The sequence below is a fragment of the Serratia fonticola genome (assembly GCF_001006005.1).
In the GTDB taxonomy this organism is placed as follows: domain Bacteria; phylum Pseudomonadota; class Gammaproteobacteria; order Enterobacterales; family Enterobacteriaceae; genus Chania; species Chania fonticola.
This window is the reverse complement of the sequence record NZ_CP011254.1, coordinates 1,324,272-1,554,957: the sequence shown is the minus strand read 5'-3', so window position 1 is coordinate 1,554,957 and position 230,686 is coordinate 1,324,272. Positions and strand designations below refer to the sequence as shown.

The 230,686-nt window shown below is 54.6% G+C and carries 198 protein-coding genes, 2 tRNA genes, 2 rRNA genes, 1 pseudogene and 1 riboswitch (2 of these 204 only partly in view); of the genes and pseudogenes, 116 read left to right on the top strand and 87 right to left on the bottom strand.

Translation table 11 applies throughout. The features are described 5' to 3' along the window. The 8 genes from WN53_RS06860 to yjfF all read left to right on the top strand — a co-directional run. Positions 1-2,485 (top strand): 23S ribosomal RNA (locus WN53_RS06860); it begins 423 nt to the left of the window's first position. A 108-nt stretch (positions 2,486-2,593) separates the two neighbouring features. After that, positions 2,594-2,709 (top strand): 5S ribosomal RNA (gene rrf / locus WN53_RS06855). A gap of 94 nt (positions 2,710-2,803) precedes the next feature. Continuing rightward, positions 2,804-2,880 (top strand) — tRNA-Asp (locus tag WN53_RS06850). Between the two features lie 53 nt (positions 2,881-2,933). After that, a tRNA-Trp gene (locus WN53_RS06845) sits at positions 2,934-3,009 on the top strand. Positions 3,010-3,306: 297 nt separating this feature from the next. Then, positions 3,307-4,263: a galactofuranose ABC transporter, galactofuranose-binding protein YtfQ gene (gene ytfQ / locus WN53_RS06840; protein WP_024482849.1), complete on the top strand. Its 957-nt coding sequence runs from the start codon at positions 3,307-3,309 to the stop codon at positions 4,261-4,263. A 22-nt stretch (positions 4,264-4,285) separates the two neighbouring features. Beyond that, entirely contained in the window at positions 4,286-5,800 is a 1,515-nt protein-coding gene (gene ytfR, locus WN53_RS06835) for a galactofuranose ABC transporter, ATP-binding protein YtfR (protein WP_024482848.1), read from the top strand. Positions 5,801-5,817: 17 nt separating this feature from the next. Further along, positions 5,818-6,819 carry a galactofuranose ABC transporter, ATP-binding protein YtfT gene (gene ytfT / locus WN53_RS06830; RefSeq protein ID WP_037411225.1) on the top strand — a complete coding sequence of 334 codons (1,002 nt, stop codon included), beginning with the start codon at positions 5,818-5,820 and terminating at the stop codon, positions 6,817-6,819. Next, the gene (gene yjfF / locus WN53_RS06825) at positions 6,816-7,808 is read left to right on the top strand and encodes a galactofuranose ABC transporter, permease protein YjfF (protein ID WP_024482846.1); all 993 of its coding nucleotides are present in this window, start codon (positions 6,816-6,818) and stop codon (positions 7,806-7,808) included. The genes ytfT and yjfF overlap by 4 nt, the downstream gene beginning before the upstream one ends. A 4-nt stretch (positions 7,809-7,812) precedes the next feature. Here the strand turns inward: yjfF and hdfR are convergent, their stop codons facing one another. Further along, positions 7,813-8,640, bottom strand: coding sequence for an HTH-type transcriptional regulator HdfR (gene hdfR / locus WN53_RS06820; protein WP_024482845.1), 828 nt, complete (start codon positions 8,638-8,640; stop codon positions 7,813-7,815). A 119-nt stretch (positions 8,641-8,759) separates the two neighbouring features. Here hdfR and WN53_RS06815 point away from each other — a divergent pair, with 119 nt between their 5' ends. Further along, positions 8,760-9,098, top strand: a complete 339-nt coding sequence (locus WN53_RS06815) for a MaoP family protein (RefSeq protein WP_021181829.1) — start codon at positions 8,760-8,762, stop codon at positions 9,096-9,098. 28 nt (positions 9,099-9,126) lie between these two features. On the opposite strand, the gene WN53_RS06810 is transcribed toward WN53_RS06815, so the two are convergent. Further along, positions 9,127-10,650, bottom strand: a complete 1,524-nt coding sequence (locus tag WN53_RS06810) for a YifB family Mg chelatase-like AAA ATPase (protein WP_046808033.1) — start codon at positions 10,648-10,650, stop codon at positions 9,127-9,129. A gap of 342 nt (positions 10,651-10,992) precedes the next feature. Here WN53_RS06810 and WN53_RS06805 point away from each other — a divergent pair, with 342 nt between their 5' ends. The 8 genes from WN53_RS06805 (at position 10,993) to WN53_RS06775 (ending at position 19,645) form a co-directional block, all read left to right on the top strand. Next, positions 10,993-12,225, top strand: coding sequence for an MFS transporter (locus tag WN53_RS06805; RefSeq protein WP_024482844.1), 1,233 nt, complete (start codon positions 10,993-10,995; stop codon positions 12,223-12,225). A 133-nt stretch (positions 12,226-12,358) separates the two neighbouring features. Continuing rightward, positions 12,359-12,457, top strand: coding sequence for an ilv operon leader peptide (ilvL, locus tag WN53_RS27110; protein WP_071681478.1), 99 nt, complete (start codon positions 12,359-12,361; stop codon positions 12,455-12,457). Positions 12,458-12,598: 141 nt separating this feature from the next. Beyond that, entirely contained in the window at positions 12,599-14,245 is a 1,647-nt protein-coding gene (ilvG, locus tag WN53_RS06800; RefSeq protein WP_024482843.1) for an acetolactate synthase 2 catalytic subunit, read from the top strand. After that, the gene (gene ilvM, locus WN53_RS06795; RefSeq protein ID WP_024482842.1) at positions 14,242-14,499 is read left to right on the top strand and encodes an acetolactate synthase 2 small subunit; all 258 of its coding nucleotides are present in this window, start codon (positions 14,242-14,244) and stop codon (positions 14,497-14,499) included. The genes ilvG and ilvM overlap by 4 nt, the downstream gene beginning before the upstream one ends. Before the next feature lie 21 nt (positions 14,500-14,520). Beyond that, on the top strand, positions 14,521-15,447 hold the full coding sequence (gene ilvE, locus WN53_RS06790; RefSeq protein WP_024482841.1) for a branched-chain-amino-acid transaminase: 927 nt from the start codon (positions 14,521-14,523) through the stop codon (positions 15,445-15,447). Between the two features lie 74 nt (positions 15,448-15,521). After that, complete coding sequence (gene ilvD / locus WN53_RS06785; protein WP_024482840.1) at positions 15,522-17,372, top strand: dihydroxy-acid dehydratase; 1,851 nt, start codon at positions 15,522-15,524, stop codon at positions 17,370-17,372. Positions 17,373-17,377: 5 nt separating this feature from the next. Next, a complete protein-coding gene (gene ilvA / locus WN53_RS06780; RefSeq protein WP_024482839.1) occupies positions 17,378-18,922 on the top strand; it encodes a threonine ammonia-lyase, biosynthetic in 1,545 nt (514 codons plus the stop codon). A 21-nt stretch (positions 18,923-18,943) separates the two neighbouring features. Next, on the top strand, positions 18,944-19,645 hold the full coding sequence (locus WN53_RS06775) for a DUF2461 domain-containing protein (RefSeq protein WP_024482838.1): 702 nt from the start codon (positions 18,944-18,946) through the stop codon (positions 19,643-19,645). Positions 19,646-19,903: 258 nt separating this feature from the next. Here WN53_RS06775 and ilvY read toward each other — a convergent pair whose 3' ends face one another. Further along, complete coding sequence (gene ilvY, locus WN53_RS06770; protein ID WP_024482837.1) at positions 19,904-20,785, bottom strand: HTH-type transcriptional activator IlvY; 882 nt, start codon at positions 20,783-20,785, stop codon at positions 19,904-19,906. A gap of 167 nt (positions 20,786-20,952) precedes the next feature. On the opposite strand from ilvY, the gene ilvC reads away from it, so the two are divergent. Continuing rightward, positions 20,953-22,428 carry a ketol-acid reductoisomerase gene (ilvC, locus tag WN53_RS06765; RefSeq protein ID WP_021181818.1) on the top strand — a complete coding sequence of 492 codons (1,476 nt, stop codon included), beginning with the start codon at positions 20,953-20,955 and terminating at the stop codon, positions 22,426-22,428. Between the two features lie 290 nt (positions 22,429-22,718). Here the strand turns inward: ilvC and kdgK are convergent, their stop codons facing one another. Then, on the bottom strand, positions 22,719-23,651 hold the full coding sequence (gene kdgK / locus WN53_RS06760) for a 2-dehydro-3-deoxygluconokinase (protein ID WP_024482836.1): 933 nt from the start codon (positions 23,649-23,651) through the stop codon (positions 22,719-22,721). A 153-nt stretch (positions 23,652-23,804) separates the two neighbouring features. Continuing rightward, positions 23,805-24,008 carry a 2-hydroxymuconate tautomerase family protein gene (locus tag WN53_RS06755; RefSeq protein ID WP_024482835.1) on the bottom strand — a complete coding sequence of 68 codons (204 nt, stop codon included), beginning with the start codon at positions 24,006-24,008 and terminating at the stop codon, positions 23,805-23,807. 321 nt (positions 24,009-24,329) lie between these two features. On the opposite strand from WN53_RS06755, the gene pdeH reads away from it, so the two are divergent. Both pdeH and WN53_RS06745 read left to right on the top strand, forming a co-directional pair. Next, positions 24,330-25,130 (top strand): cyclic-guanylate-specific phosphodiesterase, encoded by an 801-nt coding sequence (gene pdeH / locus WN53_RS06750; RefSeq protein ID WP_071784928.1) that lies wholly within the window; start codon positions 24,330-24,332, stop codon positions 25,128-25,130. A 103-nt stretch (positions 25,131-25,233) separates the two neighbouring features. Beyond that, the gene (locus WN53_RS06745) at positions 25,234-27,279 is read left to right on the top strand and encodes an AsmA family protein (RefSeq protein ID WP_024482833.1); all 2,046 of its coding nucleotides are present in this window, start codon (positions 25,234-25,236) and stop codon (positions 27,277-27,279) included. 7 nt (positions 27,280-27,286) lie between these two features. Here the strand turns inward: WN53_RS06745 and WN53_RS06740 are convergent, their stop codons facing one another. The 3 genes from WN53_RS06740 to yhjD form a co-directional block, all read right to left on the bottom strand. Then, complete coding sequence (locus WN53_RS06740; RefSeq protein ID WP_024482832.1) at positions 27,287-28,039, bottom strand: CDP-diacylglycerol diphosphatase; 753 nt, start codon at positions 28,037-28,039, stop codon at positions 27,287-27,289. Positions 28,040-28,133: 94 nt separating this feature from the next. Further along, positions 28,134-29,456 (bottom strand): MFS transporter, encoded by a 1,323-nt coding sequence (locus WN53_RS06735; protein WP_021807376.1) that lies wholly within the window; start codon positions 29,454-29,456, stop codon positions 28,134-28,136. A gap of 341 nt (positions 29,457-29,797) precedes the next feature. Further along, positions 29,798-30,793, bottom strand: a complete 996-nt coding sequence (gene yhjD / locus WN53_RS06730) for an inner membrane protein YhjD (RefSeq protein WP_021181810.1) — start codon at positions 30,791-30,793, stop codon at positions 29,798-29,800. A gap of 639 nt (positions 30,794-31,432) precedes the next feature. Here yhjD and spy point away from each other — a divergent pair. Next, positions 31,433-31,936, top strand: a complete 504-nt coding sequence (gene spy, locus WN53_RS06725) for an ATP-independent periplasmic protein-refolding chaperone Spy (protein WP_046808032.1) — start codon at positions 31,433-31,435, stop codon at positions 31,934-31,936. A gap of 306 nt (positions 31,937-32,242) precedes the next feature. Here the strand turns inward: spy and WN53_RS28580 are convergent, their stop codons facing one another. Together WN53_RS28580 and WN53_RS06720 are read right to left on the bottom strand one after the other, a co-directional pair. Next, the gene (locus WN53_RS28580; protein ID WP_158645266.1) at positions 32,243-32,380 is read right to left on the bottom strand and encodes a hypothetical protein; all 138 of its coding nucleotides are present in this window, start codon (positions 32,378-32,380) and stop codon (positions 32,243-32,245) included. A gap of 221 nt (positions 32,381-32,601) precedes the next feature. After that, positions 32,602-33,822, bottom strand: coding sequence for a Tm-1-like ATP-binding domain-containing protein (locus WN53_RS06720; RefSeq protein ID WP_024482830.1), 1,221 nt, complete (start codon positions 33,820-33,822; stop codon positions 32,602-32,604). A 385-nt stretch (positions 33,823-34,207) separates the two neighbouring features. Between WN53_RS06720 and WN53_RS06715 the strand changes: the two genes are divergently transcribed. Together WN53_RS06715 and WN53_RS06710 are read left to right on the top strand one after the other, a co-directional pair. Then, entirely contained in the window at positions 34,208-34,744 is a 537-nt protein-coding gene (locus WN53_RS06715) for a TetR/AcrR family transcriptional regulator (RefSeq protein ID WP_235166923.1), read from the top strand. Positions 34,745-35,153: 409 nt separating this feature from the next. Beyond that, a complete protein-coding gene (locus tag WN53_RS06710) occupies positions 35,154-36,005 on the top strand; it encodes a helix-turn-helix domain-containing protein (protein WP_024482828.1) in 852 nt (283 codons plus the stop codon). Here WN53_RS06710 and WN53_RS06705 read toward each other — a convergent pair. From WN53_RS06705 to WN53_RS06695, 3 genes are read right to left on the bottom strand one after another with little or no spacing between them, the layout of a single operon-like run. Next, positions 35,995-37,782 carry an ATP-binding response regulator gene (locus tag WN53_RS06705; protein WP_024482827.1) on the bottom strand — a complete coding sequence of 596 codons (1,788 nt, stop codon included), beginning with the start codon at positions 37,780-37,782 and terminating at the stop codon, positions 35,995-35,997. The genes WN53_RS06710 and WN53_RS06705 overlap by 11 nt on opposite strands. Further along, a complete protein-coding gene (locus WN53_RS06700; protein WP_024482826.1) occupies positions 37,779-38,273 on the bottom strand; it encodes a putative pterin-binding protein in 495 nt (164 codons plus the stop codon). The genes WN53_RS06705 and WN53_RS06700 overlap by 4 nt, the downstream gene beginning before the upstream one ends. Positions 38,274-38,295: 22 nt before the next feature. Continuing rightward, positions 38,296-39,330, bottom strand: a complete 1,035-nt coding sequence (locus tag WN53_RS06695; protein WP_024482825.1) for a glycosyltransferase family 9 protein — start codon at positions 39,328-39,330, stop codon at positions 38,296-38,298. A gap of 237 nt (positions 39,331-39,567) precedes the next feature. On the opposite strand from WN53_RS06695, the gene WN53_RS06690 reads away from it, so the two are divergent. From WN53_RS06690 to WN53_RS06670, 5 genes are all read left to right on the top strand, one after another. After that, complete coding sequence (locus WN53_RS06690) at positions 39,568-40,110, top strand: hypothetical protein (RefSeq protein WP_152525748.1); 543 nt, start codon at positions 39,568-39,570, stop codon at positions 40,108-40,110. Positions 40,111-40,342: 232 nt separating this feature from the next. Further along, positions 40,343-41,908, top strand: a complete 1,566-nt coding sequence (locus WN53_RS06685; protein WP_024482824.1) for a PTS transporter subunit EIIC — start codon at positions 40,343-40,345, stop codon at positions 41,906-41,908. 12 nt (positions 41,909-41,920) lie between these two features. After that, entirely contained in the window at positions 41,921-43,273 is a 1,353-nt protein-coding gene (locus WN53_RS06680; protein WP_024482823.1) for a class-II fumarase/aspartase family protein, read from the top strand. Further along, a complete protein-coding gene (locus WN53_RS06675; protein WP_024482822.1) occupies positions 43,266-44,474 on the top strand; it encodes an N-acetylglucosamine-6-phosphate deacetylase in 1,209 nt (402 codons plus the stop codon). The genes WN53_RS06680 and WN53_RS06675 overlap by 8 nt, the downstream gene beginning before the upstream one ends. A gap of 298 nt (positions 44,475-44,772) precedes the next feature. Further along, entirely contained in the window at positions 44,773-48,021 is a 3,249-nt protein-coding gene (locus tag WN53_RS06670; RefSeq protein ID WP_024482821.1) for a S8 family serine peptidase, read from the top strand. A gap of 50 nt (positions 48,022-48,071) precedes the next feature. Here the strand turns inward: WN53_RS06670 and WN53_RS06665 are convergent, their stop codons facing one another. Beyond that, a complete protein-coding gene (locus tag WN53_RS06665; RefSeq protein WP_024482820.1) occupies positions 48,072-49,619 on the bottom strand; it encodes a BglG family transcription antiterminator in 1,548 nt (515 codons plus the stop codon). Positions 49,620-49,921: 302 nt separating this feature from the next. On the opposite strand from WN53_RS06665, the gene WN53_RS06660 reads away from it, so the two are divergent. Next, complete coding sequence (locus WN53_RS06660; protein ID WP_167669091.1) at positions 49,922-51,310, top strand: metal-dependent hydrolase family protein; 1,389 nt, start codon at positions 49,922-49,924, stop codon at positions 51,308-51,310. 104 nt (positions 51,311-51,414) lie between these two features. Here the strand turns inward: WN53_RS06660 and WN53_RS26775 are convergent, their stop codons facing one another. From WN53_RS26775 to WN53_RS06645, 3 genes are all read right to left on the bottom strand, one after another. Continuing rightward, positions 51,415-51,987: a helix-turn-helix transcriptional regulator gene (locus WN53_RS26775; protein ID WP_024482818.1), complete on the bottom strand. Its 573-nt coding sequence runs from the start codon at positions 51,985-51,987 to the stop codon at positions 51,415-51,417. A gap of 387 nt (positions 51,988-52,374) precedes the next feature. Next, positions 52,375-52,866: a hypothetical protein gene (locus WN53_RS06650; RefSeq protein WP_024482817.1), complete on the bottom strand. Its 492-nt coding sequence runs from the start codon at positions 52,864-52,866 to the stop codon at positions 52,375-52,377. Positions 52,867-52,872: 6 nt separating this feature from the next. Beyond that, positions 52,873-53,622 (bottom strand): winged helix-turn-helix domain-containing protein, encoded by a 750-nt coding sequence (locus WN53_RS06645; RefSeq protein ID WP_158645265.1) that lies wholly within the window; start codon positions 53,620-53,622, stop codon positions 52,873-52,875. A gap of 512 nt (positions 53,623-54,134) precedes the next feature. On the opposite strand from WN53_RS06645, the gene WN53_RS06640 reads away from it, so the two are divergent. The 9 genes from WN53_RS06640 to WN53_RS06600 all read left to right on the top strand — a co-directional run bounded on the left by WN53_RS06640 (position 54,135) and on the right by WN53_RS06600 (position 63,250). Next, entirely contained in the window at positions 54,135-54,659 is a 525-nt protein-coding gene (locus tag WN53_RS06640; protein WP_024482815.1) for a fimbrial protein, read from the top strand. A gap of 92 nt (positions 54,660-54,751) precedes the next feature. Next, complete coding sequence (locus tag WN53_RS06635; RefSeq protein ID WP_024482814.1) at positions 54,752-55,297, top strand: fimbrial protein; 546 nt, start codon at positions 54,752-54,754, stop codon at positions 55,295-55,297. Between the two features lie 54 nt (positions 55,298-55,351). Then, on the top strand, positions 55,352-57,868 hold the full coding sequence (locus tag WN53_RS06630) for an outer membrane usher protein (protein WP_037411221.1): 2,517 nt from the start codon (positions 55,352-55,354) through the stop codon (positions 57,866-57,868). Positions 57,869-57,892: 24 nt separating this feature from the next. Continuing rightward, positions 57,893-58,633: a fimbria/pilus periplasmic chaperone gene (locus tag WN53_RS06625; RefSeq protein WP_024482813.1), complete on the top strand. Its 741-nt coding sequence runs from the start codon at positions 57,893-57,895 to the stop codon at positions 58,631-58,633. A gap of 29 nt (positions 58,634-58,662) precedes the next feature. Next, positions 58,663-59,196, top strand: a complete 534-nt coding sequence (locus tag WN53_RS06620; RefSeq protein ID WP_080660644.1) for a fimbrial protein — start codon at positions 58,663-58,665, stop codon at positions 59,194-59,196. After that, entirely contained in the window at positions 59,193-59,684 is a 492-nt protein-coding gene (locus WN53_RS06615; protein WP_235166920.1) for a fimbrial protein, read from the top strand. The genes WN53_RS06620 and WN53_RS06615 overlap by 4 nt, the downstream gene beginning before the upstream one ends. A gap of 14 nt (positions 59,685-59,698) precedes the next feature. Beyond that, positions 59,699-60,229 carry a fimbrial protein gene (locus tag WN53_RS06610; RefSeq protein WP_024482810.1) on the top strand — a complete coding sequence of 177 codons (531 nt, stop codon included), beginning with the start codon at positions 59,699-59,701 and terminating at the stop codon, positions 60,227-60,229. A gap of 395 nt (positions 60,230-60,624) precedes the next feature. Beyond that, positions 60,625-61,350 carry a hypothetical protein gene (locus tag WN53_RS06605; protein WP_024482809.1) on the top strand — a complete coding sequence of 242 codons (726 nt, stop codon included), beginning with the start codon at positions 60,625-60,627 and terminating at the stop codon, positions 61,348-61,350. A gap of 199 nt (positions 61,351-61,549) precedes the next feature. Next, positions 61,550-63,250, top strand: coding sequence for an O-antigen ligase family protein (locus tag WN53_RS06600; protein ID WP_024482808.1), 1,701 nt, complete (start codon positions 61,550-61,552; stop codon positions 63,248-63,250). Between the two features lie 72 nt (positions 63,251-63,322). Here WN53_RS06600 and WN53_RS06595 read toward each other — a convergent pair whose 3' ends face one another. The 13 genes from WN53_RS06595 to WN53_RS06540 form a co-directional block, all read right to left on the bottom strand. Beyond that, positions 63,323-64,687, bottom strand: a complete 1,365-nt coding sequence (locus WN53_RS06595; RefSeq protein WP_046808030.1) for a cation-efflux pump — start codon at positions 64,685-64,687, stop codon at positions 63,323-63,325. Between the two features lie 317 nt (positions 64,688-65,004). Further along, a complete protein-coding gene (gene mgtS / locus WN53_RS28575) occupies positions 65,005-65,076 on the bottom strand; it encodes a protein MgtS (protein WP_235166922.1) in 72 nt (23 codons plus the stop codon). Between the two features lie 285 nt (positions 65,077-65,361). Beyond that, a riboswitch (M-box (ykoK) riboswitch) is annotated at positions 65,362-65,548 on the bottom strand. A gap of 238 nt (positions 65,549-65,786) precedes the next feature. Further along, positions 65,787-67,139 carry a glutathione-disulfide reductase gene (gene gorA, locus WN53_RS06590; RefSeq protein WP_024482807.1) on the bottom strand — a complete coding sequence of 451 codons (1,353 nt, stop codon included), beginning with the start codon at positions 67,137-67,139 and terminating at the stop codon, positions 65,787-65,789. Between the two features lie 123 nt (positions 67,140-67,262). Beyond that, complete coding sequence (locus WN53_RS06585; protein ID WP_024482806.1) at positions 67,263-68,051, bottom strand: DeoR/GlpR family DNA-binding transcription regulator; 789 nt, start codon at positions 68,049-68,051, stop codon at positions 67,263-67,265. A 223-nt stretch (positions 68,052-68,274) separates the two neighbouring features. Beyond that, positions 68,275-69,324 carry a galactitol-1-phosphate 5-dehydrogenase gene (gene gatD, locus WN53_RS06580; protein ID WP_024482805.1) on the bottom strand — a complete coding sequence of 350 codons (1,050 nt, stop codon included), beginning with the start codon at positions 69,322-69,324 and terminating at the stop codon, positions 68,275-68,277. Positions 69,325-69,492: 168 nt separating this feature from the next. Then, a complete protein-coding gene (locus tag WN53_RS06575; protein WP_024482804.1) occupies positions 69,493-70,875 on the bottom strand; it encodes a galactitol-specific PTS transporter subunit IIC in 1,383 nt (460 codons plus the stop codon). A gap of 3 nt (positions 70,876-70,878) precedes the next feature. Then, positions 70,879-71,163, bottom strand: coding sequence for a PTS galactitol transporter subunit IIB (gene gatB, locus WN53_RS06570; protein ID WP_021181786.1), 285 nt, complete (start codon positions 71,161-71,163; stop codon positions 70,879-70,881). Next, positions 71,160-71,657, bottom strand: a complete 498-nt coding sequence (gatA, locus tag WN53_RS06565; RefSeq protein ID WP_024482803.1) for a PTS galactitol transporter subunit IIA — start codon at positions 71,655-71,657, stop codon at positions 71,160-71,162. The genes gatB and gatA overlap by 4 nt, the downstream gene beginning before the upstream one ends. After that, positions 71,650-72,951, bottom strand: a complete 1,302-nt coding sequence (gatZ, locus tag WN53_RS06560; RefSeq protein WP_024482802.1) for a tagatose-bisphosphate aldolase subunit GatZ — start codon at positions 72,949-72,951, stop codon at positions 71,650-71,652. The genes gatA and gatZ overlap by 8 nt, the downstream gene beginning before the upstream one ends. A gap of 451 nt (positions 72,952-73,402) precedes the next feature. After that, the gene (locus WN53_RS06555) at positions 73,403-74,257 is read right to left on the bottom strand and encodes a tagatose bisphosphate family class II aldolase (RefSeq protein ID WP_024482801.1); all 855 of its coding nucleotides are present in this window, start codon (positions 74,255-74,257) and stop codon (positions 73,403-73,405) included. A 192-nt stretch (positions 74,258-74,449) separates the two neighbouring features. Beyond that, positions 74,450-75,292, bottom strand: coding sequence for a 23S rRNA (adenine(2030)-N(6))-methyltransferase RlmJ (locus WN53_RS06550; protein WP_021181782.1), 843 nt, complete (start codon positions 75,290-75,292; stop codon positions 74,450-74,452). A gap of 104 nt (positions 75,293-75,396) precedes the next feature. After that, positions 75,397-75,780, bottom strand: coding sequence for an HVO_A0114 family putative DNA-binding protein (locus WN53_RS06545; RefSeq protein ID WP_024482800.1), 384 nt, complete (start codon positions 75,778-75,780; stop codon positions 75,397-75,399). A gap of 5 nt (positions 75,781-75,785) precedes the next feature. Beyond that, on the bottom strand, positions 75,786-76,151 hold the full coding sequence (locus WN53_RS06540; RefSeq protein ID WP_024482799.1) for a toxin-antitoxin system TumE family protein: 366 nt from the start codon (positions 76,149-76,151) through the stop codon (positions 75,786-75,788). Between the two features lie 389 nt (positions 76,152-76,540). On the opposite strand from WN53_RS06540, the gene prlC reads away from it, so the two are divergent. From prlC to WN53_RS06525, 3 genes are all read left to right on the top strand, one after another. Then, positions 76,541-78,583, top strand: a complete 2,043-nt coding sequence (gene prlC / locus WN53_RS06535; RefSeq protein WP_024482798.1) for an oligopeptidase A — start codon at positions 76,541-76,543, stop codon at positions 78,581-78,583. Positions 78,584-78,591: 8 nt separating this feature from the next. Then, positions 78,592-79,338: a 16S rRNA (guanine(1516)-N(2))-methyltransferase RsmJ gene (gene rsmJ, locus WN53_RS06530; protein WP_024482797.1), complete on the top strand. Its 747-nt coding sequence runs from the start codon at positions 78,592-78,594 to the stop codon at positions 79,336-79,338. A gap of 670 nt (positions 79,339-80,008) precedes the next feature. Continuing rightward, positions 80,009-81,901: a bifunctional metallophosphatase/5'-nucleotidase gene (locus tag WN53_RS06525; RefSeq protein WP_024482796.1), complete on the top strand. Its 1,893-nt coding sequence runs from the start codon at positions 80,009-80,011 to the stop codon at positions 81,899-81,901. 69 nt (positions 81,902-81,970) lie between these two features. On the opposite strand, the gene gdhA is transcribed toward WN53_RS06525, so the two are convergent. Both gdhA and uspA read right to left on the bottom strand, forming a co-directional pair. Further along, a complete protein-coding gene (gene gdhA, locus WN53_RS06520; protein ID WP_024482795.1) occupies positions 81,971-83,314 on the bottom strand; it encodes an NADP-specific glutamate dehydrogenase in 1,344 nt (447 codons plus the stop codon). 182 nt (positions 83,315-83,496) lie between these two features. Beyond that, positions 83,497-83,931 carry a universal stress protein UspA gene (gene uspA / locus WN53_RS06515; RefSeq protein ID WP_021181773.1) on the bottom strand — a complete coding sequence of 145 codons (435 nt, stop codon included), beginning with the start codon at positions 83,929-83,931 and terminating at the stop codon, positions 83,497-83,499. Between the two features lie 553 nt (positions 83,932-84,484). Here uspA and uspB point away from each other — a divergent pair. Beyond that, positions 84,485-84,820: a universal stress protein UspB gene (gene uspB / locus WN53_RS06510; protein ID WP_021181771.1), complete on the top strand. Its 336-nt coding sequence runs from the start codon at positions 84,485-84,487 to the stop codon at positions 84,818-84,820. Between the two features lie 65 nt (positions 84,821-84,885). On the opposite strand, the gene pitA is transcribed toward uspB, so the two are convergent. Continuing rightward, a complete protein-coding gene (gene pitA, locus WN53_RS06505; RefSeq protein ID WP_024482794.1) occupies positions 84,886-86,391 on the bottom strand; it encodes an inorganic phosphate transporter PitA in 1,506 nt (501 codons plus the stop codon). Positions 86,392-86,695: 304 nt separating this feature from the next. Between pitA and WN53_RS06500 the strand changes: the two genes are divergently transcribed. The 3 genes from WN53_RS06500 to WN53_RS06490 all read left to right on the top strand — a co-directional run bounded on the left by WN53_RS06500 (position 86,696) and on the right by WN53_RS06490 (position 89,750). Continuing rightward, positions 86,696-87,895 carry a BaiN/RdsA family NAD(P)/FAD-dependent oxidoreductase gene (locus tag WN53_RS06500; protein ID WP_024482793.1) on the top strand — a complete coding sequence of 400 codons (1,200 nt, stop codon included), beginning with the start codon at positions 86,696-86,698 and terminating at the stop codon, positions 87,893-87,895. 191 nt (positions 87,896-88,086) lie between these two features. Further along, a complete protein-coding gene (locus tag WN53_RS06495) occupies positions 88,087-88,827 on the top strand; it encodes a pseudouridine synthase family protein (protein WP_024482792.1) in 741 nt (246 codons plus the stop codon). A gap of 620 nt (positions 88,828-89,447) precedes the next feature. After that, on the top strand, positions 89,448-89,750 hold the full coding sequence (locus WN53_RS06490) for a hypothetical protein (RefSeq protein ID WP_024482791.1): 303 nt from the start codon (positions 89,448-89,450) through the stop codon (positions 89,748-89,750). Positions 89,751-90,113: 363 nt separating this feature from the next. Here the strand turns inward: WN53_RS06490 and WN53_RS06485 are convergent, their stop codons facing one another. The 5 genes from WN53_RS06485 to WN53_RS06470 form a co-directional block, all read right to left on the bottom strand. Further along, complete coding sequence (locus WN53_RS06485) at positions 90,114-91,415, bottom strand: mechanosensitive ion channel family protein (RefSeq protein WP_158645264.1); 1,302 nt, start codon at positions 91,413-91,415, stop codon at positions 90,114-90,116. Positions 91,416-91,537: 122 nt separating this feature from the next. After that, positions 91,538-91,741 (bottom strand): hypothetical protein, encoded by a 204-nt coding sequence (locus tag WN53_RS28350; RefSeq protein ID WP_052754307.1) that lies wholly within the window; start codon positions 91,739-91,741, stop codon positions 91,538-91,540. Positions 91,742-91,865: 124 nt separating this feature from the next. Beyond that, a complete protein-coding gene (locus WN53_RS06480) occupies positions 91,866-92,702 on the bottom strand; it encodes a TIM barrel protein (RefSeq protein ID WP_024482789.1) in 837 nt (278 codons plus the stop codon). 27 nt (positions 92,703-92,729) lie between these two features. Beyond that, the gene (locus WN53_RS06475; RefSeq protein WP_024482788.1) at positions 92,730-94,166 is read right to left on the bottom strand and encodes a sugar porter family MFS transporter; all 1,437 of its coding nucleotides are present in this window, start codon (positions 94,164-94,166) and stop codon (positions 92,730-92,732) included. 31 nt (positions 94,167-94,197) lie between these two features. Continuing rightward, entirely contained in the window at positions 94,198-94,503 is a 306-nt protein-coding gene (locus WN53_RS06470; protein ID WP_024482787.1) for a hypothetical protein, read from the bottom strand. A gap of 223 nt (positions 94,504-94,726) precedes the next feature. On the opposite strand from WN53_RS06470, the gene WN53_RS06465 reads away from it, so the two are divergent. Together WN53_RS06465 and iolB are read left to right on the top strand one after the other, a co-directional pair. Further along, complete coding sequence (locus tag WN53_RS06465) at positions 94,727-96,232, top strand: CoA-acylating methylmalonate-semialdehyde dehydrogenase (protein ID WP_024482786.1); 1,506 nt, start codon at positions 94,727-94,729, stop codon at positions 96,230-96,232. 110 nt (positions 96,233-96,342) lie between these two features. Further along, entirely contained in the window at positions 96,343-97,152 is an 810-nt protein-coding gene (iolB, locus tag WN53_RS06460; RefSeq protein WP_024482785.1) for a 5-deoxy-glucuronate isomerase, read from the top strand. 46 nt (positions 97,153-97,198) lie between these two features. On the opposite strand, the gene WN53_RS06455 is transcribed toward iolB, so the two are convergent. Further along, positions 97,199-98,035, bottom strand: coding sequence for a MurR/RpiR family transcriptional regulator (locus WN53_RS06455; RefSeq protein ID WP_021181760.1), 837 nt, complete (start codon positions 98,033-98,035; stop codon positions 97,199-97,201). 208 nt (positions 98,036-98,243) lie between these two features. Beyond that, positions 98,244-100,184, bottom strand: a complete 1,941-nt coding sequence (locus tag WN53_RS06450) for a bifunctional 5-dehydro-2-deoxygluconokinase/5-dehydro-2-deoxyphosphogluconate aldolase (RefSeq protein WP_024482784.1) — start codon at positions 100,182-100,184, stop codon at positions 98,244-98,246. Between the two features lie 594 nt (positions 100,185-100,778). Here WN53_RS06450 and iolD point away from each other — a divergent pair. From iolD to iolE, 4 genes are all read left to right on the top strand, one after another. Next, positions 100,779-102,719 (top strand): 3D-(3,5/4)-trihydroxycyclohexane-1,2-dione acylhydrolase (decyclizing), encoded by a 1,941-nt coding sequence (iolD, locus tag WN53_RS06445; RefSeq protein ID WP_024482783.1) that lies wholly within the window; start codon positions 100,779-100,781, stop codon positions 102,717-102,719. A 113-nt stretch (positions 102,720-102,832) separates the two neighbouring features. Further along, positions 102,833-103,846, top strand: a complete 1,014-nt coding sequence (iolG, locus tag WN53_RS06440) for a bifunctional inositol 2-dehydrogenase/D-chiro-inositol 1-dehydrogenase (protein WP_024482782.1) — start codon at positions 102,833-102,835, stop codon at positions 103,844-103,846. Positions 103,847-103,885: 39 nt separating this feature from the next. Beyond that, on the top strand, positions 103,886-104,770 hold the full coding sequence (locus tag WN53_RS06435) for a sugar phosphate isomerase/epimerase family protein (protein WP_024482781.1): 885 nt from the start codon (positions 103,886-103,888) through the stop codon (positions 104,768-104,770). A 61-nt stretch (positions 104,771-104,831) separates the two neighbouring features. Beyond that, on the top strand, positions 104,832-105,728 hold the full coding sequence (iolE, locus tag WN53_RS06430; protein ID WP_024482780.1) for a myo-inosose-2 dehydratase: 897 nt from the start codon (positions 104,832-104,834) through the stop codon (positions 105,726-105,728). 73 nt (positions 105,729-105,801) lie between these two features. On the opposite strand, the gene WN53_RS06425 is transcribed toward iolE, so the two are convergent. Next, entirely contained in the window at positions 105,802-106,299 is a 498-nt protein-coding gene (locus WN53_RS06425) for a GNAT family N-acetyltransferase (protein WP_024482779.1), read from the bottom strand. 387 nt (positions 106,300-106,686) lie between these two features. Here WN53_RS06425 and WN53_RS06420 point away from each other — a divergent pair, with 387 nt between their 5' ends. Further along, on the top strand, positions 106,687-107,382 hold the full coding sequence (locus WN53_RS06420) for a pirin family protein (RefSeq protein ID WP_024482778.1): 696 nt from the start codon (positions 106,687-106,689) through the stop codon (positions 107,380-107,382). A 135-nt stretch (positions 107,383-107,517) separates the two neighbouring features. Then, positions 107,518-108,513: a gluconate operon transcriptional repressor GntR gene (gntR, locus tag WN53_RS06415; protein ID WP_024482777.1), complete on the top strand. Its 996-nt coding sequence runs from the start codon at positions 107,518-107,520 to the stop codon at positions 108,511-108,513. Between the two features lie 36 nt (positions 108,514-108,549). Here gntR and WN53_RS06410 read toward each other — a convergent pair whose 3' ends face one another. Then, a complete protein-coding gene (locus WN53_RS06410) occupies positions 108,550-109,056 on the bottom strand; it encodes a gluconokinase (RefSeq protein ID WP_024482776.1) in 507 nt (168 codons plus the stop codon). Positions 109,057-109,362: 306 nt separating this feature from the next. Here WN53_RS06410 and gntT point away from each other — a divergent pair, with 306 nt between their 5' ends. After that, on the top strand, positions 109,363-110,679 hold the full coding sequence (gene gntT / locus WN53_RS06405) for a gluconate transporter (RefSeq protein WP_024482775.1): 1,317 nt from the start codon (positions 109,363-109,365) through the stop codon (positions 110,677-110,679). A gap of 43 nt (positions 110,680-110,722) precedes the next feature. Here gntT and WN53_RS06400 read toward each other — a convergent pair whose 3' ends face one another. Continuing rightward, positions 110,723-111,316, bottom strand: coding sequence for a YhgN family NAAT transporter (locus tag WN53_RS06400; protein ID WP_021181749.1), 594 nt, complete (start codon positions 111,314-111,316; stop codon positions 110,723-110,725). Positions 111,317-111,518: 202 nt separating this feature from the next. On the opposite strand from WN53_RS06400, the gene asd reads away from it, so the two are divergent. Further along, positions 111,519-112,625: an aspartate-semialdehyde dehydrogenase gene (asd, locus tag WN53_RS06395; protein WP_024482774.1), complete on the top strand. Its 1,107-nt coding sequence runs from the start codon at positions 111,519-111,521 to the stop codon at positions 112,623-112,625. Positions 112,626-112,848: 223 nt separating this feature from the next. On the opposite strand, the gene WN53_RS06390 is transcribed toward asd, so the two are convergent. After that, on the bottom strand, positions 112,849-113,334 hold the full coding sequence (locus tag WN53_RS06390) for a GlcG/HbpS family heme-binding protein (protein WP_024482773.1): 486 nt from the start codon (positions 113,332-113,334) through the stop codon (positions 112,849-112,851). A 626-nt stretch (positions 113,335-113,960) separates the two neighbouring features. Here WN53_RS06390 and glgB point away from each other — a divergent pair. From glgB to glgP, 5 genes are all read left to right on the top strand, one after another. Beyond that, complete coding sequence (gene glgB / locus WN53_RS06385; protein WP_024482772.1) at positions 113,961-116,144, top strand: 1,4-alpha-glucan branching protein GlgB; 2,184 nt, start codon at positions 113,961-113,963, stop codon at positions 116,142-116,144. After that, a complete protein-coding gene (glgX, locus tag WN53_RS06380; RefSeq protein WP_024482771.1) occupies positions 116,144-118,129 on the top strand; it encodes a glycogen debranching protein GlgX in 1,986 nt (661 codons plus the stop codon). Before glgB ends, glgX begins: the two co-directional genes overlap by 1 nt. A gap of 12 nt (positions 118,130-118,141) precedes the next feature. Further along, positions 118,142-119,419 (top strand): glucose-1-phosphate adenylyltransferase, encoded by a 1,278-nt coding sequence (glgC, locus tag WN53_RS06375; protein ID WP_024482770.1) that lies wholly within the window; start codon positions 118,142-118,144, stop codon positions 119,417-119,419. Positions 119,420-119,501: 82 nt separating this feature from the next. Then, positions 119,502-120,935 (top strand): glycogen synthase GlgA, encoded by a 1,434-nt coding sequence (gene glgA, locus WN53_RS06370; protein ID WP_024482769.1) that lies wholly within the window; start codon positions 119,502-119,504, stop codon positions 120,933-120,935. Between the two features lie 24 nt (positions 120,936-120,959). After that, the gene (gene glgP, locus WN53_RS06365; RefSeq protein WP_024482768.1) at positions 120,960-123,407 is read left to right on the top strand and encodes a glycogen phosphorylase; all 2,448 of its coding nucleotides are present in this window, start codon (positions 120,960-120,962) and stop codon (positions 123,405-123,407) included. A gap of 96 nt (positions 123,408-123,503) precedes the next feature. Here the strand turns inward: glgP and glpD are convergent, their stop codons facing one another. The 6 genes from glpD to malT form a co-directional block, all read right to left on the bottom strand. Continuing rightward, a complete protein-coding gene (gene glpD, locus WN53_RS06360; RefSeq protein ID WP_024482767.1) occupies positions 123,504-125,012 on the bottom strand; it encodes a glycerol-3-phosphate dehydrogenase in 1,509 nt (502 codons plus the stop codon). Positions 125,013-125,413: 401 nt separating this feature from the next. Then, a complete protein-coding gene (locus WN53_RS06355) occupies positions 125,414-126,172 on the bottom strand; it encodes a DeoR/GlpR family transcriptional regulator (protein ID WP_021181740.1) in 759 nt (252 codons plus the stop codon). Between the two features lie 33 nt (positions 126,173-126,205). Then, on the bottom strand, positions 126,206-127,042 hold the full coding sequence (gene glpG / locus WN53_RS06350; RefSeq protein WP_024482766.1) for a rhomboid family intramembrane serine protease GlpG: 837 nt from the start codon (positions 127,040-127,042) through the stop codon (positions 126,206-126,208). A 158-nt stretch (positions 127,043-127,200) separates the two neighbouring features. Beyond that, positions 127,201-127,527, bottom strand: coding sequence for a thiosulfate sulfurtransferase GlpE (gene glpE / locus WN53_RS06345; RefSeq protein ID WP_021807441.1), 327 nt, complete (start codon positions 127,525-127,527; stop codon positions 127,201-127,203). 114 nt (positions 127,528-127,641) lie between these two features. Further along, on the bottom strand, positions 127,642-128,604 hold the full coding sequence (locus WN53_RS06340; RefSeq protein ID WP_024482765.1) for an autotransporter family protein: 963 nt from the start codon (positions 128,602-128,604) through the stop codon (positions 127,642-127,644). A gap of 413 nt (positions 128,605-129,017) precedes the next feature. Further along, on the bottom strand, positions 129,018-131,732 hold the full coding sequence (gene malT / locus WN53_RS06335) for an HTH-type transcriptional regulator MalT (protein WP_024482764.1): 2,715 nt from the start codon (positions 131,730-131,732) through the stop codon (positions 129,018-129,020). 592 nt (positions 131,733-132,324) lie between these two features. Between malT and malP the strand changes: the two genes are divergently transcribed. Continuing rightward, the gene (malP, locus tag WN53_RS06330; RefSeq protein WP_024482763.1) at positions 132,325-134,730 is read left to right on the top strand and encodes a maltodextrin phosphorylase; all 2,406 of its coding nucleotides are present in this window, start codon (positions 132,325-132,327) and stop codon (positions 134,728-134,730) included. A 9-nt stretch (positions 134,731-134,739) separates the two neighbouring features. Continuing rightward, a complete protein-coding gene (malQ, locus tag WN53_RS06325) occupies positions 134,740-136,821 on the top strand; it encodes a 4-alpha-glucanotransferase (RefSeq protein ID WP_046808029.1) in 2,082 nt (693 codons plus the stop codon). Between the two features lie 73 nt (positions 136,822-136,894). Here the strand turns inward: malQ and nfuA are convergent, their stop codons facing one another. Together nfuA and gntX are read right to left on the bottom strand one after the other, a co-directional pair. Further along, positions 136,895-137,470 carry a Fe-S biogenesis protein NfuA gene (gene nfuA / locus WN53_RS06320; RefSeq protein ID WP_021181724.1) on the bottom strand — a complete coding sequence of 192 codons (576 nt, stop codon included), beginning with the start codon at positions 137,468-137,470 and terminating at the stop codon, positions 136,895-136,897. Between the two features lie 58 nt (positions 137,471-137,528). Next, positions 137,529-138,212, bottom strand: a complete 684-nt coding sequence (gntX, locus tag WN53_RS06315) for a DNA utilization protein GntX (RefSeq protein WP_037411211.1) — start codon at positions 138,210-138,212, stop codon at positions 137,529-137,531. A gap of 87 nt (positions 138,213-138,299) precedes the next feature. On the opposite strand from gntX, the gene bioH reads away from it, so the two are divergent. Both bioH and WN53_RS06305 read left to right on the top strand, forming a co-directional pair. Further along, positions 138,300-139,070 (top strand): pimeloyl-ACP methyl ester esterase BioH, encoded by a 771-nt coding sequence (gene bioH, locus WN53_RS06310; RefSeq protein ID WP_024482760.1) that lies wholly within the window; start codon positions 138,300-138,302, stop codon positions 139,068-139,070. A 300-nt stretch (positions 139,071-139,370) separates the two neighbouring features. Then, positions 139,371-139,655, top strand: coding sequence for a YdgH/BhsA/McbA-like domain containing protein (locus WN53_RS06305; RefSeq protein WP_021181721.1), 285 nt, complete (start codon positions 139,371-139,373; stop codon positions 139,653-139,655). Between the two features lie 43 nt (positions 139,656-139,698). On the opposite strand, the gene WN53_RS06300 is transcribed toward WN53_RS06305, so the two are convergent. From WN53_RS06300 to feoA, 3 genes are all read right to left on the bottom strand, one after another. Next, on the bottom strand, positions 139,699-139,938 hold the full coding sequence (locus WN53_RS06300) for a FeoC-like transcriptional regulator (protein ID WP_024482759.1): 240 nt from the start codon (positions 139,936-139,938) through the stop codon (positions 139,699-139,701). Then, on the bottom strand, positions 139,938-142,250 hold the full coding sequence (feoB, locus tag WN53_RS06295) for a Fe(2+) transporter permease subunit FeoB (RefSeq protein ID WP_024482758.1): 2,313 nt from the start codon (positions 142,248-142,250) through the stop codon (positions 139,938-139,940). Before feoB ends, WN53_RS06300 begins: the two co-directional genes overlap by 1 nt. Before the next feature lie 75 nt (positions 142,251-142,325). Then, entirely contained in the window at positions 142,326-142,550 is a 225-nt protein-coding gene (gene feoA / locus WN53_RS06290) for a ferrous iron transporter A (protein WP_024482757.1), read from the bottom strand. A gap of 468 nt (positions 142,551-143,018) precedes the next feature. Between feoA and WN53_RS06285 the strand changes: the two genes are divergently transcribed. Next, the gene (locus WN53_RS06285; protein WP_024482756.1) at positions 143,019-143,294 is read left to right on the top strand and encodes a hypothetical protein; all 276 of its coding nucleotides are present in this window, start codon (positions 143,019-143,021) and stop codon (positions 143,292-143,294) included. Between the two features lie 44 nt (positions 143,295-143,338). After that, positions 143,339-145,030 carry a molecular chaperone HscC gene (locus WN53_RS06280; RefSeq protein WP_024482755.1) on the top strand — a complete coding sequence of 564 codons (1,692 nt, stop codon included), beginning with the start codon at positions 143,339-143,341 and terminating at the stop codon, positions 145,028-145,030. A gap of 51 nt (positions 145,031-145,081) precedes the next feature. Here WN53_RS06280 and WN53_RS06275 read toward each other — a convergent pair whose 3' ends face one another. From WN53_RS06275 to greB, 4 genes are all read right to left on the bottom strand, one after another. Then, on the bottom strand, positions 145,082-147,805 hold the full coding sequence (locus WN53_RS06275; RefSeq protein ID WP_024482754.1) for a DUF805 domain-containing protein: 2,724 nt from the start codon (positions 147,803-147,805) through the stop codon (positions 145,082-145,084). Continuing rightward, positions 147,802-148,509: a DUF1266 domain-containing protein gene (locus tag WN53_RS06270; protein WP_024482753.1), complete on the bottom strand. Its 708-nt coding sequence runs from the start codon at positions 148,507-148,509 to the stop codon at positions 147,802-147,804. Before WN53_RS06270 ends, WN53_RS06275 begins: the two co-directional genes overlap by 4 nt. Before the next feature lie 170 nt (positions 148,510-148,679). Next, positions 148,680-151,010 (bottom strand): Tex family protein, encoded by a 2,331-nt coding sequence (locus tag WN53_RS06265; RefSeq protein ID WP_024482752.1) that lies wholly within the window; start codon positions 151,008-151,010, stop codon positions 148,680-148,682. A gap of 125 nt (positions 151,011-151,135) precedes the next feature. Then, positions 151,136-151,618 (bottom strand): transcription elongation factor GreB, encoded by a 483-nt coding sequence (gene greB / locus WN53_RS06260; RefSeq protein ID WP_021181715.1) that lies wholly within the window; start codon positions 151,616-151,618, stop codon positions 151,136-151,138. A 378-nt stretch (positions 151,619-151,996) separates the two neighbouring features. Here greB and ompR point away from each other — a divergent pair, with 378 nt between their 5' ends. Together ompR and envZ are read left to right on the top strand one after the other, a co-directional pair. Beyond that, positions 151,997-152,716 carry an osmolarity response regulator transcription factor OmpR gene (ompR, locus tag WN53_RS06255; RefSeq protein ID WP_004709363.1) on the top strand — a complete coding sequence of 240 codons (720 nt, stop codon included), beginning with the start codon at positions 151,997-151,999 and terminating at the stop codon, positions 152,714-152,716. After that, positions 152,713-154,083, top strand: coding sequence for a two-component system sensor histidine kinase EnvZ (gene envZ / locus WN53_RS06250; RefSeq protein WP_024482751.1), 1,371 nt, complete (start codon positions 152,713-152,715; stop codon positions 154,081-154,083). The genes ompR and envZ overlap by 4 nt, the downstream gene beginning before the upstream one ends. 34 nt (positions 154,084-154,117) lie before the next feature. On the opposite strand, the pseudogene WN53_RS06245 reads toward envZ, so the two are convergent. The 6 genes and pseudogenes from WN53_RS06245 to WN53_RS06220 all read right to left on the bottom strand — a co-directional run. Continuing rightward, a pseudogene (locus WN53_RS06245) lies at positions 154,118-154,303 on the bottom strand (FitA-like ribbon-helix-helix domain-containing protein); the annotation flags it as partial. A 150-nt stretch (positions 154,304-154,453) separates the two neighbouring features. Beyond that, on the bottom strand, positions 154,454-156,073 hold the full coding sequence (gene pckA, locus WN53_RS06240) for a phosphoenolpyruvate carboxykinase (ATP) (RefSeq protein WP_024482749.1): 1,620 nt from the start codon (positions 156,071-156,073) through the stop codon (positions 154,454-154,456). Between the two features lie 200 nt (positions 156,074-156,273). Beyond that, a complete protein-coding gene (gene hslO, locus WN53_RS06235; protein WP_024482748.1) occupies positions 156,274-157,152 on the bottom strand; it encodes an Hsp33 family molecular chaperone HslO in 879 nt (292 codons plus the stop codon). Between the two features lie 25 nt (positions 157,153-157,177). Continuing rightward, positions 157,178-157,585, bottom strand: a complete 408-nt coding sequence (hslR, locus tag WN53_RS06230; RefSeq protein WP_024482747.1) for a ribosome-associated heat shock protein Hsp15 — start codon at positions 157,583-157,585, stop codon at positions 157,178-157,180. Next, positions 157,582-158,262, bottom strand: a complete 681-nt coding sequence (gene yrfG / locus WN53_RS06225; protein WP_024482746.1) for a GMP/IMP nucleotidase — start codon at positions 158,260-158,262, stop codon at positions 157,582-157,584. The genes hslR and yrfG overlap by 4 nt, the downstream gene beginning before the upstream one ends. Before the next feature lie 84 nt (positions 158,263-158,346). Next, a complete protein-coding gene (locus tag WN53_RS06220) occupies positions 158,347-160,479 on the bottom strand; it encodes an intracellular growth attenuator family protein (RefSeq protein ID WP_024482745.1) in 2,133 nt (710 codons plus the stop codon). A 449-nt stretch (positions 160,480-160,928) separates the two neighbouring features. On the opposite strand from WN53_RS06220, the gene nudE reads away from it, so the two are divergent. Next, the gene (nudE, locus tag WN53_RS06215) at positions 160,929-161,483 is read left to right on the top strand and encodes an ADP compounds hydrolase NudE (RefSeq protein ID WP_024482744.1); all 555 of its coding nucleotides are present in this window, start codon (positions 160,929-160,931) and stop codon (positions 161,481-161,483) included. A gap of 115 nt (positions 161,484-161,598) precedes the next feature. Here the strand turns inward: nudE and mrcA are convergent, their stop codons facing one another. After that, positions 161,599-164,157 carry a peptidoglycan glycosyltransferase/peptidoglycan DD-transpeptidase MrcA gene (gene mrcA / locus WN53_RS06210; RefSeq protein ID WP_024482743.1) on the bottom strand — a complete coding sequence of 853 codons (2,559 nt, stop codon included), beginning with the start codon at positions 164,155-164,157 and terminating at the stop codon, positions 161,599-161,601. A 121-nt stretch (positions 164,158-164,278) separates the two neighbouring features. Here mrcA and pilM point away from each other — a divergent pair, with 121 nt between their 5' ends. The 12 genes from pilM to trpS all read left to right on the top strand — a co-directional run bounded on the left by pilM (position 164,279) and on the right by trpS (position 174,604). Next, positions 164,279-165,121 carry a type IV pilus biogenesis protein PilM gene (gene pilM, locus WN53_RS06205; protein WP_024482742.1) on the top strand — a complete coding sequence of 281 codons (843 nt, stop codon included), beginning with the start codon at positions 164,279-164,281 and terminating at the stop codon, positions 165,119-165,121. Continuing rightward, positions 165,121-165,657 carry a PilN domain-containing protein gene (locus WN53_RS06200; protein ID WP_024482741.1) on the top strand — a complete coding sequence of 179 codons (537 nt, stop codon included), beginning with the start codon at positions 165,121-165,123 and terminating at the stop codon, positions 165,655-165,657. The genes pilM and WN53_RS06200 overlap by 1 nt, the downstream gene beginning before the upstream one ends. Further along, positions 165,650-166,159: a hypothetical protein gene (locus tag WN53_RS06195; RefSeq protein ID WP_024482740.1), complete on the top strand. Its 510-nt coding sequence runs from the start codon at positions 165,650-165,652 to the stop codon at positions 166,157-166,159. Before WN53_RS06200 ends, WN53_RS06195 begins: the two co-directional genes overlap by 8 nt. Beyond that, entirely contained in the window at positions 166,152-166,499 is a 348-nt protein-coding gene (locus WN53_RS06190) for a DNA utilization family protein (RefSeq protein WP_024482739.1), read from the top strand. The genes WN53_RS06195 and WN53_RS06190 overlap by 8 nt, the downstream gene beginning before the upstream one ends. 9 nt (positions 166,500-166,508) lie before the next feature. Then, entirely contained in the window at positions 166,509-167,756 is a 1,248-nt protein-coding gene (gene hofQ / locus WN53_RS06185; protein ID WP_080660642.1) for a DNA uptake porin HofQ, read from the top strand. A 552-nt stretch (positions 167,757-168,308) separates the two neighbouring features. Beyond that, positions 168,309-168,830 (top strand): shikimate kinase AroK, encoded by a 522-nt coding sequence (gene aroK / locus WN53_RS06180; RefSeq protein WP_005271698.1) that lies wholly within the window; start codon positions 168,309-168,311, stop codon positions 168,828-168,830. A gap of 94 nt (positions 168,831-168,924) precedes the next feature. Further along, positions 168,925-170,022, top strand: coding sequence for a 3-dehydroquinate synthase (gene aroB / locus WN53_RS06175; protein WP_024482737.1), 1,098 nt, complete (start codon positions 168,925-168,927; stop codon positions 170,020-170,022). Positions 170,023-170,303: 281 nt separating this feature from the next. Continuing rightward, complete coding sequence (locus tag WN53_RS06170; RefSeq protein ID WP_024482736.1) at positions 170,304-171,296, top strand: SPOR domain-containing protein; 993 nt, start codon at positions 170,304-170,306, stop codon at positions 171,294-171,296. Positions 171,297-171,380: 84 nt separating this feature from the next. Beyond that, complete coding sequence (gene dam, locus WN53_RS06165; protein WP_024482735.1) at positions 171,381-172,202, top strand: adenine-specific DNA-methyltransferase; 822 nt, start codon at positions 171,381-171,383, stop codon at positions 172,200-172,202. A gap of 26 nt (positions 172,203-172,228) precedes the next feature. After that, positions 172,229-172,906, top strand: a complete 678-nt coding sequence (gene rpe / locus WN53_RS06160) for a ribulose-phosphate 3-epimerase (RefSeq protein ID WP_024482734.1) — start codon at positions 172,229-172,231, stop codon at positions 172,904-172,906. Continuing rightward, complete coding sequence (locus WN53_RS06155; RefSeq protein ID WP_024482733.1) at positions 172,899-173,597, top strand: phosphoglycolate phosphatase; 699 nt, start codon at positions 172,899-172,901, stop codon at positions 173,595-173,597. Before rpe ends, WN53_RS06155 begins: the two co-directional genes overlap by 8 nt. 2 nt (positions 173,598-173,599) lie before the next feature. Continuing rightward, positions 173,600-174,604: a tryptophan--tRNA ligase gene (gene trpS / locus WN53_RS06150; protein ID WP_021181695.1), complete on the top strand. Its 1,005-nt coding sequence runs from the start codon at positions 173,600-173,602 to the stop codon at positions 174,602-174,604. Between the two features lie 122 nt (positions 174,605-174,726). Here trpS and cysG read toward each other — a convergent pair whose 3' ends face one another. The 4 genes from cysG to nirB all read right to left on the bottom strand — a co-directional run bounded on the left by cysG (position 174,727) and on the right by nirB (position 180,113). After that, complete coding sequence (cysG, locus tag WN53_RS06145; protein WP_024482732.1) at positions 174,727-176,130, bottom strand: siroheme synthase CysG; 1,404 nt, start codon at positions 176,128-176,130, stop codon at positions 174,727-174,729. 54 nt (positions 176,131-176,184) lie between these two features. Then, on the bottom strand, positions 176,185-176,985 hold the full coding sequence (gene nirC / locus WN53_RS06140) for a nitrite transporter NirC (protein WP_024482731.1): 801 nt from the start codon (positions 176,983-176,985) through the stop codon (positions 176,185-176,187). Between the two features lie 252 nt (positions 176,986-177,237). Then, positions 177,238-177,567, bottom strand: coding sequence for a nitrite reductase small subunit NirD (gene nirD / locus WN53_RS06135; RefSeq protein ID WP_024482730.1), 330 nt, complete (start codon positions 177,565-177,567; stop codon positions 177,238-177,240). Next, positions 177,564-180,113, bottom strand: coding sequence for a nitrite reductase large subunit NirB (gene nirB / locus WN53_RS06130; RefSeq protein ID WP_024482729.1), 2,550 nt, complete (start codon positions 180,111-180,113; stop codon positions 177,564-177,566). Before nirB ends, nirD begins: the two co-directional genes overlap by 4 nt. Before the next feature lie 287 nt (positions 180,114-180,400). Here nirB and WN53_RS06125 point away from each other — a divergent pair, with 287 nt between their 5' ends. Further along, on the top strand, positions 180,401-181,684 hold the full coding sequence (locus WN53_RS06125; protein ID WP_021181689.1) for a cytosine deaminase: 1,284 nt from the start codon (positions 180,401-180,403) through the stop codon (positions 181,682-181,684). 119 nt (positions 181,685-181,803) lie between these two features. Here the strand turns inward: WN53_RS06125 and tsgA are convergent, their stop codons facing one another. The 6 genes from tsgA to WN53_RS06095 form a co-directional block, all read right to left on the bottom strand. Continuing rightward, positions 181,804-182,988, bottom strand: coding sequence for an MFS transporter TsgA (tsgA, locus tag WN53_RS06120; RefSeq protein WP_024482728.1), 1,185 nt, complete (start codon positions 182,986-182,988; stop codon positions 181,804-181,806). Positions 182,989-183,221: 233 nt separating this feature from the next. Beyond that, positions 183,222-184,202 carry a LacI family DNA-binding transcriptional regulator gene (locus tag WN53_RS06115; protein ID WP_024482727.1) on the bottom strand — a complete coding sequence of 327 codons (981 nt, stop codon included), beginning with the start codon at positions 184,200-184,202 and terminating at the stop codon, positions 183,222-183,224. Between the two features lie 88 nt (positions 184,203-184,290). Continuing rightward, the gene (locus tag WN53_RS06110) at positions 184,291-185,601 is read right to left on the bottom strand and encodes a 6-phospho-beta-glucosidase (RefSeq protein ID WP_024482726.1); all 1,311 of its coding nucleotides are present in this window, start codon (positions 185,599-185,601) and stop codon (positions 184,291-184,293) included. Beyond that, on the bottom strand, positions 185,598-185,936 hold the full coding sequence (locus tag WN53_RS06105) for a PTS lactose/cellobiose transporter subunit IIA (RefSeq protein ID WP_037411230.1): 339 nt from the start codon (positions 185,934-185,936) through the stop codon (positions 185,598-185,600). Before WN53_RS06105 ends, WN53_RS06110 begins: the two co-directional genes overlap by 4 nt. Positions 185,937-185,961: 25 nt before the next feature. After that, a complete protein-coding gene (locus WN53_RS06100; RefSeq protein ID WP_024482724.1) occupies positions 185,962-187,287 on the bottom strand; it encodes a PTS sugar transporter subunit IIC in 1,326 nt (441 codons plus the stop codon). Positions 187,288-187,303: 16 nt separating this feature from the next. Next, positions 187,304-187,609, bottom strand: a complete 306-nt coding sequence (locus WN53_RS06095) for a PTS sugar transporter subunit IIB (RefSeq protein ID WP_024482723.1) — start codon at positions 187,607-187,609, stop codon at positions 187,304-187,306. Positions 187,610-187,920: 311 nt separating this feature from the next. Here WN53_RS06095 and ppiA point away from each other — a divergent pair, with 311 nt between their 5' ends. From ppiA to WN53_RS06075, 4 genes are all read left to right on the top strand, one after another. Beyond that, entirely contained in the window at positions 187,921-188,490 is a 570-nt protein-coding gene (ppiA, locus tag WN53_RS06090) for a peptidylprolyl isomerase A (RefSeq protein WP_021181682.1), read from the top strand. A 296-nt stretch (positions 188,491-188,786) separates the two neighbouring features. Continuing rightward, positions 188,787-190,472, top strand: coding sequence for a sensor histidine kinase (locus WN53_RS06085; RefSeq protein ID WP_024482722.1), 1,686 nt, complete (start codon positions 188,787-188,789; stop codon positions 190,470-190,472). After that, positions 190,472-191,197, top strand: coding sequence for a two-component system response regulator BtsR (btsR, locus tag WN53_RS06080; protein ID WP_024482721.1), 726 nt, complete (start codon positions 190,472-190,474; stop codon positions 191,195-191,197). Before WN53_RS06085 ends, btsR begins: the two co-directional genes overlap by 1 nt. 192 nt (positions 191,198-191,389) lie before the next feature. Next, positions 191,390-192,916: a helicase HerA-like C-terminal domain-containing protein gene (locus WN53_RS06075; RefSeq protein ID WP_024482720.1), complete on the top strand. Its 1,527-nt coding sequence runs from the start codon at positions 191,390-191,392 to the stop codon at positions 192,914-192,916. 42 nt (positions 192,917-192,958) lie between these two features. Here the strand turns inward: WN53_RS06075 and WN53_RS06070 are convergent, their stop codons facing one another. Beyond that, a complete protein-coding gene (locus WN53_RS06070; RefSeq protein WP_024482719.1) occupies positions 192,959-193,429 on the bottom strand; it encodes an NUDIX hydrolase in 471 nt (156 codons plus the stop codon). A gap of 291 nt (positions 193,430-193,720) precedes the next feature. Between WN53_RS06070 and WN53_RS06065 the strand changes: the two genes are divergently transcribed. Together WN53_RS06065 and argD are read left to right on the top strand one after the other, a co-directional pair. Beyond that, a complete protein-coding gene (locus WN53_RS06065) occupies positions 193,721-194,296 on the top strand; it encodes an aminodeoxychorismate synthase component II (protein ID WP_024482718.1) in 576 nt (191 codons plus the stop codon). A gap of 94 nt (positions 194,297-194,390) precedes the next feature. Beyond that, positions 194,391-195,608: a bifunctional acetylornithine/succinyldiaminopimelate transaminase gene (argD, locus tag WN53_RS06060; protein ID WP_024482717.1), complete on the top strand. Its 1,218-nt coding sequence runs from the start codon at positions 194,391-194,393 to the stop codon at positions 195,606-195,608. Positions 195,609-195,639: 31 nt separating this feature from the next. On the opposite strand, the gene WN53_RS06055 is transcribed toward argD, so the two are convergent. Then, positions 195,640-197,715 carry a YccS/YhfK family putative transporter gene (locus WN53_RS06055; RefSeq protein ID WP_024482716.1) on the bottom strand — a complete coding sequence of 692 codons (2,076 nt, stop codon included), beginning with the start codon at positions 197,713-197,715 and terminating at the stop codon, positions 195,640-195,642. Positions 197,716-197,771: 56 nt separating this feature from the next. Further along, entirely contained in the window at positions 197,772-198,404 is a 633-nt protein-coding gene (crp, locus tag WN53_RS06050; protein WP_005969523.1) for a cAMP-activated global transcriptional regulator CRP, read from the bottom strand. A 381-nt stretch (positions 198,405-198,785) separates the two neighbouring features. On the opposite strand from crp, the gene WN53_RS06045 reads away from it, so the two are divergent. Next, on the top strand, positions 198,786-199,193 hold the full coding sequence (locus WN53_RS06045; protein ID WP_021181673.1) for an OsmC family protein: 408 nt from the start codon (positions 198,786-198,788) through the stop codon (positions 199,191-199,193). Positions 199,194-199,195: 2 nt separating this feature from the next. On the opposite strand, the gene WN53_RS06040 is transcribed toward WN53_RS06045, so the two are convergent. After that, complete coding sequence (locus WN53_RS06040; protein WP_024482715.1) at positions 199,196-200,104, bottom strand: LysR substrate-binding domain-containing protein; 909 nt, start codon at positions 200,102-200,104, stop codon at positions 199,196-199,198. A 192-nt stretch (positions 200,105-200,296) separates the two neighbouring features. On the opposite strand from WN53_RS06040, the gene WN53_RS06035 reads away from it, so the two are divergent. Together WN53_RS06035 and WN53_RS06030 are read left to right on the top strand one after the other, a co-directional pair. After that, positions 200,297-201,496 (top strand): MFS transporter, encoded by a 1,200-nt coding sequence (locus WN53_RS06035; protein ID WP_024482714.1) that lies wholly within the window; start codon positions 200,297-200,299, stop codon positions 201,494-201,496. Beyond that, a complete protein-coding gene (locus tag WN53_RS06030) occupies positions 201,493-202,671 on the top strand; it encodes an amidohydrolase (RefSeq protein WP_024482713.1) in 1,179 nt (392 codons plus the stop codon). Before WN53_RS06035 ends, WN53_RS06030 begins: the two co-directional genes overlap by 4 nt. 36 nt (positions 202,672-202,707) lie before the next feature. On the opposite strand, the gene WN53_RS06025 is transcribed toward WN53_RS06030, so the two are convergent. The 3 genes from WN53_RS06025 to WN53_RS06015 form a co-directional block, all read right to left on the bottom strand. After that, the gene (locus tag WN53_RS06025) at positions 202,708-203,577 is read right to left on the bottom strand and encodes a phosphoribulokinase (RefSeq protein ID WP_021808045.1); all 870 of its coding nucleotides are present in this window, start codon (positions 203,575-203,577) and stop codon (positions 202,708-202,710) included. 151 nt (positions 203,578-203,728) lie between these two features. Further along, entirely contained in the window at positions 203,729-203,962 is a 234-nt protein-coding gene (locus tag WN53_RS06020; protein ID WP_021808044.1) for a YheU family protein, read from the bottom strand. Next, positions 203,959-204,939, bottom strand: coding sequence for a hydrolase (locus WN53_RS06015; RefSeq protein WP_024482712.1), 981 nt, complete (start codon positions 204,937-204,939; stop codon positions 203,959-203,961). Before WN53_RS06015 ends, WN53_RS06020 begins: the two co-directional genes overlap by 4 nt. 118 nt (positions 204,940-205,057) lie before the next feature. Here WN53_RS06015 and WN53_RS06010 point away from each other — a divergent pair, with 118 nt between their 5' ends. Continuing rightward, the gene (locus tag WN53_RS06010; RefSeq protein WP_021808042.1) at positions 205,058-205,660 is read left to right on the top strand and encodes a LysE family translocator; all 603 of its coding nucleotides are present in this window, start codon (positions 205,058-205,060) and stop codon (positions 205,658-205,660) included. A 10-nt stretch (positions 205,661-205,670) separates the two neighbouring features. Next, on the top strand, positions 205,671-206,453 hold the full coding sequence (locus WN53_RS06005) for a PhzF family phenazine biosynthesis protein (protein ID WP_024482711.1): 783 nt from the start codon (positions 205,671-205,673) through the stop codon (positions 206,451-206,453). On the opposite strand, the gene WN53_RS06000 is transcribed toward WN53_RS06005, so the two are convergent. Then, a complete protein-coding gene (locus WN53_RS06000; protein WP_024482710.1) occupies positions 206,445-207,425 on the bottom strand; it encodes a LacI family DNA-binding transcriptional regulator in 981 nt (326 codons plus the stop codon). The genes WN53_RS06005 and WN53_RS06000 overlap by 9 nt on opposite strands. Before the next feature lie 328 nt (positions 207,426-207,753). On the opposite strand from WN53_RS06000, the gene WN53_RS05995 reads away from it, so the two are divergent. From WN53_RS05995 to tauD, 9 genes are all read left to right on the top strand, one after another. Continuing rightward, positions 207,754-208,671: a GNAT family N-acetyltransferase gene (locus tag WN53_RS05995; protein WP_024482709.1), complete on the top strand. Its 918-nt coding sequence runs from the start codon at positions 207,754-207,756 to the stop codon at positions 208,669-208,671. 47 nt (positions 208,672-208,718) lie between these two features. After that, the gene (locus WN53_RS05990) at positions 208,719-209,981 is read left to right on the top strand and encodes an MFS transporter (RefSeq protein ID WP_024482708.1); all 1,263 of its coding nucleotides are present in this window, start codon (positions 208,719-208,721) and stop codon (positions 209,979-209,981) included. Next, entirely contained in the window at positions 209,974-211,050 is a 1,077-nt protein-coding gene (locus tag WN53_RS05985; protein WP_024482707.1) for a Gfo/Idh/MocA family protein, read from the top strand. The genes WN53_RS05990 and WN53_RS05985 overlap by 8 nt, the downstream gene beginning before the upstream one ends. After that, a complete protein-coding gene (locus WN53_RS05980; RefSeq protein WP_024482706.1) occupies positions 211,047-212,111 on the top strand; it encodes a sugar phosphate isomerase/epimerase family protein in 1,065 nt (354 codons plus the stop codon). Before WN53_RS05985 ends, WN53_RS05980 begins: the two co-directional genes overlap by 4 nt. Beyond that, positions 212,108-213,235 carry a Gfo/Idh/MocA family protein gene (locus WN53_RS05975; RefSeq protein WP_024482705.1) on the top strand — a complete coding sequence of 376 codons (1,128 nt, stop codon included), beginning with the start codon at positions 212,108-212,110 and terminating at the stop codon, positions 213,233-213,235. Before WN53_RS05980 ends, WN53_RS05975 begins: the two co-directional genes overlap by 4 nt. Before the next feature lie 93 nt (positions 213,236-213,328). Beyond that, positions 213,329-214,324, top strand: coding sequence for a taurine ABC transporter substrate-binding protein (gene tauA / locus WN53_RS05970; protein WP_024482704.1), 996 nt, complete (start codon positions 213,329-213,331; stop codon positions 214,322-214,324). A 10-nt stretch (positions 214,325-214,334) separates the two neighbouring features. Then, positions 214,335-215,102, top strand: coding sequence for a taurine ABC transporter ATP-binding subunit (gene tauB, locus WN53_RS05965; protein WP_024482703.1), 768 nt, complete (start codon positions 214,335-214,337; stop codon positions 215,100-215,102). Next, a complete protein-coding gene (tauC, locus tag WN53_RS05960) occupies positions 215,099-215,932 on the top strand; it encodes a taurine ABC transporter permease TauC (protein WP_024482702.1) in 834 nt (277 codons plus the stop codon). Before tauB ends, tauC begins: the two co-directional genes overlap by 4 nt. Further along, positions 215,929-216,777: a taurine dioxygenase gene (gene tauD / locus WN53_RS05955; RefSeq protein ID WP_024482701.1), complete on the top strand. Its 849-nt coding sequence runs from the start codon at positions 215,929-215,931 to the stop codon at positions 216,775-216,777. Before tauC ends, tauD begins: the two co-directional genes overlap by 4 nt. A gap of 3 nt (positions 216,778-216,780) precedes the next feature. Here the strand turns inward: tauD and WN53_RS05950 are convergent, their stop codons facing one another. After that, the gene (locus WN53_RS05950; protein WP_024482700.1) at positions 216,781-217,500 is read right to left on the bottom strand and encodes an NUDIX hydrolase; all 720 of its coding nucleotides are present in this window, start codon (positions 217,498-217,500) and stop codon (positions 216,781-216,783) included. Positions 217,501-217,693: 193 nt separating this feature from the next. Between WN53_RS05950 and prs the strand changes: the two genes are divergently transcribed. Both prs and WN53_RS05940 read left to right on the top strand, forming a co-directional pair. Next, positions 217,694-218,554 carry a ribose-phosphate diphosphokinase gene (gene prs / locus WN53_RS05945; RefSeq protein WP_024482699.1) on the top strand — a complete coding sequence of 287 codons (861 nt, stop codon included), beginning with the start codon at positions 217,694-217,696 and terminating at the stop codon, positions 218,552-218,554. A gap of 135 nt (positions 218,555-218,689) precedes the next feature. Continuing rightward, positions 218,690-220,210, top strand: coding sequence for a nicotinate phosphoribosyltransferase (locus WN53_RS05940; RefSeq protein WP_024482698.1), 1,521 nt, complete (start codon positions 218,690-218,692; stop codon positions 220,208-220,210). Between the two features lie 129 nt (positions 220,211-220,339). Here the strand turns inward: WN53_RS05940 and WN53_RS05935 are convergent, their stop codons facing one another. Continuing rightward, entirely contained in the window at positions 220,340-222,259 is a 1,920-nt protein-coding gene (locus WN53_RS05935; protein WP_024482697.1) for an ABC transporter ATP-binding protein, read from the bottom strand. Positions 222,260-222,393: 134 nt separating this feature from the next. Here WN53_RS05935 and kefG point away from each other — a divergent pair, with 134 nt between their 5' ends. The 4 genes from kefG to slyD all read left to right on the top strand — a co-directional run bounded on the left by kefG (position 222,394) and on the right by slyD (position 225,656). Continuing rightward, positions 222,394-222,948, top strand: a complete 555-nt coding sequence (gene kefG / locus WN53_RS05930; protein ID WP_024482696.1) for a glutathione-regulated potassium-efflux system ancillary protein KefG — start codon at positions 222,394-222,396, stop codon at positions 222,946-222,948. Next, a complete protein-coding gene (kefB, locus tag WN53_RS05925) occupies positions 222,948-224,756 on the top strand; it encodes a glutathione-regulated potassium-efflux system protein KefB (RefSeq protein WP_024482695.1) in 1,809 nt (602 codons plus the stop codon). Before kefG ends, kefB begins: the two co-directional genes overlap by 1 nt. Before the next feature lie 14 nt (positions 224,757-224,770). Beyond that, entirely contained in the window at positions 224,771-224,974 is a 204-nt protein-coding gene (locus tag WN53_RS05920) for a YheV family putative zinc ribbon protein (protein WP_037411205.1), read from the top strand. A 94-nt stretch (positions 224,975-225,068) separates the two neighbouring features. Next, a complete protein-coding gene (slyD, locus tag WN53_RS05915; RefSeq protein ID WP_021181645.1) occupies positions 225,069-225,656 on the top strand; it encodes a peptidylprolyl isomerase in 588 nt (195 codons plus the stop codon). A gap of 45 nt (positions 225,657-225,701) precedes the next feature. Here the strand turns inward: slyD and WN53_RS05910 are convergent, their stop codons facing one another. Beyond that, positions 225,702-225,929, bottom strand: coding sequence for a SlyX family protein (locus WN53_RS05910; protein ID WP_024482693.1), 228 nt, complete (start codon positions 225,927-225,929; stop codon positions 225,702-225,704). A gap of 317 nt (positions 225,930-226,246) precedes the next feature. Between WN53_RS05910 and fkpA the strand changes: the two genes are divergently transcribed. From fkpA to fusA, 8 genes are all read left to right on the top strand, one after another. After that, positions 226,247-227,125, top strand: coding sequence for an FKBP-type peptidyl-prolyl cis-trans isomerase (gene fkpA, locus WN53_RS05905; RefSeq protein WP_024482692.1), 879 nt, complete (start codon positions 226,247-226,249; stop codon positions 227,123-227,125). A 326-nt stretch (positions 227,126-227,451) separates the two neighbouring features. Then, positions 227,452-228,174, top strand: coding sequence for a helix-turn-helix transcriptional regulator (locus WN53_RS05900; RefSeq protein ID WP_024482691.1), 723 nt, complete (start codon positions 227,452-227,454; stop codon positions 228,172-228,174). Then, the gene (tusD, locus tag WN53_RS05895; protein WP_037411203.1) at positions 228,174-228,563 is read left to right on the top strand and encodes a sulfurtransferase complex subunit TusD; all 390 of its coding nucleotides are present in this window, start codon (positions 228,174-228,176) and stop codon (positions 228,561-228,563) included. Before WN53_RS05900 ends, tusD begins: the two co-directional genes overlap by 1 nt. 9 nt (positions 228,564-228,572) lie before the next feature. Then, positions 228,573-228,932 carry a sulfurtransferase complex subunit TusC gene (tusC, locus tag WN53_RS05890; RefSeq protein ID WP_024482689.1) on the top strand — a complete coding sequence of 120 codons (360 nt, stop codon included), beginning with the start codon at positions 228,573-228,575 and terminating at the stop codon, positions 228,930-228,932. Between the two features lie 9 nt (positions 228,933-228,941). Continuing rightward, a complete protein-coding gene (tusB, locus tag WN53_RS05885) occupies positions 228,942-229,229 on the top strand; it encodes a sulfurtransferase complex subunit TusB (protein WP_024482688.1) in 288 nt (95 codons plus the stop codon). Positions 229,230-229,373: 144 nt separating this feature from the next. After that, positions 229,374-229,748, top strand: a complete 375-nt coding sequence (gene rpsL / locus WN53_RS05880) for a 30S ribosomal protein S12 (RefSeq protein ID WP_021181638.1) — start codon at positions 229,374-229,376, stop codon at positions 229,746-229,748. A 91-nt stretch (positions 229,749-229,839) separates the two neighbouring features. Beyond that, complete coding sequence (gene rpsG, locus WN53_RS05875; RefSeq protein ID WP_021181637.1) at positions 229,840-230,310, top strand: 30S ribosomal protein S7; 471 nt, start codon at positions 229,840-229,842, stop codon at positions 230,308-230,310. Positions 230,311-230,400: 90 nt separating this feature from the next. Further along, a protein-coding gene (fusA, locus tag WN53_RS05870) for an elongation factor G (RefSeq protein WP_021181636.1) crosses the window boundary here: on the top strand, positions 230,401-230,686 show its start. Its footprint extends 1,829 nt past the window's final position; 286 of the gene's 2,115 nt are visible here — the first part of the coding sequence; it begins with the start codon at positions 230,401-230,403; the stop codon falls past the right edge of the window.

Genomic DNA, 230,686 nt, shown 5'->3' with positions numbered 1-230,686 from the left:
GGCTAAATACTCCTGACTGACCGATAGTGAACCAGTACCGTGAGGGAAAGGCGAAAAGAACCCCGGCGAGGGGAGTGAAATAGAACCTGAAACCGTGTACGTACAAGCAGTGGGAGCACCTTCGTGGTGTGACTGCGTACCTTTTGTATAATGGGTCAGCGACTTATATTTTGTAGCAAGGTTAACCGTATAGGGGAGCCGTAGGGAAACCGAGTCTTAACTGGGCGAATAGTTGCAAGGTATAGACCCGAAACCCGGTGATCTAGCCATGGGCAGGTTGAAGGTTGGGTAACACTAACTGGAGGACCGAACCGACTAATGTTGAAAAATTAGCGGATGACTTGTGGCTGGGGGTGAAAGGCCAATCAAACCGGGAGATAGCTGGTTCTCCCCGAAAGCTATTTAGGTAGCGCCTCGTGAACTCATCTTCGGGGGTAGAGCACTGTTTCGGCTAGGGGGCCATCCCGGCTTACCAAACCGATGCAAACTCCGAATACCGAAGAATGTTATCACGGGAGACACACGGCGGGTGCTAACGTCCGTCGTGAAGAGGGAAACAACCCAGACCGCCAGCTAAGGTCCCAAAGTCATGGTTAAGTGGGAAACGATGTGGGAAGGCATAGACAGCCAGGATGTTGGCTTAGAAGCAGCCATCATTTAAAGAAAGCGTAATAGCTCACTGGTCGAGTCGGCCTGCGCGGAAGATGTAACGGGGCTAAACCATGCACCGAAGCTGCGGCAGCGACGCTTAGGCGTTGTTGGGTAGGGGAGCGTTCTGTAAGCCGTTGAAGGTGAACTGTGAGGTTTGCTGGAGGTATCAGAAGTGCGAATGCTGACATAAGTAACGATAAAGCGGGTGAAAAACCCGCTCGCCGGAAGACCAAGGGTTCCTGTCCAACGTTAATCGGGGCAGGGTGAGTCGACCCCTAAGGCGAGGCCGAAAGGCGTAGTCGATGGGAAACAGGTTAATATTCCTGTACTCGGTGTTACTGCGAAGGGGGGACGGAGAAGGCTAGGCTAGCCGGGCGACGGTTGTCCCGGTTTAAGCGTGTAGGGGGGTGTTCCTGGTAAATCCGGAACGCTATCAACCCTGAGGCGTGATGACGATGCACTACGGTGCAGAAGTAGTTGATGCCCTGCTTCCAGGAAAAGCCTCTAAGCATCAGGTAACATCAAATCGTACCCCAAACCGACACAGGTGGTCAGGTAGAGAATACCAAGGCGCTTGAGAGAACTCGGGTGAAGGAACTAGGCAAAATGGTGCCGTAACTTCGGGAGAAGGCACGCTGGCGCGTAGGTGAAGAGACTTGCTCTCGGAGCTGAAGCCAGTCGCAGATACCAGCTGGCTGCAACTGTTTAATAAAAACACAGCACTGTGCAAACACGAAAGTGGACGTATACGGTGTGACGCCTGCCCGGTGCTGGAAGGTTAATTGATGGGGTCAGCCGCAAGGCGAAGCTCTTGATCGAAGCCCCAGTAAACGGCGGCCGTAACTATAACGGTCCTAAGGTAGCGAAATTCCTTGTCGGGTAAGTTCCGACCTGCACGAATGGCGTAATGATGGCCAGGCTGTCTCCACCCGAGACTCAGTGAAATTGAACTCGCTGTGAAGATGCAGTGTACCCGCGGCAAGACGGAAAGACCCCGTGAACCTTTACTATAGCTTGACACTGAACATTGAGCCTTGATGTGTAGGATAGGTGGGAGGCTTTGAAGTGTGGACGCCAGTCTGCATGGAGCCAACCTTGAAATACCACCCTTTAATGTTTGATGTTCTAACTCGGCCCCGTAATCCGGGGTGAGGACAGTGTCTGGTGGGTAGTTTGACTGGGGCGGTCTCCTCCCAAAGAGTAACGGAGGAGCACGAAGGTTAGCTAATCACGGTCGGACATCGTGAGGTTAGTGCAAAGGCATAAGCTAGCTTGACTGCGAGAGTGACGGCTCGAGCAGGTACGAAAGTAGGTCTTAGTGATCCGGTGGTTCTGAATGGAAGGGCCATCGCTCAACGGATAAAAGGTACTCCGGGGATAACAGGCTGATACCGCCCAAGAGTTCATATCGACGGCGGTGTTTGGCACCTCGATGTCGGCTCATCACATCCTGGGGCTGAAGTAGGTCCCAAGGGTATGGCTGTTCGCCATTTAAAGTGGTACGCGAGCTGGGTTTAGAACGTCGTGAGACAGTTCGGTCCCTATCTGCCGTGGGCGTTGGAAGATTGAGAGGGGTTGCTCCTAGTACGAGAGGACCGGAGTGAACGCACCACTGGTGTTCGGGTTGTCATGCCAATGGCACTGCCCGGTAGCTAAGTGCGGAAAAGATAAGCGCTGAAAGCATCTAAGCGCGAAACTTGCCTCGAGATGAGTCTTCCCTGGGCCTTTAAGGTCCCTGAAGGAACGTTTAAGACTAAGACGTTGATAGGCTGGGTGTGTAAGTGCAGCGATGCATTGAGCTAACCAGTACTAATGATCCGTGAGGCTTAACCTTACAACACCAAAGGTGTTTTGAAGAGATTGAAGTAGATTTTCAGCGAAGTTCCGAGATTGGTTTCGATGGCGACACGAAAGTGAAGCGGTTGGAATGAAACAGAATTTGCCTGGCGGCAATAGCGCGGTGGTCCCACCTGACCCCATGCCGAACTCAGAAGTGAAACGCCGTAGCGCCGATGGTAGTGTGGGGTCTCCCCATGCGAGAGTAGGACACTGCCAGGCATCAAATAAACGTTATCAGTATGACACCTGGTAATGCGCGAAATCACTCAGGTGGTTTTGCCAGCATCGAAAGATGCGACGTAAAAGAATCGGTGGAGCGGTAGTTCAGTTGGTTAGAATACCTGCCTGTCACGCAGGGGGTCGCGGGTTCGAGCCCCGTCCGTTCCGCCACTTATTTAAATTATGCCTGCTACTGTTAGCAGGCATAATGTTAAGCGTAATTTAGGGGCGTAGCTCAGTTGGTAGAGCACCGGTCTCCAAAACCGGGTGTCGCGAGTTCGAGTCTCTCCGCCCCTGCCATATTAGAAACCCTTTGCGAAAGCGAAGGGTTTTTTTTGCTTTCTACTCGCCCAGAATTGCCAGTCCTCCCGCTAACACGTACAAAATTCCCGCCGAAATCGTTCCCAATTTAGACATTTCTAGCTGTATCTATGCACAAAATGGTTGTAATCCCGCGCTGTGATATCGCTCATCATTCCTCCCTGTATTTCAACTACACCTTATAAGCCCCACGAGTTTTTTGGGCACACTCGATGAAAGCGAATACACCCACAGCCATCTCTGTCTGACCGATTCAGGCAGAGCGAGGAGAAAAACATGGTTAAGCGTTTACTGTTAGCGGCCGCCGTAAGCGGTGTGTTGATGGGAGCGGCGCAGGCTGCCCCCTTGGTTGTCGGCTTTTCTCAGATTGGTTCTGAATCAGGATGGCGTTCGGCAGAAACCAAAGTGGCGAAACAGGAGGCGGAAAAACGGGGTATTACGCTGAAAATCGCCGATGCACAGCAAAAGCAGGAAAACCAGATCAAGGCGGTGAGATCCTTTATTGCTCAGGGTGTTGACGCCATCTTTATTGCGCCGGTGGTGGCCACCGGTTGGACTCCGGTATTGCAGGAAGCGAAAGAAGCAAAAATTCCGGTCTTCCTGCTGGATCGCATGATCGAAGTGAACGATCCCTCGCTGTATACCGCTGCAGTCGCCTCTGACAGCGTCCATGAAGGGAAAGTTGCAGGCGAATGGCTAGTGAAAGCCGTTGCGGGCAAGCCCTGTAACGTGGTGGAACTGCAAGGCACCGTCGGGTCCAGCGTAGCCATTAACCGTAAGAAAGGCTTTGCGGACGGTATTGCCTCTGCCGACAACGTCAAAATCATCCGCTCGCAGTCTGGCGACTTTACTCGCAGCAAGGGTAAAGAGGTGATGGAAAGCTTTATCAAGGCTGAGCAGAACGGCAAGAACATCTGCGCCGTCTATGCACATAACGACGATATGGCCATTGGTGCCATCCAGGCGATCAAAGAAGCCGGTCTCAAACCGGGCTCACAGATCAAGGTTGTTTCCATCGACGGCGTGCCGGATATCTTTAAAGCGATGATGGAAGGGGAAGCCAACGCCACGGTTGAACTGACGCCAAATATGGCAGGTCCTGCGTTTGATGCCTTGATTGCATTGAAGAAAAACGGCACGCAGCCACAAAAATTTATCCAGACCGAGTCGAAACTGCTGCAGCCTGAAACTGCCAGACAGGAATACGATATGAAGAAAAGCATGGGATATTGATCGTTAACAGGCGGAGCAGATAATGGCCACACCTCAGGCAGCATTATTGGTGATAAACGGGTTATCCGTGGAGTTTCCAGGTGTAAAAGCGCTGGAGCAGGTTGATTTCACACTACAACGCGGTGAGGTGGTGGCGCTTCTTGGGGAAAACGGCGCGGGCAAGTCCACGCTGATTAAGGCATTGACCGGTGTTTACCAACGCTCCGCCGGTGAGATCTGGCTAGAAGGCACCGCGATTGCGCCACAGAATACGGCCCAGGCGCAATCGTTGGGGATTGGCACCGTCTATCAGGAAGTTAACCTGCTGCCTAATATCTCGGTGGCCGCCAATCTGTTTATCGGCCGCGAACCAACCCGCTTTGGCCTGATCGATCAAAAAACCATGTTGCGTAATGCCCGTAAGCTGCTGGAAGGCTATGGCTTACCGCTGGATGTCAGCCAGCCGCTGGGCAACTACTCTATCGCCATTCAGCAAATTGTCGCGATTGCTCGCGCCGTCGATCTCTCCGCCAAGGTGCTGATCCTGGATGAGCCCACCGCGAGCCTGGATGCCAAGGAAGTCACCATGCTGCTGGATATTCTCAGCCAACTGCGATCACAGGGAATGGGGATGATCTTCGTCACCCATTTTCTCGAGCAGGTTTACCGCATCAGCGATCGTATTACGGTGTTGCGTAACGGCAAGTTGGTCGGGACCCGTGTCACCGCCGAGCTACCACGGCTCGAATTGGTGCAGATGATGCTTGGCCACAGTTTTGATGAGACGCTGCTCAAACGCAGCGAACATCAGGCCGTGCAGGCCCCGCCGTTAGTAGAGTTTAGCGGCTATGGCCGACGCGGCATGGTTGAGCCCTTCGATCTGGCGATCCGGCCTGGGGAAATAGTCGGCCTGGCTGGTTTATTGGGATCGGGACGTACCGAGACGGCACAACTGATCTTCGGCATTAAGGCTCGGGATAAAGGTACAGCGAAGGTTGAAGGCAAAACGGTGGCGATCCCTACGCCCCGTAAAGCGGCTAGCCTGGGATTTGGTTATTGCCCAGAAGATCGTAAGACCGACGGTATTGTCGGCGCTGCCACGGTAAGGGAAAACATCATTCTGGCATTGCAGGCGCAACGTGGCTGGTTACGGCCTCTCCCGCTACGCGAGCAAACCCGAATTGCGGAGGATTTCATCAAACTGCTGGGGATCCGCACACCGGGGCCGGAGCAGCAAATCCAGTACCTTTCCGGCGGTAACCAGCAGAAGGTGCTGCTTTCCCGCTGGCTGGCGACTAAACCCCGTTTCCTGATCCTGGATGAGCCAACGCGTGGCATTGACGTAGGGGCTCATGCGGAAATTATCCGCCTGATTGAACGGCTTTGTGATGAAGGGTTGGCGCTGCTGGTGATCTCCTCCGAACTGGAGGAGCTGGCAGGTTATGCCGATCGCATCGTGGTATTACGCGATAGAAAACATGTGGCGCAGCTTGAGCATGATGCCATTACGGTTCCCGCCATTATGCAGGCCATTGCCGTGCAACAGGGGGCAGCATGAACCACAGGAGTTTTCCCATGACCGGTGGACCGCGCAAAGTAAGGTGGGTAATGCCCGTCGGAGCGACGCAGCTGGGGGCGCTGGCGGTGATTTTGCTTATCGATAGCCTGGTCGCCCCCCATTTCTTTTCAATCCATATTCAGGATGGCCGCCTGTTCGGCAGCGTGATTGATATTTTTAACCGTGGTGCCCCTGTTGCACTGCTTGCCTTGGGTATGACGTTAGTGATCGCTACCGGTGGGATCGATCTCTCCGTCGGTGCGGTGATGGCGATTGCCGGGGCGACCGCTGCCACCATGACCAGCGCTGGCTACCCATTAGCTTACATCCTGGGGGCTGCATTAGCGGTTGGGGCACTGTGTGGCCTGTGGAACGGTTTCTTGGTTGCGGTGCTGCAAATCCAGCCGATCGTCGCCACCTTGATGCTGATGGTGGCTGGGCGCGGTATCGCGCAGTTGATTACCGAAGGGCAAATCGTCACCTTTGAGAGTGAAGGATTAGCCAAGCTCGGCAGTGGTTCGCTGATGTATCTGCCGATGCCGGTGATCATTGCGGCCATCATGCTGCTACTGATTTGGTTACTGACACGCAAAACCGCTTTGGGGCTGTTTATTGAGGCGGTCGGTATCAATTTACGCTCGGCACGTAATGCTGGCGTCAGTACTCGCTGGGTGATCATTGCGGTGTATATCATTTGCGGCCTGTGCGCGGCGGTGGCAGGGGTTATCGTCACGGCGGATATCCGCGGTGCGGATGCCAACAATGCGGGCCTGTGGCTCGAACTGGATGCGATCCTGGCCGTGGTGATTGGCGGTGGGTCACTGCTGGGCGGGCGTTTTAATCTGCTGCTCTCGGTGGTGGGGGCGCTAATCATTCAGGGTATGAATACGGGAATTCTGCTTTCAGGCTATAAACCGGAGTTTAACCTGGTGTTGAAAGCGGTGGTGGTATTAGCCGTGTTGCTGGTGCAATCCCCCAGTGTGTCATTACAACGGCTGTGGCGGAGACGGAAATCATGATGAAACGTAACCTTCCCCTATTGATCACTATTGCAGTTTTCCTACTGGGCTACGCCTTTTGCCTTAGCCAATTTCCCAGTTTTGCTTCCACCCGCGTTTGGTGCGATCTGCTGACCGACAACGCCTTTCTCGGCATTGTGGCCGTGGGTATGACATTTGTGATCCTTTCAGGGGGTATCGATCTTTCGGTGGGTTCGGTGATTGCCTTTACCGGCGTACTGCTGGCCAAGCTGATTGGCACTTATGGTATTGCTCCAGGTTATGCATTTGTCATTGCCTTGCTGATGGGGGCCTCGTTTGGTGCGCTGATGGGGTGGATCATTGACGTGCTGAAATTACCTGCATTTATCATCACGCTCGCGGGGATGTTCTTCGTGCGCGGCATGAGTTTTATCGTGTCAGAAGAGTCTTTGCCGATTGATCACCCGTTGTATGCCACGCTGGCAAACTATGCCTGGAAAGTCCCCGGTGGTGGCCGATTTACCTTATTGGCGCTGGTGATGCTGCTGGTCGTGGTGATTGGCATGATCCTGGCACATCGTACCCGTTTTGGCCATAACGTCTATGCCATCGGGGGAAATCCGGTCTCCGCTGGGCTGATGGGGGTGCCGGTACGGCGTACCACCATCCAGATTTACATGCTTTCCAGCACGCTGGCGGCCCTCTCCGGCATAATTTTCTCGCTATACACTTCCGCTGGTTACGCTCTGGCTGCCAGCGGTGTCGAACTGGATGCCATTGCGGCGGTCGTCATTGGGGGAACGTTGCTGACCGGTGGTGTCGGCACCATCTTGGGTACCTTGTTTGGCGTGCTTATCCAGGGTCTAATCCAGAGTTACATCACTTTTGATGGCTCGCTCAGCTCCTGGTGGACCAAAATCGTCATCGGCATCCTGCTGTTCTGCTTTATCGGCCTCCAGAAGGCGATGAGCGCCTTTTGGCAGACCAGACGGGCAAAACCCCGCCATCCACGCCTGAAGCCGTCATAGCGGCTCAGGTTGCGGTATTTAAAGGTATTTTCAGCAGTTGGCGGATTAACGGCTGCTGGTCGCTGTTTTGCAGCCAGACGGCATAAAGCGGGCGGATGATCGGCTGGGCGTCAGCAACGGCGATCAACTGAGGGTAGTCTTTTTCCCACTGGCTGGGGAGAAATGCACAACCGCCGGTCGTTTCCAGCAATTGACGCGTCAGATGTGCTGAAGTGGTGGTCAGCACCGGCATGCTGTCGCCCTCAAGCATGCGGGCTTCCTGTTGGTGAAAATCGGCACCCCATTCCAGTTTGATGTAAGGCATGGGGCCAGGTTTATCGTGTAGCGACGAGGAAAACAGGCGTAGCGAGAAGTTACCCAACAGCTGGCTGGCCAGCTCATCCATTTTTGGCGGTTCGGTAGTGATTAGCAAATCGAGCTGTCTTTCATGTAGCTGCTTCACCAAAGAATGGCGCAGAGCCACCCTGGCTTCTAGCTGCAAGGCCTCCCGCTGCTGGTAGAGCGATTGCAGCCAGGGCGTGAGGTAAGCTTCCCATAGCGACGCGGTGGCACCGATTGAAAGTTCGCTGTGCTGTAGCGATCGCACCACCTCTTTCTTTGCTAACTGCCAAGTGTTCATCAGGCTCTCGGCATAGGGCAACAGCCGCTCTCCTGCCGGTGTCAGGCGGATGTTGTTGCGGTGGCGGGTGAATAAATTTGCCCCTAATTGAGTTTCAAGCTGACGGATACGGAAACTCACCGCAGACTGCGTTAAGTACAGGGATTCCGCTGCGCGGCCAAAGTGTCGCGTTCTACTGACCTCCAAAAAGGTTTTCAGTAATTCGGTGTCCACACCAATCTCCAAAGTTTTTTATCGTTAAGATTTAAATGTTTTGTTTTACACGATGTCAAGCCTATCTAATACTCCGCGCCATAAACAGCACGGCCATGAGAGAATTAGGAGCGTGTCAGATGGCGGATAGCTTCACCACCAACAGTCGTTTTTTTGATAATAAAAACTATCCTCGCGGGTTCTCCCGTCACGGCGATTTCACCATTAAAGAAGCGCAATTGCTAGAGCGTTTCGGGTATGCGTTCAACGAGTTGGATGCCGGCAAACGCCAGCCAGCCACTGAAGAAGAGCAGTTGTTCGTTGCAGTGTGTCGCGGTGAGCGTGAACCGGTAACCGAGCAAGAAAAAGTATGGTCTAAATATCTGGCGCGCACCCGCCGCCCGAAAAAATTCCATACGCTGTCAGGTGGCAAGCCGCAGGCTGATGCGGTAGAAGACTACACTGAAAGCGACGATTGATCATCATGGGGCCATTCGGCCCCATTTTTTATTCCAGGCTGCGGTGTAGCTGCAGCAGCAGGCGATCCATACTGCGATAGCTGAGCGCTTCGCTGAGATGGCGTTTATCAATCTGTTGTTCCCCCGTCAAATCGGCCAGCGTGCGTGCCACTTTCAGGATGCGATGCCAGGCTCGAACCGATAATCCCAGTTGGCTCAGCGTTTTCTCCAAAAACTCCGCTTCCGCTGCAGGCAAATGGCAATCCCGATCCACCTCGCGGTTACTCAACAGCGCATTCACCTTACCAGCCCGTGCCAGCTGCCGTTCGCGCGCCACCAGCACCCGCTGACGAACCTGTTGGCTGCTTTCCCCCGCATGGTGCTGCTTGGCCAGTACGCCTGGTGGCAGCAGTGGCACCTCAATCGACAAATCAAATCGATCGAGGAAGGGGCCGGAAAGCCTGCCGAGGTAGCGCAAGATTTGCTGCGGTGGCGTACGGTTGTGTATGCCCTGATAGTGCCCGGTTGGGCTGGGGTTCATCGCCGCAATCAGCTGCACCCTGGCAGGGAAGCGTACCTTGGCGCTGGCGCGTGAGATGACGATTTCACCGGATTCCAGTGGCTCACGCAACGCATCTAACACTCTCCGTTCAAATTCGGGTAACTCATCCAGAAACAGCACGCCGTTGTGCGCCATGGAGATTTCCCCTGGCCGCGGCAAGGAGCCGCCCCCAACCAGGGCAGCCATTGAAGCGCTGTGGTGCGGGGCGCGAAACGGCCGCTGGCGCCATGGCAGGGTTTCATCAGGGTGATGCAATAAGCTGGCAACGGCCACGCTTTCCAGCGCCTCCCGATCGCTTAACGGTGGCAGCAAACCGTTGAGGCGGCTGGCCAGCATGGTTTTTCCGGTGCCCGGGGGGCCAAGCAGCAATAGGTTATGGCCCCCGGCTGCGGCAATTTCCAACGCTCGCTTTGCCTGCTCTTGGCCAATGACTTCCTGCAGGTCGGCAGTTTCCGTTGACGTGGCAGCCGCAGGAGGCGCTACGGCGATCGGCAGATCCCCCTTACCTTGCAAAAAAGCGCAAACCTCCAGCAAATGTTCCGCAACTCGGGTCGTGCTGTTGGGAAGCAACCCTGCCTCTTTGCCGTTGGCCGCTGCGAGGATCAGCTCACGCTTGGCCTCGGCTGCCGCTATTGCCGCCGGAATTGCACCGTGTACAGCCCTCAATGCGCCAGAAAGCGCCAATTCACCCAGGAACTCATAGTGCGCCAACTTATCTGCTGGCAGTTGCTCTGAGGCTGCCAGAATGGCCAGCGCAATGGGTAAATCATAGCGCCCCCCTTCCTTAGGCAAATCGGCCGGTGCCAGATTGACGGTGATGCGTTTGGCCGGAAAGGTGAAGCCGTTGTTGATCAGTGCGCTGCGCACCCGGTCACGGGCTTCTTTCACCGTGGTTTCCGGCAGGCCGACCAGTGTAAGGCCGGGTAATCCGTTGCTGATATGGACTTCAACCATGACCGAAGGCGCCTGCACGCCGATCGTGGCACGGGTATAGATTACCGCCAGTGACATATTGCTCTCCTCGTTGAAGGCAACATGATGCGTGAACAGCCCGATAGCCGCGCGCTGCTCATCGTCAACTTGCGTAGTGCTACAAAATTAAAAGTAATTCATTTCATCATGTTAGTGCTATTTCTCGAGTCGGTACGCATTTCGTTGTAATACCCCTTAACAATTACCACAAGGTTGCAACAAATTAGCAGGCTAACCAAGTTGCAACAGCAGGGCTAATGGGTGTATTTAACAATTGGTTAAAATAAAAATCACTTCTTTAACAAAGCCCCGACCGCTACCGCACCCGCTGCGGCCGCCGCTAAACCTGATGACCTCGTACTCTACGGTAGGGATAACACTATGTTTGGTTGGACTCCGCTGCAGCGCAATGCGGCAATTGCCAGCTTTTCAAGCTGGACGCTCGACGCTTTCGATTTCTTTGTGCTGGTCTTTTTGCTCAGCGATATTGCTCAGGCTTTTCAGGTGGGGATGGAAGAAGTCACCCTGGCGATCCTGCTGACGTTGGCGGTACGCCCGATTGGTGCGCTTATTTTTGGCCGTGCGGCGGAAAAGTATGGCCGTAAACCGATCCTGATGTTGAATATCGTGTTTTTCTCGGTATTTGAGTTGCTGTCGGCGGCCGCGCCTTCTTTGACCGTCTTCCTGTTGCTGCGTGTGCTTTATGGCGTGGCGATGGGCGGCATCTGGGGTGTGGCCTCTTCGCTGGCGATGGAAAGCATCCCAGACCGTTCGCGCGGCCTGATGTCCGGTATTTTCCAGGCGGGGTATCCGTTTGGCTATCTGTTGGCAGCGGTGGCCTACGGCCTGCTGTTTGAAGTGGTCGGTTGGCGTGGCATGTTCGTGATCGGGGCCGCGCCAATCCTGTTGCTGCCGTTTATCTACTTCTGCGTTGAAGAGTCGCCGGTGTGGCTGGCGGCACGGGCACGTAAAGAAAGCACCGCTCTGCTGCCCGTTCTGAAGAGCCATTGGAAGCTGTGTGTCTATCTGGTGCTGCTGATGGCGGCGTTCAATTTCTTCTCTCACGGCACGCAGGATATGTATCCGGCCTTCCTGAAAATTCAGCACGGTTTCGATCCTAAAACCGTCAGTATCATCGCCATTAGCTACAATATCGCGTCCATTATCGGCGGTATTTTCTTTGGTGCCCTGTCGGAAAGAATTGGCCGTAAGAAAGCCATTATTATTGCTGCCCTATTGGCGTTACCGGTGATCCCGCTGTGGGCCTTCGCCAGCGGTTCGTTCATGCTGGGGCTGGGGGCGTTCATGATGCAATTCATGGTGCAGGGCGCGTGGGGGGTGATCCCAACCTACCTCAACGAACTGGTACCAGCGAATACCCGCGCGGTGTTGCCGGGGTTTGTTTACCAGTTGGGTAACCTGATTGCTTCGGTGAATGCGACCTTGCAGGCCACGATTGCGGAACATCATGGGCAAAACTACGGCCTGGCAATGGCGATGATCGCCGGGACGGTGGCGATCGTGATCGCGGTGTTGGTGTATTTTGGCAAGGATACGCGCGGCAAAGCGATTGCGGTAGAAAGTAAAGCGCCCGGTGCTGGTGTTAGCGTTTGAATTTCATGCGCTTTGTTGCCGCTTTGACCCGACAGCGCCGAATAATAACGCAAAAAAAGTGTTGTCAGGTTACCGGCTGCTATGGTAACTCTGTAGGCATTAGTTCGAAACGAGCACAGTGAACAAACCGATTATGAAAGCCCTAGCCCAAGTGATTAGCCTAGTCGTGATTAGCGTGGTGGTGATTATTATCCCACCGTGCGGGGCTGCACTTGGACGAAGAAAGGCTTAGAAAACAAGCCGGAATCGCAAGATAACCCCCGCACCCAAAAGGTCCGGGGGTTTTTTTATGCCAAGAAAATGTGAACAAGGAGCAGAGAATGACCAACAGAATAAAATCCTGCGCTTCCCGCAACAAGGCGGGGAAATAACCATGAATGGTGCTCAGTGGGTAGTTCAAGCGTTGCGTGCACAGGGGGTAGACAAGGTATTCGGCTATCCCGGTGGTGCGATCATGCCGGTCTACGATGCGTTGTATGACGGCGGGGTTGAACATCTGCTGTGTCGTCATGAGCAGGGTGCGGCGATTGCGGCTATTGGCTATGCCCGTTCCAGCGGCAAAGTTGGCGTCTGTATCGCCACCTCTGGCCCTGGCGCGACCAACCTGATCACCGGGTTGGCGGATGCGCTGCTGGACTCGGTGCCAGTGGTTGCGATCACCGGTCAGGTAGGCTCTGCGCTTATCGGTACCGATGCTTTTCAGGAGATCGATGTTCTGGGCCTGTCTCTGGCCTGTACCAAACACAGTTTCCTGGTGGAGTCGCTGGAAGCGCTGCCAGGGATCATGGCAGAGGCTTTTGCCATCGCCACCAGCGGCCGCCCAGGCCCGGTACTGATCGACATCCCGAAAGACATCCAACTGGCGCAGGGCGATTTGCCTCCTCATCTGATGCCGGTAGAAGACCAGTTTGAACATCCTACGGCGGAGCTGGCTATGGCCACGCAGCTGCTGGCACAGGCGCAGAAGCCGATGCTGTATGTGGGCGGTGGCGTGGGGATGGCGCAGGCAGTCCCGGCATTACGGGAATTTGTCGAGCTGACGCAAATCCCAACCGTGGCGACCTTGAAAGGCCTGGGCGCGCCGGATGCCAACCATCCGTATTATCTCGGCATGTTGGGAATGCATGGCACCAAAGCTGCCAACTTCGCCGTGCAGGAGTGTGATTTATTGATAGCCGTGGGCGCGCGTTTTGACGACCGGGTGACCGGCAAGCTGAACGCCTTTGCGCCGCACGCCAAGGTGATCCACATGGATATCGATCCGGCGGAAATGAGCAAGCTGCGTCAGGCGCATGTGGCCCTGCAAGGGGATCTGAAGACGTTGCTGCCAGCTCTGCAACAGCCAATGCAGATCGCCCCCTGGCTGCAACGAGTGGCGGAGCTGAAAGAAACCCACCCTTGGCGTTACGACCATCCGGGCCAACCGATCTATGCTCCGTTACTGCTCAAGCAACTGTCTGAACGCAAACCGGCCAATACCGTGGTGACCACCGACGTGGGCCAGCACCAGATGTGGACCGCGCAGCACATGAGCTTTGAACGCCCAGAGAACTTCATCACCTCTAGCGGGTTGGGGACGATGGGCTTCGGTATCCCCGCAGCGGTAGGTGCGCAGATGGCACGTCCGGAGGACATGGTGATCTGCGTGTCCGGGGATGGTTCCTTCATGATGAACGTGCAGGAGCTGGGCACCATCAAACGCAAACAGTTACCGCTGAAGATCGTGTTACTGGATAACCAGCGTTTAGGGATGGTTCGCCAGTGGCAGCAACTGTTCTTTGATGGCCGTTACAGCGAAACCAACCTCTCCGATAACCCCGATTTCCTGATATTGGCCAGCGCCTTCGGCATCCCCGGCCAACGTATTACCCGCAAAGACCAGGTCGCAGACGCGCTCGATACCTTGCTGAACAGCGAAGGGCCTTATCTGCTGCAGGTTTCCATTGATGAACTCGAGAACGTCTGGCCGCTGGTGCCGCCGGGCGCAGGCAACGAAACCATGTTGGAGAAAGTATCATGATGCAGCATCAACTCTCGATCCAGGCCCGCTTCCGCCCTGAAATGTTAGAGCGCGTATTGCGCGTTGTCCGCCACCGTGGCTTCCAGGTCTGTGCTATGAATATGGCTTCGGGCAGCAATAGCGACGATATAAATATTGAATTGACCGTTGCCAGCCAGCGCCCTGTGGATTTACTGTCATCTCAGTTAAGCAAACTGATGGATGTCTCCAGCGTTGAGATCCAGCAACAATCATCACAACAAATCAGCGCCTGATGGCGCAGAAGGAATAACACAATGACGAAGAAAGCCGATTATATCTGGTTCAATGGTGAGATGGTTCCCTGGGCCGATGCCAAGGTTCACGTAATGTCGCATGCGCTGCACTACGGAACGTCGGTATTTGAAGGAGTTCGTTGCTATGACTCCCATAAAGGCCCGGTGGTATTCCGCCACCGTGAACATATGCAGCGTCTGCATGACTCGGCCAAAATTTACCGCATGCCGGTAACGCAAAGCGTCGATGAGCTGATGGAAGCCTGCCGTGCTACGCTGCGTAAAAACAATCTGGTCAGCGCGTATATTCGTCCTTTGGTGTTTGTTGGTGATGTTGGCATGGGCGTTAACCCACCGGCAGGCTATAAAACTGACGTGATTATCGCGGCGTTTCCTTGGGGCGCGTATCTGGGTGAAGAAGCGCTGGACCAAGGTATCGATGCGATGGTCTCTTCCTGGCACCGTGTGGCACCAAACACCATTCCTACCGCGGCTAAAGCCGGGGGCAACTACCTTTCCTCACTGCTGGTGGGCAGCGAAGCACGCCGCCACGGCTATCAGGAAGGTATCGCGCTGGACGTTCACGGCTATATCTCTGAAGGCGCAGGCGAGAACCTGTTTGAAGTGAAAGACGGCGTGCTGTTTACTCCACCGTTCACCTCTTCTGCCCTGCCTGGTATCACGCGTGACGCGATCATCAAGCTGGCAAAAGACATGGGCTTCGAAGTGCGCGAGCAAGTGCTTTCCCGTGAGTCTCTGTATCTGGCGGACGAAGTGTTTATGTCCGGCACTGCGGCGGAAATCACGCCGGTGCGCAGCGTGGATGGTATTCAGGTTGGGATCGGCAAGTGCGGTCCAATTACCAAGCAGATCCAGCAGGCGTTCTTTGGCCTGTTCAGCGGCAAAACCGAAGACAAGTATGGCTGGCTCGATCCGGTTAATCCGTAAATAACAACGACAGACAAGACTAAACGGGCGGTTCGTTCGCCGTCCGTAATATGACAATTTTTGGAGTGAAGAGCATGCCTAAGTACCGTTCCGCCACCACCACCCACGGCCGCAACATGGCGGGTGCCCGCGCATTATGGCGCGCGACCGGGATGACCGACGACGATTTCGGCAAACCGATTATTGCGGTGGTCAACTCCTTCACCCAGTTTGTGCCGGGCCATGTGCACCTGCGCGACTTGGGCAAGCTGGTTGCAGAACAGATCGAAGCCTCTGGCGGCGTTGCCAAAGAGTTCAACACCATTGCGGTGGATGATGGGATCGCCATGGGCCACGGCGGCATGCTCTATTCTCTGCCGTCGCGCGAGCTGATCGCCGACTCGGTGGAGTATATGGTGAATGCCCACTGCGCCGATGCGATGGTGTGTATCTCCAACTGCGACAAGATCACCCCAGGGATGCTGATGGCGTCATTGCGCCTGAATATTCCGGTGATCTTCGTTTCCGGCGGCCCGATGGAAGCCGGCAAAACCAAGCTTTCCGACAAAATCATCAAGCTGGACCTGATCGATGCGATGATCCAGGGTGCCAACCCGAACGTCAGCGACGCCGACAGCGCGCAGATCGAGCGTTCCGCTTGCCCAACCTGCGGCTCGTGCTCCGGGATGTTTACCGCCAACTCCATGAACTGCCTCACCGAAGCGTTGGGCCTGTCTCAGCCGGGCAACGGCTCGCTGCTGGCGACCCACGCCGATCGTAAGGACCTGTTCCTGAACGCCGGTAAGCGCATCGTTGAACTGACCAAGCGTTACTACGAGCAGGACGATGAGAGCGCACTGCCACGCAGCATCGCCAACAAGGCCGCGTTCGAAAACGCCATGACGCTGGACATTGCGATGGGCGGCTCCACCAATACCGTGCTGCACCTGTTGGCTGCGGCACAGGAAGGCGAGATCGACTTCGCCATGGCGGATATCGATCGCCTGTCCCGCAAAGTGCCACACCTGTGCAAGGTGGCGCCAAGCACTCAGAAATACCACATGGAAGACGTGCACCGTGCCGGTGGTGTGCTGGCCATTCTTGGCGAGCTGGATCGCGCCGGGCTGATGAACCGCGATGTGGATAACATCCTGGGGATGAAGCTGCCAGAGACCCTGGAAAAGTACGACATCATGCTCACCCAGGATGAGGCCGTGAAGAAAATGTTCCGCGCAGGCCCGGCAGGTATCCGTACCACCCAGGCATTCTCACAGGACTGCCGTTGGGACACTCTGGACAACGATCGTGCCGATGGCTGTATCCGCTCCTTGGAAAACGCCTTCAGTCTGGAAGGGGGCCTGGCAGTGCTGTATGGCAACATGGCTGAAGACGGCAGCATCGTTAAAACCGCTGGCGTGGATAAAGACAACCTGACCTTCCGTGGGCCAGCCAAAGTTTATGAGAGCCAGGACTCAGCCGTTGAGGCGATCCTGGGCGGTAAAGTGGTGGCAGGCGACGTAGTGGTGATCCGCTACGAAGGGCCAAAAGGCGGGCCAGGCATGCAGGAAATGCTCTACCCAACCACCTATCTGAAATCGATGGGGCTGGGCAAAGCCTGTGCGCTGATCACCGATGGTCGCTTCTCTGGCGGCACTTCCGGTTTATCCATTGGTCACGTTTCGCCGGAAGCGGCCAGCGGCGGCCTGATTGCGCTGGTGGAAGAAGGTGACATGATCGATATCGATATCCCGAAACGCAGCATGGTGCTGGATGTGCCGGAGAGCGTACTGGCAGCACGCCGTGAGGCGGAACTGGCACGCGGTGATGCGGCCTGGACACCGAAAGCGCGTGAGCGTGTGGTGTCTTATGCGTTACGTGCTTACGCTACGCTGGCCACCAGTGCCGATAAAGGCGCAGTGCGGGACAAGAGCAAGCTGGGAGGCTAACCACCATGGCGGTATCACAACCCCTACCCGACGCCCCCTGCGGCGCGGAATATTTGCGAGCGGTGCTCCGCTCGCCGGTTTACGAGGTGGCTCAGGTCACCCCGTTACAGACCATGGGCAAGATCTCTGCGCGCCTAGGCAATACCATTCTGGTGAAGCGCGAAGATCGCCAGCCGGTGCACAGCTTTAAGCTGCGCGGGGCTTACGCGATGATTGCCAGCCTGGATGAAGAGCAGAGGGTGCGTGGCGTGGTCACGGCCTCTGCGGGCAACCATGCACAGGGCGTCGCCTTTTCCGGCAACCGTTTGGGGATCAAAACCCTGATCGTGATGCCGGTGTCGACGGCGGATATCAAGGTTGATGCGGTGCGCGGTTTTGGCGGCGAAGTGTTACTGCACGGTGCCAACTTCGACGAAGCCAAGGTCAAGGCGATTGAGCTCTCGCAGCAGCAGGGCATGACTTTCGTGCCCCCGTTCGATCACCCGGCAGTCATTGCCGGGCAGGGCACTTTGGCGATGGAGCTGTTGCAGCAGGACGCGCATCTGGACCGGGTGTTTGTCCCGGTTGGCGGTGGCGGCCTGGCGGCCGGTGTGGCGGTGCTGATCAAGCAACTGATGCCGCAAATCAAAGTGATTGGCGTGGAAGCCCAGGATTCGGCCTGTCTACGTGCAGCGCTGGATGCCGGGCAGCCGGTCGATCTGGCGCGCGTTGGGCTGTTTGCCGAAGGCGTGGCGGTAAAGCGCATCGGTGATGAAACCTTCCGTCTGTGCCGTGAATACCTTGATGATGTGATCACCGTAGACAGCGATGCGATCTGCGCAGCGGTGAAAGATCTGTTTGAAGACGTGCGGGCCATCGCCGAACCTTCTGGCGCACTGGCGTTGGCGGGGCTGAAAAAATACGTGCAGCAGCACAATATTCAGGGTGAGCGGCTGGCCCACGTGCTTTCCGGTGCCAACGTGAATTTTCACGGCCTGCGCTACGTTTCCGAACGCTGCGAGCTGGGCGAACAACGCGAAGCGCTATTGGCAGTAACCATTCCAGAGCAGAAGGGCAGCTTCCTGAAGTTCTGCCAACTGTTGGGCGGCCGTGCGGTCACCGAGTTTAACTACCGCTATGCCGATGCTGACAATGCCTGCATCTTCGTCGGTGTCCGCCTGACCAGAGGCCATACCGAGCGGCTGGAAATCATCGATGAGCTGAACCGTGATGGCTATCAGGTGGTAGATCTGTCCGACGATGAGATGGCAAAACTGCACGTGCGTTACATGGTTGGCGGGCGGCCTTCGAAGCCGCTGCGTGAGCGTCTGTACAGCTTTGAGTTCCCAGAGTCACCGGGCGCTCTGCTCAAGTTCCTGCAAACGTTGGGCACGCATTGGAATATTTCGCTGTTCCACTACCGCAGCCACGGCACCGATTTTGGTCGCGTGCTGGCAGGGTTTGAGCTTTCTCAGACTGAGCCAGAGTTTGAGCAACACCTGCAGGCGTTAGGTTACGACTGCCATGATGAAACCGACAACCCGGCCTTCCGGTTCTTCCTGCAGGGCTAACATCGGCGACAAGGATAGCGTATGAGTAATGAGTTCACCGGGTTCAGCCAGCAAGGGCTGGACTTCCTGCAACAGGTGCGGATCGAGAACGACAAGGAGTGGTTTGATGCCAATCGGGGCGTGTATGACCGTGAGCTGTTAACGCCGTTCCGTTCGCTGGTGGATGCGCTGAGTCCTGCGATGCTGATGATTGACCCGCAGTTTGAAACCCGTCCGGCCATTGGCAAAACGCTGTCGCGCATTCATCGCGACACGCGTTTTTCCCATGATAAATCCCGCTACCGTAGCCGCATGTGGCTAACCTTCAAGCGGCCAAGCAAAGACTGGAAGCTGGCACCGGTGTACTTCTTTGAACTGGGGCCGGACATGTTGCGTTATGGCCTGGGTTATTACAGCGCCGACAAAGCCACCATGGATCTGTTTCGCCATACCTTGCTGCGCAGGCCACAGCCGTTTTTGGAGGTGGCCGCGTGCTGCCGTGCGCCGTTCGAGCTGGTGGGGGAAAGCTACAAGCGCCCATTAGTGAAGGAGCAGGCACCGGAGATTGCCACCTGGTACAACCGCAAATCCTTTGCGGTGATGGCCACGGATAATCAGGTGGAAAAGCTGTTCAGCGCCGATCTGGTCGCTACCCTTACGCAGAGTTTCCAGCAGTTGGAGCCGCTGTACCAGTGGCTGATGCAGGTAGAGACGATGAAGCAGATCGACCCCGCAGACCTATGAATACCCGTCGTCTTTCAAGCCACAGCGTTGTTGGCTGCACATAGCTATTCGGCCCATCCGTGGGCCTCACCCCTTCGGGGCCGCTGTGTACAGCGTTCAAATCTGTTCCCGACAGATTTGTCACCCCAGTCACTTACCCAAAAGTAAGCTCCTGGGGATGAGCGAGCTGGCCGCCTAGCTGTGACTTGAAATCCATAGGGTATTATTAAGTTGTGATAAACAACCTCATTGAGTTTTGAGTGGGAATCGCACTTCTATTCACAAAAGTTGCCAGAACGCCTCAATCAGTGGTTCGTTGAGGCGTTTTTTCGGCACGCAGACCCCCAGTTCGAACGGTTCGACCATCGAGATATTCTCCAACTGAGAGATGCGGTTGCGAACCGGCTCCGGGCTATTGTCCACCACCACGCTGGGGATCAGCGCGATACCGCAGCCTAATGCCACCATCGAAACAATCGCCTCATGCCCGCCGACGGTGGCGTAAATCAGCGGATTGGTGATGTGCTGGCGGCGGAACCACAGCTCGATGCGTTTTCGGGACGGGCCATGCTCCGGCAGGATAAACGGCATATTGGCCCAGTCTGGCTGCTCGGCAAAAGCCTGCGTTCGTACCGCACACGGCAGAGCGGGAGCAATCAGCACCAGCGGGATCTCACCGATTTGGGTGAAGGCGACGCTGGTGGGGAGTGTTTCAGGCCGCCCGGCGATACCAAGGTCGGCTTCGTTGGATTGCACCTTGTCCACCGCATCGGCGGCATCACCCGTGGTCAGCTTGATCTCCACCAAAGGATGCTGAGCACGGAAGCGGTCGAGGATTGGCGGCAGATGGCTGTAAGCGGCAGTGACCGAGCAGAACAAACGCAGTTCACCACTCAGTGAAGGGCCGTGCTGGCCAAGCGAATGTTTCAACTGCTGATACTGCAGCAGCGTTTGTTGAGCAAACACTTTCAGCTGTTCACCGGCATCGGTCAGCTCTACGGTGCGGTTATCACGCAGAAACAGTGACTGCCCAAGCGTTTCTTCCAGCCGCTGGATCTGGCGGGAAAGCGTGGAGGGGCTGACGTGCATCGCCTTGGCCGTACGGCCAAAGTGATGGCTTTCAGCCAGGTGCAGGAACAGCTTGAGATCACGTAAGTCCATAATCAGTACGCTCGCAGCGGGGTGTTGCAGAAATTGCAACGTCACGTTCGTAATATATCAATTTAAGCAACGCAATTCCTGTTATACATTGGTTTCAACGGATCCCGTACCGACAGGGTTGGGATGAAAATAATATTGCACGACACAACATTAACTGGAGCATCACCATGGCTAACTATTTCAACACATTGAACCTGCGTCAGCAGTTGGCGCAATTGGGTAAGTGCCGTTTCATGGCGCGTGACGAATTTGCGGATGAAGCCGGTTACCTGAAAGGGAAAAAAGTGGTGATTGTCGGCTGTGGTGCTCAGGGTCTGAACCAGGGTCTGAACATGCGTGACTCCGGCCTGGACGTTGCTTATGCGCTGCGTAAAGAAGCAATTGCCGAGAAGCGTGCCTCATGGCGCAAAGCCACCGAGAACGGCTTCAAGGTTGGCACCTACGAAGATCTGATCCCGCAGGCCGATCTGGTAGTTAACCTGACTCCAGACAAGCAGCACACCTCAGTAGTTCGTGCTGTTCAGCCGCTGATGAAAGACGGTGCTGCGCTGGGCTACTCTCACGGTTTCAACATCGTTGAAGTGGGTGAGCAGGTTCGTAAAGACATCACCGTAGTGATGGTTGCACCTAAGTGCCCAGGTACCGAAGTGCGTGAAGAATACAAACGTGGTTTCGGTGTACCAACGCTGATCGCGGTTCACCCGGAAAACGATCCAAAAGGCGAAGGCATGGCGATTGCCAAGGCATGGGCGGCAGCTACTGGCGGCCACCGTGCAGGCGTACTGGAATCTTCCTTCGTGGCAGAAGTGAAATCTGACCTGATGGGCGAGCAGACCATCCTGTGCGGTATGCTGCAGGCGGGTTCTCTGCTGTGCTTCGACAAGCTGGTGTCTGAAGGTACTGACCCGGCATACGCAGAAAAACTGATCCAGTTCGGCTGGGAAACCATCACTGAAGCGCTGAAGCAGGGCGGTATCACCCTGATGATGGATCGCCTGTCCAACCCGGCGAAACTGCGTGCCTATGCGCTGTCTGAGCAGCTGAAAGGCATCATGGCTCCGCTGTTCCAGAAGCACATGGACGACATCATCTCTGGTGAGTTCTCCAGCGGTATGATGGCAGACTGGGCCGCAGACGATGTGAAACTGCTGACCTGGCGTGAAGAGACCGGTAAAACCGCTTTCGAAACCGCGCCGCAGTTTGAAGGCAAAATCAGCGAGCAGGAATACTTCGACAATGGCGTACTGATGGTAGCAATGGTTAAAGCGGGCGTTGAGCTGGCCTTCGAAACCATGGTGGATTCAGGCATCATCGAAGAATCTGCTTACTACGAATCACTGCACGAGCTGCCGCTGATCGCCAACACCATCGCGCGTAAGCGTCTGTATGAAATGAACGTGGTGATCTCCGATACCGCAGAATACGGTAACTACCTGTTCTCTTATGCGGCGGTACCGTTGCTGAAAGAGTTCATGACCACTCTGCAGGCGGGCGATCTGGGCAAATCTGTTGCTGGTACCACCGTTGACAACGCGCAGCTGCGTGACGTGAACGAAGCGGTGCGCAACCACCCAATCGAATCCGTTGGCCGCAAACTGCGTGGTTATATGACCGATATGAAACGTATCGCAGTAGCCGGCTAAATACCCGTCGTCTTTCAAGCTGCAGCGTTGTTACCTGCACAGCTACTCGGCCCATCCCTGGGCCTCACCCCTTCGGGGCCGCTGTGTACAGCGTTCAAATCTATTCCCGACAGATTTGTCTCACCCCAGTCACTTACAAAAGTAAGCTCCTGGGGATGAGATAGCTTGGCGCCTAGCTGCAACTTGAAATCCATAGGGTATTAAGGTTGTAATTGTAGAGGCCCGATTTATCGGACCAACTAAAAAGGCCAGCATCGTTGCTGGCCTTTCGCCTATCTAGACGACGGGTATTATTGTGGCATTGCTTCGCGTGGGATAATGGCCCCGCGATACTGGATCACCGTGCTGGCGGTCAGGTGGCCACGTTTGGCCGCGCTAACCGCATCACCGCCGGTCAAGCGCACTGCCAGATAGCCCGCGCTGAAGGAGTCCCCGGCGGCGGTGGTATCAATCACTTTCTCTTTTGGCAGTTTGACCGCCGGTACGTCGTGGGTTTCCCCATCGGCGCTGAACACCAGGCAGGAATCTGCACCACGCTTAATCACAATCTCACTTACGCCAAAGTCGCGGGTACGGCTTACCACCTGCTCAACCGGCTGTTTACCCCACAGTAAATCTTCATCATCCAGCGTCAGGAAGGCGATATCGGTACAGGCCAGGATCTCGCGATAGGCCTGCTGAGTCTCTTGCTGGCTTTGCCACAGCCGCGGCCGATAGTTGTTATCGAAGATCACTTTGCCGCCGTTGGCCCGGCATTGGCGCAGTAAGGTCAGCAGTTTTTCCCGGCTGGCAGGGTTGAGGATCGCCACGCTGATACCGCTCAGATACAGGTAATCAAATTGTGCCAGCTGCGCGCACAGGCTCTCTGCCTGCGGGCCATCCAGCCAGTAACGGGCGGCCGCATCGTTGCGCCAATAATAGAAGGTGCGCTCGCCGGTATCGTCGGTTTCGATCACGTACAGCCCCGGCAGCTTGTTGTCCAACTGCTGGATCAGATCGGTTTTCACCTGCTCCTGCTGCCAGGTTTGCAGCATTTCCCGGCTGAAGCTGTCGGTGCCCAGTGCGGTGACGTAATGCACGTTCAGCGCCTGTTGCGGCACTTGGCGGGCAATATAAACGGCAGTGTTGAGAGTGTCGCCACCGAATCCACGGCTGAGATCGGCGCCTTTCTGCGACAGTTCGATCATGCATTCGCCGATCACGGCGAGGTTTTTGCTGTTCATGATAATCCCTGGCTTGATAATGAGTCTGGTTGCTGCGAATACGTCCAGTCTCAACGCAAGGGCGAAGCGAGTCAATAGGAATAAAACAGCGTTTTAATTAGTTTATGATCGCGATCGGGAAACGCGTGGTTTCCCGCCGCTGAGGAAGGAAAACTACTTGGCCGCCGTGCGCAGATCGGTGACGCATTGACCACCAATCCCCCAGTTATCGGTTTCCACTTCATCGATTACCACCACGGTAGTGGCCGGATTTTTGCCGAGCGTATCGACCAACAGTTGGGTCACGCCAGCGATTAGCTGTTTTTTCTGCTCCGCGGTTGCACCCTCGCGGGTAATTTTGATATTTACGTAGGGCATTCTACTTTCCTCTTGTTATAAAAACGCTTACCCGTCGTCTTTCAAGCTGCAGCGTTGTTACCTGCGCTCGCCCACCCCAGTCACTTACGAAAAGTAAGCTCCTGGGGATGAACGAGCTTGTCGCCTAGCTGTGGTGTACAGGGATGTACAAATGCCGCGAGCGCATGGACGCGCAAGAGCGGCCAACTTGAAATCCATAGGGTAATTTTAGGATGGGTAATGGCTTAATGTAGAGGGCTTTGAACGGAGCTTAAAGTTTTATTGCGCGTTGCCGATAACAAGATCGACAATTTCCGGCAACGTTATCGTTCCCATTCCCTAATGGCGATAGTACCGATGATAACCAACATGATCTCTGGTCTACTGACGCCATTGTTTGCCGCCTGGCAGCGTGCCAAAGTCTTCCGTTACTGGCGACAGTGTCGGCGTTTGTATACTTTTCAACCCATTTACCGCACCTGCGGCAAACTGCTGGCGGTGGAGTTGCTCACGGCGGTACATCATCCGGCGTCACCGGGCAAGCCGGTATCCCCAGAACATTACTTTGCCGCGCTGGGGCTACGTCAGCGCCTGGCGGTCATTCAGGAACAGCTCGATTTACTGCAGCAATGGCAGACGTTGTTTACCCGTCATGCGCTAATGGTCTCCATCAATATCGACGGCAAGGCCTTACAGGCCCTACAGCGGCACCCGGCGATGCAGCGGCAAATCAGCATCATGCCTTATCTGCGTTTTGAGCTGGTTGAACACGCGGACAGGGCGTTGAATGGGCCGCTGCAGCATATTCCCGGGGCGGAGCGCCTGTGGCTGGATGATTTCGGTAGCGGGCTGGCGAATTTCTCCGCGGTCAGCAGTTGGCGTTATCAGTATATCAAGGTGGCGCGCGAGCTGTTTATGTTGCTCAAGCAGAGCGATGAGGGCATCCAGCTGTTTTTCACCCTGGTGCGCCTGATGAGCCAGCACAGCGACGGGGTGATTGTCGAAGGGGTAGAAACAGAGCAGGAATGGCGACTGGTACAGCGCTCTGGCGCGTTTGCCGCCCAAGGGTATTACCTTAGCCGCCCTGCACATTTTGACCAGCTTAAAACCCTGCCTACGCGGTTTATTGCCCCCACTTCCTGACCCATTAGTTCCCAAAGCGTGAACTCTAGCCTATCCTCTACTAGGCTTTCAGTAAGGTTGCTTATCAATTTGAGCAGTCTGCTATCGCCTCGAGGGAACCGTTATGACAAGAACAGGCAAAACATTTAGCTGGATTGGCAGCATCGTGCTGCTGATCATCGTGGTTTTGGTGGTGTTTATTACCACCTTCGATTGGAACCGTCTCAAACCCACCATTAATAGCAAAGTCTCTGCCGAGCTGCAGCGCCCGTTTGCTATTCGTGGCGATCTGGGCGTTAACTGGGAACGTCACCAGGATGAGGGTGGATGGCGTGCTTGGGTACCGTGGCCTCATATCCACGCCGAAGATATTATGCTGGGCAACCCGGCCAAGATACCGGGCGACGAGATGGTCACACTGCAACGTGTCGATGCCTCGATCGCGCCATTGGCGCTGCTGGGCAAAGAGGTGCTGATCCCGCGTATCTGGTTGAAGCAGCCAAATGCCTCGCTACAACGCTTGGCGAACGGTGACAATAACTGGACCTTCAACCTGGCCAACAGCGCCGATAAAGATCCCAACCAACCACAGTCAGACTGGTCGGTCAGCATTCACGATATCGTGTTCGATCGCGGCCAGATTGATTTTAAAGACGCCACGCTCAAGGCCGATTTCCAGGCGTTGATCGACCCACTTGGCAAGCCTCTGCCGTTTAGTGAAGTTGCGGGTAAACAGCCGGGGGATAAAGCGACGACGCCGGATTATGTTTTCGGCTGGAAGGTTAAAGGAAAATACCACGGTGAAGCGCTGTCAGGCAGCGGCAAGATGGGTGGCATGCTGTCACTGCAAAGCGCTGATATACCGTTCCCACTGCAGGCCGATGTCCGTTCCGGCAATACCAGAGTGCAGGTCGCGGGGACGTTGTCCGATCCGCTGAACTTTGGCGGTCTGGATCTACGGCTGAAATTCTCCGGTGACAGCCTGGGAAACCTGTATGCGCTGACCGGCGTGTTGTTACCGAATACCCCTCCTTATTCTACCGATGGTCATCTGATCGCCCAGTTGCATCAACCGGGCGGCGCGGTATTCCAGTATCAGGGCTTTGACGGCAAGATCGGTGACAGTGATATCCACGGTGATTTGAAGTACGTTGCGAGCCACCCTCGGCCCAAGTTGAGTGGTGAAGTGCTCTCCAAACAGCTGCGTTTCGCCGATCTTGCGCCATTGATCGGCGCAGATTCCAATCAGCAGAAAGCCAATCGTGGCGAGAAAACCCGCCAGCCGAGCGATAAAGTGCTGCCGGTTGAGAAGTTCGAAACCAAAAGCTGGGGGGTAATGGATGCCGACGTCAAATTTACCGCCAAACGTATTGAGCATGGCAGTTCGCTGCCGCTGAGCGATCTGAATACCCACCTTAAGCTGGATAACGCGGTGATCCTGATGGACCCGCTGCGCTTCGGCGTAGCCGGGGGCAACCTGAATGCCACCGTCCGTCTTGATGGTAGCAAGAGCCCGATGCAGGGGCGGGTAGATATGCATGCGCGTAAGTTCCAGCTGAAACAGCTGCTGCCTAACGTGGAGTCGATGAAGCGCAGCCTGGGAGAATTGAACGGCGATGCCAAGCTAACGGGTAGCGGCAACTCGGTGGCCGACTTGCTGGCGACCAGCAGCGGCGACCTGCGCCTGCTGATCAATGACGGCGTGATCAGCCGCAGCCTGATGGAAATCCTGGGCCTGAACGTAGGTAACTACCTGGTAGCTCAATTGTTTGGCGATGACGAGGTGGGGATCAACTGTGCGGCGGCGGATGTCGGCATTCGCAGCGGGTTGGCGACGCCACGGCTGTTCGTGTTTGATACGGAAAACGCCATTATCAACATCACCGGCAACATCAATTTCGCCACCGAGCGGCTGGATCTGTCCATCGACCCGGAAAGCAAAGGGATGCGGGTGCTGACCCTGCGTTCGCCGCTGTATGTTAAAGGGACATTCAAAAAACCGGACGCGGGCGTGAAGGCCGGGCCGTTGATTGCTCGCGGGGTGGCTGCGGTGGCGTTGGGCGTTGTCGTTGCTCCGGCAGCGGCATTGCTGGCTCTGGTTTCACCGAGTGACGGTGGCGAAGAAAACCAGTGTGGCAAGATCCTGCAGCAGATGAAGAACAAGAAGTGACCCAATATTACTGTAGTACCTGGCAGCTGTGATCCTGGATCTCTTCGGCGGAGGCCAGATTCAGCTGCCATAGGTTACGTTTCACAGCCAACAGCAGGAAATCCCCTCCCGGCAAGGCCGTCATCGCCATGCCGTAGCTCCCCATGCTTTCACGTGCGCCCTCATCGCCCTGAGCCAGCAAACGGAATGCCCCAAGCTGCTTGAGTTCAGCAGCGCTGGCGCGGCGAGCCAAATAATCATGCCCCAGCAATCCACCAGGTAGCGGCTGCCAGCTTTCGCTGAAATCTCCTTGCAGCTGTGCCAGCCGGGTTTTTACCGCCGGTTGCAGGCAGGAAATATGAATATGCAGCTGATTTTGAGTACGGCCGTATTCGGAGTTTATTGCCAGTGAGATGGCGGCATCGTCGATCGGTTTACCGAGTTTATCCGCCATAAAATGCCGGGCCTGCCAGGCTAAGGCGAAGAAGTTGGCGGTGTCGGGTTGTAATACTTGCGGACTTTCAATGCCGGTGATTTTGGCCGTTGGCATCAACAGGTATTGCAAAGGCCCATTGCGGTCTTTCAGCACCACGAACCCTGCCTGCTCATCTACCTGTGCGCAGGGGGCCGGATTATGGTTTTGTTGCTGATTAGGCAGGCATTGCTGGCTGACGATATGCCACAGCGCATCCGGGTGGGCCGGTTTCAGCCAGAAATAGGCGGCAATGGCGATAATAATCAGCAACGTAACAGACAAACAGAGCCAACGGCGCAACGTCATGGGCGGGTTTCCTCAGCAAATGGGGGGATATAGCATAGCCGGGATTTGTGACAACAGACAAACAGGCCCCCATAGGCAGGGGGCCGGGAGCGGATTACAGAGACGTGTGGCGGGTTTCTTTCATCAGCAGCAGCGCGATCAGCGTCAGGCTAGCCATGGCCGCCAAGTACATACCAACGTAGAACAGTCCGTAGTTGTTAGCCAACCAGGTCGCAATATAAGGCGCTACCGAAGCCCCCAGGATCGAGGCCACGTTATATGAGAACGAGGCTCCGGTGTAGCGCACTTCAGTTGGGAACAGTTCAGGCAGCAGTGCGCCCATCGGGCCAAAGGTCAGGCCCATAATGCTCAGCCCAAGCAGCAGGAAAGCCATCACCAACAGCTGATTGCCGGAACCGAGCATGCTTGGGAACAGGAAGGCAAAGCCGATCATCAACAGGGTGATGACAATCATGGTCTTGCGGCGGCCAAAGGCATCGGCCAGCAAACCGGCGATCGGCACCATCACGCCAAAACCGATCACCGCCACCATCAGCATCCACAGGAAGCTGTTACGTGAATAGCCCAGCCCCAGCGGCTCTGCGGCCGTGCCGTAGGTCATGGAATAAACGGTCATCAGGTAAAACAGCGTATAGGTAGCCAGCATGATGAAGGTACCCAGGATGGTGGCCTTTTTGTGCTTGCTCAGCAACGTCCCGAGCGGGACCTTCACCTGTTTGCCCGCTTTGGCCACCTTGGCAAAAACCGGAGTCTCGTGCAGCGAAATACGCACATACAGACCCACCAGCACCAGCGCGGCAGAGAGGATAAACGGTACGCGCCAGCCCCAGGTCATGAACTGTTCGTCAGTCAGCAACCAGGAGAGCAGCAGGAAGGTACCGTTGGCGAAGAAGAAGCCGATCGGCGCACCCAACTGCGGGAAAGAGCCGTACAGCGCACGTTTGTTGGCAGGCGCATTCTCGGTGGCCAGCAAAGCGGCACCGCCCCATTCGCCACCCAGACCCAGGCCTTGGCCAAAGCGTGCCAGCGCCAGCAGGATCGGTGCAAAGATACCAATGGTTGCATAGCTTGGCAGCAGGCCGATCAGCACGGTGGAAATCCCCATGGTCAGCAGTGAAGCCACCAAAGTCACTTTCCGCCCGACGCGATCGCCGAAGTGGCCGAATAGAGCAGAGCCGATTGGCCGTGCCACAAAGGCGATGGCGAAGGTGGCCAGCGATTGTAGCGTGGCGGCGGCAGGATCGCCCTGTGGGAAGAAGATATGTGGGAATACGATCACCGCAGCGGTGGCATAAATATAGAAATCAAAGAACTCGATGGCGGTACCGACCAGAGAGGCGACGATGACTTTTCCCCGGGAGTTAACCGGTGTGGACGCGGCATCGGCGTCCAAGGGGGTTGCGATGGTGGCTTGCATAGTTATTTCTTATATTTTGACTAGGGAAAAATTCATCTTAGTCATAGCAAAATGGCTTTTCAACGGGGAGATTTTGTACTATCTGGCAAATAAACTGTTAAAAAGACTAATGTTTTAACGAGTTGATGTTCTATGGTCGTTAACGTGGTGAAGTGAGCTATAAGCAGAGAGAATGACTGGAAAAGGTGCAAAGAAAAGTTATAGGGTAGTTTGTTATGCTGGTTTTGGCCGGTTGGTTAGTCTGGTTTTAGAGCTATTGACTGCTTTTTGGTTTGATTATCGAAATAAAAAACCAGTCGCAACCTTGCGACTGGCATGAATGCAATGCTGATGGTGGATATTCACTTGCCCTGCGGCAGGGTTTTGTCCTCTTTATACTGTGCTGTGGCAATCCAGGCGGCGCAAAACAGCGTCAGGCGGGCAAAAAAGTAGAAGAACGCCATCAGCCCGATCACCGAGCCAAAGGCGGCGCCGGAAGGCGATTTGGCGACCTGCGGTAGCGTCATGGTCATCACAAACTTGATAGCTTCAAAGCCAATTGCGGCGATCAGCGTGCCGCGCAGTAGCGCTTTTTTCTTCGGCTTATGGCGCGGCAGCATCCAGAAGATCCACAGAAACAGCAGATAGTTGGCAAAAATGGAGATCGACAGCGCGATCAGCGTCATCGCCGGCCGCAGCCATTCAATGCCATCCAGCCCCAACGCATGCACGATGGCCGCCTGGGCAGAACCCGCGATCGAGGTTAACGACAGCGTGACGATCAGTGCCACCACCAGACCGGTTAATGAAATAAAATCGCGGGTGTAGCGAAAATAGATTTTCTCCTGATCCTGCGGATTACGTTCCCAAACGTCACGGGATTGGGCGCGGATCGCCTCACGCAGATTGCCCATCCAACTGATGCCGGAGTACAGCGCCAGCGCCAGGCCGGTCAGGCCGACGGTGGTACGTTGCTGAATGGCGGTATTCACCGTGTTCTTCAAGGTACTGGCCAACGTGGGATCGCTGATGCTATTGACGATCTTGTTGATCAATTCGGCCAGCAAATCCGGGTTAGATGCCAGCACAAAGCCCACGGCGGCAAACGACACCATCAGGATCGGAATCAAAGAGAGAAACGAGAAGTAGGTAATGGCGGCGCCAAACTGGCTGCCAAGACGGTCGTTGAAGCGTTCGGTGGCTCGCAGCAGGTGAGCGATGGTGGGCCAGGCTTTAACGCGCTCTATCAGGCGAGCGAACCCCGAAAGGCCTTTATCCAGTTTTTGGTTGCCGGTTTTGATGGCGATCGTCGGTTTCTCAATGGCCTCAGGCTGCTCTGGAGCGGCTTTATTCTGCATTACGTCACGGTATCCTTCAGATAAATCAATGGGCATGTGCTTGATTATAGCCAAATATGCCCTCGATTTGGTCGCTAATGGACGAGATTGGGTTAATTCTGATGATGGCCTCTACCAACAGCTGCGAGCAAGAACGCTCGATTTTGTCCTATTCACCACACGTCTGTTTTTCTGCCGGATCCCTGCAATTTTATCTATCTCAGTGCCAGAAAGGCTTTTACTCATCTTATGGCGCGCGCTTTTTCACCCGGTATGCGCCTACTGCAGCCTGAAAGACGATGGGGATCGCGTGAGCGACGTCTGTATAAAGTGTATAAAGAGAACCGCGCAGTGCGCGAAAATCAGTTTTTGGCTTCGTTGAGCCAGGGTTGTAGCTAGGGAGGATTAAATTAATCCCAAGCTGGAGGTGGACAAAAGCCACACTAATAATTACGCTTGGGCAATGTAATCTTCCAAATAACAGACGCCTTCTCCATAATTTATTCATAATTGACGAATATTGCCATTTTTGATTTTAAAAAATTTACACTCCCTCGCATTACTATATATTCATGCGCATATTATTATTTCCGACGACGAGATAGTGAGCCTGTTAACGTACAGCGCTCCTGATGAAGAATAACTTTTAAGGAAATGATAATGCGTAAACTGACTGCTTTATTTGTCGCTTCAACGTTAGCCCTGGGTTCTGCTTCTGCCGCCTTTGCAGCCGACGCAACTACCGCCCCTGCAACCGCATCGGCCACAGCCGCCGCTCCGGCAAAAATGATGCACCATAAAGGCCCAGGTAGAGAAGGCCCGTTTGCCGGCCTGGACCTGACCAAAGAGCAGCGCCAGCAGATGCGCGATATCATGAAAGAGTCGCATCAAAAACGCGGCCCGGGTGCTAAAGACGAGCGCCAGGCACTGCACAGCATGATCGCTTCGGAAAGCTTCGACGAAGCCAAGGCAAAAGCCCAGATCGATGCGATCGGTAAAGCGCAATCTGAGCACATGCTGGAACGCGCCAAAGCGGAAAACAAAATGTATAACCTGCTAACGCCAGAGCAGAAAAAACAATACAATGAGAATTATCAGAAACGCGAGCAGAAGATGATGGAGCATATGAAAAAAATGCGTGATCATGTCCCTGCTGCTGAATAATTAACATTGCTAGCATAATAAAAATGCCGGGTTATTTGCCCGGCTTTTTTTTATTAATGACAAAGTCCTGACCGTGAAGCTAAAATTTTAACCTAATAAGGTTAGTGTAAAAAATAGACTGGCCGCCATGTTCAAAGATCTCTCTCCCCAGTAATACCAGTTTGAAATCATCACTCTTAATGAATTTTCCCCCGAAGACCATCTGGAATACAAAATTGAGGATGGTGTATGTGCTGCCACGCCTACAGCCTATTTCCCGCGGATCTCGCACGGGTTGAACTGGACGACCAGGCCGGTTTCCCGTCTTTAATCCACTGTTCCGTCATACGCATCGAAAGGCGATACCGGGCGCAGTTGTGCGTGTTCAGTACCCGGAATTTTCGCGGCAGCGATGGCGGTCAGGATGCCCTGCTGCAGGTTGGATAGGGTATCTGAGGATGTCATCGATGTTTGTTTCCTGCGGGCCAGTAAAAACACGGACCGTAAAATATCATATTTACGGCCCGTTTTGCCTTTTATGGCCCAATTTAAGTTTTACCGGCCCAACAAGGGGTTTACGGCCCGTAAAAATATTATGGACCACAAATAACCCTTTCTGACCCATCACGGGGGGGGGGGGCGGCCCACAGTAGGGCTATCGACACGAATTTAATTTTCTGACAGGATTATTTAACCGTAGCAGCAATGGCATTAAATTGTTCGATAATAATCGCGGCGAACAGGGGATCGTTGATATGGTACGGCACTTTGAGCAACCGGCGTTTTGCGGTCTGTACCAGCGTCCGTTCCAGCGAGTGAACAAAAGCGCTCAGCGCCTGTGGATCCCAGAAGGGCTGCCCTGGCGCATCCAAAGTTGAAAAGCCACCCAGCGGTACGACAAAGCATACCTCCCCGGCACAGGCGTTCAGCTTGTCACCAATCCAGCGCCCTAACTGGGTATTCTCCTGCGCCGTGGTGCGCATCAGCGTTACCTGGCTGTTGTGGCAATAAAATTGACGATTGGCGTAGCGGGCCGGAATGGTTTTCGGGTGACCGAAGTTGATCATATCCAGCCCCCCGCATGACATCACACCAGGGATCTCAGTGCGGGCAATGGCCCCAAAGCGATCTTCGTTGCAGGCCAACACGCCATCAAACAGATAGTCGCATACCTCGGTGGTGGTCAGATCCAATACGGCGTTGAGCAAGCGGCTGTCGATCAGCTTTTCCATTGCCTGGCCACCACTGCCGGTAGCGTGAAACACCAGGCAATCCCAGTCGTGCTCAATGGCGTTGGTCACGGCCTTGATACAAGGCGTAGTGACGCCAAACATGGTCAGGCCGGTGGCGGGTTTGCTGTCGGCATCATCATCGATATGAAAGCGGATGGCCCCGGCTATCTGGTTGGCGGCATTGCTCAATACCTTGCGTGAAATGCGATTTAGCCCGGCGATATCGGTGACAGAATACAGCATGGCAATGTCGCTGGAGCCGACATAGCCAGCGACATCACCCGCAGCCATACTCGATACCATCAGCTTTGGCAGGCCGATGGGCAACTGTTGCATGGCGGGTGTGATGATCGCGGTGCCACCAGACCCGCCCAAACCGAGCAGCGCAGCAACATCACGACGTGAGAGCATGAAGCGCTCAAAAGCGATAGCCATGGCCGCAATCGCCTGCCCGCGATTAGCACAAAAAACGGCTTGTTCACCTTCCGGATGGTAACCCGCGATCTCATGTGCAGAAACGTCCGCATGATACAGAGAAGGCTTACCGGAAGTGGAGAGATCGAGGGTGATGACGGGTAAATCGAGATTGGCGATCAGATGACGGACATATTCCAGTTCTTGTCCTTTAGTATCTGCTGTGGTAGCAATATAGACAAAACCTGGGGTGCTGCTCATCATCTGTTCCTGAAAAAGGTTCAGACAAAGGTCTGAACAAATTGATTTTAATGCTATTTTTTATAGTAGGTGGTGAACCCTGGTGTCGGACAATAAGGTACTATCGTTTATTTGTTGGTCATAATGAGACTGCCGTATCATTTTTGCAAGCATTAATTTGCTTAAAGTGAGACTTGTGTCCCGTTTTTGGCTATCTTAGCGGTAATTTTTTACGTTGCCGATGGGCCAGGATCTGTCGGTGAGGCTGTCTATCGTATTGACTCCAAGGCTGGAAGATACGAGGAAGTTCGAGGAAAACGTGCCAATATCCGCATTTCCCGCTCCACGGGATGAATCTTTGACACATACTCGTGCCAAAACCCGCAGCTTGCTGCTGGCCTGTGCGATGGAGCTCTACGATGGTGGGGTCTTCCCTTCGATTACAGAGCTGGCGGCGCATGCGCAGGTCTCCCGTGCCACCGCTTATCGCTATTTTCCCACCCAAAGTGCCCTGATCTCCGCCGTTGTGGCGAAAAGCCTGGGGCCGATCCTTGAATGGCAACCGCAGGATAACGATGCGCTCAAGCGCATTCATCAACTGTTGGCGTTTGCCTATCCGCAGATGGAGCAGCATGAAGGCGCGCTACGTGCGGCGTTACAGCTATCGCTCCAGCAATGGGCTAACGCGACGCCGGGCGAAAAGTTTGTGCGTGGCAATCGCAAACGGCTGTTGAAGCTGGCGGTGGAGCCCTTGCAGAACAAACTCCCTGCTGAAGCCCTGCAACGCGTAATCCACGCCTTTTCGCTGATTTATGGTTCCGAGGTGTTCCTGGTGCTGAAGGACATTTGGGGTTTAGAGCTCGATGATATTCAAGATGTGACCCAGTGGATGGCCAAAGCCATCATTCGCCAGGCTGAAGAAGATGCCAACGCTGGAAGGTAATCTGCCGATCGAGGTTGGCCATGCTGACGGGCCGGGGAGTGTTCTCCGGCCTTTTCATTGGGTTTTTGGCTAATAAAAAACCGGAACCCTTGCGGGCCCCGGCTTAACGAGGGGTGAAGCAATTAACTCTGCGGTTAAACTTGCTCAGCTTGCAACTCCCTGTCGATACTTTAATCAGGTGTTGTGGCCGGCTTATAATTTCCCTGGTGCTGGTATGGTTATTACTAACTTATCGTTCTACTATCGTTTTTATAATATATCACTTCTGGTACCATGTTTGACCATAAAAGATGGTATGTCAAGCAAGCTATTAGGCTAAGATTGTATAGTATGCGAGATTTCGATAACGTTTTTGTACGGATGGGTGTCAAAGCGACTGAAAAATCAGCGAGATATATCGAAGGATAAAATGTTTAACAATCATCAAAAATTCGATTCGCAGTCGATTGCAGGCAAGGTTAGGGAACTCTTTTTGCAGCATGGGATCGGCAAGCGACAACATGCCAAGGAACTCAGCCGCATTTTGGATCTGAGTTTTTCCCATGCTCACCGCAAGCTGAAAGGCCAGAGCCCATGGACGCTGGAACAAATCAACAGCGTGGCACTGGCTTTGGGAGAAACGCCGGCGTCCATCGTCGACATTCTGCCCGAAAGCGAGCCTGTTGGGTCCACTGTGGCACAGGATGCCATCTTTTCTGTGGCCGGGGTGGCGTTACCTTGTGTGGCGCACATTAGCAGCGAACTAGTGGGCAGCAAGCAGGCCGAGTTTGTTGGCTTGCAGCAGGATGGGCAGTGGATGGTTTATCGAGCCAGCGAGGCCCCACAGGGCAAGCGTTTTGCTGTCGAACTGATCGAGATCCGCCCCAGCCATAGCGAAGACGATCGCCTGAGCATTGCGGTATTGGATGATGCACATCAGGCCGCTGATGAGCTAACCAAGTATCTCAATAGCCAAGGATTCAATGCCGTGGCTTTCTATGACGTCAGCAGTTTCTGCCAGGCGCTGGCCAAAAACCCGTTTGATGGCTACGTGGTGGATTGGTTGATAGGCCACGAAACGGCGCAGAAATGCATCGAAACCATTCGCACTTCCGATCATGCAGATGCGCCGATCCTGGTGCTGACCGGCCAGTTGGGCACCGATTTGCGTGAGTCAGAGATTGCCAGAGCGATGCGCGATTATGACGTGTTAGGCCCGTATGAAAAACCGGTGCGGCTCCATGTAATCGAAGCCGCACTGCAACGGTGCTTTAATCTGTAGTGACAAACAGCGACGTGAGTGAGGTGGATAGCGCCTCCATGCGTACTGGTTTCATCAGATAATCGTCAAACATGGCGCGTTGCTCGCTAGGCAGCAGTTCTGGCGTATAGGCGCTGATACCGATAATCGGGATATTACGGTTCGGGCCGCGCTGGTCACGTAGCTGTTGCGCCACTGCCACACCATCGATGCCGGGCATTTGCAGATCGAGCAGCAAGGCATCGTAAGGCCGCCGCAGCAGCTTTTGCAGTGCACGTTCTGACGAGTCACACAGCTCATATTGATAGCCCAACTTGTCGAGCAGGGCGATAAAGGCCATGCCTGCGGCAGGATTGTCGTCTACCACCAGGATTTGCTGCTCTTTTTTCAACAGCGTCGCTGCCGGACGTGGGCTTTGCTCTGGCAACTGTTCTTCACTGATCTCAACGGGAATGCTGACGATAAAGGTGCTGCCTTCTCCCACTTCGCTGTACACCGTGATCGTGCCGCCGAGCAATTCAACCAGGCCGTGGACGATCGCCAATCCCATGCCAACCCCGCTGTATTGGCGAGTATTTGACTGATCGAGCTGGGTAAAGGGCTCAAAAATCTGCGGTAGCAGGGCATTGTCGATACCGATGCCAGTATCCGTGACTTCGATGATTAACGAACTCCCCGCCGGTTGGCTACGCAGGCAGCTGTGCAGCGTGATGGTGCCGCTTTCGGTATATTTAAAGGCGTTGGTCAGCAGGTTAACCACGATTTGCCGTAGCCGCTGAGGGTCGGAATAGACCTGCGCATGGGTGAATTCCACTTCACGTACCAGTTTGACCCCAGGTTTATGGGTCAGCATGGCGATTTCATCCGTCGTTTCGTCGATCACCTGCTGGGCATTAAAGGGAACAATGCGCAGCTCCATCATGCCGCTGTCCAGGCGCGCATAATCGGTGAGATCCTTCATCTGGCTTTCTATCTGCTCGGCGGCGGTTTCCAGCCGGTGGAAGGTATCCTTGTGCTCATGGGATACGCGGGTATTGGTCAGCACATCAATGGCGGACATAATGCTTTGCAGCGAGGTGCGCAGTTCATGCCCGATGGCCCCGAGGAAGGCGTTTTTGGTGCGGATAGCCTTTTGCTCAGCGCGAATGGCCTTCGACTGTTGGCTGATGGTTTGGCGCTGCTGGCGGATGACGATCAGCGTGATGGCAATCAGCGCGATCACCGAGAACATGATGATCACCAGGCCATAAAAGATGATGTGCCTTTTCTCGATAAAATCTTCGTAAGCCCCGGTACGCTGCTTCACTTCAGCGTGGTCCGCCAGGTTGGCCATCATAATCGCGGAAGGTTTGATCTGCTGCATGGCCTGCGAAATCAGCCCCAGATCTACCTGAGGGCTGTTGACCAACTGATCCAACTGGGTAATTTCATTGCGCATCCGCTCAACGAGCTCGGGATAGCCAGGTTCGTGGTACAGCGGCAGGGTCGACTCTGACGGGCGGGCGAGCACCGAATAGCGAGAATAGAGAATATCGAACCTTAGCCTCAGATTATCGATATCCACCTGGTTGGTGCTTTTTTGCTGTTCCACCAGGGTTTCAAATTCCGCCAGCTTGATGGCGAACTTGGCGATCGACCAAGAGTAGTTTTCCTGCGTACCGGCAACGGCATACAGCCCTTTTTTGGACAAGGTGGCGCTGTAGTAATACAGCGTCACCGTTGAGGCGAGTAGGAATAAGGCGGCAAAAATGGCCGGAATAGCCAATCTGCCACTGTCTTTGAACCTGACTAACTTCATTTAATGACGATCCTGTTGATCTGCCAGATAAAGCGCGAGTTATACAGCGGAGAATTGAGCTCCGCGCCCCCGGCATCGCGGGGATAGATCAGAAACAGCGGCCCGAAATCGCGCACCTTTAACATTTCCCCGCCCATTTTATAGGCCAGGATCATATTGTATTTAGCCACGTCCGAGATGGGCACATCAATATAATAATCGTTCAGCGCGTAGAGCGTCATCATGGTGCCTTCGGCACCCACTTTAGCCAAAATATCCGCCAGCAATACGCCATCGAATTTTACTCTGGGCGTCCACGAAGTGGTGGTCGTGATGCTGTGGACTGGCATGGCAAACAGCTCTTTATCGGTAAAGACATAGGTTTTGTTCTCGGCGTCGGTGGTGTTTTTAATCTTGCCGCTGACTTCCAGGGTAAAGCTGAGAGCACTGGTTTGGGTAATGACCAAAGCCAGCAGGGCAAACGCGGTATTTCTTATTGCGGTCAACAGCATCGGTAGTTCTCCAGACCGGGGATCAGGCCCACGGCAATTCGTTTAGCATCAGGGTAGTAAAAGCTAGTTCGACCTGCTCCAGGTCATGCTTTCTGGCGCTGGCCTGCACGTTGTTCAGCTTGGCGAGGGCAAAATAGACCGGCTGACATAAAGGATAGTCTCGCACCCGCAATTCGGGAGCGATTGAGGTAAAGAAGGCGGTAGTTGGGACATCGTAGCCTGCGGCAATATGTACCGCAGCGGTATCCGATGTCAGAACATAGCGGGCATGCTTCACCCAGGCCAGGAAATCCGCGGTAGCGGTGGAGAGCGGTTGAATATCCACATAATGCGGGTGATCCACTGCGCCGAACCCCAGCACCGGGCAGGCAAACTTCTCCCACAGGGCATTCACCAGTGGCACATGAGCACTGGCCGGGATGCTGCGTAACGGCGTACTGGCGGTGGGGCAAAACAGCACATAGGGCTTGTTCTGCCAGCACTCAGGTAATGGCGGCAGACACAGTTTTTGCATCCAGCGGTTGGCTTTCGCCGCAGCAGGAATAGCGGCAGGTTTAACGCCCAGCGCCTGCAGGAAAAAATCAATCATCGGCAACGTGGTGAAGGCTGGCCAGAACAGCTGATTACCGGCATCGATACACAGTTCTTGCTCTGGAAGATGCTCTGCCTTCCACGGCAGCCAACGGAGATCCGCCACCACGCCTGCCGCCAGATGATAAAGCTGATCGACATAGTGGGGCGCGCGCCCTGGCCGGTAGATAATAGTACGCAGGTTGGGATTAAACTCGCGCAGCGCTTCAAGCGCGGTCAGGCCAATAATGGAATCGCCCAGCGTTACGCCCATGCCATTAATGATGTGCACGACAGATTCATTACAATAATCCACGCTGAAAGGAGCCGCAGCGGCGTTGCGGATACCGCGGTAGCCAGCCAGGCTAAAATAATCACCGGAAAAACTCTCCTGCTGCTCAAGATCCCATGAGGCGACCATGACGCCGTCTGCTGTCAGCAAACTTCCCCGGTGATATAACACTTCATCCTTTGTTAACACTTCCATTATTTGTCCTGTCTACGAAGGCGCGGCTAAGGCTAGGAGGAATAGGCAAAAGAATGGCAGAAAACGCCGCGCTTTGCAGGTGAGAATAAGCGAAATAGCATTAAAAAGATTGGTGTTTACGCCTTACCTGAATAGCAGCAGGAAGGCAGCCCCAATAGATAAGATGTCATCCGTGTTATTTTCCGCTAGATTGAGGTGATTTTGTCGTCAATGGATAATGATAAGCAGGATAATGAGATGAAAAATAGCGTAATGGCCTTGGTTTTGGTGATGATGGCTGCCCCTGCCGTTCAGGCTGAAGAGACCGCCGTGGTGAAAGACAGCGTGAAAAGCGTGGTCTCTGGCGTCATTGCCTCAGGTAAAGATGCACTCAGCGGTCTGAAAGATGGCGTGGATGATGGCCGTCAGTCAGGTAGCAGCATTGATGGGGCCATCATTGTGACCGACAAAGACAATCTGGTTAAAAATGTCACCGCATCGGTTTCCGCCATTGAGAAAGTCGCGGCCCAAGAATATAAAGTGACCCTTTCCCTCCGTAATAAAACCGACAAAATCGTACGTCTTAGCAATCTGAATGAAAGTAAATCATTGATGCTGTTAGACAAGGAGGGTTTTGTTTCACCACTGAAAACCGCATTGGTGCCTGGGGATGCGAATATTACCATTCCGGAAAATGCGGCAGTCCGAGTGCGGTATGTTTTTGCTGACGTTGAAGACACGCCTGCCATGCTGCGCCTTTATGGATTGGATATTCCGGTCCCCGCAGTCGTAAATCAGTAAGCTAAACCATCTGGTGGCCGTGATCGATTGAGTCTGGATCGCGGCCTGGCCTGGTAACCGCCTACCAACCTTGACCTATTACCGCCCGTCTGAAAACGACCGGGTGGCAATTTGTCGTGCCTCCGTTTTTTGACGGGCAAAAAATGAGCCTTGAATCAGCCAGTATTTGGCCTTGATGGTGGGCGCGCTGGCATTGTTTGATAGAGCGGTAAAGTAAACCAGGGGCCACATAATGAAATCCAACTTTAAAAACGAAATACAGACGTTTGGGCGTTCCCTATTATTGCCTATTGCCGTGTTAGCCCCGGTGGGGATGCTAATGGGGATCTGTAGCGCGCTGGGCCAGGCGTATATGATCGATAAACTGCCGTTTCTGGGAAATGCCTACTGCAAGGCGATCCTCTCTTCGGTGGGATTAATCAGCAGCGTAGTGTTCCAGAATATCCCATTGCTGTTCGCCATGGGGGTCGCTTATGGCATGTCGAAGAAGGAAAAGGGCATTGCGGTCTTCGCTTCGGTCATCGCCTATCTAACCTTACTGATCTCCATGCACGTGCATCTGAAAGTGATGGACCAATTGGTGACGGAGAATATGGCGCTGGTCGGGCAGGGCATGGTGCTCGGCATCCATACGCTGAAAATAGAGGCGCTGGGAGGGATCATTGCCGGTTTGCTTGCCGCCAAGGTGACTGACCGGTTCTACCGGCTACAGCTGCCGTTGGCCTTTGCCTTCTTCAGCGGGAAGAAATCGGTCGCCATCCTGTCGATTGCCTTCACCATCCCGGTCGGCCTGCTGATCCCGTTCGTATGGGATGTGTTTACCTATGGGATGCGGAGCATCTCGACCGTGATGATGGCGCCGAATATCGGTGCCGGGATCTACATGACTCTGAACCGTTTGCTGATCCCGTTTGGCTTGCACCATGTCCTGAGTTCGACGGTGCGCTTCACCGAAGCGGGTGGCACCTATCTGATTGATGGGCAAACCTACGTTGGCATTCTGCCCGCCATGAACAAGATCCTGTTTGAACTGGGGCCTAACCATCCGGCATGGAATGAGTTCATGCCAACGCTGTCCAGCTACCTTGCCTCGTCGCAGATGCTGACCACGTTGTTCCGCGTTCCGGCTATCGGGCTGGCGATGTACCACATGGCCTATTTCAAAAACAAGAAATTCGCCAAAGGGATGATCCTGACCGTGGTGCTGACGGCGTTCCTCGGCAATATCACCGAACCGCTTGAGTTCTCCTTCCTGTTTATTGCGCCGCAGCTCTTTGTTATCTACGCGATCTTGTGCGGCCTGCTAACCATTCCTCTGCAAATATTGGACGTCTCGATTGGCTATATTCGCGGCACCATCTTTGACTTCGGCATCTTCGGGCTGATGTACGAAAACACCCACTGGCCGAACCTGCTGCTGCTGGGCGCGATTAACTTTGTGGTGTTCTATGGCGTGTTCCGCTACGCCATTGGCAAGTTTGATATCAAAACGCCAGGCCGCGAGAAAGAGATGGCGGACAGCGCGCTGCTCAATAACAAAGAGTACGACAAGGTGGCGGAGCTGGTCGTAGAAGGGCTGGGCGGTAGGCAGAACATCAAGCGGGTAGAAAACTGTGTGTCGCGGCTGCGTATCGACCTTGGCGACCAGAAGCTGATGAACATGGAGTTGCTCAAAGAGGCCGGTTCATTGGGGACCTTTATTCCCTCCAGCAACCATATTCACGTGGTCTTCGGGCCGCACGTCGAGTTTGTCCGTAACGCGGTAGACGACAATCTTGCTGGCATCCAGCAACGTTAAGAGGAACACAGCATGCGCGCACTTTATGATTCCAAAAGTAAAACCATCGACCATCAGGGTATGAAAGACCTTTTCACCCACGAGGCCAGGGTACAGTCATGGCTAGACGTGGAAGGCGCTCTGGCGATGGCGCAGGCTAAGGTCGGTATGATCCCTGCTGCTGCGGCAGAAAATATTGCCGCCAACTGCCAGTTGGAGCGGATCGATCTGGCGGAGATCGACCGATTGATGCGTCAGATTGGCCACGGGTTTGTGCCTGTCATTAAGGTACTGGTGAAGGCTTGTGATGCAGAAAGCGGCAAGTACGTGCACTACGGCGTGACGACCCAAAACATACAGCAAACGGCCCATCTGCTGATCGTGCAGAAATTCCACCGTCATCTGATGAAGTTTGTCGATGACACGCTGGTCAATCTGGCCCGCCTGGCGAAGGCACACAAAAATACCCTGATGGCGGGGCGCACCCACGGCAAACATGCCTTGCCTATCACCTATGGCTATAAGGTTTCCGTGTGGATTTATGAGTTGCTGGCGGCGGTGGAACGTATGCAAGAGGCAGAAAAGCGTGTCTTCACCGTGATGATGGGCGGCGCGGTGGGCGCTTTTCACGCCACGGGGGAAGCGGGCAGAACGGTGCAGGATCTGGTCGCCGAACAGCTCGGAATGCATTCGATGCTGGTGCCTTCACGCAATGCCAGAGTGTTCCGCGCCGAGTACATCAGCAACCTGTGTTTGCTGGCAACCACCCTGCATAAAATTGCCGAAGAGGTTTATCAGACGTCTAGCGAGGAGTTTGGCGAGGTCTCTGAGGCGTTCACCAAAGGCACCGTGGGCAGCAGCACCATGCCGCAGAAGGTCAATCCCAAGCTGGCAAAGGGCATCATTGCCAACGCCCAGAAGCTGTATTCGGTGATGACGGCGGCGCTCTACGTCTGCCCAAGGCCGTTTGAGGCGGACAGCTCGGCCTACTTTATCTTTGATGCCAGCCTGCAGGAAAGCATTGAGCTGATGGCCGAGATTATCCTGCGTGCAGAGGAGCTGACGCGCACGCTGGTGATTAACCCTGAGCGGATGCACGACAACGTGATGCTGACGCACGGGCTGATCAACAGCGAAAAAATCATGATGAAGCTGGTGGATAAGCTGGGCAAGGATCCGGCCCATGAACTGGTTTACAACATGGCGATGCGTAGCACCCATGAACACCTCGAATACGGTGAAATACTAAGCCAGGATCCGGTCATGGCCGAAAACTTCACGGCGCAGGAGATTGCGGAGCTGCTGGATCCCGGTGCTTATACCGGCCTGTGCGCCGTATTGGCCGATGAACTGGCGGACCGGGTCTTGGAGAGAAGCCATGAATGACCAGCGCTCCGGGGTCATTAAGTCCAACCGGATCGTGTTCCCCGACGGTATCAAGGCCGGTTATCTATTGGTGCAGCAAGGGCAAATCAGCGGGTTCGCCAGCCACTTTTCCGGTAGCTGCATCGACCACAGTCATCGGATCATCATGCCCGGGTTTGTCGATATTCATGTGCATGGCTGGGGACGGGGTTCGTTCGGCTACAAGGGCAATAAGGCGTCGCTGAAGTGGATGAGCCACGATCTGGTCAAGGTCGGCGTCACCTCATATCTGCCTACCTCCGGCACGATGCCAAATGATTTCCTGGAGACGTCGTTAGTGGAGGCCGCTGACTATATTGCCACGGCAACGCCAGCGGACGGGGCCGAAGCCATCGGCATCCATATGGAAGGCCCCTACATCAGCGAAAAACACCTCGGCATGCAGCGAGCTGACTGCTTGCAACGGCCAAGCATTGAAGGATTCGAACGCTTTAACCAGTTGGCAGGGCAGAACATCCGTCTGATGACACTAGCGCCAGAGCTGGAAGGTGCGTTGGATTTGATTCGCCATCTGCGGGCGAAAGGGATCACCGCGTCGGCTGGGCATACCGATGCCACCTTTGCTGAGGTTACGGCAGCGATAGAGGCGGGATTAAATCATTTCACCCACGCTTATAGCGGGATGCGTGGCTTCCATCACCGTGAGCTCGGGGTGGTCGGTGCGCTGATGTACTATCAGGATACCTATGCGGAAGTTGCGAAACAGAGCGGCATCACCATCAAACCGGAGGCATTTGATCTGCTTTATCGCCTGAAGCGCGATCGGCGCATGGTGCTGATGAGTGACTGTATGGGCTATGTGGATTTCCCGGAAGGCTATGAGTTTCACCATTACCTGCGCAAAGAGACCTTCCGTATCAAACAGGGGCAGTTAGAGATCACCTCAGACGGTGGCGATACGCGCCACGTTTGCCCCTGTGACTATGGTGCGGTGCAGCAACTGGAGATGAACTTTCTCGATTCGGTGAAGAACATCGTCGATCGTCTGGATAATGGCCTGGTGTCCGTCGCCAGCATCGCTTGCGAGAATCCGGCGTTTCTGGCGGGCGCGCAGGGCCGGAAAGGGTCACTGTGCCCGGGGAAAGATGCCGATATTCTGGTGCTGAATGAAGGGTTGGATCTGGTGGAAGTCTACTGCCGGGGCGTTCGTCAGACACTGTAACCTTACCTAATGCACGGCCAACGTTGGTTGGCCGTAGTGGCCTCCATTCCCTCCTAGCTAAAACTCTCAGTGGTACAACCTCAAAAAATTTCAGCGATTTTATTGATGAAGGCCGTCACATAATCTAATTATTTGATGGGCTGTAAAAAACTATGTTGATATTTATCAATATGTGTCAGTTCAAAAAGTGAGCAAACTGCGGGTGCTCGTTTGAAATGGTATACAAATCAATAAAAAAGGTGTGGCCAACTTGGCACAAAGAAATATTTCTGTGAGCATTATTGAAAGGAATATCAACATGAATTTGATTTCAAAGGTATTTTTTCACAAGGCTTTGCAACAACCCAACAAAATAAATCAAAACCAGGGGAAAAAAGTCACGCTTAACAAGTCACTCATTGCCTTGACCATTTCCGCCGCCATCTCGCCGATGGCCGGGGTGGCCACCGCAGCTTATGTGGAAACAGGGCAGATAGGCGATAAAGCCAGTTGGGAAACAGAGGAATACAGCAGGGATTGGGGCATCACTGCGATGAAAGCATCCAGCGCCTATGCGCTGGGGTACTCTGGGCAAGGGGTTAACGTTGGCGTAATGGATTCTGGTGCTCTGTTATTTATTCATCAAGATCTTAACGGCGATCGCTTCCATGCAGTCCAGGCTAATGGCATCTACGGTTCGTCCGGTTTGCGTTACCCACAGTCGGCACCGGGGTTACAGGGCGAATATATCGAGGGTGAAGCATTTGATATCAGCGGCCAATGGGTAGCCGGTGTTAACGATGGTCATGGAACCCACGTAACCGGCACCGTTGGGGCTAATCGTGATGGTGAAGGCATGCACGGTGTTGCCTGGGGCGCCAATATTTATGTCGCTAATACCGGTGGCACGGATGGCAATAACTATGGCCCATTCCAGGATTACCAGTACTTCTATACCGGTTGGAAAGCGCTGGTTGATTCCGGTGCAGAGGTGATTAATAACAGCTGGGGTACCAACATTCGTATTGTCGACAACGGGTCAACCGGCAGTGATGGTGGCAATACCGGTGTGCATATACCTGCCAATAACATGACCCAGTCAGAATATGAGTACTTTTATTTCAATAAAGTCTATGGAGACAATCCGTCCTTTGTTGATGCTGCCTATGATGCCGTGAAAGGCACCACGGTGGTGCAGATATTTACCACGGGCAACCGCGATTTTGCCAATCCATTCTATCGTGCACTTTACCCTTATTATCACCCTGAAGCTGAGCAGCACTGGATTGCTGTTGCCGGGTTGCAACGGGTAACCGGTACCGATAAATACTCCCTCTCTTATACCTGGAATGAGGCTGGCGAGGCCAAATGGTGGACCGTGGCTGCGCCGGGAAATAGCATCTACTCAACCACGGTGAATGCGACAACCGGGGCTCCGGGCTGGGGGAACTCATCAGGTACCTCCATGTCGGCTCCCCATGTGGCTGGTGCCATGGGCGTACTGCTTTCACGCTATCAAGATATGAGCGCTCTTCAGGTTCGTGATGTGATGTTCACCACTGCCAGCCACCAGAACCCAGACGGTAGTACGCTGGCCAACTGGACTGCGGCTGACGGCGTTCCCGATGTTCGCTACGGCTGGGGAGTGCCCGATCTTGATAAAGGGATGTATGGGCCCGGTCAGTTCCTTGGCAAGGTTGAGTACAACATGGCCACAACACCGCTTGATGTCTGGAGTAATAACATCAGCCAGCAAGCGCTGGATGCGCGTAAACAAGAGGATTTGGCCTGGCTACAGAACTATAAAAATCAGGGTATTGCGGCTGGTGGAGCCTATGAGCTGGGTAATAGCTTCGTAGTCAATGACGGTAACAGCGATCCGACGGATCATATCGTCAGCCAGGAGGATGCGGAGAAATGGCGGCAGGATTATTACGCTGCGCGTGCTGCAGCTATTGAGTCCAAAATTGACGCTGATCTCTATACCGGTTCCCTGGTTAAACTCGGTGCGGGTACGTTGGTCATGACCGGTGATAACAGCTATCAGGGGAATACTACCGTGGAGAACGGCGCCCTGTATGGCTTCACTGAATCCTTTGGTAGCGGCACCGTGGCGGTGAATGGCGGTAAGTTCGGGGTCATTGGCCACTATAACGATACGTTTACGCTGAAGGGGCCACTGACATCGACAGCAAGCCATAAGGCCAATATTGACGTCAATGCCGGGGGCACTTACGTCGTCAGCACGGATGAACATGTCAATGTGGGTCAGTTGACCTTTAACAACGGTTCGATGATTACGGTGGGTTCCAACGACAGGGATGTATATGCAGACGTGTTTAATAATGGCACCGTCGCTGTTGGCACGGTCACCGCTGATGCCTTAACCGGTGTTGATAAGGCCATTGCCACACCTCAGTACGCGTTCTTCAACACCGAGGTCGAGGTTTCTGGTAATGCCCTCACCGCCAGTTTTGGCCGCAATGATGATGTGACGTTTGCCTCTTACGCTTCAAACCACAATGGCCGCTCTATTGCCAATACGATTGAGGGCACGGGTAGGGGGACGCTTTTCGACTCGCTGCTGATGGCATCTGGTGAGCAGGTTAGTAATACCTACAACTCACTCGGCAATGATATGTACCTCAATACGCAAAATGCCAGCATCGTTAATTCAATGACGATGTCCCGTGTTATCAAGGATCAGGCGGTTGGCATAGGTGGAGGGCGTTATGTTGAAACGGCCGATGGTTCGGGCCGCTTCTGGATGGCACCTATAGGTAGCTGGTCTAATGTGGATTACGGCCAATCCAGCATGGACGTCGATTTCTTCGCGGCCTTAATCGGCAGTGAAATCGATGTAAGCAGCAGCACTAAACTCGGGCTGTACTTCGGGGCGGGTAGCACCGATTTCAAAGGGGGAAGCAGCGGTAAAATCGACAGTGACGACCTGCACTTCGGGGTTTACGGTGTCTCTAAAATCGCTGATGTGGCTTCGCTGAATTATGGTGCGATGTACACCAAGCAGGATCGTGATGCTAATCGTACTTTGAGTGTCCTCGATCAGGTTGGCACAAATTCTGTCTCCCCAAATGTGGATATTACCCAGCTGTTTGCAGAAGCGGCCTATTCAGGATTCAATACCGATAGCTATTCCGTTGAGCCTTATTTCGGTGTCAGCTGGATGCATATCAAATCCGATGGCTATGTAGAAACGGTTAACAACATGGTGTTTACCACCAACGTTGATAACCAGGATCTGCAGGTCACCACCCTTGGCGTGCGTACCGCGGTGCCATTTACCTTGGCTAACCTGGATATGGCAGTGAAGGGCGATCTGTATGGTACCCACTTCTTCGGTGACACCACTCCAGAAGCGACAATGTCTCTTGCCGATAGCGGAGTAGCCAGGATCCAGGGGGGCAAATTGTCTAACCTGGTTGGCGTGGGGTTAGGTATTGAAACCAAGCTCGGTAAAGCGACCACCTTCGGTCTGTCATACACCGGTGCTTATAATAGCGATATCACTTCAAACGGCTTTTACGCCAAGTTAAAAATCGATTTCTAGAGTGATTACGCGATAAAACAACCACCGGCCAAGGCTGGTGGTTGTCCCGATCAAATGAAAAAGTCAGGGTATCTCTGTTCTAGCAGGGCGCGCAGCTGCTGACGATCCAATCCCTCAATCTCCTGAATAAATCCCTCTGCCGGGATCTTCTTCTTCGCCCGGGAGAGCCCGTGCTGGCTGAGCAGCGAGATATCATCGCGGCTGAGATAGAAATTCACCTTGATGTAATCCAACTGATAATACTTCAGATAGCTCGAGATTTTATTGGTGAAGGTGATCAGCAAATCAAAGGGGATCTGCTTGAGCGTGTGTATCTCATTGATATTCACGTAGCCGACAATTTCAATATGGAAGTGCGACTTCAGCACCTCCTTGAAATAGCCCACCTTACTTTCAGAAGAGTTGGTCACGATAATGACGCGTTTTTTCTCCTCACTGTGGACTCGGTTTTGCAGCTCGTATTTCTTCAGGATCAACACCAGCGTGGACAGATGCACCGGTGAAAAGGTGGTTTGATAGTGCTGCGCAATGGGTGCGGTGGCCTGGGCGACGCCCTGATAGAGCAGCGCATGCCGGGTCTGCACCTGATGCAGTTTTTTATCGTCAAAGTAGAGATTGAACTTGTTTTGTACGATGGTCGAATAGACGAACTGGTAGATCTCGGCGAAGAAGGGCGAACGGTTGTGGATTTCTGCCCGTAGCAACGGGGTCAGGGTTTCACAAAGGCGGCCAACGAGCGTAATCAGCGTGGGATCGTAGATATCGAACGGCCGCCAAGTGTAGGTCAGCGATGAAATCAGCAGGTCGAGAAAGCGGTTTTCGTGCTCGCCATCCAGCAACCCAAAGTCAGAGGACTGAATAAAGCTCAGGTTATCGCTGTGGGTAATAAAATGCCCGCGCCGCATGCGATGTAGCGCAATGCTCATATACACCAGGAAGTATTTCTTGCTGTTATAGCCCAGCGTGATCCGCTGGCTCAGCCGCTGTTGGTATAGCTCGGCAGCGGCACTGATTTCCTGTTGGCACACCTTTAAGAACTGCGTGGCAATGGAGCGATTAATCGGCTCATTGGCTTTGTGGGGCACCAGCAGGTGATCTTCGCCGATCTCTATGGTTTTCAGGATCGTCAGGCAAATGGCGATGCGCAGCAGGATCTCGTCGCCATCCAGCCGCGACCCCTGTTTGGGAATGGCGGTAACGGCGAGATGGTTCGCCTGTAAAAATGCCGACAGCGCCTGGTTATCGTTTTTGAGCGTGGTTGGGCTGACGTTAAACTTGCGGTAATACTCGCTTTTGTTCACCACGTCCTGCAGGCATAGCGCCACGCTGAGATCTTTAATGCGTTCATCGGCGGTGGTGATGTAGCGGTTAAACGGGATCTGTTCCAGAAAGGCGATATATTCCCGGTAACCGATCGCCGTGACGATCCACTGCCCATCGATATGTAGGTGGCAATCTGGCTCCAGGAACTCGTTGATCTCCTTCATGGAGCGCTTCAGCGTCGACGTGGTTTTGCCAAACCTGGAGGTGACATCCTCGATTAACACCGGGCTGTGTTCCTGAATATATTTCAACAATGACAGGTCAAAACTGTTCACCAAGGCATCTCAACGTCTGGTCTGGAGTCGGATAGTTGAGAGTATAGAAAATGGTGAGTGTTGTCTGTGAGCTGGGTGGAGCGGTTGCAACAACCTCCCAAGCTCTGATTATCACTTCCAGTATTCTATCGCTGCCGGCTATTTTCCTCTCCCTAGAGAGCGATTAGTTTTGTCTGAAAAGACTTAATACTTTGCATTGTAATGGGGGGTTTTTCACTCACCAGATTAAAAAGTTCTAAACTCTATCGAGACTAAAGTCTTCCCGTGCTCTTTTTGGATCTCAGAGGAAGAATCTATCGGTTATGAATAATAAACACTATCTGGTACAGAGATCCGAGAGGGCATTACTGATGTTAGATTCAATCAAAAGAACATTCTTGGCCACATGTCTGACCGGCCTCCTGCTCCAACCCTCATTATCCGTTGCTCAATCGACAATGACCATCTTCGAGGATGTGCGGATCTTTGACGGCACAAGTTTAACTGCCAAGATGAATGTGGTCGTTGAAGGCAATAAAATTACTCAAATTTCTTCCCAACCGATTAGTTCACCCACTGATGCAGTGCATATCGCTGGCAATGGTCAAACACTGATGCCTGGCCTTATCGACGCTCACTGGCATACCTTTATGGTGCGCCCTACCATGGCCCAGGCATCAATGGCTCCGTTAACTTTTATTACTTTGCTGGCCGGTGCTGAAGCTGAGTCAACGCTGATGCGTGGATTTACCAGCGTTCGCGATTTGGGTGGACCTGCGTTTGGCTTAAAACTCGCTATTGATAATGGCGTCATCAAAGGGCCACGCATCTGGCCATCGGGGGCAATGATTTCACAAACGGGTGGTCATGGTGATTTTCGTATGCTTTCAGAGATACCGTCTACCCCTGACCAATTGAGCTATCCAGAGCGAGTAGGCATATCAGCGATAGCGGATTCATCCGATGAGGTTCGCAAGCGCACCAGAGAGCAATTATTGCAAGGAGCCAGCCAGATCAAACTGACCGGGGGCGGCGGCGTCTCTTCTCCCTATGGCCCGATAGATACGGTACAGCTTAGCGTCGATGAAATTCACGCTGCAGTCGAGGCCGCTGCAAATTGGGGGACCTATGTGACAGTCCATGCATATACCCCGGAAGCCATTCGTAATGCCATTCAGGCCGGTGCAAAAGTGATTGAGCATGGTCAACTAGCCGATGATGCAACGGCAAAGCTGATGGCAGATACGGGGACATGGTGGAGTTTGCAGCCTTTTTTGGCTGACGAAAATGCCAATCAACTGCCCGATGCTGCCGGACAAGCCAGGGCAGCACAAGTGTTTGCCGGAACGGATAATGCCTATCGCTTGGCAAAAAAATACGGTGTGAAAGTCGCATTTGGCACGGACGTGTTATTTGATGCGAATTTGGCAACCAGGCAAGGCTCTCAGCTTTCTACCATGATGCGGTGGTACACCCCAGCCGAAGTGCTCAAAATGGCGACGGCTGATAATGCACAATTGTTGGCACTATCAGATCGACGCAACCCCTATCCAGGAAAACTGGGTGTTGTCGAAGTCGGCGCTTTAGCCGATTTATTACTGGTCAACGGCGATCCGCTAGCTGATATCGGCCTGCTAGCCGATCCTGGCAAAAACCTGACTGTCATTATGAAAGACGGTCAGATAGTAAAAAACCAGCGGCTGGCGAAGTGAGTTTTCATATTGCGAGGTTTGATGTCCATTAGTGAAAAACATGCATTAAGAACATAACTTTCATCTTCTGTGAGCTGGGTGGGTCAGGAGACTGTGGTGAGCTCTTATCTCATTACCTTTCTATGGCCGATGAGTCCCCCTTGTATCATCCAATAGAGCAACTCGCTATTACGTCTGAAGTTGAGTCTTTTCATGGCTGAACGTTTATGCGCACTGACCGTTTTCACACTCAGATTCATATAATATGCTACCTCAGTCAGACTCCTACCCTGTTGGAGGTAACCTAATACCTCGTATTCACGATGGGTAATCGATTGAGATGCAGAGCATGAAGATTGATGATCGATAGACCGTGCTTGTTCAACCATATTCAAGACTAAGTTCATAGACTGATGTCGGTATAAGATACCGTCTTTTCTTACATGACACTTTTCGTTTTTATCACAGATGGCAAAAACAAGAGGTTTAGCCGTGCTGTGTAGATATCGGTAGTAGACACCCGGGATACCATGACGGTTAGCATGAAATAAGATATCTATCGAGGGCTTGGAAGCCTTTTCATCAATGAACTTTACGCGGGTATTTTTTGTGAGGTAAAAATCAGCAAGTAAATGGCGCAGGCCGGATGTAAAGTACTGATTGTCATCAACTATTGATATTTCTAACGTTTCTTTCATAACCTATATCCTTGCTAGCTTTAGGGCAAAATACATATTTGACTCCGGCGAGATTTTTATTACTTTGCCTGTGTTTTTAAATCAGGTTAGTCATGATTTTGAGAACCATGGAAATAAAAACTTCTGTTGTTCAGTGTAGGGTTTTAATTTTGCCAAGAGGTTACCTGAACTGTGGAACAGTTTGCAATTTAATAGAGTTTAATTCGAAAATTAAGTTGATTATTTTGCATGGGGAATTTTTAAGTTTATTAAATTAATTTTTTAAAGTTAAGCGTGCATTTTTATAACTTTTGTGATTGATGTATACATACCCGTATTTTTGTAAGTTAATAAAGTTAATCGCTTACCGAGAGTAAGCGATTTGACATGCCGGGGATGTAAATTGTGTTAATCGTGATATTCTGAGAGTACGCAAACAAAGAATGGATTAGACAGTCCCTGGAAAAATACTGCATTTTTATTCATTTCTTTCAATTCTGTATAGAATTCGACTCCAGGGAGATCAGGTAGAATATATTTCTGCCATGATTCTTCTGGAACATTGTCGCTTGGGGTGACAACTTCACGCGAGATTGTTGTTTTTTGCATGCCATTTAATTCTGAGTGTTTGTGAGTAAAAAACACTTTCCTATTAACCAGATATTGCTGGTTATCTTGTGTATACGTCCCCGTCATCTCTAATAAACCTTCGCCACGTATAGTAAAAATGATGCTGGAAAACAAGTTGATATCAATATTTTTGTTGTGCCGTTCGATATGTGAGATAAGTTGAGCATCACAGCGGAAAGGCTGCTTGCTAGGAACGGTAAAGTGATGGCGATAGAACAGATAACTGCAAATCAAAATAATGGCTAGTAACGCAAAGATTATTTTTTTCATTTTAGCCTACTTAACATATTTATAGTTTGTACAATTTCTATAATGAGTGCTGTCACGGTTTTTACAAACAGACATAAAACTTATCTTCATCATCGCATTGTTATTTCGAGTCTCTGCGTAATAGATATCGATACTCTCTTGTGTACAATCGATTTTTTCACTTTCCATCCTATTGGTAACCGATTTAATAAAGTCGGCAGGAGGCTTGGCGGTATTTAAACTATAGATATTACACTCGCCTATTGCGGTCACCAAAGGAACAGCATCACTTTTAGGTAAGAGTATGAAAGCCACTCCTGCCGCAGAGGCTAGAAGTAATGTAATTACAATAATGATAATGTTTAACTTAACTGTTTTTCTGATCTTCTCTGTTCGACTTTCTGGCTGAGATAAAGTTCGTTCATTTATCAGCGTGGTGGGTTCATCTACGATGACCGTGCTCCTTTCCTCTATCGTCACTTCTTTTAATATTTTTTCCGCTTTTACGACAGGATGAATTTCCGCCTCCATTCTAAAGCCAACTTTGGGCACGGTGATGATGACATCACTATCGAGCCCCAGATTGACAAATGCTTTTCTTAACTCACTAATGTGGTTGCTTAAATTAGCCTTTGAGGCGGCGAAGCCATAATTTACCCACACGTTTTGAATGATGACATCTTTAGAAAGGGTATTCTTGTTGTTCTCAATGAGCTCACATAACAGACGACTTGCTGGTTTGGTTAACTCAATGGACAGCAGGGTGTCATTTTTCAAGGCTAGGACCCTAGTACCAGGATCAAAAGTAAGGTTTAAATTTATTATGTATTTCATAGTGTTGGTAAGTAATCCTTAGTGTCAAAGTTACATCAAAGCTTAACGTCGTTTCAAAGAATAAGAATAGTCTCTGATTTTATGTTTTGGGGAATTTAGTTGAGATATATGGCTTGAGTCAACAGTTTGCTGGAATTATTTTTTTTAATAATAAGTTATCGTTTCTTAAGGGGCGTGGGATCCTGCTTGGGGAGGGTTTTTTCTTATTTGTCAAAGCAATATACTTATAATTTAGTAAGATTTGGTTATAAATTCTTTTTTATCGTTGTAAATTAGCTTAATTATCTTTTTAGGTTTGGCGGGGGTAACATATTTCCAGTCGCCGATACTTATTCATAATCGACAAGCGTAGTAGAGAATACCGGTCTTCTCAAGACTCCGACTCTGCGCCAGTTAATGAATGGCTATGGTGATAAACATATAGGATAAAACTGTTTTATTAAGGATATAGTAAAATGAAATTGAATAAGATCATGATGGCTGCGGTAATGACTTTGAGTACCCTCTCTATGGCTCACGCTGCTAATCAGGGGGCAGGCACCGTGACCTTTAACGGTTCAGTGATTGATGCGCCATGCTCTATTGATCCAGGTAGCAAAGATCAAACCGTAGAGTTGGGCGATATTGCTACCGTACAGCTGAAAAAAGGCGGAAAGTCTACTCCACAGGATTTTATGATCAAGCTGGTCGGCTGTGAGATTGAGACTGCTCAAGATGTGACGACTACCTTCAAGGGTGCCGAGTCTGAAGCACTTCCGGGTTTGTTGGCAATGAAAGGTTCAGCACGTGGTGCCAGCATCGCTATCAATGATACTGATGGTAAACTTTTGCCACTGACCACCGCCAGTAAAAAACAGAAAGTTGAAGACGGGTTGGTCACCTTGCGCTTCAGCGCTCACCTGCAGGGCGATGGGGCTTCCGCAGCAATCACCCCGGGTGAATTCAACACTACTGCTGACTTTACCCTAGCATATCAATAAGCCCACAGCGATTTATTCGCACAGTTAATAGCATGCGGGGAAACCTGCATGCTGCCTATTAACTTGTCTGACGATCGTTATACGGGGAAAGCATGTATTCACAGCGTGGCAAAAGGCTACTACGTGGCACGGTATTAATTAATCTGCTGTTATGTTCCCATTGGGTATTGTCCGCCAATCAGTGGCGTGGCGAGGTTACCTTAAATGGTAGAGTTATCGCCTCCGCTTGTGCCATTGATACCGATAGCGTTGACCAAACGATTACCATGGCAGCACTACCTATCAGTCAGATTATTCTTGATGGCCGGAGTGAATTGCATGCTTTCAGTATTAAGTTGGTTAATTGTGCTTTGGAGAGATTCAATCCAGCGTTGGCTGACCGACGATACTTTGTGGTGACCTTCGAGGGTAAATCAGATGCCGGTCATTTCGGCATTGATGGTAACGCCAAAGGCATTGCTCTACAAATTTCCGATAGTCGGGGTAATGTCGCTGTGCCAGGTGTTCCAATGCCAAAGAGTGATATTTACCCGGGTGCCATGGAGTTTAATTACGGCCTGCGATTGATCGGTAATAACCAAGTGATGAAGGGCGGTAGTTATCATTCCACCGTTCGGTTTAATATGGATTATTATTAAACCTGTTTGAACTCTGTATCTACGCATTAAATAATTATTGATAAGGGTCTATTGATGTCGACTGGCTGTATAGGGAAATTACAACCGCGAACCCTGGGGCTGTTGATTTCATTTATTCTAGCGGGGAATGCCGCTGGCAGCTTCGCTGCTGATATTGAATTCAATACCGACGTACTGGATGTGTCCGATCGCATCAATATTGACTTGGGACAGTTTTCTCGCGGCAATTTTATCATGCCCGGTGATTATCTTTTTACCGTGCATATTAATAAACAGACATTAACCGATCAGCTAGTGACATTTTATCCGCCGGATAATGACGACAAAAGCAGTGAAGCCTGTATTACTCCGCAGTTGGTTGAACAGTTGGGGTTAAAAGAATCCGCATTACTAAAATTGACCTGGTGGCACCAAAACCAGTGTCTGGTCATCAGCAGTCTGGAAGGGATGGAAGTACGCGGTGATTTAGGTGCTGCTGCTCTGTACCTCAATATTCCTCAAGCCTATCTGGAATATACCGCCGAAAACTGGGATCCGCCGTCGCGTTGGGATGAAGGTATTCCAGGTCTGCTACTTGACTATAACCTCAACGGGCAAGGCCAGCGCCAGCAAAAACAGAGTACGCAGAGCTATAACCTCAGTGGCAACGGTACCCTGGGCGGCAATATAGGTGCCTGGCGGTTGCGTGCCGACTGGCAATCTCACCTGGATCACCAGAGCGGATCAGGCGAACCGACCCAAACCAATTGGGAATGGAGCCGTTACTACGTTTACCGCGCACTACCAAAGCTGGGCGCCAAACTGACGATGGGCGAAGACTTTTTAAACTCTGATATCTTCGACAGTTTCCGTTTTGCTGGGGCCAGCCTGGTGAGCGACGACAATATGTTGCCGCCCAATCTGCGTGGTTATGCACCGGAAGTGGTTGGGATAGCGCGCAGCAACGCCAAGGTGATTATCAGTCAGCAAGGGCGGGTGCTGTATGAAACTCAAGTGGCATCGGGACCGTTCCGCATTCAGGACATTAACGACGCAGTTAGCGGCCTACTGGACGTGCGAGTGGAAGAGCAGGATGGCAGCGTGCAGGAGTTCAGGATGGACACAGCCAGCATCCCGTACCTGACGCGGCCCGGATCGGTACGTTACAAGGTGATGGCTGGCCGGCCTACGGACTGGCAGCGCCACAGTAACGGGCCGATATTTGGCTCTGGCGAGTTTTCCTGGGGGGTGAGTAACGGCTGGTCTCTGTACGGTGGCGGTGTGGCTGGGGGCGAATACAACGCGCTGGCGCTAGGTGTAGGCCGTGACTTGATGATGTTCGGTGCGCTGTCGTTTGACGCCACTCAGTCGCGTGCACGTCTGCAGCAGCAGGGCACGTTGAGCGGCGGTTCATACCGTCTGAGCTATTCCAAACGTTTTGACGACTACGACAGCCAGGTAACCTTTGCTGGCTACCGCTTCTCGGAGCGCAACTATATGTCGATGAGCGAATACCTGGATGCGCGCACTTACGGTACGCGCAACAGTAACAGTAAGGAAATGTATACCATTACCTTTAATCAGCAGCTCCGCGATCTGGGGATGAGCGCTTACCTGAACTATAACCACCAGACTTACTGGGACAGGCCAGCGAACGATCGCTATAACCTGACGCTGTCGCGCTATTTCGATCTAGGCCGTTTCCGGAATATCAGCCTGTCGCTAACGGCTTATCGCAATAAGTTCAACGGCAATAATGACGATGGTATGTACATGTCATTGTCGCTACCGTGGGGCAAAAATGGCTCACTGAGCTATAGCAGCAGCTACAACCGTAACGATAACACTCATCAGGTGGGGTATTACGACCGGCTCAATGAGCGCGACACCTATCAACTGAGCGCAGGCAGTGCACGCAACGGCGCGATCGCCAGCGGTTATTACAGCCACCGGGGTGATCTCAGTCAGTTGAGCGCCAATGTTAACTACCAGGCCGGGCAATACAGTTCGGTGGGGCTGTCAATGCAGGGCGGAGCGACTGCCACCCCGAAAGGTGCAGCATTGCACCGTAACAACGTGATCGGCGGCACTCGCATGTTACTGGATACTGATGGTGTTGCGGGTATCCCGATCAGCGGTTACGACGCGCCGACCGTAAGCAACGCCTTCGGTAAGGCGGTGGTGGTGGATGTCGGCAGTTACTACCGCAACCAGTTCAGCATAGATCTTAATGCGCTGCCGGAAAACGCCGAAGTTAACCAGTCCGTGGTACAGGCTACGCTGACCGAGGGCGCCATTGGCTACCGACGTTTTGAGGTGATCGCTGGTGAAAAGGCAATGGCGGTGGTGCGGTTGAGTAACGGTTCGGCGCCGCCGTTTGGTGCCACGGTGCATAACGGTAAGCGGCAGGAGGTAGGTATCGTCAATGACAACGGTGAAGTGTACCTCAGTGGGATCAACGTCGGTGAAGTGATGAGTGTGAACTGGGGCGGTGTGGATCAGTGCGGCTTTACCCTGCCGCTGGTATTGCCACCGAGCCAAACGACCAATTTGTTACTGCCATGTGGCCCGTTGGCCAGCGGCAAGACTTAAACATCATTTGAAGAGTAAAGAGAAATGAAAACTAACCATGTACTGATATTAATCGTCAGCGGCCTGCTGTGCGCTCAGCAGGCGACTGCCGCCATCGCGTTGGACCGTACTCGGGTGATTTTTAGCGGCGGCGACAAGTCGGTCAGCATGAGTATCAGCAACGAGAACAAGCAATTGCCCTATTTGGCGCAGGGCTGGATAGAAGACGCCAACGGCAAAAAAATCACCAGCCCGCTGACGGTATTACCTCCAGTGCAGCGCCTGGAGCCGGGCGCCAAGAGTCAGGTGAAAGTTCAGGGTCTACCAGCCACTAATATGCTTCCACAGGATCGCGAGACGCTGTTTTACTTCAACTTGCGTGAAATCCCACCGAAGAGTGACAAACCCAACACGCTGCAACTGGCACTGCAAACCCGCATCAAGTTGTTCTATCGGCCAAAGGCGATTGCGGCAACAAACCTGGAGGCCAGCGCGCCGTGGCAGGAAAAGCTGACGCTAACCAAACAGGGTGACAGTTATCAGGTGAATAACCCGACGCCATATTATGTGACCCTGGTTGAGGCCAGCAGCAAAAAAGGCGGTGCTAGCGCGCCGGGCTTCGAGCCGCTGATGGTGGGCCCCAAAGGCAGCGCGCCACTAAAAGTGGCCGCTTCTGCTCTGGGTAACGCACCGGTGCTGACCTATATCAACGACTATGGCGGCCGCCCACGGCTGAGTTTCAACTGTAACGGTAACAGTTGCCAAGCGGTTGCGGGCAGCAAGTAAAGTTCGCAGAGATAACAGGCGGAGAAACGATGCAAAGAAAAACCCAGGAGGGGAACGGGTGTAGGGATCATCACCATGAGTGGTTGTATGCCCTGGCGGCCACGGCGCTGGTACTGTTAGGCCAGCAGGCACAGGCGGCAAACACCACGGTAAAGGTAACTGTGACCATAGCAGCACCGCCGCCCTGTGAGATTAACGGCAATAACCTGATCGAAGTGAAATTCGGTAACGACGTCATGACCACGCGTATAGACGGCAGCTATAAAAAGCAGTTGGTACCCTACTCGATTGAATGCAAAAACGCGCAGCCCAATGAGCCGATGAAAATACAAATCGAGGGTAATCAGGCGGCAGGTTTTAACAGCCATGTGCTGCGAACTGAGAAGGATGGTTTGGGGGTCGCGCTATTGCGCAACGATAATCCACAACCGCTCAACACCTGGGTAACCTTTACCTACCCTAATAAACCCAAATTTGAGGTGGTACCGGTCAAACGGTCTGGGGTAACGCTGAAGGGGGGGATGTTTTCGGCCGGGGCGACCATGAAGGTGGAATATCAGTGAAAGGGAATAAGGTCATGGTGCGATATGGCAGCATTTTTCTATTAATAGTCTTCGCTGGCCCAGTGTTCGCGGTAGAGAACATGAGTTTTACCGGCATGTTGATTGAACCACCACCGTGCACCATTAAAGACGGCGATGAAATAGAGGTTAATTTTGGCGATCGTGTAGGGGTGAGCAAAGTGGATGGCGTTAACTATCTACGGCCGGTGACTTACACGATCTCCTGTGACCCCAGCGTCGAGGCATGGAATATGACGCTGGAGGTGGTCGGTAGCGCGGCGGATTACGACGCGGCGGCGATCCAAACCGATATGGACGACTTGGCGATCCGCCTGCTGCAAAACAATGAACGGTTTATTCTCAATAAGCCGCTCCCCATCCCGAATGTAGCACCAACGCTGACGGCGGTGCCGGTCAAGCGGCCAGGTGCCACCCTGAAAAGTGGAAAATTCGTGGCTACCGCCACTTTGCTGGCGGTGTATCAATGAAGCGGAGAATAGCCATGGTTAACAAATCAGGCTGGTGCGCTACGACGGCGCTGTTGTTGTTGTGCTGTCAACCGAGTTTGGCGGTGAAGAATATGCGCTTGTACGGGGCGTTGGTGGCAGAGCCTTGTGTGATCCTGCCGGGTGATGAAACGGTGGTGTTGGATTTTGATACGGTGATCGATAAATACCTGTATATGAACACCCGAACTAAAGGTAAGGCGTTTGAGCTACGTTTGGCGCAGTGCGATCTCAGCATGGGGGAAAAGGTCAAAGTCACTTTCAGCGGAGATGAAAGCATAGCGCTGCCGGGGTTACTGGCGCTGAACGGTACCAGCGTGGCTAGCGGCATCGCCATCGGTATGGAGACACCACAGGGAGAGCTACTGCCGATCAATGTGCCGGGCAAAGCGCAAAAGCTGGTCAGCGGGGCCAATATCCTGACGGTTCATGCTTTTGTTAAGGGTGAGCCTGAAGCGTTAGCGCAAAGAACCATCGGACGCGGGACCTTCAATGCACAGGCAACCATTAGTTTGGAATATGAATAACAGCGCAGCGTTAAGCGGCTGTATGAGTTTTGGACTGGAGTGTTTTTGCAATCCACTGTCCCCTCCTCCGTCAGGAAAGATTGAGGCGGACTTTGATTTTAATCCCTTGTGTCATAACTCCAGTGCGTTAGATAACCATCGTGCAACGCGTGCGGCTTTACGAACAGGCTCGCCGATAGAATCCGCAAACATAAGTGCGGGCGAGATAGGGGCAGAATCAAGGCTGGACCTTTTTAATACATAAAGGACGAGCTCTCTGCCAGATGATTAAATAATGATAACAACCGAGGCTACGTGTGAAACCCATTATACCCCACTTTTACCGCTACTGGGTTCTTCTCCCAGTCATGCTTTTGTCACTTTTCACCTCCATACCGTCGTTTGCCTGGACGCAAATGGATGTCCAGGCGCTTCCCCTAGCGTCCTATTACCCAATAAGCGATGGCATGACCTGGGATTACACCCTTGAAGACGAACGTTATCTGACAATCAAAAGCCTCCGCATACATAAGTTGTTTCGCTCCACCAACCGTAATTCTAGTTACACTAACGCTTTCGTACTTTTGAACATTGACTTGCAGGCACTTAGCACCACGATTCCAGAAACTTTCTGTCTTCCTCCATCCAGTGACAGCCTGCTGGTTGCGGTACAAAAACATATAGCGAGTAACTACTTACCTCTCATCCGCAATTTAACTCTGCGCAAAACATCCTTTACTAATGAAAAGTCCCAATTCGTGCTTGAGATAGGGACCTGTACGGGTGATGGAAATAACATCATTATGGGGGCTTATGTAGCAGACATAAATACCAAGTTTAACTGTGCTATTAAGGCTCCAGATACTGTGGCTTTCCGGTCGGATGACCCTGTTCGCCGAACGGAAAACTTCCTCGTTTCTTGCACTGGCGACGGTCAGGCAGACGTACGATTGCGAGTACTGGGCCCTACGACCATCACCCCAGGCCAAGGTATTTCCGTCTCTACCCTGCCACCGGCTCAATACACCAGGGTATATGCAGGTGAGTCGAAGGTAATCCCCGTTACCTTCGACCTGAAGACGAATGCGGCAAAACCCGGTCAGTACAGTGGGACATTTGTCTACGCACTAGAATACCTCTAGAAATCTGTTTGGCACCCGCCGGCTTCTTACTGACTACTACAGTATTGAGGAACTGCTGGACGCGAGCGTTTATATTCGGATGCATTGCCGTCATTGTTAGCTAGGGAGTACCGGTTTCAAAATAATCACCTATCTGGCGCCTAGTCCAGGCTTAGTGCGCTAAACGTACTCCTTTTTAATTCTTCCGCAGGATATTTTGATGCTGTTCGATCGCATTTTATTCTTATTGGTCTTTTTGCTTTATATGCCATTGGTAATATATGTGCCTAACCCCGGCGGGGTTGGCTTGGCGCTGCCGTTTAATCTGCTGATCTACGGCGGGGCTGCGCTGTTAATGATTGTATGCTGGCGGGTGCCACTGTTGCATTGCACTGTCATCACGCCGACCAGTCGAGCGATTCTGGCGGCTTGCCTGTTTCTGGCGCTGCCGATCCTTTTTACCCGGCCTGAATGGCAAAGTGGGGCCTTTTGGCGTCTAGCCGGTTTGTTCGCCGGTGCAGGGTTCTATTTCACCTGGTTGCAGGTGCGCATGAGCGTAGGTCAGCGACATGCGGTGCTGTACTTGATCCTATTGGCAGTCGTATTTCAGGCGCTAATTGTGTTATTGCAGCTATTTGCCCCGCAGATAGCACAATACTGGATCCCTTCTGACAGCTCCCGCGCCTTCGGTATCTTCCAGCAGCCCAACGTGTTGGCGAGTTTTATCGCTACCGGTTTAGCGCTGGCGCTGGCGGCATTTCTGCTGCCGGGATTTAGCTTGGTGCAACCTCGAGCAGAATATTGGCGTCGCTGTGCTTTGATCGTGGCGTTGGTGGTGCTGCCAATGGTATTGGTGTGGGTACAATCCCGTACTGGTTGGCTGGCGGGGATCTTAGTGCTGGGGCTGTTTGTCCTGTGCTTTGGCCGCCGTTATTCGCGGGCTGTAGCCATTTCGACTCTGCTAGTTACAGGCGGCGCCATAGCGGCTTTGGTATTGTGGTTGGGCAATGATCTGGGCGGTGCTTTGCGCTATGCCAGTCACTCTGGCTCCAACTATGCACGCTTTGTCATGCTGCACGACACACTGGCTATGATCGCCGAAAAACCACTGACCGGCTGGGGCTATGGCGGCTTTGAGTACAGTTTTCAGCATTTTCGGTTGGCGCAAGGGCTGTCCACGCAAGGTGTGGGAATTGCCCGCCACCCGCACAACGAGCTATTACTGTGGTGGGTCGAAGGGGGCCTTATTGCGCTGCTGGGCATGCTGATACTGGTATGGGCGGGCCTGAAGTTGGTGGCCCGCTCCCGTTTGCGCGATATGCAAGCTTTCTCATACGGTAAAGCGTCGGCGGGTGAGGCATTGGCATTGTGTGTGGCACTGTTGCCGATTGCGTTGCATAGCCAAACAGAATATCCATTTTACCTGTCGGCTCTGCACTGGCTAGTATTCCTGCTGTTGCTGGCCATGCTCGATCGACTGGTTGGCCCAGGACTTAGCACTGGCATGGAATTAAAACGTTTGAAATGGCCGATGTTAGCTCTGTCGTTGGCCGCGCTGTTCACTATGACGACAGGGTTTTACAGCGGGGTGGTATTGACCCAGGCGGAACGCAGGGGCTTACAGGATATGCGGCAGGTGGAAGCGTTGCCAGGTTGGTCAAGCTGGATGCATGACGATCGCCTGCAATTTGATCGACAATTGGGTGGGCTGTTAGCCTTTAACCAAACTCGTGACGAGCAGCAACTGGAAACCTACGCCCAATGGGCGCAGGACTATTTGAATCACCGTATTGATAAGAACGTTTACGCCAACCTGTTGGTGATCTTGCGTCAGCAGAAATCTGCGCGGGCTGACGCATTGCGGCAGGAAGCGGCATCGCTGTTTCCAGAGGATCCCCGTTTTGCCCAGGTTGTCTTTTAAGTCAATAGGCAAAGAATGGGCTAATTAAATCAGCCCATGCTGCGCTTTAACAAATCATTCCGCTGTGAGAGATCACAGCGGCTCAACATGCCCCACCACCCGTGATACCATCGGGAATTGTATTCTCAATTGCCGTTCAATATGGTCCACCGCATCGTGCACCGCAGAAATCGACAAGGCTGGAAGGGCTCGACAGTGAAAATTCACAATCACGCCCTGTGGCGTTTCTCGCGCCCGGATATCATGGATGTCTTGCACCAATCCGCTATTTTGCGCCGAAACCGTCAATGCTTGTTCAATCTTCGCCAGTTCGCCGTGTTCCACATCCTGGCTAGTCAGCCAATCCAGCATCTGGGGCTCCAGGTGGGTTTCGATCTCCGTATTTTCGCCCAACGTCTGGCGTAGGGCCTCCTCCACTTCGCTGGCAATATCATGCGCCTGCTCTACGCTGGCATTGGCCGGAACCAACAGATCCATCCCGATCGCCACACGGTCTGCCAATTGTTGTAGCGAAAGGCTCTGCACCACGGCCCCATGGTTGGCGGCCAGCATGCGAATACGGGTTGCCAGATCTTCATCACTTCTGGCTTGAGGGAGGGCAATCACCCGCACTTCCGAGTTGGCGTATTGCTGTTCAAGCTTGGCGGTAACGGCCTGCTTCAATTCCTTGATCCGCTCAAGCGGTAGCGTCCGGCATACCCCAACGCTCACCTCGATAAACAGCGTGGCTCCGCCACTGCGTAGGCGAATATTTTCTGTAGACAGCACCGCGGGGAAATCATTAAGCAGGGCCGCGATATCTTCCCGCGTGCCAGCAGGTGCAGTATCAATCAGGGAATCAAAGGAGCGTTTTCCTAGCTTCAAGGCGGCAGTCAGGATAAAGCAGGCGACGATCAGTGCCGCTAGTGCGTCCGCACGGGCAAAACCAAATAGCACAAAAACCATGCCCAACAGCACCACGCCGGAAGACAACATATCGGAGAAGAAATGCAGAGCATCGGCTTCCAGAGCCGCGCTGTTGGTGGCTTTGGCCACACGGTTCAAGGCCCGGACACGGAAGAAGTCAACCACAATGGACACCAGCAGTACCGCAATCACTACCGGTGCAGCCACAATCTGGTTTGCCTCACCTATCAGGCTGCTTACTGCTTCAAAGACGATCCAACCCCCAGCCGCCAGCAGGAGGAGTACCTCAAACAATGCGGCCAGATTCTCAACCTTGCCATGGCCGAAGTGATGGTCATCATCAGCAGGCTTATCGCTGACGCTCACCGCCCACCAGGTGATGCTGGTGGCAATAAAATCGGTAAATGAATGGATACCTTCGGATATCAGGCCAATACTGCCGGTAAATATACCCGCGATAAATTTACCTAACGCCAACAATCCGCTGATAATCATCGAGTTTCGGGCGACGGCCTGTTTTTGATTTTGCATAGCACAGCTCATAGTTGAATTAAAAAAATCAGCGTTTGGTTTTTACGGAACATTGCCAGACAAAAGCGACGAGCAGCAAGCTTGCGGTAGCTGTCAGCAATAAACAGGAGAGAAATGCAGTTTGACCGGTGGAATGTAAATAAATCTCATTAATTCCTACCGAGATCATAAAAATAGCGTACAGCAATCCAAGAATAAAAATCATCATCATTATCACGCGCGGTAAATACCGTCCGTTTATTGCGGTTATTCATCCTCCCCGCAATGATTTGATGAGGCTACGGGGAGGATGATGCTAGGCGGATCTTTTTCGTTCATTAGTCATCCCATTTGGTGCTCAGATAGGCTGCAATCAGCCCCAGTGAGCTGACGAAAAACAAAAATCCCATAAAAAACATCATATTTCCCATAATTTTATCCTCGGTTAACTGTAATCGATAACGACCTCTGTGGTTAAAAGTAAGTGTGCAACGTAGTCTCTGGCTTCATTCACCGTCAGGGTACCTGCGCGGAGAAAAAGTCAGCGTTCAAAGAGTTAGCAATGGCTGACCCGCCTGTGTTGCTGGCGCGGTAGCGGTCATCGCTGAGGAGTCTGGAAGTCATTGACCCTATTGCTGTTTAAACTTCAACAGTGCATCGCATAGGGGAGTAAACCAAAGAGGGGGAGTGCAGAAAGCCTATCTCCGCGTCCAGGTTTTAGCACTATACAACGTATCTGAACAATGTATCTGAAGAACAGTTCAGAAGTTACCTTGGGCTGAACCTTAATCCGATAAAGCCTGTCTTAACCTTGGGCATCTCTCGATGTCGTCAGATCAGTAACCTGTGTTTGTATAGGAGCCTCGCCAAACGAGATACTGCATATAACTACGCGGTGATTATAGGCGTGCTGGGCGCGATTGTGCTCGAAAATCGGCACCTCGTTGAGGTGATATTTAAGAAGTTATATTTAAACGAACGATTTATCTTAATGAACGATAATTTTGCAGTGATATAAACACCATGACGGGGATATTCAATTACCTTAATCAGCATTTATACGCTGAATAAAAGCAAAAACCGACCTTTTACAGTCGGTTTTACAGTTAGGAATGCACTATTACCGCATAGTCACGAATTCTTCCGCTGCGGTTGGGTGGATCGCCACGGTGTTGTCGAAGTCTTTCTTGGTCGCGCCCATCTTGATTGCCACGGCAAAGCCCTGCAGGATTTCATCCATGCCAAAGCCAATCCCGTGCAGGCCAACGATCTTCTCTTCTTCACCCACACATACCAGCTTCATGCGGCACGGCTGGCGATGCTGAGTTACGGCGCTGTACATGGCGGTGAAGGACGATTTATAGACCTTCACTTTGTCCTCGCCAAACTGCTCCTTCGCCTGCGGTTCGGTCAGGCCAATGGTGCCAATTGGCGGGTGGCTGAACACCACGGTGGCGATGTTGCTGTAGTCCAGATGTTCGTCCGGCTTGTTGTTGAACAGGCGCTCGGACAGGCGACGGCCAGCGGCGACGGCAACCGGGGTCAGCTCAACCGCACCGGTGTTGTCACCTACCGCGTAGATGCCTTTCACGTTGGTGTTCTGGAATTTGTCGACTTCGATGTAACCTTTGGCATTGGTTTTCACGCCGGTCACTGCCAGGTTCAGATTATCGGTCGCTGGTTCGCGGCCGATGGCCCAGACCAGGCTGTCCACGGTGAACTCTTTGCCGTTTTCCAACGCCAGCGTCAGGCTGCCGTCGGCGTTTTTGACGATGGATTTTGGAAGGGATTCGGTGTGCAGGGTTGGCCCTTCGGTGTTCATCACCTCAACCAGGGTTTCAACAATCATCGGATCGAAGGTACGCAGCGGGGCGTGTTTACGCACGAACAGGTGCGTTTCCGCTCCCAGCGCGTTCATCACACCGGCAATTTCTACCGCGATGTAGCCAGCACCTACCACTGCCACGCGTTTTGGCATGGCATCCAGCTCAAAGAAGCCGTCGGAGTCTATGCCGTATTCGGCACCTGGGATCGACGGATGGCTCGGGCGGCCACCGGTCGCGATCAGAATATGGTCGGCGGTGATTTTCTCGCCGTTAACTTCTACGGTATGCGCGTCAATAAAACGGGCAAAACCTTTGATCACGTCAACCTTGTTTTTACCCAGCACGTTATCGTAGGAAGTATGAATACGATCGATGTAGGCGGTGCGGTTGGCGATCAGACGTTTCCAGTCAAAGGCGTTGACGGTAGTATCGAAGCCGTAATCCGGGCCGTACTGGTGAATGGCTTCGGCGATCTGCGCCGCATGCCACATGACTTTTTTCGGGACACAACCCACGTTAACGCAGGTGCCGCCAAGTTCTTTGGCTTCAATCAGTGCGCATTTCTGGCCATACATGGCTGCCCGGTTGATCGATGCGATACCGCCGCTGCCGCCGCCAATTGCTAGATAATCGTAATGTTTCGTCATCTGGGTTTTCCATGAGTTGTGTGATTCGAGAAGGGTAAGAGTTTAACGCCTGACAGGGGGTTGTCGCAAAGATTGCGTCGATGGCTGTAATAGGCAGAGGCTTGATCCTCTGCCCGGTTGAGTTTACACGATAACCAGTTCGGGTTTTGCCCGATCGAGCGCTTGGCGATCGGCACTGCTGATGCCGGTATCGGTAATGATCATGTCGATCTGGCTCATCGACAGCACCAGGTTGAACCCCCGGCGGCCGAACTTGGTGGAATCGACCACCGCGACTACGCGCTTGGCTGCCTGAGCCATCACGCCGCTGATCGAGTAGCCTTCATTAAAGGTGGTGATACCGTTGGTGGCGTCCAACCCGTCGGCCCCGACGAACATCACGTCACCGGCAATGCCGTGTAAGGAGAGTTCCGCGATGGAACCGTGCATGGAGCGCGTCTTATGGCGCAGCGTGCCACCACACAGTACCAGCGTGATGTCTTTATTGTCGGAAAGCGCAAAGGCGGCGGGCAGGTTATTGGTGATCACCGTGATATTGCCCATCTTCACCAGCTCTTCGGCGATCAGCATGGTGGTGCTGCCGCTGTCGAGGATCACCGTATCGCCGGGATTGACCATGGCCGCCGCTTTTAACGCAATGCGCTTTTTCGGGTCTTTGGCCAGTTGGTAGCGTTCCTCCAGGATGACCTCACCGGTGGTTTTCGGCGCCTCAGCCTCCTGCTCCAACTGGCTGCCGGGCCTGGCAGCACCGCCGTGGAAGCGGATCAGCAGGCCTTTTTCTTCCAGCAGGCGCAGGTCAGCGCGGATGGTAACTTCAGAAATTCCGAAGGAATTCGAAAGATCGCTGACCAAGATGCTGCCGTTCTGCTGAACCAAGTCGACAATTTTGTTTCGTCTTTCAAAAGAGTTCATCATCCTGACCTATCGAAATGTTTTGCTTTTATTTTATGCGAAAGGGATATGAAAGGGGAGCATAAAGATCAAGGAGATGGGATTTGAGGCAAAATAATGGCTGAGTTAGGCAACTGACTTGCTTCGTAGGGGCGCTGCACGCTGCGCCCGTTCAGATAATCAATGGGTTAGGTAGGGGCGAATAGGTTCACCCCTACAAATTCAGCAACTCTGCCGCTTGATGTCACTCTTCGCAGAGTTTGAGCATGATTTTTCCCTGCATCGGCTTACCGGCCAGGGCTGCAACGCTGGCGGCGTATTGCTGCGGGCGATCGATGCTGGCAATCAACGGCTCCAGAGCCAGATCTGCCGATTGGAACAGCTTCATGGCCTGCTGCCACTCTTCCCCTGGCCACGGGGCTGAATAGTTCATCCAACTGCCCAGCAGCGTCAGCTCCTTACGCAGGATCTGGCTAAAGGTGCTGTAAGACAGATGCAGATCTTTATGCAGCGTCCCCACCAGCGCGATTTGTGCCCGTGGCCCGGCGATATCCAATGCCAGCCCGACCGTTTGTGGCGTGCCAGCGGTTTCCAGAATCAGCTGATCAAAGCGCCTTTCCTGCAAGCGTTCGGCTATCTCTGAGGGGCTAAGCTCCGCGCTGTTAAACGCGTTTTCTGCACCGATCTGCCGTGCCAGCTTGAGCCGGTCGTCATTGATATCGATCGCCGTGACGCTGCGTGCGCCCATCGCGCGGGCACATTGGATCGCCAGTTGGCCGATGGTGCCGGCACCAATGATGATCACCTCTTTGCCTTGGCAGCCCCCAGCCAACTGAATGGCATGCAGGCCGACGGTGATGGGCTCAATAAACGCCCCCTGCAACAAGCTGACGTTGGCAGGCAATTTCACCAGATTGGCGCGTTTGACCACGATAAACTCGGCGTTGCCGCCGTGGCTGCGTGAACCGACGAACTGGTAATGCTTGCACAGCGAATAGTAATGGCGCTGGCATTCCGGGCAGTTAAAGCACGGCAGCAAAGGGACGCAGGCCACGGCATCATGCTGTTGCAGGTCGGTAACCCGATCGCCGCAGGTCACGACCCGGCCACTGAACTCATGCCCCAGGGTAATCGGGTAGAAATGCGCGCCTTTGGCGAAGATGCGGGGGATATCTGAACCGCATAGCCCGGAATACGCCACCCGAACCAACACCTCATCGGCGGCCTCAATAGCAGGAGCGGGGCGTTCTTCAACGCGCACTTCTCCCTCCGTATGGATCACGACTGATTGCATAACTTGAACTCCGTAGAAGATAGATTGGAGGAGTTGACTCCCCAACAGACTCACATCGTAGGGGCGCTGCATGCTGCGCCCGTTTGGATAATCAATGGGTTAGATCGGGTCGAACCTGCTCGCTCCCTTGCAAATACTTTGAGGGGGGAGGTGGGCTCCCCCGAAGGATTAGGACATGGCGTTGAGGCTTTGGGCTGCCTGTTGCTTGGCGGAGGCTTCAGCCTGGGCAAATTGACGGGCACGGCGCCAGGTGAGGAACACCCCGATGGCGTAAATGACGCCGATAACCACCAGACCCACCACGTTTTGCCAGGTGAGCAGTTGGATCAGCAGGTAGGTGATCGGTGAGCCGCCTTGGTCCATCGAGGCCACCACTCCGCCCGCTTTCAGCGCACCGGCATTGGCAGCCAGTTGGGTATGCAGCCCGATGGTTTGGGTGGCGATCCACAGCGTGATGCTCATGATGATAAAACCCGAGATCAGCGTGCGGAACAGGTTGCCTTGGTGCACCGCCACGGCGAGGGCCACAAAGAAGCCGATGGTCGCCAGATCGCCAAACGGCAGCACCTGGTTACCTGGGACGATGACGGCGATCAGAATGGTCAGCGGGATAAAGATCAGGCTGGCGGAGACCACGGCGGTATGGCCCAGCAGCAGCGCCGGATCGAGGCCGATAAGGAACTCCTGGCCACCAAAGCGTGCTTGCAGGCGTTTACGGGCATGCTTGGCGATGGGCGTCAGGCCATCCATGATCGGTTTGATCACCCGCGGCATCAGCAGCATCACGGCAGCGGTTTTCACCGCCAGTTGCAGAATGCCCTTCAGGTCATAACCGGCCAGCGCACCGATAATCAGCCCCATCACAAAGCCGACGGTCACCGGCTCGCCGAACGGACCAAAGCGTTTCTGTACGTCGTCTGCGCTGAAGTGAATGCGGTTCAGGCCGGGGATCTTCTCGATAATGGTGTCCACCAGTACGGCGATCGGCCCCATATAGGCGGAGGTGCCGTGCGGGATGGCAATCCCTTCCAGCCCGAAGAAGTCGCGGGTATCTTTAGCGAACCAGTCCCCCAGCTTGTAGACGAAGGCGGCATGCACCACCACGCCCAGCATGCCCAGCCAGTATGAACCGGTGGCCAGATGCACCATGGCGCCGGTAAAGGTCATGTGCCAGATGTTCCAGATATCCACGTTAACCACGCGGGTCATACGCGTCAGCAGCATCACGATGTTGACCGCAATCGCTACCGGGATGGCGATCAGGGCAATCTGCGAGGCCCAGGTCATCGGCGACGAGCCTGGCCAGCCGATATCCACCACGTGCAGGTTGATCTGGAACTGCTCGGCCATCGACTTCGCCGCCGGGCCGATCGAGTCCAGCATCAGGCCGATAACCAGCCCGATACCGACAAAGCCAATGCCGATATGAATGCCTGATTTAAATGAATCCCCTAATTTCATCCCTAAAATCAGCGAGAAGATGATGATCACGATGGGCAGCATCACCGTAGGGCCGAGATCGAGGATGTAACGCATGATGTCGGTAAACATGGGCTACTCCGTCAGAATGGTCAGTATTTTTTGTTTCAGCGCATCAATGCCGACGCCGGAAATAAACGGCATGCCGTGCACCAACGGGATATCGCCAAACTGCCGGTCGACACGGGCGGTGGTGCAGATCAGGTCGGCATCGTCCATATAGGTTTCAATCTCGGTCACGCGGCACTGCACCAAATCCAGCTCGATGTTGTGCTCCGCGCACAGCTCTTTGATCTCTTCTGCGGCCATGGTCGAGGTGGCAACGGCACCGCCGCAGGCAACGATAATTTTACGTTTCACAGTGTGGCTCCTTCATATTCTGTTTTTTGTTGTGGTCGGGAGGGCGAAGTGAAAACCCGCTGGGCAAACATTTCGCCCAGTTGGTCCTCGGGGGCGGTCAGTAGCGCAGTGATAAACTCGGGGTGCTGCAACTGGCCAAACAGCGTGCGCAGTAAAACCAACTGCGCCGCCGGGTCGGTGACGATCAGCGCGATAATCAGCGCAACGTCGATCGTGCCGTCATCATCCGCCTGAGCGAAGGGCACAGCCTGGTCAGGGCGGATTAGATAAATAGCCGGGGCACGTGCATGCTCCGCTTCACAATGGGGGATGGCGACCGCGTGCTGCTCAAGGGCGATGCCGGTGGGATAAGCGCTCTCACGCACCAGCAACGCCTGCGGGTAGCTGTTGTGAACAACCCCGGCGTTGAGCATGGTGACGCCAATGTGCTCCAGCGCCTGCTGCGCGTCGGCAAAGCTGATGCCAGTGCGAACGAACAGTTGGCTGTTATGCATGGACCATCTCCTCGGCGTTTTTGGCTTGCTCTGCGGGGGCACAGCCGAAGCGATAAGCGCGCAGCACATCCTGAATTTTGTCGATCATCAGTGCGTGGGGCTGCTTCGCCAGCTTGCGTTCCATCACGCGCTGATATTGCAGCGGAAAGTATTGGCTCAGCAGGCCCGCGGGGATTTCTTGCTGGTCGAGGTTATTGAGCAGCGTCGTCATACTTTGGGCGATACGCGGGTGAGGCCAGTAGTAGCGGATACGGTCCGAGAGGCTGAAATGCAGGTCGATTAGCGAGCGGCTGAACGTCGGGTGGTAATACTTTTTCCAGTAATCCGGTTCGTCGAGCATCACGGCGTCAATCACCGCCAGGATCTGGCTACGTTTTTCCGGGGCAATCAGGGCCTGTTCGATATTGGCCAGGGCAAACACCGCTTCGCGCAGGGCGAACGTCAGGGCCGGGCCAACCTTGAGAATGGCGAAGTGATCGCGCACCAGTTGCTGATAGGCTTCACGCGTTTGGTAATCGGTAGAGTGTGCCTCATAGACCAGCGGCGTGGTGGTAATAAACTGGGAGAGCTCGCGGGCCAGCTGTGGTTGGTAAGCGATCACCTGTGAGTGGTCGAACTCCACTCCTGGCTGCACTACCACGGCGATGATCCTGGGGATCGCCTCTGCCAACCCGGCCTTGCGGAAGGCCTGATAGTGAGTTTCCAGCGTGGCGGCGGCATCCGTCGCGTGAGTGATATGTACGCTGCCAATGGCGGAAGATTCTCCTCCAGGAACGGGCACCTCGGTCCCAATCACATAGGTCAGCTGTTGTTTTTGCTCTGGGGTAGCGACCCGTTCGGCGACCTGACACAGGCGGGCGGCGCGTTCTGCCACCACGTGGGGATCTAACGGGATCGGATCGTCGGCGCAGGACATGGACGCATCCAGATGGATCTTGCTGAATCCGGCGGTGACGTAGTCGGCGATCAACACTTCCGCTTTCGCCATTGCGCTGGCGGCGGGTTCATTTTGCCAGCAGTTTGGGCCTAGATGATCGCCCCCTAACAGCAGCCGGGAGAGCGGGAAGCCGACGGTTGCCGCAATATCGCAGACAAACTGCCGGAAATCCGCCGGTTTCATGCCGGTGTAACCGCCAAACTGATTAACCTGGTTGGATGTGGCCTCGATCAGCACCTGGCGATCGCTGTGCAGATCCAGGCGTAATGCAGCTTCAATCACTAATGGGTGTGCCGAACAGACAGAGCAGATCCCGATCGGCTCCCCTGCTTTATGTCGTGCGATTATATTTTTCATTCTACCCTCCGTTTTCTTACGAATATAATCGTAATGTTTCGAAAGGTTAGCAATGCACTTTTCTATTATTCGTGATCAAGATCGAAAACTTTACCGCTATTTTTCCGCGCCGGTGCTTTCAGTGTGAGGGAGTAAGTTAACGAGTGGGGTGATTTTAGTTATTTAAAATCAGTTGATTACAGATAGTTGGTAAAAAGAGGAATGGGTATACGCAATAAAGTGAAAGCGGTTATTGTGACGAGAGGATGCCCCTCACCCCAACCCTCTCCCACAGGGAGAGGGGGCTGGTCCGGTGTTGCGATTGGGAATGGAGTGTATTGTTGGGCTGCTCAATTACCCTTCTTTATGGGCGTTGGTGAGGTGGTATGCAAGGCTTAATTTGTAGCACGTTCTGTCCCCTCTCCCTGTGGGAGAGGGTTAGGGTGAGGGGCCGTTACCATGCTGGCGTAGGTCACAGCCTGCCTTCACAGCCACAAACCTGAATCACCTTTTGCACCACCTGCTGCATCGCCAGCTTGGCGGGCTGCATATAGTGGCGCGGATCGTTGGCCTGCGGATGCTCCGCCAGATGCTGTTTCAGCGCATCGGAAAAGGCGATCTTAAGCTCCGTCGCCACGTTCACCTTGCACACTCCCAGCCGAATCGCCTGCTGAATATCAGCGTCTGGCAAACCCGACGCACCATGCAGCACCAGCGGTACGCTGACTCTGTCGCGGATCTGCCCAAGGCGGGTGAAATCCAACTCTGGCTTGCCCTGGTAAAGCCCATGTGCCGTACCAATCGCCACCGCCAGTGAATCGATGCCGGTGGAACGCACAAACTCCTCGGCCTGCTGCGGCGAGGTATAGCGGGCATCCTTGGCATCAACGCTGATGCCATCCTCAACGCCACCAAGCCGCCCCAGCTCCGCCTCAACGCTGACATCATAACGATGGCAAAACTCGGCCACCTGCCGCACCAGCGCGACATTTTCCGCAAAGGGCAGGTGTGAGCCATCAATCATGGCCGAGCGGATCCCTGCATGCACTTTGGTTTCAATATCTTGCAGAGTTTCATGGTGATCCAGATGCACCGCCAGCGGGATGCGGTATTCGGCGGCCAGCTGTTTGACAATAGCGACCACGTTAGCCGTTCCCGCATAGAGATAGGTGCCGGGCGTACCGGCCAGGATCACCGGTGAGCGCATGTGCGCGGCGGTTTCAGCCACCACCTGCATGGTTTCCAGGTTATGAATGTTGAAGGCTGGTACGGCATAGCCCTGTTGTTGTGCCTTCTGCAGCATATTATTGGTCGAAATGATGTACACCGCCTGCCTCCTGTTTTCTTTGATTACGTTATCTTTCGATAATCATCATCTAATCGAAAGATAAAATAAGCAAACAGTTATTTTGCGGTTGTGATGAGGATCGGCAAAAGATCGCGGCAAAATGAGGAGCAAGCAGGGGGGATAGCGAAGGGAAAAACGGATGGCCGCCTAGGCAGGCGACCATCATCGAACTTATTCTGGTACGACCCAGTTCACCAGGTGGTGACCGATACCGGACGGCACCAGTACCTTGTGCAGCCACGGCAGCACGTTGTTCATCTGCTGTTCCAGCTTCCAAGGTGGGTTAATCACGATCATGCCTGAAGCCGTCATCCCGCGTTGATCGCTGTCGGGCTTCACCGCCAGCTCAATTTGCAGGATACGGCGGATGCCGGTCGCTTCCAGCTCTTTGAGCATGCGTTTGATCTGCTGGCGCATCACCACCGGATACCACAGAGCATAGGTGCCGGTAGCAAAACGCTTGTAGCCTTCCTGAATGCCTTTCACCACATCTTGATAATCGGTTTTCATCTCATACGGCGGGTCCATCAGGATCAGGCCACGGCGTGACGGAGGCGGCAACTGGGATTTTAACTGCTGGTAACCATCGGCACGCTGCACTTTGGCGCGCTCGTCTTTCTGGAATTCGTTACGCAGCAGCGGGAAATCACTTGGGTGCAGCTCTGTCAGATGGATTTTATCCTGCGGGCGCAGCAACTGGCGGGCGATCAGCGGTGAGCCTGGGTAGTAACGCAGGGTGCCGGAGCGGTTGAAGTTGTGCACCACGCTCATGTAGGCCGCCAGCTCTTCTGGCAGATCGTCACGTTGCCACAGTAGGCCGATGCCTTCCAGGTATTCCCCGGTGCGCTCGGCATGCTCACCGCTCAGCTGATAGCGCCCGGCACCGGAGTGGGTATCCAGGTACAGCAGCGGCTTATCTTTTTCTTTCAGCGCCTCAATGATCAGGCTCTGAACGGTGTGCTTGAGCACGTCGGCGTGGTTGCCGGCGTGAAAACTGTGGCGGTAACTTAACATGGCGTTTTTATCCGATTGATTTTAATACACTATTATCGAAAGCATTTATTCTGGCAGGTTGAGGGTGCTAGACGTGAAAAAGCCTGAAAAAACCTGGCTTAAAACTATGCGACTTCCTGAGACTGCATTGTTGCATATTTTTGGTTTACCTGGATATCGAAGTCGGTAAACAGTGCGACAGGTTTAACGCTACGCCCGTCTTTCTCCAGCCTGACAAAGCCATGTGAATTAAGCGTTTTTAGGGTAACCGACAGATTACTGATTTTTCGGCCTGAAAGATCGGCCAACTCCGTTAGCGTTTTTGGTTTTTGCTCATCCATCAGCCGCAGCAGCGCTATATTTTCATTGCTTAGCACCTGCGCGAGGGCAATCATGGAGGTAAACCAAACCTTTGGTTCCCCTGGCTCGGGCTTGTAATCTCCTTTGGCTATCGCCAGCGTTCTCCTGCGTATAAGATCTTCAGACATTACACCGATCAGTGCTTTCATTACGCCTACCCTCTCTTTTCTCTTTCTGCGATCGCTTCATCCATCTTCTCAAAGAAGTCCTGGAGCAACTGGGATGCGGAGGTAAACTCATAAGGGTACCCCTTATCTCTGGGCGTTCTATGGATATGGTCATATACCAGTCGCCCAGTATACTTGCCTTTCTTCGGTGGTTTTATGGCGTGGGCGTTATCCATGCCAAACACCCTCGTGTTGTGCTTATCATGCACCGTGAGGTTGTATCGGATGCCATGTGGAATAAAATTATTGGGCTTAACTTGCCATGCCTCAATTTTCCACCAGTAGCCATCCTCTCGGTTAACTCGTTGTCCATGTAATTCAATGAGATAATCTAAACTAGGATCATGTTGCATATCTCTTCCTTGTGATATTTATGATCTAATCATAATATAGAGGGGGCTAAAATTCAAACAATCCTGTCGTTTAGATTGGTGACAAGGTGGCGATATTGCTGAATTTTTAGGGGCGCCGTATCGTTCATTCCCCCTGTGCTCCGGCTAACTCAAGGCCATAAACTAGCTTTGCTCAGTATGTGTTCAATATCTTGGCAAATGAACTCAATCATGCCTGGGAGCTGTTCGATTAAATTGGTATAGCACTGGGATGAATGAAACACCCGCTAGCGAAGAAGCAGGTGATGACCATTGATTTTCCCACTGGTTGGCACCATGTTAGATAGAAGCTTATCTTTGTCTGGCCTGATGTGCGCATCGGGTCCACCACCCTAATCAGGACTTCCTCTATGACCAATGCGTTGCTGACACCGTTTGCCTTACCGCCGTTTTCTGCCATTCGCCCTGAAGATATCGTCCCTGCTGTGACATCCGCATTGGCTGACTGCCGTGCTGCGGTTGAGCGCGTCGTGGCACAACCGGGGCCGTTTACCTGGGAAAATCTGTGTCAGCCGCTGGCCGAATCTGACGATCGCCTGTCACGCATCTGGTCACCTGTTGGTCACCTAAACTCGGTAAAAAACAGCCCGGAACTGCGCGAAGCTTACGAACAGGCGTTGCCGCTGCTTTCCGAATACGGTACTTGGGTGGGCCAGCATGAAGGGCTGTACCAGGCCTATCGTAATCTGAAAGAGGGCGAAGGCTTTGCCAAACTGACCGCGCCACAGCGCAAGTCGGTAGAAAACGCGCTGCGTGATTTTGAGCTGTCGGGCATTGGCCTGCCAAAGGAAAAACAAAAGCGTTACGGCGAGATCGTGGCGCGTCTGTCCGAACTGGGTTCGACCTACAGCAACAATGTGCTCGATGCCACCATGGGCTGGAGCAAGTTGATTACCGATGTGAATGAGCTGAGTGGCCTGCCGGAAAGCGCGCTGGCCCAAGCTCAGGCGATGGCACAGGCCAAAGAGCAGGAAGGCTGGTTGCTGACGCTGGATATGCCGAGCTATTTGCCGGTAATGACCTATGCCGATAACCAGGCGCTGCGTGAAGAGATGTATCGTGCCTTCACCACCCGGGCCTCCGATCAGGGGCCAAATGCCGGTAAGTGGGATAACAGCGAAGTAATGGCGGAAACGCTGGCTCTGCGCCATGAACTGGCACAGTTGCTGGGTTTTGCCAGCTATGCGGACAAATCGCTGGCGACCAAGATGGCAGAAAGCCCGGAGCAGGTGCTCGGTTTCCTGAGCGATCTGGCCAAGCGCGCTCGCCCACAGGCAGAACAGGAACTGGCACAGCTTCGTGCCTTTGCCAAGCAGCACTATGGTGTGGATGAGCTAGAGGCTTGGGATATCAGTTATTACGGAGAAAAACAGAAGCAACATCTGTTCTCCATCAGTGATGAGCAACTGCGCCCATATTTCCCGGAACAGCGTGTGCTGGAAGGGCTGTTCGAAGTGGTTAACCGCATTTACGGTATCACCGCCAAAGAGCGTCAGGGTGTCGATACCTGGCATCCAGAGGTGCGTTTCTTCGATCTGTTCGATGCCAAAGGTGAACTGCGCGGCAGCTTCTATCTGGACTTGTATGCCCGCGAGAACAAGCGCGGTGGTGCATGGATGGATGATTGCGTCGGCAGCCTGCACAAAGCCAATGGCGAATTGCAAAAGCCGGTGGCTTATCTGACCTGTAACTTTAACCGCCCACTGGGTGACCAGCCGGCGCTGTTTACCCATAACGAAGTCACCACGCTGTTCCATGAGTTTGGCCACGGTTTGCACCATATGCTGACGCAGATCGATACCGCCGGGGTTTCTGGTATCAACGGTGTGCCTTGGGATGCGGTAGAGCTGCCAAGCCAGTTTATGGAAAACTGGTGCTGGGAGCCGGAGGCATTGGCATTTATCTCTGGTCACTTCCAGACTGGCGAACCACTGCCGAAAGCCCTGCTGGACAAAATGCTGGAAGCGAAAAACTATCAGGCGGCGCTGTTTATCCTGCGTCAGCTGGAGTTTGGCCTGTTCGATTTCCGTATGCACGCCGAATACAGCCCGGAAAAAGGGGCGCAGATCCTGCCAACCCTGGCCGAAGTGAAGAAAATGGTGGCAGTGATCCCTTCACCAAGCTGGGGCCGTTTCCCACACGCATTCAGCCATATCTTTGCCGGTGGCTATGCGGCGGGTTACTACAGCTATCTGTGGGCGGAAGTGTTGTCGGCAGATGCCTACTCGCGCTTTGAAGATGAAGGGATTTTCAACGCTGAAACCGGTCAATCCTTCCTCGATAACATCCTGTCACGCGGGGGTTCCGAAGAGCCGATGGAATTGTTCAAACGCTTCCGTGGCCGTGAACCGAAGCTGGATGCTATGCTGCGCCATTACGGTATTAAAGGGTAACCCGCCAAGTGAGCGTGTTTTTATTGTGTGAAGCAGGCGCCGATCCCGGCGCCTTGTCTATTTTGGCCGATCGTTGGCAGCTAACCAGCGACGAAGATGCGACGATGGCGCTGGTGCTGACGCCAGAACGGTTGGAGCTGCGTAAGCGCGACGAGCCAAAGCTTGGCGCTATCTACGTCGATTTTATCTCTGGCCCGATGGCCCATCGGCGGCGTTTCGGCGGCGGCCGTGGCGAAGCGGTGGCCAAAGCGGTAGGCATCAAAGGCAGCTATGTGCCTAGCGTGGTGGATGCCACTGCCGGGTTAGGGCGTGATGCGTTTGTGTTGTCATCGCTGGGTTGTCAGGTTCGCATGTTGGAGCGTGATCCGGTAGTCGCTGCGTTGCTGGAAGACGGTTTGCAACGAGGCTATCAGGATGCGGAGATCGGCCCTTGGCTACGTGAACGCATGACGTTGCTTCATGCTTCCAGCCTGACGGCGTTGAGCGATCTCGATCCACGTCCGGAAGTGGTGTATCTCGACCCAATGTATCCGCATAAGCAGAAGAGTGCGTTGGTAAAAAAAGAGATGCGGGTATTTCAGTCGCTGGTGGGCAGTGATGATGATGCCGACGGCTTGCTGGAGCCAGCCCGCAGGCTGGCGACTAAAAGGGTCGTGGTGAAACGACCGGACTATGCCCCTCCGCTGGCCGATGTTCCCGCTCATGCTGCCACGACCACCAAAAATCACCGTTTCGATATTTATATGCCTTTGTAAGATCAGCGTTTGGCCCCTCACCCTAACCCTCTCCCAAAAGGAGAGGGGACCGATCGAGAGTGTCTAAAAACTCGGTGACGCACCTTGGATAAGGGGGCGATCGAGTTTGCTGAGATGACCTCTTTACTTCCAAAAAAAGCAGGGGCTAACAGTTCCCTCTCCCTGTGGGGGACCGATCGAGAGTGTCTGAAAATCCGATAATGCACCTTGGTTAAGGGGCAGCTCGAGTTTGCTGAGATGACCTCTTTACTTCCAAAAAAGCAGGGGCTAACAGCTCCTCCTCCCTGTGGGAGACCGATCGAGAGTGTCTGAAAACCCGATAATGCACCTTAGTTAAGGGGGCGATCGAGTTTGCTGAGATGACCTCTTTACTTCCAAAAAAGCAGGGGTTAACAGCTCCTCCTCCCTGTGGGAGACCGATCGAGAGTGTCTGAAAACCCGATAATGCACCTTAGTTAAGGGGACGATCGAGTTTGCTAAGTTTGCCTCTTTACTTCCAAAAAATGCAGGGGCTAACAGCTCCCTCTCCCTGTGGGAGAGGGTTGGGGTGAGGGGGTATTCATTGAACTTCCTCACATTTCCCATGCTCATTCTGCAATGTCACTGGTAACGCTGAGATGTGCGTCGCATAATCCTGTTTAATTACAATCAACTATAATGAAACAACATGATGAAAAAGACGCTGCTTTCCCTGCTGCTTTGCTTGAGTACCTCTGCCATGGCCGCTGAACCGGTAAATATCACCATTCTTGGCACCTCCGATCTGCATGGCACCTTCGTGCCTTGGGATTACTCTACCGACACCGAGAACCTGGCGGGCAGCCTCAGCCAGATTGCCACCCAGGTGCATAAAGTCCGTGCCCAGCAGCCGAACGTGATCCTGGTAGACGCCGGGGACACCATTCAGGGCAACTTTGTTGAAACCTTCAAGAACGACAAGACCAGCCCGATGATCCTCGGCTTTAACGCGCTGGATTACGACGTATGGGTGATGGGCAACCACGAATTCGATTTTGGCCTGAAGGCGCTGGCAACCCCACTTAGCCAGTTCAAAGGCACCGCGCTGGCGGGTAATATCGTCTGGGACAGCGGCAAGCCTTACCTGCCCGCCTATAAGATCGTTGAGCGTCAGGGGGTGAAGATTGGCATTATCGGCATGGATACGCCGATGACCGCCGAGTTTGCCAAGGGTACCGATCGCATCGACGGCCTGACGTTTACCGATCCGGTACAGGCGGTGAAAAAGGTGATCCAGCAGATCCACGGCCAGGTGGACGCCATCGTGCTGGTGGCCCATATGGGGATCGATAATGAGAACCAGCGGCCGGGCACCGGCGTGGGCGACATCGCGCGGGCCAACCCAGAGCTGGCGGCGATCGTTGCCGGGCATATGCACGTCAAGGTGGATAAAGAGGTGATCAACGGCGTGATCGTCACCGAGCCGGACAAATACGGCCGTGCGCTGTCGCGTATCGATCTGCAATTTGAGCAGCAAAATGGCAAATACGTGCTGATCAATAAAGACAGCTACACCTACCCGATCAAAGGCGTCAGCTCCGACAAAAAGCTCGAAGAGATCTACCAGCCGTTCCATACCATCCTGCGTGCCAACGCCAACCGGCCGATTGCTCAGTTGACCGGCCAGGATCTGGTGCCGCCGGACGCGGTGAAAGGCATTCCACAGGTACATATTCAGGATACCGGCATCAGCGCCCTGTATCAGGAGGCAGCCCGTCACTACGCGCCTAAGGCCCAGGTGATCGCGTTGCAGATTGATAACGACAGGCCGAAGCTGAACGTGGGCACCATCACCGCCAAGGATATCGCCTTCAATTATCAATATGCCGGTGGTGAAATCACCGTCTACCAACTGACCGGTAAAGAGCTGAAAAAGTACATGGAGTGGTCAGCGGACTACTTCAACCAGCAGCATGATGGCGATGTCACCTACAGCTTTAACCCACAGCGCCGATCGTCCAAATACTCAACCAATGACTTCTTTGACGGCGTGACTTATACCATCGATCTGCGTAAACCCGTTGGGCAGCGCATCACCGAGCTGAAATTGAACGACGGCACCCCGGTGACCGACAGCACGCCGATCCAGTTGGGGATGAACAGCTATCGCATGGGTCACCTGACGCAGAAAGGCGGAGTACTGGAAGGTATGCAGTTCCCGGTGCTGTCAGATACCAAGGCGGAATTTGGTGAGGAAGCGGGGACTATTCGTAATCTCACCATTCGCTATCTGACCGAGGTGAAGAAGGGCGAGTATCAGGGCAAAGCGATGCACCGCTGGAAGCTGGTGGGGCTGGAAGGGTACGAACGTGAGCGCAAGATTGTGGACAAGCTGCTCAATGACGGCAAGATCAGCGTGCCGACCACCGATGATGGGCGTTATACCAACGTGGCCTCCATCAACGTCAAAGAATTACTGTTTAGCGACCCGCAAATGATGAAGCAACGGGTTGCAGCGCTGCAACAACAGGCGCAAGCGGCTACCGATCCGGTCATCAAACAGCGGTTAAACGATCGGTTGGTGATTATCGAGGCTATTAATTGAGGTAATACTCAGTTAACCAGATAAAAAAATGCCGGCGAATCTGCCGGCATTTCTCATTCAGGGGTAAGGTTAGAGCACGCCCTGAGCCAGCATCGCATCGGCAATCTTAACGAACCCGGCAATGTTGGCGCCGTGAACGTAATGTGTTTGCTTGCCTTCGCCGCCGTATTCGACGCAGGACTGATGGATATCCGCCATGATGTGACGTAAACGGATATCGACCTTCTCTGCCCGCCAGTTAAGGCGCGCGGCGTTTTGCGCCATCTCTAACCCGGAAGTGGCAACACCACCGGCGTTGGCGGCTTTGCCCGGTGCGAACAGCACGCCCGCTTCCAGGAAGGCATCGGTGGCCTGGATGGTGGTTGGCATATTAGCGCCTTCAGCCACGGCTTTGACCCCGTTACGGATCAGCACCTGTGCGGCTTCCAGATCCAGCTCGTTCTGGGTGGCACAAGGCAGGGCGATATCCACCGGCACGTTCCACGGGCTTTCACCGGCCAGATAGGTCAGGCCACGCTCGCGGGCGTAATCGGCAACTCGGCCATAGCGCTGGTTTTTGATTTCGGCCAGATGCGCCAGTTTTTCAGTGGTGAAGCCAGCTTCATCCACCACGGTACCGCCGGAATCGGACACGGTGATCACCCGCGCGTCCAGCTCCAACGCTTTCTCAATGGTGTATTGCGCCACGTTACCGGAGCCGGAAACCGCGACACGCATCCCTTCAAAGCCCAGGCCATGGCGCTGCAGCATTGAATCGGTGAAGTAGACCAGGCCGTAACCGGTAGCTTCCGGGCGGATCAGGCTGCCGCCGAACGACAGGCCTTTGCCGGTGAATACGCAGCTGGTGTTGTTGGACAGTTTTTTCATCATGCCGGCCATAAAGCCTACTTCGCGCCCACCTACGCCGATATCCCCGGCTGGCACGTCGGTATCTGGACCCAGATGACGATAAAGCTCGGTCATCAGTGATTGGCAGAAGCGCATGATTTCGCCCTGGCTTTTGCCTTTGGGGTCAAAGTCTGAGCCACCCTTGCCGCCGCCCATAGGCAGCGTGGTCAGGGCATTCTTGAAGGTCTGTTCAAAACCGAGGAACTTCAGAATGGAGGTATTAACCGAAGGGTGGAAACGCATCCCCCCTTTATACGGCCCAATGGCGGAGTTGAACTGGATACGGTAGGCGCGGTTTACCTGAACTTTGCCTTGATCGTCGACCCAACTGACGCGAAACTGAATGATACGCTCAGGCTCTACCAGGCGCTCTAACAGGGCGTGGTCACGATAATGAGGATTACGCTCGATGAATGGCCACAGAGAGGTAAAGACTTCACGCACTGCCTGCAGATATTCCGGTTGATGCGAGTTATGACGTTGTAAGGATTTTAGAAAGGATTCTAGCGATACAGCCTGTTCCATGGATAGCTCCTGTTTAGCATATTGGTTCCCCTGTTTTTATGATGTGTCTCACAGTTGGGGAGGATGTTGTGTCTACCTCGACTATATCACTGTGGGGTGGCTGATTAACAAGCAATAAATAACAGGAAACCATGAAAAACGCCCGCGCAGGGCGGGCGTTGGCCAAACAGGTTAGCGAATACTTACTTTTCTTCGTCGCGCAGCGGCACAATCAGCATATCAATGTGTACCGTATTGATTAACTGGCGCGCAGAGGACATCAACTTGCTCCAGAAATCCTGGTGGTGTCCACACAATACCAGGTCCATATCGTATTTTTTAATCGCATCAACCAGCACCTGCGCCAAATCGCCGCTGCCGCTCAGGGTTTCGGTGATGGGATAGCCCGCATTTTGCGACAGCTCGGTTAACGCATGGTGGGTTTCTTCGGAAATACGCTTTTGCATATCGCCCAGATTGACGTCGATCAGGCCGGTATACAGATCGGAATAGTTTACATCAACGTGGATCAGAGAGACTTTGGCATTGTACGGCCGCGCCATTGATACCGCTTTCTCGACCAGGATTTTACTTTCCGGTGATAGGTCAACCGCAATCAGTATGTGTTTGTAAGCCATGAGAATACTCCTTCCATATAATGCCGATTAAAGGGGGCAGGCATTCAGTGTTCCAGCTTGGCGCTTTCGCCTTACCTGCATAGTACCATCCAGATAACACAATGATATGTTGGGGCGATCACACTGCATCGCATCAATCACCCTTGTTTATACGTTTACCCCACCCGTTTTACACCGCCGGGGCAAAAAATCCTATGGCTTATACGGTTCTCCGCCGTTTGAACGATTGAATTATAAGCATTGTTGCTCAAAGTATAGCTTATGACGGTTATCCGAGCGGAGAGCGAGTAGATGAAGAATTTGGTCCCGACTGTAAATTTTATGCGGCACCGGGATCTGTTTGCGTTTCATTATTCTACACTAGTGAATGTGGGCCCCACTTATTTCCTCTGATCGCTGTAATGCCTGTTCATCAAGCGGTCAGAGGTTGTGGGTAGCAACGGGTCCGTAAGGTGCTAGGGGGATGGGAGCCAAGGCTCCGGCAGCATAAGGTATGAAGTAGGGCCGTTGGCCCGGCGGGTGGCCGGGATAACAACGCCTTGAGGGGGCTATCATGATTAGTACCGTCGCGCTGTTTTGGGCATTGTGTGTGGTCTGTGTGATTAACATGGCCCGGTATTTTTCTTCTCTGCGTGCGCTGCTATTTGTTTTACGCGGCTGCGACCCGTTACTTTACCAATACGTCGATGGCGGAGGGTTCTTTACTTCGCACGGCCAGCCGAGCAAGCAGATACGGCTGGTGCGCTATATCTTTACGCAACGCTATATGGAGCACCACGACCCGGAGTTCATCCGCCGCTGTCAGCGTGTCCGCAGCCAGTTTGTGCTGACTTCATCGCTGTGTGGGCTAGTGGTGATCAGCCTGGTGGCGTTGGCAATCTGGTATTAATCCGGCGATAGCAAGGCAAAAAAAATGGCGGCCATTTTGGCCGCCATTTTTGTATCGAGCAATCGTCAAATTACTTTCAGCGCCAGCCAATACAGGCCACCGGAAAGCAAAATCGAAACTGGCAGGGTCAGAACCCAGGCCAACAAGATGCTCTTGATGGTTTTGCTCTGCACGCCACCGCCATCCACCAGCATCGTTCCGGCAACCGCCGAAGACAGTACTTGGGTAGTGGAAACCGGCATACCGGTATAACTGGCCACGCCAATCGACAGGGCGGCCGTCATCTGTGCCGACACCCCCTGAGCGTAGGTCATGCCTTTCTTACCGATTTTCTCACCGATAGTGGTAGCAACGCGTCGCCAGCCCACCATGGTACCGAGAGACAGCGCCAGGGCTACCGCGACGATAATCCAGGTTGGTGCATATTCAACGGTTTCCAACAGGTCTGAACGCAGATTCTTCAGGAAGCGTTGATCTTCCACTGAGGTTTCCGGCAGCTTGGCCACCTTGTCTGCAGTCTCGGTCACGCACATCAGCAGGCGGCGCAGATGGCTGCGCTGCTCTACGGTCAGCTGATCGTAGTTTTGCAGATTGTTCAGCAGGTCCAGAGAGCGCTCAACGGCGATCAGGGCACGTGAGCTGTCGCAGTGGAACTCAACCGGTTGATCAGGCGCTGGAGCCGCATTCTGAGGCGCAGGAACCAACGGCGTCTGTGTGGCCACATGTGCCAGAGAATCGCCATGCTTTTGGTAGAATTGCTGCAGGTGGCTCACGGCATCGCGGGTACGGGTGATGTCATAACCGGTCGCGCTCATGTTGAGGACGAAGCCTGCAGGAGCAACACCGATCAGCACCAACATAATCAGACCGATACCTTTCTGACCGTCGTTCGCGCCGTGTGAGAAGCTTACGCCGATAGCAGATAGGATCAGAGCGATACGCGTCCAGAACGGTGGCTTACGTTTGCCATCGACCTTCTCACGTTCCGCCGGAGTCATATGAATACGCTGACGCTTTTTGGTATTGCTCCAATAGCGGCGCAGCATAAACACCATCAGCCCGGCAATGATCATCCCGATCAACGGGGAGAAGATTAACGACAGGAAGATGCTGATCATTTTTGGCACGTTCAGCGCGTCGACCACGGAGGTGTTGGTCACCAACGCATTGGTCAAGCCGACACCGATAATGGCGCCAATCAGGGTGTGGGAACTGGAGGCCGGTAACCCAAGATACCAGGTACCGAGGTTCCAGATAATTGCCGCCAACAACATGGAGAAGACCATGGCTAACCCGTGTGCTGAACTGACGTTCAACAACAGATCGGTTGGTAGCAGGTGCACAATGGCGTAGGCAACACTCAAACCGCCGAGCATCACGCCAAGAAAGTTGAACAGGCCAGCCATAACGACCGCAAGTTGCGAGCGCATAGCACGGGTGTAAATTACAGTAGCGACCGCATTGGCCGTATCATGGAAGCCGTTAATGGCCTCATAGAACAGCACGAACAACAATGCGAGAATTAACATCAGGCCGGTATGGAAATCCAGGCCAGTGAACAAATGCAGCATAAGCGTTACGCCAGGTTTGTGGACATGAACGCCGCGCATTATCGGCGACAACCGGTGTCGGGGAAAAGGAAAATATGACGTTTTTTTGATTTCTCTGATGTACAAGGGGTTTGAACAGTGTTGAATCGATGCAATTTCAGCATGTTACTGCCGTTTATGCCCGTTACATTTTCTTACGTTGGCGTTGGCCTGCCGATGCCTTTACAATCCCTCACCGCGGATTTAGCGGTATACAGGCACGTAAAAGGCGTAAAATACGCTCTTGTTGCCGCGATTGTTGTGGTTATTGCAAAGAGAGGTTTGGGTGGAACAGTTTGATGTTGTCGTCATTGGCGCGGGTGCCGCAGGGATGTTTTGTGCTGCGCAGGCAGGGCAACTGGGTTGCCGGGTGCTATTACTCGACAACGGCAAAAAACCGGGCCGCAAGATCCTGATGTCTGGCGGTGGGCGCTGTAACTTCACCAACATGTCCGCTGAACCGGCGGCCTACCTCTCGCATAACCCCCATTTCTGCAAATCGGCATTGGCACGCTACACCCAATGGGATTTTATCGATCTGATTAACCGCTACGGCATCGCTTACCACGAAAAAACCTTGGGGCAGCTGTTTTGTGATGATTCTGCCCAACAGGTCGTCGATCTGTTGGTACAAGAGTGCGAACTGGGTCAGGTGGTAACGCGCCTGCGCAGCGAAGTCCTGAGCGTCGAAAAAACCGACCAGGGCTTCGAATTGGCACTTAACGGAGAGAGTGTAAGTGCTCGCTCACTTGTGGTGGCGAGCGGTGGGCTTTCCATGCCGGGCCTGGGGGCCACTCCCTTTGGCTATAAGCTGGCGGAACAGTTTGGCCTGAAAGTATTGCCGACCCGGGCCGGTTTGGTGCCCTTTACGCTGCATAAGCCGCTGTTGGAGCAATCCCAGGCGCTGTCTGGCGTTTCGGTTCCCGCAGTGGTCACAGCGGAAGATGGCACCAGCTTTCGTGAAAGCATCCTGTTTACGCATCGGGGGCTTTCTGGTCCGGCTATCTTGCAGATCTCCAGCTACTGGCAGCCTGGTGAGTTTGTGAGCATTAACTTACTTCCGACGCTAGACCTGGTGGGCTTCCTTAACGAACAGCGCCAGGCACATCCTAACCAGAGCCTGAAAAACACCCTGGCTTTGCATTTGCCCAAGCGCCTGGTGGAATTACTGCAAGAATTGGGGCAACTGCCGGAGGCCACGTTGAAGCAACTCACTCCAACGCAGCAGACAGCATTGGTTGATAGTTTGCAAGACTGGCGCGTGCAACCCAATGGCACCGAGGGTTACCGCACAGCAGAGGTGACCCTGGGCGGTGTGGACACCAAGGAGCTTTCTTCCAAAACCATGGAGGCGAGTAAGGTCCCGGGTCTGTACTTTATCGGTGAGGTAGTGGACGTGACGGGCTGGCTGGGGGGCTATAACTTCCAGTGGGCCTGGAGTTCCGCTTGGGCCTGCGCGCAGGCTTTGGCTGCGCAGAAATCTTAAAGAGACGGCAGACACTCCTGAAACGGCTCGCCATGAAGAGGCGCGGAATGCCGCGCCCATTCAGATAATCAATCGTCTATTTTAAGAACTTTAGAGATAGGAACATCGGAAGTAATTCAGAATAATGGGCTCGGCTCGTGCGTTGAGACAAGCGCACTCTTATTCAAATAATAACAAGGAAAGTTCTGCTGATGAAAATCAAATGCGGTTTGGCATTACTGGCTTCTCTGGTGCTGGTTTCCGGCTGTAGCCAAAAGATTTCCTCTTCACGCGTGGCGGCTGATCCTGCCGCTGCACCGGCTCCAGTCGCCCAAGAACATAAACTGGGAACGGCATGGGGTGAGGACGTTTACTCCAAAGTGACCACCGTTGACGCGAAGCGTATGCATTCCTCTCCAGACAGTGTCGCCAAAGTGTTGTACAGCGCGGCAGCTTCCAATAATGGGCAGTACACCAATGAGATCGTGTTGTCTTCCGTCAGAATGCGGGTGCAGACCGAAAACAATCGGGATTTCGCGCTCAATCGCTATAAAAATGGCGAGTTTTCATTCTCTGCCAATGACGGCGAGCGCTACCAGCTGTTTTTCTATAACACCAGCCCCAGCAAAACCTATGAGGTGGTAACCGCGGTTGACGGCCTGGACGTGATTTCAGGCCGCAGTGGTTCACTGCGCAATTCCGGCTATCTGGTCTCCCCAAAAGGAACCCTGGTGATTGAGGGCTTCCGTAAAAGTGATTCGTCCGTTGCTGCATTCCGTTTCGCAAAACCCGATGATTCCTACGCTGCGAGTTCACTGGCGGGCGAAAAAGAGAATGTCGGCGTGATTGGCGTGGCGGTTTATGAAATGGCGCTGCCGGGTCTGCCTGATTGCCAACCGCAGGCGTTTCCTGGGGATGCTAAATACGCCCCTGCTCCCTGCAAGAAACCGTAATTGCGTAAACATGGCCTCAAAATCTGAGGCCATGTTCGGTTTCGGGCCTGTTTCCAGCTTCCTCAGACACCTTAGACACCCCGGCATCTCCTGACCTCTGCAGCTGCTAACGCCTCATGGCAGGGTGAACGCTTACCTTTCGGCCAGCAAGACCTTGCTATTGGCCGTTTTCGAGATAACAAATGGTGTGCAGGAATAATCTTGTTAGTAATAACTTTACGTTTACAACTATCGTGTTTTTTTCAGAATATCCTCCTGCATCTTGCGAACGCGTTTTTTAATTTTTTTTAATGGGCAGTCTATCGCAATATCTGGTTTTTTTTACCCAATTTAGGTTAGGGGCAGATAGATAACGCAGTAGGAATTTTATCTTTTTTTAAGTAAAAAATGTGGCGCTATCGAAATTCTGCGAATTCTCCTAGCCATTGAGGGGATATAAAAATTTGGCGATCTTTATGCAATGTGACCTATATCAATAAACCCTGGCTGGAAAAACCTATCTTATATAGGGCCAGCTTGGTTAGGGGCATTTGTGGTTTGTTGTGAGTCGTTAATTCATGTTAACGTACTGATTATTAATCATGTTTTTGCAAGGAAATCAGTCTCAGAGGAAAGTGGTTATGCCATGGAGTCATGAAATTCAACAGGCAATTACCTTGTTACAGGCATGCCAACATCGTCATGTGGACAGTCTGCCCTGTCCGGCCAGGGGGGATGAACCTGGTGCAGTAGGCACTTGTGCAGAAAAAATCATGCCGTCAATTATCTTGCTGAATGCTTTCGCCGATGTGCTCCCGCAGCATCAGGAACTGCATCGTATTGGTATGGTGCTAGAGGCTCGAGGTCTGATCAAAAAGCTTGAGCAGGGCGAGAGCTATAGCCAAAGAGCGTTGGAGTATTTAAGTGCGCAGGTTGCGTTTTAACCACCCTGATTACTTGGCGGTACCAGTGATTAATACTGAGAGGGAGCGCTTCGGCACTCCGCGCTTTGCCCATCAATAATGGTTAGCTGGAATTTATTCTTTGCCTAATTGTTTTAGGCGTAGTTATAAGTCTTGCCAAGAATATCATTTGCTTTTCACAGTGTTAAATAGGGCGATAAGCCTAATTTCAGCAATATAAAAAATGATTAAATTAATAGAGCCGGTCAAGCCCGTACTGGCCTATTCCTAGCGTATCACTTGTACTTGGCAGAGCGTTTATGAGCAGCAGACACAGTCTTAATCCCACTCCCCTTTCTGTGCGCAGAAAATAATCTTGTTACCCTCCAATCCGACTTAGCCATGTCATTTTGATTTTGTCTCCTCTGGAGCTGGCTCTGCGGGGGCGCTGTACCACGCTGTTTGCGGTACCACCAGGTCTTGGCGGGGCTGTAACACAAAGTGAGGTGACATAATTTGTACGCCAAACTCGTTAAAAACGTCCTGGATATGCTGGTGCAACTCCGAGCGCACATCCGGCGGCAGTTTGCCGGGCTGGCTGGTGACTTGTAGCTCGTAGGCGACGTAAAAATCCTGCAATCCCGTTTGCCTAACGATCATCGTGCCGTTGGCATCCACAGTGCTGCAACGCCGGGCCGCCAGTTCCAACATCGCCTTAACCTGCCGCCAAGGGGCGTCGTAGCCGATGGTGACGCTGGTAACCACGTTAAGCCTGTTCTCTACCGCTAGACGGCTGGTATTTTCAACTGTACCGCTGACCGCAACCGCATTAGGTAATGTGATTTCATGGGCATTGCGAGTGATGATTTTCAGCGATAGCGCGTTAAGCTCGCTAACGGTGCCTTCAATCTCGCCAATGCGTACAAAGTCCCCTTTTCGTAGCGCACGGGAATAAACTAGCACCAACCCACTCATTGCGTGATTCATCAACCCCGCTGAACCTAGCGTAATCAATAAACCAAAGAACACGCTCATGCCCTTAAAGGCATCCGAATTTGCTCCCGGCAAATAGGGATAGGCAAGGGTGAGGGTAAATAGCCAGAGTGCAGCGGAAGTCAAACGCCGGGTGGCGCCAACCGTTTCTGGGTGCAGCCCAGGCAACTGCATCTGCCCTCTTTCAACGGCGTTAAATAGGATGCGCAGCAATTGGTTAAACAGGCGGGCGATAAGGAAAATAATTGCCACGGTAGCCAAACCAGGCAGGGCGGACAGCATATCGTCAGCCAGTTTGCTCACTAACGAATACAGGGCATTCCCAAGATGTTGTCCCCAAGGGCGGGTATAGGGGAATAGTGCCAATATCCAGCTAAGCCAGGTGTAGGTCATGAACAAGCCAAGCACTATCGTCGTGAGGTTAAGCAGGCTACGTTCCATCAGCCGGATAAATTGGCTGAAAGTCGAGTTGGCTTTCAGCCAGCGGGGCGGTTTTGCAGAACGTCGTTGCAGGCGGAGTTGGGCACGGCGGTTCATGGCGAAGCAAAAATACAACAGTGTGGCGTAGGATGCTGTAGCAATAAGGCTTAATAGAATATCGAGGGTAATCTCATGAGGGGAACGCTGCTGGAGATAGTATTTTCGCAGATTTTCCAGGCGTTGTTGCACCCTATTAGCCGATTCTTCCAGGGTCAGGTTTTCGGCTGGGTCCAAGTCTGATGCCAGGATATTGAACAACGGCTTGCTGTTAAGCGAAAAATGGTAACCAGCTTGCGCACCTTCGCCAAAAGCCTGACTGACAACGGGGTGTGTGGCATCAAAGGAAGTGAGGTGCTTTATCCTGGTTTGCGCACGAATAACCCGTTCTTGGGGGACAGTTTTTGCTCCTGAGCTAAAAAGAGATAGACGGGTTCAGACCCTAGCACCAATGTCCGTTCCTGTTCCCACTCGTCGGTCTGCGAGTGAGGCTCTGCCGCGAACACAGGCAATGTCCCGCCGATCAGCAAGCCGATTACCCATAGCAACGCGTTAAAATTCATTGAACTGCCCCCTCGCTTAGTGACTCTTTAGAGAGTGTAGCCAAAGGGTGTCTTTATGCTCTGTACAGTCGTATTGCTTTGCTGTATGAAAAATCGCCCCCGCGTTTTACGGGGGGCTTAGTGATTATCCTTGCAGCAATGCAATACTGTGGCGGATCTCGCGTTCGATATCGCCCTCTGTCCAGGTGTTTAGCTGTGAAGAGAATGGCTCGAAGGCATAGATCCCCCGGTAGCCTAAACGTTCCAGGTTCTGTACCTGGGCTACGCTTGCCAACCGATCTTTATCGCTCAGCATAATGCGTTCTTCATCGCTCAATGCGCCTTTGATTAGCGGATCCTCAACGCCAGAGAGATGCACCAAACCAATCTGCTCAACCCGGATCTGAGCATCAAACTCCGGTTGTGTTACGTCGCTCAGATAGTGGTGGAACGTATCCAGCACTATCTTATAGGGTGCGCCAGAATCACGAATGATTGCCTGTGCCAGCAAGGAAGAGCGCAGTGAACTTATGCCAAACCCCAATGGTTCCACGTAGCCCTCAACGCCATACTGCTTGAACAGCGGAGCGAGTAGCCGCAGTGCAGCCAGCGTATCTTCCCTTTTTTGCGATTCACTACGCCGGTCGCTCGCGTTGCAATGTGGGCACATCACCACCGCCTTGCTATGGATGGCTTTTGCCTGAACCAGCAACGCTTCAGCGTTTTTCAGCAGTGCTGCTTGATCTTCTAGCAGGTTGAACATTCCTAGCGCGTTGATGGTGACGATCTCAATGCCGAACTCTTCGGCCAGCGCGTTTAACTGCTCGTTGCTCAAGTTGTCGGCCACTTTGCCACCCGACATATCGTTGCGCAGTTCGACCTTGCTTAACCCACATTTTTTCACCAGGCGGAAGAAGTTCTCCAGCGTGAGGTTGGGGGCGATCTTACGGTTGATACAAAAACGTTCCAATGCAATGGTCATGATGCATCACTCCTGAGTTTGTCGGCTTTAGGCTTTGCCATCTTCTACCGTGACGATTTCAGATAGCGGTTGGCGATAGCGTTTTGCCATCACGACGTCTTCCATTCTTTCCAGTGAAACGCCCTTGGTTTCTGGAATAAAGCGGGCAATAAACCAATAGCTGAACAGGCAGCAGGCAGCAAACACCCACATTGGGAACGCCCCGTGGAAGGTGGAGAACAGATAAGGTTGGTCATTGATCATCGGGAAGCTCTGGGCCACGACGAAGTTGGCCAGCCACATACAGCCAACGGCAATGCTCATCCCCTGTGAACGCATGCGGTTGGGGAAAATTTCGGAGACCAGCACCCAGGCACCTACGCCCCATGACATGGCGTAGAACACCATAAAGAACAGCATGCCAAACAGCGCGAAGTAGCCAGTTGCCTGGGTATACAAGGCATAAGAGGTGATCAGCAGGCCAACGATGGTGCCCAGGGTGCCCCAGCGCATCAGTGGGATACGGCCTATGCGATCCATCAGCATGGCGCCGATCACCGAGCCGACCAGTTGCAATACGCCGATCCAGATGGTCTGGAACAGGGCTTCTTGCGCGTTTTCGGTCACGGTTTTCAACACCACCGGGGCGTAGTACATCATGACGTTAACCCCCGTCACCTGTTGCAGCATGGCGATCATACAGCCGACAAACAGGATGAAGCGTACGCGTACGTCGCCATAATTCAGCTTTTGCTTACGGTGCTGCTCGTCCTGGCGAAGCGACTCCTTGATTTCTCTTAACACGCTTTTAGCATGCTCAGCATTTGAAACGCGGGTCAACATGGCTAAAGCCTGATCGTCGCGGCCTACCATTACGCTCCAGCGTGGTGATTCGGGGATGACAAAGACCAAGGCGGTGAACAGCAGGCAGGGGATCACCTCTGAGCCAATCATCCAGCGCCAACCCATCTCCACCAGCCAGGCTTCACTGGCATAGCTGGCAATCTTGAAGTTAACGTAAAAAATCACGATCTGACCGAACACGATGGCGAACTGCTGCATGCTGAGCGCCCGGCCCCGCATATCCTTCGGTGAGACTTCTGACATGTACATAGGGGATACCGTTGCGGCCAGCCCGACGGCCAGACCCCCGATGATGCGATAGATAACAAACCAGGTGAAGGTGGTGGCCAGAGCGGCACCGACTGCAGAGACGGTAAACAGGAAGGCGGCGACCACCAGGGCCTTTTTACGCCCATAGCGGCCGGCCAGCGGCCCAGCGCCGAAGGCACCGACCACGCAGCCGATCACCACGTTGGACACTGCCCAGCCGGTTTCTGCCGGGCTGAGGTCAAAGTAGGTTTTAAGGGCTTCGATCGCACCAGAAATCACGGCGGTGTCATAACCAAACAGAATGCCGCCGAGTGCTGCAATCCCGCAGATACGCAGAATATACCCAGTATTGTGTTTACGCTGATGTGACATATGTTGCTCCGATTTTTATCCTGGCTTCTGCCTACTTAAGTGACTTGTAGGGTGTAGGGAGGCAGAAGGGTGAACCGTGCCTGTCATCAAGGCGGTGTTTTTCAGTGGGCCTTTGGCAGACAAGAACATTTATTTCATATTTAGTGAATAATGAAATATTGATTTTTAGATCCAGTTCAAAAAATTGAGCATAAATAGGGCAAATGCTCTCACCGTTTTGCATAGCAGATTGGAAAATTGACTCGCCCAAGCGGGAAAACGTATCTGTATAAAAAATAGGGATTACTGCGTAAATCCACGCAGCTAGCGGATCGCGGATAGCATCGTTCGTCACCATCTGCTCAGCCTACGGACATGGCAAATTTGCGATCGGCGGCACTAAAAACAAATTTTCTAAAAACTTTTATTTGAAACTTTTTTTTCAATGGAATAGAGTTTGATTCATCTGGTCAGGATTTAATCTGCCTGTGGGCCGTACTCTTGCAGGCGGCACGATGAACGTCACGGTATGCGGCAATGCTTCAATCCGTGGCGATAGCGGACTTAAAAGAGGGTGAAACATGAAAACCGTGGGTAACTTTATTGGTGGGCAGGTTTGCCTGAGCAGCAGTAACCAAACCGTCGACGTGCACAATCCGGCTAGCGGCCAGGTTGAACGCCGTGTGACGCAGAGCACCGCCGCCGAGGTGAAACAGGCTATTGATGTCGCCCATCAGGCATTTACCGACTGGGCGCGTACCACGCCGCTGCGCCGGGCGCGTATCATGTTCAATTTCAAAGCATTGCTGGAGCAGCACCGCGAAGAGTTGGCGCAACTGATCGTCAGTGAACATGGCAAAGTCTATTCCGACGCGCTGGGTGAATTGACCCGTGGCATGGAGGTAGTGGAGTTTGCATGCGGTATTCCGCACCTGATCAAAGGAGAATACTCACCGGATGTAGGCACCGGCGTGGACAGTTTCTCGCTGATGCAGCCGCTGGGCGTAGTGGCCGGGATCACACCGTTCAACTTCCCGGCTATGGTGCCGATGTGGATGTTCCCTATCGCGCTGGCCTGTGGCAATACCTTCGTACTGAAGCCTCCGGCGTTGGTGCCTTCTGCCTCCGTGCGTCTGGCAGAACTGTTGAAAGAGGCGGGCCTGCCGGATGGGGTATTCAACGTCGTGCATTGCGGCAATGAAGAGGCCTCGCAGCTGTGCACCGATCCACGCATTCAGGCGGTGAGCTTTGTTGGCTCATCCACGGTTGCAGAGCATATTTACACCACCGCCAGCGCACATGGCAAACGTGTACAGGCCTTTGGGGCCGCCAAAAATCAGGCTATCGTTATGCCGGATGCGGATCTGGATGCCACGGTCAATGCGCTGATGGGAGGGGCATTTGGCTCGGCCGGTGAACGTTGCATGGCGCTGCCAGTGGCCGTCGTGGTTGGTGATAGCACCGCAGATAAACTGATTGCCAAACTCAAACCGCTGATCGCCCAACTGCGGGTTGGCCCCGGCATGCAGCAAGGCGGCGAGGAAAATGAAATGGGGCCGTTGGTCTCATCCGCCCATCAGAAAAAAGTGCTGGGATACATTGATATTGGCGTTAAAGAGGGCGCAACGCTGGTGGTCGATGGCCGCGATTATCAGGTACCGGGTTATCCAGAGGGTTACTACGTGGGCGGTACCCTGTTTGATAACGTACAGCCGGATATGCGTATCTATCGCGAAGAGATCTTTGGGCCGGTATTGGGCATTGTACGGGTCGCCGATTACCAAACGGCCATCGATACGGTGAACAGCCACGAGTTTGGTAACGGCAGCGCCATTTTCACCAATAATGGCCACTATGCTCGCCAGTTTGTGCATGAGGTTCAGGCGGGGATGGTGGGGGTTAACGTGCCGGTACCGGTACCGATGGCTTTCCACAGCTTTGGCGGTTGGAAACGTTCGGTATTCGGTGCGCTTAACGTACATGGCACGGACGGCGTGCGATTCTATACCCGCATGAAGACGGCCACCGCACGTTGGCCAACCGGCCAGCAAACGGTATCCGAATACAGTATGCCAACGCTGGGCTAAACCGCAGCCAGCTATGCCGAGGCCGTTATTCCACCGGGATAGCGGCCGCTGTTGCTGGTATCAATGCATTGCAGCCACACTCACAAGCACGGGATTTAAGGAGCATTGTCATGTCATCATTACTTGCGAAATGTCAGCAACCGGATGCGCAGGGACGTATTCAGTCCGTCACCCCGGAAAATGCCGGTTGGCGTTTTGTCGGGTTTGAGGTCTATCGGTTAGCGGCCGGGCAGTCGTTGCGGTTGGAGAGTGGCGATAAGGAGCTTTGCCTGGTGCTGGTGGCGGGTATTGCCTCTGTGGCAACGCAACGAGCGGAGTATCCACACATTGGTAAGCGGATGAGCCCGTTTGAGCGTACGCCACCTTATTCCGTTTATGTTCCGCACCACGACCAGGTTGAAGTCCGGGCAGAGACCGATCTGGAACTGGCGGTATGCAGCGCGCCGGGTAACGGGCATCTGCCTTCACGCTTGATCACCCCGGCAGACGTCGGCGTAGAGCGGAGGGGTAAAGGCCGTAACCAACGGCTGGTACACAATATTCTGCCTGATAGCCAACCGGCTGACAGCCTGCTGGTGGTTGAGGTCTATACCGACGAAGGCAATACCAGCTCCTACCCAAGCCATAAGCACGACCAGGAAAACTCGCCGGACGAAACCTACCTGGAAGAAACCTATTACCACCGTCTTAACCCTGAACAGGGGTTCTGCCTGCAACGCGTCTATACCGACGATCGTTCGCTGGATGAGTGTATGCCGGTCTATAACCGCGATGTGGTGAAAGTACCGCGCGGTTACCATCCGGTGGCAACCCTGGCCGGATATGACAGCTATTATCTCAACGTGATGGCGGGGCCGGTACGCCTGTGGAAGTTCACCTGGGAAAAAGATCACGCCTGGATCAACAGCGAGAGCTATTGATACTGACAAGGTAGGGGCCGCCGCACACTGCGCCCCTTTTCGAATATTACAGCTCTTTGGCGTTATTCAGTGCCAATGATACCGCCAGCGTCTGTGCCAGACACATGGAGGCCACCTGCGAGCGGAACCCATCGACCTGTGCTTCGCGCACCACAAAACAGACATCGCTGAAGGCGGCCAGCGGGCTGACCTGGCTGTCGGTAATGGCGATGAGCTGTGCGCCCTGCTTGGCACCCAACTCCACCAGTTCTACCGCTTCTTTGGCATAAGGCGAATAGCTGATGGCGATCACTACGTCCTTGGGCTTCACCATGCTGAGCTGTTCGGTAAACATCCCGCCTAACCCGTCGATCAGGAAGGCGCGCCTTTCGAGGTGGCGCAGGGCATAGGTGAGATAAGAAGCCACGCTGAATGAGCGGCGCAGGCCGATCACGTAGATATTTTCCGCGTTATTCAGCAGCTCTACCGCCCGATCCAACTGCTCGGCACTGGTTTGCATCGCCAACTGTTGCAACGCCTGCGAGTTGACCATCGTAAACACGTTAAGGATTTCTGCCGGCTTTTCCGGGGCAACGCTGTCGTCGGTAGAGGTTTGGCGGAACAGGCGTGCGCGCTCGGTATAGTTCACCGTTTCTTCCATCAGATGCTGGCGGAAGACCTGCTTCATTTCGTTGAAACCGCTGAAGCCAAAGGCGTTGGCGAAACGGATCAGGGTAGAAGGCGGCACACTGGCCTGTGCGGCGATGGAGGCAACGGTATCGAAAGCAATGCTGTTACTGTTATCCAGGATGTAGCGTGCTACCTGTTTCAAGCGCTTGCTCAGCGTTTCATAACGGCGGCGGATTTCGTCCTGTAACAGCGAAAGTTGAGTTGGGTTAGTCATCCATTCGGCTCGCAGTATTGGCTGAGGCGTATTGGTTTATACGCTGAAAATATTGTCCGGTTATTCTAACAGATGGAGTGGACATTTCATTTCTACAAAAAGCGATTTATTTCGTCGCCAGTTGCGTTACTTCACAGAAAATGGGCAAAAAAATCCCCTTAAAGCAGCGAAAATCACTTTAAGGGGGAGGTTCGTTAACCACGCCAGCTTAACTACGGCTGGTTTTACTCGCAGGCTGCGGGCGATATTGCCGCCAGAAACCGATCAGCGTCAGGTATTTCTGTTTCACCTGTTCGACCAGCCCGGCGTCATCGATCTCACCTTGTAGCCAAAGGCGTGAAGAGGTGCCAAAAATGGTACGGCCAACCGCGAAGCCTTTTACCCAGTGGGCATCTGCGGCTGCGGCGAACCCGGCTTTCAGCGTTTCCTGTGGGGAGTCTAGCCCGAGGATTAGCACCCCGCGGCAGAATGGGTCGTGAGTTTCAATCAATTCACCCACTTTTTGCCAGTTGGCGGCACTAAGCGGCGGCAATTTCCACCAGTCTGGCAGAACGCCCAACCGGTAGAAATGTTCCATCACCTGTAGATAGTTGCTCTCATCTTTGTCGGCATGACCTTCTGGCAAAATGACTTCCAGCAACAGCTCATGGCCCGATTTGCAGCATCCACGATACACGTCAACGATCAGCTCATCCTGCTCACGGCGCAGCGCTTCGGCATCCTGTGGATGATAAAACACCAGGCATTTAACCACGTGCTCTTGGGGCCAGTCGATCAGCTGCGAGCCAATATTACCGTGCTCCAACCGCAAAGGGCGGGAGCTTGGCAGCTCCACCGGGCGGCCAATCCACCAGCCCTGGCCAGTAATGGCATTCAACGCCGCCTGGCCGTAGGTCGTATCTGCCAGAATGCCGCTGTTGCCGTGTAACCCCGCCTCGGTTGCCGCAGCCTGTGCGGCAGCCAACAGCAACGTTTTTAACTGTGGGATCCGCTCTGTACTCACTCCCGCCTCTCGCGCCATCTCTGCCAACTGCTTGCGGTGATCAAAAGCGAATACGCACAGTTCAGGCCATTGCTGTTTGCGCGTGGTAACGCGGTGCAGATGGTTCAGTCGGGCATCCAGATCCGGGCGTTTCACCTCTTGTTCGTGTTGCAGGTAATCGTCCAGCTCCAGCTTGGTCGGCATTGCCGGGGCGCAGCCGTGGCGTGACACTACCAGCGCACCGCAGGCATTGGCGTAACGGCAGGCCTGATCCCAACCCTCATCATTAAGATAGCCACGTAGCAGGCCAGACATAAAGGCATCACCCGCGCCGAGCACGTTCAAAACGTCAACGCGAACGCCAGAATGCAGTTTGACTTGTTGCCAATCTGTGGGGATATCCCCTTCAAATACCGAGCATCCCTGCGCCCCTCGCTTGCACACCAACGTGGCCTGGGTGACCTTACGGACGTTTTGCAGCGCGACCAGCGTATCGGTACTGCCGCCAGCGATATGGAACTCTTCTTCAGTCCCCACGATGAGATTGAAATGGTGCAGAACTTCCTGCAACTCGCGGGTCACCTTTTCCGATTCGATAAAGCGGGTCTCGCCATCGCCTAACGAGGTCAACCCCCACAGCACTGGCCGATAATCGATATCCAATGCGGTACGCAGCCCGTGGCGGTGGGCGTATTCCAACGCTTTGAGCACCGCAGCGCGCGTTTTGGGATGGGAAAGGTGAGTGCCGGTGATCGCCAAAGCCCGTGATGATGCGATGTAATTTTCATCGATATCCTCGGGTGTCAGCGCCATGTCGGCACAGTTTTCACGGTAGAAAATCAGCGGGAAGGTTTCCTGATCCTTGATGCCCAGGATCACCAGGCCGGTGAGGCGCTGTTTATCGGTGATCAGGCTCTGCGTGTCCGCGCCGACGCGCTGGAGTTCTTCACGCAGAAAGCGGCCCATGTGCTCATCCCCTACGCGAGCCAGCATGCCGGATTTTAACCCTTGGATTGCGGTGCCATAGGCCACGTTGCCGGAGGAGCCGCCAAGATATTTGGAGAATGAGCTGGCATCTTCCAGGCGTGCCCCGATTTGTTGAGCATAGAAATCGACAGCGATGCGCCCGAGGCAAATGACATCAAGCTGCTTTTGTTGTGTGGCCATACCCGTTTCCTTCTGTCATTAAGCAAAACCGATTGCGACCCGGTAAAGGAGCTAAGTAGGAAGCATGGCTCGAAGTATGAGGAATAAAAATTTCAATTTCAATATGAACTGAAATTTATACCCCGAAAATGTGATGCATTTAAAAGCAGCTTACACCGGGTAGCCTGCCGAATCGGCACATTATTATTGATAGAACAATCCCTTGCTGAAATGGCCTGCACAAGCGAGTGCCACCTTGATGGCTGCTGGTTCGATCGGCGAGTGGGCGCATCGATCGAAAGAGAGTCATGATGAATTTTTACTTAATCAATTGAATTATATAAATAACTGCAACCTGGGTGGTTTGGTAATATGCGATCTTTATCGCAAAATGAAATGTTTTTTCTGTATTTATATTTTATGAAAAATATATTTGTTTATAATCAATGCACGTTTCAAACCGCTTATTGCATGAGCAGTGTGTAACAACCCAGACAAGATTATCACTGCTTTTGTGTAACGAAAGTCAGTGCTACGCCACCGGATACGCTTGCCTGCTCGCAAACCACCATCTGCAGCAGGCTCGGGATAACGCCAAATGAAAGGGTGAGTAAAATGGGTAAGATCAAGTTGACCATGGCACAGGCGTTGGTCAGATTTCTCGACAACCAGTACCTGCTGGTAGACGGTGTCGAAACCAAATTCGTAAAGGGTATCTTCGCCATTTTCGGCCACGGTAACGTACTCGGCCTTGGGCAGGCTCTGGAGCAAGACTGTGGCGATCTGGTGGTGCATCAGGGGCGCAACGAACAGGGGATGGCGCATGCCGCTACCGGGTTTGCCAAGCAGAAGCTACGCCAGCAGATCTACGCCTGTACTTCTTCCATCGGCCCCGGCGCGGCCAATATGATCACTGCTGCGGCCACTGCCACGGCTAACCGCATTCCTTTACTGCTGCTGCCGGGCGATGTGTACGCCTCTCGCCAGCCCGATCCGGTATTGCAACAGATCGAACAATCCTACGATTTAAGCATCAGCACCAACGACGCATTTCGCGCCGTCAGTAAATATTGGGATCGCATTGTGCGCCCGGAACAGCTGATGAGCGCCTGCATTAATGCCATGCGCGTACTGACCGATCCGGCAGAAACCGGTGCCGTCACGCTATGCCTGCCGCAGGACGTTCAGGGCGAAGCCTACGATTACCCAGACTATTTCTTCCACAAACGGCTGCATCGCCTTGAGCGCCGTCCGGCCAGTCAAGAATCTCTGGCAGAGGCTTTGGCGTTGCTGGTGGGTAAACGCAAACCGTTGATAATCTGCGGTGGCGGGGTGAAATATTCGCAGGCTGGGCAGGCGTTGCAGCAGTTTGCTGAACGCTTCCATATTCCGTTTGCCGAAACTCAGGCTGGTAAAGGTACGGTGCTTTCCGCTCATCCTTATAATGTGGGGGGCATCGGTGAAACCGGCTGTCTGGCGGCCAACACGCTGGCGAAGCAGGCAGACCTGGTGATCGGCATCGGCACCCGTTACAGCGATTTCACCACCTCGTCCAAATGGCTATTCCAAAATCCGGATGTGGCCTTCCTTAACATCAACGTCAGCGCGTTTGATGCCGGCAAGCTGGACGGTCTGCAAGTCTTGGCGGATGCCCGTACGGCTCTGGCCTCTCTCAGTCCGTTGTTGGCTCAGGCGGATTATCGTGCCGATTGGCAAGACGCTATCAGCAAGGCGCTTGGCGAACAGCAAAAAGAGACCGAGCGTGTCTATCAAGTGACCTATACCGGCGAAGGCTTTGTACCGGAAATCGACGACAGCCTCGATCGTGAACAGGTGTTTGCCGAGTTTATCGAAAAAACCGACTCCGTATTAACCCAAAGCCGAGTGCTGGGGGTGCTGAATGAGCATTTACCGCAGGACAGCGTCATCGTTGCCGCTGCTGGCAGTTTGCCGGGCGATTTGCAGCGTGTCTGGCAAAACCGGGGTGAGCACGGCTATCACGTGGAATACGGCTACTCCTGTATGGGCTATGAGGTTAACGCCGCGTTAGGCGTCAAGCTTGCGGAGCCACAGCGCGAAGTTTACGCCATGGTGGGGGATGGGGCGTTCATGATGCTGCATTCCGAGCTGGTCACCTCGATCCAGGAAGGCTGCAAAATCAACGTGGTGCTGTTCGACAACATGACCAACGGCTGCATCAACAACCTGCAGATAGAGCACGGCATGGGGAGCTACACCACCGAGTTCCGCTTCCGTAATCCGCAAGGCGGCAAACTGGATGGCAAGCTCGTGCCGGTCAACTTTGCCATGTTGGCAGCGGCCTATGGTTGCAAAACCTACAGCATAACCACCGAACAACAGCTGATCGAAGCGCTGGCAGATGCCCGCAAGCAACAGGTTTCTACCCTGCTGGATATCAAAGTGCTGCCGAAAACCATGGTGCACAAATATCTCAGTTGGTGGCGCGTGGGCGGTGCCCAGGTGGCCGGAAGTGAAAAAATTATCGCCGTCGCCCGCCAGTTGCAAGAGAACATCGATAAAGCCCGCGACTACTGATAACGCAATGCCTTGGCAATCGTAGCTGCGGTGGAGAACGCCGCGCTCACATAAACAATCGGATCTACCTCAGACCTTGCGTCTGCCGTTTACAGTCCATGAGGATAACGAAAATGACATTGAACATTGGGGTTATTGGTACCGGCGCTATCGGTAGGGATCATATTCGCCGTTGTAGCCAGGTGTTGCAGGGCAGCCGCGTGGTTGCGGTGAATGACATTAACCGAGACAGTGCGGCCAAGGTGGTCAGCGAACTGAAACTGGACGCCAAGGTTTATGACAATGCCCACGATCTGATCAATTCCACAGACGTCCAGGCGGTGCTGGTTACGTCATGGGGGCCGAGCCATGAAGAGTTTGTGCTGGCTGCCATTGCTGCGGGCAAACCGGTGTTTTGCGAGAAACCGCTGGCGGTCACGGCACAAGGCTGCAAGAACATCGTGGATGCTGAAGCCAAGCATGGCAAACGCCTGGTACAGGTCGGCTTTATGCGCCCTTACGATCAGGGCTATCGGGCGCTGAAACAGGTGCTGACCAGCGGCCAGATCGGCGAACCGCTGATGCTGCACTGTGCCCACCGCAACCCAAGAGTCGGTGAAGCCTACACCACGGATATGGCCATAACCGATACGCTCATTCACGAGTTAGACGTGCTGCGTTGGCTGCTGGACGATGATTACGTTTCGGTACAGGTGGTGTTCCCACGCAAGAGCAGTAAAGCCCTGCCACATTTGAGAGATCCGCAAATTGTGTTGATGGAAACGGCCAAGGGCACCCGTATTGACGTTGAAATCTTTGTTAACTGCCAATACGGCTACGACATTCAGTGTGAGGTGGTGGGGGAAACCGGCATCGCCAAGCTGCCAGAACCTTCCGCGGTGCAAATGCGCAGCGGTGCCAAACTGTCCACCGAGATCCTGGTTGACTGGAAAGACCGCTTTATCGGTGCTTATGACGTTGAGCTGCAAGCCTTTATCAATGACGTCTTGGCCGGCAAGCTCACCGGACCTTCTGCTTGGGATGGCTTTGCGGCTGCGGTGGCGGCAGATGCCTGTATCGCCGCGCAGAACAGCGGTGAAGTGGTGCCAGTGACCTTGCCCGCTCGCCCTGGCTTCTATGGCAAATAAGCCCGTAGCTACCGCATTCATGCTCTGAAGGAGGCGACCATGAAAATCGCTTTTGACGTCGATGTGATTAAAGATTTGGGCATTACCAAGATGGTGGAGCAGGTGGCTGACTGGGGCTATAAGTACATTGAGCAGTCACCGCACCCGCAGATCAACCCATTCTATAAACATCCAAAAGCCGGTCGTGACGTTTTGGCGGAATATCAACGGGTGCTGAAAGCCACCGGGGTGGAGATTTCCTCCTTTATCGTGGTGTATCGCTGGTCTGGCCCTGGGGAAGACCGCCGTCGGGCGGCGGTCAAGAACTGGCGGCGGATGATCGAAATCGCGGTGGAGATGGGGGTTCAGGTGATCAACACCGAACTGGCGGGTAACCCGAACGAGCCGGAGATTTGCGAAGAGCTGTGGTATCAATCGATGGAGGAGCTGCTGCCGATTATCGAACGTGAAGGCATTCGCATGGAAATTCAGTCCCATCCGTGGGACTTCTGCGAGCTTAGCAATGAAACCGCCGACATGGTGAAATCGTTGCGCAGCGATAATGTGACCTATCTCTACAGCGTTCCCCATACCTTCTATTACGACCAAGGGCGCGGCGATATCGGTAATATGCTGCGCTATGCCGGGAGCGATCTTTCCCACGTGTTGATTGCCGATACCATGAATCACACCCGCCCCTGCCGGTATATCGTCAATCCGCCGGGCGTCGATGCGGCGGTGCACCAACATATGGCAATTGGCGAAGGGGAAGTGGACTTCGCGGCCCTGTTCCAAACCCTGCGCGATATGGAATTTGCCAGCCGTACCTTCAAAGTCGGTGGGGAGTCCATCATCTGTACCTCGCTGTTCGGCTACCCGGAGAGAATGCCTGCCCAGGCGGTTGCCACCAGGGAGCGCATCGAAAAAGAGCTTTTGGGTAAATAACATTCCTGGCCAGGCCGGCTGGGAAGATAGCCGGTAAGTGCCTACAAGACTGAGGCTAAAAATGAACAAAGACCACGTAAAGTTGGCAATCGCCCCGATTGGCTGGACGAATGACGATATGCCTGAATTAGGGGACGAGAATACGTTCCAGCAGTGCGTCAGCGAAATGGCGCTGGCCGGGTTCACCGGCAGCGAAGTGGGCAGTAAATACCCGCGCGATCCCAAGGTGCTGAAACCGATGCTGGATATCCGTGGGATCCAGATCTGTAATGCTTGGTTCAGCACGTTTTTTGCCGATGGGCTGAAGGAAAAGACCATCGATGAGTTTATTAACCACATGAATTTCCTGCATGCGATGGGGGCCAAAGTGATTGGCTGCTCCGAGCAGAGCAAGAGCATTCAGGGCACCACCAAGGCGGTATTTGAAGAGAAGCCCTATTTTAGCGATGAAGAGTGGCAACGGGTGGCGCAGGGGTATAACGAGCTGGCGAAAATTGCTGCCGGAAAGGGGATGCAGGTCTGCCTTCACCATCATATGGGCACAGGCATCCAGACCACCGAAGAGATAGATCGCTATATGAGCATGGTGAACGACGATGTTTACCTGCTGTTTGATACCGGACATGCCTATTACTCCGAAGGCAGCCAACAGGCGATGTTGGCGATCCTGGAGAAATACCTGCCGCGCATCAACCATGTGCACTTGAAAGACGTGCGTGACGAGGTGGTGGCAGAGGTTAAGGCCAAGCGCCTTAGCTTCCTGGATGGGGTGAAAAAAGGCACCTTCACCGTACCGGGGGATGGCGTGATCGATTTCCGGCCGGTATTCAAGCTGCTGGATGAGCGTGGCTATAAGGGATGGATGGTGGTGGAGGCCGAGCAGGATCCGGCGCTGGCCAATCCTTTTGAATACGCTGTGAAAGCACGCCGCTATATTCGCGAAACGGCCGGGCTTTAGGTCAGTTATTGGTTTTGCTGTGTCTAACAGGAGGGGCGTTCATATGAACGCCCCTCCGACATCGCCGTTCTGATTACGCGGTTTTAAACCGAGCCATATGATAGGCATCCACCAACTCGCCATCGCGCATGGCAAAGCGGCGGCTGGTGCCTTCAATTTCAAAACCGAACTTACGGTACAGCGCAATGGCCCCCTGATTGTCGGTGTACACCGTGAGCTCGATGCGCTCAATGCCTGCCCAGTTGTCACAGATATCGATCATCGCCTTCATCAGCGCGCTGCCAACGCCTTTGCCGTGGTAACCGGCATCCACGCTGATGCCAATAGTGGCCACATGGCGGCGGCGTACCCGCTGGTTGAGTTCCACAAACAGCTGCCCCACCACGCGATCGTCAATGCAGGCCACCATGTTGTAGGTTCCGGGTTGCACATTAGCAATACGTTGCTGCCACATGGCTTTTGACGGTAGCGGTAGTTGTAGCGTGTCACGGTAAACGGCCGGGTGGGAATATAGCTGGTGCAAGGCTTCAGCATCGTTACTTTCCACGTGACGAACTACAATCTCGCTCATTTTTTCCTCTCTTTCGCGTTTACCGTTTGAATAACCTCCCAAATTATCCGTTTACTCCCCTGAGTCAATATAATTTCCCATTGGTCAAAAAAACGCTTTACAGGTGCGAATGATAATGATTATTATTGTCATGCATTCAGAGAGAGTATCAACCTTTGATACTGTTTGCTGAAGGCACGACATTGCTCACATTGCTTCCAGTGTTTACTTAGCCAGCTCGGGTGCTGGCTTTTTTTTTGCCCAAATTCAGCGGTTAACCCATCCCACAAATCCTTTGCTACTTGCTGCCAAACTCCACCTAATTTTTTGAACAGAGGGGTGAGATTTTTGCGCTTTCATATTCCTCCGTCAGGTCTAGACTGTAGAAAACGTTGAGGAGAGTTGAATATGATTTATTTACGTAAGGCACAAGATCGCGGTCATGCCAATCATGGTTGGCTCGACAGCTGGCACACTTTCTCATTTGCTGACTATTACGATCCCGACTTTATGGGGTTCTCGGCGCTGCGGGTGATCAACGAAGACGTGATTGATGCAGGCCAGGGGTTCGGTACTCATCCCCATAAAGACATGGAAATCCTGACCTACGTGCTGAGCGGCACGGTGGAGCATCAGGACAGCATGGGCAACAAAGAACAGATCAATGCCGGTGAGTTCCAGATCATGAGTGCAGGGACCGGTGTGCGTCACTCCGAGTACAATGCCAATAGCGATCGGCCATTGCATCTCTACCAGATCTGGATTATTCCGGATCAGGTTGGGCTGGAGCCACGTTATGAGCAACGGATGTTTGATGCGCCTCAGGGCCGCCAGTTGGTGCTGTCGCCAGACGCCCGTGAAGGGTCGCTGAAGGTGTTCCAGGATATGACGTTGTCTCGCTGGGCGCTGAAGAAAGACGAGCAATCGGTTTATCCAATCCAGGCAGAACGCCGCGTTTGGATCCAGGTGGTGCATGGCAATGTCTCTATCAATGGCCACAAAGCGGGTAGTAGCGATGCTTTTGCCATCTGGGATGAGACAGCGCTGTCTATCCATGCCGATGAAGACAGCGAGATTTTACTGTTCGATCTGCCACCGGTGTGATGACAGAGTAATGGCGAGGGCTCGGTGCAATATCGGGCCCTTTTTTGTGTCTGCTGGCCGGATAACCAACAATATCGGAAAGGCGTTTTATTTGCTAAAATGGCCGCCCATTCACGGTTAGCCAGTTCAGTGATAATGAAGAAAAAACGGCCGGTGCTTCAAGATGTTGCAGATCAGGTTGGCGTCACCAAAATGACGGTGAGCCGCTATTTGCGCAATCCCGATCAGGTTTCTGCCGCTTTACAGCAAAAAATTGCGGTAGCGCTGGACGAACTTGGCTACATTCCCAATCGTGCCCCGGATATCCTTTCCAATGCGACCAGCCGGGCGATCGGCGTGTTGCTGCCGTCGCTGACCAACCAGGTATTTGCCGAAGTGTTGCGGGGTATCGAAAGCGTTACCGATGCACACAACTATCAAACCATGCTGGCGCACTATGGCTATCTGCCGGAGCGTGAGGAAGAGCGTCTGACGTCGCTGTTTTCTTATAACATCGATGGTTTGATCCTGTCCGAACGCCACCATACCGCACGTACCCTGAAGATGATTGAAGTTGCAGGCATCCCGGTGGTGGAGTTGATGGACTGTGTCTCACCCTGTATCGATCTGGCGGTCGGGTTCAACAACTTTGAAGCGGCCCGCCAAATGACCCAGCAGATCATCGCTCGCGGCCATCGTCATGTGGTGTACTTTGGCGCGCGTCAGGATGAACGCACCATTATCAAACAGCAAGGCTACGAACAGGCTATGCGTGAGTCTGGTCTTGAAGCCTACAGCATCATGACCGCACGTTCTTCTTCCTATTCGGCCGGTGGTGAGATGTTGCGCGAGGCACAGCGCGATTATCCGCAGGTTGACAGTATCTTTTGTACCAACGATGACCTGGCGATCGGTGCAGCATTCGAGTGCCAGCGCCAGGGGCTATCTATCCCGCAGGATATGGCGATTGCCGGTTTCCACGGCCACGATATCGGCCAGGTGATGGTGCCAAAACTGGCGAGTGTGCTGACGCCGCGTGAGCATATGGGCCAGATCGCCGCTGAGCGCCTGTTGGCACGGCTGCGTGGAGAAGTTGTTTCCCCACGTATGGTGGACGTGGGCTTCACCGTGGCACCCGGTGGCAGCATCTGAACCTGGGCGCAACAGCCAGCGCCCAGCACGGCTAACTTATTGCTTTAGCGCTGCAACACAGCGGCCAACTACGCCTTCAACGTCGGTATCGATATCCACGCAAATCACATCTTTTTCGTCGGCCCCGGGCTCTTCTAATGCTTCAAACTGACTTTTTAGCAGCTCGGTGGGCATAAAATGCCCGGAGCGCGCTTGCAGACGGGCCAGGATCACCTCGAAGCTGCCTTTCAGATAGATAAACACCATATTGTCATTGTCTTTGCGTAGCAGATCGCGGTAGCGGCGCTTGAGCGCCGAGCAGACAATAATCCCGCTCTCGTTCTTGTGATTCAGGCTGTACGCCGCGTCGTTGAGGCGTTGCAGCCAGGGCGCGCGGTCCTCGTCATTCAGCGGCTGGCCGCTGGCCATCTTCTGGATATTGGCGCGTGGATGCAGATCGTCGCCATCGATAAATTTTGCCTTGATTTCCCGTGCTACTGCCGCGCCAATCGTGGATTTGCCGCTGCCGGAGACGCCCATCAGGATGATGCTTTTTCCCGCCATAAGTTTGATCTCTATCTCAGAATGCGAATTTTGCTGGGTTACCTGGTTCCGGATCTTATCATGTTACCGGTATCATGATACGGGTAACAAATGGAGATGTGATTGTCATCACACAGCATAGAACAGGGAACTCGCCCGGCGTTTCATGTCGCCACGTGGCGGGCTGCAATCTGCATCCATTGGCTATACCACTGTACTCAGCTGCCTACTTAGACCACCAGGATAAGGTCGTACAATAAAACAAAGCACCTTCTTTCGCTGCCGTTGCGTAAAGAGGCCAAGTGATAAAAGGGTTGGAGAAAAATTATGCCACTAGTGATTGTTGCCATCGGCGTAGCCATGCTACTGCTGCTGATGATCCGCTTTAAGCTGAACGGCTTTATCTCGCTGATTCTGGTCGCTCTGGCGGTTGGTATCATGCAGGGAATGCCGGTAGACAAAGTAATTGGTTCCATCAAGGCCGGCGTGGGCGGAACGCTGGGCGGTCTGGCGCTGATCATGGGCTTTGGTGCCATGCTCGGTAAACTGCTGGCGGACTGTGGCGGTGCACAGCGGATTGCTACCACACTGATCGACAAGTTCGGTAAACAGCATATCCAATGGGCCATCGTGCTGACCGGTTTTACCGTCGGTTTTGCTTTGTTCTACGAAGTGGGCTTCGTGCTGTTACTGCCTTTGGTGTTTACCATTGCTGCCTCTGCGCGTATCCCGCTGCTGTATGTCGGTGTGCCGATGGCTGCGGCGCTGTCCGTTACCCACGGTTTTCTGCCGCCGCACCCAGGCCCAACGGCCATTGCTACCATTTTCCATGCGGACATGGGTAAAACCCTGCTGTATGGCACCTTGCTGGCAATCCCAACCGTGATCCTGGCAGGCCCGGTCTATGCCCGCTTCCTGAAAGGCATCGATAAGCCGGTTCCGGTCGGTTTATACAACCCAAAAACCTTTACCGAAGAAGAGATGCCAGGGTTTGGCGTCAGCGTAGCGACTGCACTGGTGCCGGTGATCCTGATGGCGTTGCGTGCCGTGGCGGAAATGGTGTTGCCTAAAGGCCACCCGTTCCTGTCTTACGCCGAGTTCTTTGGTGACCCGGTAATGGCAACGCTGATCGCGGTGCTGATCGCCATCTTTACCTTCGGCCTGAACCGTGGCCGCACCATGGACGAAGTGATGGGCACCGTCAGCGACTCCATCAAAATCATCGCCATGATGCTGTTAATCATCGGCGGTGGCGGGGCGTTCAAACAGGTGCTGGTGGACAGCGGCATTGAGCAATACATCGCAGGCATCATGCATGGCAGCGACGTGTCACCGATCCTGATGGCCTGGTCAATTGCCGCAGTGCTGCGTATCGCACTGGGTTCCGCGACCGTAGCGGCGATCACCGCCGGGGGCATTGTGGCTCCGCTGATTGCCACCACCGGGGCCAGCCCGGAACTGATGGTTATCGCCGTCGGTTCAGGCAGCGTGATTTTCTCTCACGTTAACGACCCAGGCTTCTGGCTGTTCAAGGAGTATTTCAACCTGACCATTATGGAAACCATCAGGTCCTGGTCCGTGTTGGAAACCATCATTTCAGTCTGTGGCCTGATTGGCTGTCTGCTGTTGGCGATGGTGGTTTAAGTCTCAAAGGTGGGGCGCAGCAATCTCTGCTGCGCCCTGACTGCTAAAGGTTCAGATAGGCCCGAACGCCGTCCAGGAACATCTGGGTGGACAGCATCACCAGAATCAACCCCATCAGTCGTTCCAGTGCACTCACCCCTTTGCTACCCAGTAAGCGTAGGAACACGTTCGACATCAGCAGGATCGCCGCCGACAATCCCCAGGCAATCAGCAAGGCCACTACCAGATGCGAAATCTGGTTGGGGTACTGGTGTGAAAGCAACATCAAGGTTGCCAGAATCGACGGCCCGGCCACTAACGGAATGGCGAGCGGCACCAGGAAAGGCTCCTCTCCGGCGGAAAGATCGCTACCGCTGCCCTCCTGCGAAGGGAAAATCATCTTGATGGCGATCAGGAACAGGATAATCCCGCCGGAGATCGACACGGTTTCGGTGCGCAGGTTAAGGAACGCCAAAATATGTTCGCCCGCGAACAGGAAGATCAGCATCAATACCAAGGCTATCAGCAACTCGCGGATCACCACCGCCCGGCGACGGCGCGGTTCCAGGTGTTTCAGCACCGACATGAAAATCGGCAGGTTACCCAGCGGATCCATAATTAAAAACAGCAACACCGTTGCCGCAATCATTTCTGTCATCTAAGGCCTCAAAATCAGAAAAAACGGCGGGTATAAGCAGCATTGCTGAGAAATGCCCGTTTATCGAATAAATTCACTTTGCGCTCGCGCCGACATTTTGTAAGGTGGGTAGATATTGCACACAACATATAACTTAACTCTATCTCATATCCTTCCTGAAAGGGTATAGAGCATAGTCATCCTCCAAGGCAGGACAGTAAATATGAAAAACGTTGGTTTCATTGGTTGGCGTGGTATGGTCGGCTCGGTTCTCATGCAGCGCATGACTGAAGAGCGCGATTTTGACGCCATTCGCCCGGTATTCTTCTCCACTTCACAGCTCGGTGCTGCCGCCCCGGCTTTCGGTGGCCAGCAGCAAGGTACGCTGCAAGATGCGTATGATGTCGAAGCATTAAGCGCGCTCGATATTATTATTACCTGCCAGGGCGGCGATTACACCAATGAAATCTATCCAAAGCTGCGGGCTACCGGCTGGCAGGGCTATTGGATCGATGCGGCCTCTTCTCTACGTATGAAAGATGATGCGATTATCATCCTCGACCCGGTCAACCATGCGGTGATCCAGGAAGGGCTGAACAAAGGTATCAAGACCTTTGTTGGCGGTAACTGCACCGTCAGCCTGATGCTGATGTCGCTGGGCGGTCTGTTTGCCAACGACTTGGTGGAGTGGGCCTCTGTTGCCACCTATCAGGCTGCCTCTGGCGGTGGTGCGCGTCATATGCGTGAGCTGTTGACCCAGATGGGCATGCTGCATGCGGATGTGGCGAAGGAGTTGCAGAATCCGGCCTCGGCGATCCTGGACATCGAACGTAAAGTCACGGAGGCCACCCGTTCCGGTAAGCTGCCAACCGATAACTTTGGCGTTCCTCTGGCGGGCAGCCTGATCCCTTGGATCGACAAGCAACTGGATAACGGCCAAAGCCGCGAAGAGTGGAAAGGCCAGGCGGAAACCAACAAGATCCTCAGCACCTCAAGCATTATCCCAGTTGATGGTTTGTGCGTGCGCGTTGGTGCTCTACGCTGTCACAGCCAGGCATTTACTCTGAAGCTGAAAAAAGACATCCCTCTGCCAGAAATCGAGCAACTGCTGGCCACGCACAACGACTGGGTACGGGTGATCCCGAACGACCGCGAACTGACCATGCGTGAGCTGACGCCTGCTGCCGTAACCGGTACTTTGAACACGCCAGTTGGCCGTCTGCGCAAGCTGAATATGGGGCCGGAATACCTCTCTGCCTTCACCGTTGGCGATCAGCTGTTGTGGGGCGCGGCCGAACCGCTGCGTCGCATGCTGCGTATCCTGCTGTAGGATATTGAGTTGCGTGGCATGAAGGATCACTAAGCTGCAAAAATCCCGATAGCCCGCTGAAAAGCGGGCTTTTTTATGTGGATAGCATGACTAAAACGCACATTTAGGTTATCCCCAAGGCCGTACTTTGGGGACGTCGATAGGGGGCAACGTAATGCGGGGCTGTGTGGCATCTGCCTGGCGGTATGTCATTGAAACAGCGTACCGATTCAAGCCCGCCGTGTTATTTCGTCAGCACCTTTTCTAATGCGGTAAGTGCGCATTGCTGATCAAGGTGTCCACCCGGTGCGCCGCCTACACCAATAGCGCCAACGACTTCTTCACCGCTTTTCACCGGTACGCCACCGGCCAGCAATAAAAATCCAGGGATATCACGCAGATTTTCTGCCCCGGCGTTGGTCTGGGCATTTTTCATCACATTTTCGGTGGGGTTTTTGGTGGTCAGCGCGGTAAATGCTTTCATCCGGCTGGCTTCCACCGTATGAGGACCTGCGTTATCCATCTTCTTGATAACCAGAGGAATGCCGGCGCGGTCTACAACGGTAACGGCAACATTGTAGTTATTGGCGCTACAGGCCTGGATAGCACTTTGCGCCAACTTATCAGCCAATTCGAGGGAGAGATTCTTTTCGGTCAGAATGCCACTGGCTGCACTGGTGAATGACAGCACACTGCTAAATAAAATGGCGCATGAGATTATACGTTTCATCTTGGTTTGCTCCTGAATAGACCTTTGGTGTAACAAAGAGAATAGAGGGTGTCATTGAAGCAATCTATTGTCTTGATTACCTACTTGGCTAGGTGTTTTTACTGAGTTGGGGGATATGCAGCCCTGTGAAAGGGCTGGAGCGTTGTTTGATCTGACGTTCGGTGAGCCCCAACACTGCACGTTACTGCTATAACCTTGAACTTCCTCAAGGCTGATCTCTTTCAGCCCCCCAATGCACTGTTTTCCACATTTTTGGTCTCGATTGCTGACGCAGTAAAGGCGATAGAGGCAAGGTGACGTCACGCCTGTCGTATATCAGACGTAGCCAGCGAAGGTTGCCCGCTCCGCCGGTTTTTCGGCTAAAAATTTTCCTTGGTAATGCCACCGTGTTTTTAGCAGACATGGCTATGCTTATTAGGTGGATGAAAAGTTTTCCATCAATGGTGAAAATTCGCCTGAAAATTAAGCATAAAGAGCGAAACTGCGAGCATGAAGGCGATCGATTAATCAATAACCGACTGAAATCACGCTTTAGGTAGCAAATGAATTGCATGATAGGTGCAACGGCTGCTTTTTGTTCAGTGTAGCCTTTTAAAAGTCATGCTCTTAATCAAAGGAAGAATGCTATGCCTGTACTTCCCGAACGTGACGTGATCAATCAGCTTATCTCCGGTCACTATGCCGATCCCTTTTCCTTGCTCGGCATGCATGTAACCGAAAACGGACTACAGATTTGTGCGCTGTTGCCGGATGCCGGTACCGTGTGGCTGGTAGAGAGTAAAACCGGTAACCGCCTGGTTCAGCTCAATTGCGATGACGCTCGTGGTTTTTTCAGCGCTCTCGTACCGCGTCGTAAAACCCCTTTCCGCTATCAGCTTGAAGTCAGCTGGCGCGACCATCAACAACTGCTCGAAGACCCTTACCGTTTTGGCACCCTGCTGCAGGATATTGACAGCTGGCTGCTGGCCGAAGGCACCCATCTGCGGCCTTATGAGCGGCTGGGGGCGCATCCTGGCTCGTTGGATAATGTGGATGGGGTCAGCTTTGCCGTTTGGGCACCGAATGCCCAGCGCGTGTCGGTAGTGGGGGAGTTCAACTTTTGGGATGGACGGCGTCATCCCATGCGCCTGCGTAGAGAGAACGGGATTTGGGAGCTGTTTTTACCGGGCGTGAAGGCCGGGCAGCTGTATAAATACGAGATTATCGATTGTTACGGCAACGTGCAGTTGAAAGCCGATCCTTACGCTTTCGAAGCGCAGATGCGGCCAGAAACGGCCTCGTTGATCACACCGTTGCCTGCTGTGGTGGAAAACACGCCGGAAAGGCAGCGGGCCAATGACTTTGACCGCCCGATTTCCATCTATGAAGTGCACCTGGGATCCTGGCGTCGCCATACCGACAATAATTTCTGGCTCAGCTATCAAGAACTGGCCGAGCAACTGATCCCCTACGTTAAATATATGGGCTTCACCCATATTGAACTGTTGCCGATCAACGAGCATCCGTTCGACGGCAGCTGGGGCTATCAGCCGTTGGGAATGTATGCGCCAACCCGTCGTTTTGGTACGCCAGCGGAGTTCAAGGCTTTTGTCGCCGCGGCTCATGATGCCGGGATCAACGTGATCCTGGATTGGGTACCGGGGCATTTCCCTAGCGATGCCCATGGCCTGGCCAACTTCGACGGCTCCGCGCTGTATGAATATGCCGATCCTCGCGAAGGGTTCCACCAGGATTGGAACACGCTGATCTACAACTATGGCCGCCACGAGGTGCGTAACTACCTGGCGGGCAATGCGTTTTACTGGCTGGAGCGCTTTGGTATCGATGCCCTGCGCGTCGATGCGGTGGCGTCGATGATTTACCGTGATTACAGCCGCGCTGACGGTGAGTGGGTGCCAAACTACTATGGCGGCAATGAGAACCTGGAAGCGATCTCCTTCCTGCGTTACACCAACCAGACGCTGGGCAAAGAGCGGCCAGGGGCGGTAACGCTGGCGGAGGAATCCACCGATTATCCGGGGGTTACGCTGCCGCCGGATGCCAACGGCTTAGGCTTCCACTACAAGTGGGATCTCGGTTGGATGCACGACACGCTGGATTATATGAAGTGCGATCCGGTGCACCGTAAATACCATCACAACCTGATGACCTTCGGCATGCTCTACGCCTATACCGAAAACTTCGTGCTGCCGATCTCTCACGATGAAGTGGTGCATGGCAAAGGCTCCGTGCTGGATCGGATGCCGGGAGATGCCTGGCAGAAATTCGCCAACCTGCGGGCCTATTACGGTTTTATGTGGGCGCACCCGGGCAAAAAACTGCTGTTTATGGGCAGCGAATTTGCTCAAGGGCGTGAGTGGAATTTCGATAACAGCCTGGACTGGCATCTGTTGGATGGATTGGACGGTTGGCACCACGGTGTGCAACGGCTGGTACGCGATCTCAACCACTGCTACCAGGAGAATGCGCCGCTGTATGAGCGCGATTATCGTCCAGACGGCTTTGAATGGCTGGTGGTCGACGATCACGAAAACTCGGTATTTGCTTTCGCACGCTACGATTCGCAGGGCAATGAGCTGATAGCCATCAGCAACTTTACTCCGGTGCCGCGCCCTCATTACCGCATCGGCATTGCGCGCGCTGGCGAATATCAGGAGATCCTCAATACCGATTCGCACCATTATCACGGCAGCAACGCGGGTAATCAGGGGAGGGTGATTTCGCAGCCGATCGGCAGCCACGGTCGTGAACATTCGATCAGCGTGATGGTGCCACCGCTGGCCACGGTTTATCTACGGCGGGAGGCTTGATGGTAGAGCTGACGCCGGGTCTTGCCGCGCCTTTAGGGGCTTATTACGACGGTAATGGCATCAACTTTACCCTGTTTTCTGCGCATGCCACGCAGGTTGAGCTGTGCCTGTTCGATGCGCAATATCGTGAAACACGCCTGCCGTTGCCTGCCCGCAGCGGTGATATCTGGCATGGATATCTGCCAGGAGGCGAGTTGGGGCAGCGTTATGGTTTTCGGGTGCATGGCCCGTTTGAGCCGCATCTTGGGTTGCGCTTTAACGCTAACAAGCTGTTGCTCGATCCAGCTGCGCGGGCAGTCGAGGGGCCGGTTGGCGACCATGTGCATTTGCACGGGGGGTACGATCAACCGGACCAGCAAGACAGCGCCCCGTTGATGCCCAAATGCGTAGTGATCGACGAAAGCTACGATTGGCAAGACGATCGTCCGCCAGCCACCCCTTGGGGCAAAACGGTGATCTACGAAGCCCACGTCCGGGGGCTGACGTTAACGCACCCGGAGATCCCGGCCGTATTGCGTGGCAGCTTTGCCGCCCTTGGCCACCCGGCGATGATTGCCTACTTCAAGCGGTTGGGGATCACGGCGCTGGAGCTTTTGCCAGTGCAGCAGCACACCACGGAGCCGCGTTTGCAGCGCCTGGGGCTGATCAATTACTGGGGATACAACGTGCTGGCTCCTTTCGCGCCAGACAACCGTTACAGCAGTTTGAGCACCGGGACGACGCCGCTACGTGAGTTCCGCGACGCGGTGAAAGCGCTGCACCGGGCGGGGATCGAAGTGATCCTGGACGTGGTGTTCAACCACAGCGCAGAACTGGATGTGGATGGGCCAACGTTGTCGCTGCGCGGTATCGATAACCCCAGTTACTACTGGCTAACCCCTGACGGTGGCTACGATAACCTCACCGGCTGTGGCAATACGCTGCGGTTGGATCAGCCAGCGGGCGTGGCGTGGGTGATGGATTGCCTGCGCTTTTGGGTTCGGGAGTGCCATGTCGACGGTTTCCGCTTCGATCTTGGCACCGTGTTAGGCCGTACACCGGCGTTTGACCGCGATGCACCGCTGTTTCAGGCGATGCTGGCGGACGATACGCTGGGGCGCTGCAAACTGATCGCCGAGCCCTGGGACATTGGCCCGGGGGGCTATCAGGTTGGTGCGTTTCCCGGCCGTTTTGCTGAGTGGAATGACCATTTCCGTGACGATATCCGCCGTTTCTGGCTGCGGGGCGATCTGTCACTGGGTCAGTTTGCCCAGCGTTTTGCTGCCTCCAGCGAGGTATTCAACCAACGTGGGCGCGCGCCTTATGTCAGCATCAATATGCTGACGGCCCACGACGGCTTTACCTTGCAGGACGTAGTGAGTTTCAAGGAGAAACATAACCAGCCTAACGGAGAGGGAAACCGTGATGGCAGCGACCAAAACTTTAGCTGTAACCACGGGGTTGAAGGCCTGATTGCCGACGAAACCGTTTTGCAACGCCGCCAGGCCAGCCAGCGAGCACTGCTTGCCACGCTGCTTCTGGCACAGGGGACACCGATGCTGCTGGCCGGTGATGAGCACGGAAATAGCCAGCAAGGCAACAACAATGCTTACTGTCAGGATAACGTAACCACCTGGCTCGACTGGGCCAATGCGGATGAGTCACTGACCGCATACACCGCCGCGCTGATCCGCTTGCGCCAGCAAATTCCTGCTTTGCAGGCAGACCGCTGGTGGCAGGAGGGAGACGGCAGCGTGCAGTGGTTAAACGCGCAGGGGCAGCCGCTCAGTGCGCAACAGTGGGAACAGGGCGATCGCTGCTTGCAGATCCGCCTGTCGCAACGCTGGCTGATGGTGATCAACGCCACCCAGCAGACCGTTGAGATGACGTTACCCGAGGGTGATTGGCAGGTTGTCGCCCCCTTCACTCAGGAAGATTCGCGGGCGGTTCTACCCGCCTGGTGCCAGGTTGCGCATTCGCTTTGCGTGCTGGTAGAGAAAAATTAAAAGGAGTCAGTTATGGTTAAGCACGAAAATAAAGACCCTCTGATGTTGGCGCGCCAACTGCCGAATAAATCCGTTGCCCTGATATTGGCAGGCGGCCGTGGCTCGCGTTTGAAAGATTTAACCTCTACCCGCGCCAAGCCAGCCGTTCACTTCGGTGGCAAGTACCGCATCATCGATTTTGCCATGTCCAACTGCCTGAACTCAGGGATCCGACGTATGGGGGTGATCACTCAGTATCATTCCCATACGCTGGTGCAGCATATTCAGCGGGGCTGGTCGTTCCTGAACGAAGAGATGAACGAGTTCGTCGATCTGCTGCCTGCTCAGCAGCGCCTCAGCACCGAACATTGGTACAAAGGCACCGCGGATGCGGTTTACCAGAACCTCGACATCATTCGCCGCTATGAAGCGGAATATGTGGTGATCCTGGCGGGTGACCATATTTATAAAATGGACTACTCGCGCATGCTGATCGACCACGTCGAGAAAGGGGCGCAGTGCACGGTGGCCTGTATTCCGGTACCGCGCAAGGAAGCCAGCGAGTTTGGCGTGATGAAGGTGGACGATAACGATCTGATCCTCGAATTCCTGGAGAAGCCAGACAATCCGCCGGCTATGCCTGGCAACCCGGATATGTCACTGGCCAGCATGGGCATCTATATTTTCAACGCCAGCTACCTCTTCCAACTGCTGGAAGAGGATATGTCGACCCCTGACTCCACCCACGATTTCGGTAAGGATCTGATCCCAAAAATTACCGCGCAGGGTGCTGCCTGGGCGCATCCATTTACGCTTTCCTGTGTGGGATGTGGTCCGAATCTACCACCGTATTGGCGTGATGTCGGGACCCTGGAAGCCTACTGGCGCGCCAACCTCGATCTGGCTTCGGTAACGCCTGAGCTGGATATGTACGACCGTTCCTGGCCGATCCGCACCTACATGGAGCCACTGCCACCGGCCAAATTTGTGCAAGACCGTTCCGGCAGCCATGGCATGACCATGAACTCGCTGGTGGCCGGCGGGTGCATTGTCTCCGGTTCGGTGGTGGTGCATTCGGTGCTGTTCTCGAAGGTGCGGGTGAACTCCTTCTGCACTATCGACTCTTCTGTATTACTGCCCGATGTCAACGTGGGCCGCTCCTGCCGCCTGCGCCGCTGCATTATCGATCGCGCCTGCCATATTCCCGAAGGCATGGTGATTGGTGAAAACGCCGAGGAAGACAGCAAGCGTTTTTACCGCTCGGAAGAGGGCATCGTGCTGGTAACGCGCGAAATGTTGGCAAAACTGTAGCCATTCCGGCCGGAACCTTGGGCGTGGCAAGCCGCGCCCCTTATCTCCGTAAAGACGTTTTTACCGAATTTCAGGAGTGATAATGCAGGTTTTACACGTATGTTCCGAGATGTTCCCACTGCTTAAAACCGGCGGGCTTGCAGACGTGGTTGGCGCATTACCGACGGCGCAGATTGCCGCAGGAGCTGATGTTCGGGTGCTATTACCGGCTTTTCCTGACGTGCGCAACGGTATCCCGGACACGGTATTGGTTGCCGAGATCGACTCTTTTGCCGGGCGCGTAGGCCTGCGTTATGGTACCTATCATGGCGTGGGCGTTTACCTGATCGATGCCCCCTGGTTGTATGACCGACCGGGCAGCCCGTACCACGATCAGTCGATGTACGCCTATCCTGACAACCACCGCCGTTTTGCCTTGCTGGGCTGGATGGCCTGCGAGCTGGCGAAGGGGTTGGATCATTACTGGCGGCCAAAACTGGTCCATGCTCACGACTGGCATGCTGGCTTGGCCTGCGCTTATCTGGCGGCGAATGGCCACCCGGCACGCTCGATCTTCACCGTACACAATCTGGCCTATCAGGGGCTATTCTCCGCCCACCATATGGCGGAGCTGTGGTTGCCATCGTCATTCTTGAATATCTATGGCCTGGAGTTTTATGGCCAGATGTCTTTCCTGAAGGCAGGCCTGTACTACGCCGACCATATCACCGCCGTCAGCCCGACCTATGCGCGTGAAATCACCCAGCCGGAGTTTGGTTACGGGATGGAAGGGCTGCTCCAGGAGCGGCAGCGGCAAGGGCGGTTGAGCGGCATTCTCAACGGTGTTGATGACAAGATTTGGGACCCGTCGCACGATGCGCGCCTGGCGGCACGCTATGACGCCGACAGCCTGAAAAACAAGGCCAAGAACAAGGTTCATCTGCAAAAAGCCATGGGGCTGCAGGTGGATGAATCGTTGCCGCTGTTTGCAGTGGTCAGCCGTTTGACCAACCAGAAAGGGTTGGATCTGGTGCTGGAAGCCTTGCCAGCGTTGCTGGAACAAGGGGGGCAGTTGGTGCTGCTGGGGGCGGGGGATGCGGTATTGCAGCAGGCTTTCCTGGCCGCGGCGGCCGATTATCCGGAACAGGTCGGCGTGCAGATTGGCTACCACGATGCCTTCTCCCACCGCATTATCGGCGGAGCGGACGTGATCCTGGTGCCAAGCCGCTTTGAGCCTTGCGGGTTAACACAGCTTTATGGCCTGAAATATGGCACGTTGCCGCTGGTGCGCCGCACCGGTGGGTTGGCAGATACGGTGGTGGACTGTGCGCTGGAGAATTTGGCCGACGGCACTGCCAGCGGGTTTGTGTTTGATGATTGTAATGCTGTTGCCCTGGGCAATGCCATTCGGCGTGCTCTGGTGCTCTGGAGCAGGCCGAGGCATTGGCATCACGTACAACGCCACGCCATGAGTCTGGATTTTGGCTGGCAAGTCGCGGCAAAGGAATATCTGTCGCTTTATCAACGCTTGTTGTAATCACGTACTTGGGATTGAATTACTATGACTTCACCGTTTAGTTACACCTCACCCACGGTCAGTGTTGAAGCGCTGAAACATTCCATCGCCTATAAACTGATGTTTATTGTCGGTAAGGATCCGGCTATCGCCACCCAGCACGACTGGCTTAATGCCGTGTTGTTTGCGGTGCGCGACAGGATGGTGGAACGTTGGTTGCGATCCAATCGCGCCCAGCTTTCACAAGATGTCCGGCAGGTGTATTACCTGTCGATGGAGTTTCTGCTTGGCCGTACGCTGTCGAATGCGCTGTTATCTATGGGGATTTACCAGGATATTGAGGACGCACTCGATGAGATGGGCCTGAATCTGAGTGAACTGCTTGAGGAAGAGAACGATCCTGGCCTGGGCAATGGCGGTCTGGGTCGATTGGCTGCCTGCTTCCTGGATTCGTTGGCCACGCTGGCGCTGCCTGGCCGGGGTTACGGTATCCGCTATGAATATGGCATGTTCAAGCAGAACATCGTCGATGGCCAACAGATGGAGTCGCCGGATTATTGGCTGGAATACGGCAACCCGTGGGAATTCCCGCGCCACAATACCCGCTATAAAGTGCGTTTTGGTGGCCGCGTTCAGCAGGAAGGGGCGAAGGCCCGCTGGGTGGAAACCGAAGAGATTATCGCCATCGCCTACGATCAGGTGATCCCAGGCTTCGATACCGATGCCACCAACACGCTGCGTTTGTGGAGCGCTCAGGCCAGTAATGAAATCAACCTGGGTAAGTTCAACCAGGGGGATTATTTTGCCGCCGTGGAAGATAAAAACCACTCAGAGAACGTCTCGCGCGTGCTCTATCCCGATGACTCCACCTATTCCGGGCGTGAGCTGCGCCTGCGGCAGGAGTATTTCCTGGTTTCAGCCACTACCCAGGACATCCTCAACCGCCATTGGACGATGCACAAAACCTTCGACAATCTGGCCGACAAGATTGCCATCCACCTCAATGATACCCACCCGGTGTTGTCGATCCCTGAGCTGATGCACCTGCTGATTGATGAGCACAAATTCAGCTGGCTGGATGCCTGGGAAGTGGTGGAAAAGGTATTCTCCTATACCAACCACACCTTGATGAGCGAAGCGCTGGAAACCTGGCCGGTTGATATGCTGGGCAAGATCCTGCCGCGCCACTTACAGCTGATTTTCGAAATCAACGATCATTTCCTCAAGCAGGTTAAGCAAGTGGTGCCGGGCGATAATCAATTGCTGGCAAGGGTCTCTATCATTGATGAAACCAACGGGCGCAGGGTGCGAATGGCGTGGTTGGCCGTGGTCGCCAGCCATAAGGTGAATGGCGTCTCGGCGCTGCACTCCGAACTGATGGTACAGTCCCTGTTTGCCGATTTTGCTCGCGTATTCCCCGATCGCTTCTGCAATAAAACCAACGGGGTCACGCCGCGCCGCTGGCTGGGGTTGGCTAACCGGCCGCTGTCCAAAGTGCTGGATGACAGTATTGGCCATAACTGGCGTACCGATCTCAGCCAGCTTGGCGAAATCAAGGCGAATGCGGATTACCCGAGCTTCTTGCAGGCCGTACAGGCTGCCAAACGGCAGAACAAAGAGCGGCTGGCGGCGTATATCGCGAAAAAGCTCAACGTGGTGGTGAACCCCGACGCATTATTCGACGTACAGATCAAACGGATCCACGAATATAAGCGGCAACTGCTGAACGTATTGCATGTGATCACGCGTTATAACCGTCTGCTGCAAGATCCTGATGCCAAACGTGTACCGCGCGTAGTGATCTTTGCGGGTAAAGCGGCTTCTGCCTACTATGCCGCCAAACAGATCATCCGCTTGATCAACGACGTAGCGAAGGTGATCAACAACGATCCGCGAGTGCATGATGATTTGAAGGTGGTGTTTATCCCTAACTACGGGGTGAGCCTGGCCCAGATGATCATTCCGGCGGCCGATCTCTCCGAGCAGATCTCGCTGGCCGGGACCGAGGCTTCGGGCACCAGTAACATGAAGTTTGCTCTCAACGGTGCCTTGACCATCGGCACGCTGGACGGGGCCAACGTCGAAATGTTGGAACACGTGGGCGAAGAGAATATCTTTATCTTTGGCAATACCGCCGATCAGGTGGAAGCGCTGCGCCGCGATGGGTATAACCCACGTCAGTATTACGAGCAGGATGAAGAGTTGCATCTGGCTTTGACGCAGATCGCTACCGGTGCGTTCAGCCCTGAAGAGCCCAAGCGCTACAGCAGCCTGTTCGATTCACTGGTCAATCTTGGCGACCACTATCAGCTGTTGGCCGATTATCGCAGCTATGTGGATACGCAAGATAAGGTGGATGAGGTGTATCTCAATCAGGACGACTGGACCAAACGCGCGATACTCAATATCGCCAACATGGGCTACTTCTCTTCCGACCGCACGATCCAGGAGTACGCGGACGAAATTTGGAATATCAAACCGATAAAGCTGTAATAGCCAAGGGCCGGATCACCGGCCCTTGAATTTAACTTGTTGCGTCCCGTATGCCGTAGGGGCGCTGTGTGCAGCGCCCGTCTACTCACAGCTCAATCAAGACGCCAATGACAACGCTTTTGGTTTGGCATTTTCTGCCAGCCAGGTTTTCACCCGTGCCTGCTGTTCTTCGCTGAGCCACATCCCCAGTTTGGTACGGCGCCACAAGGCATCATCCAGCTCGACAACCCACTCTTTCTCTACCAGATAACGCAGTTCAGCCTCGTACAGGTCATGGCCGAAGTCTTCACCCAAATCGCTCAGGCTATTGGCATTGGCCAAGATAATTTTGCTGTGGCTGCCATAGGTGCGAGCGTAACGGCGAGCCAGAGACTCCGTCATCCAGCCGTGCTGACGGCGCAGTTTAGCGGCATAGCTATCGCGATCGCCGTCAATATCGCCCCCTGGCAGGGAACCGTTTTTGGTCCACGCCGGGCCACAGCCAGGATAGTAGTGAGCCAACTTCTCCATCGCATGCTCGGCCAGTTTGCGGTAAGTGGTGAGTTTGCCACCAAACACGGAAAGCAGTGGGGCTTTGCCCTGCTCGTCATGCACATCCAGCGTATAGTCGCGAGTTACGGCCTGCGGTGAGTCAGATTCGTCATCACACAGTGGGCGTACGCCAGAGTAGGTCCAGACGATATCGTCACGGCCCAGCTGTTTTTTGAAGTGATCGTTATACACCTTCAACAGATAGTTGATTTCGTTATCGTCGATCTTCACGTCTTTCGGATCGCCGTGGTATTCCACGTCGGTGGTGCCGATGATGGAGAACTCGTCCAGCCACGGAATGACAAACACGATACGGTGGTCTTCGTTCTGCAAGATATAAGACTGTGGCTGGTTATGTGCCCGAGGTACCACGATATGGCTGCCTTTGATCAGGCGGATACCGTAAGGAGACTTGAGCTTCAGGCCATCGTCGAAGAAATGTTTTACCCATGGGCCGGTGGCGTTTACCAGGCCTTTGGCGCGCCAGGTAAAGGTTTTGCCGCTGTCGACGTCGATGGCTTCCACCATCCACAGGCCATTTTCGCGCCAGGCGCGGGTCACTTTGGTGCGGGTGCGTACTTCGCCACCGCGTTCGGCCACGGCTTGGGCATTCAGCACGACCAGGCGCGCATCGTCTACCCAACAGTCAGAATATTCGAAACCGCGCTTTAAGTCCGGCTTCAGGACGGAGTCTGGTCCAAAGCGCAAACCCTTACTGCCTGGCAGGCTGGTGCGTTTGCCCAAATGATCGTACAGGAACAGGCCGATGCGGATCATCCAGGCCGGGCGCAGATGGGGCTGGTGCGGCAGGCGGAAACGCATTGGGAAGGCGATGTGTGGTGCCAGTTTCAGCAGCACTTCACGTTCGGCCAGCGCTTCGCTGACCAGACGAAACTCGTAGTGTTCCAGGTAGCGCAGGCCACCGTGGATCAGTTTTGAACTGGCGGAAGACGTAGCACAGGCCAAGTCTTGCGCTTCCAGCAGCAGTACGGACAGCCCACGCCCGGCTGCATCGGCTGCGATGCCGGCTCCGTTGATACCACCACCGATAACGATCAAGTCTTTGGTTTCCACGTTAACTTCCTCCTGGTGTTCGAAATAGCTCTTTTATGTTCGTTTTCGCTCATTATTGTAATCGGAAACCAACAAGCAAGCCAAGAGTTAACCAAACAAAAACATTCTTGCGTGATAGAGGTAACAGTTTGGTGATAGTAGGTATACAAATTGAAGGGGTATTGGAAGCACTTACTATAGGAAAGAGGACCCCTCACCCCAACCCTCTCCCACAGGGAGAGGGAGCTGTACGGAGCATATGGCTAGTCCATGCTGCTTTGGCAAGTAGGGAGTAAGAACAAGAAAGGCAAGATATTACGTAAAGTCACACAAACTCGATCGCTCCTTCATCCAAGGTGCGTCACCGAGTTTTCAAACTCTCTCGATCGGCCCCCTCTCCATTTGGAGAGGGGGCGGGGCGATCAGCAGAGTTCCAGCTGTACGTCGTACTGTTCGATAATCTTCATCACGCTGGGTGGCGGAGCCTGATCGGTAAACAGATAGTCGATCAGGTTCATGTTCCCCAGGTTCACCATCGCGTTACGGCCAAATTTGGAATGATCGGTAACCAACATCACGCAGCGGGAGTTTTCGATAATCGCGCGTTTGGTTCGCACTTCGTGATAGTCGAATTCGAGCAACGAGCCATCCATATCGATACCGCTGATGCCGAGAATGCCGAAATCAAGGCGGAACTGGGAGATAAAGTCCAGCGTGGCTTCGCCCATAATGCCGCCATCGCGGGTACGGACTTCGCCACCGGCCAGGATCAGGCGGAAATCCTCCTTGGCGGTGAGCAGGGTGGCCACGTTCAGGTTGTTGGTCACGACCCGCAGATTTTTATGGCCCATCAAAGCGTGGGCTACCGCTTCCGGCGTGGTACCAATATCGATAAACAGCGTGGCACCGTCCGGTATCTGGCTGGCTACGCGCTGGGCGATGCGGGCTTTCTCTTCCGACCACATCACCTTGCGATCGTGATAAGCAGTGTTTACCGAGCTGGAAGGTAACGCAGCGCCACCGTGATGACGCTGTATTTTGTTCTGATCGGCCAGGTCATTCAAATCACGGCGAATGGTCTGCGGGCTGACGGCAAAGTGCTCCACCAGCTCTTCCGTACTGACATATCCCTGTAGGCGCACTAATTCGATAATTGCGTCATGACGCTGTGTTTGCTTCACGATATTCCCCTAATACACCGATGTGCCTGGTTGTTATTGTTCGTTGTGCGCGCGATGCCGCGTATCCCAGAATGCCATTAATAACCCTATCACTAAACCGGCAACGTGTGCCGCATTAGCGATCGACATTCCTAAAATATCGAAATAACCGGCCACCAGCCAGAGCGCGGAAAAGACCATTAAGCCCCGTGGCAGGTTCAAACCGCGTTCCGGTGCGCGTTCTCCGCTCAGCCAGACGTAGCCCATCAGCGCGTAAACTACCCCGGAAAGCCCGCCGAACAGCGCACCGCTGAACAATGACTGCGCCCAGCCGCTGAAAAAGGCTGACACTACGGCGATCACAAACAGCTTGCCGGTGCCGAGGAGTTTTTCCAGCGGACCACCAAGATACCACCACCACATCAGGTTAAAGGTAATGTGCAGCAGCGAGAAGTGCAGAAACGCATGGCTGACCCAGCGCCACAGCTGGCCATATTGCGAGCTGTTTTGCGGCCAGGAGAGCCAGAACATGATGGTATCATCGCCCAGCACCTGCATCAGGATATAGACCAGAATACACAGGCTCATCACCGTCAGCGTCAGTGGCCCGGCCTTGCTGCGGATGATTTGCAGGTAAGAAAACTGTTGATACTGTAGACCGGCATCGGTGCTGCCTGTCTGCCAACTGGCGGCCTGATAGCGGCGGTTGAACGGATCGAGCAGGAACTGTTGCAGTTCGTGTTGCACCTGCTCCAGATGGGCCTCATCCGCCAGCCAGATTTCGGCTGCATCGCCCGTGGCGCGGACTTCAAGTACAACCCCCTGCGTTGCCATGTAATCGACAAAGGCCTGCGCCAGGCGAGGGTTGGAAACGGCGATCACTCGAACCATAGATTTTCCGTCTAAGTAGATGACTTTGGCCACGGGCAAAACCGCCGATGGCATTGGCGGCTGATTATACCGTTGAAATCCTGAGCGCAGGGAAGGGATCTGACAAAAACAGTGCAGAATTCAGCAATTGGCCGCCCAGAAAGGCGGCCTAATGGGGATCAAGCGGAAGTCTCAACGTCCTGTGGGAACTGGCGGGCCCAGGCCTCAAAGCCGCCATCAATACTGTAAACCGCGTCAAACCCCTGATGCAGCAGATACTGCGCGGCGCTGCGGCTGCTGTTGCCGTGATAGCACATGACCATCACTGGGCGATCGAACTCGTTCTGCTGCATAAAGGCGGACAGGGTGGCGTTGGTCAGATGAAAAGCGCCTGGCGTATGCCCAGCTTCAAAGCTTTGTGGATCGCGGATATCAACCAGTGCGGCGCTACCGTCTTTCAGGCGTTGGTGTGCCTGCACAACGTCGATCGTTTCAAACTGTTCCATAACTGCAAAATACCGGGTAATGGGATAATGTCTTTATTGTATCCAATTTCTGCAGGTATTAGACCAGAGCAACGGCAGGGTCTTTACCCCCGCCGTCTTGCAGCCGTAGCATTATTACCAGCGATAGCTCACACCCAAGGTGCCGCCGTAATCCTGGTAGCTGTTGGCTCCCATGGTGATCCCGCCTTCAAACCACAGCTGCATGTTGTAAGTACTAGGCGAATGCAGGCCTAACTTGACCTCAAACAGATCATCCAGCGAATTGGATTCTACCCGCGTATCATTAAAATTGACCGTGTTCTTGCCACTATTATGCCACCAGTTGGTGGCGAGATAGGCGGTAGTATAATCGTCTTGATCGCTGTACCAGCGAATGCCGACGCGTGAAGTAAAGTTTGGCGCATCGGCCTGATGAATATAGACGCCTGCCGGATCCTGATAATTATCGGCATCAAAGCGGTTATAAATAATCTGCAGCTGTGGTTCGATAATCAACTCGAGTGCCGAAAAAGGCTGCAAGGCATAGCCGGTTTCCAGCGAGGCGCTAAAGTCGGTGCTGTCATAATTCTGCTTGCCTTGGGCATAGGTCACGCTGTTGTTAAACCAGGCATATTGCAGCCAGGTATCCACATACGCCCCAGAATGCTTTTTCTTATCCTGATACCAGGTGCTGTAAGCGCCGATAGAATAGCCGTCGACTTTACCTTCGGATGAGAGGGTGGCGTTGTTAGCGCTGCTCTTGGCGTGGCCGTAGCCAGTCATCAGGCCTGCCGTCCACTCTTCTTTGTTGTTATCCAAGGCCAGCAAATCGCCGCCAAGCATAAAGACCTGACGATCCATATCGACGGGTAAGCCGTTATCGCCCGCGCTCAGATCCTTGCTGTGATAACCCGAAACTCGCATCCAGAATTGACTGTCCCCTGGCGCGGTCTTTCTTTGGTGCAGGGTATGAGAAAATAACGTTGATGCGGCAACCTGATTCCCCAGATAAACCCCGGCGTCGGGCCGAGAACTATAATCTATGAGGGTTTCCGTGCTCGCAATGGCCGGAGAGGTGGCAAGATAAATCCCTGCCACAATAAGTGTTTTCCTGTTTATTGCCACAATCCCAACTCCCTATGGAAATTTGCCGCAATAGTACCCAGATGAAACGATAATGTCATGAGAAAACCGGCGGGCTTTAGATTAACCGCCAGTGAAATCACTCGACCTATTTATTTGGTGGATGTATCAGGCTCTATATATTCTCTAAACTATAGGTTACTTAATAAAAGGAGGATTAATGCTCATCTTGGGAAATCACCCAGGATGACAAAAATAGAGAGCAAGGCAGTGGAGTAAAGATGAAACCAGCTGTGTACAGTCACCCCTTACGGATTTAGGGTCGAACGCAGTTGTCAAATGTGGCACGTTCGGTCCCCTCTCCCTGTGGGAGAGGGTTAGGGTGAGGGGCGCTACACCGGGCTTAACCTACTGATCTGCTTTTAAAACTATGCGCCATAACCCATCATTTTCAGCAACTGCTGCGCCTGCTGCACCGCTTCCTGCCGATGTGCGACCCCCAGTTTCTGGTACAGATTACGGATATGGGTTTTGATGGTGGTGGCCGCCACGGCCAGTTCCCCGGCGATCTGATCGTTGCTGTAACCGGAGTAAATCAGGCCCAATACCTGCCATTCACGCTGTGTCAGCGGGCTGGTGCGGATCAGCTCCGGCACTTGCGGGTGAGTTAGCAGCTTATCGACGAAGTTCTCGTCAAAATGGGCGAACTTGTGCCGGTGATGCTGGTTAATATCGCGCAGAATGCGCTGGGCGCGATGCTGTTCCATCTCCGGCAGCGTGTTGAGCTGGATCAGTTGACGCAGCTGCTGCGCCATAGCCTCTCCCTCGATCACAAAGTGGCTGATAAACCCGGTGCGATTAGCCAGCGAGAGCGATTCTATCAGCGCGCGCTGGGCATCCACTTTGCGGTCCATCTGCCAGTAGAGGTGGTTACTGAGCAGCAGATTACGGTTGAGATCGCTCACCAACCGCAGGCGGCGAGCATTTTCGTTCAGCTCGTCCAACACCACTTCGGCTTCTTCGTACTGGCCGAGCAGGATCTGCACGCGGGCGATATTACGCCATTGCCCCTGCGTAAAGTGGTTGTTGGCCATCCCCGGTTTTTCAGTATGGCGCAGCCAATTGGCCGCAGCGGTAGTGTCCCCGGTCATCTGCCAGTGGATCACCCTTGGTTTATCGGCATTGGTCAGCCAGTCTCGGTGATATTGTGAGCCATGTAGCAGGACTTCGCTGCGCAGCAGGTGAGCATTGGCATTATCCAGATCGCCACGCGCCAGCGAGCATTTCGCCAACATCGCCAGGCATTGCAACTGCTGCTGCGGCTGGTAGTTAGCCAACACCTTCAGCCCTTCACGTGCCGCTTCTTCGGCTTCATCCAATCGTGACCACGACCAGAGCACCTGTGAGCGGATACGCAGCAGGAACTCGTGCATCGGTAACTGCTCCAGATGCTGTTCACGCACCAGTTCGAAGGCCTTATCCTGCGTTTCATAGGCGGCTTGCAGGAACCCTTGCGCGATCAGAATTTCGCTCTGCTGCAACAGCGCCCACAGCGCATAGTGATAAGCCTGATGGCGGCGGGCCATCTGTTCGGTTTGCTGCATCATGGGCAACGCGCGTGCCAGTTCCCCCTTGCAGTGGTGAACCTCACCGGTGACCGAGGTGGCCACGATGCGGCTGTAATAGCTGGATAGCGGCAGGAATTTCAGCGCCTCGGTGGCCAGCCGTTCGGCCTCTTCCGGTTTACCGGCGTTGATTGCCACCTGAGCACGCAGCGCGTCAAATTCAGCATGCAGAGTCTGGTCAATGACGATCTTTTGCTGGAGCATGGCCTGTTCGGCGCGTTCCAGCTGGGTATTCACTTCGCTGTAACGATGCTGGCTTTGTGCCAGCCAGGCTTGCAGCAGGGCCAGTTTCGGGTTCTGGATCAGCCGTTCGTACGGCAGGGCATTCAGACACTCTTCCAGCAAGGCCAGTTCGCTGTGATGGAACAACGACCAGGCATGTTGCAACAGGATATCGCGTAACATGCTGACATCGCTGGCTGCCAACGCATGGTGAATGGCTTCCGCCGGGTACCCGAGCGCCAGCCAACCTTCCGCCGCCGCATGGTGCAGGCCTGGCAGTTCCAGCGCCAATTCCCACTGGCAACGCTGGCGCAGGAATGAGGCAAACAGCGGATGGAAACAGAACCATTCGCCGGTGTCGTCCATGCGGTGAATAAACAGGCCCTGGCGCTCAAGCTCTTCCAGGCGCTGCTGGCCGTTGTCTTCTCCGGTCAGGCGAACGATCAACGCGTCATTCATCGAACGCAGTACCGAGCAGCGCAACAGGAACGCGCGGGCATCGGCATCGACGCGATCCAGCACCTCATCCACCAGATAATCGGACAGGTGGCTGGCGTTCAGCCCGGCCAGACGTTTGGCAGATTGCTGAGCGGAAGAGGTGGATTGACGGGCGGAGAGCGCGATTAGCTGCAAGGCGGTTGCCCAGCCCTCCACTTCGTCACACAGACGGCTGCTGTCATTGTGCTCCAGCGGGGAGGTAAGGCGGCAGTCAAAGAACTGTTTCGCCTCCTGATGATTAAAAGCCAACTGGCGCGTGCTCAGCTCTAACAGCTGATCGCGTACGCGAAGATTGGCAATCCCCAGGGAAGGCAGGGTGCGGGAAAGGATCAGCAGCGTCAGGTTTTCTGGCTGGTGGCGCAGGAAGAAACGCATCGCTTCATGGATCTGGTCATTGGTGATCAGGTGGTAATCGTCGATCACCAGGTACAGCGGCTGGTGCCAGTCAGACAGCTCGATAAACAGCTGGGCAAACAGCGCCGAAAGGTTGGCGTATTGGTGCTTCTGGCTTAATGCCTCGCTTTTCACGCAGTGGCCAGTGGTGGCCTGTTGCAGCGCGGCGATCAGATAGCTGGCGAAGCGCTCCGGCTGGTTGTCGCTCTCGTCCAGGGAGTACCACCCCAGATCCGATTTGCCCGCAGCCCATTGTGCCACCAGCGTGGTCTTACCGTAGCCTGCCGGGCAATTGACCAATGTCAGGCGATAGTTCGCCGCACCGGCCAGCTTCGCCAGCAGACGATCGCGTACCACGGTATTTTGCAGCCGTACCGGACGGCTCAGTTTTGATGGGATCAGCATAATATTCCAGGTGTAAAGTGCGGTTCCCGCCGCCGAAGGACTGCCCGAAGGATTTATTTCACCGTGTTCCTGTCTCGGGACCGGGTTGAGTTAATTATTTTGTAGCTCGTAATTAATCCCCCTCTTTAACTTCGAACATCGTCAACGGTAATGCAACAAGCTTGCGCTTTGGCTTGAAGTTAAATTGCTATTGATCACACTTTTTTATGTTTGCCCCCGGTTCCGCTCTAACTGCGCTTTACATCGCGCCTGATTACCCTCAGAAATTACCCTGTTTTTCGGCTGTGAGTGGACAAGTACAAAACTTCATCAGCTATCATAACTGTGCTAACGTCCTGAGGTTTGCCGTCGATTTTATGCTCACCGGTAATATCGATGGGCTTTCTTACCGCACGCAAGGGGGCTTAAAAAGTGCCTGAGATCACAGTTTCAGCTACGCCCCAATCCTCCTCCCCAGCTAACCCCCAGGCGGGATGATGCCATTGCGGGTTCTCCCCGGCACGATAGTGAAAAAATTGGCCCATTTACTACCCAATGGAACTCAAGTTGCCGCTTGAAAGACGACGGGTACACCGGATAGAGAGTTTTACCTATGTCACAGCCTATGCTCAAAAAGGACGTTTTTCTGGCTGCACTGACTCGTCAGTGGCAGCGTTTTGGCCTCAGCTCCGCACAGCAGATGACTCAGCATCAATGGTGGGAGGCCGTAAGTGCCGCTCTCGCCGAACAGCTGGCCGCGCAGCCTGCGCCGCGTAAAAGCAGCAAGTCGTTGCGCCATGTAAACTACATCTCGATGGAATTCCTGATTGGCCGCCTGACGGCCAACAACCTGATCAACCTTGGCTGGTATGACACCGTTGAGGCGGCGTTGGCAGAGCAGGACGTCAAGCTGGCCGATCTGTTGGAGCAGGAAACCGATCCGGCGTTGGGTAACGGTGGTCTGGGGCGTTTAGCCGCTTGCTTCCTGGACTCGATGGCTACGGTGGAGCAACCGGCTACCGGCTATGGGCTGAACTATCAATACGGACTGTTCCGTCAGTCGTTCAAAGAGGGCCATCAGCAAGAGGCACCGGATAACTGGCAGCGCGAGAGCTACCCGTGGTTCCGCCATAATGCGGCGTTGGCGGTGGATGTCGGGATTGGTGGCAAGATCGAGAAACTGGCCGATGGCCGCGAGCTGTGGCACCCGGAGTTTACCCTGCGTGGGGAAGCTTGGGATCTGCCGGTGCTGGGCTTCCGTAACGGGGTCACCCAGCCGCTGCGCCTGTGGCAGGCAACGCATACTCATCCATTCGACCTGGGGGATTTCAACGACGGCAAATTCCTGCAGGCGGAAAAGCAGGGCGTAGAAGCCGCCAAGCTGACCAAGGTGCTCTATCCGAATGACAACCATCAGGCTGGCAAACGCCTGCGCCTGATGCAGCAGTATTTCCAGTGTGCCTGCTCGGTGGCCGATATTCTGCGTAAACACCATCTGGCCGGGCGCAAGATTGAAGAGTTGCCGAAGTACGAAGTGATCCAACTCAACGACACCCACCCAACCATTGCCATTCCAGAGCTGCTGCGTATTCTGCTTGATGAGCACCAGCTGGATTGGGATGCGGCCTGGGCGATCACCAGCAAGACCTTTGCCTATACCAACCACACCCTGATGCCGGAAGCCCTGGAGTGCTGGGATGAGAAACTGGTCCGCAGCCTGCTGCCGCGCCACTTCTCTATCATCAAGCAGATCAACGCCAACTTTAAGCGGTTAGTAGACCAACACTGGCCGGGCGATGAGGCGGTGTGGGCCAAGCTGGCGGTGCACCACAACAAGCAGGTGCGCATGGCAAACCTGTGCGTGGTCAGCGGCTTTGCGGTGAACGGTGTGGCCCAGTTGCACTCGGATCTGGTAGTAAAAGATCTGTTCCCGGAGTATCACCAGCTGTGGCCGAACAAATTCCACAACGTTACCAACGGCATTACGCCGCGCCGCTGGCTCAAGCAGTGTAACCCGGCATTGTCGGGCCTGATCGATACCACCCTGAAAGTGGAGTGGGCCAACGATCTTGATGCGCTGAAGGGGCTGGAAAAATACGCCGAAGACGCCGCTTTCCGCGAGAAGTATCAGCAGATCAAGCGTGATAACAAGGTGATCCTGGCCAACTACGTGCATAGCGTAATGGGGCTGACGCTCAATCCAGACGCAATCTTCGATGTGCAGATCAAACGCCTGCACGAGTACAAGCGCCAGCACCTGAACCTGCTGCACATTCTTTCGCTGTATCGCCAACTGCGGGATAACCCGAACCTGGACATCGTGCCACGCGTATTCCTGTTTGGTGCCAAAGCCGCGCCGGGCTACTACCTGGCGAAGAACATCATATATGCGATCAATCAGGCCGCAGAGAAGATCAATAACGATCCGATCGTCAAAGATCGTCTGAAAGTGGCCTTCATCCCTGATTACCGCGTTTCCGTCGCTGAATTGATGATCCCGGCGGCGGACATTTCCGAGCAGATCTCCACCGCCGGTAAAGAAGCGTCGGGCACCGGGAATATGAAGCTGGCGCTGAACGGCGCACTGACCGTTGGCACGCTGGACGGAGCCAACGTCGAGATCGCCGAGCAGGTCGGCGAGGACAACATCTTTATTTTCGGCAACACCGTGGAGCAGGTCAAAGCGCTGTTGGCCAAGGGTTATGATCCGCTGAGCTATCGCAAGAAAGACAAGCACCTGAAGGCAATCCTGGACGAACTGGCCAGCGGCGCATTCAGTCACGGTGACAAGCACGCATTCGATATGATGCTGCACAGCCTGTTGGAAGGTGGCGATCCGTATCTGGTTCTGGCGGACTTTGCTTCCTACTGCGAAGCTCAACGGCAGGTAGACAAACTGTATCGTGACCGCGACGAATGGACGCGCCGAACTATCCTTAACACCGCGCGCGTAGGCATGTTCAGCTCTGATCGTTCGATCCGTGACTATCAGCAACGCATTTGGCAAGCCAAGCGTTAAGGAGTGCGAATGAGTAAAGGTATCGATCAGGTAGCAGCCCAGGCTGGGATTGCTGCCGATTACATCAATGCCCACGGCCAACGGCAGGCAATTTCGCCAGAAACCAAACGCAAGCTGTTGGCGGCGATGAACCCCGCGTCGTTGCAGCCGTCAACGGCTCCCTTGCCGCAGGTTAAAGTCTTTTATCAAGGCAACCCGGTGGTGCTGCCGCTGGGGGGAGAAGGCGAGTTTCAGTGGGTATTGTTGCGCGAGGATGGTAGCCAGCAAGAAGGCCGTGCCAGTGCGCATAAAACCCTGACCCTGCCGGGCAAGTTACCGCTGGGTTATCACCAGCTCACTTTGTCACAGGGGGAGCAGCAATGGGCCTGCCGGCTGATTGTTGCCCCCAAGCGTTGCTACGAGCCGGATGCCTTGTTGACCGGCAAGAAGCTGTGGGGAGCCTGCGTACAGCTCTACACGCTGCGTTCCGAGCGTAACTGGGGGATTGGCGACTTTGGCGATCTGCGGGCGATGGTCGGTGAGGTGGGGGAACGCGGCGGCGCCTTTATCGGACTCAACCCGATCCACGCGCTGTATCCGGCCAGCCCGGAAAGCGCCAGCCCTTATAGCCCGTCTTCGCGCCGCTGGTTGAACGTGGTGTATATCGACGTCAACGTGGTGGAGGATTTCCAGCTCAGCCAGGCCGCGCAAAAATGGTGGCAGAAGGCCGCGACGCAGAAGCTGTTGGCCAAAGCGCGTAGTAGTGAGCTGGTGGACTACAGCACGGTAACGCAGTTGAAGCTGGCGGCGTTGAAGCTGGCTTTCCCGCATTTCCAGGCCCGCAAGCCGCAGGATGCGTTGAAGCAGGAATTTGAACGCTTCGTCGGCGAAGGGGGCAGCAGCCTGTATCAGCAGGCAACGTTCGACGCGTTACATGCCCATCTCAGTGCCAAAGACAGCACTATGTGGGGATGGCCAGCCTGGCCGGAGGAGTATCAGCAGGGCAATAGCCCGGCAGTGGAAACCTTCTGTAAGCAGCATGAGGATGAGGTTACCTTCTACCTGTGGCTGCAATGGCTGGCGGCCAGCCAGTTTGCCGAGTGCTTCGGCCAAAGCCAGCAGTGCCAGATGCCGATTGGCCTGTACCGCGATCTGGCGGTCGGGGTGGCAGAGGGCGGGGCGGAAACCTGGTGTGAACGCGAGCTGTATTGCATGCAAGCCTCGGTGGGTGCTCCGCCGGATATTCTCGGGCCGCTGGGGCAAAACTGGGGCCTGCCGCCGATGGATCCTCATGTGATGGTGGCGCGGGGGTATCAACCGTTTATCGATTTGCTGCGGGCCAATATGACCAGCTGTGGTGCCTTGCGTATCGATCACGTGATGGCGATGCTGCGTTTATGGTGGATCCCTTATGGTGAAACGGCCGATCACGGCGCCTATGTGAAATACCCGGTTGACGATCTGCTGGCGCTGTTGGCCTTGGAGAGTCAGCGCCATCGTTGCATGGTGATTGGGGAAGATTTAGGGACCGTGCCGGTGGAGATCGTCGGCAAACTGCGTGATAGCGGCGTCTATTCCTACAAGGTACTGTATTTCGAGCACGATGCGGAGAAGCAGTTCCGTGCGCCGCAGTCTTATCCGGTGCAGGCAATGGCGACCATTACCACCCACGATCTGCCTACGCTGCGTGGCTATTGGCAAAGCGGCGATCTGACGCTCGGCAAGCAACTTGGGTTATACCCGGATGCGGAAGTGCTCAAAGAGCTGTTTGCCGATCGTGAGCGGGCCAAGCAGGGGTTACTGGACGGGCTGCATCGCTACGGCTGCGTACCGCAAAAGGTCGGCAAGAAAGCCTCGTTGTTGAACATGAGCCCGTTGCTGAACCGGGGTTTGCAACGCTATGTGGCAGACAGCGCCAGCGCGTTACTGGGCCTACAACCGGAAGACTGGCTGGATATGGCGGAACCGGTCAATATTCCCGGCACTAGCGATCAGTACCCGAACTGGCGGCGCAAGCTGAGCCAGACCTTGGAAGCGATGTTTGACGATGCTGAGGTCAACCGTTTATTGAAGGATTTGGATAAGCGACGCAGAAAGGTTTCTGTAGGCTAAATGCATCGGGGGCGGTTTACCGACCCCGATGGAGATAGGCAGGGCGCAAAACGGAATTGCGCCCTGATAGTTATCAGTAGTAGGAGTGTTCACCGCGCTGGTGCTCGGTGAGATCGCGCACGCCTTTCAGTTCCGGGAACTTTTGCAGCAGCTCTTTCTCGATCCCTTCCTTCAGCGTGACGTCGACCATTGAACAACCGTTGCAACCGCCGCCGAACTGCAGGATGGCCAGCGCGTCGTCGGTGATTTCCATCAGCGTCACACGGCCACCGTGGCCAGCCAGCTGCGGGTTGATCTGCGATTGCAGCACGTATTCTACGCGCTCCATCAGTGGCGCATTGTCGTCCACTTTGCGCATTTTGGCGTTCGGCGCTTTCAGCGTCAGCTGTGAGCCGAGCTGATCGGTGACGAAGTCGATTTCAGCGTCGTCCAGATAAGGCGCGCTCAGCTCATCGACGTAAGCGGACAGCTTTTCGAACTTGAGTTCGGTATCTGTCGCTTCCACCGCGTCTGGCGGGCAATAAGAGACACCGCATTCGGCCGTCGGCGTACCCGGATTGATCACGAATACGCGGATTTGGGTGCCTTCTTCTTGGCTTGCCAACAGCTTGGCAAAGTGTTCCTGTGCAGCATCTGTTATACGGATCATAGCATTAGCTCAATAGTTGACTTCTATAGTAGGTTATAATACGCCCATTGCCGTGGTACTACAACGTGCGGCAAACGCACCAAATCTGCAACGATGCGACGCCTTGCTTCTGTAATAGTGTAGCGATTTCTGCCATGGTGCTGCCAGTGGTAACCACATCATCCAGCAATGCCACATGCTTCCCTGCCAGGTTCTCATCACAACTGAAAGCACCACGCAGATTACGCCGCCGTAGGCGCGCTATCAATTTCTGTTGTGGCGCGGTTGCCCTGATGCGGCGTAATGCCGCAGGGCGATATTCGCAGCCCAACCAGCGGGCCAGTGGCAGGGCCAACAGCTCGCTTTGGTTATAGCCACGCCGCCAGCAGCGTTTATCCTGCAAGGGTACCGCTAAAATCACCTCCGGTCTGTTCAGATGTTGCTCTCGGTGCGCTTGCAGCCAATGCAACAGGATCAAACGAGCCAGAGTGGGAGCCAGTGCGGGTGTCTGCTGGAATTTGAAATTTTTCACCAAGGTGCTGATGGGCGGGCGATAATCCGCAACAAATACCAAAGCTTGCCAAGGGGGCGCCTTTTGCAGACATCGTCCGCAAGGCTGATGGGGATCGCCACTGGGCAAACCGCAAACTGGGCAGCAACAAGGTTTGGCGGGCAACGTACGCAGGCAGTAGCTGCAGATGCCCTGCTGCATCAGCCGTAATGGTTGCCGGCATAGCCAACAGCGGCTGTGGATTGGTAGCATAGTCACCACCCCCTTTTTAATACTCTATGAATTTCGAGTCGTGCAAAACACTACCGCTTGGAAGGCGACGAGTAAGGACAATAACTGATGACAGAGCTGTATTGGCAAACCTTAGGTGAAGGCGATCGCGATCTTGTGCTGCTGCACGGATGGGGACTGAATGCCGAGGTCTGGGGTTGCACGTTGGAGCGATTGGCTCCGCATTTTCGCCTACACCTGGTGGACTTGCCTGGCTATGGCCGCAGCCAGGGCTATGGTGCCGTCTCGTTAACGGAGATGGCGGAGATACTGCTGGCCGCCGCACCCAAGCAGGCTTATTGGCTGGGGTGGTCCCTTGGTGGGCTGGTAGCCGGGCAGATCGCCCTTATGCAGCCTGAGCGGGTAACCGGACTGATCACCGTGGCTTCTTCGCCCTGCTTTACGGCGCACGAGCCGTGGCCGGGGATCCGCCCGGAGGTGCTCAGTGGCTTCCAGCAGCAGCTCAGCCATGATTTCCAGCGCACCGTGGAGCGCTTCCTCGCGTTGCAAACATTGGGCACGGAAAGCGCTCGCCAGGATGCGCGCCAGTTGAAAACCGTGGTGCTCAACCAGCCGATGCCGGGTGTTGAGGTGCTTAACGGCGGCCTGGAGATGCTACGTACGGTGGATCAACGCCAATCAATGGCGACACTGACGATGCCGGTACTGCGTATTTATGGTTACCTTGACGGGCTGGTGCCGCGCAAAGTGGCTAGCCTGCTGGACGAATTGTGGCCGAACTCCACCTCTGAGGTGATCGCCAAAGCGGCCCATGCGCCGTTTATCTCTCACCCCGAAGTATTCGCTAACATTATTAATCAATTTGTTGCAACCGAGTAATGGCGCGGTCTTGCGGCGATATCTCATTGATTACAGATTATAAAAGCACAAAACGGCGGTAAATTTTCAACCAATAAGTGGATAAAAACTAAACCTGTTCGATACTTGAAGGGGTAAATGCGTGGCTACAAGGTGAATATGGGCTTATCAATCTTCACCTTGGCGATTTGTTTCTGGGCAGAGGGAGCTTCGTCAGGGAAAGCAACGAAGCTGTTAGACGTCGCAGTAGCCAAGCTCGATGACGCATTTGTTGTTAGTCGCTTTCATAAAAATCCAATTTATCCATTGAGAGGTATTGTCATGAAATCATTGAAGATGATCGTTGCGGCGTTGATTGTAGGTTCAGTGTCTTTCGGTTCGATGGCTGCAACCTTGCTAACTAAGGACGAGCTGGATAAGAACCCAGGCAAGTATGAGAAAATTGGCACCGTGTCTTCAACTGCGCAAGCCACCGATCCTATGGACTTGAAAGATGAATTGTCCAAACTGGCCGATGAGAAAGGGGGCCAATATTATGTCGTGCTGGCTGCCCGTGAGCATGGCAAGTTCAGCGCCGTAGCTGACGTGTATAAAGACAAGCAATAATCTTCAAGTGCGGGGGCGCAGGCAAACTATTGCGCCCCTGTATTCACTCCTTCAAACGATAAATCACCGTTTGACAAGCCAGCCCTTCCGGACAACTTTTGCAACTGCCACTCAGGCATTCACTGCTATCGAGCTCAATACGTTCAACTTTCCCCATCGCGGCCAAACGTTGCAGCATTGCCTCTACCAATGGCAAGGGTGTTGCCAACTGTTGACTCAGCTGTTGTGCCTGAGCGCTGCCCCGTAGGGCAAGCGCATCACGGATTTGCAGCAGGCTGGCCATTAGTGGCAGTCACCCGAACTTTGACAACAGGACGCCGAGGTGGCGCTACGCAAACGGATCGTTACGCGGCTCCGTGCCTTGCGCAAGCCCAATAGCACCAGCGCATTGAACAGAAGCACGATCAGGATCGCCGTCGCGCTGTATTGCGGATGTTGGCTGAAGGTCGCGAACTGATAGAACAGCGTTGCCAGCGAATAGGCCACGTTCAGCCCCCACAGGATGGAGAAGGTCATCCAACCACGGCTGGACTCACGTGCAATGGCTCCCATCACCGAGACGCAGGGAACGTACAGCAACACGAAAATCAGATAGCTGTAGGCTGAGATTGAAGTGCCAAATTTGCTACTCATGACGCCCATCGAGCCCACGCCCATCTCACCATCACCCTTGCTGGCTTCGATAGGGTTGGAGAGTACGCTCAGGCTGAAGGTGTTCTTCAGGCCCTGCCAGGTTTCATTGACGGCGGCACCGAGTTCATCAAGCAGATTGAAGTTGGCGGCATCGAAGTGCTCATTGGTGATGTTCTCTGCGGTGTACAGCGTGTTGAGCGTCCCGACCACCACTTCTTTGGCCATCGCCCCCGTCACCAGCCCGACGGTTGCCTGCCAGTTATCACTGTGTACGCCCATGGGTTGCAACAGCGGAGTCAGCACCTTGGAGACTGAGGCCAGCGCTGAATCATTGATGCTGTCTACCGGCTGGCCGCTGAACGAGAAGCTGTTCAAGCCGCCAATAAAGATGCTGGCAATCACGATCACTTTCCCGGCGCGTAATACGAAGCCCTTCAGGCGTTGCCAGGTTTGCAGCAGCAGGCTTTTCAGATGCGGCACGTGATAAACCGGCAGCTCCATAACGAACGGCGATGCTTCGCCGCGCATAATGGTGTATTTCAGCACCAGACCGGTGAGGATCGCCACCACGATGCCGAGCATATACAGCGAGAACACCACGCCCGCGCCATCCTGGCCGAAGAAGGCCGCCGCAAATACGGCAAAGATTGCCAAACGCGCGCCGCAGGACATAAAGGGGGCCATCATGATGGTGATCAGGCGTTCACGTGGGGCATCCAAGGTGCGTGCGCCCATAATGGACGGCACGTTACAGCCAAAGCCGACGATCAGCGGCACAAAGGATTTACCCGGCAACCCGAGCGCCTGCATCAGGCGGTCCATGACAAATGCCGCACGAGCCATATAGCCGGAGTCTTCCAGGAATGACAGGAACAGATACATCATGCCGATCTGGGGAACCAGTGGCAGCACGGTATTGATACCGCCGCCCACGCCCTGCGCCAGGAAGACGGTCAGCCACTGCGGGAAATGCAGGGTATAACCGACCCACTGGATGCCCTGAATAAAGATGGCCGCCGAACCGAGATCGAAGATTGGTTGCAGTGCGCCGCCGATGTTGATCGCCAATACGAACATGATGTACATCACCAGCAGGAAGATTGGCACCCCCAGCCAGCGGTTGAGGATCACCCGATCCAGCACCTCCGTCAGGCGGTTTGGCAACGCCAGTTTGGCGTTGCTGACCGCATCGCAGATAGTGGCGATCGACTGGTAGCGGGCATCGGCAATCACCAGCGCGGGATCTTCCTGCTGCTGCTGTTGCAGCGCTAACCTGGAATGTGCCAGCAGCTCGGTGGCTTTCCCGGCCAACTGATGGCTGTAGATGTCGCCCTCCAGCATTTGCAGAGCCAACCAGCGCCGCTGTTCGGTGGGCAATTGTTGAGGCATGGCCTCGGTCAGCGTAGTGATTTCGTCTAGCAGCAGCGGCGGATAGGCCACCAGCGCTTTTAACTGGTTGAAGCGATGATTATCGATGGTCTGTTTCAGCAGGCCAATGCCGTCGGCCTTGGTAGAAACCATGGATACCACCGGACAGCCAAGGCGCTCGGCCAGGGCGGCGACATCGATCTCAATATTCTGGCTCTTGGCAATATCTTGCATGTTCAAGGCCACGATGCACGGAATACCCAGCTCCAGCAGTTGCAGCGTCAGGTAGAGGTTGCGTTCCAGGTTGGAGGCATCGACCACGTTGATCAGCATATCCGCATCACCGCTCAGGATGTAATGACAGGCGATCTGCTCATCCAGCGAGGTTTGTTCGGAGATGGTGGTGAGTGAGTAGGTGCCAGGTAAATCCACCAGCGTGACCTGTGACTGCGGCGTCGTGAACTGGCCTTCTTTACGCTCAACCGTCACCCCAGCCCAGTTACCGACCCGCTGGCGCGACCCGGTGAGCTGGTTGAACAGCGTCGTCTTGCCCGAGTTCGGGTTACCGATTAAGCCAATAGTGATTTTTTTCATAAACCAACGTGATATCAGTAAATTAAGTATCGGCCGCGTTTGCACACGGCAACTGCCTGAGGCGGGGACAGCGCGTTACGGTTGGCTATCTAGCAGGATCAGGTCTAAATCTTTTTTCCGCAGTACCAGGCTAACGCGGCGAGTCTTTATTTCTATCGGGTCACCAAGCGGTGCCACGCGGACTACGTCAAACTGCGAGCCGGGCAGCATGCCAAGCGACAGCAATTTCTGGCGGTAGGCCGGGCTAATCTCGCTGGAGAAGCCGGTGATTTTATAGGTATGTTTAGGAAGCAGCTGCATATTGCCTTCTCAATGAGTTGGGAATTCCCACAGGAATGCCACCTTCAGACCATTTGCTACCCAGACAACTTGCGAAAAGATGAATGGGGCCAGAAGCGCCGAGTTATGAAGCAGAGCAAGGAATACGCAGAATCATAGTGATAACAATTATCGTATTCAATACGGAATGTATGGGCAATTGTAAGTATTGTCACATCTGCAATGGACGCCTTGCCAGCCTTAGTTTTAGCATTAAGCCAAACGCACTGCAAATGAGCGCAAAAGGTTAATTAAGTTGCAAATTTGTGCATTTTCTTGCAGTGATGAAACAGTTGTAGCTCTATTAGCGTGGCTGAACGTTTTATGGCGCAGATCTGGCAACATCGCCTGCTGTAAATGAGAGGGGTAAGTATTTGTGTTTACGGCACAATCGACGTCCTGAAAGGGCGGTGTTAATAAGGGTGTTAACAACGGGGCATTTTTACCGGTATGGGGGCTGAAAGCGATGACGCGAAACAGGGTGACAAAAAAATCGCCATTTTATTGCGGCAGGTCAAAATTGTCGGGCTGCCGCAACCAGTGGCGCTAGAAAAGATGAAAGCCAGGGGAACGAGCAACTGGCTAAATTTTTCTACTAAAGTTGAACATGACTTTCAAGCAAATAAATTCCATGGCGATGAGCTACCTAATACCATCATGCTAATATCAAACGATATAAAAACCCCATCATGGACTACGTTGTCGCGCACAATTCCGCTCTACTAGAAGCGCCAGGCGCGACAAGTATCCTTCTCTACGAGGTCAGGACGATGTTACAGCAGCATGACGCTACCCCGGCAATCGGCATCGATTTAGGCACCACCAATAGCCTGATCAGTGTCTGGCAAGACGGGGAGTCGCGCTTAATCCCCAACGCGCTCAATGAATTTCTTACCCCCTCGGTCGTCAGCATTGATGAAGATGGGTCAATATTGGTTGGCCGCTCTGCGTTATCTCGCCTGACGACCCACCCACAAAAGACGGCAGCGTTGTTTAAACGTTACATGGGCAGCAAGAAGAAATTCAAACTGGATCAACAGACGTTTGACGCCCCAGAGCTATCGGCGATCGTGCTGAAATCGCTGAAATCAGACGCAGAGAGTTTTCTTGGCCAGCCGATCCGCGACGTGGTGATTTCGGTACCTGCCTATTTTAGCGATGAGCAACGCAAGCAGACCCGTTTTGCCGCTGAGCTGGCCGGTTTAAATGCGGTGCGGCTGATTAATGAACCGACTGCGGCTTCGATGGCTTATGGCCTGCACACCCAGGGGGTTGGCCGTACTTTGGTGTTTGACCTGGGTGGAGGCACTTTTGACGTCACGGTATTGGAATATGATCTGCCGCTGATTGAGGTGCACGCTTCTGCGGGGGATAACTATCTTGGCGGTGAAGATTTTACCCAGGCAATCATTAAAGCCTGCCTCAACGAATGGCAACTGAACGCCTCGCAGATCGCGCCCCATGATATGGCACGGTTGTATGATTGCGTCGAGCAGTGGAAATGCCAACTTAATCAGCAACAGGGCTCGCATCAGCTGCATTGGCAATGGCAGGATCGGCAATGGGAAATAGAGCTGGATGAACGTAAAGCAGGGGAGATCTGGTTGCCACTGCTTAATCGCCTGCGCGCACCGATTGAACAGGTGTTGCACGATGCTCGTTTGCAACCGCAGCAGATGGATCACCTGGTATTGGTCGGCGGAGCCACTAAGCTGAACACCATCCAAAAACTGGTGGTGAAGCTATTTGGTCAGTTGCCGCATCAGCACCTCGATCCCAGAACCATCGTAGCGCTAGGTGCCGCAGTACATGCCGCCTGCCGCCTGCGCGATCAGAATATCGACGAAGTGATCCTGACGGATGTCTGCCCCTATACGCTGGGCATCGCTACCTCGAATGCGGATCGGCATGGGATTTTCTCACCGATCCTGGAACGTAATACCGTGGTCCCGACTTCACGGGTTGAAAGCTTCACCACGACGCATGTGGAGCAAAAGGCGATCCGGATAGCGATCTATCAGGGTGAAAGCCCACATGTTGACAACAATATCCTGGTGGATGAGTTTACCGTGCCGGTAAAACCTAACGGCCATATTCAATCACTGGACGTTCGTTTCAGTTACGATATCAATGGGCTGTTAGAGGTTGATGTCCATCTGCCAGACAGTGGTGACTCCTTCTCAAAAGTGATCGACCACAGCCCCATTGGTCTGAGCCCAGAACAGCGAAAACAAAGTCAGCAGCGTTTGCAGGAGCTAAAAGTGCATCCACGCGATACGCTGTCTAACCGTACCTTGCAAGCTCGGCTGGAAAAAGCCTGGGCGCAGTCACTGGGGGATGAGCGTATGCAGATCGGTTTGTGGTTGCAGGAGTTTGAAGCGGTGTTGGTTAGCCAGCAGGAGCAAAAAATCCAGCCCATACGCCTGCGGCTGGAACGTTTTCTGGACGAGATGAGTTTTTGAACGTCAACTGCCCCCATAAAACGTTGGGGGCAGTTCCTCAAGCCACAATCCTCAGCGTTTTTCTCCTGGCTGCGGGCCATATTGGTTCGCGTGCTTCACGCCGGGGAGCAGCAGATACAGCAGGATCAGATAGGGCATGCATATCAGCAACACCGCTTCAAAGACCGGGTATTTACGGTTTAAATCATGACTGCGCCGCAGCAGTGCGCTGAACGTATTGAGCAGTAGTAACCCGATAATGACCCAGGCCGAAAGCACGTTGATGAACAGTAGGTAAACCGCAACCATCACCAGCGGTACTAGCGTCAGCTGAGCCAGCAGCCCCAGGCGGTTGATGCGTCGGTCAAATTGCCAGAACTGCCAGAAGCGAGTGTCTGGTCTTTGCTCTTTCGCACGCTGTTTTTCAATGACGCGCTGCTCCGATAGCTGCACTAATAACCCGGCATTCAATCGCAGAATGGGGGAGAGGCGGTTATCTGCCAGGCAGGCCATCAGCTGCTGACGTTCATCTTGATCCAACTTATCCCAATCGTAGTCATACAGGCGATAGCCAACCTGAGCTATTTTGGTCAGCAATGAGTCCCGGGCAAACAGCGTTGAGTTCCCCAGGGCTTTGGGCTTTTTACCGTTAAGCAATGCCTGCCGTAGCTCCGCTTCCCCCTGATTGCCGCAGTCTAACCGTTCAAGCGCCTCCCGGCTTCTGTCCTGTATTGACTGGTCGCCATGGCGCAGTAAAAATGCGTGAAGCAAGGCTTGCTCGGCTATCGGAGCCTGTTCTATCTCATCAGGCCAACTGGCAACACGATGATAGAAATGATCGACATTAGTGCAGTTGCACAGCTCTGACTGGCTCTGTACGCGGAGCAAAAACGGGTTAATAGATACGGGTAATTCCAACCAGCAAAGGTAGTGCAGACGGTTATCCAACCTCAGTTGTTGCTCGAGCTGCCAGACCAGGTCACCCTTTGCCGGGTCGAGTTGCCGGATTAATGGGTACAGTTCGTAGACGGGATGTTGTTCACTGAGCGTTAAGTGGTTTATCTGACGGACAGTATCGATATGCCCGGCCGCCCCGTTGAGTAATAGCACCAGTAAACAGGTTTGCCGGTATTGATCCCAGGGTGCGGTAGCGTCGCTAAACGGTGGGATCTCAATCTGGTCCACGGCAGCTAAATAATTCAACCAGTCATTGATGGTGCCAAGCTGTGTACTAAACGCCGGCTCCTGATACAAGCGGTTCAATCGTGCTGGTGACAGGTAACGCCATTGCCGCAGCCAGAAGACGGCTTGATGCCAGCTGGCGGAGTCAGTATCGGTGTATCTCTCTGGCAGCTGGTGGTCAATTGGGCCATCCAGCCACTGAATGAAGTTGGCAATGACGCTCGAATCATTCAACCATGCCAGCCGCTGTGCCGCCTGAGATTGCAGCCCTTGCAGGATCAGGGCCTCTAGGGGAGCGGCCGGTGTGGGTTGGTCAATAATTTGCTGCAACAGGCCTTCATTACCCAAGGTTAGCATGCAGGCGTGGCGGTAGAGTAATCGCAGAGGGTCGGAACCATCATCAAGCATTAGCTGGTCATACATCACACCGACATGACCGTTACCGGATTTCCAATAGATATAAGCCTGGGCAATCGGCACTTCTGCCCAGTTTAACTGAGCGGCCTCTCCCCAGCGTACCAAAGTCTGTACCGTTTGGGTCGGGGTCAGGTAATCCTGCATCTCATCATCTGCCGCTATCCCTGCCGCCGCAGGGTAAACCGGCCGATCAAAAGCCTGGATCAACAGCGGTAGATAAGCTGGATGTTGTTCACGGCACCAATCCAATAACCCTTGCTCGGCCTGCGCATGCTGCTCTAACCGATATAGCTGTAGCCAATAATCAAACGCCCGCTGATTATCCTGCAGCAAAGCACAATGCCTGGCAGCCAGGTACAACCAATCGCTATTCTCTGCGTCCAGCTCCAGCTGTGCCAAACAGTGATCCCGCAACGTTTCGCTGGGAACTTCTGCCAGGCTGTACCATTGCGCCAGCTGTTTCATCAACCGTGGGCAATCAGGCCAGTAAATCACTGATGGATTACTCAGCAGTAAACGCAGCATCCACTCTGGCTCATTCCAGTACAGATGATACGCATGGCGGAAGAAGGCAACGGTTTCTACTTGAGCAGGCAGACTGATTGACGACAGTGTGGAAAGATCGAAGATATCGGCGCGGGCGATATAGTCTAAATAATCATCCATCCTGGCCGCGTCGTCCTGCTCCAGTTCATTCAGGCGATGCCGCCAGTTCAAACGGTCTGCTAATAGTCTGACGCAGTCGGTGGAGATACATGCTGAGTGGTAAACCCGATCGAGCAGATGCCAGCGCAGCCGATCAATGAGCGCAATATCGTACTGATCCAACTGAGCGATATAGCGATGCCAGCTTTGTGGCTGATAACGCGTTTCCGGGGTATTCAACAGAGCGTCGAATTGGGCCAGCATGCTCTCGAATAATGATTCTGCAGCGGATGGCGGCGGCTCGGGGGCCTGTTCGAGTTGAGTTGTTCCCTCATCATGAGGACCGTCATCTTCAGCACTGTGTGCAGAACGCAGCATAAACGGGGTCTCGGCCAGTTTTCGCGCGTGCTCAAAAGCCTGACGTAATAACTGAAACCCGCTCGGGTCATTTTCAGGATGATGGTCGGGGAGCTTACTGCGATAGGCGGCGCGAATGGCCTGCTGATCGTCCGTTGGCTCAATGCCTAATATTTGCCAGCAACGTTGATTCATGACCAGTCAACCTCTTCCAGGGATGCCGGTTTATCCATTTCATGGCAGTCAATATGCCAGGCCAGATGTTTAAGAGGGCTATCGTCTTGGCAATAGAGGTGCTGTTGCATCTGAATATAGTTTTTCGTTCCACTGTAATGGCAAAAAGCATATTGCTGTTGCTCAGGGGTCTCCTGATTTAATGATTGCCAATAGGCTCGGCCAACGAAAAACGCGGCGAAATAGCTCTCCCAATTGGCGTAATAGTGGCGTGCACGCAATGCTAGCCGAGTATGGAACCACAGGTTTTCCTCGGCGGTAAACCAGCCATTAAGCAGAGCAATGCGACAAAGAAATCCCATTCGCCCAAGGTCCCAGGAATGGATCCCACCATCACCACAAATAACCGCCGTATCAGCGACTATTTGCATCAACACCTGTTCTTCCGCTGAATTTTGCTCTACACGTTCCTGCCATTGGGTCGGGCTGAGGCGATGCCAGAGAAAATAGTGGTGCGCCAGATCTCTCGCATGTCCTCCATCCGCCATGCGAATTATCATGTTTATCACTTCAGAACGCGAGGCGATCCCCCAGCTATCGGTCAAATCGACGGTCGTCTCGAAGGGATAAAATTTGGGTGAATCAAAGGTTGGGCCGTTATCTGCATTCAGCGCCACCATGGGAGCGGAAAGAGCCATTAGCCAATGCTGATAGTGTTGTTCCATCAATCAAGTTCCAATAAATCCCTGTTTTATATCGGCATCAGCGGCCTGCCGATTAAGTCAGGTAGGGGCCCGAACGGAGAGACGATCTATAAGCCAGCGATGTCTCTTGAACAGGAGGTTTGTCCAAGAGACAGCCGAAGGAGGGGATAAGGGTTTATCCCCTCAGCTCATTATTTCTTGCCAAATGCAGCGGCCAGCGCGTCACCCATGGCGCTGTTACCTGCCGGGGTGCTGTTGCGTGGTTTAGGCTTATTGGCTGCAGGGCGTGAGTTTTTATCGCGAGCTGGAGCGTTATTATTGCCCCCGCCACGGCGTGGTGAACCTTCACCCGGCTGCTCATCCAGGCGCATGCTCAGTGCGATACGCTTACGCTGCAGATCGACCTCCATCACCTTCACCTTGACGATATCGCCGGCTTTCACCACGGTATGCGGATCTTCAACGAACTTGTCCGCCAATGACGAGATATGCACCAGGCCATCCTGATGGACGCCGATATCAACAAAGGCACCAAAGTTGGTGACGTTGGTGACCGAGCCTTCCAGGATCATGCCCACCTGCAGGTCGTTGAGGGTTTCCACCCCTTCGGCGAAGGTAGCCGTTTTGAATTCCGGGCGCGGATCACGGCCCGGTTTTTCCAGCTCTTTCAGGATGTCGGTGACCGTCGGTACGCCGAATTTCTCATCGGTAAAGTCGCTGGCTTTCAGGCTGCGTACCGCGCTCGGGTTGCCCATCAAATCTTGCAGAGCCTGGCGGGTCGCGGCCAGAATGCGTTCCACCACCGGGTAGGTTTCCGGGTGAACGGTTGAGGCATCCAGCGGGTTATCGCCGTGGTTGATACGCAGGAAGCCCGCGCACTGCTCGAAGGCTTTTGGCCCCAAACGGCTCACTTTCAGCAGTTGTTCACGGTTGCTGAAGCGGCCATTCTCATCACGCCAGGTGACGATATTTTGCGCCATCATGCGCGTCAGGCCAGCTACGCGGGTCAGCAGCGGCACAGAGGCGGTGTTCAGGTCAACGCCAACGGCGTTCACACAGTCTTCCACTACCGAGTCCAGCTTCTTGGCTAACTGGCTTTGGCTGACGTCGTGTTGGTATTGGCCCACGCCGATAGATTTCGGATCGATCTTAACCAGTTCGGCCAGTGGATCTTGCAGACGGCGGGCGATGGAAACCGCACCGCGCAGCGAAACGTCCAGGTTCGGGAACTCCAACGCGGCCAGCTCGGAAGCGGAATACACCGAAGCTCCGGCCTCGCTGACGATCACTTTCTGGGCTTTAACGTCCGGGAACTGCTGTTGCAGCTCGGCAAAGAAACGCTCGGTCTCGCGTGATGCGGTGCCGTTACCGATGGCAACCAGCTCAACCTTGTGTTTGATGCACAACGCGGCAACGACCGCAGCGGCTTTGGCTGCCTGCCCGGTGTGCGGATAAACGGTATCGGTGGCAACCAGCTTGCCGGTAGCATCCACCACCGCCACTTTAACGCCAGTGCGCAGGCCAGGATCCAGGCCCATGGTAGCGCGCATACCGGCCGGGGCTGCCATCAGCAGATCGTGCATGTTGCGGGCGAAAACGTTGATCGCTTCGTCTTCCGCACGCTCACGCAGGGTGCTCATCAGCTCGGTTTCCAGATGCAGCAACACCTTGATGCGCCACGTCCAGTTAACCACGGATTTACGCCAGGCATCTGCCGGCGCGTTGTTCAGGCGCAGGTTGAGATGGTTGGTGATAATCAGCTCGCCCTGGCTTTCACGCGGGGTTTCTTCAAACTGCGGATCGGCGTTCAGCGCCAGTTGCAGCACGCCTTCATTGCGGCCACGGAACATTGCCAGCGCACGGTGTGAAGGCACTTGCGCAATTGGTTCGTGGTGATCGAAGTAGTCGCGGAATTTCGCGCCTTCCTCTTCTTTACCCTCGACAACCTTGGACACCAGATGGGCGTTTTTCCACAGGTAGTCACGCACCTTGGCCAGTAGGGTCGCGTCTTCGGCAAAGCGTTCCATCAGGATGTAGCGTGCGCCGTCCAGCGCCGCTTTGACGTCTGCCACGCCTTTCTCGGCATCGACAAATCCTTCGGCCAACTGTTCTGGCTGCTGTTGCGGATCTTGCCACAGGGAGTCTGCCAGCGGCTCCAGACCGGCTTCAATAGCGATCTGCCCACGGGTGCGGCGTTTCGGTTTGTAGGGCAGGTAAAGGTCTTCGAGTTCGGTTTTGCTTTGTGTGGCGTTGATTGCCCCCGCCAACTGTTCGGTCAGTTTACCCTGATCTTCAATGGACTTGAGGATGGTTTGGCGGCGATCTTCCAGTTCACGCAGATAGCCCAGACGAGTCTCCAACTGACGCAGTTGGGTATCATCCAGGCCCCCGGTGACTTCCTTACGATAGCGTGCGATAAACGGCACGGTATTACCTTCATCCAGCAGACGGATGGCGGAGTCAACTTGCTCCGGGCGGGCCTGCAGTTCGGTTGCAATAATGCGGCTCAGTGGATCAGTCATAAGTCAGGTATCTGTTAGCAGCGATAATCGATAGGGGGATAGTTATACGTTTTGCAGGGGGAAAATGCCAGTCCAGAGGGCCGAGGTTTTGACGGGCGCAGCATGCAGCGCCCCTACGGTCTCAACTATTCTTCGTCTTTGATATATTCGATCTCGTTGACCGTCCAGTAGGCAATACCTGCCGGGGTCTCAACCGTAGCCGTATCCCCTACCTCTTTTTTCAGCAAGGCGCGAGCCATTGGTGAGTCGATGGAGATGTAATCTTTACGGCCAAAGATTTCGTCGTAACCCACGATGCGAAAGCGTTTGGTATCACCATCGTCATTCTCGATCTCTACCCAGGCACCAAAGAACACCTTGCCCGCCTGTTGTGGCGAATAATCGACAATTTTCAGCTGCTCAAGGCACTTGGTGAGATAACGCACCCGGCGATCGATCTCACGCAGCCGCTTTTTATTGTATTGGTAATCGGCATTTTCACTACGGTCGCCCAGGCTGGCGGCCCAGGTGACTTTCTTGGTCACTTCCGGGCGGTCTTCACGCCACAGGAAATCCAGTTCTTTTTTGAGCTTGTTGTAACCCTCACGGGTGATCAGCAATGTTTTCATTGTCATCCATCATCGAATCACAGGAGCAGTGGGCATTCTCGCATAAAGCGGCCACCATATCCGTTGGCGTTTTTTTTATAAACCTGAGGTACACTGCCAATTCGCCAGTCTTGCGGTTTTCTGCCAAGAGTGTACATCATACGCAGCGGGAAGTTTTTTACCGATCTGCGGCTCCGGTTTAAGTGAAAATTGTTGATATTTGGGCAAAAGAATAAGCTTTGTAACAATTTCGTCTAGAATATATACCATTAAACGCTGTCAGTAATGATGGAGTTTTTGAACAATACGAGGCTGTTGCCAAATAGCCGCCAGCGGTGCCAATGCATAAGTGCGGGCCACAGTCTAGAATCAGGCAATACAGCCTTTGGGAGTCAGACAATGCAAGAGAATCACAAGATTCTGGTCGTCGATGATGACATGCGCCTGCGTGCGCTTTTAGAGCGTTACTTAACCGAACAGGGCTTCCAGGTTCGCAGCGTTGCCAACGCTGAGCAAATGGATCGTTTGCTGACGCGTGAGTCTTTCCATCTGATGGTATTAGACCTGATGTTGCCGGGTGAAGACGGGCTGTCCATTTGCCGTCGCCTGCGCAGTCAAAGCAACCCGATGCCGATCATTATGGTGACCGCCAAGGGTGAAGAAGTGGACCGTATCGTCGGGCTGGAAATCGGTGCCGATGACTATATCCCTAAGCCGTTCAACCCGCGTGAACTGCTGGCTCGTATCCGTGCCGTGCTGCGCCGCCAGGCCAACGAACTGCCGGGTGCGCCTTCTCAGGAAGAGGCGGTGATCGCCTTTGGTAAATTCAAACTGAACCTCGGCACGCGCGAGATGTTCCGTGAAGATGAACCTATGCCATTAACCAGCGGTGAGTTCGCCGTGCTGAAAGCCTTGGTCAGCCACCCACGTGAACCGTTGTCGCGTGATAAGCTGATGAACCTGGCCCGTGGCCGCGAATACAGTGCGATGGAGCGTTCCATCGACGTGCAAATCTCGCGCCTGCGCCGCATGGTCGAAGAAGATCCGGCACATCCACGCTATATCCAGACCGTTTGGGGTCTTGGCTACGTTTTCGTCCCGGACGGCAGTAAGGCATGAGGAGATTACGCTTTTCACCGCGTAGCTCGTTTGCCCGAACTTTGCTGTTGATCGTCACCTTGCTGTTTGTCAGCCTGGTGACGACCTATCTGGTGGTGCTTAACTTCGCCATCCTGCCCAGTCTGCAGCAGTTCAATAAGGTATTGGCGTACGAAGTTCGTATGCTGATGACCGATCGGCTGCAACTGGAGGACGGTACCTTGCTGGAGGTGCCGCCAGCGTTCCGCCGCGAGATCTACCGCGAGCTGGGCATTTCGCTTTATACCAACGCGGCTGCGGAAGAGAGCGGCCTGCGCTGGGCGCAACACTACCAATTCCTTAGCCAGCAGATGGCGCAGCAACTGGGTGGCCCGACCGATGTCCGCGTCGAGGTGAACAAAAACTCCCCGGTGGTCTGGCTGAAAACCTGGTTGCAGCCGGATATCTGGGTGCGCGTCCCGCTGACCGAAATCCATCAAGGCGATTTCTCGCCGCTATTCCGCTACACCCTGGCGATTATGTTGCTGGCGATAGGCGGCGCCTGGCTGTTTATCCGCATTCAGAACCGCCCTCTGGTGGAGCTTGAGCATGCTGCTTTACAGGTAGGCAAAGGCATTATTCCGCCGCCGCTACGTGAGTATGGTGCCTCTGAGGTGCGCTCGGTAACCCGGGCCTTCAACCAGATGGCCTCTGGGGTGAAGTTACTGGCCGACGATCGCACGCTGCTGATGGCGGGGGTCAGTCATGACTTGCGCACGCCGCTGACGCGTATCCGTCTGGCGACGGAAATGATGAGCGAGCAAGACGGTTATCTGGCGGAGTCGATCAATAAAGATATCGAAGAATGTAATGCCATCATCGAACAGTTTATTGATTACCTGCGTACCGGCCAGGAGATGCAAACCGAAATTTGCGATTTAAATTCCATTCTGGGCGAAGTGGTGGCGACAGAAAGTGGCTACGAACGGGTGATTGAAACCGATATTCTGCCGGGTGAGCTGATGGTGAATGTGCATCCGCTCTCGATCAAACGTGCGGTGGTGAACATGGTGGTGAATGCGGCGCGCTATGGCAACGGCTGGATCAAGGTCAGCAGCGGTCGAGAACTGCAGCGCGGCTGGTTCCAGGTGGAGGATGATGGCCCCGGTATCAAGCCGGAAGAGCTGAAGCATCTGTTCCAACCCTTTGTGCGCGGCGACAGTGCGCGTAGCACCAGCGGCACCGGGTTAGGGTTGGCGATCGTGCAGCGCATCATTGACGCTCATGCTGGCGTGCTGGATATCGGCACTAGCGAGCGCGGTGGGCTGCGTATCCGAGCCTATCTCCCAATACCGATCGAGAAGAAAGAAACTTCCAGCGGGAATCCGCCAGCCAAAGAGAACGCCTGATATCCTGACTTAAGGCCGCAGCATTGTGGCCTGGTCAGGGTTTCGTGTTTCCTTCATCTTCATCGCCAAAGGTGACATCGCGCGGTGGTTTCTCCCCGCGCGGCGGGATTTTCAACTCGACGCCGCCTAATTCGGCAAAGTGTTGATGCATCCAGGTTCCCAATCCATAACGCGGTAGCTTCTTCAGTAACGTTTGTTTCAAGTCCATATGTGCCTCCTCCAACCTCCAACGGGCGCAGCATGCGGCGCCCCTACAAATTGACCACAAGTGCAAGTCAGCCACGAATTCAAACCAACCTCAAGTGCAAATCAGCCACAAATAGAAAAGGCGCGGAATTCCGCGCCTTTTCTTAGGGGGTAATCAACGCTATTACAGTTTCGGACCCGAGCTGACCAGTGCAGCGCCTGCCGGGGTATCGGTGTATTTGTCGAAGTTGGTGATAAAGCGGTTCGCCAGATCGTGCGCCTTCTCTTCCCACTGCTCTATGCTGGCATAGGTGGCACGTGGGTCGAGGATGGCCGGATCAACGCCTGGCAGGGCAGTTGGCATCGACAGATCGAAGATTGGCAGCGTGATGGTTTCTGCCTTATCGATTTCACCATTGAGGATGGCGTCGATAATGCCGCGGGTGTCTTTGATCGAGATACGCTTACCGGTGCCGTTCCAGCCGGTATTGACCAGGTAAGCCTGGGCTCCGGCTGCCTGCATGCGCTTGACCAGCACTTCTGCATACTGGGTTGGGTGCAGTGACAGGAATGCCGCGCCAAAGCAGGCAGAGAAGGTTGGCGTTGGCTCGGTAACGCCGCGCTCGGTACCGGCCAGCTTGGCGGTGAAACCGGACAGGAAGTGGTACTGGGTCTGGTTGGCCGTCAGGCGTGATACCGGCGGCAGTACGCCGAAGGCGTCCGCAGTCAGGAAGATCACCTTGGTAGCGTGGCCCGCTTTGGATACCGGCTTGACGATGTTGTGGATGTGGTAGATCGGATAGGAAACGCGGGTGTTCTCGGTTTTCGATCCGTCGTTGAAGTCCACGGTACCGTCGGCCAGGACGGTGACGTTTTCCAGCAGCGCATCACGCTTGATGGCGTGATAGATATCTGGCTCGGCTTCTTCCGACAGCTTGATGGTCTTGGCGTAGCAGCCGCCTTCGAAGTTGAAGACGCCATCGTCATCCCAGCCGTGTTCGTCATCGCCAATCAGTTGGCGTTTCGGATCGGTGGACAGCGTGGTTTTACCGGTGCCGGACAGGCCGAAGAACACTGCCACGTCGCCTTTCTCGCCCACGTTGGCCGAGCAGTGCATGGAGGCAATGCCTTTAAGCGGCAGCAGGTAGTTCATGATGGAGAACATACCCTTTTTCATTTCGCCGCCGTACCAGGTGCCGCCGATCAGCTGCATACGCTCGGTCAGGTTGAATGCCACGAAGTTTTCCGAGTTCATTCCCTGCTGCTGCCAGTTCGGGTTGGTGCACTTGGCGCCGTTCATCACCACGAAATCAGGCTCAAAGCCTTGCAGTTCTTCATCGCTCGGGCGGATAAACATGTTTTTGACGAAATGCGCTTGCCAGGCCACTTCTGTGATAAAGCGGACTTTCAGGCGGGAATCTGCGTTAGCACCGCAGAAGGTATCGACCACGAACAGGCGCTTGCCGGAAAGCTGCTCGGTGACCAGTTTTTTCAAATCTGCCCAGACTTCAGGGCTGAGAGGTTTGTTATCGTTTTTGCCTTTACCTTGATCGGCCCACCAGACGGTGTCCCGGGTGATATCGTCACGAACGATGTACTTATCTTTTGGCGAACGGCCGGTGAAGATGCCGGTATCGACGGCAACGGCACCCAGATTGGTTACTACACCACGCTCAAACCCTTGCAGTGAAGGGTCCGTTTCTTCCTTAAACAGTAATTCATAACTCGGATTGTGAACGATTTCACCAACGTTATGAATTCCATAAGCGGCAAGATCCTGGTGGGTTATACCATTAACACGCATGTCACTACTCCTTGATCACAGAATTTCTGGCGACAATTGTAGGGATCCATGGAGATGTAACCGCGATAGGTATCAAATATTTAACGTATTAAACGTTTTTTAGTTACGTTATGAGATGTAGACCACGGAATAAAGCAAGCGTGCAAACGGTGGGGCCTGACGTGCGTCACAACTCGACGCACGTCACACCGCGGTGTTGCTTAATGCAGTTGGGTGCTGCTGTCGGCATTGCCGTTGTGAAGGGCGGCGATGTCTAACGCATCGAATACATAATGATTACCACAGTAATCACAGTGCATATCGATGTTGCCATCCTGTTCCAGCATATCGGCCACTTCTTCCGTTGGCAGCGTGATCAAGGCATCGGCACAGCGTTGGCGTGAACAGGTGCAGCGGAAGATCACGTCCTGGGGTTCGTACAGCGTAACCTCTTCCTGATGATAGAGGCGATACAGTACTTCGTTGGCCGGCAGGGTGAACAGCTCGTGATCCTTGATGGTGGCGGTCAGCTGTACCAGATGGTCGAAATCATCGGCATTGCCGTCCTGAGCTGGCAGCACCTGCAGCAACATGCCGGCAGCCGCTGGCTTGCCTTCGGCTTCGCCGGTGCGGATAAACAGGCGCGTTGGCAGCTGCTCGGACTGGCGGAAATACCCTTCCAGGCACTGGGCCAGCGTTTCACCTTCCAGACCTACCACGCCCTGATAGCGTTCACCTTCAGACGGGCTGATGGTGATCACCATAATGCCGTTACCCAGCATCTGGTGCAGGGTGCTGTCGGCCACAATCTCGCCTTCGACACGGGCTACACCACGCATTTCTTGGCGATTGTTGCCGTTGATCACTGCCAGTTTCAGCGGGCCGTCACCTTGCACCTGAACGGTAATGTCACCGTCGAACTTCAGCGTGGCGGTCAGCAGGCTGGTGGCGACCAGCAACTCGCCCAGCAGTTTTTGTACCGGTGCCGGATAATCATGGTTGGTCAGGATGTGCTGATAGGTTTCGCTGACGGTAACCAGCTCACCGCGCACCGCGTAGTTTTCGAACAGGTAACGGTGCAATTGGTCATGGTTGGACATAGTTTTCTCTCTTTGAGGCGAGGGATTATTCCTGCTCGCCAAATTTAAATTTAATCAAATCGCGCCGCTCTTTCTTGTCCGGACGACGATCCGGATGCGGCATGGTCAGCGCATTCATCTTGCGTGCCAGCGCCACTTTCTCGCGGTTGGCAATGCTGGCCTCGGTTTCCTGATACATCAGCTGCGCCTCATCGGCTCCACGCCGTTGGCTATTGATGGCCAGCACGATGACAATGCGTTCGTCGTTGCCCTGACGCAGCTTGATTTCGGCATTGATTTCAACGGCTTTACTCGGCTTGCCGCGCTGCCCGTTGTAGTGCACCTTGCCGCCGTCGATCATGTCACGGGCCAGTGCGCGGGTTTTGTAAAATCGGGCGGCCCACAGCCATTTATCCAGGCGGACGGCCTCATCCGGTGTTGCTTTGGCTTTCATTGCTCCCTCCGTTCCAAGGCCGGTATCAACTGGCGGTAGTCGCTCATCGACGGATAACGCTGGAAAGTTTTACTCGCCATGCTGGAATCCGGGTTCTGCACGCCAAGGCAGTAGCGGATACCAAACTTGCTTGCGGCATCCAGAATGGGTTCACCATCATCCACAAACAGCGTGCGCTGCGGGTCAAAGCCGGTTTGCTGCTGCACGGCCTGCCACAGACGCTGATCTTCCTTTGGATAACCAAATGTGTGGGTGGAAAGTAATAAATCAAGGTGTCGATCCAAACCGGTGTGCTCAACCTTCACCGCCAGACTGTGTGGATGCGCGTTGGTGAGCAGGATGGTGCGCTGCCCGGCATCGCGTAACGCCTGCAAAAACGGCTGGGTATCTTCACGCAGCCGAGCGCGGTTGCCGACTTCGCTGGTCATTTGGTAGATATCCAGCCCGAGGCGTTCACTCCAGTAATCAAAGCAATACCAGTTCATGGTGTGTTGCACGGCCAGGTATTCCTGGTGAATGATTTTGCTGGCGTCGTCGAAGGGAATGGCCCGTTGCTCACTTAACGCCTGCGGTACCAGCGTTAGCCAAAAATGGCTGTCGAATTCCAGATCCAGCAGGGTGCCGTCCATATCCAGCAGTACGGTATCAATATCGTGCCAATCAAACTCAGGAACCATGAACCAACTCCATAGGCGGGATAGCGGTATCCCGCGGATGATAAAAAACATACAGCCTAGTATAGGCGGATGGCAGGGCGGAGGCTACGCCATCGGGCGTATGGATATCGGGGTGAGCTGCGGGTTGAAGCAGCTGTCGTAATAGCGCTGGATATCGGCGAGGCGATGTTGGTTTTTGCGCCTGCGTTGCACCAGCCGCCAGGAGTTGTAACCCAGCACGACGACCAACACCAGCAACAGCAGGCTGGTGCCAAGATAGCGCCACAGGGTCACGATATCCGGTTCACTATGCAGGGCGATATGCCGAGTGCCGTTGGCATCGACAAAGATATTGGTGATCACCCCGTTTGCCCGGAACGGCGTATGTAGCAACATGCTGCTAAGACGCTGTAGCTCTTTCCATTGGTCGAGTGAGTTGTATTCGTTCAGCGGTTGTGTGGGCAAGGGATAATCCACCAACTGCTTGCCTTCGTCACTGGTAATCAAAAAACCGCCCGGCGGTGGGCTGTTGAGGGCCGCAGCGGCCTGACGGGTTTCCCGCACCACAAAGGCAGAGGTAGCCGCGTTACTCAGGTTTTCCAGCGATTCAGCACTGACCGGACGGAGCAGAACGTTAACGCCTTCCAGCGCCCCGGATTTGGCCCGTTTCACCAGGTTGGCCCAGTTCTTGACGTTGCCCAGATTGACCAATGCGTTCTTCAAGCGCACACAGTCGGCCTCCGTGCCACACAGGTCCTGCGTTTTCAATACGATATCCGCAAAGTCATCCAGCAGGATCATGCCTGACTTTTCAATGGCACTGGCCAATTGCGGGTTCACTTTCTGCTCGGCACCGCTTGGGTGCAGTTGCCGGTTGATGGTGGCCATCAGCGCGGCAGCTTTATCGATCACTTCCGATTCAGGCTGTGGCAGCGGGGTAGCCGTATTCCAGTAAATCCCCGAACAATCGAAAGGCATAAAGCTTGGCGCAGTGGCGCTGTTGTTGCCCGAAGGAACGAAGCACATGCCGTTACCCTGAATTTTCAGCCTATCGCCGATATGCAGTGGAATGGCCTCCAGCGCCTGAACGCTGGTGACTTCCGTCTTCTGTGTGCCCTGTAACCACGCGGTGCTCAATTTAGCGGGTAGGCTGAGTGGAATGTAGATTAACAGTAACAACAGCACCACGAGCGAACTGGCCGCTAATACGGCGTTCTTGCCCCAATGCTGCAAGGGGAAGTTCTTCACTTCGTCATGCAGGGAAAGATAGTGCCCCTGACGTACCACCTGCCGGTTGAGGTAGATATCCACATTGGTGGTTTTACCCAGGTCCGCATTCAGGTAAGGCAGCCAGTGCGGGGGGTAGATCAAATCGATAATGCCAAAAGAGATATTACTGATTTGCCCCTGATTGGACTCACCGAATAACCCCCAGCGCTTTGGCGTGCCGCGCAGACAGTGCACCTCTTTCAGCTCTTTTTCGCTCGGGCGGCGCAACAGATGCCAGCAGCCCCAGACGATCATCAGCACCGCCACCAGAATGATCCAGGGGATCACTACCACCGGACTGATCAGGCTAAGGAACAGCAGCAGTAGGGCAGCAGAGATGAGGGCCGCTTCCTTGACGCCGTTCGGCCGGTTAAGCTCATGTTCCTCGCGGGTTTCCTTGCGAATGTTCACCAACTCAATATGTTCGCTCTCTTCTTTGCGGATGGAGGCGTTCCTTGTCGGGGTTGTAGTCACTACCGGCGAAGGTGGGCTGTCGTAAATATGATCCAGCAGCGAATGGCCATTGAGTGAGATCACCAGCGGTAGCGTCTGGGTTTTGATCACTTCGACATGGTTATCGGCGCTGATGTACTGCTCCCAAAACGGAGGAAGATGGATCTCTTCCGAGTCGAGGTAGTAGCGCCAGTTGTTGGGTTCATCGCTGGCCAGACCATAGCGGGTGATGGCATGGGTGATCGGGTAAACGTTGTCGCTCTGTGCGGTCAACGCCAGCCTGGCAGAAGGCAGGGAAGTGGAACCCGACAGCAGTTTGTTGCCCAGGTGGTTCTGTTGGTTGAGGTAATTCTCGATAGCTGCCCGCTCTGGCGCGGTCAGTTTGCGGTGGTTAGGTTTGACGAACGGCAGGATACCTGCCAAGGCTGGCTGGGGGCGGAATTTAAACCACAAGTAGAGGCCAGCAGCGATCAGGCAGGCTAGCGCTAAGGCCAATATCAACGCTATTGTGCTCATGCTATTCTCGTCCTACACCCATGAAACCGCCAATCTTACGCAAAGCCAGACATTATACGGAGTTAACCGCCCAGAGATAGAATGACCCACCGTATTAGTTGTTATCCGGCTCTCATTCGTGGCTATCGTTAGGCATTTACCGTACGATTTTTTAACCTGCACGAGCATAGCAATCCTCATGGTGTCCGGATATCAGGATTATCCTATTTGCCTACCTGTTTTTTTATCCACCGGGGTAGCTGCTGGTCAGGTTTGTTAAAAAAAAGTAAATTACAGGCTAAGCTCGTTGCGGAAATGGTTCCCATTAACGCACAATGTGATCAAGATCGAGTTTAGCCAGTGGTTGACCCTTTTGCTGTCTACCACAACGCGCATATTATTATCCTGGTTATCTGCCTGAGAGTACTGAGTATTCAGTGTATTAGGCGGTTAACCTATTTGAGGCAATCATGGATAAACAGCTGCAAAAACCTAGAATTCTGAAAGTCGAAACGGTCGCGCGCTCGCGTTTATTTAACGTGGAGTCGGTCGATCTGGAGTTCAGTAACGGTGTGCGGCGGGTCTATGAGCGTATGCGCCCTTCGGAACGCGAAGCGGTGATGATTGTGCCGGTGATAGGGGATGATTTGCTGCTGATCCGTGAATATGCGGTAGGCACCGAATCCTATGAGCTGGGCTTCCCCAAAGGGCTGATCGACCCTGGCGAAGGGGTGTTGGAAGCCGCTAACCGTGAACTGATGGAAGAGGTCGGCTTTGGGGCCGGGCGCTTTGATTTCCTCAGCAAACTGACGATGGCACCTTCCTATTTTTCCAGCCAGATGAATATCGTGCTGGCACACGACCTCTATGCGCAAAGCCTGGAGGGGGATGAGCCAGAGCCGTTACCCCAGGTGCGTTGGCCGATAGCCAACATGATGGCACTGCTGGCGGAACCGGACTTTCGTGAGGCGCGCAATGTCAGCGCATTGTTCCTGGCAGAGGCATTCCTGCGCGGTTCACGCTAACCCTCCATCGATTCATCTGCACGGGCGCTGCTGACAAACCCGCACGGGCTCACAACATGCGGCGCCCGCCGGTTAAGATAAAAAAATGGCCAGATTGCTCTGGCCATTGTCGTTTTTAGAACAGCTCGTGGCTTTCGCCACCAGGGTCTGTCAGGGTGGTTCCGGCATCATGTACCGAGAACTCCGTGGGTTGAGTGCCTTCGATAAAGTACTCGGAACGGCTACCTCCGCCCCCGTTGGACAGTTTGCCGGTGCTCTTGTCGATGGTCACGCTGACAATCCCCGGCGGTGGAGTGACTTTCTGCTCTGGCAGGCCTTCCAGCGCCACCTTCATAAAATCATCCCAAGCCGGTTGAGCACTCTTCGCCCCACCTTCACCACCGGAAATCTGATCCGGGATGGCACCTGAAGCGGAGGCACGGCCAAGATTGCGGCGGTGATCGTCGAAACCGATCCACACCGATGTCACTGTTTCTGGGCCGTAGCCGGAGAACCAGGCATCTTTCGAACTGTTGGTGGTACCGGTTTTGCCGCCGATATCATGGCGTTTAAGATCGCGGCCTGCGCGCCAGCCGGTGCCCATCCAGCCCGGTTCACCGAAGATATTGGTGTTCAACGCATCACGGATCAGGAACGACAGCGGGGTGCTGATCACATGTGGCGCATACTGCTGGTCGTTATCCTGCTGCATCTGGGCCGGGGTTACCTGCTCAAGCTGCGGCATCGGTACGTTGGCATTGTTGCCTTCCTGCGAGACTGCCACGTTCTCGGTGTTATCATCGGAAAGCATGGCCGAACGATGCGTATCACCGTAGATCACCGGCAGGTTGCAGCTGTCGCAGACCACTTTGGGTTTGGCTTCGAATATCGCGTTACCGGTATCGTCTTCGATCTTGGTGATGAAGTACGGGTCAACCAGGTAGCCACCGTTGGCCAACACCGCATAGCCGCGTGCCACCTGTAGCGGGGTGAACGAAGCTGAGCCCAGCGCCAGCGATTCCGAATGCACGATGTTTTGCGCCGGGAAACCAAAGCGTTGCAGATATTCAGCGGCATAGTCCACGCCCATGGCGCGCATTGCCCGCACCATCACCACGTTTTTCGATTGGCCAAGGCCTTGGCGCAGCCGGATAGGACCGACGTAAGTAGGTGGCGAGTTTTTTGGCCGCCAGTCGGTACCGGCACCGGCATCCCAACGGGTGATCGGCAGATCGTTGAGGATGGTGGCCAGCGTCAGCCCCTTATCCATCGCCGCGGTGTACAGGAACGGTTTGATGTTGGAACCCACCTGGCGCAGTGCCTGGGTTGCGCGGTTGAACTTGCTCTGGTTGAAATCGAAGCCGCCGACCAGCGCCTTGATAGCGCCGGTGTTAGGATCGAGCGATACCAGCGCCGAGTTCACGTCCGGCACCTGTGACAGCCACCAGTTGTCGTTAACTTTACGCACCCAGATCTGTTGGCCGGGCTGCACCACGTCGGTGACGCGCTTCGGCGTAGGGCCTTGCACCGTATCGCTCTTGAACGCACGTGCCCAGCGCATGCCAGACATGGGGAGCGCAATGCGGCTGCCATCGGCCAGCATGGCAGTAGCCTGTTCGGCATCCGCCTGCAGGATCACTGCAGGAGACAGCGGGCCATAGTTCGGCAGGTTCTTCAGGGAATCGACAATCTGTTTCTGATCCCAGGCTGGTTCACCCACTTTCCACAGCACGTTTGACGGGCCGCGATAGCCGTGGCGCATGTCGTAGTTGAGGATGTTGTTACGTACCGCCTCCTGCGCGCCTTGTTGCAGCCGCTTGGTGATGGTGGTGTAGACCTTGTAACCGTCGGTATAGGCGTTTTCACCGTAACGCTTGATCATCTCCTGACGCACCAGCTCAGAAAGATAAGGGGCGGAGAAGCTGATTTCCGGCGCATGGTAATTGGCTACCAAAGGCTCATTGCGGGCCTGATCGTACTGCGCCTGCGTGATGTAGCGCTCATCCAGCATCCGCGATAGCACTACGTTACGACGCGCTACGGAGCGATCGTGGGAGTACAACGGGTTAAAGGTGGACGGTGCCTTGGGTAATCCGGCAATGGTGGCCATTTCGCTCAGCGTCAGTTGGCTGACATCCTTACCAAAATAGACATGCGCGGCAGCACCCACGCCATAAGCGCGGTAACCCAGATAGATTTTGTTCAGATACAGCTCAAGAATTTCATCCTTGGTCAGCATCTGTTCAATGCGGATCGCCAGGAAGGCTTCCTTGATTTTGCGCATCAAGGTGCGTTCCGGGCTCAAGAAGAAGTTTCTGGCCAACTGCTGGGTGATGGTACTGGCCCCCTGCGAAGCATGGCCGGAAACCAGCGCGACCGATGCGGCACGGAAGATACCAACGGGATCGACCCCGTGATGATCATAGAAACGGCTGTCCTCCGTGGCGATGAAGGCATGCACCATCACCGGTGGGATTTGGTCCAGCTTGAGAGGTATACGGCGTTTTTCACCATATTGGGCGATCAGTTCGCCCTCCGCGCTGTAAACTTGCATCGGGATTTGTAGCCGCACGTCTTTCAGCGTTGCGACATCGGGCAGCTGTGGCTCGACATATTTGTACAAGCCAAAAATCGAGGCTGCTCCCAGCACGATGCAAAACACTGCAAGGATTAAAAGATACTTTACGAACTTCACCTGAGATTTCCCATTTCATGTCAATTGGGCAGTTTATAAACAACCGCGCGGTAGTATAAAGGCAAGCCTGCAACATGGATATGTTCTTTTGTTATCTGAGGGTACGGAGGTGGGGTGAAATATGTTTTCTCAAACGTGGCAGGTGGGGTTGGATATCCAGGATCACAGCATCAGAGCGCTGGCTGCGCAGCATCGGCGTAACGGTTGGCAATTGCGCCACTGGTGGCAACAGGCATTGCCCTATTCGGCGCTGCGGGCGGGGCATTTAGAGAGTTCTGCAATGCTGGTGGCGCTACTCAAGCAGTGGCGTAGCCGGTTACCAAGACATATTTCCTTACGCATTGCTTTACCCGCACAGCGGGTATTACAGCAGACGTTACCCCTACCGGATCTGCGCTTGCAGGAACCGGTTCGCCATGACTACATCACCACCCAGGGCCTGAAACAGTTCCCGTTAGACAGCCAGACGTTAGCAATGGATTACCGCCAGGCGCAGCCCAATACCCATCAGTTGCTGCTCACCGCGGCCCGCCAGCAGGAGCTGCAACAATGGCTGCATTGCCTGCAACTGGCGGACCTGCATCCCCAGGTGATCGATATCGCACCCAATGCGCTAAGCATGATGGCCGCATTTGCTGGCTTGGCTCCCGATGCCGGGCTGCTGCATCGCCTGGAGTCAGAATGGCTATGGGTAGCGCCGCGAGCGATGTCTTTTGCTTATGGCGTCTTGCCTGCGGGGGAAGCCGTCGGCGTCAAGCAGGCGTTGGCAGCCCTGCGTTCAGCTTGCCCAGCCATGGGGGCTAAAGAGGTGTATTACAGCAGCGTGCTGGACGAGGCCGCGCCAGAAGGCGCCATGCCCTGGTCGCCGTTCACGGCTTTCAGCCGCTTATACCCGCCGCTGCCTGCCCAGCCGATGGCGTTTGTTCTGGCTGGCGGGTTGGCCCTGCGCCGCGAGGATGCCTGATGTATCAGGTCAATCTGTTGCCCTGGCGCCTCAGACGGCAGCGGCAACGCTACACCTTCTGGTTACGCTGCTTCGTTGCTCAATTGCTGCTGGTGCTGGCTACGCTCACGACAGCCTACTTTTTGCTGTTCTACCAACAGGCCAAGCAACGGTCGATATTGCAGGGCTTAACGCAGCAACACACTGAGCTGGCTGGGCGTATTCAGCAGACGCAGCAAAAGATGGCCGAATTGGCCCGTTTGGCCGCAGAAAGCACCCGTTACCAGCATAATCGAGCGCGCAACCTGCGTTACTTGTCGCTATTGCAACAGCTCTCGGTAGCGCTGCCGGACACTTTGTGGCTCACGGATTTTGAAGAGAACGCCAGGGGGATTTTGCTGCGGGGGCAAGGTGGGGCGTATGGGGAGATTGTCACCTTTGAACAGCGGTTGGCCGCGCTACCTTTGTTGCAGGGTTGTCGCCTGGTTGAAGTCACACAGCGTAAGGAGGGAGGGCTGGCATTCACTGTCACGGCACGCTGGGGGCAGGATGGATAAGCCCCTGCCAGACTGGCTTATTCCCTGGCTAGCCCGGCCTGGTTGGCAGTTGCTGGCGGCTCAATGGCTGGTATTAGCTGGGGTTGGGCTGTTGGCCTGCAGTGGGGTGATCACGGGGGAATGGCAACGGTGGGAAAGGCTGGATGAGCAGCGTCAGCAGTTGGTACACCAGATTGCCGAGCGTCAGCAGCAACTGAGCCAGCTACCGCCGTTAGCAGAGCTTGAGCAGCGGTTGGGGCAGCAGGTGTTGATCGTGCCTGATGAGCCGGAGGATTTGGGGACTCAGCTCTATCAGCTTGGGGGGCGGCTGCTACGTTTCCAGCAGCAGGAGAAACCAGCCCAGCAAAAGATAAGGTTACAGCTAGCTTTCGATGGCTTGTTGCGCTTGCTGGAGGCGCTGCCATCCACCCGCAGGATTGGGCAGATGAAGATCGAGAGGCAGCCCGAAGGGTTAACCACTCAACTGACTCTGATTAGCTCAGAAGAGGCGGTGGATGAATAAGGCGTGGTGGTTTTGGCTGTTGCTCTCGGCTCCGCTGTGGGCTGAACAGTATCGCGATCCGTTCCAGCCACCGCTAACGGCGGCCTGTGCCGATCCTGCCGTTTCACCAGAGGGCTGGCGGCTGAAAGGGATTATTGGCACACCGGATTTGCGCTATGGCTGGGTGGTCACCCCACAGGGGCAGTGGTTGGGGTTATTGCCCCGGCAGCGGGTGCTGGATGGGGATTGGCAAGTGATACAGATCCAGCCCCGGCAGCTTGAGCTCGTTGCGCAGGATAGGGCAGAAGCATGTCGGCCACGCACGGGCAGTGTGGTGCTAACGTTGGGGAAAAAACCGTAAGGAAAAGTGATGAAAGGATATCAGTGGTTTTTTGTGGGGTGGCTGGCTCTCCCTCTAGCGGTGATGGCGGGTGTGCAGCAGGAAAAACCGGTGTCGCTGGCGTTCCATGATACCCCGGTCAGCCTGATTTTACAGGCGCTGGCGGAGTATCAAGACCTGAACCTGGTCGCAGCCGAGGGGGTCGACACCAATCTGACGCTGCGGTTGGACAATGTTCCCTGGCAGCAGGCGTTGGCAGTGGTGTTACGCATGGGCAAGCTGACGATGACGCTGGAGGGCAATGTGATGATGGTTTTCCCACTGCCGGATGAGCAGGAGCTGCTTCGTCGGCAGCGGGCGTTGGCGCAGCAGGAGCCGCTGCACAACTTGACGATCACGCTGCAAAACGCGGAGGCCAGCGAGATAGCGCAGAGCCTGGATAGTCAACGTGGCAAATTATTGACCGAGCGTGGCAGCGTCGTGGTGGATAAACGTACCAACGCGTTGCTGCTGCGTGACACCGCTCAGGCGCTGGCCCAGTTGAAAACCTGGGTGGCAGAGATGGATACCCCGCTGGAACAGGTGCAGCTGGCTGCCCATATTGTCACCATCAGCAGCGAGAATTTGCGGGAGCTTGGCGTAAGGTGGGGGCTGGCGGCAGAAGAAAGGCCAGCCAAAAAGCTGCGGATAGACAATTTCAGCGTTGGCCTGCCGGTAGAGAACAGCGCCATAACGGCCGGTTTCCACCTGGCACGCATCAGCGGGCGCATCCTGGATCTGGAACTGTCGGCGCTGGAGCAGGAAAATCAGGTGGAGATTATCGCCAGCCCGCGCCTGCTCACCGCACATCTGCAAACCGCCAGCATTAAACAGGGCACGGAAATCCCCTACGAGGTGTCGAGCGGTTCCAGCGGTGCCACCTCGATCGAGTTCAAGGACGCGGTGCTGGGCATGGAAGTAACGCCAAAGATTTTGCCCAATGGCCGCATCACCCTGACGTTACAGATCAGCCAGAATATGCCCGGGCGTTCGATCAAACAGGGCGAAGGAGAGGCGCTGGCGATCGACAAGCAGGAGATTAAAACCCAAGTGACGGTGAAAGATGGTGAAACCATCGTCTTAGGGGGCATTTTTCAGCGTCAGCGCAACCAGGCGACCGATAAAGTCCCTGGCGTGGGCGATATCCCCTTGCTGGGATCGCTGTTCAAACACAGCAACCAACAGCATAAAAGGCGCGAGTTGGTGATTTTCATCACGCCCACACTGGTTAAGGTCTAAATTGTCCCGATCGTGATGTTGGGCACGGTGATGACGCCAAGGCCAAATGAGGGAAACCGACGAAAGTTGCTGTTAATCTGCCAAATCACGACATCCCGAGACTTTTTCAGATAAACTCCAGGCGGAGATCTCGCTGCAATGCTCGGTTCACGAGGTCTTAGTCCAAAATCCTAGCCGTTGAAAACGCTTAAAAGTTGGCAAGCAAATGCACTTTTTTTCGTGCCTTAGAGGCATCTGAGTTTGACGCTGCGGCCGATTTAGCTTACAAGGGTTACCGAATTGAGCACCGAGGTTTTTTTGTTAATGCTGTACCCGTCGTCTTCCAGGCTGAAACCTGGGATCCATAGGGTATAAGACGCCGTTAAAAACGTATGGTTTCCCTCCTGCGGCGTGGATAGTGATTTATTCGGTTGCCAAACTACCAAGAGTGTTGAGATAATTTTTCGTCTGATCTCGCACTATCGCTCATGAGGTTTCAGTTTAGGTCCCGCCGCTAATTTGATTGGCGGGGCGGGTTATCATTAACGAATTGTCTTAGTAATACCGAAAAACATGGCAGAGAAACGCAATATCTTTCTGGTTGGGCCTATGGGTGCCGGCAAAAGCACTATTGGCCGTCAGTTAGCTCAGCAACTCAATATGGAGTTTTTCGACTCCGATCAAGAAATTGAGCGACGTACCGGAGCTGACGTGGGCTGGGTATTCGACGTGGAAGGGGAAGAAGGTTTCCGCGATCGTGAAGAAAAAGTCATTAATGAACTGACGGAAAAGCAAGGGATTGTGCTGGCTACCGGCGGGGGCTCGGTTAAGTCGCGTGAAACGCGTAACCGCCTGTCGGCGCGTGGTGTCGTGGTCTATTTGGAAACCACTATCGAGAAGCAGTTGGCCCGTACTCAGCGCGACAAGAAGCGTCCGCTGTTGCAGGTAGACTCTCCTCCGCGTGAGGTGCTGGAAGCGCTGGCTAGAGAGCGTAATCCGTTGTACGAAGAAATTGCAGATGTCACTATCCGCACCGACGATCAAAGCGCTAAAGTGGTTGCCAACCAGATTATCAACATGCTGGAAAGTAACTGATAGCGGGTTCCGTGTTGGCCGCGGGCAAATGCGGAAATTCTGATTGTGTTCCCCGCGTTGGCGGGGATAAACCACACCGAGAACTGAGCGCGACATGGAGAGAATTACCGTAACGCTTGGGGAGCGTAGCTACCCGATTACCATAGCCGCCGGATTGTTTGACGATCCGGCTTCTTTTATGCCGCTAAAGGCGGGTGAACAGGTCATGCTGGTCACCAACCAGACTTTGGCACCGTTGTATCTGGAGCGAATCCGGTCGGTGCTGGAACAGGGCGGCGTAGTGGTGGATCAGGTGATTCTACCTGATGGCGAACAGTATAAATCTCTGGCCGTACTTGAGCAGGTGTTCTCGGCGCTGCTGGAAAAGCCCCACGGTCGCGATACCACGTTAGTTGCCCTCGGCGGCGGCGTGATTGGCGATCTGACCGGCTTTGCTAGCGCGTGCTATCAACGCGGTGTGCGTTTTATCCAGGTTCCTACCACGCTGCTCTCGCAGGTGGACTCCTCCGTTGGCGGCAAAACCGCCGTCAATCATCCGCTCGGTAAAAATATGATCGGCGCCTTCTACCAACCGGCTTCGGTGGTGGTAGATCTGGACTGCCTGCGTACTTTACCGGCGCGTGAACTCTCCTCTGGTCTGGCGGAAGTGATCAAATACGGGATTATTCTCGATGGTGATTTTTTCGTCTGGCTGGAAAATAATATTGATGCGCTGGTTGCGCTGGATATGGACGCGTTAGCGTACTGTATCCGCCGCTGTTGCGAATTGAAGGCCGAAGTGGTGGCTGCCGATGAACGTGAAAACGGTCTGCGGGCGCTGCTCAACCTGGGCCATACCTACGGCCATGCCATCGAAGCCGAAATGGGCTACGGTGTCTGGCTGCACGGTGAAGCCGTGGCGGCTGGCATGGTGATGGCTGCTGAAACAGCACGTCGTCTGGGCCAGTTCTCGGCTGACGATATCGAACGGATCAAGGCGCTGCTGCTGCGCGCCGGGTTGCCGGTTTGCGGGCCGCAGGAAATGACGCCTGAGGCCTATCTGCCACACATGCTGCGTGATAAAAAAGTGTTGGCGGGGGCGTTGCGTTTGGTATTGCCGAAGGGCATTGGTGAAGCAGAAGTTCGTGGCGGTGTTGCCCATGAGCTGGTGCTGGCATCTATCGCCGACTGTTTACCAACACAGCGCGCGTAAGTCGGTTACACTCAATAGCATTAACGTTTCGCCAGGTTGATATGCAGCCGTTTCTTTGCTGCTATCCGGGCTGAACCTTGCCCGCCGGGCAATTCCATGGATGGCGTAATTTGACGCAGGTCGACAGTGCTTGAGCTTGCGGGCTATAACAGTAGCTTGGCTGCTGTTAGACTCTATAAAAATTGTGCGCAGGGCGAGACAGATGTCGCTTTGCCATCATCGGGTTAATAGTCTCGAACCACCTGGGTGGCGAGATTTTGCCTCTAGTTGGAGGGTTTCAGATGGATGAATTTAAACCAGAAGACGATCTCAGGCCTGATACCAGCGATCGCCGTCCTTCGCGTTCACGTCGGCCAGCCGCAACTGGGCCGCGTTTTGCCGTTTCACGTCAGCATATGATGATTGGGATTGGCATTTTGGTGCTGCTGTTGCTGATCATCGGCATCGGTTCGGCGCTGAAGGCCCCCACCAAGCACGAGGTTGCGCAACAAGGGGCAACCCGCGACATCAATCTGTCGGGCTCCTCGTCGCTGACCACCAGCAACAACGGCGTTGCGGGCGGCACTACGGATACCAACGATAACAACGGTGTCAGCACCTCTCAGCCTCAAACTGTTAGCGTCCCACCTATCTCCAGCACGCCGACCGAAGCACAACCTGTAGCGCCACAGGGCGGTGCTGGTGAGCGTGTCGATCTGCCTGGCAACATGGCCGATGCCTTGTCATCACAGCAAGGTCAGGTTGATGCAGCTGCCGCGCAAAATATTAATGCCCCAGCTTCCGCTTTACCAACCGCTCCGGCGACCGTGATGAACGGTGCTACCGCGCGTCCGGCGGCGAATGGCAATGCAACCGCTGCGACGCAGCCGCATAAAACGCCTGCCACCAAGCCAGCAGCCACCAAGCCGACAGCATCGGTCAAACCTTCTGCGACCACCACCACGGTTTACACCCCACCGGCCAAAGGCAAGAGTGGTGTGGTGAGCGGCAGCGGAAGCTCACTGAAAACCGCACCGGGTAGCCATTACACGCTGCAGTTGAGCAGTGCCTCACGCTCCGATACGTTGAATGCCTTTGCCAAGCGACAGAATTTGCCACACTTTATGGTGTACGAGACCAAGCGTGATGGTAAGCCCTGGTATGTGTTAGTGAGCGGCAACTACGCTTCTTCGGCGGAGGCCAAGCGTGCCATCGCCACGCTGCCGGCGGAAGTTCAGGCGAAAAAACCATGGGTCCGTCCTGTACAGCAAGTACAGCAAGACCTGAAAAAATAATCATTAATTTTGTGCGCTGATGTGCTGTCTGAAGCAGAGTACATATCCGCCGCTCTGAATTGTAATAAGTAGCTAACTGACGGCATGAAGAAAAACCGCGCTTTTTTAAAATGGGCTGGTGGAAAATACCCGCTGATAGACGAGATCCGTCGTCATTTACCAGAGGGTAACTGCTTAATCGAGCCCTTCGTGGGCGCGGGTTCAGTCTTCCTGAACACAGAGTACGAGGCTTATATTCTCGCCGATATCAACAGCGACCTTATCAGCCTGTATAACATCGTTAAGCTGCGCACGAGTGATTTCGTGCGCGATGCCCGCTTGCTTTTCACCGACGAATTCAATAACTCAGAGCAGTTCTACCTGCTGCGCGAAGAGTTCAACACCACTGCCGATGAGTATCGGCGTGCGCTGCTGTTCCTGTATCTGAACCGCCACTGCTATAACGGCCTGTGCCGCTATAACCTGCGTGGTGAGTTCAATGTGCCGTTTGGGCGTTACAAGAAGCCCTACTTCCCGGAAGAAGAGCTGTATTGGTTTGCTGAAAAATCACGCAATGCCACTTTTGTCTGCGAGCACTATCACGATACCATGGTGAAGGCGACCCAAGGTGCGGTGGTCTATTGCGATCCGCCATATGCTCCTCTGTCGGCAACGGCGAATTTTACCGCTTATCACACCAACAGCTTTAGCCTGGCCGATCAGCAAGGGCTGGCGCGCATAGCGCATCAGCTGTCGGTGGAAAGCCACGTGCCGGTGTTGATTTCCAACCATGACACCGAGCTGACGCGTGACTGGTATCAGCATGCTTCGCTGCATGTGGTGAAGGCTCGTCGCACCATCAGCCGCAATATTTTAGGCCGCAGTAAAGTGAACGAACTTCTGGCGCTGTATAAAAAAGCTGAATAACTCGACCCCTACGTTTGGAGAAGCGGATGAAAAAGTTTTTGATTGCCCCGTCCATTCTGTCTGCAGATTTTGCCCGCCTGGGTGAAGATACTGCCAAAGTGTTGGCCGCCGGTGCTGACGTGGTGCATTTTGACGTGATGGATAACCACTACGTGCCTAATCTGACGATCGGGCCAATGGTGTGCGAAGCCTTGCGCAATTACGGCATTACCGCACCGATTGACGTCCATCTGATGGTAAAACCGGTCGATCGCATCGTGCCGGACTTTGCCAAGGCTGGGGCAACCTACATCTCTTTCCATCCCGAAGCTTCCGAACACGTTGACCGTACCATCCAACTGATCAAAGAGAACGGCTGCAAGGCGGGCCTGGTGTTTAACCCTGCGACCCCGTTGAGCTATCTCGATTACGTGATGGACAAGATCGACGTGATCCTGCTGATGTCGGTCAACCCTGGTTTTGGTGGTCAATCCTTTATCCATGGCACGTTAGACAAGCTGCGTCAGGTTCGCAAACTGATCGACGAAAGCGGCCGCGACATTCGCCTGGAAGTGGACGGCGGCGTGAAGGTAGACAACATTGCTGAGATCGCTGCAGCGGGCGCGGACATGTTCGTGGCAGGCTCGGCCATCTTTGGCAAACCGGATTACCGCGCGGTGATCGATCAGATGCGCAGCGAGCTGGCAAAGGTGAGTCATGGCTGATTTTAGCGCTATCCGTGGTCTGGCCTTCGATCTCGATGGCACGCTGGTAGACAGTGCACCGGGATTGGCGGCGGCCATCGATATGGCGTTGGCTGAAATGGGTCTGCCGCAGGCCGGTGAGGCCCGTGTTGGCACCTGGATTGGTAACGGTGCCGATGTGCTGGTCCAGCGTGCGCTGCGCTGGGCAGAGGTGGAAGCCACGCCAGAGCTGTGCCTGCAAATGCGTCAACGTTTCGACCATTTCTATGGGCAAACCGTAGAAAGCGGCAGCCGCCTGTTTCCACTGGTAATAGAGACGCTGGCCCAGTTGGCCAAGCTTGGCTACCCGCTAGCGCTGGTCACCAACAAACCGACACCCTTTGTGGCCCCTTTGCTGACGTCGCTCGGCATTATCGACTTTTTCTCGCTGATTATCGGCGGTGACGACGTGGTGGAGAAAAAGCCACATCCTGCCCCGCTGTATCTGGTGTTCGGCAAGCTTGGCCTGCGGGCCGGTGAAGTGCTGTTCGTCGGTGATTCACGCAATGATATTCAGGCGGCGCAGGCGGCAGGTTGCCCGAGCGTCGGTCTGACTTACGGATATAACTACGGTGAAGCGATCGCTCTGAGCCACCCCGACCGCGTGTTGGAGCGCTTCGCCGATTTGTTGCCCGCACTTGGGCTGTCATCTTTAGAAGATCGGGAAATTTAACTATGAGTAAGCCCATCGTTTTCAGCGGCGCGCAGCCGTCCGGTGAACTGACTATCGGCAACTACATGGGGGCGCTGCGCCAGTGGGTGCAGCTGCAGGACGAGTTTGATTGCATCTACTGCATAGTCGATCTGCATGCCATCACCGTGCGTCAGGATGCACAACAGCTGCGAAAAGCCACCCTGGATACGCTGGCGCTGTACCTGGCCTGTGGCATCGATCCAGAGAAAAGTACCATCTTCGTGCAGTCTCATGTGCCAGAACATACGCAACTGAGCTGGGTGCTGAACTGCTACACCTATTTCGGTGAACTGAGCCGCATGACCCAGTTCAAAGACAAGTCGTCGCGCTATGCGGAAAACATCAACGCCGGTCTGTTCAGCTATCCGGTACTGATGGCGGCAGACATTCTGCTGTACCAGACCAATCAGGTGCCGGTCGGTGAAGACCAGAAGCAGCATCTGGAACTGAGCCGTGACGTTGGCCAGCGCTTTAACGCGCTGTACGGCGACGTGTTCAAAGTGCCGGAGCCGTTTATTCCGAAATCTGGTGCGCGCGTGATGTCGCTGCAAGAGCCGACCAAGAAAATGTCCAAGTCGGACGATAACCGTAACAACGTGATCGGCCTGCTGGAAGATCCGAAGGCGGTGACCAAGAAGATCAAACGCGCAATGACCGATTCCCAGGATCCGCCGGTCATTCGTTACGACGTTGCCAATAAAGCGGGGGTGTCCAACCTGTTGGATATCCTTTCCGGTGTGACCGGCAAGAGCATTGCCCAGTTGGAAGCCGAGTTTGAGGGCCAGATGTATGGTCACCTGAAGGGCGCTGTAGCAGAGGCCGTGTCTGGTATGTTGGTCGAGCTGCAAGAGCGTTATCACCGTTTCCGCAACGATGAGGCTCTGTTACAGCAGGTGATGCGTGATGGCGCGGCGAAAGCCCGTGCTCGTGCGCAGGAAACCTTGGCGAAGGTGTATGAAGCCGTAGGTTTTGTACCACATCCTTAATGGATGCAGACACCATCTCAGTCAGTTCGCCAGCTAGGGGCGCAGCATGCGCGCCCCTAGGATCGAAACTACAAGCTTAGCAACATTGCTAGCAATCTGAAGCGGCCAAAGGGTCGCTTTTTTTATGCTATTTTGCTTAGGTCTGCTGGTGTTTCCCGGCAGGCATTCCAGTTCAGCTTGCTGCGCAGGCTGACGACGCTGCCAACGATAATCAGGCTTGGGCTGGCTGCCTGTTTGGCTAGCTCACCCAGCTGTGCCAGTTCGCCTTCGATCACTTTCTGGCGAGTTGAGGTACCGTTTTCGACCAGCGCCACGGGCATTGAGGCCGCCATACCGTGAGCGATCAACTGCTGCTGGATTTCTGCCGCCTGGGTTAATCCCATATAGAACACCAGCGTCTGCTGCTTGGCGGCAAGCTGTGCCCAGTCCAATCCGCCGTCGGCCTTGGCATGGCCCGTCACCAAACGCACGCTTTGCGCGTGATCGCGGTGGGTGAGGGGAATGCCGCTGTAAGCCGAACAACCCGAAGCCGCCGTGATCCCTGGCACTACCGAAAAGGGAATATCCGCTTCGGCCAGCGTTTCCAGTTCTTCGCCACCCCGGCCAAAGATGAAGGGATCGCCCCCTTTTAGCCGGACGACACGCAGGCCTCGTCTGGCCTGTTCCACCAGGATCTGATTGATGTGTTCCTGGGGTACGCAGTGGTATCCGGCACGCTTGCCCACAAAGATTCGCTCGGCATCACGGCGCACCAGGGCCATAATTTCTTCAGAGACCAGGCGATCGTAAACGACCACGTCAGCCTGTTGGATTTGTTGCAGGCCTTTCAGCGTTAGCAGGCCAGCATCACCGGGGCCTGCGCCTACCAGCACCACTTCGCCCCGTTCTTCAGGCCGATCGGCGAACAGCTTTTCAACCTGCTGGTTGGCCTGCGAGGTATCGCCGTTGGCCAGGGACTGCGCCAGTCTGTCGTGTACGAACAACCTTTCCCAGAAGCGGCGACGAGCGCCAATGCTACCAAACTCCTGCTTCACCCGCTGGCGCAATGAACCCGCCAACTGAGCCAGTTGACCCAGGTGCTGTGGCAGAATGGCTTCCAGCTTTTCCCGTAGCAGACGTGCCAGCACCGGGGCTTTGCCCCCGGAAGAAACGGCCACCATAATCGGCGAACGATCGATAATCGAAGGCATGATAAAGCTGGCGCGTTTGGGGTCGTCTACCACGTTGCAGAACACCTGCCGTTGGTTGGCGCACTGATAGACCAGGGCGTTGACTTCCACCCGATCGGTGGCGGCAATCACTAACCATTTCTCTGCCAGCAAGTCGGCAGAAAACTCACTTTCTACCAGCGTCACCTGGCCTTGTTCGGCCCAGATCAGGAATTGCTCACTGAATTCGAGCGAGTTGACGGTTAACTTCGCACCGGCCTCCAGCAGCAGGCGAGCCTTACGTTCAGCGACTTCCCCGCCGCCGACCAGCAGGCAGGCTTTGTGTTGCAGTTGGCAGAAAATGGGTAAGTAATCCATCGGCAATCCTCGGGGAAGTGGTAAACGGGGGCGATCGCTCACCCCCCAAAATCATTATGCGTTTTGGCGAGCAGCAGCAATCTCAGCCTGTGGACGCTGGGCACGTGGCGTGGCATACCAGTAACCGAGGCCCATAAACACGGCACCAGAGACCATATTGCCCAGGGTCACCCACAGCAGGTTATGACCGATACCGCTCAGGGTATAGGCTTCGCTGTGGTGGCCGAACCAGGACAGGGCAAACAGCGTCATGTTAGCTACCGAGTGCTCGTAACCGGAAGCGATAAATGCCAGCAAACACCACCAGATGGCGATGAATTTGGCCGCGCCTTCAACGCGCAGTGCCATCCAGATAGCCAGGCAAACCAGCCAGTTACACAGCACGCCTTTGAAGAACAGCACTTCTGCCGGGGCGGTGGTTTTGGCCAGCGCCACGGTATGCACCAGGCTGGTATCCATCGGCAGCAGGCTACCGCCGCCGTAGTAATACATCAGCGCGACCAGCACCGAACCGAGCAGGTTACCCAGCCAGGTTTGTGGCAGTACGGCCCACATCTGGCTGTGCTTGATGGTACCGGCTTTGACGCCCAGCATCAGAAACATGGTATGGCCGGTGAACAGCTCTGAACCGGCGATGATCACCAGCGTCAGTGCGATACCGAAGGTGGCACCCATGACCAACGGACGGATGGACGGATCCACCAGGTTGCCGAGGGTAAAGATCAGGATGATGCCAAGACCGACGTAGGCCCCGGCCATAGCGGAACTGATCCAGAAGCCGAGCGGACTCTCTTTGGCCAGTTTGACGATGCGTGCCGCGTTGGCAGCACATTTGTTGATGGTGTCGGCGAACATAAATTTCCCTGGAAATGAATAATAAAAAGTGTGTTTGTAATAAGGGTAATGCTGGTCAGTTAGGCAAAAAGAAACGCCCTCACCCTAACCCTCTCCCCCAGGAGAGGGGACCGATCGAGCTAGTTAATTGTTTAGCGTTTTACCTTGCCTTTGTTGTTTCTACTCTCTACTTTCCGCAGCTGCATGGGCTAACTACGTGCTCTGGACAGCTCCCTCTCCCTGTGGGAGAGGGTTGGGGTGAGGGGCAAAGGATTACTTGGCCGCCACCTGAACCAGGCCGTCGACTACCCGGCTGGCGAAGCTGGCCACGGAGCGGCTCTCATCTTCCAGACAGAAACCGTCGTGCAGGCGGAAATGCTGTTTTTTCAGCGGGCTGGCGACCCACAATTCACCCTGATGTTCGGCAATCAGGCCACGAGAAAGCACGCTGGCCTGGGCAAACGGGTCGATATTGCTGATGGCAAACAGCCGTTCGTCGGCATAAGGGCGGAATATCGCCACCTGCTGGGTGCCGATCAGCGCACACACGCCGGTCGCGGGCAGAATATCGGCGATGGGGCAAACGGTGATCCACTGGCTCATGCGTTGTTCTCCTCGGTTGCAAGCCAAGTAACGGGAATGCGTTCATCCGGGCGTGCTGGGCGATGTTGCTCGCGCTCGGCCACGACCTGAACGTTAGGATCGCGCTGGCTGTTGTTAATAAAGTGGGCGAAACGCACCTGCGATGCAGGATTTTCGACAGTGGCTTTCCATTCGCAGATCACCGCTTCGCGCAGGCGGGCAATTTCGGTTTCCAGCTGTGCGTTGATGCCCAGCTTGTCGTCGATAATCACCTTGCGCAGATAATCGATGCCGCCTTCCAGGCTTTCCAGCCAGACCGAAGTACGCTGCAACTTATCGCCGGTGCGGATGTAGAACATCATGAAACGGTCGAGGTAACGCATTAGCGTTTCGTTGTCGAGATCGGCGGCCAGCAAATCGGCATGGCGCGGTTTCATCCCGCCGTTGCCGCAAACATACAGGTTCCAGCCGTTCTCGGTGGCAATAATGCCGACGTCTTTACCCTGCGCCTCGGCACACTCACGGGTGCAGCCGGAAACGCCAAACTTCATCTTGTGCGGGGTACGGATGCCTTTGTAACGGTGTTCAAGCTGTACGCCGAAGCCAACGCTGTCACCCACGCCATAGCGGCACCAGGTGCTGCCGACGCAGGTTTTCGCCATCCGCAGCGCCTTGGCGTAGGCGTGGCCGGTTTCGAAGCCGGCGGCGATCAGCTTGCTCCAGATGGCGGGCAGATCGTCTTTCTGCGCACCGAACATGCCGATACGCATCGAGCCGGTCATCTTGGTGTACAGGTTGTATTCTTTGGCAATCTGGCCGACGGCGATCAGACCTTCCGGCGTGATTTCACCACCGGCAGAGCGTGGGATCACCGAATAAGTGCCGTCTTTCTGGATGTTGCCCAGGAAGTTGTCGTTGGTATCTTGCAGCGGCGTGTGCTGCGGCTTGAGCACATACTCGTTCCAGCAGGAGGCCAGCAGTGAACCGACGGTCGGTTTACACACTTCACAGCCGTAGCCTTTGCCGTATTTCGCCAACAGCTCGTCGAAGGTTTTAATGCCTTCAACCCGGATCAGGTGATACAGCTCCTGGCGGGAATAGGCAAAGTGTTCGCATAGGTGATGGTTAACCTCAATGCCCTGTTTGCTCAATTCGGCATTCAGCACCTGGGTGATCAGTGGAATACAGCCGCCGCAGCCGGTACCGGCCTTGGTCTCGGACTTGATCGCCGCCACGGTATGACAGCCCATATTCACTGCCTTGATGATATCGCCCTTGCTGACGTCGAAGCAGGAACAGATCTGTGCGGTTTCTGGCAGTGAATCTACGCCGATGGCAGGCTTGCTGCCGGCATGGGCTGGCAGGATCAGGCTGTCCGGGTTTTCCGGCAGTTCGATGTTGTTGAGGGCCAGTTGCAGCAGGTTACCGTAGTCGCTGGTATCGCCAACCAGCACCGCGCCGAGTAACGTTTTGTTGTCTGCGCTGACGACCAGGCGCTTGTACACCTCTTTGCTTTCATCCAGATAGACGTAGCTGCGGGCACCTTCGGTGCGCGCGTGCGCATCACCAATGCCCCCAACATCGACCCCCAGCAGCTTCAGCTTGGCGCTCATATCGGCACCCTGGAAGCTGTTTTCACGGCTCAGCAGATGGTCGGCGGTGACCTGAGCCATCTTGTAGCCCGGCGCTACCAAGCCAAAGGTGCGCTGCTGCCAGGAGGCGCATTCGCCGATGGCGTAAACGTCCGGATCGGAGGTCTGGCAGTTATCGTTAATCGCAATGCCACCGCGTGGGGCGGTAGCCAGCCCGCATTGGTGAGCCAGTTTGTCCTGCGGGCGGATGCCGGTGGAGAAGACGATAAAGTCGACCTCCAGCTCGCTGCCGTCGGCAAAGTGCATGGTTTTGCGTGCGCTTTTGCCGCCGTTGATGATTTCAGTGGTGTTCTTGCCGGTGTGGACTTTGACACCCATGCGCTCAATCTTGCGGCGCAGCTGGTCGCCACCCATCGGATCGAGCTGTTCTGCCATCAACATTGGCGCGAACTCGATCACGTGGGTTTCCACGCCCAGGCTTTTCAGTGCGCCAGCCGCTTCCAGGCCGAGCAGGCCACCACCCACCACTGCACCACGTTTACTACGGCGGGCGCAGGATTCGATAGCGTTGAGATCTTCAATGGTGCGGTAAACGAAGCAGTCCTGAGTCTCTGAACCTTTGATCGGCGGGATCCACGGGTAGGAGCCGGTCGCCATGATCAGCTTGTCGTAATACACCGTGCGGCCGGTATTGGAGTGGATCACTTTCTCTGCGCGGTTAATGGTGATCGCGCGCTCGCCCACCAGTACTTTGACGCCCTGTTTTTCGTAGAAGCCTTCGCGGACCAGCGAAAGCTCTTCGGCAGTGTGGTGGGAGAAATAGGAGGAGAGATGCACGCGGTCGTAGGCGATGCGTGGCTCTTCACAAAAGATGGTGATGTCGAACTGGTCTTTGTCTGCCTTTTCCAGCAGATCTTCGATAAAGCGGTGGCCGACCATGCCGTTGCCGATAACCGCGAGTTGGACTCTGCTCATTATTGCCTCAAAATTCTGATTTCCTGGATGTACCTTATTCCTCCCAGAAGGCAATTTATTGATACAGGTCAAGCTAGCCCCTATATACCTCTAAGGTGGTATATCTATGATTTATATCGATATTTGATAAGTTGCGGTTTTTACTCAACTTTAGCTGAATCGAGCCAGTTAATGGAAAAAGTACTCCTTGGGGAGTAGCGAAAGGGGAGAGGCGCCAAGCGGCGATTTTGTCAGCTCGTCATTGCCCAGTATGATGAAAGAAATGGTGAGCCGAGCAGAGGTAAAAAATGGCGAACAATCCGGTCAAGTTTATCGATAACCTGCGCCTGAGCGGGCATGAAGGGCTATGGCAGTTGGCCATTGAGCAAGGGCGGATCGCGCATATCATTCCACAGCCTGAGGGTCTGGAGTGGCGCAGCGACGTGTTGGATGCCGAAGGCGGGCTGGCGCTGCCGCCGTTTATCGAGCCGCATATCCACTTGGATACCACGCAAACCGCCGGGCAGCCTGCATGGAACCAGTCCGGCACGCTGTTTGAAGGCATTGAACGCTGGGCAGAGCGAAAAGCACTGCTCACCCATGAAGACGTGAAGCAACGCGCGTGGCAGACGTTGAAGTGGCAAATCGCCAACGGCGTGCAGCATGTGCGCACCCATGTCGACGTCTCTGATCCTACACTGACCGCGCTGCGTGCGATGCTGGAGGTCAAGCAGGAAGTCGCTCCTTGGATCACATTGCAAATTGTGGCCTTCCCTCAGGAAGGGATCATGTCGTATCCCAATGGGGAAGCCTTGCTGGAGGAGGCGTTACGGCTCGGGGCGGATGTGGTTGGGGCTATCCCGCATTTTGAATTCACCCGCGAATACGGCGTGGAATCGCTGCACAAGGCTTTTGCCCTGGCGCAAAAATATGATCGGTTGGTGGACGTGCACTGCGACGAGATTGACGACGAGCAGTCCCGCTTTGTTGAGACCGTGGCCGCGCTGGCGTTGAAGCTGGAGATGGGCGCCAAGGTTACCGCCAGCCACACCACCGCGATGCATTCCTACAATGGGGCCTATACCTCAAGGCTGTTCCGGCTGCTGAAAATGTCCGGTATCAACTTCGTGGCCAACCCGTTGGTGAATATTCACCTGCAAGGACGTTTCGATACTTATCCTAAACGGCGTGGCATCACCCGGGTTAAAGAGATGCTGGAAGCAGGCATCAACGTCTGCTTTGGTCATGACGACGTGTTTGACCCCTGGTATCCGCTGGGCACCGCCAATATGTTGCAGGTGCTGCATATGGGGCTCCACGTCTGCCAACTGATGGGCTATGGCCAGATCGATGACGGTTTGAATCTGATCACCACCCACAGCGCACGAACCCTGAATCTGACGGATTACGGTTTGCGTGCAGGCAATAGTGCCGATTTGGTGATCTTACCTGCAGACAGCGGTTTTGACGCAGTACGCCGCCAGACGCCGGTACGCTATTCGATCCGTGCTGGTGCGGTCATCGCGGCCACCCAGCCTGCGCAAACCACGCTGTATCTGGAGCAGGAAGAGCAGGTCGACTTCAGGCGTTAGACATAAAAAAAGGGTTCTGCGTTGGCAGAACCCTCGGATTGATGACAAACCTTAATCGACCAATAAATGGGCGCAGCATGCGGCGCCCCTACGGCAGTATATGTTCGCCCCTGGTATAATTAATGCGTGGTATGCCCATGGTTGCGGTGCTTGGTCACAAAACCGAGCAGCAGACACATCACAAACACCGCCAGATACAGGCCGTTGGCCGTAGTCAGCGCGGCATGGACTCCGCTGCTGGCAACGATCGGGCCGGTGACCACGAAGGTCAGCATGGTGCCGATGGTGCCGCAGGTCAGGATAAAGTTGACCAGCTTCGGTGAGGAAACCTTGGTTTGCTGCGAGCCGAGCGTGATCAGCGTGGTGTAGATCGCGCTGGAGACGAAGCCCAGAGCCATGATGTAGTAGCTCAGGTACTCAGGATTATCGGTGCTGATAAACAGGTACATGGCACCCGTTGCCAGCGCGGCCAGCACGGTGACGATGCGTTGCAGATCAAAGAAACGCAGCACGAAGCTGAACACCCACATACCGATCATGTAAGAAGTCCAGAAATTGCTGACCACCTTGCCCGCCTGGTCGATATTCATGCCGAAGGTTTTGGTGGCGTATTCCGGCACCCATTGGATAAAGCCCAACTGGCCAAGGATGTAGCACAGCGCAGCGATAGCCAGGAACAGCACGCCGACGCCCCATTTCTCTTTCACCACCGGCTCGCTGCTTTTCTCCCCTTTGTCACCCAGAACCGGGAACTCGGAACACAGCGTCAGCACGAAGATGGCCAGGTACAGCACCCCAATGCAGGCGTAAACCCAGTACCAGCCAATGCTACGCGCCAGCAGCATTGCGGCGATTATCGGGAAGATCATCCCGGCCATGCTGAAGAAGGAGTCGGTGAACAGCAGGCGTGAACCGCGTTGGCGGCCAGCATACATATGGGTGATCAGGAAGGTGCCGATCGACATGGTGATACCGCTGACCACGCCGAGCACAAACATGCACAGCGAGAACAGGGTCAGGCTTTTGCCCACCATCAGCCCGGCGATGGCCAGCAGCATCAGGATAAAGCCAAAGATCAGCTGACGTTTCAGCGGAATGATTTCCATCAACCAGGCATTAAGGAAGATTGAAATCAAAATACCCGCGTTAAGGAAGGTAAAGGTATTGCTCATGCTGGAAACTGGCAGATTGAAATACTCTGCGATGTTTCCCATCACCATCCCTGTGACGATCACTAATGCACCGGTCAGCGCATAAGAGAAGAAGCTGATCCAGGTTAGCCGGATGCGGTTGCTGTCATTCATGTATATAGGCCTGATTATCTTTGTTGTGGTTTATACCCGCGGGCTGTCAGGCTGTAACCTGAAATCCCTAGGGTTTAAAGCTGGCATAAGGCCGCAGGTTTTTCCTGGTAAAAACTGGAAAAGATCCCGATCAGGCCACCAGGAGGCGGATCCTAGCATAGACAACGGGAGTTTATGTGACGAGCATCGATTTTTTGATGCAAGGGATGAAAGGTTTTTAGATTTTTATGTGATCAACTACCGGGTGTGGCGATCGAATCGCGCTGGATGATGGTCGGCTCAAAGCTCACCGGTGCGGTCAGTGGATCTATCAGCAGACGAGCGGCATATTGCGCCATCTCGGTAATGGGGAAATGCACGCTGGTGAGCGCCGGGCGGACAAAAGGCGCTCGCTCGCCGCTGTCATAGCAGATCAATGAGATATCCTGCGGTACGCGCAGATGTCGTTCATTAATCGCCAGCAGGGCACCCATCGCCATTTCTTCGTTGCAGCAGTAGATCGCCGTAGGCAGCGCTTTGGCGCGCAGAAGCTGGTCAGCGCACTGGTAGCCGCTTTCCAGGTCATACACCCCTTCCGGGCAGCCTAGCGGTTGCAGATTGGCGGCCTGCATCGCATTGAGGAACCCTTGCAATCGCTGTTGGCTGGAGGCTCGCTGGGCTGGGCCGCTGATACAGGCAATGCGCCGATGGCCCACGTCGATCAACTGCTGGGTAGCAAGCTGGCTGGCGTAAACGTGATCGAAGGTGACACAGCGATCTTCCAGGCCAGGGACCAGGCGGTCCAGTAGCACAAAGGAGCGCTGTTCGGCAGCCAACTGGCGTAGCCGATCGTCGCTGAGGCAGCGCACGTGCAGGATCACGCCGTCGCAACGCAGGCTGAACAGGCGTTGGATCGCCAGCAGTTCATTTTCCGCACTGTTACGGCCTTGGGTCACCAGCAGCTGTTTACCGTTGGACTCGGCTTCGGTTTGGACGAAATCCATCAGGGCGCCAAAGAAGCCCCCTCGGTATGAGGTGGTGACCAGGCCCAAGGTGTTACTTTGGCTGGACGCCAACGCCCTGGCTGCCGGGTTGGGGGTATAGCCCAGTTCGGCCACTGCCCGTTTGACCTTCTCGCGGGTGAGCGCTTTGACCTTGTTATCGCCGTTGACCACTCGTGACACAGTCGCGCGGGATACGCCCGCTATCGCTGCGACATCTTCCAGTGTCACCATGTTACTGCTCCTGATTAGGGGCTTATCCCCCATTTGATCAGATTACAGGAGATAAGTGGGTCCGGCGAGCCGAACCCAATGTTGATGGTTATGCGTTAAACTGCGGCAAATAGGCTTTATTCACCTCCAGCACTTCTTCCAGCAGCGGCTGGGCAATTTGGGCGTTGGCGACCAGAGGATTGGTGACCAGTGCCAGCAGCCCACTGCGGCGATCGCCATGCACGGCGGCTTCGATCGTCAGGCGTTCATAGGCTTTAACCTGCTGGGTCAGCGCATGCATCGAATCCGGCAGTTGGCCAAACGTCAGTGGATGGGCGCCCTGAGCATCGACGATACAGTTGGTTTCTATCACAGCATCGTCTGGCAAACCGCGAATAGCGCCACGGTTTGCGGTATTGACCACTAATTGCGTGCCGAGATTGTTGTGAATGGCCCTGATCAGCTCCAGCGCCACTTCGGAATAGAACGAACCGCCACGGAAACTGAGCTGCTCAGGTTTGCTGTCGAGATGTGGGTCTGCATACAGCTCGAACAACTCCTTCTCTACTTTCATCACCTGTTCGGCACGGGTACCGCGTTCGGCTGCGGCGGCAATCTCTTCCGCCAGCATCTCTTTGGTCTGATAGAAGTAGCGGTGGTAAGGGCAGGGGATCGCCCCAACGGCGCGCAGGAATTCCGGCGGCCAAGGTTCTTCCTTGATGTTGTTCATGGTCAGCGCGGCACCGTCACACAGCATGTCGATCACTTTGCCGGTCACGTCCTTGCCGTTTTGCAGCACCTGGTGGACCCACACCATGTGGTTCAACCCGGCAAATTGCAGCTGTACCTCGGCGTAAGGGGCCTTCAGCATATTGGCGATCATGTGATGCATGCTGATCGGCACGTTACACAGGCCGATAATTTTCGCCTTGGTATAACGCGAAACGGCTTCGGTCACGATACCGGCCGGGTTGGTAAAGTTGATGATCCAGGCATCGGGTGCCAGCTGTTCAACCTTGCGGGCGATATTCAGCATCACCGGGATGGTGCGCAACGCCTTGGCAAAACCGCCAACGCCGGTAGTTTCCTGGCCGATCAGTTGGTATTTCAGGCCTAGGCGTTCGTCGGCTGCTCTGGCAGGCAACTGACCCACGCGGAACTGGGTGAGGACGAAACTGGCACCGCGAATGGCCTCGTCCAGGTTGAAATGCACGCTGACCTTTACCTGCTCCAGGCCGTTACGGGCCAGCATACGCTGGGTTAATGCGGCAATGATCTCGACCTTCTCCCGGCCAGGCTCAACGTCCACCAACGCCAGTTCGGTCACCGGCAACTCTTCAATTCGCAGGATCAGGCCTTCCACCAGTTCCGGCGTGTAGCTGCTACCGCCGCCAATAATGGCAATTTTTAATGCGCTCATGAGCGGGCCTCCAATTGTACCTGACGGCGATAAAGTTCGATCATGTCATCGGCCAGATCCTGAATGACCATGGCGTTCATCAAGTGATCCTGCGCGTGTACGGTGATCAGGGTGATGGCCAGTTTGCCGCAGCCTTCGTCCATGCCGATCAGCTGGGTCTGAATGCGATGCGCCTGCTTCACCGCCTGCTTGGATTCGGCCATATGCTCGGCGGAACCGGTGAAATCACCGGCACGGGCCTGTTGCAAAGCCATCAGCGCGCTGCTGCGGGCGCTACCGGCAAATACCAGCAGCTCCATAATGGTGCTTTCAAAATCCTGGCTGACTTCAGCCATCAGTTCAGTCACGTTATCTCTCCTGTTACTGTGCGGCGGCGGCGTTGCTGGCTTCGCGTTCAGCCTCGGCTTGCTCGTGTTCCTGCGCCAATAGTTGTTTTTCATACACTTTGAAGAACGGCAGCCAGATCGCCAGGTCTATCACCATCAGCACCAGCACCAATACGGCGGCACGGATATCCCAGGAGGCGGAGATCATCGCTCCCAGCGGTGCCGGAGCGGTCCAGGGGGCCATCGCCACCATTTTCTCCACCATGTCCCAGTGCAGGGCGAAATAAGCCAGAGTGGCGTTAACCATCGGCACCACAATCAACGGGATAAACAGCGTTGGGTTCATCACCACCGGTGAACCAAACAGCAGCGGTTCATTGATATTGAAGGCCGCCGGGACCACGCTAAGCTTGCCGATGGTGCGCAGATGAATGGAGCGGCTGCGTAGATAAAGGAAGGCCAACACCAGCGTGGAGCCAGAGCCGCCGATACAGACATAGAAAGACCAGAATGGCGCGGTCAGCGTTTGGGTCATGGCTGCACCGTTGGCGACCAGCGCGGCGTTAGTGGCCAGGTTAGCCATAAAGATTGGGTTCAGCAGGCCGGTCACGATGTTGTCGCCGTGAATACCGGCAAACCACAGCAGGTTGGCAATCAGCACCGCCAAAAGGATGGCTGGTAGCGTATCGCCAACGGAAATCAGCGGCTGGAACACCTGCATAATCGCGGCGGGTAGCAGCAGTTGGAATTCGCTCTGCATCAGGAGGCTGACGGGGTAGACCGTCAACAGAATGCCCACCACCGGGTACAGCAGTTCAAACGAACGGGCAATGGCAGGAGGAACCTGTTCCGGCATGCGAATGGTGATGTTGTACTTTTTCAGCAGGCGGATCAGTTCGACCGACCAAATGGCGCAGATCAGGGCAGTGAATACCCCCTGGCCACCTAGAAAATCGAGGGACATCTTGTTGTCGACCTGTGGCGCAGAAGCCAGCAGGAATGCCATCAGCGACAGCAGCGCCGCGGTCAGGGCGTCCATTTTGTAGTGTTTTGCCAGACTGTAGGCGGTACCAATAGAGACAAATACGCTCATCAACCCCATGGTCATAAAGAACGGCATGGTGATGGTGTCCCAGTGCTTCTTGGCGAACCCTAGCCAGGCTTGCCCAAAGCTGGAGGTAGTGGTCGCGTCAAACGGCGGGTTGGCGACGATCAGCATGATACTGCCGACGATCAAAAACGGCATGGCGCTGATAAAACCGTCACGAATGGCAATAATATGGCGCTGGCTACCGATCCGGCCAGCCAGTGGCGCGATATGGCTTTCGACCACGCGCATCAGGGAAGCGTATAGGCTCATGGGGTTCTCCGCGGCGTCAGGCGATCAGGCTGAGGGCTTGGTCTAATACCTTGTCACCGCGCAGGGTGCCGTAATCCATCATGTCGATGACGGCAACCTGCAGGCCATGTGGCCCGGCAAGCTGGCTGAAGCGGGCCAGTTCGTACTTCACCTGTGGCCCCAACAGCACCACGCTGGCGGTTGGCAGCTCGGCTTCAAAATCCGCAGCCGGTACCGCCACAATCTCCACGGCCAGTTCGCGCTTTTGCGCTTCGGTTTGCATGCGTTTGACCAGCATGCTGGTAGACATCCCCGCGGCACAGCACAGCACTATCTTCTTCATCATTGCTCTCCAGTATTATTATGGTTATCAGCGCAAATGAGAGCGCTCTCATTTGTTTAGCCTAGCTGGATTGCAGATCCAAACCGGGATTTGTGTCGCAAAAACCGCTGAAGGGCGAAAATGGGCAAATAATGCGTGATCGGCTTGGCAAAAATCAGTACGGGGATCATACTGTCGGCAGGAAAAAACCGGGCGCACTCAGAAACGTCCGGCAATTGAGTAAATATAGGTAAATGGCTGGCGCTGCCGGGCGCAGCTCTTTAGAATCAAAGCGCTTTCCGTTGTTTGTATCTCAAAGAAAGGACCCGTTCATGTTCAAACGTACTTTAGTGACCTTCGTTGCGCTGTGTTCCCTGACAGCCATGGCACCCGCCGCATTAGCCGCCGGTGAAACCCACGTCATGCTGACCACCTCGGCAGGGAATATCGAATTGGCGCTCGACAGTCAGAAGGCACCGGTCTCAACCAAGAACTTCATTGACTACGTGAACAGCGGTTACTACAACAACACCGTTTTCCACCGCGTGATCCCTGGTTTCATGGTTCAGGGCGGCGGTTTTACTGCGGATATGCAGCAGAAAACCACCAATGCACCGATCAAGAACGAAGCCGACAACGGCCTGCGTAACCTGCGTGGCACCATTTCCATGGCGCGTACCGCCGATAAAGACAGCGCCACCAGCCAGTTCTTCCTGAACGTGGCAGACAATGCGTTCCTCGATCATGGCCAGCGTGATTTTGGCTACGCGGTGTTTGGCAAGATCGTTAAAGGGATGGACGTGGTAGATAAAATCTCCCAGGTACCCACCGGCAACGTCGGTCCTTACCAGAATGTCCCGAGCAAACCTATCGTGATCCTGTCGGCCAAAGTGCTGCCATAAATCACCCAAGCCGGTCTCTAGCTGGGGGCCGGCCTGCTTTTCCCTCCTGAATGTTTGCCTGCATCACTGTTTTTTTCGATCCCACGTGATTTAATTGCCCGCTTTTATACCCTATGGATTTCAAGTTGCAGCTAGGCGACAAACTTACTCATCCCCAGGAGCTTACTTTTGGGTAAGTGACTGGGGTGAGTAAGTGCAGGTAACAACGCTGCAGCTTGAAAGACGACGGGAATATAACCAGACCGGATACCCGGCACTTTTTTGATCGCTCCGTTGTTCAGGATGAGCCGTTTTTTATGTACGAATTTAACCAGGTGTTACTGCTGCTACAGCAGATGTGCGTGTACCTCGTCATTGCCTATCTGCTGAGCAAGACGCCGCTGTTTATTCCGCTGATGCAGGTGACCATCCGTCTGCCGCACAAGCTGCTGTGCTACGTCATTTTCTCGGTGTTCTGCATTATGGGCACCTACTTTGGCCTGCATATTCAGGACTCCATCGCCAATACCCGCGCCATCGGCGCCGTGTTGGGCGGGCTGCTGGGTGGGCCTTCCGTTGGTTTTCTGGTTGGCCTGACGGGTGGCCTGCATCGTTATACGCTGGGGGGCATGACAGACGTCGCCTGTGCGATCTCCACGGTGGCTGAAGGGCTGGTTGGCGGCATAGTGCACAGTATTGCCATGCGGCGCGGGCGTATCGATCTGCTGTTCAACCCGCTGTTTGTCGCCGGGATTGCGCTGGTGGCAGAAGTGCTGCAAATGGCGATTATCCTGATCGTTGCGCGTCCGTTCCCCGAAGCGGTGCTGCTGGTGGAGCATATCGTCCTGCCGATGCTGATCGCCAATACCGTCGGCGCCGCCATGTTTATGCAGATCTTGCTCGATCGGCGGGCGATGTTTGAGAAATACACCAGTGCCTTCTCCTCCAAGGCGTTGAAGATTGCCGAACGTACCGAGGGTATTCTGCGCCAGGGGTTTGACCAGGAAAACAGCATGAAGGTGGCGCGAGTGGTCTATCAGGAGCTGGGCATCGGCGCCGTGGCGATCACCGATCGTGACAAGCTGCTGGCTTTTATCGGCATTGGTGACGACCACCATCTGCCGGGTACTCCGATCTCCTCGGTCCACTCCCATCGCGCCATCGATAACAACGAGGTGGTGTATGCCGACGGCAATGAGCTTTCTTACTGCTGCTCCATCAACGGCAATTGCAAACTAGGTTCGACACTGGTGATCCCACTGCGCGGAGAAAACCAGCGAGTGATTGGCACCATCAAACTGTATGAACCCAAGACCAAGCTGTTTAGTACCATCAACCGCACGCTGGGGGAAGGGATTGCCAGCCTGCTGTCGGCGCAAATCATGGCCGGGCAATATGAGCGCCATAAACAGCTGTTGGCCCAGTCGGAAATCAAACTGCTGCATGCGCAGGTGAACCCGCATTTCCTGTTCAACGCCCTGAATACGCTGGTGGCGGTGATCCGCCGTGATGGCGACCGTGCCTGCGAACTGGTGCAGTATCTGTCGACCTTTTTCCGCAAAAACCTCAAGCGTTCCGACGATGAGGTGAGCCTGGCGGACGAGATCGAACATGTGAACGCCTATCTGCAGATCGAAAAGGCCCGTTTTGCCGATCGGCTGGAGATCACCGTTTCGCTGCCGGAAGAGTTGCTGGCAGTGCGTTTACCGGCGTTCTCGCTGCAGCCTATTGTGGAAAATGCCATCAAGCACGGCACTTCGCATCTGTTGGGGATTGGCCGTGTCGATATTGGTGCCCGCCTGGAAGGCGATCACTTGCTGTTGCAGGTAACGGATAATGCCGGGCTGTTCCGTCAACAAACCGGTGGCAGCGGGTTGGGGATGAACCTGGTCGATCGGCGTATCCGCGTGCGCTATGGTGAAGATTATGGCGTGCAGGTCACCTGCGAACCTGAAGCCTATACTTGCATCACCCTTAACGTTCCCTTGGCGAGGGCTGCTTGATGTTGAACGTACTGATTGTTGATGACGAGCCCTTTGCCCGCGATAACTTGCGCCACTTGCTGGAAGAGGAAGAGGGCATCACCATTATTGGTGAATGCGCCAATGCCATTGAGGCCATCAGCCAAATTCACCGTTTGCAGCCGGACGTGGTGTTCCTGGACATCCAGATGCCGCGTATCAGCGGATTGGAAATGGTTGGCATGCTCGATCCGAACCGTATGCCCTACATCGTGTTTCTGACGGCCTATGACGAATACGCGGTGCAGGCCTTCGAGCAGCATGCGTTTGATTACCTGCTGAAACCGGCGGAGCCGACTCGGCTGAATAAAACCCTGCAGCGCCTGCATCAGCGTCGTGCTCCGCAGAATATTGCGGCGTTGGATGAAAGCGCGGGCTACCTGAAATACATCCCCTGCACCGGCCACAGCCGGATTTACCTGCTGCGTTTCGACGAGGTGATTGCCATCCGCTCACGCTCGACCGGGGTGTATGTGGTACGCAATGACGGCATGGAGTGTTTCACTGAACTGACGCTGCGCACGTTGGAAAGCCGCACGCCATTGGTGCGCTGCCACCGGCAATATCTGGTGAACCTTGAGCAGGTCAAAGAGATCCGTTTTGAAGAAAGTGGCACGGCGGAAATGATTATGTCGGTGGGGGAGCCGGTACCGGTCAGCCGCCGCTATCTCAAATCGCTGAAAGAAGAGCTGGGCTTACGCGGATAACATTATTGCTTAGGCGCTGTATGCATGCTGGGCAAATTCAAAACCCATTCAGCAATATTGCCGTTATTTCATCAATCTGAGGGCACCTTAACGGTGCCTTTTTTGTTTGTCCTTGACGGGTTTACGTCGCGCTTATAGCCTTGATTACATCAACGGGCGCATTCGCGCCGTACTGGGTCATAGGAACAGCAAATGAGCGAAGCACGGATTATTGCCAAAGCGATGAAAGACGGGAAACCGGTGCAGGATCTGGTCATTTTACCCGCCCTGGCCAACCGCCATGGGTTGATCACCGGGGCGACCGGTACGGGTAAGACCGTCACCCTGCAAAAGATGGCGGAACAGTTCTCGCGCATTGGCATTCCGGTCTTCCTGGCGGACGTTAAAGGCGATCTGTCGGGTATTGCGGCCGAAGGGGTTCCCTCCGAGAAGTTGCAGGCGCGGCTGGCGGCGATTGGCGTTACCGACTGGCAGCCTCAAGCCTGTTCGATGATCCCTTGGGATATTTTTGGCGAAAAGGGCCATCCCATCCGTGCCACCATTTCCGATCTTGGCCCGCTGCTGCTTGGCCGCCTGCTGGATCTGAATGAGGTGCAAAGCGGTGTGCTGCAGTTGGTGTTCAAGATCGCCGATGACAACGCCTTACTGCTGTTGGATATGAAAGACCTGCGGGCGATGGTGCAGTACGTCGGGGATAACGCCAAACAGTTCCAAACTCAGTACGGCAACATTTCTTCGGCCTCGGTCGGGGCGATACAGCGTGGTTTGCTAACACTGGAACAGCAGGGTGCCAATCAGTTCTTTGGCGAGCCGATGTTGGATATCAACGATCTGATGAGAACCGATGCCAATGGGCACGGCATCATCAACCTGCTGGCGGCGGATAAGCTGATTAACCAGCCGAAGCTGTATGCGGTGTTTTTGCTGTGGCTACTGGCGGAGCTGTTTGAGCATTTGCCGGAAGTAGGCGATCCGGAACAGCCAAAGCTGGTATTTTTCTTCGACGAAGCCCATCTGCTGTTTAACGATGCGCCACCGGCATTGCTGACCAAAATTGAACAGGTGGTTCGCCTGATCCGTTCCAAAGGCGTGGGCATCTACTTTGTCACCCAGAACCCGCTGGATATCCCGGACAGTGTCCTGGGGCAGTTGGGTAACCGTGTCCAGCACGCGCTGCGGGCCTTTACACCACGCGATCAGAAAGCGGTGAAGGCGGCGGCACAAACCATGCGCGCCAATCCAGAATTTGATGCGGAAACGGCAATCACCGAATTGGGCGTGGGCGAGGCACTAGTCTCCTTCCTGGATGAGAAAGGGCGGCCGAACGTGGTGGAGCGTGCGATGGTGATCGCACCGGAATCGAAAATGGGCATGCTGGGGGCGGAAGGGATGAACAGCGCCATCAATAAATCTCCGCTCTATGGCCGTTATGAAGATATGGTGGATCGTGAATCTGCCTATGAAAAACTGGCCGCAGGCGGTTTTGCCACTGTGGGTACGCCACAGCCTGGGCAACCGGCTCAGAAACCGGCCGCAGGGCAGGAAAGTGGTGGTGGCTTGATGGGCGGCTTGAACGAGATCCTGTTTGGTTCCACGGGGCCACGCGGCGGTAAACACGACGGCATCGTACAGACCGCCGCCAAGAGCATGGCTCGCGATCTGGGCCGCCAGATCCTGCGCGGCGTTTTAGGCTCGATCATGGGTGGCCGTAAGAAGTAGGTCTGTGAATTCTAACGTTGGGGCGCTGCATGCAGCGCCTACTTAGACAGGTCTATGCTTAATGATGCTTGTAAGGTAGGCCCCGATATAGACCCGATATTCCTCATCCATATTATGAGGCAGGGCAAGGGGGCTAAAAAAGCTAAGCTCCTCACTTTCATCATCATTAATGACAATCTCTCCACGGCCATCTTTTAACTCTGCGGAGTATACGGCGGTGATAACATTAATTTGGTCTTCGTTGGCCAGCGTGAACGTATACTCATCCCCAGAGAAAACCGCAACGAACTGCATGTCAGAAAAAATCACCCCACACTCTTCATAGGTTTCGCGAATGGCGCACTGCAAGAGTGACTCCCCAGGTTCAAGCAAGCCGCCAGGCAACCCATAGCTACCATCACGGCGCAGCTGAAGAAGAATGCAGCCATCATCACGCGTTATGACAACATTGGCACCTGCCAGCAACAGCAAATCGTGGCCTATTTTCTTTCTTATGGTTTCAACGTAATTCATGACGATTGTTACCTATGGCACCGGGTTGAGTGTCCTTGTCGCTTCGGGCTGATGACAAAGTGGCAATGTTGCTGAATGTGCAGGATCGAACATTAACCCACTGATTATCTGAACGGGCTACATCGCGAGCCGGAGTAGGGTATTCTCTTTTTTACTGATTTAAAGTGCTTTAAGTCAGAAAATTAGCCTGTGCTCCACACCGCTATGGGCGTTAAACTCCAGCAAGGCCTGTGTCATCGGCCCAAATCAATATCTGCCGTAACGAGCCTTAATCACGAAGTTAATTTAAACATGCTGCTGCTGATCGATAACTACGACTCTTTTACCTACAACCTCTATCAGTACTTCTGCGAACTGGGTGCAGAAGTGCTGGTGAAGCGTAACGATGAACTGCAACTGGCCGATATTGAGCGGCTGGCACCGCAGCATCTGGTGATCTCCCCTGGCCCCTGTACGCCGAACGAGGCGGGCATCTCGCTGGCCGCAATTCGCCATTTTGCCGGTAAGTTGCCGATCCTTGGGGTCTGCCTCGGTCATCAGGCATTGGGCCAGGCATTTGGTGCCGACGTGGTTCGTGCCCGGGAGGTGATGCACGGCAAAACCTCTGCCATCCGCCATCATAATCTCGGCGTGTTCAAGGGATTGAATAATCCGCTGACCGTCACCCGCTACCACTCGCTGATCCTGGACGCTGCGACGTTGCCGGATTGCTTTGAGGTGACCGCCTGGAGCGAACGTGACGGCGAACGGGATGAGATCATGGGGATCCGCCATAGGACGCTGGCGCTGGAAGGCGTGCAGTTCCACCCTGAGAGCATTCTCAGCGAGCAAGGGCACCAACTGCTGGGTAATTTCCTTGGAAGTTAGCCGTTAGTGGCTTTTTAAGCTTGCCCTTGGTTGGTTTTTTATGCATATTTTGTGATTATATTTTCACTTGATAGTTAGCCGCCTGGAGCCAGTAATGACCGAAAAAACCGCAGTCACCCGCAGCACCTTTGATCAGGTTATCCTGCCTGTTTATGCACCCGCCCAGTTTGTGCCGGTGAAGGGTAAGGGGAGCCGCGTATGGGATCAGCAGGGGAAAGAGTATATCGACTTCTCTGGTGGTATCGCGGTGACTGCGTTGGGGCACTGCCATCCGGCACTGGTTGAGGCTTTAAAGCAGCAGGGCGAAACCTTATGGCATACCAGCAACGTGTTCACCAATGAGCCCGCGCTGCGCCTGGCCAGCAAATTGATCGCTGCCACCTTCGCCGACCGGGTGTTTTTCGCCAATTCCGGTGCGGAGGCTAACGAAGCGGCTTTCAAGCTCGCTCGTCATTACGCCATCACCCGTCATAGCCCGTATAAGACCAAGATTATCGCGTTTAATAACGCTTTCCATGGCCGTACGCTGTTCACCGTTTCCGTGGGTGGACAGCCAAAATATTCCGACGGTTTTGGGCCGAAACCGGCCGATATCGTACATGTGCCCTTCAACGATCTGGCCGCAGTGAAAGCGGTGATGGACGATCACACCTGTGCGGTAGTGATGGAGCCTATCCAGGGCGAAGGGGGTATTACCGCCGCCGATCCTGTCTTCCTCAAGGGCGTACGTGAACTCTGCGACCAACATCAGGCGCTGCTGGTCTTTGATGAAGTGCAAAGCGGTATGGGCCGCAGCGGCAAGCTGTTTACCTATATGCATTACGGCATTACGCCAGACATCCTCACCACCGCCAAAGCGCTGGGCGGCGGTTTCCCGGTGAGTGCGATGCTGACTACCGAAGAGATCGCCTCGGTGATGCAGGTTGGCACTCACGGTACTACCTACGGCGGCAACCCACTGGCCTGTGCAGTGGCAGAGGCAGCGTTGGACGTGATCAACACGCCAGAGGTACTAAGCGGGATTGAGCAGCGTCGTGGGCTGTTTGTTCAGGCTTTGCAGGAGATCGGTAAGAAATACGATGTGTTCAGCGATATTCGTGGCATGGGGCTGTTGATTGGCGCGGAACTGAAAGCGGGCTATCACGGCAAAGCGCGCGATTTTCTCACTGCAGCTGCCGCCCGCGGTTTGATGATCCTCAACGCTGGGCCAAACGTGATCCGTTTTGCCCCTTCGTTAGTGGTTGAGCTGAAGGATATCGACGAAGGCATGGCGCTGTTCGAATTGGCCGTACAGGATGTGATTAACGGCTAATCAAGTCTGCGGGGCTGCGGTCCCGCTAACCTCAGCTTTCCCGCAGTTTGCGCTTCAGCCAGATCCCATGGTGTGGGCGCTGGCGCCACGCCAGTGACGAGATGGTATGCATCACGGTCAGGTGAGAAAGGATCCGCCGCAGGTGGCGTTCCATCTCGGTGACCGGCATGTCCGGATGCAGGTCCGGCGGCTGCATGATGCTGTTGCTGGTACTCGGGCCGTCATATTCCAACCGCTGCTGGCAGCTCTGCAAGGCGATTTCACAGGTCTGCAGATACTCCTGAGCCAGCTTTGGCGTCAGCATATAGTGCTCGCGCGCCAGAATGGTCATCGCATTCAGGTGTTCAACAATAAACTGGTTATGGGTGATCCACAGCCGCATATCTGCCAGATAATTCGATTCAAACCCCGGTTCCTGCATCGCCTGATTGAGCGAGGTAAACAGGGCATTATGCGCCTGATTGACCTGCATACGCGTGTAGGCCAGTTCGCTGGGGTCCGGTTCCTGTTCTTCCAACAATAAGCGCAGTGCTGTCTGATCGTGCTCCAGAGCCTGATGGGCGTTTTTACGCAGCAGGCCACTCTGCCACTGCGGCCATAGCCAGATCGTGCCGCCAAACACCAGTACGCAGCCGATAAGGGTATCAATCAGGCGTGGAACCAGGAAATGGGTACCGTTCAGCGCCAAGAGCTGCAAAGTATAGACGGCGGTCACGGTGAAGCCCATCACCGCCAACCCGTAGTTTTTCCGCAAGATCAGATAGGCCGCCAGGGTGATCGCCAACATGATGCTCAGCGTCACGTTCTCCGGCATCTGTAGTTGTAACAGCCCGGCGGCAATTACCAACCCGGCCAACGTGCCGAGGGCACGGTGCTGGATCCTCACCCGCGTGGCGTTATAGCCGTTTTGGCTGACCAGCATGATGGTCAGCAAGATCCAATAGGGTTTTGGCAGGTTGAACAGCATGCCCAGGCTGCTGCCTGCCGCAAGAATGACCCCCAGCCTGGCGGCGTTGCGCAGGGCGTTGGATTTAAACGACAGATAGCTCACCACCGCAGGCCAAAACGGCAACCGTGACTGGTTGGCCATCAGATTGCGGCGGTACAGTGGGTGCTGGGTACGCAGCAGGCGCGCGATGCGGCTGAAGTGGTAATAGCAGAACTGGCCAACCGGGTTATCGGCGTGCTGTGAGGCTACTTTTTCCAGCGCCGCCAGCTCATTCTTCATACTGAAACGCGCAGAGTGCCGATGATAGAGAATATCGTCGGCCACCACCCGCAGGCGCGTGGCGATCACCTGGGCGTTGCGGCGGATAATCGCTTCGGCCTGGCTTTGCTCCACCAGTTTTTGCACTTCTTCCGGCAGATGCAGGCTGACGGTGATGTGCTCCTGCAAATCGAGCGCCACCTGAAACGTACGTTGCAGGCGCTTTTGCTCCAGGTTATTGGCATGGGGCAGGAAATTCAGCTGTTGGTATAGCAGACTGATCAGATCCATTACTTTCTGCTGGCGTTGCAACAGCGGCGGCAGGGCAGTTTCTGGATCGGTATGCTGCGTCAGTAATGAGTATTTGGCTTCAAAATAGTCGGCCAGCTGCATATACAACTGGCTTAGGGATTCGCGCATCGGCTGCTCTTTCCACAGCTTGAACCAGGCCCAGGTAAACAGCCCGTACCAGGCGGTGCCGACGATATACAGTAAAGGGGCGTGCCAGATTGGCACGGTACCTACCATGCTGAGGGAAAAGATGGCGGCAACCAGTGCGGCTGGCAGCAGGCGTGCATGCAGCGGGCTGATTTCTCCGCTGACGCCGAGCAACAGCGCCATTCCCAGCATCAGCAAGGGTAGTGGTAGATCCCACAGTAGGGCTTGTTGCAGCAGAAGGCTGCTGAGTGCGAACAGGGAGCCGCCTACAACCAGGCGTTTGAAAAAGCGTTTGTGTGGCGTATCCAGCCCGGCAATGTTGCAGCAGGCGGGCACCAACGAGAACAGCATGCCGAGTTGCAGGTTGCCAATCAACAAACCAAACGCCACCGGCAGGCACAACACCAGCGTTTGCCGCAGTGCGTAGTTGACTTCCGGGTGGTAGATCAGGCGGCGCCACATGGTTGGCTATTCAGTAGGTAAAGAAACGGCGCATTGCTGCACCGTTTCCCTGGGGATTAACGCGTACCGTACACGACAATGGTTTTGCCGTGCGCGGAGATCAGGTTTTGATCTTCGAGCATTTTCAAAATACGACCGACGGTTTCACGTGAGCAACCGACGATTTGGCCAATTTCCTGGCGGGTGATTTTGATCTGCATACCGTCTGGGTGAGTCATGGCATCAGGTTGTTTTGCCAGGTTCAGCAAGGTCTGTGCAATGCGGCCGGTAACGTCAAGGAAGGCGAGGTTACCCACTTTCTCTGAGGTGACTTGCAGGCGGTTAGCCATCTGTGCGGACAGGCGCATCAGGATATCCGGGTTAACCTGGATCAGTTGGCGGAATTTCTTGTAGGAAATTTCAGCCACTTCACAGGCAGTTTTGGCCCGTACCCAGGCGCTACGCTCCTGGCCTTCTTCAAATAATCCAAGCTCGCCGATGAAATCCCCCTGGTTAAGGTAGGACAGGATCATCTCTTTGCCTTCTTCATCTTTAATCAGCACCGCAACGGAGCCTTTGACGATGTAGTAAAGCGTTTCGGCCTTTTCACCTTGGTGAATCAGCGTACTCTTCGATGGATATTTGTGGATATGGCAATGAGACAGGAACCATTCGAGAGTCGGGTCTGTTTGCGGTTTGCCGAGAACCATTCGCTGTTATCCTCTGTTGTTATCGCTGCCTTGTATCACAGGGGTCAGAGTTCCCTGTAAAACGTGCTTATAGCCCGGTGTTTTAATTGTGGCTATCAACAGGTTTTGAGGCGTGTTATAGAAATACGCTTGTGCTCTAGCATATTAACTTGCAGGGAGAGCTGCAAGCTACATTCTGTTAACAAACCAATATAGGGGCCTTTCCTTGGACGTATCCCTGAAATCGGTGACCTGGAAAGAGTTATTGCGGCTCTGTTTGTAGCACAGAGTGAGGCGGGTGTCTTGTGTTGTCTCGCTTCAGCATGATTAGCATCAGGTTACGTTGCCAGAATGTATGCGAAAGCGTACCCTGTTTTTAAGAAATTAACCGGAGTGTGTAACATGCAGGCAAGAGTTAAGTGGGTAGAAGGACTGACATTCCTGGGTGAGTCTGCGTCCGGCCACCAGGTTTTGATGGATGGCAACGCGGGCGATAAAGCGCCAAGCCCGATGGAAATGGTGTTGATGTCCGTCGGCGGCTGTAGCGCCATCGATGTGGTGTCGATCCTGCAAAAAGGGCGTAACGATGTGCGTGACTGCGAGGTAAAACTGACCTCCGAGCGTCGTGAAGAAGCGCCACGTCTGTTTACCCATATCAATCTGCATTTTATTGTCACCGGCAAAGGGCTGACCGATAAGATTGTAGAGCGCGCGGTGGATCTTTCCGCCGAGAAATACTGCTCCGTCTCCTTGATGTTGGGTAAAGCCGCCAGCATCACCCACAGCTTCGAAATCCGCGAAGTGGCCTGATCCTACCAAGGGTAGCGCAGGCAGTGGGCACGCAATAAATCAAGAAATCGCCGTGCCGTCACGGTTAGCGGCGATTTCTGTGAATACAGCACGCAGTATTGAGCCTGCGGCAGCGTGTCGATAGGCAATGCCACCAGCCGATGCTGCAAATGGAACGGTGCACTCATCGCCCGCGCCACGATAGTCAAATAATCCGCCTCCAACACCATATTCAAGCCACAGGTCACCGAGTCCGAGCGAATGGGCGAACGACTCAATTGCTGATAGAAGGTGCCTAACACCGCGCGCAACTGCTGGTAATACCCCATATCGGTTTCCGGTAATAACCACTTGGCCTCACGCAGCTCGTCCAGCGAGGTGGCCTGCGCCAGTGGGTGCCCCTGGCGTGCGATAATGCAAAAAGAGGCGTTGAACAGCGGTTCACGCACCAGATCCTCCAGAGGCAGTTCCGGGCTGACGGTACCCACGGCAAAATCCAGGCGGCCTTCGCGCAATGCTGGCAGCAGCGTAGAAAGCTGCGCCTCGCGGATCAGGAGATTGGCCTGCGGAAACGGCTGTTTGAAGGCTTCGACCAGCTCCGGTAATACCGTGAGGGCGAGTAGCGAAGAGCAGCCGATGGCGACGTTGCCTTGTGAATGCTGATTCAACTGCTGGATCTCGTCGGCGGCGCGCTGCAATTCCTCCAGGATCAACTGCATTCGCAGGGCGAAGGCGCGGCCGGTTTCGGTCAGCGTCATTCCCTGACTGCTGCGATTGATCAACTGGGTTTCCAGGATCTGTTCCAGTTCACGGATGGTGCGGCTCACCGCCGGTTGAGATTGCTCCAGCGCGCGCGCCGCCCCGCGAATACTGCCACTGCGGATCACCTGCTGGAAGACTTTCAACTGCTGTAACTTCGGTAAATAGCGCATTCCCCACCCTATCAATAAAAAGCATCACCCCTTACAAAATTGTATCTTATGCCGCCCGGCAAAAGGCGATAATTTCAGCATGTTATTGTAAGTGACTGTTATTAAAACTATAAAGTGACCTGGATCACATTATTATACTACGCCCGCCACGCTGGTGGGCAGCCTGGGTGATAACTTAAAGGAATATCGGCGATGAAAAATCGTTCGCTAATGATTTTTTTGCTGTTTGTGGGCTATGTCGTGGTGTACATCGATAAAACCGTGATGGGTTTTGCGCTGTTACCTATCGAACGCGAGTTCAATCTACAGCCGGAACAGCTGGGCTACATTACCGGGATGTTTTTCCTGGCGTATTCCCTGTTCCAGATACCGGCGGGCTGGCTCAATGACCGCTTTGGTTTTAAGAAAGTGCTGTGCAGTTCGTTACTGCTGCTGGGGGGATTTGCCCTGTGCTTCGGCATTCTGGGGTTCGGCCTGGGCCTGCTGGTGACGTTCCGCTTCCTGTCGGGTATTGGCCACTCCGGCTATCCGTGTTCCTGTGCCAAGGCGGTAGTGGCGAATTTCCCACTGGAACAGCGCACCTTCGCGCAGTCCATTCTGCTGTCTTCCGCCGGGTTGGCGATGACCGTCGGTCCACTGGTCGCGGTCTACTGCCTGGATCACATCGGCTGGCGTGGGTCGTTCTCTGCACTTGGCCTGTTGGCATTCGTGATTGCCGCCTGCATCTTGTGGCTGGTTCCCAATCCGCCACAGGCAGCACCCGCCAAAGCTGGGGCAGCCGCTGCCAACTATAAGGCCCTGCTGAAAAACCCCATCGTGCTGCTGCTGTTTGTGGCGATTTTCTGTATCAACATCCCGTCGTACGGCCTGATGGCCTGGCTACCGAAATTTCTGGTACAGCAGCGCGGAATGCCGATTGACGTCTCCAGCATGGTGGTCGCCGCCGGTGGTCTGGGGATCTGGATCTCCTCACTCGGTACCGGCTGGCTGGTCGGGCGCTATCTGCAAGGGCGTGAGCCGTGGGTGATCTTCTTCAGTTCCCTGATCAGCGCCTTGTGCATCTGGCTGGTGTTTACCAGCGAATCGGCGCTGACGGCCAGCCTGTTCTTGTTCCTGGGCTATATCTTCCTGATGGCCTCGTTCGTCACGGTGTTTACTCTGCCGATGAAGCGCCTGCCTGCGGAAGTGATGGGGGCAGCGATGGGGCTGATAAACACCGGCGGCACTTTGGGTGGCTTTGTGGCCCCTATCGCCATGGGGTATTTGATCACCATCAGCCACAACTACATGACAACGTTTATCTTTTTGGCACTGGCTATGGTGGTTTCCGGGCTGGTGATCCTGCCATTGGCAGGTAAAGCGCGCCAACCGGCACTGAATCAAGGAGTATGAAAATGAACATTGAACAGCTGATTGCCGACGTGGAACAACAGGTATTGCAGTGGCGTCGCCACCTGCATGCCAATCCAGAGTTGTCATTTCAAGAGGCGCAGACGGCAGATTACATCGCTGCACAATTGGCCCACCTTGGCCCGTTGAAGATCTCACGCCCTACGCCAAATAGCGTAGTGGCCGAATTGCAGGGCGCTGCGCCGGGGCCGTGCTATGCATTGCGCGCCGATATCGACGCCTTGCCGATCCAGGAAGAAAGCGACGAACCTTTCTGCTCGACCCGGCCAGGGGTGATGCATGCCTGCGGCCATGATGCCCACAGCGCGATGTTGCTGGGTGCGGCCAGCGTGCTGTGTCAGTTGCAGGCGCAGCTGCAAGGCTCGGTGCGCTTTATCTTCCAGCATGCCGAAGAAGTGCCACCGGGCGGAGCCCAACAGCTGGTAGACCTGGGGGTTCTGGATGGCGTGAAGATGATCTTCGGCCTGCATGTCATGCCCAACTTCCCGACCGGTGAGGTGGGCATGAAGCAGGGCGTGTTCAGTGGCTCCAGCGATAACTTCGACATAGTGCTGCAGGGTAAGGGTGGACATGGCTCGATGCCGCATCTGTGTATCGATCCGGTGCCGATTGGTGCGGAGATCGTTAGCGCATTGCAGCAGATCGTGGCACGGAAGCTGGATCCGTTAAATGCTCCGGTGTTGACGGTGGCGACCTTCCAGGCAGGTGACAGCTATAACGTCATCCCTGACAGCGCACGGCTGGCGGGAACGCTACGCACTCATAATCAGGAAGTACGCGAGCGGGTACCGCTGCTGGTTGAGCAAACCGTCGCAGGGATCAGCCAGGCGCACGGTGCCAGCTACAAGGTTGACTGGACGCGTGGCTATACCATCGGCAATAACCATCCTGATGCCTGCGCTATTGCGCGCGAGGTGGTGGCCGAAGCCTTGGGGCCACAGGCGTTGCGGGAATTGACCAGCGCGATGTTTGGCAGTGAGGATTTCTCGTCCTATCAGGAGAAAGTGCCGGGGTGCTTCCTGTTTATCGGCAGCGGTAACGAGGCGATCGGTGCCACCTACGGCGTGCATAATCCCCGTTTTAAACTGGACGAGGCGGCGATGCAGATTGGGGTGAAACTGCACGTCGGCTTTATCCGCCATCTGTTGATGCGTTAACGACGGTGGGCGCGGTAATTGTCCGCGCCCGATAACTTATTCGATCTTTTTGCCTTCCATCAGCCGTTGCACCAGCGGTGCCATGATCAGCTCCATTGCCAGCCCCATCTTGCCACCCGGCACTACCAGCGTATTGATATGCGAGATAAACGATCCTTGCAGCATTGCCAGCAGGTAGGGGAAGTCGATCTGATCCAGGCCGCGGAAGTGGATCACCACCAAGCTTTCGTCCAGAGAGGGGATCGCCTTGGCGGCAAACGGGTTGGACGTATCTACCGTCGGGACGCGTTGGAAGTTGATATGGGTGCGTGAGAACTGTGGCGTGATGTAGCTGATGTAATCCTCCATCGAACGGACTACCGAGTCCATCACCGCCTCACGGGAATGGCCACGCTCGCCGGTATCGCGGATCAGCTTCTGGATCCACTCCAGGTTGACGATCGGCACCACGCCGACCAGCAGATCGACATGTTTGGCTACGTCAATCTGATCGGCCACTACGCCGCCGTGCAGCCCTTCGTAGAACAGGACATCCGTCGGGGCGGGCAGTGGCTCCCAAGGCGTGAAGGTGCCCGGTACCTGATTGTAAGGCACGGCCTCGTCGTAGGTATGCAGATATTTACGTGAGCGGCCGGTGCCGTTCTTGCCGTATTCGATAAAGCTCTGCTCCAGCAGGCCAAAGTCGTTGGCTTCCGGGCCGAAGTAGCTGATATGGCGGCCCATATCGCGGGCTTTACGGATTGCCGCATCCATTTCCGGCCGGGTGTAACGGTGGAAGCTGTCGCCTTCTAGCTGGGCGGCGCGCAGGTTTAGCTGCTGAAAAATCTTGCGGAACGCCAGGCTGGTGGTGGTGGTGCCGGCTCCGCTGGAACCGGTCACCGCGATAACGGGATGTTTGGCAGACATGATAGAGGGTCACTCCGTATTAAATGCGCAGGCTCAGAATAAGATTTTTAGTATGGCTGATGCCCTTTCGCCCAAGGCGAAATTGTGCGCGTTGGTTTGCAATACTGCATTGTTACCTGATTTTTTCCCTCAGTCATAGCATGCAATAAGACTAAATTTCCTCCTGCCCGGCGCGGATCTGCCCGCGAGGCATGATGTTGACGGTTTCATGTAGCTCTGACCACACCAGCACCACTTCGCCGCTTTTCAACTGGCGGCGCACGTCGTCGACCTTCTGTTCCAGCGAACGTTCGTGCTCGCCGTAGTCGGTTCCTTCGCGCAATACAAAGGATTCGATCAGGCTGTTGAGGGTCTCTTGTTCAATTTCTTGCCAGGGAATAATCACTTGGTGGATTCCAAAAAAGGAGAAAGCCAGGCTGGGATACGTTGCTCCAGCCACATTTGCGGTTTTTTCAAGGTGCCGCCGACAAAGCCGACGTGGCCACCGCACTCCGTCAGCTGATATTCGATATTAGGCGGCAGGCTGGCGAGGTCGGGGATCACCGCATCGGTCATAAAGGGATCGTCTTTAGCATGAATGATCAGCAGCGGTGTGGTGATCTGCGGCAACAGCGGCAGGGCGCTGCAGCGGCGATAGTAATCGACCGCGTCGCTGAAACCGTGAATGCGCGAGGTGATCACATCATCAAACTCGCGAATGCGCCGCAGCTTGTTCAGTTGCGACAAATCCAACGGCAAGGTGCCTGGGTAGTGCAGCAGCTTGCGGGTGGCATTTTGCTTGAGTTGGCCCAGCAGGTAGCGCTGATAAACGCGTGAGAATCCCTGTTCCATGCGGAGCGAGCAAGGTTCCAGCATCAGCGGGGCGGAAACGACCACTGCCGCCTGTAGCAGGCTGTCATTGCCCTGTTGGGCCAGATAATAGGCCAGCATATTGCCGCCCAGGGAAATCCCGACCGCCGCCGTTGGCACTTCGCCAAAGCTGTCACGCAGCCAGCGCAGGAAGAAGCGGGCATCTTCCGTTTCGCCGGAATGGTAGATGCGTTGCTTACGGTTGGGCACGCCGCTGCAACCACGGAAATGCATCACCACGCCCAACCAGCCTTGCTCGCGCCAGGCATTGAGCAGCCCATGTGCGTAAGGGCTGTAGAAATTACCCTCTAACCCATGGAACAGCACCACGCGAGGTTTATCGCGCGCCAGTTGCGGATCTTCACTCCAGGCCAGATCGACGAAATCGCCGTCCGGCAACTCCAGCCGTTGCCAATGAGGTTGCAGCAGTACGCGGCGGCGTACCAGCCGTGGCAGCAGGGTTTGCAGGTGTGGATTACTGGCCCCGGTCAGGGGGCGAAAGGATTCATACATAATGAATAAAATTCTTGTTGGCGGCTATTGTGTGATCCGAACCGCACTGTTAGCTTCAAACACATGTATTAGCAATCATACTGCAAAAAAAGTCATTTGGGTGAGGAGCACCCGCTTCATGGAACTGAGTTTATTTCTTTCGATGCTAGGCTTCCTGTGGGTGGCCGCGATCACCCCTGGCCCCAACAATATGTTGCTCACCACTTCAGGGGCCAATTTCGGCTTTATGCGTTCATTATGGCTGATGATCGGCATCATGCTGGGCATGCAAAGTATCTTGGTGTTGGTGGCATTTGGCGTGGGTGGGCTGATCCTGATTTATCCTTCTTTGCACCTGATCTTGAAAATCCTCGGCAGCCTTTATCTGTTGTGGCTGGCGTGGAAAGTGGCGACGGCGGCCTATGAAAAGCTGGAAACCGACGCGCCGCCACCGAAGCCGGTGCGTCTGTACCAAGGCTGGCTGTTGCAGTTCCTCAATCCCAAGGCCTGGCTGATGGCGCTGGGGGCGGTGGCGAGCTTTAGCCTGGCGGGGGACAAGTACAACCATTCCATTCTGGCTATCGCCTTCGGCATCTTTGCCGTCAATATCGTGGCTGGGATCATCTGGTTAGGTTTTGGTACGGTGATTGGTCGCCTGCTGCGCAGCAAGAAGGCCTGGATAATCTTTAACGTGTCGATGGGGCTGTTAACTGCCGCCTGTGTATTACTGATTTGGCATTGAGGGAAAGCTGATGAACGAAAACTATTTCCATGTGGATGCCTTTATCGGCGAGGGACTGCGGGGCAACCCGGCCGGTGTCTGCCTGCTGCAACAACCGCTGGAGGCGGCGCAGATGCAGGCCATCGCCAACGAGCTGAACCTGCCGGAAACCAGTTTTGTCTGGCAGGATGGTGATATGTACGCGATCCGCTGGTTCACGCCAACGCGGGAAGTGGATCTGTGCGGGCATGCTACTTTGGCCTCGGCGCACGTGCTGTTAAACGTGGTCAACCCGGGGTTGAGCGATATCCGTTTCCGTTCCGCCAGCGGTGAGCTGTATGTCAAACGCGATGCGGCCGACGGTGAACGGCTGATCCTGGATTTCCCTTCTCGCCCACCACAGAAAATTGCTGAACCGCCACAGTTGGCCGCTTTGCTCGGTGTGCAACCGCAGGAAGTGTGGCGAGCCCAGTCGCTGATGGCGGTATTGGCCGATGAGGCGCAGGTCAGGGCGGTGCAGCCTGCGATCGCCGAGCTGATCGACCACGTGGGTTGCGGCGTGATCGTCACGGCTCCGGGTGATGAGGTGGATTTTGTCTCGCGTTATTTCTCAATGGATCGCAGCGAAGATCCGGTCACCGGCTCTGCCCATTGCATACTGATGCCTTATTGGACGGCGCGTCTTGGCCGCCAGGAGTTACATGCAAAACAGCTGTCATCACGCGGCGGCGAGTTGTTCTGCGAGCAGCAAGGAGAACGTACGTTGCTGGGTGGTTATGCGCGCATCTTCTTGCGTGGCTCTCTTTTAGGTTGAACTCCGTTCCAGCAGTTGCCAATTCAGCACGTCGTGGCAAGGGGGCAACTGCTGGCCCTGAATTTTCTCCAGCAGCAACTGCACGCTACGCACGCCGAACTGATGCATGGGCTGTACGATGGTGGTCAGCGGCGGAGTGGTGATGCTGCCAAACGGCACACCGTCAAATCCCATCACTGCGATATCTTCTGGAATACGCAAGCCCTGCTGGTGCAAGGTACTCATCGCGCCCCCGGCAATCACATCTGAAATGGCAAATACCGCATCTGGCCGTGGTCCGTCGGTCAGCAAATCACTCATCGCCTTGGCTCCAGCGGAGTAATCCAGCCCTTCGACATATTCAACCCGGCAATAGTCCAGCCCCAACTCTGCCAACGCCTGCCGGTAGCCCTGTTCCCGCTGTTGTGAATACAGGTAACGCATATCACCATTGAGCAACGCGATCCGTTGGCGCCCTTTGGCTGCCAGGTGCTGTACACCGGCCATGGCGGCCTGGTGGTTATCGATGGTGACGGAGGAGGCGCGGAATTGGGTATCCCCTTCGCCGCATTGCACCCAGGGGAAATCACCGATCATGGCGGTCAGCCCTGGCAAACAGCTGATGGCATCCATGGTGATCACCCCGTCAACCACTTTGCCACTCAGCAGGCTGAGGTAGGCGGATTCACGGGTTGGATTAGATTCCGAGTTGCACAGCAGAATATGGTAACCGTGGCGTTCGGCTTCTTCTTCGATACCGCGTACTACCAGGGAGCAAAAGGGGTTGGTGATATTGGACACCAGCACCAGCAGCATCCCGCTGCGGGCAGTGCGCAGTTGGCGTGCGAGCAGGTTGGGTTGATAGTCACATGCGCGGATCGCCGCCAGGACCTTATCGCGAGTGGCTGGTTTGACGATCTGTTGGCCGTTCAACACCCGTGAGACGGTGGCCGCTGAGACGCCAGCGATTTTCGCCACCTTTGCTATCGACATGGTTTGCTTTTCCTTCTGCCTACTATATGGCAATGCACACTATGTAGAGGCTGTGTTGCTGTTAAACGGGCGCAGCATGCGGCGCCCCTACGGTCGTATATATCGACCTCGACACATTTAGCCTCATTGCCAATTTGGCATCAATCTGATCCCTACGGGCAATTTGTGACGCCGATTACAGATCTCTCTTCTCGACGCTTTTATCTAGCTTAATCGGGTTGCCGAAAAAAAGAAATCGATTACATTTTATTTATCAGCTAAATGTAATCGATTTCATTTTGGCTTTTGCCGCGAAATCCCGAAAGACCGACGCAATAGGAGGTGGCAGATGGAGATACAGCTTGAGCTAGCGCAGGCGCAGGATCGCAGTGAGATTGCCGCTCTGATCCATTGCTCAACCAATGCCTGGTATCAGCGCCACGGGCTGGGCGACATCTTCTCTGCCGGGCCAGAAAGTTGTGGCCTGTTTGTTGATGTTTACCAGCAGTTGGATCAGGGTCACCACTGGATTGCGCGCGATCAACAAGGGGCGATCTGTGGCTCCTGCTTTTTCCACCCGCGTGAAACTCATTTGGGGTTGGGCATCATGAATGTTCATCCCGATTATTTTGGCCGCAGAATTGCCAGCCGCTTGTTGGCCAAGGCCGACGAACTGGCGGGTGGCTTACCGGTCCGTTTGCTATCCAGCGCGTTGAACCTGGATTCCTATTCGCTTTACCAGCGCGGGGGATTTACCCCGTATGCCCTCTATCAGGATATGGCTATCCCGGTGCCGAGCCAGGGATTTGCTTACCCACGCCTGACTCGCGGCCAGGTACGGGCTGCCCGGCTCGACGATCTGCCCGCCATCCTGGAGCTGGAGCGCGAAATACTGGGCATCGAACGCCAGCGCGATATCGATTATTTCCTCAATGACGCCAGTGGACTGTGGCGGGTTGCCGTCTGGGAGTTGGACGATCGCATCGGCGGTTATCTGGCCTCGGTGGCGCATCCGGCCTCCCGTATGTTAGGGCCGGGGTGCTGCCATAGCGAAGAGATCGCCCTGGAGTTACTTGGCTGGATGCTGGATAGCCATCATCGCGGTACGACACCGGTGGTATTGGTACCCGCAGAGCGCTCCGCGCTTAGCCAGGTTTTGCTGCGCTGGGGAGGACGAATTTGTGAATTACATATCGCGCAGGTGAAAGGCCAGGCGCAACAACCCGGCGGCGTGGTGATGCCGTCCTTTTTGCCGGAAAGCGGTTAGCACCGGCGTCGTTGCTGTATTAACCAACCAACACCGATGGGGGAGTTATGCAAACAGATAGCCAGGCCTTGGGGGCCAAAGGCGCCACGTTCAAATGGGTCGTGCCACGGCTGGCACTGATGATGTTCCTGCAATTTTTTGTCTGGGGGGCCTGGTACGTTACGCTTGGCGTGGTGATGGGCAAATACGGCCTGGCGGCGATTATTGGTGATGCCTATTCCACCGGGCCGATCGCCTCCATCCTGTCGCCTTTTGTGCTGGGTATGGTGGTCGATCGCTTCTTTGCCTCGCAAAAAGTATTGGCTGTGTTGCACCTGATTGGGGCAGGCCTGCTGTGGATGATGCCTGGCTTCTTTGCCGAGGGGCAGGGCAGCGGGCTGTTGTGGATCATCTTCGGCTATATGCTGTGCTACATGCCCACCATTGCCCTGAGCAACAACGTGGCATTTTATAGCCTGAGCAACAGCGAGAAAGCCTTCCCGGTCGTGCGGGCGTTCGGCACCTTTGGCTGGATTGTCGCCGGGCTGATCGTCGGCAGCAGTGGCCTGTCGGACAGTACCGATATCTTCACGCTGGCTGCCGTAGCCTCGCTGGTATTGGCGATTTACAGTTTTACGCTGCCGCATACCCCGGCACCGGAACGCGGCAAACCAGTAAAAATGCGCGATCTGCTGTGCGCCGATGCTTTCGCGATGCTCAAGCAGCGCCATTTCCTGGTGTTTATCATCTGCGCCATGCTGATCTCCATCCCGCTGGCGGCGTATTACGCCTATGCCGCGCCGTTCGTTGCCGCGGCTGGTTTCACCAACGTGGGTGGCGTGATGTCGCTGGGGCAAATGTCCGAGCTGTTCTTCATGCTGCTGATCCCGTTCCTGTTTGCCCGGTTGGGGATCAAATACATGCTGATGATCGGCATGCTTTCCTGGTTCCTGCGCTACGTGATGTTCGCTCTGGGCATTACCGAAGAAATGCGCTGGATGATCTACCTCGGCATCATCCTGCATGGCATGTGCTATGACTTCTTCTTCGTTATCGGCTTTATCTATACCGATAAAGTGGCGGGCGACAAGGTAAAAGGCCAGGCACAAAGCCTGCTGGTGCTGTTCACCTACGGCATCGGTATGTTGATTGGTTCGCAGATCAGCGGTGCGCTGTTTAACCATATGGTGACGGCGGAAGGGGCTGCGGCGTTGCCGCAATGGCAACATTTCTGGTGGTATCCAGCCTTCGGCGCATTGGCGATCGCCGCGCTGTTCTTCTTCACCTTCAACTACCGCGATATTCCAGCAGGGGAGAAACGCGATGGCTGATTTGCGGGTGCTGGTGGTGGGCTGCGGCAATATGGGGGCGTCCCATGCCGAGGCCTACCACGCTATGGATGGGGTGACAATCTGCGGGCTGGTGGCACGGGGCGAGTCGCGTGAGCTGCTCAATCAACGTTTGGGGGGCGGTTATCCCACCTTTAGCGACTTTGAGTTGGCGCTGGCGCAAACCCGGCCTGATGCCGTGTGCCTGACCACTTATCCGGACACCCACGAAGCCTACGCCTTGGCGGCGCTGGCGGCGGGATGTCATTTGTTTATCGAAAAGCCGCTCGCTACCACAGTGGCCGGTGCCGAAAGGGTGATTTCCGCTGCCAAGCAGGCACAACGGCAGGTGGTGGTGGGCTATATCCTGCGCCATCATCCCTCCTGGCAGCAGTTTGTGGAGCTCGCTCGGGGTTTGGGTAAGCCTTTGGTGATGCGGATGAACCTCAACCAGCAAAGCCACGGGCAGATGTGGAATGTGCATCGCAACCTGATGCAGTCATTGTCGCCAATCGTCGATTGCGGCGTACATTATCTGGACGTGATGTGCCAGATGGCCCAGGCCGAACCGATCAGCGTGAGCGCAATCGGCGCCCGGCTGAGCGATGACCTGCCGCAGGGGATGTATAACTACGGCCAATTACAGGTGCGGTTTGCCGATGGCTCGGTCGGTTGGTACGAGGCTGGCTGGGGGCCGATGATCAGTGAAACGGCCTACTTTGTGAAAGACGTCATTGGGCCGCGCGGCGCGGTTTCGATCGTGGCTCGTCATCACGAAAGGGCTTCTGACGATGTTGGGGGGCATACCAAAACCGAATCATTGCGGGTGCATTATGCCGATTTGGACGATGAGAACCGCTTTACGCGGCCGGATCGCTGGATCGACTGTCAGGATGAGCCGGACCATTTAGCGCTGTGTCTGAGTGAACAGCGGTACTTTTTACAGGCTATTTGTGAGGGGCTGGATCTCAATCAGCATCTTCAGGATGCGTTGAACAGCTTACGGGTGGTGCTGGCGGCGGACGAGGCGGTACGCAGCCAACGTACGGTGATATTAGGGAGAGAAGCATGAAGACGATGCAGGGGCCGGGATTGTTTCTGGCGCAGTTTATCGCCGAGCAGGCCCCGTTTAATACGCTGGATGGCTTGGCGGAGTGGGCTGCTGGGCTGGGCTTCACCAGCGTCCAGATCCCCACGCTTGAGCCGGCCATTTTCGATTTGGCGCTGGCGGCACGCAGCCAGGAATATTGCGATGAGATCGTCGCCCGGCTTGGGCGGCACGGTATCCGTATCAGCGAGCTGTCGACGCATTTGCAAGGGCAACTGGTCGCCATCCATCCTGCCTACGATCTGGCCTTTGACGGTTTTGCCCCGCCAGAAGTCCGGGGTAAGCCTCAGCAGCGGCAGGCCTGGGCAACGGAACAGTTATTGCTGGCGGCACAGGCATCTCAGCGCTTGGGGCTAACGGCCCATGCGACCTTCTCTGGGGCGTTGGCGTGGCCCTATTTCTATCCCTGGCCGCCGCATAATGCGTTACTGCTGGAGGAGGCCTTCGAACAGTTGGCCAAGCGCTGGCTGCCGATCCTGGACGCCTTCGATCGGGCTGGTGTAGATGTGTGCTATGAGCTACATCCGGGGGAGGATTTACATGACGGCGTGACCTTTGAACGCTTTCTGGCCAAGGTCGGCAACCATCCCCGCTGCCATATTCTCTATGATCCGAGCCATCTGCATTTGCAGCAGATGGACTATCTCGGCTTTATCGATTGTTATCACCCACGTATCCGCGCGTTTCACGTCAAAGATGCCGAGTACCGCCCCAGCGCCCGCAGTGGCGTGTATGGGGGTTACCAGCCGTGGTTGGAAAGACCTGGGCGCTTCCGCTCGTTGGGGGATGGGCAGATCGACTTCCCGGCGATTTTCAGCAAGCTGACGCAGTACGGCTTCCCTGGAGTCGCTACGTTGGAATGGGAGTGCTGCCTTAAGTCGCCGGAGGCGGGGGCACGCGAAGGTGCCGCCTTTATCGCTCGCCATATTATTCCGGTAGCGGAACGGGCCTTTGATGATTTTGCCTCAGTAGATACTGACCGGGCACGAGTCAGAGCCATGCTGGGCGTGGAGGATGCATCATGAGATTGAAGCTGGGAATGGTGGGCGGCGGTGAAGGTGCGTTTATCGGCGCGGTACATCGGTTGGCGGCGCGGATGGATGATGAGTTTGAGCTGGTCGCCGGGGCTTTCTCCTCCGATAGGCAAAACTGTCTGCGCACCGGGGCGTTATTACATCTGCAACCGGATCGCTGCTATGCCGATTTTAACCAGATGGCGCAGGCAGAAGCGGCACGAGAGGATGGGATTGATGTCGTCGCGATCGTGACCCCGAATCATTTGCATGCTCCAGTCGCCAGCGCCTTTCTCAACGCCGGGATTGATGTGATCTGCGATAAGCCGTTATGCACCTCTTATGCCGAGGCTCTGCAACTGGCACAAACGGTGCGCCAAAGCGGCAGACAACTGATCCTGACCCATAACTACAGCGCCTACCCGCTGGTGCGTGAGGCACGTAGCCGGATATTGGCGGGGGAGTTGGGCGAGATCCGCTTCGTCGAGGTGGAATATCTGCAGCAGTGGCTGGCAAAACCGCTGGAGCTGACCGACAACAAGCAGGCCGGTTGGCGTGCGCAGCCGGAAAAAGCTGGATCCGGCTGCATCGGTGACGTAGGTACCCACGCCTGGCAGCTGGCTGAGTTTGTCAGTGGTATGTTGCCTGAGGCGATCAGCGCTGAGCTGACGTCATTCATTGCGGGGCGCAAGCTGGACGACGATGTGCGGGTGCAGATGCGCTATGCCAACGGTGCCAAAGGCCGGCTCTGGGCCAGTCAGGTGGCCTGTGGTCATGAGAATGGGCTGAAGTTACGAGTTTACGGCAGTGAGGGCAGCCTGGAGTTTTGCCAGGAAAACCCGAACCAGCTATGGATACGGCCTTTTGACGCGCCCGCCTATTGCATCACCCGCGCCTCGGCATTTCAGCATGCAGAAAACCGCCTGCTGGCCCGCGTACCCGCAGGACATCCTGAGGGCTATTTAGAAGGGTTTGGCCAGATTTACCGTGAAGCGGCCCGCTGTTTGCGTGATGGTCCTACGGCGGCACCGTTGTTACCAGGGATTGAAACCGGCGTGCAAGGGATGGCATTTATTGATGCCGCTCAGCGCAGTAGCCGTGCGGGAGGAGAGTGGGTGGAGTTGATATCGCCATAAGTAATAAAGAAGATTTTTTTATTCTTTTATTGCCTGGCGCCGCTCAGATAAAACTGTTGGTCACAGCACAGAATTTTATCAACGGAGCGGATCATGGCGAGCAAACTTTTCTCATTACGCAGTGCAGTATTGTTGGCTTTATCGCTCGGTGCGGCCAGTGCCCAGGCAGTGGACGTCACCGTGGCTTACCAGACATCCGCCGAACCCGCCAAGGTGGCGCAGGCGGAAAACAGCTTTGCCAAACAGTCTGGCGCGACCGTTGACTGGCGCAAGTTCGACAGCGGCTCCAGCGTGTTGCGTGCGCTGGCCTCTGGCGACGTGCAGATTGGCAATATAGGCTCCAGCCCGCTGGCCGTGGCCGCCAGCCAGAAGCTCCCTATCGAAGTGTTCCTGATCGCCTCGCAACTGGGCAGTTCCGAAGCGCTGGTGGTGAAAAAGGACATCAAATCTCCCCAGGATCTGATCGGTAAGCGCATTGCGGTACCGTTCATTTCCACCACTCACTACAGCCTGCTGGCCTCCCTGAAACACTGGGGCATCAAACCTGACCAGGTGCAAATTCTCAACCTGCAACCGCCAGCCATTGCGGCGGCCTGGCAGCGTGGGGATATCGACGGGGCTTATGTATGGGCTCCGGTGGTCAATGAACTCGCCAAACAGGGCAAGGTGCTGACCGATTCCGAACAGGTTGGCCAGTGGGGCTCACCAACGCTGGACGTGTGGGTAGTGCGTAAAGACTTTGCCGAGCAGCATCCGGAAGTTGTCACCGCGTTTGCTGCCAGCGCCCTGAAAGCGCAGAAAGCCTATCTGGCACAGCCGGAGCAGTGGCTGAAAGACTCAAGCAATCTCAACTCGCTGGCTCGCCTGAGCGGAGTGCCACCAGAACAGGTGCCGGAACTGGTGAAGGGTAACCGCTACCTGCCGGTCGCCGATCAGATCACTCAACTGGGCCAGCCGGTAGATAAAGCCATTCGCGATACCGCCGAGTTCCTTAAACAACAAGGCAAGATCCCGCAGGTGGACAGTGATTACAGCGCCTATGTGACCGACCGCTTTGTCAAACAGGTGCAGGCTGCGCCGCAGTCGTAAGGGATCCGCCATGCTAAACGTTAACCATCTTTCGGCCGATTATCAGGGGCGTGCGGCGCTGCGCGATGTGTCGTTCCAGATAGCCAAAGGGCAACTGGTGGTGGTGTTGGGGCCTTCTGGCTGCGGCAAGACCACGTTGCTGAATTTGATCGCCGGGTTTATTGAGCCAACGGCAGGCAGCATTACGCTGGATGAAGTCCCCGTCAAAGGCCCGGGGGCCGAGCGGGGCGTGGTCTTCCAGCATGAAGGCTTACTGCCGTGGCGCAACGTGGTGGATAACGTGGAGTTTGGCTTACAGCTGGCCGGTGTGGCCAAGCCGCAACGCCGCAAGGTGGCGCAGCAGATGTTGCAACGCGTTGGGCTGACCGGCTATGAGCAACACTTCATCTGGCAGCTGTCCGGTGGGATGCGTCAGCGGGTGGGTATTGCTCGCGCCTTGGCTGCCGACCCTCGGCTGTTGCTGCTGGATGAGCCTTTCGGGGCACTGGACGCGTTCACTCGCGAACAGATGCAGGAACTGCTGTTGAACATTTGGCGCGATACCGGCAAGCAGGTGCTGCTGATCACCCATGACATCGAAGAAGCGGTGTTCCTGGCCAGCGAGCTGTTACTGCTTTCTCCTGGCCCTGGGCAGGTGGTGGAGCGTTTATCGCTGAATTTTGGCCAGCGCTATGCCGCCGGAGAGGCTTGCCGCTCCATCAAGTCCGATCCTGAGTTTATCGCCCAGCGTGAATACGTGCTGGGCCGGGTGTTCCAACAGCGCGAGGCCTTGCTATGAGCCTGCATTCTGTTCTGAAAGCCGCAGTACCGACAGCGGTGCGCCAATCTCGTTTCACGCTGCCGCGCAGCCTCAAGCTGAGCACGGCAACCTTACTGGTGCTATTGGCTGTTTGGTGGGCGGTAACCGCCTTGCAGCTGATCAGCCCGTTATTTCTGCCCGCGCCGCAGCAGGTCTTGCATCAGTTGGTGGTCATTGCCAGCCCGCAAGGCTTTATGGATGCCACGCTGTGGCAACACCTGGCCGCCAGTCTGGGGCGGATCCTGGTGGCATTACTGGCCGCTGTGGTGATCGGTGTCCCGGTGGGTATTGCGATGGGGCTAAGTGAGACAGTGCGTGGCCTGCTTGATCCCCTGATTGAAATTTATCGCCCGGTACCTCCGCTGGCCTATCTGCCGCTGATGGTGATCTGGTTTGGCATCGGTGAAACCTCGAAAATCCTACTGATCTACCTGGCGATTTTTGCCCCTGTGACGCTTTCGACCGTGGCAGGCGTACGCAGCGTAGCGCAGGTGCGTATTCGTGCCGCGCAGGCTTTGGGAGCCAACCGCTGGCAATTGCTGCGCTTTGTGGTGTTGCCTAGTGCGCTACCGGAAATTTTGACCGGCATCCGTATTGGCCTGGGCGTCGGCTGGTCTACGCTGGTGGCCGCCGAACTGATTGCCGCCACGCGCGGTCTGGGATTTATGGTGCAGTCCGCTGGTGAGTTTCTGGCGACCGACGTGGTGATCGCCGGTATCAGCGTGATTGCGATAATCGCATTTGGTCTGGAGCTGGGGCTACGTGCCTTACAGCGCCGCTTGACCCCCTGGCATGGAGTACAGCAATGAACGAACGTTTAGCAATTACCCCGTTGGGGCCATATATCGGCGCGTTGGTGGAAAACGTCAATCTGGCGCGACCACTGGGCGATGGCCAGTTTGAACAGCTTTACCATGCCTTGCTCAAGCATCAGGTGCTGTTCCTGCGCGATCAGCCAATCACACCGCTACAACAGCGTGAGCTGGCAGGGCGTTTCGGCGATCTGCATATTCACCCGGTGTATCCACATGCTCCCGACGTGGAGGAGATCATTGTGCTGGATACTCATGACGATAACCCGCCGGATAACGACAACTGGCATACCGACGTCACCTTTATCGAAAACCCGCCGCAGGGGGCGATTTTAGCCGCCAAGCAGCTGCCGACGACCGGTGGCGACACGCTGTGGGCTAGCGGGATTGCCGCTTATGAAGCGTTGTCTGGACCCTTTAAACAGTTGTTGGTCGGGTTGCAGGCGGAGCATGATTTCACCAAGTCGTTCCCCGAATATAAACATCGTGGCAGTGAGGAAGAGCATCAGCGCTGGCGGTTGGCCGTGCAGAAAAATCCACCGTTGCTGCATCCAGTGATCCGCACCCATCCGGTGACCGGCAAGCAGGCGCTGTTCGTCAATGAAGGATTTACTACGCGGATTGTCGAGCTGGCGGCGAAGGAGAGTGATGCTCTGCTGAACTTCCTGTTTGCGCATATCACCAAGCCGGAGTTTCAGGTGCGCTGGCGCTGGCAGGCCAACGATATTGCCATCTGGGATAACCGGGTTACGCAGCATTACGCCAACGCGGATTACCTGCCGCAGCGGCGCATTATGCACCGTGCGACCATTCTGGGGGATAAGCCGTTCTATCGCGCCTGAGGATCACTCCACCATCAGGTTTCTGGAAAAGTTTCTCATATCTACCCCCGCTTTCCTGCGGTACAGGCGTGCCTTACGTGCGCCTGTTGCCACTCTCTCGCCGGTTTCCTCAAACATCTCCGAAGCGTCAAAACGCCGCATCAGGCTTTTGCGCTGCACCGTATGCGACAAAATAATCTCAATCACTTCCTGCAACTGGGAAAGCGTGAACTCCGCTGGTAGGCAATAGACCGGCAGCATGGAGTAAGCCGTTTTTTGCCGTAGCCGCTGAAGTGCCGCTTCCACGATCGTTTGATGATCGAAAGCTAGCTGCTGTGTTTGCAGGTTGTCCAACGGTACCCAGGCTACGTCACTCACGTCGATGATATGCGGCTGGCAATCGGCATGGGCGATCAGGGCAAAGTAGACCGTGGTCAGGCTCCAGCCGCGCGGGTCCCTTTCCGGGCCAGAAAAACTGGCCAACTGCGCCAGATAGGGCGGCACCACACCGGTTTTTTCCCTCAGTTTACGTTCGGCCGTCGCTTGCGTGGAGGCGTCGTCCTGCAAATCGATAAACCCGCCGGGCAATCCCCATTGATCGAGAAAAGGGTGATTAGCGCGCTTGGCCAACAGCACACACAGCTTCCCGCCGTGTACGGTAAACAGCACGCTGTCGACGGTGACAAGCGGTGAGGGGAAGAGGCGCGGATCGTAGTTTTTCAGGTACTCGTCTTGCGTGGTCATGCTGGCGCTCGGCTAAAAAGGTCTTTGAGACAATATAACAATAGCTGCCGGCTAATGATAATTATTAAAAGCGTAAATAAACAAATGGTTAAGCGAATTTGCTGCGATTAAGACATTTTTCGCTTGCCAATAAATGTCTCTTGGACAATTATATAAGTGTCCTAGGGACATTAATTGGTGAGGGGGGAAGAATATGAGCGCACAACTGCAGTTGTTTTTGAACGACATTGAAGTGAAGGTAATAACCGGACAGTTTCCCGATGGGGCGGTGTATGCCCGGTTTGCAAAGCCTGAAACAACGGGGGCTTCGCAGATGCGTATTCGTGCCAGCGCCATGTGCAGCATGGATGACTTCATGCTGTTGGCACAGTTGACGCAGGCGGTACGCCACCAGTTCCTGATCAAAGAAAGCCTGCTTGAGCTGCCTTATCTGCCCTATGCCCGCCAAGATCGCCATATGACCTCCGGCGACAGCTTCGCGCTCAAGGTGTTCGGCCAATTACTCAACACCTTGGCGTTTGACCGTGTGACGGTGCTGGATCCACACAGTGAAGTAGCTGCCGCCGTGATCGACAACATGCACATCATTACTCAGCAGCAGTGCATGCAGCACAGCAGCAGACTGGCCAATTTATTAACCCAGCAGCAGCTGTTCCTGATGGCTCCGGATGCCGGAGCGCTGAAAAAAATTCACGCGGTGGCGGCCCACTTTGGCATCGCACAATACGGCATCCTGACCAAACACCGGGACGTGTTCAGCGGCGAACTGACGGGTTTCGAACTGCTGGCTGGCGATGTGCAGGGCAAAGACGTGCTGATTGTGGATGACCTGTGCGACGGTGGCGGCACCTTTATCGGCTCGGCCCAGGTATTGCGTCAGGCGGGGGCGCGTACGGTCAGCCTGTATGTCACCCACGGGGTGTTCTCCAAAGGCACCGCAGCTTTGCTGAACCAAGGCATCGATAACATCTATACCACCACTTCCTATGCTGCGGCGGAACTCGCTGAGCAACGTGTTGAACTGATTGATATTGAATCTATTTATACCCTATGAATTTCAAGCTGCAGCTAGGCGACAAGCTCACCCATCCCCAGGAGCTTACTTTAGTAAGTGACTGGGGTGGGTGAGTGCAGGTAACAACGCTGCAGCTTGAAAGGCGACGGGTATACGCTCACTAAGGAACCGACTATGTTAACTAATCCTATTTTGGCGATTGATGGCTACAAAGTGTCACACCGTGAGCAGTATCCGCTGGGCACCACGCGTATCTACTCCAACTTCACGCCGCGCAGCGATCGGTTCTTTGCTTCCCCGCTGCCGGACGGCCAACTGGTGTTCTTCGGTTTGCAGGGTTTTTTACAGTGGTTCATGGTGGATTTATTTAATCAGCAATTCTTTGCCCAACCGGAAGAGCAGGTGGTAGGGGAATATAAAAAGCTGATGGACAGCTACATTGGTCAGGACCGGGTCTGCGTGGAGCATATTCGCGCGCTGCATCGGTTGGGCTATCTGCCGCTGCATATCAAAGGATTAGATGAAGGCAGCAAGGTGAAGATGAAGGTGCCAGTGCTGACCATCACCAATACGCGTGAGGAGTTCTTCTGGCTGGTCAACTACCTGGAAACGGTGATCTCGGCCGAACTGTGGAAAGCCTCCACCAATGCCACCATTGCCCATCATTATCGCAAGATCTGCCAGATGTGGGCGGCAAAAACCTGTGACGATGTGGCGCATCTGGATTTCCAATGCCACGACTTTTCCTTCCGCGGTATGTCGGGTATGCATGATGTCGCGCAGGCCGGTACCGGGCATTTGCTCAGCTTCAAGGGCACCGACAACATTCCCGCGGTGCTATACGCACAGAAGTATTATCCAACCGCTGAAGACTACTTCGTGGCTGGCAGCATCCCCGCCACCGAGCATAGCGTGATGTGCATGGGTGAGCAGGCAACGGAGATCGAAACGTTCCGCCGCCTGATTGAAGATCTCTATCCGAATGGGTTGGTTTCCATCGTGTCGGATACCTGGGATTACTGGCAGGTGCTGACGGAGTTTACCCGTGAGTTGCACAGCAAAATCATGGCGCGCGATGGCCGAGTGGTCTTCCGCCCAGACAGTGGCGATCCGGTAGCTATTCTTTGTGGAACCGGCGACGACAGCGACCGCAGTGCGCAACGCAGCGCCGAAGAGAAAGGCTCGGTGGAAGTGTTGTGGGAGATCTTTGGCGGCACGGTAAACAGCAAGGGCTACAAAGTGTTGGATCCGCATGTCGGGCTGATTTATGGAGACTCCATCACTTTGGAGCGCGCCCAGGAAATTCTGCAACGTCTGGAGGCGAAAGGTTTTGCCAGCTCTAACGTGGTGTTTGGCGTGGGTTCCTTTACTTATCAGTATAATACCCGCGATACTTTTGGTTTCGCGATGAAGGCCACCTACGGTGAGGTGAACGGAGTGGGGCGCCCCATCTTCAAACAGCCGAAGACCGACAGCGGCCTGAAACAATCTGCACGCGGTTTGTTACGGGTGATCCGCGATGGGGAAGGGGAATATCAACTGCTGGATAATCAGGACTGGCAACAGGAGCAGCAGGGCGAACTGAAAACGCGCTTCCTGGATGGCAAACTCTATAACCAGGAGTCGCTGGAGCAGATCCGTCAGCGCATTGCCTGCCCCTCACCCCAACCCTCTCCCACAGGAAGAGGGAGCTGAATTGAGCTCGTAGGTGATTACGGAGTTAATATTTAACTGGTTGATCTAAAATATTATAACCAGAGTTAAGCTGTAGCACGATAGATCCCCTCTCCCTGTGGGAGAGGGCTAGGGTGAGGGGACGTTAAATCAACTCTCTGCTTCAAACGCCTGGGTCAGATTTTCCAGCTGTTCCTGGGCATCCAGCCAGGTCATTTCCGTTTCTTCCAGAGCGGATTTGGCCTGGCTTTGCTTTTGCAGGCAGGCGGTCAGATCGGCTTTACGGCTGATGTCGTACAGCGCCGAGTCTGCCAGCTGTTCTTCCACCGCGGCCAATTCGGCACCCAGCTTATCCATCTGTTGTTCCAGCTTGGCGATCTGCTTACGCAGTGGTTGGGTTTGCGTACGGAATTCGGCTTCACGGCGCTTTTGGTCTTTACGCGCCTGGGCGCTGTTGCCGTTATCCTGCTTCGGTGCGGCATCCTGTTGCGCCTGCTGCTTTTGCAGATCGCTAAGCCACTGCTGGTAATCGTCCAGATCGCCCTCGAACTGCTCCACCTGGCCATCGTGCACCAGATACAGATCGTCGGTAGTAGAACGCAGCAGGTGGCGATCGTGCGAAACCACCACCAATGCCCCCTCGAAATCGATCAGCGCTTCGGTCAACGCCTGGCGCATATCCAGATCCAGGTGGTTGGTCGGTTCATCGAGCAGCAGCAGGTTAGGGCGCTGCCAGACGATCAGCGCCAGCACCAGCCGTGCCTTTTCACCGCCGGAGAAACGTTCGGTGATTTCGGTGACCTTATCGCCCTGGAAGCCGAAGCCGCCAAGGTAATCGCGTAACTGCTGTTCTAACACGCGAGGGGCGATGCGGCTCAGATGCTGCAGCGGTGACTCATCGGCGCGCAGGAACTCCAACTGATGCTGGGCGAAGTAACCCAGTTTGATGCCCTTTGCCAGTCCGATCTCCCCGCTTAGCGGCTCCAGCGTGCCAGCCAGCATTTTGATCAGCGTTGATTTACCGGCGCCGTTACGCCCCAACAGGCCAATACGTGAACCGGGCACCAGGTTGAGCTTGATTGACTGCAAGATCACTTTGTCGCCATAGCCTGCGCTGACTTTTTCCATCCGCAGCAATGGGTTCGGCAGGCTTTCGGGTTGGCGGAAGCTAAACGTGAACGGGTTATCGACGTGCGCCGGGGCAATCAGCTCCATCCGCTCCAGCATCTTGATGCGGCTCTGGGCCTGTTTGGCCTTGGTGGCTTGAGCACGGAAACGGTCTATATAGCTTTGCAGATGTGCCACTTTTTCCTGTTGGCTCTGATACAGCGACTGCTGCTGTGCCAGTTTGGTGACGCGCTGGCGCTCGAAGGAGGAATAGTTGCCGGTATATTCGTTGATGGTCTCATTTTCGATGTGCAGGATCTTGTCGACGATTGGGTCGAGGAAATCACGGTCATGCGAAATCAGCACCAGGGTGCCCGGATAGCTTTTCAGCCAGCGTTCCAGCCAGATCACTGCATCCAGATCCAGGTGGTTGGTGGGTTCGTCCAGCAACAGCAGATCGGAACGGCAAACCAAAGCCTGTGCCAGGTTAAGGCGCATGCGCCATCCGCCCGAGAAGGCGCGCACCGGGCTTTGCAGCTGTTCATTGGAAAAACCTAAACCGTGCAACAGGCTGGCGGCACGGGAACGGATAGTCCAGGCATCCAGGGCATCGAGCTTGCCGTGCAGCGTGGCTATGGCGTGGCCGTCGTTATTATCGTTTGCCACCTGTAATTCGGCTTCCAACTGGCGGAATTCCCGATCTCCATCGATAACATACTCAATGGCGGGCACGTCCAGTGCCGGTGTTTCCTGATTCACCCAGGCCAGCGCCCAGTTGTTTGGGAAGGTGTAGCTGCCACCGTCTGCGGCGATCTCACCTTTCAACAGGGCCAGCAGCGTAGATTTCCCACAGCCGTTCTTACCCACCAGGCCGACCTTCTGACCTGGATTAACCGTCGCCGTGGCGTTGTCCAACAGGACGCGGGTGCCGCGTCGGATTTGTAGCGAGGAGAAAACAATCATAAAGCGCCGTTTGTTCAGAGTATGTTAAATTGAATTGAGTTTACGTTAACAGGACGCGTAGCAGTCCTATTATTAGTCTTTGCGTTGCATGGTAACGGAAATCCGCCACCCTGACGACGCTTTGGAGGGGAATGATGTCACAGCCGCCGAAGGTTTTGCTGCTGTATGCCCATCCGGAATCCCAGGACTCGGTAGCAAACCGGGTTTTGTTACAACCGGCACAGCAGTTGGAACATGTCACCGTGCACGATTTATACGCGCACTATCCGGATTTCTTTATTGATATCCACCACGAACAACAGCTGCTGCGCGACCATCAGGTCATCGTTTTCCAACACCCCTTATATACCTATAGCTGCCCGGCCTTGCTGAAAGAGTGGCTGGACCGTGTGCTGTCCCGTGGCTTTGCCAGCGGGATGGGCGGCAATGCCCTGGCAGGCAAATACTGGCGTTCGGTGATCACCACCGGGGAGCCGGAGGGCGCCTATCGCACCGGCGGTTACAATCGCTATCCGATCGAGGATATTCTGCGCCCTTTTGAGCTCACCGCGGCCATGTGTCATATGCACTGGCTGACGCCGATCCTCGTCTACTGGGCACGCCGGCAAAAACCGGAAGTGCTGAGCAGCCATGCCAGCGCCTATGGCGATTGGTTGCGTAATCCTTTACCGCACACCGGGAGGCACTGATGGAAGGTTCTGCGCTATTAACCGCCATACTGCTGTTCCTGTTTGCCGCGGTGGTGACAGTACCCATTGCCCGTCGTCTGGGGATCGGGGCCGTTTTAGGCTATCTGATTGCCGGTATCGCCATCGGCCCGTGGGGATTGGGATTCATCCGGGATGTGGATGAAATTCTGCATTTCTCCGAGTTGGGCGTGGTGTTCCTGATGTTTATCATCGGGCTGGAACTGAACCCGGCCAAACTATGGGAACTGCGTCGTTCGATCTTTGGTGTCGGTGCCGGGCAGGTATTGGTCACGGCGGCAGTGCTCGGCGCGCTGCTTTATTTCAGCCATTTCGCCTGGCAGGCGGCGGTGATCGGCGGCATTGGTCTGGCCATGTCATCGACGGCCATGGCGCTGCAGCTGATGCGTGAAAAGGGGATGAACCGCAACGAAGGGGGCCAGTTAGGCTTCTCGGTGCTGCTGTTCCAGGATATGGCGGTGATCCCGGCGTTGGCGTTGATCCCGATCCTGGCCGGTGGCGCAGGCACCAGCGACGATTGGGCGAAAATCGCCATGAAGGTCGCAGCCTTCGGCGGCATGCTGATCGGCGGGCGTTTCCTGTTACGTCCGCTATTTCGTTATATCGCCTCATCTGGGGTGCGTGAAATATTTACCGCCGCCGCGTTGTTGGTGGTGCTGGGGGCTGCGCTGTTTATGGATGCCCTTGGCCTGTCGATGGCATTGGGGACTTTTATCGCCGGGGTGCTGCTGGCAGAGAGCGAATATCGCCATGAGCTGGAAATCGCCATTGAGCCTTTCAAAGGGTTGTTGCTCGGGCTGTTCTTCATCTCGGTAGGCATGGCACTGAATATGGGCGTGTTGTATACCCATCTGCTGGAAGTGCTGTTTGGCGTGGTGATCCTGGTGGCGGTGAAGTCAGGTGTGTTGTACTCGTTGGCGCGTATTTTTGGCCTGCGGCGTTCGGTGCGTCTGCAATTTTCCGGGGTGCTGAGCCAGGGCGGTGAGTTTGCCTTCGTGCTGTTCTCGGCGGCGTCGACGCAGCATATCTTCGACGACGATCAACTGGCCTTGCTGCTGGTCGTGGTGACGCTCTCAATGATGACCACGCCGCTGCTGATGCAGATTATCGATCGCATTCTGGCCCGCCGCTATAACGCCAAAGACGAGGATGAAGAAGCGCCCTATGTGGCAGACGACGATCCGCAGGTGATCATCGTCGGTTTCGGCCGCTTCGGGCAGGTGGTTGGCCGCTTACTGATGGCTAACAAGATGCGTATCACCGTGCTTGAGCGGGATGTTAGCGCGGTTGGCGTATTGCGCCGCTACGGTTATAAGGTTTATTACGGGGATGCCACGGAGCTGGAACTGCTGCGGGCAGCCGGTGCGGCAAAGGCCAAATCTATCGTCATTACCTGTAATGAGCCGGAAGATACCATGGCCATCGTCCATCTGTGCCAGCAGCACTTCCCTAACCTGTCCATTTTGGCGCGGGCGCGGGGGCGTGTGGAAGCGCATGAGTTGCTACAGGCTGGCGTAAAACAGTTTAGCCGGGAGACCTTCTCCAGCGCTCTGGAGCTAGGGCGTAAGGCGTTAACGGAGTTGGGGATGCACCCGCATCAGGCTTATCGCGCTCAGCAGCATTTTCGCCGTCTGGATATGCGCATGCTGCGTGAACTGATGCCTCCGCATCTGGGGGACGTTGCCCAGATTTCCCGCGTGAAAGAAGCCCGGCGCGAGCTGGAAGAACTTTTCCACCGTGAAATGCAAAAAGAAAAACGGCAGTTCGATGGTTGGGATGAATACGAATAATTCGGAGCACAATGATGTCTGCAACACGTAAAAGATTTATCGCCGGGGCGGTTTGCCCAAGCTGTAACGCTATGGATACGCTGGCGGTTTGGCGTGAAGACCAGGTTGAAGTGGTGGAGTGCGTCAAGTGTGGCCACCATCAGCGTCAGACCGAGCAACAGGTGGAAAAACACGTTCGCCCGCACGAGCAGGTGATCGGTATTTTTCATCCGGAGTAGCGTTATCTGCCGTGATTTTTTATGCTGAAGGGTACAGCGCTGGAGATTTCCGCTACAATCTCCACCGATTTAGTTTCCAACGGTAGGAGATATCATGAAAGTAACAAAAGACTTGGTGGTCAGCCTGGCTTACCAAGTACGTACAGAAGACGGTGTTTTGGTTGATGAGTCTCCGGTGAGTGCACCGTTGGACTATCTGCACGGGCATGGTTCTCTGATCGCAGGTCTGGAAAAAGCACTCGAAGGTCACGAAGCTGGTGATCGTTTCGACGTTCATGTCGCCGCTAACGAAGCTTACGGCAACTACGATGAAAACCTGGTGCAGCGCGTTCCTAAAGACGTCTTTATGGGCGTTGATGAACTGCAGGTAGGCATGCGCTTCCTGGCTGATACCGATCAGGGTCCGGTTCCGGTTGAAATCACCGAAGTTGATGGTGACCACGTAGTGGTTGATGGTAACCACATGCTGGCTGGCCAAGACCTGAACTTCCACGTAGAAGTTGTGGCGCTGCGTGAAGCGACCGAAGAAGAACTGGCCCACGGCCACGTTCACGGTGAGCACGATCATCACCACGAACACGGTGACGGCTGCTGCGGCGGTCATGGCCACGATCACGACCACGATCATGACCACGGCAAGAAAGGCGGCTGTGGTGGCAACGGTGGTTGCGGCTGCCACTAATCCTGGTGCTGTAACTGCAACAAAAGGTCGCTTCGGCGACCTTTTTTAGTAATGCGGGGGCGGCGTCTCTTCTGACTGCGAGGCGATCATCGAAGGTTGGCTGGCGCGCAGTTTGTCGGTCAGCAGGCGCAGATGCTCTTGTATCTTCAGCATTTCAAGCTGATGCTGCACCACGGTTTGATTGAGTTCTTCAATCGTCACTTCCTGAAAGGCCTGGCGGCTTTCCATCTCTTCCAACCGCAGCAGCAGGTTCTCGTAGTTTTTTTCGTGCATGATGTTACCTCTGGCACTGTTAAATCCGGGATTCTGACACTATGTTATCAGTAGCGGTCGGCTTTGTGCCTGCCAATTTCGGCAAGCGGTTTTTCACTGCCGCAGATCTGGCAATTCAATCCGCAAAGTAGTTAAATAAAATCGTTAATTATCAATGCTATTTTTATTTTTCTTGAACTTTGCTACCAAGATGAGGTCACATCTTGACTCGATTGGTTACCTGTGTGACTGTTTTGTTTTGTTTCAGGCAGCTATAGTAGCCCGGTTAACTTACTTAATGATGGTTTGAGGCACCGCTTCAGACACTGGAGAAATGGATGAAATCTTTGTTTAAAGTCACGCTTCTGGCAACCACTATGGCTCTTGCTCTGAATGCGACCCAAGTTATGGCAGCCGATGCGGCCAAACCTGCTGATGCGGCTACCGTTACCACGACCGGTGAGGTTGCGCCTGCTGCTGAAGCGGCTAAACCTGCAGAAGCACCAAGCACCGGCAAGTTCAAGAATGACGATGAGCAGGTAGCTTACGCACTGGGTGTGCAACTTGGCCGCTACATGGAAAACTCGCTGGATGAACAGGAAAAACTGGGCATCAAGCTGGACAAAGATGTGATGCTCGGGGCTGTTAAGGACGCGTTTGCCAAGCAGAGCAAGCTGAATGACTCTGACATCGAAAAAACCCTGCAAGGTTTTGAAGTGCGCGTGAAGGCTTCCGCTCAGGCGAAGATGGAGCAGGACGCGAAAGAAAACGAAGCGAAAGGCGCTAAATACGCTGAAACCTTCGCCAAAGAAAAAGGCGCGAAGAAAACCGAATCTGGTCTGCTGTACAAAGTAGAGAAAGAAGGGACCGGTGAAGCACCGAAAGACAGCGATACCGTAGTGGTAAACTACAAAGGTACCCTGACCGACGGCACCGTGTTTGACAACTCCTACGATCGCGGCGAGCCATTGTCATTCCGTCTGGACGGCGTGATCCCAGGCTGGACCGAAGGCCTGAAGCACATCAAGAAAGGCGGCAAGATCAAGCTGGTTATCCCACCGGCACTGGCCTACGGTAAAAATGGCGTTCCAGGGATCCCTGCCAACTCCACGCTGGTGTTTGATGTTGAACTGCTGGATGTGAAACCGGCAGCCAAGGCTGACGACAAAACAGAAAAAGCGGCTGACGAAGCTGCTGCAGACGCTAAAGCCAAATAAGTCTGAGATTTTCCCAACCGCCGCGAACGTTCTTCGCGGCGGTTTTCATTTCTGCGCTACCAAGAATGCAAAATATCCTGCAACTTTACTCCCTGCCTTTACTGATCGCTTGACGCCTGCCGGGCATCGGGCTTAACGTCAATATCACGCGCAAATGTAAGAACCAGCATCTGACCGTTTTGCTAGACTCTGGGTCTGAACTTATGAATCATGCGCCTGCCCCTTAGGGCGTGTACCTAAAACTGCTCTCGGCAGCGATTGTCTCTTGCGCGAGCCGTTTTAGTTGCGTCCCCTGGCACAGGCGATCTATGTAGGTGGTATCTTCGATGTCAAATTCGCTTTTATCCAGCGAAGCCAGCGAACTTGATTTGCTGAATGAGCGTCCGTTTAGTCAGACGGACCATGAAATCCTGAAGTCGTATGAAGTCGTGGTCGACGGGCTGGCGATGCTGATTGGTGGGCACTGCGAAATCGTGCTGCACTCCCTGGAGGATCTGAAATGCTCCGCCGTGCGTATCGCCAATGGTGAACACACCGGGCGTAAAATCGGTTCGCCGATCACCGATCTGGCACTGCGTATGCTGCACGATATGGCGGGCGATGATAGCAGCGTCTCCAAAGCCTATTTCACCCGGGCCAAAAGTGGCGTGTTGATGAAGTCGGTGACGATTGCCATCCGCAATCGCGAACAGCGGGTGATCGGCCTGCTGTGTATCAACATGAACCTCGATGTGCCGTTCTCGCAGATCATCCAGACCTTTATGCCGCCGGAAACGCAGGAGGTGGCTTCCTCTGTCAACTTCGCCTCCTCGGTTGACGATCTGGTGGCGCAGACGTTGGAGTTCACCATCGAAGAGGTGAATGCCGATCGCAACGTGTCCAATAACGCCAAAAATCGCCAGATCGTTCTCAACCTGTATGAGAAAGGCATTTTTGATATCAAGGACGCGATCAATCAGGTTGCCGATCGTCTGAATATCTCCAAACATACCGTTTACCTGTATATCCGCCAGTTCAAGAGTGGCGATCTGCTGGGCAATGAGCGCTGATGCTTAACTACTGCCTATTGGTCACCGGCCCGGCTTATGGCACTCAGCAAGCTAGCAGCGCCTGGCAGTTCGCCCAGGCCCTGTTGGCGGCTGGCCACCGCATTACCAGCGTCTTTTTCTATCGTGAAGGGGTGCAGAATGCTAACCAGCTATCATCTCCGGCCAGCGATGAGTTCGATCTGGTTCGGGCGTGGGCGGCTCTGGCGCAGCAACATGGCGTGGAGCTTAATGTCTGTGTGGCGGCAGCTTTGCGCCGTGGCGTGACCGATGAGCAAGAAGCCGCACAGTTGGCGTTGGCGGCCGCTAACCTGCAACCGGGGTTTACCCTCAGCGGTTTGGGCTCATTGGCAGAAGCGGCGCTGAGCAACGATCGCCTGGTACAGTTTTAAGTGAGCAGAATGAAGCAAGTTGCGTTTGTATTTACCCAAGGGCCACATGGCAGTGCAATTGGTCGGGAAGGGCTGGATGCGGTACTGGCGACGTCGGCACTGAGCGAGGATATCGGCGTATTTTTTGTCGGCGATGGCGTGTTGCAACTGCTGCCAGGTCAACAACCCGAAAAGATCCTGGCCCGCAATTACATCGCCACCTTTGGCGTATTGCCGCTGTATGACGTTGAAAACTGTTATCTCTGCGCAACGGCCATCCAGGAGCGCGGCCTGCAACAGGTCACCGACTGGGTGCTGAAGGCCGAAATTCTGCCGCCAGATACTCTGCGCCAGAAACTGGCTGCTTATGATGTGGTCATGACTTTCTAGGAAATTTTGATGCTGTATACCCTCAGCCATTCCCCAACCCGTTGCGACCTGCCTGCGTTGTTAAGACTCACCAGAGAAGGTGATGCCCTGCTGTTACTGCAAGACGGCGTACTGGCCGGCCTGGCCGGTAGCGCCAGCCTTGATTTATTGCTCAATGCCCCCATATCCCTTTATGCGCTGCAGGACGATCTGGATGCCAGAGGCCTGTCTGGTCATTTTTCACCCAAAATCACGCTAATCGGTTATACTGACTTCGTTGTGTTAACCGAGAAACACCACAGCCAAATGGCATGGTAATGCGTGCAATGTTGTATATTTCTTGACACCTCTACCAGTCAGCCATAAAATTCTGCGTCCTCGTACTGTGCCAATAGTGCATACGGGGGATTTATCACATGTTTACGAAGCAAAAAACGAAGCAAAACCCAGGAGCTTTTTTTAATGACTACGATTAATCAGCTGGTTCGCAAACCACGCTCTGTGAAGGCTGCTAAAAGCAACGTTCCAGCGCTGGAAGCTTGCCCGCAGAAACGTGGCGTATGTACTCGCGTATATACTACCACCCCGAAAAAACCAAACTCCGCACTGCGTAAAGTTTGCCGTGTGCGTTTGACTAACGGTTTCGAAGTGAGTTCTTACATCGGTGGCGAAGGCCACAACCTGCAGGAACACTCCGTAATCCTGATCCGTGGCGGTCGTGTTAAAGACTTGCCAGGTGTGCGTTACCACACCGTCCGTGGTGCACTTGACTGCTCCGGCGTTAAAGACCGTAAGCAAGCTCGTTCCAAGTACGGCGTGAAGAAGCCAAAGGCTTAATGGTTCTCCGTTAAGTAAGGCCAAACATTTTAATGTCAAAATAAACTCGTAGAGTTTTGGACAATCCTGAAATTTTCAACGGAGTATTTCCATGCCACGTCGTCGCGTAATAGGCCAACGTAAAATCCTGCCAGATCCTAAGTTCGGATCCGAGCTGTTGGCTAAATTTGTAAACATTCTGATGGTAGATGGCAAGAAATCTACTGCAGAAGCAATCGTCTATACCGCGCTGGAGACCCTGGCTCAGCGTTCTGGTAAAGGTCACCTGGAAGCTTTCGAAGTCGCTCTCGACAACGTGCGCCCGACTGTAGAAGTTAAGTCTCGCCGCGTTGGTGGTTCTACTTACCAGGTACCAGTTGAAGTTCGTCCGGTTCGTCGTAATGCCCTGGCAATGCGTTGGATCGTTGATGCCGCTCGTAAACGTGGTGATAAATCCATGGCTCTGCGCCTGGCGAACGAACTGTCTGATGCAGCAGAGAACAAAGGTTCTGCTGTTAAGAAGCGTGAAGACGTTCACCGTATGGCAGAAGCCAACAAGGCGTTCGCCCACTACCGCTGGTAATCCATGCAGTAGTTTTGCTAACCAAGTGGGCGCTTCAAGAAGCCAACCCGCTTGGTTTCACCGAACCGCCTAAGGCAATAGAGGAATCAAATGGCTCGTACAACACCCATTGAGCGCTACCGTAATATCGGTATCAGTGCTCACATCGACGCCGGTAAGACCACAACTACCGAACGTATCCTGTTCTACACCGGTGTAAACCACAAAATCGGTGAAGTTCATGACGGCGCCGCCACCATGGACTGGATGGAACAAGAGCAGGAGCGTGGTATTACCATTACTTCTGCAGCGACAACTGCTTTCTGGTCTGGTATGGCCAAGCAGTTTGAGCCGCACCGTGTAAACATCATCGACACCCCAGGGCACGTTGACTTCA

Excerpts from the sequence above, each read along its gene's own strand:
- yhjD (WP_021181810.1), bottom strand. The coding sequence starts at position 30,793 with ATGCAGAATAAAGCCGCTCCAGAGCAGCCTGAGGCCATTGAGAAACCG.
- nfuA (WP_021181724.1), bottom strand. The coding sequence starts at position 137,470 with ATGATCCGTATAACAGATGCTGCACAGGAACACTTTGCCAAGCTGTTG.
- WN53_RS06030 (WP_024482713.1), top strand. The coding sequence starts at position 201,493 with ATGAAAATGAACATTGAACAGCTGATTGCCGACGTGGAACAACAGGTA.
- WN53_RS06005 (WP_024482711.1), top strand. The coding sequence starts at position 205,671 with ATGAACGAAAACTATTTCCATGTGGATGCCTTTATCGGCGAGGGACTG.
- WN53_RS06065 (WP_024482718.1), top strand. The coding sequence starts at position 193,721 with ATGCTGCTGCTGATCGATAACTACGACTCTTTTACCTACAACCTCTAT.
- btsR (WP_024482721.1), top strand. The coding sequence starts at position 190,472 with ATGTTGAACGTACTGATTGTTGATGACGAGCCCTTTGCCCGCGATAAC.
- rpsG (WP_021181637.1), top strand. The coding sequence starts at position 229,840 with ATGCCACGTCGTCGCGTAATAGGCCAACGTAAAATCCTGCCAGATCCT.
- trpS (WP_021181695.1), top strand. The coding sequence starts at position 173,600 with ATGAGTAAGCCCATCGTTTTCAGCGGCGCGCAGCCGTCCGGTGAACTG.
- WN53_RS06540 (WP_024482799.1), bottom strand. The coding sequence starts at position 76,151 with ATGCAACATGATCCTAGTTTAGATTATCTCATTGAATTACATGGACAA.
- WN53_RS06595 (WP_046808030.1), bottom strand. The coding sequence starts at position 64,687 with ATGCAAAATCAAAAACAGGCCGTCGCCCGAAACTCGATGATTATCAGC.
- bioH (WP_024482760.1), top strand. The coding sequence starts at position 138,300 with ATGACAGAGCTGTATTGGCAAACCTTAGGTGAAGGCGATCGCGATCTT.
- WN53_RS06740 (WP_024482832.1), bottom strand. The coding sequence starts at position 28,039 with ATGACGTTGCGCCGTTGGCTCTGTTTGTCTGTTACGTTGCTGATTATT.
- WN53_RS06075 (WP_024482720.1), top strand. The coding sequence starts at position 191,390 with ATGAGCGAAGCACGGATTATTGCCAAAGCGATGAAAGACGGGAAACCG.
- ilvG (WP_024482843.1), top strand. The coding sequence starts at position 12,599 with ATGAATGGTGCTCAGTGGGTAGTTCAAGCGTTGCGTGCACAGGGGGTA.
- ilvL (WP_071681478.1), top strand. The coding sequence starts at position 12,359 with ATGAAAGCCCTAGCCCAAGTGATTAGCCTAGTCGTGATTAGCGTGGTG.
- WN53_RS05975 (WP_024482705.1), top strand. The coding sequence starts at position 212,108 with ATGAGATTGAAGCTGGGAATGGTGGGCGGCGGTGAAGGTGCGTTTATC.
- gntT (WP_024482775.1), top strand. The coding sequence starts at position 109,363 with ATGCCACTAGTGATTGTTGCCATCGGCGTAGCCATGCTACTGCTGCTG.
- WN53_RS06670 (WP_024482821.1), top strand. The coding sequence starts at position 44,773 with ATGAATTTGATTTCAAAGGTATTTTTTCACAAGGCTTTGCAACAACCC.
- gatD (WP_024482805.1), bottom strand. The coding sequence starts at position 69,324 with ATGCAATCAGTCGTGATCCATACGGAGGGAGAAGTGCGCGTTGAAGAA.
- WN53_RS06265 (WP_024482752.1), bottom strand. The coding sequence starts at position 151,010 with ATGACTGATCCACTGAGCCGCATTATTGCAACCGAACTGCAGGCCCGC.
- crp (WP_005969523.1), bottom strand. The coding sequence starts at position 198,404 with ATGGTTCTCGGCAAACCGCAAACAGACCCGACTCTCGAATGGTTCCTG.
- gdhA (WP_024482795.1), bottom strand. The coding sequence starts at position 83,314 with ATGGAACAGGCTGTATCGCTAGAATCCTTTCTAAAATCCTTACAACGT.
- WN53_RS06285 (WP_024482756.1), top strand. The coding sequence starts at position 143,019 with ATGGGGGCTGAAAGCGATGACGCGAAACAGGGTGACAAAAAAATCGCC.
- WN53_RS06495 (WP_024482792.1), top strand. The coding sequence starts at position 88,087 with ATGAAAATCAAATGCGGTTTGGCATTACTGGCTTCTCTGGTGCTGGTT.
- rpsL (WP_021181638.1), top strand. The coding sequence starts at position 229,374 with ATGACTACGATTAATCAGCTGGTTCGCAAACCACGCTCTGTGAAGGCT.
- glpG (WP_024482766.1), bottom strand. The coding sequence starts at position 127,042 with ATGGTTCGAGTGATCGCCGTTTCCAACCCTCGCCTGGCGCAGGCCTTT.
- nudE (WP_024482744.1), top strand. The coding sequence starts at position 160,929 with ATGGATAAACAGCTGCAAAAACCTAGAATTCTGAAAGTCGAAACGGTC.
- WN53_RS06000 (WP_024482710.1), bottom strand. The coding sequence starts at position 207,425 with ATGTCGATAGCAAAGGTGGCGAAAATCGCTGGCGTCTCAGCGGCCACC.
- glgB (WP_024482772.1), top strand. The coding sequence starts at position 113,961 with ATGCCTGTACTTCCCGAACGTGACGTGATCAATCAGCTTATCTCCGGT.
- WN53_RS06680 (WP_024482823.1), top strand. The coding sequence starts at position 41,921 with ATGCGCGCACTTTATGATTCCAAAAGTAAAACCATCGACCATCAGGGT.
- uspB (WP_021181771.1), top strand. The coding sequence starts at position 84,485 with ATGATTAGTACCGTCGCGCTGTTTTGGGCATTGTGTGTGGTCTGTGTG.
- WN53_RS06690 (WP_152525748.1), top strand. The coding sequence starts at position 39,568 with ATGAAAAATAGCGTAATGGCCTTGGTTTTGGTGATGATGGCTGCCCCT.
- ytfR (WP_024482848.1), top strand. The coding sequence starts at position 4,286 with ATGGCCACACCTCAGGCAGCATTATTGGTGATAAACGGGTTATCCGTG.
- kdgK (WP_024482836.1), bottom strand. The coding sequence starts at position 23,651 with ATGAACAGCAAAAACCTCGCCGTGATCGGCGAATGCATGATCGAACTG.
- hslR (WP_024482747.1), bottom strand. The coding sequence starts at position 157,585 with ATGAAAGCCAAAGCAACACCGGATGAGGCCGTCCGCCTGGATAAATGG.
- WN53_RS06710 (WP_024482828.1), top strand. The coding sequence starts at position 35,154 with ATGTTTAACAATCATCAAAAATTCGATTCGCAGTCGATTGCAGGCAAG.
- malQ (WP_046808029.1), top strand. The coding sequence starts at position 134,740 with ATGAGTAAAGGTATCGATCAGGTAGCAGCCCAGGCTGGGATTGCTGCC.
- WN53_RS06650 (WP_024482817.1), bottom strand. The coding sequence starts at position 52,866 with ATGAAAAAAATAATCTTTGCGTTACTAGCCATTATTTTGATTTGCAGT.
- gntX (WP_037411211.1), bottom strand. The coding sequence starts at position 138,212 with ATGCTACCAATCCACAGCCGCTGTTGGCTATGCCGGCAACCATTACGG.
- WN53_RS06810 (WP_046808033.1), bottom strand. The coding sequence starts at position 10,650 with ATGTCACTGGCGGTAATCTATACCCGTGCCACGATCGGCGTGCAGGCG.
- WN53_RS06480 (WP_024482789.1), bottom strand. The coding sequence starts at position 92,702 with ATGACCATTGCATTGGAACGTTTTTGTATCAACCGTAAGATCGCCCCC.
- WN53_RS06115 (WP_024482727.1), bottom strand. The coding sequence starts at position 184,202 with ATGGTGACACTGGAAGATGTCGCAGCGATAGCGGGCGTATCCCGCGCG.
- prs (WP_024482699.1), top strand. The coding sequence starts at position 217,694 with ATGAGCGCACAACTGCAGTTGTTTTTGAACGACATTGAAGTGAAGGTA.
- WN53_RS06125 (WP_021181689.1), top strand. The coding sequence starts at position 180,401 with ATGGCGAACAATCCGGTCAAGTTTATCGATAACCTGCGCCTGAGCGGG.
- argD (WP_024482717.1), top strand. The coding sequence starts at position 194,391 with ATGACCGAAAAAACCGCAGTCACCCGCAGCACCTTTGATCAGGTTATC.
- aroK (WP_005271698.1), top strand. The coding sequence starts at position 168,309 with ATGGCAGAGAAACGCAATATCTTTCTGGTTGGGCCTATGGGTGCCGGC.
- WN53_RS06475 (WP_024482788.1), bottom strand. The coding sequence starts at position 94,166 with ATGTCACATCAGCGTAAACACAATACTGGGTATATTCTGCGTATCTGC.
- WN53_RS06390 (WP_024482773.1), bottom strand. The coding sequence starts at position 113,334 with ATGAAACGTATAATCTCATGCGCCATTTTATTTAGCAGTGTGCTGTCA.
- WN53_RS06190 (WP_024482739.1), top strand. The coding sequence starts at position 166,152 with ATGAATAAGGCGTGGTGGTTTTGGCTGTTGCTCTCGGCTCCGCTGTGG.
- yjfF (WP_024482846.1), top strand. The coding sequence starts at position 6,816 with ATGATGAAACGTAACCTTCCCCTATTGATCACTATTGCAGTTTTCCTA.
- ytfQ (WP_024482849.1), top strand. The coding sequence starts at position 3,307 with ATGGTTAAGCGTTTACTGTTAGCGGCCGCCGTAAGCGGTGTGTTGATG.
- gorA (WP_024482807.1), bottom strand. The coding sequence starts at position 67,139 with ATGACGAAACATTACGATTATCTAGCAATTGGCGGCGGCAGCGGCGGT.
- WN53_RS06435 (WP_024482781.1), top strand. The coding sequence starts at position 103,886 with ATGAAAATCGCTTTTGACGTCGATGTGATTAAAGATTTGGGCATTACC.
- WN53_RS06700 (WP_024482826.1), bottom strand. The coding sequence starts at position 38,273 with ATGCTGTTGACCGCAATAAGAAATACCGCGTTTGCCCTGCTGGCTTTG.
- WN53_RS06745 (WP_024482833.1), top strand. The coding sequence starts at position 25,234 with ATGACAAGAACAGGCAAAACATTTAGCTGGATTGGCAGCATCGTGCTG.
- glgX (WP_024482771.1), top strand. The coding sequence starts at position 116,144 with ATGGTAGAGCTGACGCCGGGTCTTGCCGCGCCTTTAGGGGCTTATTAC.
- WN53_RS28580 (WP_158645266.1), bottom strand. The coding sequence starts at position 32,380 with ATGACATCCTCAGATACCCTATCCAACCTGCAGCAGGGCATCCTGACC.
- WN53_RS06170 (WP_024482736.1), top strand. The coding sequence starts at position 170,304 with ATGGATGAATTTAAACCAGAAGACGATCTCAGGCCTGATACCAGCGAT.
- nirB (WP_024482729.1), bottom strand. The coding sequence starts at position 180,113 with ATGAGCAGAGTCCAACTCGCGGTTATCGGCAACGGCATGGTCGGCCAC.
- WN53_RS06300 (WP_024482759.1), bottom strand. The coding sequence starts at position 139,938 with ATGGCCAGCCTGCTGCAAATCCGTGATGCGCTTGCCCTACGGGGCAGC.
- pckA (WP_024482749.1), bottom strand. The coding sequence starts at position 156,073 with ATGCGTGTTAATGGTATAACCCACCAGGATCTTGCCGCTTATGGAATT.
- greB (WP_021181715.1), bottom strand. The coding sequence starts at position 151,618 with ATGAAAACATTGCTGATCACCCGTGAGGGTTACAACAAGCTCAAAAAA.
- nirD (WP_024482730.1), bottom strand. The coding sequence starts at position 177,567 with ATGAGCCAGTGGATCACCGTTTGCCCCATCGCCGATATTCTGCCCGCG.
- slyD (WP_021181645.1), top strand. The coding sequence starts at position 225,069 with ATGAAAGTAACAAAAGACTTGGTGGTCAGCCTGGCTTACCAAGTACGT.
- hslO (WP_024482748.1), bottom strand. The coding sequence starts at position 157,152 with ATGTCCAACCATGACCAATTGCACCGTTACCTGTTCGAAAACTACGCG.
- WN53_RS26775 (WP_024482818.1), bottom strand. The coding sequence starts at position 51,987 with ATGAAAGAAACGTTAGAAATATCAATAGTTGATGACAATCAGTACTTT.
- WN53_RS05920 (WP_037411205.1), top strand. The coding sequence starts at position 224,771 with ATGTCTGCAACACGTAAAAGATTTATCGCCGGGGCGGTTTGCCCAAGC.
- WN53_RS06815 (WP_021181829.1), top strand. The coding sequence starts at position 8,760 with ATGGCGGATAGCTTCACCACCAACAGTCGTTTTTTTGATAATAAAAAC.
- iolE (WP_024482780.1), top strand. The coding sequence starts at position 104,832 with ATGAACAAAGACCACGTAAAGTTGGCAATCGCCCCGATTGGCTGGACG.
- WN53_RS06600 (WP_024482808.1), top strand. The coding sequence starts at position 61,550 with ATGCTGTTCGATCGCATTTTATTCTTATTGGTCTTTTTGCTTTATATG.
- gntR (WP_024482777.1), top strand. The coding sequence starts at position 107,518 with ATGAAGAAAAAACGGCCGGTGCTTCAAGATGTTGCAGATCAGGTTGGC.
- WN53_RS06200 (WP_024482741.1), top strand. The coding sequence starts at position 165,121 with ATGTATCAGGTCAATCTGTTGCCCTGGCGCCTCAGACGGCAGCGGCAA.
- WN53_RS06660 (WP_167669091.1), top strand. The coding sequence starts at position 49,922 with ATGAATAATAAACACTATCTGGTACAGAGATCCGAGAGGGCATTACTG.
- ppiA (WP_021181682.1), top strand. The coding sequence starts at position 187,921 with ATGTTCAAACGTACTTTAGTGACCTTCGTTGCGCTGTGTTCCCTGACA.
- WN53_RS06625 (WP_024482813.1), top strand. The coding sequence starts at position 57,893 with ATGAAAACTAACCATGTACTGATATTAATCGTCAGCGGCCTGCTGTGC.
- pdeH (WP_071784928.1), top strand. The coding sequence starts at position 24,330 with ATGGCGATAGTACCGATGATAACCAACATGATCTCTGGTCTACTGACG.
- WN53_RS06270 (WP_024482753.1), bottom strand. The coding sequence starts at position 148,509 with ATGGAACAACACTATCAGCATTGGCTAATGGCTCTTTCCGCTCCCATG.
- WN53_RS05990 (WP_024482708.1), top strand. The coding sequence starts at position 208,719 with ATGCAAACAGATAGCCAGGCCTTGGGGGCCAAAGGCGCCACGTTCAAA.
- tusD (WP_037411203.1), top strand. The coding sequence starts at position 228,174 with ATGCTTAACTACTGCCTATTGGTCACCGGCCCGGCTTATGGCACTCAG.
- WN53_RS06490 (WP_024482791.1), top strand. The coding sequence starts at position 89,448 with ATGCCATGGAGTCATGAAATTCAACAGGCAATTACCTTGTTACAGGCA.
- WN53_RS05910 (WP_024482693.1), bottom strand. The coding sequence starts at position 225,929 with ATGCACGAAAAAAACTACGAGAACCTGCTGCTGCGGTTGGAAGAGATG.
- WN53_RS06775 (WP_024482838.1), top strand. The coding sequence starts at position 18,944 with ATGAGTAATGAGTTCACCGGGTTCAGCCAGCAAGGGCTGGACTTCCTG.
- WN53_RS06045 (WP_021181673.1), top strand. The coding sequence starts at position 198,786 with ATGCAGGCAAGAGTTAAGTGGGTAGAAGGACTGACATTCCTGGGTGAG.
- WN53_RS28350 (WP_052754307.1), bottom strand. The coding sequence starts at position 91,741 with ATGAATTTTAACGCGTTGCTATGGGTAATCGGCTTGCTGATCGGCGGG.
- tusB (WP_024482688.1), top strand. The coding sequence starts at position 228,942 with ATGCTGTATACCCTCAGCCATTCCCCAACCCGTTGCGACCTGCCTGCG.
- WN53_RS06410 (WP_024482776.1), bottom strand. The coding sequence starts at position 109,056 with ATGGCGGGAAAAAGCATCATCCTGATGGGCGTCTCCGGCAGCGGCAAA.
- WN53_RS06640 (WP_024482815.1), top strand. The coding sequence starts at position 54,135 with ATGAAATTGAATAAGATCATGATGGCTGCGGTAATGACTTTGAGTACC.
- ilvA (WP_024482839.1), top strand. The coding sequence starts at position 17,378 with ATGGCGGTATCACAACCCCTACCCGACGCCCCCTGCGGCGCGGAATAT.
- ytfT (WP_037411225.1), top strand. The coding sequence starts at position 5,818 with ATGACCGGTGGACCGCGCAAAGTAAGGTGGGTAATGCCCGTCGGAGCG.
- pilM (WP_024482742.1), top strand. The coding sequence starts at position 164,279 with ATGTTTTCTCAAACGTGGCAGGTGGGGTTGGATATCCAGGATCACAGC.
- WN53_RS06550 (WP_021181782.1), bottom strand. The coding sequence starts at position 75,292 with ATGTTAAGTTACCGCCACAGTTTTCACGCCGGCAACCACGCCGACGTG.
- WN53_RS06070 (WP_024482719.1), bottom strand. The coding sequence starts at position 193,429 with ATGAATTACGTTGAAACCATAAGAAAGAAAATAGGCCACGATTTGCTG.
- WN53_RS06635 (WP_024482814.1), top strand. The coding sequence starts at position 54,752 with ATGTATTCACAGCGTGGCAAAAGGCTACTACGTGGCACGGTATTAATT.
- gatA (WP_024482803.1), bottom strand. The coding sequence starts at position 71,657 with ATGCATAACAGCCAACTGTTCGTTCGCACTGGCATCAGCTTTGCCGAC.
- cysG (WP_024482732.1), bottom strand. The coding sequence starts at position 176,130 with ATGGATTACTTACCCATTTTCTGCCAACTGCAACACAAAGCCTGCCTG.
- WN53_RS06195 (WP_024482740.1), top strand. The coding sequence starts at position 165,650 with ATGGATAAGCCCCTGCCAGACTGGCTTATTCCCTGGCTAGCCCGGCCT.
- WN53_RS06055 (WP_024482716.1), bottom strand. The coding sequence starts at position 197,715 with ATGTGGCGCCGCCTGATCTACCACCCGGAAGTCAACTACGCACTGCGG.
- iolD (WP_024482783.1), top strand. The coding sequence starts at position 100,779 with ATGGGTAAGATCAAGTTGACCATGGCACAGGCGTTGGTCAGATTTCTC.
- WN53_RS06755 (WP_024482835.1), bottom strand. The coding sequence starts at position 24,008 with ATGCCCTACGTAAATATCAAAATTACCCGCGAGGGTGCAACCGCGGAG.
- tauA (WP_024482704.1), top strand. The coding sequence starts at position 213,329 with ATGGCGAGCAAACTTTTCTCATTACGCAGTGCAGTATTGTTGGCTTTA.
- ilvD (WP_024482840.1), top strand. The coding sequence starts at position 15,522 with ATGCCTAAGTACCGTTCCGCCACCACCACCCACGGCCGCAACATGGCG.
- WN53_RS06155 (WP_024482733.1), top strand. The coding sequence starts at position 172,899 with ATGGCTGATTTTAGCGCTATCCGTGGTCTGGCCTTCGATCTCGATGGC.
- WN53_RS06465 (WP_024482786.1), top strand. The coding sequence starts at position 94,727 with ATGAAAACCGTGGGTAACTTTATTGGTGGGCAGGTTTGCCTGAGCAGC.
- WN53_RS06545 (WP_024482800.1), bottom strand. The coding sequence starts at position 75,780 with ATGAAAGCACTGATCGGTGTAATGTCTGAAGATCTTATACGCAGGAGA.
- envZ (WP_024482751.1), top strand. The coding sequence starts at position 152,713 with ATGAGGAGATTACGCTTTTCACCGCGTAGCTCGTTTGCCCGAACTTTG.
- WN53_RS06685 (WP_024482824.1), top strand. The coding sequence starts at position 40,343 with ATGAAATCCAACTTTAAAAACGAAATACAGACGTTTGGGCGTTCCCTA.
- WN53_RS06040 (WP_024482715.1), bottom strand. The coding sequence starts at position 200,104 with ATGCGCTATTTACCGAAGTTACAGCAGTTGAAAGTCTTCCAGCAGGTG.
- malP (WP_024482763.1), top strand. The coding sequence starts at position 132,325 with ATGTCACAGCCTATGCTCAAAAAGGACGTTTTTCTGGCTGCACTGACT.
- tauD (WP_024482701.1), top strand. The coding sequence starts at position 215,929 with ATGAACGAACGTTTAGCAATTACCCCGTTGGGGCCATATATCGGCGCG.
- kefG (WP_024482696.1), top strand. The coding sequence starts at position 222,394 with ATGTCACAGCCGCCGAAGGTTTTGCTGCTGTATGCCCATCCGGAATCC.
- WN53_RS06450 (WP_024482784.1), bottom strand. The coding sequence starts at position 100,184 with ATGGCCACACAACAAAAGCAGCTTGATGTCATTTGCCTCGGGCGCATC.
- WN53_RS06105 (WP_037411230.1), bottom strand. The coding sequence starts at position 185,936 with ATGGCTGAAGTCAGCCAGGATTTTGAAAGCACCATTATGGAGCTGCTG.
- WN53_RS06705 (WP_024482827.1), bottom strand. The coding sequence starts at position 37,782 with ATGAAGTTAGTCAGGTTCAAAGACAGTGGCAGATTGGCTATTCCGGCC.
- ilvM (WP_024482842.1), top strand. The coding sequence starts at position 14,242 with ATGATGCAGCATCAACTCTCGATCCAGGCCCGCTTCCGCCCTGAAATG.
- WN53_RS06695 (WP_024482825.1), bottom strand. The coding sequence starts at position 39,330 with ATGGAAGTGTTAACAAAGGATGAAGTGTTATATCACCGGGGAAGTTTG.
- WN53_RS06525 (WP_024482796.1), top strand. The coding sequence starts at position 80,009 with ATGAAAAAGACGCTGCTTTCCCTGCTGCTTTGCTTGAGTACCTCTGCC.
- WN53_RS05995 (WP_024482709.1), top strand. The coding sequence starts at position 207,754 with ATGGAGATACAGCTTGAGCTAGCGCAGGCGCAGGATCGCAGTGAGATT.
- WN53_RS06675 (WP_024482822.1), top strand. The coding sequence starts at position 43,266 with ATGAATGACCAGCGCTCCGGGGTCATTAAGTCCAACCGGATCGTGTTC.
- asd (WP_024482774.1), top strand. The coding sequence starts at position 111,519 with ATGAAAAACGTTGGTTTCATTGGTTGGCGTGGTATGGTCGGCTCGGTT.
- WN53_RS06400 (WP_021181749.1), bottom strand. The coding sequence starts at position 111,316 with ATGACAGAAATGATTGCGGCAACGGTGTTGCTGTTTTTAATTATGGAT.
- ilvC (WP_021181818.1), top strand. The coding sequence starts at position 20,953 with ATGGCTAACTATTTCAACACATTGAACCTGCGTCAGCAGTTGGCGCAA.
- pitA (WP_024482794.1), bottom strand. The coding sequence starts at position 86,391 with ATGCTGCATTTGTTCACTGGCCTGGATTTCCATACCGGCCTGATGTTA.
- WN53_RS06455 (WP_021181760.1), bottom strand. The coding sequence starts at position 98,035 with ATGACTAACCCAACTCAACTTTCGCTGTTACAGGACGAAATCCGCCGC.
- tauB (WP_024482703.1), top strand. The coding sequence starts at position 214,335 with ATGCTAAACGTTAACCATCTTTCGGCCGATTATCAGGGGCGTGCGGCG.
- WN53_RS06715 (WP_235166923.1), top strand. The coding sequence starts at position 34,208 with ATGGAGCTCTACGATGGTGGGGTCTTCCCTTCGATTACAGAGCTGGCG.
- WN53_RS06305 (WP_021181721.1), top strand. The coding sequence starts at position 139,371 with ATGAAATCATTGAAGATGATCGTTGCGGCGTTGATTGTAGGTTCAGTG.
- WN53_RS06110 (WP_024482726.1), bottom strand. The coding sequence starts at position 185,601 with ATGAGCGCATTAAAAATTGCCATTATTGGCGGCGGTAGCAGCTACACG.
- WN53_RS06470 (WP_024482787.1), bottom strand. The coding sequence starts at position 94,503 with ATGGTGACGAACGATGCTATCCGCGATCCGCTAGCTGCGTGGATTTAC.
- iolB (WP_024482785.1), top strand. The coding sequence starts at position 96,343 with ATGTCATCATTACTTGCGAAATGTCAGCAACCGGATGCGCAGGGACGT.
- WN53_RS06805 (WP_024482844.1), top strand. The coding sequence starts at position 10,993 with ATGTTTGGTTGGACTCCGCTGCAGCGCAATGCGGCAATTGCCAGCTTT.
- WN53_RS06585 (WP_024482806.1), bottom strand. The coding sequence starts at position 68,051 with ATGAACTCTTTTGAAAGACGAAACAAAATTGTCGACTTGGTTCAGCAG.
- WN53_RS06025 (WP_021808045.1), bottom strand. The coding sequence starts at position 203,577 with ATGTCTGCCAAACATCCCGTTATCGCGGTGACCGGTTCCAGCGGAGCC.
- hofQ (WP_080660642.1), top strand. The coding sequence starts at position 166,509 with ATGAAAGGATATCAGTGGTTTTTTGTGGGGTGGCTGGCTCTCCCTCTA.
- tauC (WP_024482702.1), top strand. The coding sequence starts at position 215,099 with ATGAGCCTGCATTCTGTTCTGAAAGCCGCAGTACCGACAGCGGTGCGC.
- WN53_RS05950 (WP_024482700.1), bottom strand. The coding sequence starts at position 217,500 with ATGACCACGCAAGACGAGTACCTGAAAAACTACGATCCGCGCCTCTTC.
- aroB (WP_024482737.1), top strand. The coding sequence starts at position 168,925 with ATGGAGAGAATTACCGTAACGCTTGGGGAGCGTAGCTACCCGATTACC.
- WN53_RS06085 (WP_024482722.1), top strand. The coding sequence starts at position 188,787 with ATGTACGAATTTAACCAGGTGTTACTGCTGCTACAGCAGATGTGCGTG.
- WN53_RS06630 (WP_037411221.1), top strand. The coding sequence starts at position 55,352 with ATGTCGACTGGCTGTATAGGGAAATTACAACCGCGAACCCTGGGGCTG.
- feoA (WP_024482757.1), bottom strand. The coding sequence starts at position 142,550 with ATGCAGCTGCTTCCTAAACATACCTATAAAATCACCGGCTTCTCCAGC.
- WN53_RS06220 (WP_024482745.1), bottom strand. The coding sequence starts at position 160,479 with ATGAGCACAATAGCGTTGATATTGGCCTTAGCGCTAGCCTGCCTGATC.
- WN53_RS06035 (WP_024482714.1), top strand. The coding sequence starts at position 200,297 with ATGAAAAATCGTTCGCTAATGATTTTTTTGCTGTTTGTGGGCTATGTC.
- glgC (WP_024482770.1), top strand. The coding sequence starts at position 118,142 with ATGGTTAAGCACGAAAATAAAGACCCTCTGATGTTGGCGCGCCAACTG.
- WN53_RS06720 (WP_024482830.1), bottom strand. The coding sequence starts at position 33,822 with ATGAGCAGCACCCCAGGTTTTGTCTATATTGCTACCACAGCAGATACT.
- WN53_RS06735 (WP_021807376.1), bottom strand. The coding sequence starts at position 29,456 with ATGCAAGCCACCATCGCAACCCCCTTGGACGCCGATGCCGCGTCCACA.
- WN53_RS06620 (WP_080660644.1), top strand. The coding sequence starts at position 58,663 with ATGCAAAGAAAAACCCAGGAGGGGAACGGGTGTAGGGATCATCACCAT.
- prlC (WP_024482798.1), top strand. The coding sequence starts at position 76,541 with ATGACCAATGCGTTGCTGACACCGTTTGCCTTACCGCCGTTTTCTGCC.
- WN53_RS06275 (WP_024482754.1), bottom strand. The coding sequence starts at position 147,805 with ATGAATCAACGTTGCTGGCAAATATTAGGCATTGAGCCAACGGACGAT.
- ompR (WP_004709363.1), top strand. The coding sequence starts at position 151,997 with ATGCAAGAGAATCACAAGATTCTGGTCGTCGATGATGACATGCGCCTG.
- glpE (WP_021807441.1), bottom strand. The coding sequence starts at position 127,527 with ATGGAACAGTTTGAAACGATCGACGTTGTGCAGGCACACCAACGCCTG.
- glgA (WP_024482769.1), top strand. The coding sequence starts at position 119,502 with ATGCAGGTTTTACACGTATGTTCCGAGATGTTCCCACTGCTTAAAACC.
- ilvE (WP_024482841.1), top strand. The coding sequence starts at position 14,521 with ATGACGAAGAAAGCCGATTATATCTGGTTCAATGGTGAGATGGTTCCC.
- dam (WP_024482735.1), top strand. The coding sequence starts at position 171,381 with ATGAAGAAAAACCGCGCTTTTTTAAAATGGGCTGGTGGAAAATACCCG.
- iolG (WP_024482782.1), top strand. The coding sequence starts at position 102,833 with ATGACATTGAACATTGGGGTTATTGGTACCGGCGCTATCGGTAGGGAT.
- WN53_RS05935 (WP_024482697.1), bottom strand. The coding sequence starts at position 222,259 with ATGATTGTTTTCTCCTCGCTACAAATCCGACGCGGCACCCGCGTCCTG.
- glgP (WP_024482768.1), top strand. The coding sequence starts at position 120,960 with ATGACTTCACCGTTTAGTTACACCTCACCCACGGTCAGTGTTGAAGCG.
- WN53_RS06015 (WP_024482712.1), bottom strand. The coding sequence starts at position 204,939 with ATGTATGAATCCTTTCGCCCCCTGACCGGGGCCAGTAATCCACACCTG.
- WN53_RS06575 (WP_024482804.1), bottom strand. The coding sequence starts at position 70,875 with ATGTTTACCGACATCATGCGTTACATCCTCGATCTCGGCCCTACGGTG.
- WN53_RS06095 (WP_024482723.1), bottom strand. The coding sequence starts at position 187,609 with ATGAAGAAGATAGTGCTGTGCTGTGCCGCGGGGATGTCTACCAGCATG.
- kefB (WP_024482695.1), top strand. The coding sequence starts at position 222,948 with ATGGAAGGTTCTGCGCTATTAACCGCCATACTGCTGTTCCTGTTTGCC.
- WN53_RS06425 (WP_024482779.1), bottom strand. The coding sequence starts at position 106,299 with ATGAGCGAGATTGTAGTTCGTCACGTGGAAAGTAACGATGCTGAAGCC.
- tusC (WP_024482689.1), top strand. The coding sequence starts at position 228,573 with ATGAAGCAAGTTGCGTTTGTATTTACCCAAGGGCCACATGGCAGTGCA.
- gatZ (WP_024482802.1), bottom strand. The coding sequence starts at position 72,951 with ATGAAAAATATAATCGCACGACATAAAGCAGGGGAGCCGATCGGGATC.
- WN53_RS06610 (WP_024482810.1), top strand. The coding sequence starts at position 59,699 with ATGGTTAACAAATCAGGCTGGTGCGCTACGACGGCGCTGTTGTTGTTG.
- WN53_RS05985 (WP_024482707.1), top strand. The coding sequence starts at position 209,974 with ATGGCTGATTTGCGGGTGCTGGTGGTGGGCTGCGGCAATATGGGGGCG.
- feoB (WP_024482758.1), bottom strand. The coding sequence starts at position 142,250 with ATGAAAAAAATCACTATTGGCTTAATCGGTAACCCGAACTCGGGCAAG.
- WN53_RS06420 (WP_024482778.1), top strand. The coding sequence starts at position 106,687 with ATGATTTATTTACGTAAGGCACAAGATCGCGGTCATGCCAATCATGGT.
- nirC (WP_024482731.1), bottom strand. The coding sequence starts at position 176,985 with ATGTTCGCCGACACCATCAACAAATGTGCTGCCAACGCGGCACGCATC.
- malT (WP_024482764.1), bottom strand. The coding sequence starts at position 131,732 with ATGCTGATCCCATCAAAACTGAGCCGTCCGGTACGGCTGCAAAATACC.
- yrfG (WP_024482746.1), bottom strand. The coding sequence starts at position 158,262 with ATGGTTCCTGAGTTTGATTGGCACGATATTGATACCGTACTGCTGGAT.
- WN53_RS05980 (WP_024482706.1), top strand. The coding sequence starts at position 211,047 with ATGAAGACGATGCAGGGGCCGGGATTGTTTCTGGCGCAGTTTATCGCC.
- spy (WP_046808032.1), top strand. The coding sequence starts at position 31,433 with ATGCGTAAACTGACTGCTTTATTTGTCGCTTCAACGTTAGCCCTGGGT.
- WN53_RS06280 (WP_024482755.1), top strand. The coding sequence starts at position 143,339 with ATGTTACAGCAGCATGACGCTACCCCGGCAATCGGCATCGATTTAGGC.
- tsgA (WP_024482728.1), bottom strand. The coding sequence starts at position 182,988 with ATGAATGACAGCAACCGCATCCGGCTAACCTGGATCAGCTTCTTCTCT.
- uspA (WP_021181773.1), bottom strand. The coding sequence starts at position 83,931 with ATGGCTTACAAACACATACTGATTGCGGTTGACCTATCACCGGAAAGT.
- WN53_RS06605 (WP_024482809.1), top strand. The coding sequence starts at position 60,625 with ATGGATGTCCAGGCGCTTCCCCTAGCGTCCTATTACCCAATAAGCGAT.
- WN53_RS06010 (WP_021808042.1), top strand. The coding sequence starts at position 205,058 with ATGGAACTGAGTTTATTTCTTTCGATGCTAGGCTTCCTGTGGGTGGCC.
- fkpA (WP_024482692.1), top strand. The coding sequence starts at position 226,247 with ATGAAATCTTTGTTTAAAGTCACGCTTCTGGCAACCACTATGGCTCTT.
- WN53_RS05900 (WP_024482691.1), top strand. The coding sequence starts at position 227,452 with ATGTCAAATTCGCTTTTATCCAGCGAAGCCAGCGAACTTGATTTGCTG.
- WN53_RS06100 (WP_024482724.1), bottom strand. The coding sequence starts at position 187,287 with ATGAGCCTATACGCTTCCCTGATGCGCGTGGTCGAAAGCCATATCGCG.
- rpe (WP_024482734.1), top strand. The coding sequence starts at position 172,229 with ATGAAAAAGTTTTTGATTGCCCCGTCCATTCTGTCTGCAGATTTTGCC.
- ilvY (WP_024482837.1), bottom strand. The coding sequence starts at position 20,785 with ATGGACTTACGTGATCTCAAGCTGTTCCTGCACCTGGCTGAAAGCCAT.
- WN53_RS05940 (WP_024482698.1), top strand. The coding sequence starts at position 218,690 with ATGTTAACTAATCCTATTTTGGCGATTGATGGCTACAAAGTGTCACAC.